The sequence below is a fragment of the uncultured Formosa sp. genome (genome assembly GCF_947500765.1).
In the GTDB taxonomy this organism is placed as follows: domain Bacteria; phylum Bacteroidota; class Bacteroidia; order Flavobacteriales; family Flavobacteriaceae; genus Formosa.
In genome coordinates, this window is the sequence record NZ_CANMTH010000003.1 from 288,358 (window position 1) to 519,043 (window position 230,686).

213 protein-coding genes and 1 riboswitch (2 of these 214 running past the window's edge) are annotated in these 230,686 nt (G+C 31.3%); of the genes, 108 read left to right on the forward strand and 105 right to left on the reverse strand.

Annotation, left to right across the window (positions count from 1 at the left end; genetic code table 11):
• A protein-coding gene (locus tag Q1B05_RS07520) for an arsenite methyltransferase (protein ID WP_299779218.1) crosses the window boundary here: on the forward strand, positions 1–714 show its 3' portion. Its footprint begins 174 nt before the window's first position; 714 of the gene's 888 nt are visible here — the last part of the coding sequence; its start codon lies beyond the left edge, outside the window; its stop codon occupies positions 712–714.
• Positions 715–800: 86 nt separating this feature from the next.
• On the opposite strand, the gene Q1B05_RS07525 is transcribed toward Q1B05_RS07520, so the two are convergent.
• From Q1B05_RS07525 to Q1B05_RS07610, 18 genes are all read right to left on the reverse strand, one after another.
• Positions 801–1,433 (reverse strand): hypothetical protein, encoded by a 633-nt coding sequence (locus Q1B05_RS07525; protein ID WP_299779219.1) that lies wholly within the window; start codon positions 1,431–1,433, stop codon positions 801–803.
• A 13-nt stretch (positions 1,434–1,446) separates the two neighbouring features.
• Positions 1,447–2,736, reverse strand: coding sequence for an ectonucleotide pyrophosphatase/phosphodiesterase (locus Q1B05_RS07530; protein WP_299779220.1), 1,290 nt, complete (start codon positions 2,734–2,736; stop codon positions 1,447–1,449).
• Between the two features lie 154 nt (positions 2,737–2,890).
• A complete protein-coding gene (locus Q1B05_RS07535) occupies positions 2,891–3,031 on the reverse strand; it encodes a hypothetical protein (protein WP_299779221.1) in 141 nt (46 codons plus the stop codon).
• Between the two features lie 83 nt (positions 3,032–3,114).
• On the reverse strand, positions 3,115–4,572 hold the full coding sequence (locus tag Q1B05_RS07540) for an FAD/NAD(P)-binding oxidoreductase (protein ID WP_299779222.1): 1,458 nt from the start codon (positions 4,570–4,572) through the stop codon (positions 3,115–3,117).
• A gap of 152 nt (positions 4,573–4,724) precedes the next feature.
• Positions 4,725–5,846, reverse strand: a complete 1,122-nt coding sequence (locus Q1B05_RS07545; RefSeq protein ID WP_299779224.1) for an ABC transporter permease — start codon at positions 5,844–5,846, stop codon at positions 4,725–4,727.
• 82 nt (positions 5,847–5,928) lie between these two features.
• The gene (locus tag Q1B05_RS07550; protein ID WP_299779226.1) at positions 5,929–7,035 is read right to left on the reverse strand and encodes an ABC transporter permease; all 1,107 of its coding nucleotides are present in this window, start codon (positions 7,033–7,035) and stop codon (positions 5,929–5,931) included.
• 298 nt (positions 7,036–7,333) lie between these two features.
• Positions 7,334–8,062, reverse strand: coding sequence for an ABC transporter ATP-binding protein (locus Q1B05_RS07555; protein WP_299779228.1), 729 nt, complete (start codon positions 8,060–8,062; stop codon positions 7,334–7,336).
• Complete coding sequence (locus Q1B05_RS07560; RefSeq protein WP_299779230.1) at positions 8,062–8,964, reverse strand: ABC transporter ATP-binding protein; 903 nt, start codon at positions 8,962–8,964, stop codon at positions 8,062–8,064. Before Q1B05_RS07560 ends, Q1B05_RS07555 begins: the two co-directional genes overlap by 1 nt.
• The gene (locus Q1B05_RS07565) at positions 8,961–9,857 is read right to left on the reverse strand and encodes an HlyD family efflux transporter periplasmic adaptor subunit (RefSeq protein WP_299779232.1); all 897 of its coding nucleotides are present in this window, start codon (positions 9,855–9,857) and stop codon (positions 8,961–8,963) included. Before Q1B05_RS07565 ends, Q1B05_RS07560 begins: the two co-directional genes overlap by 4 nt.
• Before the next feature lie 29 nt (positions 9,858–9,886).
• Complete coding sequence (locus Q1B05_RS07570; protein WP_299779234.1) at positions 9,887–11,137, reverse strand: TolC family protein; 1,251 nt, start codon at positions 11,135–11,137, stop codon at positions 9,887–9,889.
• 1 nt (position 11,138) lies between these two features.
• Complete coding sequence (locus Q1B05_RS07575; RefSeq protein WP_299779236.1) at positions 11,139–11,753, reverse strand: TetR/AcrR family transcriptional regulator; 615 nt, start codon at positions 11,751–11,753, stop codon at positions 11,139–11,141.
• A 399-nt stretch (positions 11,754–12,152) separates the two neighbouring features.
• Entirely contained in the window at positions 12,153–12,449 is a 297-nt protein-coding gene (locus tag Q1B05_RS07580; protein WP_299779238.1) for a hypothetical protein, read from the reverse strand.
• Positions 12,450–12,466: 17 nt separating this feature from the next.
• A complete protein-coding gene (gene cydB / locus Q1B05_RS07585) occupies positions 12,467–13,543 on the reverse strand; it encodes a cytochrome d ubiquinol oxidase subunit II (RefSeq protein WP_299779240.1) in 1,077 nt (358 codons plus the stop codon).
• A gap of 2 nt (positions 13,544–13,545) precedes the next feature.
• Complete coding sequence (locus Q1B05_RS07590; protein ID WP_299779242.1) at positions 13,546–14,877, reverse strand: cytochrome ubiquinol oxidase subunit I; 1,332 nt, start codon at positions 14,875–14,877, stop codon at positions 13,546–13,548.
• A 202-nt stretch (positions 14,878–15,079) separates the two neighbouring features.
• Positions 15,080–15,685: an SAM-dependent methyltransferase gene (locus Q1B05_RS07595; protein WP_299779244.1), complete on the reverse strand. Its 606-nt coding sequence runs from the start codon at positions 15,683–15,685 to the stop codon at positions 15,080–15,082.
• A gap of 6 nt (positions 15,686–15,691) precedes the next feature.
• Complete coding sequence (locus Q1B05_RS07600; protein WP_299779246.1) at positions 15,692–16,144, reverse strand: methyltransferase; 453 nt, start codon at positions 16,142–16,144, stop codon at positions 15,692–15,694.
• A 19-nt stretch (positions 16,145–16,163) separates the two neighbouring features.
• A complete protein-coding gene (locus Q1B05_RS07605) occupies positions 16,164–17,507 on the reverse strand; it encodes an MBL fold metallo-hydrolase (protein ID WP_299779250.1) in 1,344 nt (447 codons plus the stop codon).
• A gap of 81 nt (positions 17,508–17,588) precedes the next feature.
• Entirely contained in the window at positions 17,589–18,260 is a 672-nt protein-coding gene (locus Q1B05_RS07610) for a peroxiredoxin (protein WP_299779252.1), read from the reverse strand.
• Between the two features lie 198 nt (positions 18,261–18,458).
• On the opposite strand from Q1B05_RS07610, the gene Q1B05_RS07615 reads away from it, so the two are divergent.
• Positions 18,459–18,836, forward strand: coding sequence for a hypothetical protein (locus Q1B05_RS07615; RefSeq protein ID WP_299779254.1), 378 nt, complete (start codon positions 18,459–18,461; stop codon positions 18,834–18,836).
• A gap of 64 nt (positions 18,837–18,900) precedes the next feature.
• The gene (locus Q1B05_RS07620) at positions 18,901–20,991 is read left to right on the forward strand and encodes a TonB-dependent receptor (protein WP_299779256.1); all 2,091 of its coding nucleotides are present in this window, start codon (positions 18,901–18,903) and stop codon (positions 20,989–20,991) included.
• A 65-nt stretch (positions 20,992–21,056) separates the two neighbouring features.
• On the opposite strand, the gene Q1B05_RS07625 is transcribed toward Q1B05_RS07620, so the two are convergent.
• From Q1B05_RS07625 to Q1B05_RS07660, 8 genes are all read right to left on the reverse strand, one after another.
• A complete protein-coding gene (locus Q1B05_RS07625) occupies positions 21,057–22,040 on the reverse strand; it encodes a DUF3365 domain-containing protein (protein WP_299779258.1) in 984 nt (327 codons plus the stop codon).
• Between the two features lie 80 nt (positions 22,041–22,120).
• On the reverse strand, positions 22,121–22,912 hold the full coding sequence (locus tag Q1B05_RS07630) for a DUF3050 domain-containing protein (protein WP_299779260.1): 792 nt from the start codon (positions 22,910–22,912) through the stop codon (positions 22,121–22,123).
• 179 nt (positions 22,913–23,091) lie between these two features.
• Entirely contained in the window at positions 23,092–24,057 is a 966-nt protein-coding gene (locus Q1B05_RS07635; protein WP_299779262.1) for an MBL fold metallo-hydrolase, read from the reverse strand.
• A 245-nt stretch (positions 24,058–24,302) separates the two neighbouring features.
• Positions 24,303–25,067, reverse strand: coding sequence for a hypothetical protein (locus Q1B05_RS07640; RefSeq protein WP_299779264.1), 765 nt, complete (start codon positions 25,065–25,067; stop codon positions 24,303–24,305).
• A gap of 69 nt (positions 25,068–25,136) precedes the next feature.
• Positions 25,137–25,763, reverse strand: a complete 627-nt coding sequence (locus Q1B05_RS07645) for a hypothetical protein (RefSeq protein ID WP_299779267.1) — start codon at positions 25,761–25,763, stop codon at positions 25,137–25,139.
• Positions 25,764–25,874: 111 nt separating this feature from the next.
• Positions 25,875–26,765, reverse strand: a complete 891-nt coding sequence (locus tag Q1B05_RS07650) for a hypothetical protein (protein ID WP_299779269.1) — start codon at positions 26,763–26,765, stop codon at positions 25,875–25,877.
• The gene (locus Q1B05_RS07655) at positions 26,765–28,216 is read right to left on the reverse strand and encodes an MBOAT family O-acyltransferase (RefSeq protein WP_299779271.1); all 1,452 of its coding nucleotides are present in this window, start codon (positions 28,214–28,216) and stop codon (positions 26,765–26,767) included. The genes Q1B05_RS07650 and Q1B05_RS07655 overlap by 1 nt, the downstream gene beginning before the upstream one ends.
• A gap of 112 nt (positions 28,217–28,328) precedes the next feature.
• Positions 28,329–29,330, reverse strand: coding sequence for an alpha/beta hydrolase (locus tag Q1B05_RS07660; RefSeq protein ID WP_299779273.1), 1,002 nt, complete (start codon positions 29,328–29,330; stop codon positions 28,329–28,331).
• A 424-nt stretch (positions 29,331–29,754) separates the two neighbouring features.
• On the opposite strand from Q1B05_RS07660, the gene Q1B05_RS07665 reads away from it, so the two are divergent.
• The 3 genes from Q1B05_RS07665 (at position 29,755) to Q1B05_RS07675 (ending at position 31,947) form a co-directional block, all read left to right on the forward strand.
• Positions 29,755–30,102, forward strand: a complete 348-nt coding sequence (locus tag Q1B05_RS07665) for a metalloregulator ArsR/SmtB family transcription factor (protein ID WP_299779275.1) — start codon at positions 29,755–29,757, stop codon at positions 30,100–30,102.
• 110 nt (positions 30,103–30,212) lie between these two features.
• Positions 30,213–31,256 (forward strand): permease, encoded by a 1,044-nt coding sequence (locus Q1B05_RS07670; RefSeq protein ID WP_299779277.1) that lies wholly within the window; start codon positions 30,213–30,215, stop codon positions 31,254–31,256.
• A gap of 136 nt (positions 31,257–31,392) precedes the next feature.
• Positions 31,393–31,947: a DsrE family protein gene (locus tag Q1B05_RS07675; protein ID WP_299779279.1), complete on the forward strand. Its 555-nt coding sequence runs from the start codon at positions 31,393–31,395 to the stop codon at positions 31,945–31,947.
• 35 nt (positions 31,948–31,982) lie between these two features.
• Here the strand turns inward: Q1B05_RS07675 and Q1B05_RS07680 are convergent, their stop codons facing one another.
• The 3 genes from Q1B05_RS07680 to Q1B05_RS07690 all read right to left on the reverse strand — a co-directional run bounded on the left by Q1B05_RS07680 (position 31,983) and on the right by Q1B05_RS07690 (position 35,153).
• A complete protein-coding gene (locus tag Q1B05_RS07680) occupies positions 31,983–32,945 on the reverse strand; it encodes an alpha/beta fold hydrolase (protein WP_299779281.1) in 963 nt (320 codons plus the stop codon).
• 65 nt (positions 32,946–33,010) lie between these two features.
• A complete protein-coding gene (locus Q1B05_RS07685) occupies positions 33,011–33,472 on the reverse strand; it encodes an SRPBCC family protein (RefSeq protein ID WP_299779283.1) in 462 nt (153 codons plus the stop codon).
• Between the two features lie 370 nt (positions 33,473–33,842).
• On the reverse strand, positions 33,843–35,153 hold the full coding sequence (locus tag Q1B05_RS07690) for a leucine-rich repeat-containing protein kinase family protein (protein WP_299779285.1): 1,311 nt from the start codon (positions 35,151–35,153) through the stop codon (positions 33,843–33,845).
• 257 nt (positions 35,154–35,410) lie between these two features.
• On the opposite strand from Q1B05_RS07690, the gene Q1B05_RS07695 reads away from it, so the two are divergent.
• The 6 genes from Q1B05_RS07695 to Q1B05_RS07720 all read left to right on the forward strand — a co-directional run bounded on the left by Q1B05_RS07695 (position 35,411) and on the right by Q1B05_RS07720 (position 41,460).
• The gene (locus tag Q1B05_RS07695; RefSeq protein ID WP_299779287.1) at positions 35,411–36,256 is read left to right on the forward strand and encodes a DUF6503 family protein; all 846 of its coding nucleotides are present in this window, start codon (positions 35,411–35,413) and stop codon (positions 36,254–36,256) included.
• 43 nt (positions 36,257–36,299) lie between these two features.
• Entirely contained in the window at positions 36,300–36,974 is a 675-nt protein-coding gene (locus tag Q1B05_RS07700; protein ID WP_299779289.1) for a haloacid dehalogenase type II, read from the forward strand.
• A gap of 214 nt (positions 36,975–37,188) precedes the next feature.
• Positions 37,189–37,797: a formyltransferase family protein gene (locus Q1B05_RS07705; RefSeq protein WP_299779291.1), complete on the forward strand. Its 609-nt coding sequence runs from the start codon at positions 37,189–37,191 to the stop codon at positions 37,795–37,797.
• A gap of 52 nt (positions 37,798–37,849) precedes the next feature.
• Complete coding sequence (locus Q1B05_RS07710) at positions 37,850–39,340, forward strand: MBOAT family O-acyltransferase (protein WP_366944338.1); 1,491 nt, start codon at positions 37,850–37,852, stop codon at positions 39,338–39,340.
• 4 nt (positions 39,341–39,344) lie between these two features.
• Positions 39,345–40,292, forward strand: coding sequence for a hypothetical protein (locus Q1B05_RS07715; RefSeq protein WP_299779293.1), 948 nt, complete (start codon positions 39,345–39,347; stop codon positions 40,290–40,292).
• A gap of 112 nt (positions 40,293–40,404) precedes the next feature.
• Positions 40,405–41,460: a GNAT family N-acetyltransferase gene (locus Q1B05_RS07720; protein WP_299779294.1), complete on the forward strand. Its 1,056-nt coding sequence runs from the start codon at positions 40,405–40,407 to the stop codon at positions 41,458–41,460.
• A 30-nt stretch (positions 41,461–41,490) separates the two neighbouring features.
• On the opposite strand, the gene Q1B05_RS07725 is transcribed toward Q1B05_RS07720, so the two are convergent.
• From Q1B05_RS07725 to Q1B05_RS07745, 5 genes are all read right to left on the reverse strand, one after another.
• Complete coding sequence (locus tag Q1B05_RS07725; RefSeq protein ID WP_299779295.1) at positions 41,491–41,937, reverse strand: GNAT family N-acetyltransferase; 447 nt, start codon at positions 41,935–41,937, stop codon at positions 41,491–41,493.
• A 215-nt stretch (positions 41,938–42,152) separates the two neighbouring features.
• Complete coding sequence (locus tag Q1B05_RS07730) at positions 42,153–42,971, reverse strand: sulfurtransferase (RefSeq protein ID WP_299779296.1); 819 nt, start codon at positions 42,969–42,971, stop codon at positions 42,153–42,155.
• Between the two features lie 166 nt (positions 42,972–43,137).
• Positions 43,138–43,542: a septal ring lytic transglycosylase RlpA family protein gene (locus Q1B05_RS07735; RefSeq protein WP_299779298.1), complete on the reverse strand. Its 405-nt coding sequence runs from the start codon at positions 43,540–43,542 to the stop codon at positions 43,138–43,140.
• Positions 43,543–43,588: 46 nt separating this feature from the next.
• Positions 43,589–44,113 carry a DUF4251 domain-containing protein gene (locus Q1B05_RS07740; protein WP_299779300.1) on the reverse strand — a complete coding sequence of 175 codons (525 nt, stop codon included), beginning with the start codon at positions 44,111–44,113 and terminating at the stop codon, positions 43,589–43,591.
• Between the two features lie 118 nt (positions 44,114–44,231).
• The gene (locus Q1B05_RS07745; RefSeq protein ID WP_299779302.1) at positions 44,232–45,563 is read right to left on the reverse strand and encodes a family 1 glycosylhydrolase; all 1,332 of its coding nucleotides are present in this window, start codon (positions 45,561–45,563) and stop codon (positions 44,232–44,234) included.
• Between the two features lie 242 nt (positions 45,564–45,805).
• Between Q1B05_RS07745 and Q1B05_RS07750 the strand changes: the two genes are divergently transcribed.
• Entirely contained in the window at positions 45,806–46,813 is a 1,008-nt protein-coding gene (locus tag Q1B05_RS07750; RefSeq protein WP_299779304.1) for an LLM class flavin-dependent oxidoreductase, read from the forward strand.
• A gap of 31 nt (positions 46,814–46,844) precedes the next feature.
• Here the strand turns inward: Q1B05_RS07750 and Q1B05_RS07755 are convergent, their stop codons facing one another.
• Positions 46,845–47,402 (reverse strand): GNAT family N-acetyltransferase, encoded by a 558-nt coding sequence (locus Q1B05_RS07755; protein WP_299779306.1) that lies wholly within the window; start codon positions 47,400–47,402, stop codon positions 46,845–46,847.
• 36 nt (positions 47,403–47,438) lie between these two features.
• On the reverse strand, positions 47,439–49,007 hold the full coding sequence (locus Q1B05_RS07760) for a serine hydrolase (RefSeq protein WP_299779308.1): 1,569 nt from the start codon (positions 49,005–49,007) through the stop codon (positions 47,439–47,441).
• Between the two features lie 497 nt (positions 49,008–49,504).
• Between Q1B05_RS07760 and pflB the strand changes: the two genes are divergently transcribed.
• The 3 genes from pflB to Q1B05_RS07775 all read left to right on the forward strand — a co-directional run bounded on the left by pflB (position 49,505) and on the right by Q1B05_RS07775 (position 53,473).
• Positions 49,505–51,760, forward strand: a complete 2,256-nt coding sequence (gene pflB, locus Q1B05_RS07765) for a formate C-acetyltransferase (protein ID WP_299779310.1) — start codon at positions 49,505–49,507, stop codon at positions 51,758–51,760.
• 108 nt (positions 51,761–51,868) lie between these two features.
• Positions 51,869–52,657 (forward strand): pyruvate formate-lyase-activating protein, encoded by a 789-nt coding sequence (pflA, locus tag Q1B05_RS07770; RefSeq protein ID WP_299779312.1) that lies wholly within the window; start codon positions 51,869–51,871, stop codon positions 52,655–52,657.
• Positions 52,658–52,690: 33 nt separating this feature from the next.
• Positions 52,691–53,473 (forward strand): formate/nitrite transporter family protein, encoded by a 783-nt coding sequence (locus Q1B05_RS07775; RefSeq protein ID WP_299779314.1) that lies wholly within the window; start codon positions 52,691–52,693, stop codon positions 53,471–53,473.
• A gap of 391 nt (positions 53,474–53,864) precedes the next feature.
• Here the strand turns inward: Q1B05_RS07775 and Q1B05_RS07780 are convergent, their stop codons facing one another.
• Both Q1B05_RS07780 and Q1B05_RS07785 read right to left on the reverse strand, forming a co-directional pair.
• On the reverse strand, positions 53,865–54,353 hold the full coding sequence (locus Q1B05_RS07780; protein ID WP_299779317.1) for a hypothetical protein: 489 nt from the start codon (positions 54,351–54,353) through the stop codon (positions 53,865–53,867).
• Between the two features lie 104 nt (positions 54,354–54,457).
• Positions 54,458–54,829 carry a hypothetical protein gene (locus tag Q1B05_RS07785; protein WP_299779319.1) on the reverse strand — a complete coding sequence of 124 codons (372 nt, stop codon included), beginning with the start codon at positions 54,827–54,829 and terminating at the stop codon, positions 54,458–54,460.
• A 248-nt stretch (positions 54,830–55,077) separates the two neighbouring features.
• Here Q1B05_RS07785 and Q1B05_RS07790 point away from each other — a divergent pair, with 248 nt between their 5' ends.
• On the forward strand, positions 55,078–56,349 hold the full coding sequence (locus Q1B05_RS07790) for an MFS transporter (protein WP_299779321.1): 1,272 nt from the start codon (positions 55,078–55,080) through the stop codon (positions 56,347–56,349).
• Between the two features lie 62 nt (positions 56,350–56,411).
• Here Q1B05_RS07790 and Q1B05_RS07795 read toward each other — a convergent pair whose 3' ends face one another.
• Positions 56,412–57,212 carry a class I SAM-dependent methyltransferase gene (locus tag Q1B05_RS07795; RefSeq protein ID WP_299779323.1) on the reverse strand — a complete coding sequence of 267 codons (801 nt, stop codon included), beginning with the start codon at positions 57,210–57,212 and terminating at the stop codon, positions 56,412–56,414.
• A gap of 154 nt (positions 57,213–57,366) precedes the next feature.
• On the opposite strand from Q1B05_RS07795, the gene Q1B05_RS07800 reads away from it, so the two are divergent.
• The 7 genes from Q1B05_RS07800 (at position 57,367) to Q1B05_RS07830 (ending at position 69,139) form a co-directional block, all read left to right on the forward strand.
• Positions 57,367–59,562 carry a radical SAM protein gene (locus Q1B05_RS07800; protein WP_299779325.1) on the forward strand — a complete coding sequence of 732 codons (2,196 nt, stop codon included), beginning with the start codon at positions 57,367–57,369 and terminating at the stop codon, positions 59,560–59,562.
• 96 nt (positions 59,563–59,658) lie between these two features.
• A complete protein-coding gene (locus tag Q1B05_RS07805) occupies positions 59,659–59,979 on the forward strand; it encodes a DUF6660 family protein (protein ID WP_299779327.1) in 321 nt (106 codons plus the stop codon).
• An 89-nt stretch (positions 59,980–60,068) separates the two neighbouring features.
• Positions 60,069–64,403: a CusA/CzcA family heavy metal efflux RND transporter gene (locus Q1B05_RS07810; protein WP_299779329.1), complete on the forward strand. Its 4,335-nt coding sequence runs from the start codon at positions 60,069–60,071 to the stop codon at positions 64,401–64,403.
• 4 nt (positions 64,404–64,407) lie between these two features.
• Positions 64,408–65,598 carry an efflux RND transporter periplasmic adaptor subunit gene (locus Q1B05_RS07815; RefSeq protein ID WP_299779331.1) on the forward strand — a complete coding sequence of 397 codons (1,191 nt, stop codon included), beginning with the start codon at positions 64,408–64,410 and terminating at the stop codon, positions 65,596–65,598.
• Positions 65,599–65,601: 3 nt separating this feature from the next.
• The gene (locus Q1B05_RS07820) at positions 65,602–66,018 is read left to right on the forward strand and encodes a transcriptional repressor (protein WP_299779333.1); all 417 of its coding nucleotides are present in this window, start codon (positions 65,602–65,604) and stop codon (positions 66,016–66,018) included.
• 72 nt (positions 66,019–66,090) lie between these two features.
• Positions 66,091–68,025 (forward strand): heavy metal translocating P-type ATPase, encoded by a 1,935-nt coding sequence (locus tag Q1B05_RS07825; protein ID WP_299779335.1) that lies wholly within the window; start codon positions 66,091–66,093, stop codon positions 68,023–68,025.
• A 166-nt stretch (positions 68,026–68,191) separates the two neighbouring features.
• Positions 68,192–69,139: a nitronate monooxygenase gene (locus Q1B05_RS07830; RefSeq protein ID WP_299779337.1), complete on the forward strand. Its 948-nt coding sequence runs from the start codon at positions 68,192–68,194 to the stop codon at positions 69,137–69,139.
• A 2-nt stretch (positions 69,140–69,141) separates the two neighbouring features.
• On the opposite strand, the gene Q1B05_RS07835 is transcribed toward Q1B05_RS07830, so the two are convergent.
• Positions 69,142–69,723, reverse strand: coding sequence for a GNAT family protein (locus tag Q1B05_RS07835; RefSeq protein ID WP_299779339.1), 582 nt, complete (start codon positions 69,721–69,723; stop codon positions 69,142–69,144).
• Positions 69,724–69,785: 62 nt separating this feature from the next.
• On the opposite strand from Q1B05_RS07835, the gene Q1B05_RS07840 reads away from it, so the two are divergent.
• From Q1B05_RS07840 to Q1B05_RS07855, 4 genes are read left to right on the forward strand one after another with little or no spacing between them, the layout of a single operon-like run.
• On the forward strand, positions 69,786–70,211 hold the full coding sequence (locus tag Q1B05_RS07840; protein ID WP_299779342.1) for a PaaI family thioesterase: 426 nt from the start codon (positions 69,786–69,788) through the stop codon (positions 70,209–70,211).
• Positions 70,212–71,330: a chorismate-binding protein gene (locus Q1B05_RS07845; RefSeq protein WP_299779343.1), complete on the forward strand. Its 1,119-nt coding sequence runs from the start codon at positions 70,212–70,214 to the stop codon at positions 71,328–71,330. It abuts the gene before it with no gap.
• Positions 71,331–71,382: 52 nt separating this feature from the next.
• A complete protein-coding gene (gene menD / locus Q1B05_RS07850; RefSeq protein WP_299779345.1) occupies positions 71,383–73,131 on the forward strand; it encodes a 2-succinyl-5-enolpyruvyl-6-hydroxy-3-cyclohexene-1-carboxylic-acid synthase in 1,749 nt (582 codons plus the stop codon).
• 60 nt (positions 73,132–73,191) lie between these two features.
• Complete coding sequence (locus Q1B05_RS07855; protein WP_299779347.1) at positions 73,192–74,022, forward strand: S1-like domain-containing RNA-binding protein; 831 nt, start codon at positions 73,192–73,194, stop codon at positions 74,020–74,022.
• Positions 74,023–74,100: 78 nt separating this feature from the next.
• Here the strand turns inward: Q1B05_RS07855 and Q1B05_RS07860 are convergent, their stop codons facing one another.
• On the reverse strand, positions 74,101–75,216 hold the full coding sequence (locus Q1B05_RS07860; RefSeq protein WP_299779349.1) for a C1 family peptidase: 1,116 nt from the start codon (positions 75,214–75,216) through the stop codon (positions 74,101–74,103).
• A 52-nt stretch (positions 75,217–75,268) separates the two neighbouring features.
• Between Q1B05_RS07860 and Q1B05_RS07865 the strand changes: the two genes are divergently transcribed.
• From Q1B05_RS07865 to Q1B05_RS07890, 6 genes are all read left to right on the forward strand, one after another.
• Positions 75,269–76,108 carry a 1,4-dihydroxy-2-naphthoyl-CoA synthase gene (locus Q1B05_RS07865; RefSeq protein ID WP_299779351.1) on the forward strand — a complete coding sequence of 280 codons (840 nt, stop codon included), beginning with the start codon at positions 75,269–75,271 and terminating at the stop codon, positions 76,106–76,108.
• 9 nt (positions 76,109–76,117) lie between these two features.
• On the forward strand, positions 76,118–77,020 hold the full coding sequence (gene menA, locus Q1B05_RS07870) for a 1,4-dihydroxy-2-naphthoate octaprenyltransferase (protein WP_299779353.1): 903 nt from the start codon (positions 76,118–76,120) through the stop codon (positions 77,018–77,020).
• A 194-nt stretch (positions 77,021–77,214) separates the two neighbouring features.
• Positions 77,215–77,892, forward strand: coding sequence for a metal-dependent hydrolase (locus Q1B05_RS07875; RefSeq protein WP_299779355.1), 678 nt, complete (start codon positions 77,215–77,217; stop codon positions 77,890–77,892).
• A gap of 122 nt (positions 77,893–78,014) precedes the next feature.
• Positions 78,015–79,052 (forward strand): o-succinylbenzoate synthase, encoded by a 1,038-nt coding sequence (locus tag Q1B05_RS07880; protein WP_299779752.1) that lies wholly within the window; start codon positions 78,015–78,017, stop codon positions 79,050–79,052.
• A 7-nt stretch (positions 79,053–79,059) separates the two neighbouring features.
• Entirely contained in the window at positions 79,060–80,058 is a 999-nt protein-coding gene (locus Q1B05_RS07885; RefSeq protein ID WP_299779357.1) for a CPBP family intramembrane glutamic endopeptidase, read from the forward strand.
• A gap of 22 nt (positions 80,059–80,080) precedes the next feature.
• Positions 80,081–81,157, forward strand: coding sequence for an AMP-binding protein (locus tag Q1B05_RS07890; RefSeq protein WP_299779359.1), 1,077 nt, complete (start codon positions 80,081–80,083; stop codon positions 81,155–81,157).
• 77 nt (positions 81,158–81,234) lie between these two features.
• On the opposite strand, the gene Q1B05_RS07895 is transcribed toward Q1B05_RS07890, so the two are convergent.
• From Q1B05_RS07895 to Q1B05_RS07905, 3 genes are all read right to left on the reverse strand, one after another.
• Positions 81,235–82,455, reverse strand: a complete 1,221-nt coding sequence (locus Q1B05_RS07895; protein ID WP_299779361.1) for an OmpA family protein — start codon at positions 82,453–82,455, stop codon at positions 81,235–81,237.
• Positions 82,456–82,501: 46 nt separating this feature from the next.
• On the reverse strand, positions 82,502–84,130 hold the full coding sequence (locus tag Q1B05_RS07900; RefSeq protein ID WP_299779363.1) for a carboxyl transferase domain-containing protein: 1,629 nt from the start codon (positions 84,128–84,130) through the stop codon (positions 82,502–82,504).
• Positions 84,131–84,271: 141 nt separating this feature from the next.
• Entirely contained in the window at positions 84,272–84,610 is a 339-nt protein-coding gene (locus Q1B05_RS07905; RefSeq protein ID WP_299779365.1) for a hypothetical protein, read from the reverse strand.
• 236 nt (positions 84,611–84,846) lie between these two features.
• Between Q1B05_RS07905 and Q1B05_RS07910 the strand changes: the two genes are divergently transcribed.
• The 5 genes from Q1B05_RS07910 to Q1B05_RS07930 all read left to right on the forward strand — a co-directional run bounded on the left by Q1B05_RS07910 (position 84,847) and on the right by Q1B05_RS07930 (position 88,332).
• Positions 84,847–85,203, forward strand: a complete 357-nt coding sequence (locus Q1B05_RS07910) for a DoxX family protein (protein ID WP_299779367.1) — start codon at positions 84,847–84,849, stop codon at positions 85,201–85,203.
• A gap of 1 nt (position 85,204) precedes the next feature.
• Entirely contained in the window at positions 85,205–85,735 is a 531-nt protein-coding gene (locus tag Q1B05_RS07915; RefSeq protein ID WP_299779369.1) for an NAD(P)H-dependent oxidoreductase, read from the forward strand.
• Positions 85,736–85,775: 40 nt separating this feature from the next.
• Positions 85,776–86,213: a MarR family transcriptional regulator gene (locus Q1B05_RS07920; protein WP_299779371.1), complete on the forward strand. Its 438-nt coding sequence runs from the start codon at positions 85,776–85,778 to the stop codon at positions 86,211–86,213.
• A gap of 32 nt (positions 86,214–86,245) precedes the next feature.
• Entirely contained in the window at positions 86,246–86,971 is a 726-nt protein-coding gene (locus Q1B05_RS07925) for a pirin family protein (RefSeq protein ID WP_299779373.1), read from the forward strand.
• Between the two features lie 149 nt (positions 86,972–87,120).
• A complete protein-coding gene (locus Q1B05_RS07930) occupies positions 87,121–88,332 on the forward strand; it encodes an OmpA family protein (protein WP_299779375.1) in 1,212 nt (403 codons plus the stop codon).
• A 91-nt stretch (positions 88,333–88,423) separates the two neighbouring features.
• Here the strand turns inward: Q1B05_RS07930 and Q1B05_RS07935 are convergent, their stop codons facing one another.
• Positions 88,424–89,581 carry an MFS transporter gene (locus Q1B05_RS07935; RefSeq protein WP_299779378.1) on the reverse strand — a complete coding sequence of 386 codons (1,158 nt, stop codon included), beginning with the start codon at positions 89,579–89,581 and terminating at the stop codon, positions 88,424–88,426.
• Positions 89,582–89,982: 401 nt separating this feature from the next.
• Here Q1B05_RS07935 and Q1B05_RS07940 point away from each other — a divergent pair, with 401 nt between their 5' ends.
• The 3 genes from Q1B05_RS07940 to ettA all read left to right on the forward strand — a co-directional run bounded on the left by Q1B05_RS07940 (position 89,983) and on the right by ettA (position 93,672).
• Positions 89,983–91,431, forward strand: a complete 1,449-nt coding sequence (locus Q1B05_RS07940) for an MFS transporter (protein ID WP_299779380.1) — start codon at positions 89,983–89,985, stop codon at positions 91,429–91,431.
• Between the two features lie 364 nt (positions 91,432–91,795).
• Entirely contained in the window at positions 91,796–91,978 is a 183-nt protein-coding gene (locus tag Q1B05_RS07945; RefSeq protein WP_066218768.1) for a CAL67264 family membrane protein, read from the forward strand.
• Positions 91,979–91,980: 2 nt separating this feature from the next.
• A complete protein-coding gene (gene ettA / locus Q1B05_RS07950; protein ID WP_299779384.1) occupies positions 91,981–93,672 on the forward strand; it encodes an energy-dependent translational throttle protein EttA in 1,692 nt (563 codons plus the stop codon).
• A 79-nt stretch (positions 93,673–93,751) separates the two neighbouring features.
• Here the strand turns inward: ettA and Q1B05_RS07955 are convergent, their stop codons facing one another.
• The 3 genes from Q1B05_RS07955 to Q1B05_RS07965 all read right to left on the reverse strand — a co-directional run bounded on the left by Q1B05_RS07955 (position 93,752) and on the right by Q1B05_RS07965 (position 96,379).
• A complete protein-coding gene (locus tag Q1B05_RS07955) occupies positions 93,752–94,000 on the reverse strand; it encodes a hypothetical protein (RefSeq protein ID WP_299779386.1) in 249 nt (82 codons plus the stop codon).
• A gap of 72 nt (positions 94,001–94,072) precedes the next feature.
• Positions 94,073–94,849: an MBL fold metallo-hydrolase gene (locus tag Q1B05_RS07960; RefSeq protein ID WP_299779388.1), complete on the reverse strand. Its 777-nt coding sequence runs from the start codon at positions 94,847–94,849 to the stop codon at positions 94,073–94,075.
• Positions 94,850–94,903: 54 nt separating this feature from the next.
• The gene (locus tag Q1B05_RS07965) at positions 94,904–96,379 is read right to left on the reverse strand and encodes an XRE family transcriptional regulator (RefSeq protein WP_299779390.1); all 1,476 of its coding nucleotides are present in this window, start codon (positions 96,377–96,379) and stop codon (positions 94,904–94,906) included.
• Positions 96,380–96,498: 119 nt separating this feature from the next.
• Between Q1B05_RS07965 and aceB the strand changes: the two genes are divergently transcribed.
• The 3 genes from aceB to Q1B05_RS07980 all read left to right on the forward strand — a co-directional run bounded on the left by aceB (position 96,499) and on the right by Q1B05_RS07980 (position 101,218).
• Positions 96,499–98,097, forward strand: coding sequence for a malate synthase A (gene aceB, locus Q1B05_RS07970; RefSeq protein ID WP_299779392.1), 1,599 nt, complete (start codon positions 96,499–96,501; stop codon positions 98,095–98,097).
• A 73-nt stretch (positions 98,098–98,170) separates the two neighbouring features.
• Positions 98,171–99,796 (forward strand): isocitrate lyase, encoded by a 1,626-nt coding sequence (locus tag Q1B05_RS07975; RefSeq protein ID WP_299779394.1) that lies wholly within the window; start codon positions 98,171–98,173, stop codon positions 99,794–99,796.
• 252 nt (positions 99,797–100,048) lie between these two features.
• Entirely contained in the window at positions 100,049–101,218 is a 1,170-nt protein-coding gene (locus Q1B05_RS07980) for an alanine--glyoxylate aminotransferase family protein (protein ID WP_299779396.1), read from the forward strand.
• 93 nt (positions 101,219–101,311) lie between these two features.
• Here Q1B05_RS07980 and Q1B05_RS07985 read toward each other — a convergent pair whose 3' ends face one another.
• Entirely contained in the window at positions 101,312–102,346 is a 1,035-nt protein-coding gene (locus Q1B05_RS07985; protein WP_299779398.1) for an arginase family protein, read from the reverse strand.
• A 120-nt stretch (positions 102,347–102,466) separates the two neighbouring features.
• Here Q1B05_RS07985 and Q1B05_RS07990 point away from each other — a divergent pair, with 120 nt between their 5' ends.
• Positions 102,467–103,351, forward strand: a complete 885-nt coding sequence (locus Q1B05_RS07990) for a chromosome partitioning protein ParA (protein ID WP_299779400.1) — start codon at positions 102,467–102,469, stop codon at positions 103,349–103,351.
• A 71-nt stretch (positions 103,352–103,422) separates the two neighbouring features.
• Here the strand turns inward: Q1B05_RS07990 and hutI are convergent, their stop codons facing one another.
• The gene (gene hutI / locus Q1B05_RS07995) at positions 103,423–104,661 is read right to left on the reverse strand and encodes an imidazolonepropionase (RefSeq protein WP_299779402.1); all 1,239 of its coding nucleotides are present in this window, start codon (positions 104,659–104,661) and stop codon (positions 103,423–103,425) included.
• A gap of 322 nt (positions 104,662–104,983) precedes the next feature.
• Between hutI and Q1B05_RS08000 the strand changes: the two genes are divergently transcribed.
• Positions 104,984–105,556 carry a Crp/Fnr family transcriptional regulator gene (locus Q1B05_RS08000; protein WP_299779404.1) on the forward strand — a complete coding sequence of 191 codons (573 nt, stop codon included), beginning with the start codon at positions 104,984–104,986 and terminating at the stop codon, positions 105,554–105,556.
• A gap of 59 nt (positions 105,557–105,615) precedes the next feature.
• On the forward strand, positions 105,616–106,374 hold the full coding sequence (locus Q1B05_RS08005; protein WP_299779406.1) for an acyl-CoA desaturase: 759 nt from the start codon (positions 105,616–105,618) through the stop codon (positions 106,372–106,374).
• Here Q1B05_RS08005 and Q1B05_RS08010 read toward each other — a convergent pair whose 3' ends face one another.
• Positions 106,375–107,013 carry a hypothetical protein gene (locus tag Q1B05_RS08010; protein WP_299779408.1) on the reverse strand — a complete coding sequence of 213 codons (639 nt, stop codon included), beginning with the start codon at positions 107,011–107,013 and terminating at the stop codon, positions 106,375–106,377. It abuts the gene before it with no gap.
• A 134-nt stretch (positions 107,014–107,147) separates the two neighbouring features.
• Between Q1B05_RS08010 and Q1B05_RS08015 the strand changes: the two genes are divergently transcribed.
• Positions 107,148–107,780 carry a MarC family NAAT transporter gene (locus Q1B05_RS08015; protein WP_299779410.1) on the forward strand — a complete coding sequence of 211 codons (633 nt, stop codon included), beginning with the start codon at positions 107,148–107,150 and terminating at the stop codon, positions 107,778–107,780.
• Positions 107,781–107,867: 87 nt separating this feature from the next.
• On the opposite strand, the gene Q1B05_RS08020 is transcribed toward Q1B05_RS08015, so the two are convergent.
• On the reverse strand, positions 107,868–109,085 hold the full coding sequence (locus tag Q1B05_RS08020; RefSeq protein ID WP_299779412.1) for a multidrug effflux MFS transporter: 1,218 nt from the start codon (positions 109,083–109,085) through the stop codon (positions 107,868–107,870).
• A gap of 195 nt (positions 109,086–109,280) precedes the next feature.
• Positions 109,281–110,276: an aldo/keto reductase gene (locus tag Q1B05_RS08025; RefSeq protein ID WP_299779414.1), complete on the reverse strand. Its 996-nt coding sequence runs from the start codon at positions 110,274–110,276 to the stop codon at positions 109,281–109,283.
• A gap of 142 nt (positions 110,277–110,418) precedes the next feature.
• On the opposite strand from Q1B05_RS08025, the gene Q1B05_RS08030 reads away from it, so the two are divergent.
• The 3 genes from Q1B05_RS08030 to Q1B05_RS08040 all read left to right on the forward strand — a co-directional run bounded on the left by Q1B05_RS08030 (position 110,419) and on the right by Q1B05_RS08040 (position 116,524).
• Complete coding sequence (locus Q1B05_RS08030; RefSeq protein WP_299779416.1) at positions 110,419–112,191, forward strand: ABC transporter ATP-binding protein; 1,773 nt, start codon at positions 110,419–110,421, stop codon at positions 112,189–112,191.
• A 166-nt stretch (positions 112,192–112,357) separates the two neighbouring features.
• Positions 112,358–115,264: a PEP/pyruvate-binding domain-containing protein gene (locus Q1B05_RS08035; protein WP_299779418.1), complete on the forward strand. Its 2,907-nt coding sequence runs from the start codon at positions 112,358–112,360 to the stop codon at positions 115,262–115,264.
• Positions 115,265–116,524: a serine hydrolase gene (locus Q1B05_RS08040; RefSeq protein WP_299779420.1), complete on the forward strand. Its 1,260-nt coding sequence runs from the start codon at positions 115,265–115,267 to the stop codon at positions 116,522–116,524.
• On the opposite strand, the gene Q1B05_RS08045 is transcribed toward Q1B05_RS08040, so the two are convergent.
• Together Q1B05_RS08045 and Q1B05_RS08050 are read right to left on the reverse strand one after the other, a co-directional pair.
• Positions 116,514–119,345, reverse strand: a complete 2,832-nt coding sequence (locus tag Q1B05_RS08045) for an Npt1/Npt2 family nucleotide transporter (protein ID WP_299779422.1) — start codon at positions 119,343–119,345, stop codon at positions 116,514–116,516. The two genes, Q1B05_RS08040 and Q1B05_RS08045, sit on opposite strands and share 11 nt — an antisense overlap.
• Before the next feature lie 124 nt (positions 119,346–119,469).
• Positions 119,470–120,390 carry a serine hydrolase gene (locus Q1B05_RS08050; RefSeq protein ID WP_299779424.1) on the reverse strand — a complete coding sequence of 307 codons (921 nt, stop codon included), beginning with the start codon at positions 120,388–120,390 and terminating at the stop codon, positions 119,470–119,472.
• Positions 120,391–120,878: 488 nt separating this feature from the next.
• Between Q1B05_RS08050 and Q1B05_RS08055 the strand changes: the two genes are divergently transcribed.
• Complete coding sequence (locus Q1B05_RS08055; RefSeq protein ID WP_299779426.1) at positions 120,879–121,499, forward strand: ankyrin repeat domain-containing protein; 621 nt, start codon at positions 120,879–120,881, stop codon at positions 121,497–121,499.
• A 61-nt stretch (positions 121,500–121,560) separates the two neighbouring features.
• Here Q1B05_RS08055 and Q1B05_RS08060 read toward each other — a convergent pair whose 3' ends face one another.
• From Q1B05_RS08060 to Q1B05_RS08095, 8 genes are all read right to left on the reverse strand, one after another.
• Entirely contained in the window at positions 121,561–123,102 is a 1,542-nt protein-coding gene (locus Q1B05_RS08060; RefSeq protein WP_299779428.1) for an acyl-CoA carboxylase subunit beta, read from the reverse strand.
• 11 nt (positions 123,103–123,113) lie between these two features.
• A complete protein-coding gene (locus Q1B05_RS08065; RefSeq protein WP_299779430.1) occupies positions 123,114–124,556 on the reverse strand; it encodes an acetyl-CoA carboxylase biotin carboxylase subunit in 1,443 nt (480 codons plus the stop codon).
• An 18-nt stretch (positions 124,557–124,574) separates the two neighbouring features.
• Positions 124,575–125,060: an acetyl-CoA carboxylase biotin carboxyl carrier protein subunit gene (locus Q1B05_RS08070; protein WP_299779432.1), complete on the reverse strand. Its 486-nt coding sequence runs from the start codon at positions 125,058–125,060 to the stop codon at positions 124,575–124,577.
• A 64-nt stretch (positions 125,061–125,124) separates the two neighbouring features.
• On the reverse strand, positions 125,125–125,790 hold the full coding sequence (locus Q1B05_RS08075; RefSeq protein WP_299779434.1) for a 3'-5' exonuclease: 666 nt from the start codon (positions 125,788–125,790) through the stop codon (positions 125,125–125,127).
• On the reverse strand, positions 125,790–127,709 hold the full coding sequence (locus Q1B05_RS08080; protein ID WP_366944341.1) for a DUF294 nucleotidyltransferase-like domain-containing protein: 1,920 nt from the start codon (positions 127,707–127,709) through the stop codon (positions 125,790–125,792). Before Q1B05_RS08080 ends, Q1B05_RS08075 begins: the two co-directional genes overlap by 1 nt.
• 39 nt (positions 127,710–127,748) lie before the next feature.
• Positions 127,749–128,417 carry a PrsW family glutamic-type intramembrane protease gene (locus tag Q1B05_RS08085; RefSeq protein ID WP_299779436.1) on the reverse strand — a complete coding sequence of 223 codons (669 nt, stop codon included), beginning with the start codon at positions 128,415–128,417 and terminating at the stop codon, positions 127,749–127,751.
• A gap of 298 nt (positions 128,418–128,715) precedes the next feature.
• Complete coding sequence (locus tag Q1B05_RS08090) at positions 128,716–129,264, reverse strand: NUDIX domain-containing protein (RefSeq protein ID WP_299779438.1); 549 nt, start codon at positions 129,262–129,264, stop codon at positions 128,716–128,718.
• 47 nt (positions 129,265–129,311) lie between these two features.
• The gene (locus Q1B05_RS08095) at positions 129,312–130,400 is read right to left on the reverse strand and encodes a M42 family metallopeptidase (RefSeq protein ID WP_299779440.1); all 1,089 of its coding nucleotides are present in this window, start codon (positions 130,398–130,400) and stop codon (positions 129,312–129,314) included.
• A 102-nt stretch (positions 130,401–130,502) separates the two neighbouring features.
• Here Q1B05_RS08095 and Q1B05_RS08100 point away from each other — a divergent pair, with 102 nt between their 5' ends.
• Both Q1B05_RS08100 and Q1B05_RS08105 read left to right on the forward strand, forming a co-directional pair.
• Entirely contained in the window at positions 130,503–131,186 is a 684-nt protein-coding gene (locus Q1B05_RS08100; RefSeq protein WP_299779442.1) for a DUF4294 domain-containing protein, read from the forward strand.
• Positions 131,183–131,809 carry a hemolysin III family protein gene (locus Q1B05_RS08105; RefSeq protein ID WP_299779444.1) on the forward strand — a complete coding sequence of 209 codons (627 nt, stop codon included), beginning with the start codon at positions 131,183–131,185 and terminating at the stop codon, positions 131,807–131,809. Before Q1B05_RS08100 ends, Q1B05_RS08105 begins: the two co-directional genes overlap by 4 nt.
• Positions 131,810–131,816: 7 nt before the next feature.
• Here the strand turns inward: Q1B05_RS08105 and Q1B05_RS08110 are convergent, their stop codons facing one another.
• Genes Q1B05_RS08110 through Q1B05_RS08120 form a run of 3 tightly spaced genes read right to left on the reverse strand, consistent with a single transcriptional unit; the run spans position 131,817 to position 133,654 of the window.
• The gene (locus Q1B05_RS08110) at positions 131,817–132,245 is read right to left on the reverse strand and encodes a DUF4268 domain-containing protein (protein WP_299779446.1); all 429 of its coding nucleotides are present in this window, start codon (positions 132,243–132,245) and stop codon (positions 131,817–131,819) included.
• A gap of 3 nt (positions 132,246–132,248) precedes the next feature.
• Complete coding sequence (locus Q1B05_RS08115; RefSeq protein ID WP_299779448.1) at positions 132,249–132,923, reverse strand: ZIP family metal transporter; 675 nt, start codon at positions 132,921–132,923, stop codon at positions 132,249–132,251.
• Positions 132,923–133,654: a class I SAM-dependent methyltransferase gene (locus tag Q1B05_RS08120; protein WP_299779450.1), complete on the reverse strand. Its 732-nt coding sequence runs from the start codon at positions 133,652–133,654 to the stop codon at positions 132,923–132,925. The genes Q1B05_RS08115 and Q1B05_RS08120 overlap by 1 nt, the downstream gene beginning before the upstream one ends.
• A gap of 58 nt (positions 133,655–133,712) precedes the next feature.
• Between Q1B05_RS08120 and Q1B05_RS08125 the strand changes: the two genes are divergently transcribed.
• The gene (locus Q1B05_RS08125) at positions 133,713–134,870 is read left to right on the forward strand and encodes a THUMP domain-containing protein (RefSeq protein WP_299779452.1); all 1,158 of its coding nucleotides are present in this window, start codon (positions 133,713–133,715) and stop codon (positions 134,868–134,870) included.
• A gap of 36 nt (positions 134,871–134,906) precedes the next feature.
• Here Q1B05_RS08125 and Q1B05_RS08130 read toward each other — a convergent pair whose 3' ends face one another.
• The 4 genes from Q1B05_RS08130 to rlmD all read right to left on the reverse strand — a co-directional run bounded on the left by Q1B05_RS08130 (position 134,907) and on the right by rlmD (position 137,857).
• The gene (locus tag Q1B05_RS08130) at positions 134,907–135,035 is read right to left on the reverse strand and encodes a hypothetical protein (protein ID WP_299779454.1); all 129 of its coding nucleotides are present in this window, start codon (positions 135,033–135,035) and stop codon (positions 134,907–134,909) included.
• A 168-nt stretch (positions 135,036–135,203) separates the two neighbouring features.
• Positions 135,204–135,935, reverse strand: coding sequence for a DUF6048 family protein (locus Q1B05_RS08135; RefSeq protein ID WP_299779456.1), 732 nt, complete (start codon positions 135,933–135,935; stop codon positions 135,204–135,206).
• Entirely contained in the window at positions 135,901–136,440 is a 540-nt protein-coding gene (locus Q1B05_RS08140; RefSeq protein ID WP_299779458.1) for a DUF6452 family protein, read from the reverse strand. The genes Q1B05_RS08135 and Q1B05_RS08140 overlap by 35 nt, the downstream gene beginning before the upstream one ends.
• 7 nt (positions 136,441–136,447) lie before the next feature.
• Entirely contained in the window at positions 136,448–137,857 is a 1,410-nt protein-coding gene (gene rlmD, locus Q1B05_RS08145; RefSeq protein WP_299779460.1) for a 23S rRNA (uracil(1939)-C(5))-methyltransferase RlmD, read from the reverse strand.
• 244 nt (positions 137,858–138,101) lie between these two features.
• Between rlmD and rocD the strand changes: the two genes are divergently transcribed.
• Positions 138,102–139,346, forward strand: a complete 1,245-nt coding sequence (gene rocD / locus Q1B05_RS08150; RefSeq protein ID WP_299779462.1) for an ornithine--oxo-acid transaminase — start codon at positions 138,102–138,104, stop codon at positions 139,344–139,346.
• Positions 139,347–139,431: 85 nt separating this feature from the next.
• Here the strand turns inward: rocD and Q1B05_RS08155 are convergent, their stop codons facing one another.
• Together Q1B05_RS08155 and Q1B05_RS08160 are read right to left on the reverse strand one after the other, a co-directional pair.
• Complete coding sequence (locus tag Q1B05_RS08155) at positions 139,432–139,764, reverse strand: CCC motif membrane protein (protein WP_299779464.1); 333 nt, start codon at positions 139,762–139,764, stop codon at positions 139,432–139,434.
• A 7-nt stretch (positions 139,765–139,771) separates the two neighbouring features.
• Positions 139,772–140,065 carry a DUF2752 domain-containing protein gene (locus Q1B05_RS08160; protein ID WP_299779466.1) on the reverse strand — a complete coding sequence of 98 codons (294 nt, stop codon included), beginning with the start codon at positions 140,063–140,065 and terminating at the stop codon, positions 139,772–139,774.
• A gap of 115 nt (positions 140,066–140,180) precedes the next feature.
• On the opposite strand from Q1B05_RS08160, the gene Q1B05_RS08165 reads away from it, so the two are divergent.
• The gene (locus Q1B05_RS08165; protein WP_299779468.1) at positions 140,181–140,381 is read left to right on the forward strand and encodes a hypothetical protein; all 201 of its coding nucleotides are present in this window, start codon (positions 140,181–140,183) and stop codon (positions 140,379–140,381) included.
• 1 nt (position 140,382) lies between these two features.
• Positions 140,383–140,940 carry a Smr/MutS family protein gene (locus tag Q1B05_RS08170; RefSeq protein WP_299779470.1) on the forward strand — a complete coding sequence of 186 codons (558 nt, stop codon included), beginning with the start codon at positions 140,383–140,385 and terminating at the stop codon, positions 140,938–140,940.
• A gap of 65 nt (positions 140,941–141,005) precedes the next feature.
• On the opposite strand, the gene Q1B05_RS08175 is transcribed toward Q1B05_RS08170, so the two are convergent.
• Positions 141,006–142,463: a TonB-dependent receptor gene (locus tag Q1B05_RS08175; protein WP_299779472.1), complete on the reverse strand. Its 1,458-nt coding sequence runs from the start codon at positions 142,461–142,463 to the stop codon at positions 141,006–141,008.
• A 101-nt stretch (positions 142,464–142,564) separates the two neighbouring features.
• Here Q1B05_RS08175 and Q1B05_RS08180 point away from each other — a divergent pair, with 101 nt between their 5' ends.
• Together Q1B05_RS08180 and Q1B05_RS08185 are read left to right on the forward strand one after the other, a co-directional pair.
• On the forward strand, positions 142,565–143,326 hold the full coding sequence (locus tag Q1B05_RS08180) for an MBL fold metallo-hydrolase (protein WP_299779474.1): 762 nt from the start codon (positions 142,565–142,567) through the stop codon (positions 143,324–143,326).
• The gene (locus Q1B05_RS08185; RefSeq protein WP_299779476.1) at positions 143,326–143,823 is read left to right on the forward strand and encodes a hydrolase; all 498 of its coding nucleotides are present in this window, start codon (positions 143,326–143,328) and stop codon (positions 143,821–143,823) included. Before Q1B05_RS08180 ends, Q1B05_RS08185 begins: the two co-directional genes overlap by 1 nt.
• A gap of 102 nt (positions 143,824–143,925) precedes the next feature.
• Here the strand turns inward: Q1B05_RS08185 and Q1B05_RS08190 are convergent, their stop codons facing one another.
• Genes Q1B05_RS08190 through Q1B05_RS08205 form a run of 4 tightly spaced genes read right to left on the reverse strand, consistent with a single transcriptional unit; the run spans position 143,926 to position 148,085 of the window.
• On the reverse strand, positions 143,926–144,576 hold the full coding sequence (locus Q1B05_RS08190) for an alpha/beta fold hydrolase (RefSeq protein WP_299779478.1): 651 nt from the start codon (positions 144,574–144,576) through the stop codon (positions 143,926–143,928).
• Between the two features lies 1 nt (position 144,577).
• The gene (locus Q1B05_RS08195) at positions 144,578–144,901 is read right to left on the reverse strand and encodes a hypothetical protein (RefSeq protein WP_299779480.1); all 324 of its coding nucleotides are present in this window, start codon (positions 144,899–144,901) and stop codon (positions 144,578–144,580) included.
• A gap of 2 nt (positions 144,902–144,903) precedes the next feature.
• Positions 144,904–146,163 (reverse strand): dihydroorotase, encoded by a 1,260-nt coding sequence (locus Q1B05_RS08200; RefSeq protein WP_299779482.1) that lies wholly within the window; start codon positions 146,161–146,163, stop codon positions 144,904–144,906.
• Positions 146,160–148,085 carry a BatA domain-containing protein gene (locus Q1B05_RS08205; protein ID WP_299779484.1) on the reverse strand — a complete coding sequence of 642 codons (1,926 nt, stop codon included), beginning with the start codon at positions 148,083–148,085 and terminating at the stop codon, positions 146,160–146,162. The genes Q1B05_RS08200 and Q1B05_RS08205 overlap by 4 nt, the downstream gene beginning before the upstream one ends.
• Positions 148,086–148,265: 180 nt before the next feature.
• On the opposite strand from Q1B05_RS08205, the gene Q1B05_RS08210 reads away from it, so the two are divergent.
• Positions 148,266–150,161: a peptidase M61 gene (locus Q1B05_RS08210; RefSeq protein ID WP_299779486.1), complete on the forward strand. Its 1,896-nt coding sequence runs from the start codon at positions 148,266–148,268 to the stop codon at positions 150,159–150,161.
• 47 nt (positions 150,162–150,208) lie between these two features.
• Here Q1B05_RS08210 and xerD read toward each other — a convergent pair whose 3' ends face one another.
• Complete coding sequence (gene xerD, locus Q1B05_RS08215) at positions 150,209–151,105, reverse strand: site-specific tyrosine recombinase XerD (RefSeq protein WP_299779488.1); 897 nt, start codon at positions 151,103–151,105, stop codon at positions 150,209–150,211.
• A gap of 121 nt (positions 151,106–151,226) precedes the next feature.
• Between xerD and Q1B05_RS08220 the strand changes: the two genes are divergently transcribed.
• From Q1B05_RS08220 to aroQ, 3 genes are all read left to right on the forward strand, one after another.
• A complete protein-coding gene (locus tag Q1B05_RS08220) occupies positions 151,227–151,817 on the forward strand; it encodes a hypothetical protein (protein WP_299779490.1) in 591 nt (196 codons plus the stop codon).
• 112 nt (positions 151,818–151,929) lie between these two features.
• Positions 151,930–152,508 (forward strand): hypothetical protein, encoded by a 579-nt coding sequence (locus tag Q1B05_RS08225; protein ID WP_299779492.1) that lies wholly within the window; start codon positions 151,930–151,932, stop codon positions 152,506–152,508.
• Positions 152,509–152,587: 79 nt separating this feature from the next.
• Complete coding sequence (gene aroQ, locus Q1B05_RS08230) at positions 152,588–153,004, forward strand: type II 3-dehydroquinate dehydratase (protein WP_299779495.1); 417 nt, start codon at positions 152,588–152,590, stop codon at positions 153,002–153,004.
• A 60-nt stretch (positions 153,005–153,064) separates the two neighbouring features.
• Here the strand turns inward: aroQ and Q1B05_RS08235 are convergent, their stop codons facing one another.
• Positions 153,065–153,619, reverse strand: a complete 555-nt coding sequence (locus Q1B05_RS08235) for a nitroreductase (protein ID WP_299779497.1) — start codon at positions 153,617–153,619, stop codon at positions 153,065–153,067.
• 361 nt (positions 153,620–153,980) lie between these two features.
• Here Q1B05_RS08235 and Q1B05_RS08240 point away from each other — a divergent pair, with 361 nt between their 5' ends.
• Positions 153,981–154,619 (forward strand): porin family protein, encoded by a 639-nt coding sequence (locus tag Q1B05_RS08240; protein WP_299779499.1) that lies wholly within the window; start codon positions 153,981–153,983, stop codon positions 154,617–154,619.
• Between the two features lie 134 nt (positions 154,620–154,753).
• Here Q1B05_RS08240 and lpdA read toward each other — a convergent pair whose 3' ends face one another.
• Positions 154,754–156,130, reverse strand: coding sequence for a dihydrolipoyl dehydrogenase (gene lpdA, locus Q1B05_RS08245; RefSeq protein WP_299779501.1), 1,377 nt, complete (start codon positions 156,128–156,130; stop codon positions 154,754–154,756).
• A 115-nt stretch (positions 156,131–156,245) separates the two neighbouring features.
• On the opposite strand from lpdA, the gene Q1B05_RS08250 reads away from it, so the two are divergent.
• Positions 156,246–157,532 (forward strand): NAD(P)/FAD-dependent oxidoreductase, encoded by a 1,287-nt coding sequence (locus Q1B05_RS08250; protein ID WP_299779503.1) that lies wholly within the window; start codon positions 156,246–156,248, stop codon positions 157,530–157,532.
• Between the two features lies 1 nt (position 157,533).
• Here the strand turns inward: Q1B05_RS08250 and msrB are convergent, their stop codons facing one another.
• Entirely contained in the window at positions 157,534–158,010 is a 477-nt protein-coding gene (msrB, locus tag Q1B05_RS08255) for a peptide-methionine (R)-S-oxide reductase MsrB (protein ID WP_299779505.1), read from the reverse strand.
• A 100-nt stretch (positions 158,011–158,110) separates the two neighbouring features.
• Between msrB and Q1B05_RS08260 the strand changes: the two genes are divergently transcribed.
• Positions 158,111–158,917 carry a M48 family metallopeptidase gene (locus Q1B05_RS08260; RefSeq protein WP_299779507.1) on the forward strand — a complete coding sequence of 269 codons (807 nt, stop codon included), beginning with the start codon at positions 158,111–158,113 and terminating at the stop codon, positions 158,915–158,917.
• 42 nt (positions 158,918–158,959) lie between these two features.
• Positions 158,960–160,279, forward strand: coding sequence for an MFS transporter (locus Q1B05_RS08265; RefSeq protein WP_299779509.1), 1,320 nt, complete (start codon positions 158,960–158,962; stop codon positions 160,277–160,279).
• 59 nt (positions 160,280–160,338) lie between these two features.
• Here the strand turns inward: Q1B05_RS08265 and Q1B05_RS08270 are convergent, their stop codons facing one another.
• The 4 genes from Q1B05_RS08270 to Q1B05_RS08285 are packed head-to-tail and all read right to left on the reverse strand — an operon-like array spanning position 160,339 to position 163,288.
• On the reverse strand, positions 160,339–161,073 hold the full coding sequence (locus Q1B05_RS08270; RefSeq protein WP_299779511.1) for a head GIN domain-containing protein: 735 nt from the start codon (positions 161,071–161,073) through the stop codon (positions 160,339–160,341).
• A gap of 19 nt (positions 161,074–161,092) precedes the next feature.
• Complete coding sequence (locus Q1B05_RS08275; protein ID WP_299779513.1) at positions 161,093–162,178, reverse strand: hypothetical protein; 1,086 nt, start codon at positions 162,176–162,178, stop codon at positions 161,093–161,095.
• On the reverse strand, positions 162,156–162,722 hold the full coding sequence (locus Q1B05_RS08280; RefSeq protein ID WP_299779515.1) for a hypothetical protein: 567 nt from the start codon (positions 162,720–162,722) through the stop codon (positions 162,156–162,158). Before Q1B05_RS08280 ends, Q1B05_RS08275 begins: the two co-directional genes overlap by 23 nt.
• Positions 162,723–162,733: 11 nt before the next feature.
• Positions 162,734–163,288 (reverse strand): RNA polymerase sigma factor, encoded by a 555-nt coding sequence (locus tag Q1B05_RS08285; protein ID WP_299779517.1) that lies wholly within the window; start codon positions 163,286–163,288, stop codon positions 162,734–162,736.
• Between the two features lie 247 nt (positions 163,289–163,535).
• Here Q1B05_RS08285 and lon point away from each other — a divergent pair, with 247 nt between their 5' ends.
• From lon to cmk, 3 genes are all read left to right on the forward strand, one after another.
• Positions 163,536–165,986 (forward strand): endopeptidase La, encoded by a 2,451-nt coding sequence (lon, locus tag Q1B05_RS08290; RefSeq protein ID WP_299779519.1) that lies wholly within the window; start codon positions 163,536–163,538, stop codon positions 165,984–165,986.
• Positions 165,987–166,174: 188 nt separating this feature from the next.
• Positions 166,175–167,194, forward strand: coding sequence for a type IX secretion system protein PorQ (gene porQ, locus Q1B05_RS08295; protein ID WP_299779521.1), 1,020 nt, complete (start codon positions 166,175–166,177; stop codon positions 167,192–167,194).
• The gene (cmk, locus tag Q1B05_RS08300; RefSeq protein ID WP_299779523.1) at positions 167,194–167,883 is read left to right on the forward strand and encodes a (d)CMP kinase; all 690 of its coding nucleotides are present in this window, start codon (positions 167,194–167,196) and stop codon (positions 167,881–167,883) included. The genes porQ and cmk overlap by 1 nt, the downstream gene beginning before the upstream one ends.
• A 54-nt stretch (positions 167,884–167,937) precedes the next feature.
• On the opposite strand, the gene Q1B05_RS08305 is transcribed toward cmk, so the two are convergent.
• Positions 167,938–168,318, reverse strand: coding sequence for a LysM peptidoglycan-binding domain-containing protein (locus Q1B05_RS08305; protein WP_299779525.1), 381 nt, complete (start codon positions 168,316–168,318; stop codon positions 167,938–167,940).
• Between the two features lie 320 nt (positions 168,319–168,638).
• Here Q1B05_RS08305 and rpsA point away from each other — a divergent pair, with 320 nt between their 5' ends.
• The 7 genes from rpsA (at position 168,639) to Q1B05_RS08340 (ending at position 175,419) form a co-directional block, all read left to right on the forward strand.
• Positions 168,639–170,468, forward strand: coding sequence for a 30S ribosomal protein S1 (rpsA, locus tag Q1B05_RS08310; RefSeq protein ID WP_299779527.1), 1,830 nt, complete (start codon positions 168,639–168,641; stop codon positions 170,466–170,468).
• A gap of 130 nt (positions 170,469–170,598) precedes the next feature.
• On the forward strand, positions 170,599–171,138 hold the full coding sequence (pyrR, locus tag Q1B05_RS08315; RefSeq protein ID WP_299779529.1) for a bifunctional pyr operon transcriptional regulator/uracil phosphoribosyltransferase PyrR: 540 nt from the start codon (positions 170,599–170,601) through the stop codon (positions 171,136–171,138).
• A 6-nt stretch (positions 171,139–171,144) separates the two neighbouring features.
• Entirely contained in the window at positions 171,145–172,074 is a 930-nt protein-coding gene (locus Q1B05_RS08320; RefSeq protein WP_299779531.1) for an aspartate carbamoyltransferase catalytic subunit, read from the forward strand.
• A gap of 2 nt (positions 172,075–172,076) precedes the next feature.
• Positions 172,077–172,409, forward strand: a complete 333-nt coding sequence (locus Q1B05_RS08325) for a ribonuclease Z (protein ID WP_299779533.1) — start codon at positions 172,077–172,079, stop codon at positions 172,407–172,409.
• Positions 172,410–172,412: 3 nt separating this feature from the next.
• On the forward strand, positions 172,413–173,318 hold the full coding sequence (locus tag Q1B05_RS08330) for a ribonuclease Z (RefSeq protein WP_299779536.1): 906 nt from the start codon (positions 172,413–172,415) through the stop codon (positions 173,316–173,318).
• A 19-nt stretch (positions 173,319–173,337) separates the two neighbouring features.
• Positions 173,338–173,988 carry a pyridoxamine 5'-phosphate oxidase gene (pdxH, locus tag Q1B05_RS08335; RefSeq protein WP_299779538.1) on the forward strand — a complete coding sequence of 217 codons (651 nt, stop codon included), beginning with the start codon at positions 173,338–173,340 and terminating at the stop codon, positions 173,986–173,988.
• Between the two features lie 177 nt (positions 173,989–174,165).
• Complete coding sequence (locus Q1B05_RS08340; protein ID WP_299779540.1) at positions 174,166–175,419, forward strand: hypothetical protein; 1,254 nt, start codon at positions 174,166–174,168, stop codon at positions 175,417–175,419.
• Positions 175,420–175,521: 102 nt separating this feature from the next.
• Here the strand turns inward: Q1B05_RS08340 and Q1B05_RS08345 are convergent, their stop codons facing one another.
• From Q1B05_RS08345 to Q1B05_RS08355, 3 genes are all read right to left on the reverse strand, one after another.
• Entirely contained in the window at positions 175,522–176,562 is a 1,041-nt protein-coding gene (locus Q1B05_RS08345; protein ID WP_299779542.1) for a GMP reductase, read from the reverse strand.
• Positions 176,563–176,680: 118 nt separating this feature from the next.
• The gene (locus tag Q1B05_RS08350; protein ID WP_299779544.1) at positions 176,681–177,061 is read right to left on the reverse strand and encodes a Rid family detoxifying hydrolase; all 381 of its coding nucleotides are present in this window, start codon (positions 177,059–177,061) and stop codon (positions 176,681–176,683) included.
• 10 nt (positions 177,062–177,071) lie between these two features.
• A complete protein-coding gene (locus Q1B05_RS08355; RefSeq protein WP_299779546.1) occupies positions 177,072–179,795 on the reverse strand; it encodes a putative LPS assembly protein LptD in 2,724 nt (907 codons plus the stop codon).
• A 133-nt stretch (positions 179,796–179,928) separates the two neighbouring features.
• Between Q1B05_RS08355 and Q1B05_RS08360 the strand changes: the two genes are divergently transcribed.
• The 10 genes from Q1B05_RS08360 to Q1B05_RS08405 all read left to right on the forward strand — a co-directional run bounded on the left by Q1B05_RS08360 (position 179,929) and on the right by Q1B05_RS08405 (position 194,109).
• A complete protein-coding gene (locus Q1B05_RS08360; protein ID WP_299779547.1) occupies positions 179,929–181,086 on the forward strand; it encodes an N-acetylmuramoyl-L-alanine amidase in 1,158 nt (385 codons plus the stop codon).
• A 52-nt stretch (positions 181,087–181,138) separates the two neighbouring features.
• The gene (locus Q1B05_RS08365) at positions 181,139–182,113 is read left to right on the forward strand and encodes an MlaD family protein (protein ID WP_299779548.1); all 975 of its coding nucleotides are present in this window, start codon (positions 181,139–181,141) and stop codon (positions 182,111–182,113) included.
• Positions 182,114–182,132: 19 nt separating this feature from the next.
• Entirely contained in the window at positions 182,133–183,443 is a 1,311-nt protein-coding gene (locus Q1B05_RS08370; protein ID WP_299779549.1) for a (Fe-S)-binding protein, read from the forward strand.
• A gap of 48 nt (positions 183,444–183,491) precedes the next feature.
• Positions 183,492–184,283, forward strand: coding sequence for a (Fe-S)-binding protein (locus Q1B05_RS08375; protein ID WP_299779550.1), 792 nt, complete (start codon positions 183,492–183,494; stop codon positions 184,281–184,283).
• The gene (locus Q1B05_RS08380; protein WP_299779551.1) at positions 184,284–184,916 is read left to right on the forward strand and encodes a hypothetical protein; all 633 of its coding nucleotides are present in this window, start codon (positions 184,284–184,286) and stop codon (positions 184,914–184,916) included.
• Positions 184,917–185,402, forward strand: coding sequence for an ABC transporter ATPase (locus Q1B05_RS08385; RefSeq protein ID WP_299779553.1), 486 nt, complete (start codon positions 184,917–184,919; stop codon positions 185,400–185,402).
• Positions 185,403–185,484: 82 nt separating this feature from the next.
• The gene (gene serB / locus Q1B05_RS08390) at positions 185,485–186,708 is read left to right on the forward strand and encodes a phosphoserine phosphatase SerB (protein WP_299779555.1); all 1,224 of its coding nucleotides are present in this window, start codon (positions 185,485–185,487) and stop codon (positions 186,706–186,708) included.
• Between the two features lie 266 nt (positions 186,709–186,974).
• A complete protein-coding gene (locus Q1B05_RS08395; protein ID WP_299779557.1) occupies positions 186,975–189,896 on the forward strand; it encodes a glycoside hydrolase family 3 N-terminal domain-containing protein in 2,922 nt (973 codons plus the stop codon).
• Position 189,897: 1 nt separating this feature from the next.
• The gene (gene bshA / locus Q1B05_RS08400) at positions 189,898–191,034 is read left to right on the forward strand and encodes an N-acetyl-alpha-D-glucosaminyl L-malate synthase BshA (RefSeq protein WP_299779559.1); all 1,137 of its coding nucleotides are present in this window, start codon (positions 189,898–189,900) and stop codon (positions 191,032–191,034) included.
• Between the two features lie 144 nt (positions 191,035–191,178).
• Positions 191,179–194,109, forward strand: a complete 2,931-nt coding sequence (locus Q1B05_RS08405; protein ID WP_299779561.1) for an FAD-binding and (Fe-S)-binding domain-containing protein — start codon at positions 191,179–191,181, stop codon at positions 194,107–194,109.
• Here the strand turns inward: Q1B05_RS08405 and Q1B05_RS08410 are convergent.
• Entirely contained in the window at positions 194,101–194,961 is an 861-nt protein-coding gene (locus Q1B05_RS08410) for a UDP-2,3-diacylglucosamine diphosphatase (RefSeq protein ID WP_299779563.1), read from the reverse strand. The genes Q1B05_RS08405 and Q1B05_RS08410 overlap by 9 nt on opposite strands.
• 197 nt (positions 194,962–195,158) lie before the next feature.
• Between Q1B05_RS08410 and aroC the strand changes: the two genes are divergently transcribed.
• From aroC to Q1B05_RS08445, 7 genes are all read left to right on the forward strand, one after another.
• Positions 195,159–196,220, forward strand: a complete 1,062-nt coding sequence (gene aroC / locus Q1B05_RS08415) for a chorismate synthase (protein WP_299779566.1) — start codon at positions 195,159–195,161, stop codon at positions 196,218–196,220.
• 151 nt (positions 196,221–196,371) lie between these two features.
• A complete protein-coding gene (locus Q1B05_RS08420) occupies positions 196,372–197,673 on the forward strand; it encodes a dicarboxylate/amino acid:cation symporter (RefSeq protein ID WP_299779568.1) in 1,302 nt (433 codons plus the stop codon).
• Positions 197,674–197,865: 192 nt separating this feature from the next.
• Entirely contained in the window at positions 197,866–198,429 is a 564-nt protein-coding gene (locus tag Q1B05_RS08425; RefSeq protein ID WP_299779570.1) for a TetR/AcrR family transcriptional regulator, read from the forward strand.
• A gap of 72 nt (positions 198,430–198,501) precedes the next feature.
• On the forward strand, positions 198,502–199,050 hold the full coding sequence (locus Q1B05_RS08430) for a carboxymuconolactone decarboxylase family protein (protein WP_299779572.1): 549 nt from the start codon (positions 198,502–198,504) through the stop codon (positions 199,048–199,050).
• A 97-nt stretch (positions 199,051–199,147) separates the two neighbouring features.
• Positions 199,148–199,882 (forward strand): SDR family oxidoreductase, encoded by a 735-nt coding sequence (locus Q1B05_RS08435; RefSeq protein ID WP_299779573.1) that lies wholly within the window; start codon positions 199,148–199,150, stop codon positions 199,880–199,882.
• Between the two features lie 17 nt (positions 199,883–199,899).
• A complete protein-coding gene (locus Q1B05_RS08440) occupies positions 199,900–200,214 on the forward strand; it encodes an EthD family reductase (RefSeq protein WP_299779574.1) in 315 nt (104 codons plus the stop codon).
• A gap of 3 nt (positions 200,215–200,217) precedes the next feature.
• Positions 200,218–200,865 carry a DsbA family oxidoreductase gene (locus tag Q1B05_RS08445; protein ID WP_299779575.1) on the forward strand — a complete coding sequence of 216 codons (648 nt, stop codon included), beginning with the start codon at positions 200,218–200,220 and terminating at the stop codon, positions 200,863–200,865.
• A 74-nt stretch (positions 200,866–200,939) separates the two neighbouring features.
• On the opposite strand, the gene Q1B05_RS08450 is transcribed toward Q1B05_RS08445, so the two are convergent.
• The 5 genes from Q1B05_RS08450 to Q1B05_RS08470 form a co-directional block, all read right to left on the reverse strand.
• A complete protein-coding gene (locus Q1B05_RS08450; RefSeq protein ID WP_299779576.1) occupies positions 200,940–201,608 on the reverse strand; it encodes a hypothetical protein in 669 nt (222 codons plus the stop codon).
• 95 nt (positions 201,609–201,703) lie between these two features.
• Positions 201,704–202,120: a thiol-disulfide oxidoreductase DCC family protein gene (locus Q1B05_RS08455; RefSeq protein WP_299779577.1), complete on the reverse strand. Its 417-nt coding sequence runs from the start codon at positions 202,118–202,120 to the stop codon at positions 201,704–201,706.
• Between the two features lie 29 nt (positions 202,121–202,149).
• Positions 202,150–202,869 (reverse strand): DUF3575 domain-containing protein, encoded by a 720-nt coding sequence (locus tag Q1B05_RS08460; protein ID WP_299779578.1) that lies wholly within the window; start codon positions 202,867–202,869, stop codon positions 202,150–202,152.
• Between the two features lie 53 nt (positions 202,870–202,922).
• Positions 202,923–205,088: a DNA mismatch repair protein MutS gene (locus Q1B05_RS08465; RefSeq protein WP_299779580.1), complete on the reverse strand. Its 2,166-nt coding sequence runs from the start codon at positions 205,086–205,088 to the stop codon at positions 202,923–202,925.
• Between the two features lie 60 nt (positions 205,089–205,148).
• Positions 205,149–206,645: a YfcC family protein gene (locus Q1B05_RS08470; RefSeq protein ID WP_299779582.1), complete on the reverse strand. Its 1,497-nt coding sequence runs from the start codon at positions 206,643–206,645 to the stop codon at positions 205,149–205,151.
• 75 nt (positions 206,646–206,720) lie between these two features.
• On the opposite strand from Q1B05_RS08470, the gene Q1B05_RS08475 reads away from it, so the two are divergent.
• A complete protein-coding gene (locus tag Q1B05_RS08475; RefSeq protein ID WP_299779584.1) occupies positions 206,721–207,386 on the forward strand; it encodes a uracil-DNA glycosylase in 666 nt (221 codons plus the stop codon).
• 274 nt (positions 207,387–207,660) lie between these two features.
• Here Q1B05_RS08475 and Q1B05_RS08480 read toward each other — a convergent pair whose 3' ends face one another.
• Genes Q1B05_RS08480 through Q1B05_RS08495 form a run of 4 tightly spaced genes read right to left on the reverse strand, consistent with a single transcriptional unit; the run spans position 207,661 to position 210,759 of the window.
• The gene (locus Q1B05_RS08480) at positions 207,661–208,533 is read right to left on the reverse strand and encodes a nucleoside phosphorylase (RefSeq protein WP_299779586.1); all 873 of its coding nucleotides are present in this window, start codon (positions 208,531–208,533) and stop codon (positions 207,661–207,663) included.
• A complete protein-coding gene (locus Q1B05_RS08485) occupies positions 208,523–209,464 on the reverse strand; it encodes a DUF1835 domain-containing protein (RefSeq protein ID WP_299779588.1) in 942 nt (313 codons plus the stop codon). The genes Q1B05_RS08480 and Q1B05_RS08485 overlap by 11 nt, the downstream gene beginning before the upstream one ends.
• A gap of 3 nt (positions 209,465–209,467) precedes the next feature.
• A complete protein-coding gene (locus Q1B05_RS08490) occupies positions 209,468–209,794 on the reverse strand; it encodes a translation initiation factor (protein ID WP_299779590.1) in 327 nt (108 codons plus the stop codon).
• A 17-nt stretch (positions 209,795–209,811) separates the two neighbouring features.
• Positions 209,812–210,759 (reverse strand): 2-oxoglutarate and iron-dependent oxygenase domain-containing protein, encoded by a 948-nt coding sequence (locus tag Q1B05_RS08495; RefSeq protein ID WP_299779592.1) that lies wholly within the window; start codon positions 210,757–210,759, stop codon positions 209,812–209,814.
• 298 nt (positions 210,760–211,057) lie between these two features.
• Here Q1B05_RS08495 and Q1B05_RS08500 point away from each other — a divergent pair, with 298 nt between their 5' ends.
• From Q1B05_RS08500 to Q1B05_RS08510, 3 genes are all read left to right on the forward strand, one after another.
• Positions 211,058–213,208 carry a S9 family peptidase gene (locus tag Q1B05_RS08500; RefSeq protein WP_299779594.1) on the forward strand — a complete coding sequence of 717 codons (2,151 nt, stop codon included), beginning with the start codon at positions 211,058–211,060 and terminating at the stop codon, positions 213,206–213,208.
• A 288-nt stretch (positions 213,209–213,496) separates the two neighbouring features.
• A complete protein-coding gene (locus Q1B05_RS08505) occupies positions 213,497–214,195 on the forward strand; it encodes a hypothetical protein (RefSeq protein ID WP_299779596.1) in 699 nt (232 codons plus the stop codon).
• Between the two features lie 205 nt (positions 214,196–214,400).
• Complete coding sequence (locus Q1B05_RS08510; protein ID WP_299779598.1) at positions 214,401–214,853, forward strand: cold-shock protein; 453 nt, start codon at positions 214,401–214,403, stop codon at positions 214,851–214,853.
• Positions 214,854–214,879: 26 nt separating this feature from the next.
• Here Q1B05_RS08510 and Q1B05_RS08515 read toward each other — a convergent pair whose 3' ends face one another.
• Complete coding sequence (locus tag Q1B05_RS08515) at positions 214,880–216,121, reverse strand: hypothetical protein (RefSeq protein ID WP_299779600.1); 1,242 nt, start codon at positions 216,119–216,121, stop codon at positions 214,880–214,882.
• A complete protein-coding gene (locus Q1B05_RS08520; protein WP_299779603.1) occupies positions 216,111–217,445 on the reverse strand; it encodes a DUF4270 family protein in 1,335 nt (444 codons plus the stop codon). Before Q1B05_RS08520 ends, Q1B05_RS08515 begins: the two co-directional genes overlap by 11 nt.
• A gap of 277 nt (positions 217,446–217,722) precedes the next feature.
• Between Q1B05_RS08520 and Q1B05_RS08525 the strand changes: the two genes are divergently transcribed.
• From Q1B05_RS08525 to Q1B05_RS08540, 4 genes are all read left to right on the forward strand, one after another.
• Positions 217,723–218,706, forward strand: a complete 984-nt coding sequence (locus tag Q1B05_RS08525) for a kelch repeat-containing protein (protein WP_299779605.1) — start codon at positions 217,723–217,725, stop codon at positions 218,704–218,706.
• Positions 218,707–218,815: 109 nt separating this feature from the next.
• A complete protein-coding gene (locus Q1B05_RS08530; protein WP_299779607.1) occupies positions 218,816–219,151 on the forward strand; it encodes a DUF4907 domain-containing protein in 336 nt (111 codons plus the stop codon).
• Positions 219,152–219,166: 15 nt separating this feature from the next.
• Complete coding sequence (locus Q1B05_RS08535) at positions 219,167–220,210, forward strand: histidine kinase (protein WP_299779609.1); 1,044 nt, start codon at positions 219,167–219,169, stop codon at positions 220,208–220,210.
• Entirely contained in the window at positions 220,207–220,938 is a 732-nt protein-coding gene (locus tag Q1B05_RS08540) for a response regulator (RefSeq protein ID WP_299779611.1), read from the forward strand. Before Q1B05_RS08535 ends, Q1B05_RS08540 begins: the two co-directional genes overlap by 4 nt.
• Here the strand turns inward: Q1B05_RS08540 and Q1B05_RS08545 are convergent.
• The 4 genes from Q1B05_RS08545 to recQ form a co-directional block, all read right to left on the reverse strand.
• Positions 220,927–221,517: a pseudouridine synthase gene (locus Q1B05_RS08545; protein ID WP_299779613.1), complete on the reverse strand. Its 591-nt coding sequence runs from the start codon at positions 221,515–221,517 to the stop codon at positions 220,927–220,929. The two genes, Q1B05_RS08540 and Q1B05_RS08545, sit on opposite strands and share 12 nt — an antisense overlap.
• A gap of 5 nt (positions 221,518–221,522) precedes the next feature.
• The gene (locus Q1B05_RS08550; RefSeq protein ID WP_299779615.1) at positions 221,523–223,826 is read right to left on the reverse strand and encodes a type IA DNA topoisomerase; all 2,304 of its coding nucleotides are present in this window, start codon (positions 223,824–223,826) and stop codon (positions 221,523–221,525) included.
• A 184-nt stretch (positions 223,827–224,010) separates the two neighbouring features.
• A complete protein-coding gene (locus Q1B05_RS08555) occupies positions 224,011–225,222 on the reverse strand; it encodes a porin (RefSeq protein WP_299779617.1) in 1,212 nt (403 codons plus the stop codon).
• Positions 225,223–225,299: 77 nt separating this feature from the next.
• Positions 225,300–227,423 (reverse strand): DNA helicase RecQ, encoded by a 2,124-nt coding sequence (gene recQ / locus Q1B05_RS08560; RefSeq protein ID WP_299779619.1) that lies wholly within the window; start codon positions 227,421–227,423, stop codon positions 225,300–225,302.
• 123 nt (positions 227,424–227,546) lie between these two features.
• Positions 227,547–227,640: riboswitch (TPP riboswitch) on the forward strand.
• A 75-nt stretch (positions 227,641–227,715) separates the two neighbouring features.
• Between recQ and thiS the strand changes: the two genes are divergently transcribed.
• The 4 genes from thiS to Q1B05_RS08580 all read left to right on the forward strand — a co-directional run.
• Entirely contained in the window at positions 227,716–227,919 is a 204-nt protein-coding gene (thiS, locus tag Q1B05_RS08565) for a sulfur carrier protein ThiS (protein ID WP_299779621.1), read from the forward strand.
• A gap of 90 nt (positions 227,920–228,009) precedes the next feature.
• A complete protein-coding gene (thiC, locus tag Q1B05_RS08570; RefSeq protein ID WP_299779623.1) occupies positions 228,010–229,866 on the forward strand; it encodes a phosphomethylpyrimidine synthase ThiC in 1,857 nt (618 codons plus the stop codon).
• 80 nt (positions 229,867–229,946) lie between these two features.
• Positions 229,947–230,534 (forward strand): thiamine phosphate synthase, encoded by a 588-nt coding sequence (locus tag Q1B05_RS08575; RefSeq protein WP_299779625.1) that lies wholly within the window; start codon positions 229,947–229,949, stop codon positions 230,532–230,534.
• A 23-nt stretch (positions 230,535–230,557) separates the two neighbouring features.
• Positions 230,558–230,686: the 5' portion of a hydroxymethylpyrimidine/phosphomethylpyrimidine kinase gene (locus tag Q1B05_RS08580; RefSeq protein ID WP_299779627.1), read on the forward strand. 633 nt of this gene lie beyond the right edge of the window; only the first 129 of its 762 coding nucleotides appear in the window; its start codon is at positions 230,558–230,560; the stop codon falls past the right edge of the window.

Here is a 230,686-nt window from a genome sequence, read left to right on the forward strand (position 1 = left end):
GATTTGGGTTTAGGTTGCGGATTACCTACACAATTTGCTAAAATTAGAAAAGGTGACACAGTAATTGATTTAGGTTCTGGGGCAGGAAATGATTGTTTTGTAGCGCGACATGAAACTGGTGCAGAAGGAAAAGTGATTGGAGTAGATTTTACACCAATTATGATAAAAAAGGCACGAATTAATGCTGAAAAATTAGGTTATAATAACGTTGAATTTAGAGAAGGTGATATTGATGATATGCCTGTAAGTGACGACGTTGCAGATGTAATTGTAAGTAATTGTGTCTTAAATTTAGTGCCTAATAAACAAAAAGTGATTGGTGAAATTTATAGAGTTCTTAAGCCAAGCGGACATTTTAGTGTGTCCGATATTGTATTAATTGGAGATCTTCCAAAAGCATTACAACAAGATGCAGAAATGTATGCCGGTTGTGTTGCTGGAGCCATTCAGCGTAGTGCATATTTACAGCTAATTGCAGACCAAGGATTTAAAAATATTCAAATTCAAAAAGAAAAACCCATTGTTATTCCTAACGATATTTTAAGTAAATATTTATCTACGGAAGAAGTCAATGCTTTCAATACTGGTGGTGTAGGTATTTTTAGTATTACTGTGTATGCTGAAAAACCCGGAAATGTAAAAGCAAAAACACCATTAGAATTTTCTGAAATAGAGCCTTCTAATTGTTGCTCTCCTTCTACAGGTTGTTGTTAATTTAGAGAACATATTATAGCTAAAAATGAAAACACCAGATTTTACATCTTATCGTAAAATCTGGTGTTTTTGTATAAGTAGCGTCTTTACTTGGTACCTCCTTTTTTGTCTATTTCTAAAGCAATTTTATAAAATATTCTAAAGTCTTTTGTATTATATTTTGCACGCATGGCAGATAATACATCTACCAATCCTAAACTGTTCCAATCCCAAAGCATAGTATCGAAATTGTATTTATACATTTGTGATCCCACTTCTTTTCTTATAGCTTCAAGTTCTGCAGTATTAATTCCGTTTTCGGATAACTTTTCGGTAATTTTTTTTTCGTCTTCAGGTGTGAATTCTGTATCTAAATAGGGTTCTAAAATCCAATCCCAGTTCCATCTGTGTTTCACTAATGTTATGTCGTGGCGTTTTGCAAAGTCTTTTAATTGGTCCTTTTGTGTTGCAGATATAAAAATAATATCGTCACCAACTTCAATACTACAAGTACCAAAATCTAGACTAATGGCATGAATTTTATGAGGTGAGATCCTTTTTTTAGGGTAAGCTATAGAAGGTTCAAAAGGGTACTCTGAGATATTGATATGGTCCTCTAAAATTTCAGATTTTCCAATACCACACAATAAGGTTTTTACACCGCTATATTTTGTGTTATAAAAATCGTCTAACACCGACTTTTCTGCTTTTGGCTTAAATATGTTTCTAAAGAAATTCAAGAGTATAAGGTGATTAATTTTTAGATTTTAAAACAGATTTTATATTGTCTAAATTCCCGTCTATATTACTTGGAATATCAAGACCTAAGATGTTACACATTAACGGATAAATATTAATGTTTTGTGTTGAAGGTATAACGTAACCAGATTTAAATGCAGGACCATTGGCGTAAAAAATGCCTTGCATATCTTTATGTTTCGGATCGTAACCATGTACACCAACTGCTGTGATTCCTTCTTTTTTCATGTCTTCTATACGTTGCGTTTTCGAAAAATAATAACCAAAATCAGGTATCACTTGTACGCTTCCCCAATCTTTATTTTTAGGAGCATATTCAAAACCTGGTGTATTTTCTGTTTTATAGGCTTTAAAATGGTGTTCTTTTGGTTTTAAGTACTTCAATATAGCATTAACACTAACTCCTTGTTTTGGATGAATATCAAGCATGGCCCCATTGTCTATCAACTCAAATAGATCTGTATTTGTAACATCTTCAACAGGTATAAAATGAGAAGGTTTTACAGCTGTCATTCCGTGATCTGAGACTACAATTATATTTACATCAAGACCAGTAGCTGCAACACCATCAAATAAATTGCCTAAATTTTTATCTAAATTTAATACAGCATTTTTAATTTTTTCTTGATTATTAGGGCCATAACGGTGTCCGACATCATCTAAATCAGAGAAATACATAGTAATCATGTGTGGCCTTTCTTTTTTAGGTAAGTCTAACCATTTTAAAACTTCTGCAACACGAGTTTCATTTTTAATTTTTCCATCGTAAGTATGATAATACGTTGGGTGAATACCTTGTATATTAGCTTCAGAACCTACAAAAAAGTAACTTGCAGAAACCATATTAGATTTGTCGGCTTGTACCCAAATTGGAGTTCCTCCGTAAAATTCACCATCTTCAACTTGTTCTCTATTTCTAATATTATAGATTGTGTCTTTTTTATAACTAAAAAACGAGTTTCCAATTAAACCGTGATGATCAGGATACATTCCTGTTGCAATGGTGTAATGATTTGGAAATGTTTTTGAAGGAAAAGCAGGAATAAGCGATTCTGTTTTTACTCCGTTTTCTATAAAGCGAGTAAGATGTGGCGGTTTATATTGATCCACATAATCCCAACGAAAACCATCTAATGAGATTAAAATAACGTAAGGTTTTTTTCTTGATGCTTTTGAATTTGTAGTCAGATTAGCTGTGTCTCCTATGTTTTTACTTGATTTACATGAACTAAATATGAAAGGAAGTAGTATTAAAAGTAGGAGGTAAGTAACTTTTTTTTTCATTATGGAATTATATAGATGTACTGAATGTGTTGTTTTTTTATTCATTAAATTTTAATTAAAATGAATGCAAAACAAATTTACACATAATTTTATACGCTGATTTTTTAAGTACTTAAAGTTTTATTAAATGTTAAGCATTCAATTGTATGTTGTCTTATTTTTTAACAGGAGTTCTTGTTCCGCCATGACCTCCAGCAACGATGACCATTATTTTTATACTTAAAATGATAAACTTAAAAAATTGAAGGAATGGATTCATCATTCTAAATCGCATTCTTGGAGATATTCTTTGCATGATTTATTTTTTATAAGTTATATTTTTACTTTTAAAATTATTGATTTACTTCATTTTTAAATTGATTAGTATAGATTTAATTCCTATTCAGGAATTAACCACCAAAAAGGTTTCATTTTTGCTTTATATAGAAAGGCATAGTGCAACATAAGTTTAAGCCAGTGGCCTGCGAGCCCTATTGCTCCGAAGGTTTTTCCTAAGTGCCTTCCATGTGAATTTGGATATTTTACAAAGTCAGGTACAATTGGGTAGGTTGTAATACTTACACCACTTCCGTTCCAGAAACCAAATCCAGCCGAGGCAATACAGGCAGCTCCCATATTTCCCATAGACCCTTTATGGTTTAAGGATTCTTGTTTGCTTTTAATACTGTCTATAATGTTTTCGGCAACCAATTTAGCTGTAATTCCAGAAGGCATTCCTGTACGTGGTGGTGCAGGAGCAATAACGGTTCCGTTTTTACTCGTTCTAGGTTTAGAAATGGCATGTGGTGGAGCAAATGCTATTCCAGGAGCAAAAATATTTTTATAACTCGGATTTTGATACGTTTCTGGCCAATCCTGAACCGTCCATGCTTCGTAAGGTTTTGGTGTATAATCGGCATCTACAATCATGAAACCTTTAAAAAGTTTTGCTGTAATATCATTTTCATTCTTGTCGTAAGCCTTAAAACCATGCCCAGAAAAAGATGGAATTAACATTGCAAAATCGTAAGTCTCAGATTTATGTTCACCATCTAAATTTTCGTAATGGGCAATACCATCTTCAATTTTGTTTACACCAGCTCCTAAAATCCATTTAATGCCTCGGTCTTCAAAAATCATTTCGACTAATTCGCTGGATTTCATAATCATGTCTCCGTAACTCATTAAGACACCATCCATTCCGAAATCTCCTAATTGGTATTCGTTAGATATCCAGGTAACTTCTGCCATATCTCTAACATTGTGTTTATGTAATTCCTTTTCTACATTTAATATATATTCGAATGCTGCACCTTGACAGGTAGATTTTGCATGACCAGTACCAATTAATATTTTGGCTTTTTTACCTGCTTTCATATGTTGGATGGCTTCGTTTAAACCTTTCCAAGCATGATCTGCATGTGAGTATGTACAGACAGAGTATGTTTTGTTTTTTCCAGGTATTAAACCTTCAGTAGCTTCAAAATTTAATTTTGGTCCAGTGGCATTAATCAAATAATCGTAAGTTACTTTTTCTTGTTGTCCTTTTTTCGCTCCATCAACATATTCAGATAACACAAAAGGCAATGTTTCTGTTTTATTACCTTCAGGATAAAAAGAAACGACTTTGGCCTGTTTAAACTCAATGCCTTTCTTTTTATATAATGGAGCTAATGGAAATAGTATTTTTTCAGATTTCATTCTTCCTATTCCTACCCAAATATTAGAAGGTACCCATTGGTAATTACTGTTTGGAGAAACAACAACGACGTCGTGTTTTTTAGATAATTTTCTGCGTAAATGTGTCGCGGCAACATGACCAGCAATACCAGCACCTAATATGACAATTTTAGACATTATTTTGGAGTTTTATAAGATTAACGTATAGGTTACAAATCAAGGCATATTATACTATTTATGAGTTTATAATCTGATTGATAGGATATCTTGATTTTATGTAAAGGTTGCCTTTTTAAAAGACCTACACAGTAACTCTGGTTACATATCTATTAATTTGTCTTTTTATAACTCCACACCGCTAAACCATTCATTATAAAAGCATAAACCACTGTTTTTAGTAATCTAGTAAGAATATCTGAAAAGCCAGAACCTTTAAGCATTACCATACGCATGACTTCTACAAAATATTTTACTGGGTTAAATTCGGTAACCATTTGTGCCCATTTTGGCATACTTTCAATAGGTGTAAATAAGCCGCTCATTAGAATAAAAATAACCACAAAAAACCAGGAAATAAACATGGCTTGTTGTTGGGTGTCTGTAAAGTTTGAAATGAATAGTCCAATTCCTAAAATAACTAAAAGATATACAGAAGTGTATAGATACATTAGTGGTAAACTACCAATAATGGGGATATTGAAAATGAGTCGGGCTAAAATTAATCCTACCGATAATAAGCCCATACCAATAACCCAAAATGGAAACAATTTTCCAATAATAAACTGACTTTTTTTAATGGGTGTTACATTAATTTGTTCTAGTGTTCCTATTTCTTTTTCACGAACAATATTCATCCCCGATAGAAATAAAGTAATCATTGTGACTAACAAAACAAGAATACCAGGAACCATATAGGTTTTATAATTTAAGGTTTCGTTATACCAAAATAGGGGAATAGTTTCAATGGAAATGGGTTGGATTTGTGTGTCTGAAACTTGTACTAAATCTGTTTTTATATTTTTATTAAAGTTTTTTATAATTTGAGAAATATAGACATTTTCTACACCTGCAGCAGCTCCATCAATAGCATTTATTGTGATGCCTAAAGTGTTAGATTTTTCTTTTTGTAAATCCCGTTCAAAATGTTGTGGAATTTGTAAAATAATATCTACATTACCTTTTAACATATCTGAACTTGCCAAGGTTTCGGAAGGGTAATTTTTTAGTACATTAAAATATGTAGAGGCATTAAATTTTTCGACTAATGCTCTAGATGTCGATGTACGGTCGTGATCTATATAACCAAATTTAATGTTTTTAACTTCAAAAGTAGCGGCATTCGATAAAATAACGAGTTGCAATATGGGTAAGACAAAAATTATAGGAAGCATCCCTTTATTTCTAAAAATTTGCTTAAACTCTTTTTGTATGATGTATAGAATTGTTTTCATAATATGTCCCACTAAAATGAGAATCTCTTATTAATTATACGTGTTGTTTTTTACTGTTTATTAATCGTTAAAAACTGTATACTCACTCTAATCTTATTTTATATTTCTTGACGCTTAAAGCAATAAAAAAGACAGACATTCCTATTAAAATTAAAGTTTCTTTCCATAAAAACTGTATACCAACGCCTTTAAGCATAATCCCTTTAATAATAATATTAAACCATTTTGCGGGTATAATATTACTAATTAGTTGTAGTGGTAAAGGCATGCTGGAAATAGGAAAAATAAAGCCAGATAATAATATAACGGGAAGCATAAGTCCCATTAAGGAAATCATCATTGCTGTTTGCTGAGTTTCTGAAATTGTTGAAATTAAAATACCTAAAGCCAACGCTGTAATAATGAACAACACACTTTCTAATGCTAATAAAATTAAGCTTCCTTGAATAGGCATTTTAAATATATAAATACTAAGTATAACAATAACAATTGCATTAATAATGGATAGAAAAATATAAGGAAATACTTTACCTACAATAACTTGAATGGGTTTTATAGGGGAAACCAAAAGGATTTCCATGGTTCCTAATTCTTTTTCCCTAGTAATAGAAATGGATGTCATCATTGCTGAAACTAGCATAAGAATAATTGTCATTACACCAGGAACAAACATGTATACACTTTTTAATTCTGGGTTGTATACCATTCTGGTTTCAGGAACAACTTGATATGTTATGTTAATGTCTTTATTTAATACACTTTGATACTGAATAAGAATGGCATTGACATAATTACTTATGGTATTTGCCGTATTGGGGTCTGTAGCATCAGTTACAATTTGTATGGTTGCATTATGATCTTTGATTAAATTCTTGCTGAAATCTTTTTCGAAATTTAAAACAGCTTTTACTTTTCCTTTTTTAAAAATAGCGTCAATATCAGATTCTTTTTCTATAAATTGATTGATACTAAAATATTTTGAAGCCGATATTTTATTAATAATTTCTTCTGTAGTGGCGTCTTTAGAGTGGTCTAAAACTGCAATATCTACATTGTTTATTTCATTGGTAATCGCAAAACCAAATAACATAATTTGTGCTATTGGCATTCCAAAGAGAATAAATAACGAGCGTCTATCTCTAAATATATGGTAGAATTCTTTTTTTATGAAGCCTATGAATCTTTTCATTTCTTTATTCCTGCAGACCTTGCAGATTCCTGCAGATCTTTTTTAGTTTTTTCTTGACTTGATATTTACTCTTTCTACTCAAACCTACATTATCTCGGGATAATTTTATATCTCTATTTCTACCGCTGATTTTGCTGATTACCGTAGATCTTTTTTATTTGATATTTATTTTTCTGCGCAAATTTGTATTATCTGCGAGACATTTTTATAACTCTCTATCTCACGCTGATTTCTCTGATAAGTACAGTTTTTTTTTAGTCCTTTTCTTCGAAAATCTGTGAAATTTGCGGGAAATGCTCTATCCTCGTGCTAGTTTTAAAAACACATCATTCATATTGTCTACTTTAAATTGTTCTTTAAGTTTCCTTGGCGTGCCTAAAGCTTCTATTTTTCCGTTTACCATGATGGATACGCGATCACAATATTCGGCTTCATCCATATAATGTGTGGTTACAAAAACGGTTGTACCATGATTAGCAGCTTTGTAAATCATTTCCCAAAACTGACGTCGAGTGATGGGATCGACACCTCCTGTGGGTTCGTCTAAAAATACAATTTTAGGATTGTGAAGTAGTGCCACAGAAAACGATAATTTTTGTTTCCAACCTAAAGGTAATGCTCCCACCAATTTGTTCGCCACAGCTTCCAAACCTAACTCTTCTACTAAAACAGCAGATTTCTCTTTGATTTTTGTTCTAGATAGCCCATATATACCACCAAAAAAAGTGATGTTTTCTTTTACAGTTAAATCGTCATACAAAGCAAATTTCTGACTCATATACCCAATATTTTTTTTGATGTCTTCTGCGCGAGTAAAAACATCGAAGCCAGCAACATTTGCTTTTCCTGAGGTTGGATTAGATATTCCAATTAGCATTTTCATTGCTGTGGTTTTTCCAGCTCCATTTGCTCCTAAAAAACCAAATATTTCACCTTTTTCAACCTCGAATGATATGGCGTTTACAGCTGTAAAATTTCCGAACATTTTGGTTAATTTTTCTACTTGTATGACTTTGTTATCGCTCATTATTTTGCTAATTCCATAAAGGTATCCTCAATGGTTGGTTCTGTGTTTTTAATTACTATTTGAGATAATTTTTTGGACTCTAAATATACTTTTAGATTTTCTGGATTAAAATCTGCTCTTTGGTCTGTGTAATGTACAAACTCTCCAAAAGGATACACACTGTGGTTGTACTTATAAGACTTTAGAGCATTTATAAGCAGATACATATTATGTGCACTTATATTATAAATTTGTTTAGAGTAATGTTTAACAATGGCATTAGGCGCATCAACCTGTAAAATTTTTCCATCCTGAATTAATGCAACCCTGTCGCACAATGCGGCTTCGTCCATATATGGAGTAGATACTAAAATGGTAATTCCTTTTTGTTGTAAGCGTTTTAGCATGTCCCAGAATTCTTTTCTCGACACAGGATCTACTCCTGTGGTTGGTTCATCTAAAAATAACACTTTAGGTTTATGAATTAATGCACAACATAATGCTAGTTTTTGCTTCATACCACCAGATAATTTTCCGGCTCGACGATCTTTAAAAGGTTCAATCTGTACGTAAATATCTTTAATTAACTCGTAGTTTTCCTTTATAGTTGTTCCAAAAATAGTTGCGAAAAAATTTAAATTTTCTTCAATCGTTAAATCTTGATAGAGTGAAAATTTTCCTGGCATATAGCCAACATTATTCCGAATCTTTTTATAGTCTGAAACGACATCAAAACCAGCAACCGTTGCAGAACCTTCATTAGCAATTAAGAGTGTTGTTAAAATTCTGAACAAGGTTGTTTTTCCTGCACCATCAGGACCAATAAGCCCAAAAAGCTCCCCTTCTTTTACATTAAAATAAATATTTTCTAAAGCTTTTACGCTTTTGTAAGATTTTGATATGTTTGAAACTGTGATACTCATTCTGCAGTATTTAACCATAGTTCGGCTGGCATGCCTATTTTTAGACTTCCATCATTAATTACATCTACTTTTACGGCATATACTAATGCCACACGCTCTTTTTTGGTTTGTATTATTTTTGGGGTAAATTCTGCTTCAGAAGCAATCCAAGTTACCGTGCCTTTATACGATTTCATAGTATCTATATTATCGATTTTTACGGTTACATTTTGTCCAATTTTAATGTTGGGTAATTGAGGTTCGCTAATATAAACGCGTAATTCCATAGTTTGTAAATTTGCAATTTTATACAATGGTTTTCCAAAAGTTGTAATTTCATTAGGCTCTGTATATTTGGTTAAAACAGTTCCGTTTATTGGGTTTATAATTTTACTTTTCTGTATTTGATCGTTGATTTGATTAATTTGAATATCTATTGATTTTAGTTCGTTTACCACAGGTGCATTCTGGATCTCTACACTTCTAATTTGGTTGTTAATGACATCTATTTCTCCAGTGACATCATCTAATTGTTTTTGTGTACCTGCATTATCTTTTATTAGGTTTTGTGTACGTGTTTTATTTGTATTTGCTGTTTTTAATTTAGAATTTAAAACGGCTATTTGAGATAATACACCTTTAGATTTTGAACTAATCACTGATTTAGAGATTTCTAATTGTTCGCGTTTTAGTGCCAACGGAATGGTATCTATATAACCTATAAATTGGTTTTCCTTTAGCTCGTTTCCTTCTTCTACATTAAATTGTAATAATTTTCCGTTGTTTTCTGCAGAAATGGTGATTTCTGTAGCTTCAAAATTCCCGTAACCATCTGCTTTTTTACTATTATTTCCGCAAGAAAATAAACTTGTTGCCATTATGCATAATCCTAATATATATATCTGTTTTTTCATTTTAATACTATTTAATTTTCGTTGATTTTTTATTGGCCTTTAATGATGTTGTAATTTGCTTTTGCAAGTTCTAACTGAATTTTATGTTTGACCAATGTGTTTTCATCTTCGTATAAATTTGTGAGTTCCGTAATGTAAGCTGAAGCCGTTATTACACCATTTCTAAGTTGTGAATCTGCTGCATTTAGCACTGTTTTTCTAAGCGTTATAATCTTTATATCTGATGAAATAAAATCTTCAATTTTCTCTATTTCTTGTTGTTGTTTATTTAATTCTATATTGGTATTTAATTTGAAAATTTCTGTTTCATTTTCAATAAAATCTTTGTTTATAGCTAATGATTCGCGTTGTTTTTTATTTGAGTTCCAATCGAAAACAGTCCAATTCAATTTCACACCAACAGTATAAAATGTTTGAAAAGAATTGTCTAACATGTTTAAACCAGGATTGCCGTAACCACCAGTTGCAAAACCAAGTAGTTTTGGAGCGTTATGTTTAGATAATACATTTTCTGAATTTTCAATTTCTTCTTTTTTAAGTTGAAATAATTCTAACTCGGGTCTGGTTAAATATGTTTGTAATTGTGTTTCTATTTGTGGATTTTTAAATTGTGTTTTTAGCGTTAAAGGCTGACTGATTAAACTTGATAATGTTTTTATAAGTGTCTCTTTATTACTGTTTACTTCTTTTAACTGCTGACTAATTTTTAATAGTTCTGCTTCTAAAACACTATCTGAAGATGGTAAGAGTACACCGTTACTAATGCCTGATTGAACTTCCTTAAGTTTGGCTTTTAATTGCTTTTGTTTAGCATTTAATAATAGTTCTGATTCTTGTTGCAATAAAATGGAGAAATAAAGCCGATTAACTTCTTGTTTTAGTTGGTATAAACTTACTTCAATTTGTTTCTGTTTGGTTTTAAGTTGAGCAGATTTTAGGTTTAAAGCGGCATCTGTAGCACCTCCATTATAGATTAATTGATTTACAGATACCGTGGCCCGATATTGATCTTGATTTAAAGGATCTACTCCAGACATTGCTGAAGGGAACTCAATAACATCGGACTGATAGGTGGCATATGCGTCTAAACTAACTTGTGGTAAATTTGAAGTAGAAATGACTTCGGTATCTAATTTGTTTTGATTGTATAGTAATTTTGTTTGTTTTGCTAATGGGTAGTTTTTAATTACCAATAGGTAACAGTCTTCTAAAGTAATGCTTTGTTGTGCATAACTTGGTAGCGTAATTAAGACGATTATAATGAGTATTAACTGTTTCATTTTAGGTGTGCTTTATAGCATTAATAATAAAGTTTGCTATTTCTATTTCACGATCTTCCATTAACTTATTATATGCTTTATCATCTGTATTTGTAAAAGCTTTTAGTAATGGTTTCGCAACAAAAGGAAATACATTTAAAGCCATAATATTGATAAATAATTGTTCTGCACTTATGGGGTTTATAATACCATTTTCAATTTCTTTCTGTAATTGTTTTTTGAACTTATCTAAATTTGGGAAACTTGGATTCTCTTTCATCTTTAATAAAAAATCAGGATTCCTATTGAGTTCTTGAATAATAAAATTCGGGATGTATGGATGCTTAACAATAAATGAAATATAGTTAGAGGTAAAGTTTCTTATTTTATTTTCAATAGTAGACTCATCATTTAATATGGCTTTTAATTGAGGAGCTAAAAGAGAAAAAGCATTGTTAAAAACGGCTTCAAATAACATTTGTTTACTTCTAAAATAGTAGTGTAACAAGGCTTTATTTATTCCTGCTTGATCTGCAATTTCTTGCATGCGTGCACCATCCATACCTTTAGACTGAAATACAAGTTTTGCTGCTTCTAATATGTGCTCTTCAGTGTTTTCGTCTTTTGATTTTTTCATGTTAACTATTTAGTTTAACTATTTGGTTAACAAATTTACAAAAAATAATCAAACAGATGTATGTTTGATTATTTATATATTTAAAGCTTTAAAATAAAACTCTTATTCTATGTTTTTGTAACATATATCACACTTCATTTTTATCTGAATGTTTACTTTTACATCATTAATTGAAAGTAAATTTAAAATGAGAGGAGATTCAAATACAATGATTTATATTATAGCAGGTGTTGTTATACTTCATTTTATAGTTGGATTTATTTGGTTGATTTTAAAATTAAGTAAGAAAAAAGAAGAGTAAATTCTTCTTAGGCTTGTAGTGTTTTTACCGGTAGTAAAACAATAACGAGACCTGTTCTATTCTTCATTTAATATTTCAACAAATACCCTTTATATATATTATGTATTCATCTTATTATAAATCAGTTTTATAACGACTAAACCTAAAGCACCTCCTAAAGCAGACATAATACAGTTTAGAATAAAAAGTGAACTGTGAAAATGGCCACTGTCCATAATAGACCAAGGATCAAATCCTAAGCGTCCAAAACCTTTTACTAAAAAGATACTTCCAAAAACACCCACTAAGGTATTTCCTGTAAACCCAAAGGAATATTTATGTTTAAAATATCCCATTAGATTTGCAGCTAAAATCCCTATAAAAATACTAATTAGTGAAATTAAAGTACCCGTCATATTATTATGATTTATAATTAATGTTCACCGTAACCTATATCGTCCATTTTTCCGTTAAAAACTTTATATTGAATAAACATATATACCGCAACTAATAGTGCAGCAACAGGAAACCAATACAATCCAACGGTTAAACCATATTCATGAGCGGCTACACTGTATAAAGTTAAGTCTGGATTTATACTGTTTGTAGACGGTAATACTTTTGGAAATATTGAAGCTACGGTAGAGGTTAATCCTCCTAATAGAAATAAAGATGAAAATAAAAATCCTAAGCCATGTTTTTTGAAGGTCTTCACCTTAAACAGACCAAATAATCCAGTTAAGGTTATTAGTGGAAAAATTATAAGCCAAGGTTTATCTATAAAATTATGAAACGGATTAGGCTCTATAATGTGCCAAATTAAAAGTGAAATAACCACGAGTACAACAAGTACGATATTTAGATTAAAAACGACTTTCTTTAATTTTTCATTTAAATCCGAATTGGTTTTAAAAATAACCCAGTTGGCACCGTGAATGGTTAAAGCCACAACGCTAATAATTCCTAACAATAATGTAAACCAGTCTATAATTCCGAGTTCTTCTGCTTGCGGACTAAAGGTTGGATTCCATAGTGGCAAGAAGAAATAATGAGCTTCGTGTGTTGAGACACCATCTACTACATTTCCTAAATTTACACCACGTACTACATTTCCTAAAGCAACCCCAAAAAAGAGTGCCAATAATAAGCTAGAAATTCCAAAGGCTTTATCCCAAATGGCTTCCCACATGTGATTGTGCACTTGTCCTCTTAATTCTAACCCTATAGCTCTAAAAATAAGTAACCATAAAATCATGATTAATGGTAAATAAAAACCACTAAAAGAAGAAGCATATAGCGTAGGGAATGCAAAAAATAAGACTCCACCAGAGGCAATTAGCCAAACCTCATTAGCATCCCAGAAGGGGCCAATTGCACTTGTTATTGTTTTTTTATCTTTTTCAGTTTTAGCAAAAAATAAATGAATAATCCCTGCACCAAAATCGTAACCATCTAAAATTACATAAACAGCTAACATTGTCATTAAAACGATATACCAAAATAATTCCATAATTAGTGTTTATTTAGTTGTGGTCCTTTATTAATAATTTTTCCTGCCAACATTAAGAAAAGCAAGCCAAGAAGTAGATATAAACCAATAAAACCAAGTAGAGTAAATAAGGTATTACCTGAAGACACTGTTGGAGATGCTCCTGCAGAAGTGCGTAATAAATTATACACTAACCAAGGTTGTCTACCTAATTCTGCGGTGTACCAGCCTGTAGTATTGGCGATATATGGAAAGGGTAACATAAATACTAGTGCCCATAAAATCCATTTAGTTGTATAGAGTTTTTTTCTGAAAAGTTGTACCACAGCTAAAAGCATCAATCCAATAAATATGGTACCTAAACCAACCATAATATGATAGGCATAATACAAGCCAGGAATATTTGTTGGGTATACAGAAGGATCAAATTCATTAAGTCCTTTTATTTCTGCGTTCCAATCTTGATAGGTTAAGAAACTTAAAATGTTAGGAACAGCAATTTTATTATCTAGTTTTTTCTCTAGCATATTAGGCTGACCAATAAGTACAATTTCTGAGCCGCCAGGTTCTGTTTCAAAAATTCCTTCCATAGCAGCGAAGGTTACAGGTTGATGCTTCACTACATTTTTAGCAGCTAAATCTCCTGTTGGAAAAGCTACTAAAAGGCTAGAAATTAATCCGAAAATCACACCTGTTTTCACAAACAGTTTTCCGAATTCGTGATGTTTATTATTCAATAAATAGAAGGCTCCAATCGCTGCAACTACAAAGGAAGATGTTACCATGGACGCAGCTTGATTATGCAAATAAGAAGGTAATAACCACGGATTAGAAAAGAGTGCTCCAAAGTTGTTTAAAACAAATTTTCCATTCTCTAAAACCTCATAACCTACAGGATATTGCATCCAGGAATGTGTAGCGATAATAAGATATCCACTAGCCCAAGAGCCTAAAAACACCAGGAATCCAGTTACAAAATGTAATTTATGCCCTAAGAGTTTTTCTCCAAATAAAAAGAGTCCTAAAAAGGACGATTCTAAAAAGAAAGAGAACATGCCTTCCATGGCTAATGTCTGACCAATAATACCACCTGTGAGTTCTGAAAATTTAGCCCAATTGGTACCAAATTGAAATTCCATTGGAATACCAGTAACTACACCCATAGCAAAATTAAGTGCAAAAATCTTCATCCAGAATTTAGCAGCATCGTTGTATTGATCAAGTTTTGTTCTTAAGAATTTCCATTTAAAATAGACTATCAATAAAGATAAACCCATGGTAAGTTGTGGAAATAGGTAGTGAAATGTGATAGTAAATGCGAATTGCATTCTATCATAAAAGAGCATGTCTTCCATATTCTGTGTTTTAGACTATAAAAATACAAAGCAACGCTCAATTAAATGGTAACTTTTATTACATAATCTAAAGTCTTTTAGATATCTGTTTATATATCAGAAAAATGAATAAAATGATATTGTTAATTTTTCGATTTAAACAACTAGAAATTTAACTCATAATCTTATAAAGTTATGTTTAGCTGTATAAAAAAAATATAAATTAATTTTTTATACCTATAAATCGAATCACTTGCGCGTCTCCAATATGAAGACTTCCTTCTGAAAGTTTGATAGTTTTTTCTTCTAATAATTTAAAATCCAATCCTGAAAATTCTTGTTTTATTTCTTCAATAGAAAAAAGCATATCTTCATTTTTAGGGCCACCAGATGTGTACTTTAATTGAGCTTTAGCAAAACTTTCAAAAATTAATGTTCCTCCTGTTTTTAAAAATTTAAGTATATGTTGGTTAGCCTGTTTACGAATGTTCGCAGGAAAATGAGTGTAACACATACCAATAGTATCAAATTGGTTGATATTTATGTATTCAAGTACGCCTGTAACTTTATAATCTATAGAAACTTTGTTTTGTTGAGATAGGAGCATAGCCTTTTCTTTACCAGCTTGACTAATATCGAAAGCAGAAACAGACCATTCTTTTTTTGCGGCATAAACAGCATTCCGACCTTCTCCTTCGGCAGGAAGAAGTATGCTTCCTGTTTTTAATTTATCTAATTCTGTCTTAAAAAAAATATTAGGTTGTGTACCGTATATAAATTCTTCTTGACCATAGCGGTCGTTCCAAAAGTGTAATGGAGTATTTTTCATAGTGTGTTATATAAACCGGCGGGTTTTTATTTTATAGATTGCATATTCAGGAAATTTTTCTGATAAAAGTTGCTCTTCGTAGTTTGATTTAAAATAGAAGAGAATTAGTAATAATAAGAATATTAAAAATTTAAATACAGATGCATTATAAATGGAATATCCTAAAGTCATTGCTAAAACACCAGTATAAATAGGATGTCTGCCAATACTAAATGCACCTGTAGTTAGTAATGTGCTTTGTAATGTTGGTGTGGGAAAAGGAGATATTTTCGTGTTTATTTGCAATAGCGCTATAACGCCTAAAATTAAACCAAAAGCGATTAAGGCTAACCCTGAATGTTTTATCCAAACATTAATATTTAGAGGTATTATTTTAAATGGAAATATATAAGCCACAAACAGCAACAGCTGAATGGCTACAAATACATAATCTTTTTTTGAAGGATGTCCTGTTTTCAATACGTTTAAATAATTGTTTTTATTGAAATTTAGTTACAGCATCACTCAAATCGTAAACGGCAACATTATGTGTTATTTTCGAAATAATACTACTTCCTGCTGCGCTTCTGTAACCGCCTGCGCAATGTACAACAATGGGTTTGTCTGTTGGAATTTCATCTTTAGCAGTTCTTAATTGGTTTAAGGGTATAGCAATTGCATTTTTAAAGATTTTACCCTCATCAACTTCACTTTTATTTCTAATATCTATTATGGTATAGTTCTCTAAATGATTTTCAAAATCATTTAAATTGAATGGTTCTGAGTGTTCAAAACGTGTTTCACTTAAAGTAAGTAAGCCTACTAATTGTTTTTCATAACCAATTTTAGCAATTCTATTTAAAATAGTTTCTCTTTCTTTACTAGAGTTTAGCACAACATAAAACGCTTCTTCTGGGTTTACGATTGAACCCAACCATGTTTCAAATTTATCATTGTCAGATTCAGCCATAATATTAAAACTATTGGCTAAATGGTTTTGTTTAAAATGGGCTTGATTTCTAATATCAATTATTAATGCATCATACGTTTTATTCGAATCGATTTTAAAATGAAAAGAAGGTTTTGCAATGCTCGATTCTAGGTTTTCGGCTCCATTCTTATTGAGGTCTACATTAAAACCAAAATAGCTCGGAATAAAAGGTTGATCTTTTAAAATATGGGCAACAAATTCGTCTTCTGTTACGTCTTTAAAGGCCCAATTTTCAAGTCTTTCTTTTCCTAATGTACTAGAAGAATCCTTACTCATATTTTTACCACATAAAGAACCTGCCCCATGTGCAGGGTACACGATTGTACTATCTGGTAAGTGTTTAAATTTATTTTTTATAGTAGCATACATGTTTTTAGCTAACTCTTCTCGTTTTGCTTTCATATTACCTGCTTTTTCTCTTAAATCGGGTCTTCCTACATCTCCAATAAATAGGGTGTCTCCAGAAAACATAACATAATTATTAGCCTTGTCTTCTGCAATAATGGTTATACTATCAGGTGAATGTCCAGGTGTGTTAATGCCTTTAAAAGTGATGCTTCCTAATTTTAAGACATCTCCATCATCAAATGTTTGATGCGGATAATTGGCTCCTAAAAGTTTACTAACATATATTTTTGCTCCTGTTTCTTTATGGATTTGTAAATGACTGCTCACAAAATCTGCATGCGGATGCGTCTCAAAAACAGCTGTAATTTTTGCATTGTGTTTTTCTGCTAATTCATAATATTGATTTACGTGTCTAGAAGGATCGACTAGAGCCATTTTATGGTCACTAATAATTGCATAAGAATAATGAGCTAATGGTTTATCTTCAAATTGTATGATATTCATTTTCTTTTTCTTTATTAATTAAAGTATAATTTAAAGAATTCGGTCTTATAAATATAATAAAACCGAATATTTAAGAGTATTTTAAATATTTTTCTTAGCTAAATACCAATCGACTTTTTCTAAAGAATCATCTTTAAGTCTGTCGTTTAATTCATCTAAAGTTTTAGGAGGACCAACAATAACTTTGTCTCCTTTTTTCCAATCTAAAGGCATCGCAACTTTATACTTGTCTGATGTTTGTAAGGCTTCTAAAGCTCTAAGAATTTCGTTCATATTACGTCCTACATTTAAAGGGTAATACATAACTAAACGTATTTTTTTATTTGGATCTATAAAAAATACGGCTCTTACTGCCGAGGTTTCACTTTCGTTGGGTTGAAGCATTCCGTAAAGCTTAGATACTTTCATATCTATATCTGCTATAATAGGAAAATTAAAATAAACACCTGTATTCTCTCTTACATTCTGTACCCAACCTAAATGAGAATGTACACTATCTATACTCAGTCCTAAAAGTTCGGTGTTCAAGGCTGTAAATTCATCTTTACGTGTAGCAAATCCACTCATTTCCGTAGTACAAACAGGTGTAAAATCTGCAGGATGCGAAAACATCACAATCCATTTATCTTTTGCAAAATCAGACATTTTAATTTTACCCTTAGTCGTTACAGCTTCAAAATCTGGAGCAGTATCTCCAATTCTTGGCATGCCATAACTTTTTTCTGTGGTTTCAATTACTTCTATTGTATCCATAATTAAAGTATTTAATTTATTTATTACAAAGGTAGGTAATCATAGTTTTTTACTATGTAATGAATGTTACTGTGAGGATTTTATTTTAGCATTAATTTTATATCATTTTAATATCTATAAGTAAGCATTACGTTTTATAGTAAGCTTAATGATTTATGTCAGTTTTAAAATTATTTAATTGCTTTAAATTTAGCATATATGAAAATAATTACATCTTTCATTACAACATTGTTGATGGTATTGATTCTATTTAATAGCACTAGAGTGTCGTTCACGTATGCTTATTATAATATGGATCGTGTTGGTTTTATTGATGCTTTTTGTATTAATAAAGACAAGCCAGAATTACAATGTAATGGAAAATGTCACTTAAAAAAAGTTGCAGAAACTCAAGATCCTAAAGAAAATACTCCTGAAAGTATTATAGATTTTAAGGTCTTGCTTTTATTTAGTAATCCTATTCAAAATTATACTTTAACACATCTAAATATTGTTAACAAACAAAATGCCATTGTATATAAAAACCTTTATACTTTTAAGCCTATAAGCGCTTGTTTTCATCCGCCTAGGGTATAATGTATTTCGCCAATTGGTAGTCTTTACTGCCTAAAAAATATTAGTTAAATACAATTCTTATAATATGAAAACATTATACAGTGTGCTCTTATGCTCACTAGTTACTGTTGTATCTTATGGTCAAGAACTAAAAGACACAATGCAGCTTAAAACTACAAAATTAAACGAAGTTATAGTCACTGGTAATTTAACAACAGATCCTGTACTTACGGTTGTAGCAAATACTTATGATGAAAAAATTGTGCAACCTAAAAATGTAGCCGATTTGTTTAACGACATTAATGGTTTCTCTGTGATTAAAAGAGGTAATTATGCTATAGATCCGTCTTTTAGAGCCTCTCAATACGAACAATTAAATATTCAATACGATGGTGGTACTAAAGCCATGCATGCTTGTCCAAATCGGATGGATCCTGTTACTACCCATATAATTCCTGAAGAAGTTTCTAAAATTGAAATTATAAAAGGGCCATATACAGTGCGCTATGGCGCTACTTTTGGAGGTATTGTTAATTTAGTTACACAAACACCCGATTACAAGAATTATGGTGTACACGGAAAAGTCTCTGCTGGTTATGAAAGTAACGGAAACGCATTAGTAAACCTTGCACAATTAGAATATATCCAAGAGAAATATGATGTTGTAGTTAATGCTGGATATAGAGATTTTGGAAATTATGAAGATGGTGATGGAACTGAAATACCATCATCGTTTAGAAGTACCGACTATGGCATTAAAATGGGATACAACATAAGCGAAAACCAACGTTTACAAGCACATTGGAGACAATCTTTTGGTCGTGATGTCTTACATGCAGCTTTACCAATGGACACGGATTACGATAATAGTAGTATCATGTCTTTAGATTATACTTTAGATAATATTGGGGCAATGGTGAAGTCTTTAACCGCTAAAGCTTATTATAGTTATGTAGATCATTTAATGACTAACGATAGAAGACCATCTTTTGCAACTACTGAAGCTTCCTCTGCGGTTGATGCGACAACAGTAGGAGGGAAGTTAGAATTAAATTGGAAACCAGCAGAAAAATTAAATATGTTTTCTGGGTTAGATGCCATGCATGTGGCTCGTGATGGAAGTAGAAATCGGTTCGTAAAAATTATGAATGGCACTACTTTGGAGACTCCAAAGGCTTTCGTCGATAAAATTTGGCAAGATTCCTATATTACAGACTTAGGTGTATTTACAGAAACAAAATATAATTTAAACCCGAATACTGTTTTTACTGTAGGACTACGTTATGACCATGTGATTTCTGATATACAAGATCCGGAAGATGATTTTGCAGCCATGTACGATTTAAAAAAACGAACTGAACATAATGTTAGCGGAACAATTTCTATGAAAAAACGTGTGTCTGACGGGTTTACTTTAGAAGCAGCTTATGGTCGAGGTGTACGCTCTGCAAATATGATAGAACGTTTTATAAATCACTTTTCTGTAGGGCAAGATGCATATGAATATATTGGAAATCCAGATTTAAAGGCTGAAGTAAATAATCAGTTTGAAATTGGTTTTAAAGGCCTTTTACCTCTAAAAAATGGGTTTAATAGTTTTAAATATGAAACCTCATTTTATTATGCTTTTTACGAAAACTATATTGTTGGTATTATAGATGATAGCTTAACACGTAAATTTAATCCAACTTCAGATCCGGTAAACCCTAAAGTGTTTCGAAATATAGATGAAGCCTATAAAACAGGTTTTGAAGTCATGGCACAAGTCGATTTTTTAGATTACTATTTTTTTAAAGCAGCAAGCTCTTATGTATATACTAGAAATAAAGATTTGGTAGAATCCTTGCCTTTAACACCTCCTTTAACTCATCGTTTTACGGTAGGTATGGAGCAGTCTAAATTTTGGGCAAATATTCAATATAATGTAATATCTAAACAAGATCATATTTCTGAAAGTTACGGAGAAAGTCCTTCAGATGCCTATGAAACTTTAGATTTTCGTTTAGGGTTAAAACCAATTAAAAATGTTACTTTAGGTCTAGCAGTTCTTAATGTTTTTGATAAAACTTATGTTAATCATTTAAACTTCTCGTATTCAAATCAAGCCGATTTTGATAGTACACAGATAACAGAACCTGGTAGAAATTTTTCAGCTTTTTTACAATATAAATTTTAAATTAAATCATAAAAAAGAGGATACGTAAAATTTTACGTCCCTCTTTTTTTATACTCTTTTGTTTATTATTTATCGAAAGTAATACTCCAAATACCTCTAACTTCATTACTAGTATAACCTATAGCTTTATCTTTTGGATATAAGCGTAATACCTTGTTTAACGTTTTTGCATCCATAGTTTCATTTGGTACACCATGACATTGTAAACACATAGCGTTAGTTGTTATGGGATAGTAAACATGAATTTTATTATCGATGTTTTTAACAATGGGTTTTGGTTGCTCATTATTTTTTATAATCGATTTATACGTTTCTATATATTTAAGCTCCTCAGTATTGGCTTTATTATTTTGATTTCTTGGCTTATCAGACACGCGTTTTATTATGGCATCATGGGTTACAGACATACTATCTGTTAATCGGTAAGCTTGTTCATTACAGAATGCTAAAGCTTCTAAAACGCCATCTTTCTGAATACTTTCTGTTAAATTTTTACCTAAAACAGCTTGTGTAGATAATGCATATTTTAAACCACGTTCTCCATAAGGTACGGTTGTCTGACTTTGTTTTTGTTGCATGTTCATACCATATCCTTTTCCTCTGTTCTGACCGTTTTGTTTATAATGACTTTCAAACCATTCGGGTTGGTCTATTTCAAAATCATATATATAGTCTGCAATTTGAGTTATGGTTTCATCGGGATATGCTAAACCAGGCATTATACCGTAACGTTGTACAGCCCCATACATTATAGCATTATCTTGATTCGGATTTTTTATCCAATTTAACATTGCGGCTTTAAATGCTTCTTTAGTAGAATTATTCATTAAGTAACGCTTTTTAATTGCAATCATTGGAGGTGCGTTTCTATTATTTTCATCTGCAGTTGGACTATGGCAGATGTAACAATTCGTTTCCATTAATTTTTTACCAGGATGGTCTGTTTCTTCAATGTTTTGGCTCACTAAGTCTGTAGTGTTTTTCTTGTTAGAGAAGTTGCAACTCACTAAAAACGTAGTTAATACAAGTAATACTAGACTGTTTTTCATCTAAAAATAAATTTATATGAATATACAATCATTAGTGCACAATTTTGGTAACTTATGTTACAGTACTAGTTTATAATATGCTAAAAATGTTTTTTCAGAATTATATCTGAAATGGCATCCCAAAGCGCAATTCTTTTTTCTAAGGCATGTTTAGCAATTGTTAGTGCTTCGTTCCATTTTTGGTCATCATTTTCACAAAGTTCCGAAACCATTTTTAAAGATAATGGTCCATGTTCATCACCATCTAATTCTATGTGACGTTGTAAATAATACGTTAGTTTGTTATACGATTTGTTTTCAGAATCTGATTGTTTCAGAATTTCGATAAACATATCTGGAATAACATCTTCGCGTCCAAATGTAAATGCTGAAGCTACTAGATGTGGTTTATTAGTTGCGATTACAGAAAATGAAAATGTAACAAAATCTGCTACTCTTTTATCAATTTGTATCAGATTTAAAGCAGCATCAACAGAATTACCTAATTGGATATGCTTAATAAAATGGTGTATTTCGGTTGTATTTGCTTGTGTTTGAAGCATGGCTTCTAGATACATTTCGAAATGACTTTTGGGTTCACCTAATTCATTAATATCACTTTCTTCTCCAAGAACAATTTCATTTATAAATCTAGATAAAGACGCGTTCTTTGAAGGAACCCAAGGTGTGGTAATTGTTGTAAGTTGTATTTGTAATTGCTTTAAAAGAGACATAAAATCCCAAACAGCAAACACATGGTTTTCCATGAAAACTTTAATGTCGTCTATTGTTTTTAAACACGTATAAAGCTTGTGGTTTTTTAATTGATTTCTTAAGTCAGAAATTTCATTCTCGATATGAGATATTTTATCGGAACTGTTTGTTTTAATCATGCAAATTAGGGAGTTGATATTATTAATTTGCGTGTAAAAATACATTAACAGATTGAATTAACACAAGGCTAATTTTATTTTAAGAGTATCTGTTTTTAAATACTATTTAAAGGATACAATATGTTTTAAATCAGATTGTTTATATAGTCTGAAACAGAGTAGAATAGAGCGTTTGTATTTTATAATTTATAAACATCATGCATTCTTGCTATTTTAAATCCTTTAGATATTACGGTTTTAGTTGCAATACTTTCTGGGTTTAAAACAGGGTTTGTATGATTGAAATGAATAAAGATTATTTTGTTTTTTTCTTTTTCATCTAAATCTTTAAAGCGTTCAATACTCTCGATGATAAAAGGGTGCGGAATTTGAGAAATATCTCTATTATTCATTTCTAAACCACTATAAAAAGTGGCATCTACAAAGGCGTAATCTACTTGTTTTATTTCTTCAATGACATCTTTATCCCATTTTCTCCATTTATCTATATCTGGAATAAAAAGTGCTGTTTTATTAGGCCCTTTTATTTTATATCCCACTGTTTCAGAATATTCATCTCTATGCGGAACTAAAAAAGGAGTAACTTCTATTGATTCTGATAATTTAACAGGAGTTTCAGGTGCCATTTCATTTAAAATTACATTTTCTCTAGACACAAGCTGACTCCAAGGACCGTTGTTAGTTAGATACTCTTTCATTCTTGGTAAAACATATACAGGAAGGCGTTTCGAATCTATTGCTTCTTTTCCTAAATACATTAAACCTGTGTAATGTCCCATGTGAGCATGCGTTAAAAAGATACCGTCTGCTATTTCTTTTGCACTGTTTGGTTCATATTTAGTAAGCGACTTCATTTGTGTTACAATATCTGGTGTCGCATCAAATAAATATGTTTTATCGTTTTGAGAGTCAATTAATCCTAAAGAAGATACTTGTCTGTTAATGTCTGGATTTTCAAAAAGCCCTTTACAACATGCTTTGGTACATCCCATTTGTGGAGATCCTGCATCCTGAACATTCCCTAAAATTATGATGGAAGTGCTATTTATAATCGAATCTGTTTTTATTTCAGTTTCAGTATCTGAAGATTTTTTTTCGGAACAAGAAAATATAAATAATAAGCATAAGATGTAATATGTTTTCATCCTGTTTGTATAGGTTTGGTAATTTATTATGGGAGATAAAGATACTGTAAGTCGTAAAAATAATATTTTTTTATAAAACGTTGAAAATCTTTATGTATTAATCTAATATATAAGATTTATTTCTTGTAAAACATCAATTTAAAAAGTTTACAAAAGTGTGAATATTATGATATTTTTTAATACAAACTTCAGTTAAATAAAGAGACTAAAACAAAATATTCACATGTTTTCTTGATTTTAAAATATTATTTTGTAATTACATATTGTGCTGTATCTACTCCTGTATTTCCTGTTGTACTGTCGTATGCGTATATTAAAACATCATAACTTCCTGGTTTGTCAAGAGTTAAATTAGCTTCAAATATATTAGTAACAACAAAATTTAATGGGACTTCTTTTAATAACGTATTATTCAATTTAATTAATGCTTTTACTTCAATGTGCTCAGAATTCCACATGCCATTTTTGTTTATTGGGCATCCACACATCATCACCACTTTTGCTTTTAGTTTAATAGGTTCTTTTTTTATGGTTGCTAAAGACAAAGTTAGACTAGGTGTTGGTTCTAAAATATCAAGAAGAAATCCTGGAATTTCAACAATAACACCTTCTCCAATAATATCTTTACCCGGAATTAACCACATATCTGTGCTGGCACTTACTCTTTCCTTTTCATTGTTTATAGTTGAGTACACTTCAATTGTTATAAAAGTAGGCTCATTAATATCTATACTAGCCATGAATTTGGCTGTTTTATCATCTGTAATACTCATACCTCTTTCTAAAGGTGTTTTCATGATTAGGCTAGTATCTCCAGTTAATCCTTCGGTTTTACCTTGCGCTAAAATTTCGTTAGTCATTTTATTTTTAATAATCACTTCAGCACCACCTAATGATGATCCTATAAATTTTGCGTCTTTAGCTTTTGCTCGTACAATTATTTTGGTATCGGTTGCGAATGATGATACATTTAAAAGTAGAATTAAGATGAATGATAATGCGTATTTCATGAGTGTTTTATTTTTTGTAATGTGTTAGCGAATCTAATTGATATAACCGAATAGATAAATTGTAATATTCTAGATATGTTCTTTTTTACGTTGTTTTTTAGGTCTTAATATACCAAGCATTTGGCCTAACCCGATGCCAAAGTAGGATCTATCTTTATTAATTATTACCATAGGAGAAACTGTTAATCCGTAGAATCGTGATACGGGAAATTCTATTTTTGGGTTTATCACAAGACTCACTGTATTGTGTTTTCTATAATTCCAGGTATAATTTTCTGATAGAAAAGCGTCATTAGTTCGTTGCCAATTTTCAGGTTCTGTAATTATAGTATACCCAAGCCCCGCAGATAAGTTTAGTCTTATTGTGCCACTAGTATTTAGTTTGTAAATTTTACCAACCCCGATTTGAATATTTTCAATTTGGTCATATGGATTTTCAAACCCAAACGAAAATATTCCATTTAATCCAGAACTATAATCATCTGGTTGCGATTTAGGTGTTCTAATATTTCCTGAATATCCTAGTTTAAATGAATAGGTTTCTTTATAAACATAATTCAAATTTAAATCTGTACCAATATAATTTCCTAGATTAATTTCACCTGTAAAATAGATGGCATGATGTTCTGAAAATTGGGCTCTAGCATAAAAAAAGCACATACAGCTTAATAGTGTAATAAATATGTGTTTTTTCATATAGTGGTTGTATAAGCTTAAAAATTAGAGACGGTATAAATCGCTTATAAATATATAAAAACCATTGTATTGAAAATGTTATTATATCCCGAAATATTTTAAATTATTACGTTAATGTACAATGTTATGTTTAATATAATGTTCTATAACCCATGCACAATTCTTGCGTCCATTTAAATTCCAATGCGAATCAAATCCATAGGTATGTGGTTTGTTTTGATGAATTATTTCTAAACAGGGTAATTTAATTGATGTTGCAATAATATCAGGACTTAGTTTATCTTTTTCATAAATGAATACACAACTTTTATCAAATTCTTGTAAAGCAGTACTGTTTACATACTGTGTAATATTTGTGTTTTGATTATTTTTAGAGCAACGGTAGCATGAAAAAATTTCTTTTAATTTTATATGAAGTCCATGATTAATATTGATATATCTAATACTTGACAAATGATTATATATTTTACGTATTATAGAATTTTTAGGTATTTTGTTCCCTTTTTCCATAAAAAAAGCATCATATGCATCAAGATCTCGATCTGAAATTAATATAAAGGTATAATCATACCTGTTTTTTATCCATTGCTTAAATATTAAGCTAAAATCTACAATATTACCTCCAGATTTACCGTATTCATGAACTTCGATTTCATCTCGAGTGTCTGCTTCAATAAGTCTACCAATTGAGTTTTCAACATCGGTATGAAAGCCTTCAATAAAAGAATCTCCAATTATAGCAATGTTTATTTTATTAGAATCTAGAACAGTATAATCTTTTAAACTATTAAATCCTTGATTGTTTATTTTATAATGACTCGCAATTTCACGCATACCACCTTTAACCCAAACACCTTCAGTATTAGGTTTTAAAAGCATATTGTTATTTAAATTTGCTTCAGGAACGGTTTGTTCACTTAGGTCAAAAACACGTGTTGTAACTTCTAAAAGGATTATATATAACGAGAATGCTAATATGATGTAAATTATAAATTTTTTCATTAAAATTGAAAATATATAAAAGACAAGTTGGAGCAAATTTGGGCACTAAAAGTAATTATTAAAAATAATACAGCATCAATAAATATCCCTTTAGTTCTGTTTTTAGAGTATAGAGATATTGTTTTTGTAGCTAATAAATATTCAACTAAAATAAAAACAGATAAAAATAAATATTCAATTCCTAAAGGTTGATTGTCATATGGATTCAAATAATTAATACTCTCAAAGTTAAACAGTAATATCTTTTGTATAAATAGAATAGCAGTATCTATCGAATCTGCTCTAAAAAAAATCCAACAAAAAGACACTAAACAAAAAGTACATAGTATTCTAATTGAGTCTGATAATGAAGGAAGTTTAAATGCATTTAAAGAAATATGGTCTTTAATTCTGTTCTTTTTTGTTGTTAATATAGCGGGTATAAATAGAAGCGCGTGTAGGCCACCCCAAGCTATAAAAGTCCAATTTGCACCATGCCAAAACCCCGAAACAAGAAAAACGATACAGACATTTATAATGGTTTTTAATTTAGAAACTCTAGAACCTCCAATAGGTATATATAAGTAATCTCTAAACCAGGTTGTTAAAGATATATGCCATTTTCTCCAAAATTCGCCTATACTTCTTGAAAAGTAAGGATATTTAAAATTGGTCATTAATTCAAAACCAAATAATTTAGCAACACCTCTGGCTATCATAGAATATCCGCTAAAGTCACAATAAATTTGGAACGAAAAAAAGAATGTACCTAAGAGTAATATAGATGACGGATATTGAGAAAAATTAGTAAATATATCGTTTACAGTTGGCGCTAAAGAATCTGCAATAACTACTTTTTTAATAAGTCCCCAAAGTATGAGTCTTATACCTTTAATAGCGTTTTCATTATTAAATATTCTTTTTTTTGTGAATTGTGGCAAAAGGTTACTTGCTCTTTCTATTGGCCCTGCTACAAGCTGCGGAAAGAAGCTTACAAATGCTGAAAAAACAATTAGGTCTTTTGTAGGTTTTAGTTTTTTATGATATACATCTATTGTGTAACTTAATGTCTGAAACGTGTAAAAACTGATGCCAATTGGTAATATTATATTTAAATTATTTGTTTTAATATGCATTCCAAAATAAGAAAAAGCAGTAATAAAATTGTCTAGAAAGAAATTATAATATTTAAAGAATCCCAAACATCCAAGATTTACCAGAATACTTACCCATAATAATATTTTACGTTTAAGTTGCTTTTTTTCGTTTTCAAGTTTTAGTCCTATAGTATAGTCTACTAACGTACTAAAAATAATTAATGATAAAAATCTCCAATCCCACCACGCATAAAAAAAATAACTTATCACAACTATTAAAATATTTTGTAGTTTTAAGTTTTTGTGGAACACAAACCAATACATTAGGAAAACGATTGGCAAAAAAATAGCAAAGTCAATTGAGTTAAATAGCATTCTCTTTTATAAGCGGTATGTTGATTTTTCCGTTAGTCTAATTTGTTTAAGACACAAATTTTTAAAGTTTTGAAGATATATTCTCTACACTTGGTTAGGTATTTGTATGTTTTTATTCTTTCATAAACTTAATTAAAGGGGTAATAAAACTATTGAATTTCTCGATATGGGGAAGATGACCTACATTTTCTATTTCTACCAATTGAGCATTTGGAATTGTTTTTTGTGTCTTTTTACCCAATTCGTTATATAATCCCATTGTTTTTCTTACCTCATTAGAAACTAATGGTTTTCCAAGTGCAGTTCTATCTCGTGTTCCAATAATTAAAAGGGTAGGAGCTGTAACGTTTTTAAACTCGTAAACTACGGGCTGGGTAAAAATCATATCCGAGGTTAATGCAGAATTCCAAGCAATTTTTTTATAATCAGAATTTAATGTCCAACCAGCTAATAAATTTACCCATTGGTCGTATTCTGGTTTCCAATTATTATCGTAATAGCTTACTAATTGATATTTTTTAATACTTTCATAATTACTTTTAAGTGCATTTTCGTACCACCATTCTACAGATTTATAAGGTACCTTAAGTTTCCAATCTTCTAAGCCAATCGGATTTTCTAAAATTAGTTTGTCTGTAGTTTCTGGATACATTAATGTAAAGCGAGTTGCAATCATACCACCCATAGAATGTCCTAAAATGGCTGTTTTACTAATTTTTAAGGTATCTAGAAGCGTCTTGGTATTTTGCGCAAGTTGCTGAAACGTATATTGAAAATGTTCTGGTTTTGATGATTTTCCAAATCCAATCTGATCAGGGACAATAACACGGAATCCTTCTTTAGTTAAGGCTTCAATTGTTGTTTTCCAATAGGCACCATTAAAGTTTTTTCCATGAAATAATACAATGTTTTTTCCATTGTAATTTTCAGGTTTAACATCCATATAAGCCATTTTTAAATCTTGCTCTTGAATTTTTAATTCTAATATAGAGACAGGATAAGGATATTCATAATTCGCTAATTCTAGGTCTAACCAGTTTAAGTTATTTGTTTGTGCTACAGTGTTTTGTAGCGTAAATACTACCAGAAGTAGCATTAATACATGTCTTGTCATTATTTTAAATTTTATCGTGGCTATTGATATTTATATATCAATCTGTGGTTATTAAATACGTGATTTTACTAACGTTATATGAGCGTTTAGCTATGGGAAGAACTCATTTAATGTATATAAAAGTATAAAAATTTTACATACGCGATACGTTTGTAACTCTTAAAGTATATATAATTATATAAAATAGTATTGTAGGTATAGATTTTTAAGTATTAAAAAGTCTATCTTTTTATAAAGATATAGATGCAGTAAATTATAAAAATTACATATTTAATTAAATGCAATAGTGAGTATATATTTTTTATAAAAAAGTTTGCGAGTTTAATTGAAAAAATTACTTTTACATTTCGTATGCACTATAATGCATATATTGTGTTTTTAAAACATATTTTTTTGACTTTTATAAAATAATATCTTAGTACAAATGAAACCTAATTTACAACATAGCATTACCATTTTTAAAGCGTTATCTGAAATTACACGTCTTAAAATTATATGGTTATTAATTAATATGGATTCTAAAATTTGTGTTTCTGAAATCATAGAAGTCTTAAACGAACCTCAGTATAATGTGTCACGCCACCTTAGAATACTTAGTAAAGCTGGTATTTTAGATGAAGTTAAAGAGGGGAAGTGGGTGTATTATTTTATTAAAACTACAGATAGTGAATTCATGCAACATATTAAAGAGGCAGTTAGCACAATTTCTGAAAAAGAGATGACTATTGAAATTCAACGTTGTAAACAAAGACTTTTAGAGCGAAAAAACTAATATTAAGACCAATTGCATTATTAGTATGTATTGGTTTTTTTTACATTATAACATATGTATTTTTAAGCATATGTTAATATTTGAATTAATAATTATAACTTCTATTTAAAATGACAGAAAATTTAAAAATTGCACTTGACGAGTTCATTCATGTAAGTGTAGCCTTGTTCTTTATTATTGCATTTGTATCTGTACTTACCGGATTTATACGCGCGTATATTCCGCAAGAAAAATTGCAGAAACGTTTAAGTAAAACAGGGAAGTTTAGTGGGGTAATGGGGGCCGTACTTGGAATACCAACACCTTTTTGTAGTGCATCAATGGTTCCGGTTTCTATGGGAATGCTAGAAATGGGAGCTCCATTGTCTATGGTATTTTCATTTTTATTATCAGCCCCTTTAGCGAATTTTGTAGTTGTTGCTTTTGTGTTTGCTGTATTCGGATTTAAAGTCGCAGCAGTGTATTTCTTAATTGTATTTATCGGGGCCATCATTTTTGGGACAATAGTGGGGAATACCTCTTTGGTAAATCATGTGAAAATTATGGGTGTTAAGCCTAAAGAAACGTCATGTAGTAGTAAAGAACCAAAAACACAAAATTGTTCAGGTATAAATGAGATGGTAAGCATAGAAAATGTTTCAGCATGTACGGCAGTAAATCAAACTCAAACAGCTTGTTCGCCTCAACCTCAAGTTTCTAGTTGTGGCTCTTCATCTTCAGAAAATAAATTTTTAAATATTAAAAATGATAAAGTTAGAGGTGCACTCGAATTTGCTTGGTCACTCTTTAAACGCATTATGCCTTATGTTCTTATTGGAGCTCTTATAAGTGCTGCATCTGTAGTGTTTGTACCAGACGCTTTTGTTGAAAAATATTTAGGAAACGATAATCCGTTAGCAATAGTATTAGCAGCCGTTGTTGGTGTGCCTTTATATCTTAGAATAGAAATGGCTATTCCTCTATTAAGTGTATTAATAGGAAAAGGTATGAGTATGGGGGCTGCAATGGCCTTACTAATTGGTGGTACAGGGGCAAGTTTGCCAGAAATTGCAATTGTGTCTTCTATGCTTAAACCAAAAGCTGTTGCTGCGTTTGTTGGATCTATAATTTCTATAGCTATAATTGGCGGTTTTATATTCTATTATTTATTTTAAATTAGGTGTTTTAGCAATTTATAGAGAATCATAATAAACAGAAAGGTTTTATGCTTAAATAAATGCTATTTTAGCATAAAACCTTAAGAAATTATAACCTATATATAGGTATTTGATTTCTTTATATAAACTAAAAATGAAAAATACATTTCAAAACTTTTTTGCTCTAACATTATTTCTTAGTGTAATAAATTTCTCTTTTGGACAAGTAAATAAGCCTACAACCGGACCTGTTTTCGATACTGTTGGGGCTATATATTCTATAGATGATTTAGATTTTACACCAAATCCTTCACAAGAGTTAAAAGCTATTTTTGATATTGCTAATAAACAAGCCGATGCTGGTAAAGTGAATTCTATTATTTCTAGTATGCACCGCTACTATAATATGCATGTAAGATATGGTATACCAAAAGAACAAATTCATCTCGCTCTTGTTTTACATGGTGGAGCTGTAAAAGATGCTTTAAATTCAACCGTTTACAAAGAAAAATTTAATGTAGATAATCCGAATGTCAGCTTAATTAAATCCCTTTCAGAGATGGGAGTAGATGTTTTTCTTTGTGGACAATCTATGACTGCTAAAGGTTATAATAAATCTGATTTATTACCAGAGGTAAAGGTGGGATTATCGGCTATGAGTGTGCTAACGGTATATCAAATGGATAATTATGCCCTAATTAAATTTTAGCTTTTTTAAGTTTAGTTTAAACGATACGTAATAATTTATAGATTTAGTTCATTAAAAAATTCATAAGCTCGTATTTCAGCAAAAGAGTTTTTAGAGTGTTTTAAAGGAAAAGCACAATGGCCTCCGTATTGTGGCGTTTCTAAATACACATATTTACTGTTTTTAGCACGAGATACCGGATAACAACGTTCTCCTAAAAATGGATCGTCCCAAGCGTTTATAATAAGTACAGGAGTTGTAATATGTTTTAATGTAAATTCTGGAGACACTCGTTTATAGTAATCTTCTTTATCTTTAAAACCATGTATAGGAGCTGTAAAATAATCGTCAATTTCATCAAAACTGTGGAGCGAATTAATCTTGTCTATATTGGCTAATTCTGGAAATTGAACAACTTTTTGTTTCAGTTTATTTACTATTTGTTTCTTAAAATTATTTAAATATACTTTGTTAAACCCTACTTTTAAAGCTTCCGAACACGTTTTAATATGTGTTGGTGCAGATACTGCAACACCGGCTTTTATTCGAGGATTTGGTTTTAACATCCCTAAATAATTTAAAACTTGCGCGCCCCCCATAGAATATCCAATAAGGTAGATGGATTCTATTCCTTTTTTTAATACAAATTGAACAACAGCATCTAAATCGTCTACAGAAGCATGATGATACATTTTAGGTAAACGATTCATGCGTCCGCCACAGGTTCTGTTATTCCAAGCAAATACAGAAAAATCACGTTCTGCAAAATAATTAGCACAACTGTTATTATATGTTCTTCTAGAATCACCTTCTAAACCATGACATAAAATTATAGCATTTTTAGTGCCTTTTATCACGTAATCTACATTTAGAAAATCTCCATCGCTTAATTCTACAGTTTCAGTCTTATAACTAGGCGGATTAACATGCTTAATCTTAGCAGCATATATCGTTGAAAAATGAGGGTTTTTATTTATAAAAGAAGGTGCCTCGTATTTAGAATGTGCTATTAATGGCATTTATATAATTATTTAAAAGTATAAATTTAAGAAGTAAATAAAGGTATTGAAAAAAAATAGTGTGCCTATCTTCCAAATATATCGTTAAGTACGGTATTGCGATATTCAAAAATTTCTTTTAGTTTATTTTCAATCATAATGCTATTGGCAATATTTCCTAAAAACCCGAAAGGAGGCTGATAAGTTACAATGTCTTTCATTAAAGTGCCTTCAGAAGTGGTTTCTAAAAAATGCTGATGATGCCATATTTTATAAGGTCCTACACGTTGCTCGTCTACAAAATAGTGTTTGTCCTTAACGTGTGTAATTTCGGTAACCCAAGTTGTTTTTATGCCTAAAACAGGAGAGACCCTATAGTTAATAATCATGCCTTCGTACATGGCATTTGGTAAGTCTTCAGAAACTATATCAAACCCCATATAATCTGGAGTAATGGTTTTTAAGTTCTTCGGATTTGAAATAAATTCCCATAACGTTTCTATTGGCTGATTGAATAACTGTTGGCGCTTAAATTGAAATACTCCCATGATTATGAATTCGTTTTAATAACTGGCTTGATTAAAAAAAACTTTTTAAAAGGAAAATTAATACATTTTTAAGTATAATTCTTCAGGTTTAACTCTAATTTTAGAAAGCCATAAGTTTTATATAGAATAACTAAATAATATTCTTAAAAATTTATTCCTGCTTTATAAATGAATGTTATATTTTAGTAAAACACACAAAACATATTTTTAAGAATGAAATATAGCAGTGAAGATCCAGGATAATTATACATTTCATGTCATTTCTATTAAATATAAAGACAAAGAAGGTCTATATAATGTAAAGACCTTTAAGGTTTATAATGATGAAGATTTTATAAATATATTATACCATCTTCAACATAAAATCTAATTATTTAAACTCTAAAGATCTTAAACGCATAACAATTTCAGAAAATGCAGGACGAGACTTAACACTCGGGTTAAAGCAATCAGAGATTAAACTGTCCCACCAATGTTTAAGTTTTTTAGTGATATTGTCTTCAGGAATAAGATTTAACATATCTTCTAGTAAACATCCAAAAGCTCGGACTTCTACACGCTCTATATTGTGAGCTTGATTTGTGTTTTTATCATAAAAAGTGGCTGCACCAAAATCTCCTAAAAGACAATTTGCAGTATCATTTATTAATATATTATGGGCATACAAATCGCCATGATTAATCCCTATACTGTGTAATTGTGCACTCACAGAAGCAATACTTTTGGCTACTTTTAATAGCTTTTTAGAATTAAAAACGGTGGTGTTTTCAAACACATCTCGCGTACAAGATTTCATGCTTGGCGGATTTCCTAGATTAATAAAAGTTGGATCAATAAGTTTCATAATCAAACCACTTTTATTTTCAGGATGATTTTTAATGTTCCCTAACACAGGGATTAAGCTATCATGAGAACCTGCAGCAATAGATACAGCCATTTCATCGTTAGCTAAGCCGTCGCTAGTTACATCACCCTTAAATATTTTAAGTGCAATTTCGGTTTGTTTTAATGTCCAATCTGCTTTATAAATTAGTCCAGAAGCACCTTCTCCTAATAGTTCTTTAATATTAAAATTGTTCCAAGCATAGGATTCAAAATCGGTTTCTAAAGTAACTTGATAGGCACTTGGATTTCCGGCAAAAGCCAACCAAGACAATTTAGGTAATTCAAATAACCAATTGGGAATAGATTTTAAATTGTTTGCCGAAATTCTTAAGAGTTCTAAATTTTGGCAATTAGACATCTCGTTTGGCAAAACTTCAATTTGGTTTCCTGCTAAAGCACATTTTTGGAGTAGAGTACAATGTCCTAAGCTTTTTGGTAAAACTTTAATCTTATTATCGGTTAAAATTAACCAATTTAATTTTTGAGGAAAAACATGTTCGGCAACGGTATGAATTTGATTAGATTTAAAACCAATCATATTTAAATTGAGGCAGTTTCCTAAAACAGTAGGGTATTCGGTAAATTTATTTCGTGCAAAAAATATAATTTTTAATTGCTTAAGTTGCACAATACTTTCTGGTAAAGATGATAAATGATTGTCTGATAAATCTAAAACTTCTAAAGTATCAGCCAATGCAAATATTTCTTCAGGAAACGTAGTTAAACCACAAGCTAATTTTAGTCTTTTGGTTCCTGTTAATGCTCCCGATTTTAAATCTTCTAAAGTATGCGTCATCTTAATAATATTAGGCTGCAAACTTAACTATTATTATGAGTTTATATATTATGACCATAGAAATCTATTTGGTTTAATATCGGATTTTGTACGCTTAAAACATTTGTTTTATCATCTAAAACATGCATTAATTATAAGTTTTTATTGTTATAAAGAACTATAATGTTAGGATTTTAATTGTTTTCAATAATTCATTGTAAGGAAATCTTTATAAATTCAACCAATCAAGTTAATTTCACTTACAAATAAAAAAGATAATGAGAAAAATTTTAGCAGTTAGTTTAATTTCAATTTCTACTTTGGTTTCTTGTAAAGACGAAAAGAAAGACGTTACAACAGAAGTAAAACAGGATATGCCAGAGCAAATGATTCCAGAAAAAACTCCAGAATTTAAAAATAAAGCTCATGAGTTAGTGTATAAAATGACTCAAAAAGTTGGAGATTATGGAAAACTAATGAATAAAAAAGATGTTGTATATACGTATACCTATCAAACTCCAGATGGAAAAACAGATGTAACTACAGAAAAGTATATGTTTAATGGTGAGTTATCTTACGGCATGTATACCAAGCACGAAAGATCGTTAGCAGATATGAAAGGTATAATAGAGCAAGGATATGACGGTAGCGAATATTGGTTAAAACATGAAGGTGAAGTAATAACAGATACTAATGCTTTAAAACGTGTAGCATTTAATAGACCAACTAATTTTTATTGGTTTACAATGATGCAGAAATTAATGGATCCAGGTTTAAATTACGAATACATTAAAGAGCAAACTGTAGGCGATACGCAATACGATGTTGTAAAAGTGACGTTTGATTCTGAAGATGGTAAGCCAAAAGATATCTATCAATTATATATTAATAAAGACACAAAATTAGTCGACCAATTTTTGTTTACAGTAATGGATTTCGGAAAATCAGATCCGTTATTAATGGAATTAGATTACGAAAACATTGATGGGGTATTATTGCCTACAAAACGTAAATATAAAGCATCTAATTGGGATGCTGAAGTTACAGATAAGCCTTGGATATTAGTAAATTGGACAAATATTAAGTTTAATAATGGTTTAGAAAGAGCTGATTTTTCAAAGTAAAAAACATTTAATTTCAGGTAAAACAAACTAAAATTCTATACACATGAAAAAAGCAGTATTCTTTGATATGAATGAAACGTTATTAAACTTGAGTTTGCTTAAAACCCAGTTTGATAAGCATTTTGATGATGCGTATGTTTTAAAATATTGGTTTACAAAATTATTACATAGTTCTACAGTAATGGGGACTATGAACACTTATAAAAATTTTGGAGAACTTGCAGATGTGGCTTTAGAGAATCTGTTTTTTGAAACGGGGAAATCTTTAAATACAGATACTAAATCTGAGATTTTAGGCGCATTTAGAAAATTGCCTGCTTACGACGATGTTATTCCTGCAATATCCATGCTAAGAAATCATAATATTCGAGTTATCGCGGTTTCGAACTCATCTTTAGAGATGATAAAAGAGCAGTTAACTAATGCGGGGATTATAGATTTTTTCGACTCGTATTATTCTGTAGATGATGTGAATAAGTATAAACCATTTAAGGATGTTTATCTATCTGTAGCCGAAAAAGAAGGTATACAAATAAAAGATATTACTATGGTTGCAACTCATGATTGGGACTTATTCGGGGCAAAGAAAGTAGGATTAACTACGGCTTATATAAAAAGGAAGAAAGAAATTTATAATCCGTTTTATTTACAGCCAGATTTTGAAGACTCAGATTTATTAGGATTAATGCAACAAATTGTAACGTTTGCGAACTCCTGATGTAATTATTATTTTAAAATTAATTTCAAGATTAAAAAGAACAGTAAGCTAGATGCTTGCTGTTCTTTTTTTAGAGGCTAATTTTAAGTAAAAAATAAATAATATTAAGCTGTTTTAATTAATTTTTTTTAATTGTTATTAATTATTTAAGGTCTAATTTTATTATACGGAACAGATTCTATATGAATAAGATAAACGTTACGTAGTAAAAATAATGATTGTAGAAAAAAAAATTAATTGGGCCATATTAGTTACTGGTTGGGGGCGTAATGCCAGAGATACTATAAAATCATTTAAAAACAATAAACTAAAACAATCTAACATTAGTTTAGTTGTGTATGAAGAAGAACCTTGTGGCGCAAAAGAGTTGGCAGAGACATGTAATGTTGAAACTTTAAAAATAGTTAGATCTGATTTTAAAAATATAATTGAATATCAGGCTTTTATAACACAAGAAATGAAGAAGAGAAATGTTGATTATATTTTTATGCTTAATTATAAATATATTATACAAAACCAGATGCTTAAAGCATTTCCTAACAAGATATTAAATATTCACCCCTCTTTATTTCCTAGTTTTTTAGGGACTAAAACAGCAATTCAAGATGCCTTAGATTTTGGTGTTAAGGTTACTGGTATAACGACTCATATTATTGATCATAAAATAGATGAAGGTACCATATTACAACAACAAGCCATTAAAGTAAAAGCAAACGATACATTTGATACGTTATACCCAAAATTCACTAAAGAAGGAAAAAAAATAATTATAAAAACAATTAAGACTATTGAAGACATACACTTTAAAAATTTAGAAGGATAACTCTAATCTCTTTAGGTGCTAAATTAGCCCACAAGCTTTAGACAAATCTAAGATGCTTATTACGAATTCTTATCCTATTACCAATAACTATATGGTATTTAATTCTTTAGAGTTTTTTGTTTTTTTACCAATTGTTTTTGTCTTGTATTGGTTTGTTTTTAAAAACCATTTAAAAGCACAGAATATACTTATTTTAATTGCTAGTTACGTGTTTTATGGCATGTGGGATTGGAGGTTTTTGTCATTAATTTTACTTAGTACTATTGTTGATTATTATGTGGGATTAAAAATTCATGCTACTACAGCTGCAGATCAAAGAAAACACTGGCTATGGGTTAGTGTTATTTTTAACGTTGGTCTTTTAGGATGCTTTAAATATTACAATTTTTTTGTAGACTCTTGGATCGATATGTTTGTTTTTTTCGGATATGAATTGAAAAGCACATGGATGTTAAGCGTTATTTTACCAATAGGTATTTCTTTTTACACGTTTCAAACCATGTCGTATTCGTTTGATGTATTTTATAAAAAACTTAAACCTACTACCGATTTTTTATCCTTTGCAGCCTTTGTTAGTTTTTTTCCACAGTTAGTTGCAGGACCTATAGAAAGAGCCTCAAATTTAATGTCTCAAATTTTAAATAAGCGAACATTTCATTATAATCAAATTGTTTCAGGATTACAATTAATTTTATGGGGATTATTTAAAAAGATTGTTATTGCCGATTCTATTGGACCTATTGTAGATGATATTTTTACTAACTATGCTACACATGCTACATCAACATTAATTTTAGGAGTTACACTCTTTAGTTTTCAAGTATATGGCGATTTTAGTGGTTATTCCGATATTGCTATAGGTACTTCTAAGCTTTTTGGTATAGAACTAATGTCTAATTTTAAATTTCCTAATTTTTCAAGAAACATAGCCGAATATTGGCAACGCTGGCATATTTCTTTATCTACTTGGTTTAGACATTACATTTATATTCCATTGGGTGGCTCTAGAGGAAGTAAGCTTAAATCTATCAGAAATATCTGCATTATATTTTTAGTAAGTGGCTTTTGGCATGGAGCCAACTGGACTTTTATTTTTTGGGGAGCCTTCCATGCATTGGCATTTATTCCAGTATTTTTAATGGGTAGAAATGCAATATATAAAGATACTGTAATTGCTCAGCATACCATGTTTCCATCTTTTACAGAGTTAGGTCAGGTACTATTAACCTTTGTAATTGTGACGTTTTCTAGAATATTTTTTAGATCAGAATCTATAGCAGATGCTTTTGGTTTTATAAACAGACTCTGCTTTCCTTTTACTTACGAACCGTATTATCATCCCATGGGATATAGAATGATAGATTATTATATTCTTATTACTCTATTTGTTTTGTATGAGTATATTATAAGAAAAAATGAACGTTCTCCGTTTATGTTCAAATCTAAAGTTGTTCGCTTTGTTATGTATACCATAGTTGTTTTATGTATGTTATTATTTTACGATAGTAATATTGATAGATCTTTTATTTATTTTCAATTTTAAGACAATGAAAAAACTATTTTTAAATATGATGCTTTACGCTTTTCTAATGGTTTTTTGTTTAGAACTAATTGTAAGACTCTTTCATTTAACTAAAGACTATCCAGTGCGTTATGTAGATGAATTTGGTGTCGAAAAATGGGTTCCAAATCAAAAAGGTTTTGCTGTAACAGGGATAAGACGACAGAATTTTTCTGAATACCGCATCAATAATTCGGGCTATAATTCGTATCGAGAGTTTAGTCCAACTCAAGATCAGGTAGAAATTGCTTTGGTAGGAGATTCATTCATAGAAGGCTTTCATCAACATTATGCTAATTCAATAGGGAAGAAGATAGAAAACAGATTAAAAGATGTAGACGTTTACGAATATGGCTATGCAGGTTACGATTTAGCAGACCAATTACATATGATTAACATCTACAAAAACACATTCGATTTAATAGACTATGTTGTGTTAGGACTAAAATTTGAAAATGATTTAACACGAGGCACATACACTGTTTTACAAGACAGAATGAAGTTAGAAACACCATTGTATAAAATATTAAGACAAAGTAAGTTACTAGTGTATTTACAAAATATAGGTGCTTTTGATTCTTCTAAAAGGCTACTTTTTAAAATCACGTCCTTAAATAAAAAATATAATAGTACTTCTAAAAACATTTCAGAAGAAGCATTACATCAACAATACATTCAAAATTTTGAAAGTTTAGTGAGTAATTATGGATTTGATAAAAGTAGATTTACATTGCTATTGGATTCTGCACACACACCACAAGTTTTTCTAAATTATTTAGATAAAAACGGGTTTAAATACTTAGACTTTTCACCCCCATTAACGGCTTCAAAAACATCAACAAATTTAATTTATGACATGCATTGGAATAATCATGGAAGAACATTAATTGCTAAATTAATCGCAGATTCTATAGCTAATAATTTAGAAAAATAAAAAAAGTTCATTTCAATAAATTGATTAAGTTTAATCGCTAAAAAAAGATAAGTTAAAATGTTTATCCATGGTTGGATTTAGAGTTTAGCAATATGTTTTAACATTACATTTTATGGAACTAACGGTCTCTGAAATTAAAAATGATTTTGATTTCGCTCAGTATTTAAAAATAGTAAATAGCTTCGATTTTGTAAACCCGTTTTATAGAATATGGGCCGGTAACCTAGATGAAGTTATAGACGAAAGATTATTCTATTTTACACTTAAAGGCGATAAGCAAAAGACTTTAATTGTGATGCCTTTTTTGTTCTTAAAAATAGGAAGTCAAGTTGAGGGCGTTACGTATTACGATGTAAAATCGCCATATGGCTATAGCGGACCTATTTTTAATGCTGATGTAGCAAACGATACATTTATCACATTTTGGATATTGGTAGATGCATGGTATAAAGAGAATAATGTAGTTACTGAATTTTTAAGATTTAGCTTAAATAGAAATTATAAATTTTACTCTGGGAATTTAATTCCAACACTATCTAATGTAAAAGGAGAGATTGTTTCTGAAGACTTACAATGGAATAATTTTAAACATAAAGTAAGAAATAATTACAGAAAAGGAGTGTCCGAAAATTTGAGCATACATTTTGTTCAAGATGCAACAGACCAACAAAATATTGAGATATTTCACAATATTTATATTCGTACAATGCAACGTATAAATGCGAGTATAGAATACCATTACTCGTTAAATTACTTTCAAAATATAATAGAACTTAGTAAAAACGATTTTTTATTAGCTATTGTATATAAAGGAGATATTCCTATTTCTTCAGAATTAATATTAATTTCTGGCGATACGCTTTTCTCTTATTTAGGAGGCACACTGTCGGAGTATTTTAACCTTAGACCAAACGATTTTTTAAAAATAGGAGTCATAAAATGGGCTAGAGAGTGTCAATACAAATATTATATTTTAGGTGGTGGCCGTAAGGATAATGATGATTTATATCATTATAAAAAGACATTTTTTCCAAAAGATGAAGATGAGATTTATTATACAGGGAGAAAAATTATAGATAAACCGGTTTTTGAAAAATTGAATAGAATATTAAACACAGCAGATAGTAATGAAAATTATTTTCCGAGCTATAGAAATTATGTTAAGTAATTAATCAATACATCACGAAAACCAATGCGGTTAAGTTTTTATATATTGTACTTTACGAATACCAAAATCTGTGTGCCATTGTTTTAATTCTATAAAACCAAGCGTCTTGTATAATTGAATTGCAGGCGTATTTAAAACTCCAGTTTCCACGATATAGGATCCTGATGTGTATGTATTAAACACATAATTAACTAATTGTTTTCCAATACCACGTCTAAAACATTTTGGATTAACAACCAAACTATTAATGTGTGTTTTAAACTCAATTTCTTCAGTCTCTATAACACCGGCTAAGGCATTATTTTCAAAAAAACCATAAAACGTCGTCTTACTATTTTGATAATTTTCTATAGATCGTTTTAACGGAGGAAATTCTGTAACACCCAATAATTTTGCTTCTACACTGTAGGATAATTGAAAAACGATATGTATTCTAATGGCTTCTTCTAATTCGTGATGATTCAGTTTTTTTATCATTATAAAGACAGTTTTTTTTAGAGAATTATATGTTTTTATTTTAAGAATTTTTATTAAAAATAGAGTCGTTATAAAGAATGAAAACAATAAGTATAATAAATTAAATATTTCATTTCACAGACAAGTTTACGTTTATCTCAAAATTCAGAGTTGTATTTTATAGTTATTAAAAAATCAATATAATTGAATGTTTTTATAACTAATTATGTAGCATGTTATGCTTTTACTTTTTCTCCCCATTCTGTCCAAGAGCCATCGTACACTGCTTTTTTGTTTTTTAATAGTCCTTCAGATGCTAAATACATAATACAAGCAGTAATACCAGAACCACAACTAAATACAACAGGTCTATTTTCGTGTGTTAAGTCTTTAAAAATTTGGGTGCGATTTTTTTCACTTTCAAACATTCCATTATTAAGCACTTTGGTATAGGGTATATTAATCGAATTTTTAATTTGTCCGCTTCTAAGTCCCGCTCTAGGTTCTTCAGCTAAACCATTAAATCGGTCCTCAGAACGCACATCTATTATAAGTTCTTTTTGGGTAGAAAGATTATTAAAAACAGCATCAAATTTTCTAACCATTGTGAGATCTAGATTGGCTTGAAAGTTTCCTTTTGTATATGCTTTTTCTTCCTTTACTTCAATAGGGAAATTCTGTTTTATCCATTCTGGTAATCCTCCATCTAAAACATATACATTTTGATGTCCCATCGATCTAAATAACCACCATACACGCGGACTAGAGTAAATGCCGTTAGCATCGTAAACTACAATAATGCTTTCATTGTTAATGCCTAAGTTTTGAGCTTCTTCTTCAAATTGAGATTTTGAAGGATATGCCGTAGGGAATTCGTTAGTTATATCGCTGAACTTAAATTTAAGATCGAAAAAACGAGTATTTTTAATTTGAACGTCTTGGATTTCTGATGGTAATTTAGCTAATTGATTTTTTAGCGTACAGTCTAAAATAACTAAATTTTCAGTGTTTAATTTATCATTTAGCCATTCAGCCGAAATTATAGATGAGTTCATTTTATTAGTTTTCAATATTAGATTTTACTAAAATACAATACTAAGTAGTATTAATACTGTAACTTAAAATTTAATTTGAAACATCTAATTATGAAGCTTTGCTTCACTATGATAAATTTTCTAAGACTTCAATATTTTTCTTTATATAATGAAGTCTATAGCAGTGTTATTTCTGATCTTTTAAATAATAATTTGAAAAATAGAGTGCATAATTTTCTAAGACTTCTATTTTAACTTTTAAAATTCCCTTATCTATTAAACCAATTTCTCTAGCTGCTGCACGAGACAAATCTATAATTCTATTTTTCTCATAAGGTCCGCGATCATTTATTACCACTACCACCGATTTGTTGTTATTTAGATTGGTGACCATAACTTTTGTATTGAAATCTAAAGTTGGATGTGCAGCTGTGTATTTACTTTTATCGTAAAGTTCTCCGCTTGCTGTTTGTTTACCTTGGAATGAATTATTATAATAAGACGCTTTTCCTATTTCTGTAGACTGCGCATTACAAATTGTATGAGCTAAAAACACACAGAACACGCAACATATTCGGAATATAGAGATCATATACACAGACTTAAATGTATTTAATTATATGGAGTATTAACCCCCTTTATTTTTTCTTCTTAATTTCTAAAGGTTTAATATTTCCATCAAAAGTTATGCTGTTTCTATTACTACTGTAAACAACTAAAGAAGCCGTTTCTAGACTATAAACAGTTAGTGTAATATTAAATTTTTCAGAATCATTACTAATGGCATATTTAACTGTTCCTGTACGTTTCTTGTCGTTGTACTGTAAGGTATATTCTTTGTGTAGACCATCAAATTTAATTCCGCCATCGCCACCATACGAAGCCATATGTGCAACACCAAAATAAGGCATGTCTGCTTTTGAAATAGAATCGTTAACCTTTAAAAAGTTAGGATTTCCAATTAAACTAATACGTTTTCCCCCCTGTGTTGTAGCCCAATCTGCTTCAAAAGTAAATTTAGAGGTCTCTAGGAGTTTTTTAATTGCAATAAATTCTTGTTCCTGTTTTTCTTTTTTCAGGGCTTTCTTTTCAGTTTTAGTTTGAGAGAATGTTAAATTTATCCCGAAAACTAAAATTATTAATAAAATAACATGTTTTTTCATGATACATTAGATTTTTGATGAATATAACAAATTATATACCAAACTATAAAATACTGATTGTAAGTTTATTGAAAAGATCTTTTTGAAGCGGATAATAAAATGGTATACATGTAATTTCTTATTTATGTTTACTTAAAAAGGATTTTAACCACAATCCTGATTTTTTTATAATTCGTTTTTGTGTGTTAAAATCTGTATATATTATTCCGAATCTTGGTTTTGTGCCTTCTGCCCATTCAAAATTATCGACAAGCGTCCATATAAAATAGCCCTTTATCGGTATCTTATTTTCTATAGCCTTCAGTGTGTATTTAAAGGTCTTTTTAAAATAATTAATTCGGTCTTTGTCTTGAATCTTTCCATCTTTTAATTCATCTTCAAAACAAACTCCAGACTCGGTTATATAAATTTCTTTTACACCTGGATATTGATTGAATTGTTCTAACATTTTATATAAACCTTTTGGATATATTTCTAGATTCATAGCATTAATTTTTACGTCTCTTTTTTCTGCAGGAACTTCAGTAGCAAAAAGAATAGGAGGGAACAAACTAAATTTGGCAACGATTTTAAAATAGTATTGCACACCAATAAAATCGAAATCGAATGCTAGTAAATCTTCATCTCCTGGTAAATAGTGTTTTTCAATTCGATTTAATCCCGGAATAGATTCAGTAGGATATCCTAAACCTAGAGCGGGTTCAATAAAAAAGCGATTTAATAATGCATCAATACGGATTGCTGCTTTTTTATGCATGATGCGTCTGTTTAATGGCCTAACATACGAACATGAAAATGTGGTGCCAATCACTGCATTTTCAACATTTTTCCGAACAATTCTTCCACCCAAAGACTGACAAAGTGTAGCGTGATGTGCTGCTGGTAAGAAATTTTTTAATCCTTTTTTTCCAGGTGCATGCATACCCATAAAATAACCTAGTCCAATAAAACTCATGGGTTCGTTTAAGATAATCCATGTTTTAACTTTTAAACCATATGTTTTAGTACAAAAGTCGACATAGGTTTCAAACCAATTTAAAATGGCTCGATTTGTCCATCCGCCTTGATCTTGTAATGCTTGTGGCAAATCCCAATGATAAAGGGTTACCCAAGGTTCAATGCCTAATTTAAGTGCATAATCTATAACATCGTGATAAAATGCTACACCCTCAGGATTAATGTCTCCAACACCTTGCGGAAAAATACGAGACCAAGATAATGAGAACCGAAAACAATCTAAATGAAGCGCTTTCACGTGATCTAAATCTGCTTTGTAATTCGAATAGAAATTTGTTGCTGTATTTCCTGTTCCTTTTTTAAAAGATATTCTATTGGTAAAGGTGTCCCAAATAGAAGGTCCTTTGCCGTGCATATTGTATGCTCCTTCGTTTTGATAAGAAGAAATGGTAATGCCCCATTTAAATTGTTTTGGAAAATGTTTAGATTTCACGTCTTATATGCTCAAAAAGCTTTAGTATTCCGATTATAATTAGCTTATTTTTTAATAACTAAAAATAGAAATTAATATAAAATGGTGAGCTATTTAAACTTTAAGAATAGATTAAGTTATACTATTATTTTCTTCGTTTTTATCTTCATAAATTTGAAAAAAATTTAATATAATTAGTCCCGATTCAAGACAACACTTTTAAGTTGTAAATCTATAGAATCCTCTAGAAAACTATTCGCAATATGAGCCATATAAATTTAAAAAACATAAAGTTCTCCGTATTAGATTTAGTTCCTATTACAAAAGGAAATACACAACAGCAAGCGATGCATAATGCATTAGATTTGGCACAACATACAGAAGCTTTAGGGTACACCAGATATTGGATTTCTGAACACCATAATATGGATAGTTTAGTGAGTTCTGCAACCGTTGTTCTATTGGCATATATAGCGCAAGGTACTTCTAAAATAAGAGTAGGTTCTGGTGGTATTATGTTACCAAATCATGCGCCTTTAGTTGTTGCAGAACAGTTTGGAACCTTAGAAACGTTATACCCAGGACGTATAGATTTAGGCTTAGGAAGAGCGCCAGGAACAGACCAGCGTACAGCAATGGCATTACGTCGTGATAGACAAGAAAGTGTTCAGGATTTTCCAAATAACATACAAGAATTACAACACTATTTTACAAATGAAGATTTAGGTGAACCTGTAAGAGCGATCCCAGGAGAAGGTTTAAATGTGCCCATTTATTTATTAGGATCCAGTACATTTAGCGCAGATTTAGCGGCTAAAAAAGGATTGCCATATGCATTTGCGAGTCATTTTGCACCATCGCAATTATTTGAAGCACTTCATATTTATAATAATCAGTTTGAACCATCTTCAGTATTACAAAAACCATATAGTATGGCATGTGTAAATGTAATTGCAGCAGATACAGATGAAGAAGCGCAAGTTCTTGCAACGAGTTTATTTCAATTAGCGATGGGAATTATAACCAATGTTCGCCGCCCATTACAACCGCCAGTTACATCTATGGATGGTGTATGGAATGAGCAACAACAAGCTATGATTAATAATATGTTACATTATACCTTTATTGGAAGTAAAGCAACAATTGAAAAAGACATTTCAGAATTTGTATTGAAAACTCAAGTACAAGAACTTATAGTTGTGTCTCATATTTATGATCATGACGCTCGTAAAAAATCTTATAAAATTTTGAGTGAGGTTTTCGAGGATTAAATCTAAAATTCGATTAAACGGAAATAGGTTGCTATGTTGTATACTGAAGATGTTTTAGTGTTTTACCAACCAAAAATTTTGTATTAACTATTTTAAACCCAAGATTTAAATATAAGTGTTCGGCTTTAGGATTGTTTTCTTCTACAAGCAATCCTAGAGTTTTATGCTGATTATAAACATAGTTTTTAATAATGAATTTTAAAAGCATTGTTCCAAAACCCTTTCCTTGCTCACTTTTTAGTACAGCAAAAGAATCAATATATATTTCGCCAGCTTCAGTTTCGTCTTCAGGATTAAATGATGTATTATATTGTGTGGTTATATAGTGATGAATGGGAAGTCGTAAAGATTCTAAAAGAGCGCCATCGTAACAATTAATTGCAGCTACAACACGATTTTGTTCTTCAACGACATAGCAATTCTGATAAGAATATTGATTTTTTTGTTGTGCCGTAAAGTGCTCTAAAAGTGTAAGTGCTTCATGGGAATTTGAAACTCCTATAAATTCAAAAATAATATCTTCCATAGCCATAAGAAGAAGTTGGGCTATGGTTTTTGCATCAGTTTTGGTAGCTTGTCTAATATGCATTTCTTATCGTAGTTTATAAAATATTAAGATATTTTATTAGTCAATACGTTTCAGATTTAAATCTTGAAAATCGAAACTAAAATCGATGTTAGGTGATATTCCTTTCATTTTTATTTGTATAGCTTTACCTTCTTCATTTAAATTAAAGGTTGCAAAGGCATCGCAAGGCATATCTTTAAATTCCCATTTTACAGCAAAAGTTGTTGCTTTATAGAAATACATTTGTCCGTTTAATTTAGGAGAGCGTTTAGAAGTAAACCAAAGTTTTCCGTTCTTATCCGTAATTGTAATATCTCCAAACCAAGGATCGTTGTACGTACCTATATAATTATTAAAATTGATTTTTGTTTTTTTATTAGCTTTAACAGTTTCCCAAACGGCTTTTGTAACTTTATCTCCATCTTTTTCTTCAGCTTTGCTATAATCTGATAGTTCTGTAATCCAATCTTTCTTTTCAATATTTAAATACCAATCTAAAATTGTTTCTGGTATAGAATAAAAGGCATAGCCTCCTGGGTCTGTATTGGTTAACACCACAATTCCTAAATTTAGTTCTGGTACCAAGATTGTACGTGATAACATGCCTGTTAAACCACCAGTATGCTGTACAATAATTTTACCTTTTTCATCAGAAATTTCCCAACCTAAACCATATGCTGAAAAATGATTTCCAGTGCGTTCATCTGCATATAAATTGTAACCAGTTATGGTTAGTGGCGACCACATTTGTTTTTGAAGCTTTTCAGAAAATAAGGTTTTAGATAAACCTGTACCATATTTTCCTTTATTTAATTGCATTAGCATCCATTTACTTAAGTCGTTAACACTAGCATTAATGCCTCCGGCTGCACCAACTAAATCACCACTATTGTAAGGTGCAACTTCAACTAATTTATCATTATAAGAACTATGAGGCATGGCCACGTTAGCATTGGGTTTTAAATACTTAATTAGAGGAGTAGCATTTGTCATGCCTAAAGGATTAAAAATACGTGTTTGTATAAAATCTGCCCAAGAGGTTCCGCTAATTCTAAATATAACCTCTCCAGCAACTAAGTATAATAAATTATCATAATCGTATTTTGTGCGAAAAGCAGATGTTGGTGTCTGGTATTGAAAACTATTAAGAATATCATCAATGGTAAAATTACCTGGATCAGGAAAAATCATTAAATCCCCAGCTCCTAAACCTAATCCGCTTCTATGCGTTAGTAAGTCTGTAATAGTAAAATTTGCAGTTACATAATCATCGTACATTTTAAACTCCGGAATATAGTCAATCACTTTATCATCCCAAGTTAATTTACCTTCGTCAACCAAAATGGCTAATGCCGCAGATGTAAAAGCTTTAGAATTTGAAGCAATAGAAAATAAGGTTTCTTGGTCTACTTTTTCTTTGGAAGTAACCGATTTTAAACCGTAACCTTTAGAGTGTATTACTTTTCCGTCCTTAACAATTGCAATTGCTAATCCAGCAGAATTAGTTATAGACATCGATTTGGCAACTAAAGAATCTATTTGTTTGGAAGTGATTTCTTGAGAAAACCCATTAAAACTTAATAGTATTAATAGAGTAAAAATACAGCTGTTTTTTAAATATGTCATAATTATAAACTGTTTGAATGTAGTCTTATAGGATTGCATTTTTAAATGTATAAAAAATTATTTTAGTAGCTTTTTTCACCTGTTATTTTAGTAGCGTTTTACTATAACGTTGTAAAAATGATGATTTGACATTTTAAAAAGGTATTTGGTTTGTTTTTTGGTAATAGTTGGTCTTTAGCTTAAAAAAGCTAATAATTACGTAAAGGAATTTGCGTTTTCTTCCTTTTTATGAAAATCAATTTTTTTTTCAAACGTTTGAAAAATGTTATCGATAAGTTATTGTAAAACAATCGATTATGAGGTTTTTAGTATATGGTCTTTTTTGTTAGCGAAAATTCACGAAAACTACCAATTTAATGAATTTTAACAATTGTTTAACGGCTATTTTTGGATACTTCCGAATTCTTTCAAAACCTAGCAATTGTCATGTTTTTAATCTTGCTTTGTTATGAACTTTGATGCATAGATTAATAATAGATATAAATAAATATATAAGTATGAAAGTAGCAGAGTTAAAAAACACAGACCTTCAGGTAGAAGGATTCCAAAATGGAGATTGGAATAAATCAATTAACGTACGTGATTTTGTTTACAAAAATATTACACCTTATCATGGTACTCATGACTTTTTAATTGGACCAAGCGAACGCACACAAAAACTGTGGGATGTTTGTAAAGCTGAAACTAAAATTGAAAGAGCAAACAACGGAGTACACTCTGTTGATACGGATATTGTTTCTGGTATTGCAAACTTTGAGGCTGGATATATTGATAAAGAAAATGAAACTATTGTTGGTTTACAAACCGACGGATTATTAAAAAGAGCTATGAAACCTTTTGGAGGTTATAAAGTAGTTCAAAAAGCATTAGAAGAACAAGGTTTAAAACCTGCCAATGCAGTAAATGAATTATTTTCTAAATATGTAAAAACACATAACGATGGTGTGTTTGATGCTTATAATGCAGAAATTAGAAAATTTAGATCATTAGGATTCTTAACAGGATTGCCAGATAATTATGCACGTGGAAGAATAATTGGTGATTATAGAAGAATTGCATTATATGGTATTGATAGTTTAATTGATGCTAAAAAACAAGATTTAGCACACATTAAAGGCCCAATGACAGATGCTGTTATTCGCTTAAGAGAAGAAGTCTCTGAGCAAATAAAAGCATTAAAAGATATGATTGTAATGGGTAAATCTTACGATTTAGATTTAAGTCGCCCAGCACAAAATGCACAAGAAGCTGTACAATGGACTTATATGGCATATTTAGCAGCTGTAAAAGAACAAGATGGAGCAGCAATGTCTTTAGGTAATGTATCTACATTCTTAGATATTTATATTCAAAGAGACTTAGATAATGAAGTGATTGGAGAAATTGAAGCTCAAGAATATATCGACCAATTCGTAATGAAATTACGTATGGTACGTCACTTAAGAATGTCTGCTTACGATGAAATCTTTGCAGGAGATCCAACATGGGTAACTGAAGCAATTGGTGGAATGTTTAAAGACGGACGTACTAAAGTAACAAAAACGGCTTTCCGTTTCTTACATACGTTATACAACCTAGGACCATCACCAGAACCAAATATTACAGTATTATGGTCGCCTTCATTACCAGAAAACTTTAGAAAATATTGTGCAAAAGTAGCCATAGATACATCTTCAATTCAATTTGAAAATGATGATTTAATGCGTACGTTGAGAGGATCAGACGATTATGGAATTGCATGTTGTGTATCTTACCAAGAAATAGGAAAACAAATCCAATTCTTTGGTGCACGTACTAACTTAGCAAAAACATTACTTTTAGCAGTAAATGCTGGTCGTTGCGAGATTACTGGTAAACAAATGGTAAAAGGTATTGCCCAAGATAATGATGAGTATTTAGACTTCGATAAAGTGATGGCTAATTTTAAATTAGCAATGACAGAAGTGGCTCGTGTGTATAACGATTCTATGAACATTATTCACTACATGCACGATAAATACTACTACGAAAAAGGTCAGATGGCTTTAATAGATACTAATCCAGCTATTAATATCGCTTACGGTATTGCAGGTTTATCTATTGTAGCAGATTCATTATCGGCAATTAAATATGCTAAAGTTAAACCAATCAGAAATGAAGAAGGATTAACTGTAAGTTTCGAAATTGAGGGAGACTTCCCTAAATATGGAAACGACGATGATAGAGTAGATGTATTTGCTCATGATGCAGTAGAAGATTTTAATAATGAATTAAAAAAATTAGCAGTTTATAAAAACGCAGAACCAACAATGTCTGTTTTAACCATTACCTCAAATGTAGTATATGGTAAAAAGACAGGTGCAACACCAGATGGAAGAGCTAAAGGTGTGCCATTTGCACCAGGAGCAAACCCAATGCATGGGCGTGACACTAACGGTGCAATTGCTTCTTTAAACTCTGTAGCTAAAATAGATTATAAAGATTCACAAGATGGTGTGTCTAACACATTCTCTATAGTTCCTAAATCTTTAGGATCAACTAACGAAGAACGTATAGACAACTTAGTAGCAACCTTAACAGGATATTTTGCTCATGGTGCTCAACATTTAAATGTGAATGTATTAGATAAAGACACTTTATTAGATGCAATGGAACATCCAGAAAATCACCCACAATTAACAATTCGTGTATCTGGATATGCTGTTAACTTTATTAGATTAACAAGAGAACAACAACTAGAAGTTATTTCTCGTTCGTTCCACGAATCTATGTAAACCGTACTCTGTTTATTTAACTTGAAGAGGTATTCAAAAAAACGTAAAACACTAATTTTTACTATTCAAATCAGTAATCTCCTTATTTTGTTAGTGTAACTTATATTTTTGAATACCTCTTATTTTTTTAATCAAAATCGAACTATTATTAAAACTTCAGACAACATATTAAATGTACACTCCATAGAATCTTTTGGAACACACGATGGGCCTGGAATACGTATGGTAGTGTTTTTGCAAGGCTGTAAATTAAAATGCCAGTATTGTCATAATCCAGATACTATAGACACACAAGGTGGTATAGAATATAATATTGAGGATTTGGTACAACGTGCCCTTAGAATGAAATCTTATTTCGGTGCGAATGGTGGTGTAACCGTTTCAGGAGGAGAACCTTTACTACAATCGAAAAGTTTAATTCCTTTTTTTAAACGTTTAAAAGAAGAAGGAATACATACTAATATTGATACTAACGGAAGATTATTAAATCATCCTACAACAGAATTGATAGATCATTATGCCGATTTAGTGATGCTAGATATAAAGCATATGAATGAAGAAGGCTTTCAGAAACTAGCTGGAGCAAAAAATAAAGAAACTACTTTTAATTTTGCAAAACACAGAGAAGCTTCAGGAAAAAAAATGTGGCTGCGTTATGTTTTAATTCCAGGAATAACAAACACACCAGAGTTGCTTCATCAATTGGGAACATATTTCAAAGATTATAAAACAATCGAAAAGATTGAACTTCAACCGTATCATAAATTAGGTATACATAAATGGGAAGCCTTAGGTTGGGAATACGAATTGAAAGATGCAAGAGAAAACACCCAAGAAGAGATTGATGCCGCAGTAGAAATTTTGAGTCTATATTTTAAAGAAGTTAAAGCGAATTAAAACTCATTTAACAACTTCACAATAAAAATTATAATGAATACTCCCAAAGAAGGTATAAAAATAGTAAATGAAATTGCACTTAATAAAGAAGGTTACACGGTAAGTAAAACCTTAATTCTTGCTTTTTTAGCAGGAGCTTATGTTGCTTTTGGAGGCTTATTATCCATTATTATTTCAGGAGGTTCTCCAGGAATAGCAGCACATAACCCAGGGTTAGTAAAGTTCTTGTTTGGAGCCGCTTTCCCGTTAGGGCTAATTCTTGTCGTACTGGTAGGTGCCGAACTTTTTACAGGAAATAATGCTTATTTTATTCCAAATATTTTAACCAAAAGACAACGAGCTTGTGCTATGTTTAAAAATTGGGGTTTGGTGTATCTAGGCAATTTTTTTGGTGCTATTTTTATTGCTTATATTATTACACATCTAACACATTTAGTTAGTAGCGAACCCTATATAAATATGGTTCATGAAATCGCTAGAGGTAAAACAAGTCATACTTTTTTAGTTACTTTTATAAAAGGAATTGGAGCAAATTGGTTAGTCTGTCTTGCCCTTTGGCAAGGTATTGCTGCAAAGAATACCATAGGCAAAATAATTGCTATTTGGTTGCCTGTTATGGCTTTTGTAACTATGGGGTTTGAGCACAGTATTGCAAATATGTATTTTATACCACTTTCTATTTTTGAAGGTGCAGATATAACTTGGAGTACTTTTGTTTTTAAAAACTTAATTCCAGCTACAATGGGTAACATCGTTGGAGGTGTTTTATTCGTTGGATTACCTTATGGGTATTTATTCGGGAAAGTAGAAAATTAAAACAGAATTAATCTGAATTTATACTAAACGTTTTAAGATATAAATCATCCTAAAAAAAATGGACTGTTTATGTTTTTTAAGTGTATCTATTGTATCTTTACATACCACTTTAATAGTCTTTTAGGACCTTTTAATAGCACTAATCGTTTCAATTATTCATAATTTTTTTACATTAAAATGTGAGAAATATATTTATATATGTTAAATTTGTAACGTATTGGTAAATAAGCTCTTGCGAGCAAACAACTAAATTTAATTAAACCTCGATATCTATCTTATCGAGGTTTTCTTTTTTTAACGGTATTCCTTATGGTTAAAATATAATTGATAAGATCTATCTTACTGAACATAAAAAAGCCCTGAGTAAATTCTTACTTAGGGCTTTTTTAATTTAATTTAGAGCAGCTATTCGCTGTTGAATTAAAGGTTGCCATGTATTTATTATTTGAAGCTCTCCACTTAGTTGTATATTGATGTCTTCATTATAAAATTCGAATTGAGATTCTGTAACTGTTTTATCTTTTGGAATAAATTCTAACTTTAAAGTGTCAATAGCATGAGATTTACTTTTAGAGTTTAAATTTTTACCAAATTTTAATGTTCTACACTCTTTATAATCCGATAAGTCTAAGCTTGCTTTAATGGTTTTTTCTTTATTTTTTTTGAAGAAAAACACCATGTTTTTAGGTTCGTCTAAGCCAATAACAAAATCAGAACCTGCTTCATGTTTAGTTATTGATGCTTGTTTTATTTCTGCTAAAGCTTTTAATGCTTTTAACATGTCGTTTTTTCTTTTTCTACTATTTCTAGTCGATAATATAAAAGGTAAAGCGCATATAATTATAAATACTACGCTAAGAATTATTGTTCCGGTATTCATTGTTTTGTGTTTAAATTAATACATAATAAATGTAGATTATGTAGTTAAACATAATCTTGTTGTTGCAATTGTCTGTGTGTAATTACACTAAAAAAAATTGCTTATTACCAGAAATAATGAAACGGAAAAATATAATCGTTTTTACGATAATTAACCAAAGTATTGGTTTGGTATTTTGTGTATTGAGAAATTTGTGCTTCTACTAATTGTTCATTCTTTTTAAAATGACTACCAGAACTAAAAAAGGGGGTCTTAAAAAATTGTTCGGTACTAGGATTAAATGAAACACTAAAATTTTCAGACTCTGAAGTTAGGTTGAAAAGTGATTTAGTAATACCCGATACTTTCTGATGTTGTTCAGATTGATCTGAGTTATATGTGAAAGTTTGAGGCAGCGGTTGTGCTACACTATATAGTGCAAAACAATATAAAAAGGCTAATAATATACCTCCAGAAAATGTAACTACTTTTTTCACGCTGTAAATTTAAATATTTCGAAGAAATTATAAATAGCTTTAACGTTTTATTGTATAAAATTTATTTTATATTTTTAATAGGAATTCTGGGCACATTTGAAAATCGTAAAAGAAGATTAGCATATAATTTAGGTTAAACTAAGAATATAATAATTATTGATACCTTATAGAGTATGCGTATCATTTTGAATGCTTTTTTTAAGCTGAATAGTTTAATTTTGTACTATTATAAATAGCTCAGAACACATATGAATTTTACGACATTCAATTCTTTTAAAAGTAGAAATTTCAGATTGTTTTTTATGGGACAATCGGTATCTCTTTTAGGAACTTGGATGCAAAAAACTGCAGTGAGTTGGGTAATTTATAGCTTAACTCAATCTAAATTCATGTTGGGGGTTGCTGTGTTTGCAACTCTTTTTCCAACCGCTCTAGTTTCTCTATATGGTGGAGTGGTAGCAGATCGATATAACAGACACACGGTGTTGTTAATCACTCAAGTTGTTTCTTTAATTCAGGCAATTTTACTTACAGTTTCAATTGTGTTTTTTAAAGATAATGCGGTTTGGACTATTATTATTTTAAGTGCTTTTTTAGGAGTTATCAATGGCTTCGATGTGCCAGCACGACAGTCTCTAGTTCGAGAAATGGTTGATAATAAAGACGATTTACCTAATGCTTTAGCATTAAATTCATCCATGGTAAATTTATCTAAGTTAATAGGACCTGCATTAGCTGGTTTTGTTTTAGAATCTTTTGGAGACGAAGTTTGCTTTGGTTTAAATGCAGTAAGTTTTATACCTGTAATCATTTCATTATTATTAATGCGATTACCGAAACAAGAATTAAAACCCTCTGCAGATAGAAATATAAAATCAGAATTTAAAGCGGCCTTTTCATATATATTAAATACTCCCGAAATTCATTCAATACTTATTTTCACGGGTTTAATGAGTTTATTTGTATTGTCTTATACAACCTTAACTCCAGCATTTGCAAAAGATGTATTTAATGGATCCGCATCTACTTTAGGCGTTATTGATGGGGTAATTGGATTTGGGGCATTTATAGGTGCTATATTTTTAGCCTCGTTAAAAACAGGAACCGATCTAAGTAAGGTGTTAGCCATAAATTCTCTAATTTTTGGAGTAGGACTTGTCTTATTTGCAGAAAGTAATATCTACTATATAGCATTAATATTTGCAGCAATTGGAGCCTTTGGTATGATGTCTATTCGTACTATTACAAATACAATTATTCAGGTAAATGTACCAAATCACTTTAGAGGGCGAGTTATTAGTATTTATATCATGTCATTAACTGGTTTATTACCTATTGGTAGTTTAGCTATTGGAAGTATTTCTCATTATATAGGTGTCCAGTCTACCGTGTTAATACAAGGTATACTCGCTATAATTATTACTTTATTTTATGGTAAATATCTTAAAAAAGTGAAACTAAAAAAGAAAGCTTTGGCCATTTTAGAACAACAGCCAGAACAAGGTTATGGTGTAAAATAATAATTCTGTTTATTTGTTTCTTTAGTTATGAAAAAAAATGACAAGAATCACAGATATATAGATTAGTTTTTTATGGCCTTTAAAGCATAAACCATAGGGATTTTATTTTCTAAGCTTTTTATTCTGAATTGTTTCGGACTGATTTCAATAGTATTTTCAAAACAATTATAAGGCGAGTAATTAAACTCTTCAAAAGATTGTAATTGTAAATTATTCTGAAGCAAAGCTGTCAATACTTCTCCTAAACCATGATTCCAAGTTATAGATTTCTTGGTAATATTGGCCGATCTATCTGCATATGTACCAGTTTCGGTTTCAATAATAGCTTCCGATTTAAAGTAACTATACGCTATATTATCAAACGTATCGTTAAACATCCACACTACTGGATGAAATTCGACAAAAACAAATTCACCTTTAGGTTTTAAAAATCTAGAAATCAATTTTGCCCATTGCTCAATATCAGGCAGCCAGCCAATAGTTCCATAACTTGTGTAAACAATATCAAATGTATCATCAAGATAATTGGGTAACTCATACAAATCACAACAAATAAAAGTGGTATTTAATTCAAGTGTGTTGGCTAATTTTTTAGCATTTTTAATAGCAACATCAGATATATCTATGCCTATAACTTGTGCACCTAAACGAGCTAAAGACAATGAGTCTTGACCAAAATGACATTGTAAATGCAATATTTTTTTGCCTTTTACATCTCCCAATAAATTCAATTCTATGTTGTTTAGAGACGATTTTCCTTTTAAAAAACCTTCAACATCATAGAAGTCGGAAGTAAGGTGAGCCATTGTTTTTTCATTCCAAGTATCTTTATTTACAGTTTTGTAGTCGTGTTCTGAATTCATAGCGATAAAATCTAATTAAGTTAACAAATTACATATAATTATTTAAATCTGAATCAAACTTAATTAGACCTCTTTTTGTAAATATCATATTTAATTTTTTGTACAAACAACAGAAAACAAATACACTATATTTGTTAAAATTTTGAACATTATTTTGAAAGATATTTTATTAATAACCCCACCATTTACACAATTAAATACGCCGTATCCTGCTACAGCGTATATAAAAGGATTTCTAAATACTAAAGATATTTCATCTTTTCAAATGGATTTAGGAATTGAAGTTATTATAGAGTTATTTTCAAAAAATGCGTTTACCATGTTGTTTGATTTTGCTTATGAGAATGATACTATTCAGAGCGAAAACTGTAAACGAATTTATGCTTTAAAAGATAATTATTTAAATGTCTTAGAATCTGTAATTCACTTTTTACAAGGAAAAAATACAACATTAGCTCGACAAATATGCACAGATAACTTTTTGCCTCAGGCTTCTCGATTTGATAATTTAGAAGATTTAGATTGGGCTTTCGGAAATATGGGCATGCAGGATAAAGCTAAACATTTAGCAACTTTATTTTTAGAAGATTTATCCGATTTTATTATTGAATGTATAGACGATAATTTTGGATTTAGTAGGTATGCAGAACGTTTAGGTATGAGTGCTAATTCGTTTGATGAATTATATACTAGTCTGCAACAAGATATTTCTTTTATAGACGATATTACATTACAAATTCTTGAAGAAACGTTAGAAAATGTTCAACCTAAAATGGTATGTATGTCGATTCCTTTTCCTGGGAATTTGTATAGTGCATTTCGTTGTGCTCAATTTATTAAGGAGAATTTTCCTGATATAAAAATTGCTGTTGGTGGCGGATTTGCAAACACAGAATTACGATCATTAACAGATGTTCGTGTATTCGAGTTTTTCGATTTTATTACGTTAGACGATGGTGAATTACCAGTAGAACTATTGCATGATTTGGTTTGTAACACTAAAGAAGTAGAGTCTTTTAAGTTTAAACGCACTTTATTATTAGAAAATAATGCGGTAGTGTATAAGAATGATAGTCAGCTTTCAGATTATAAACAGAGTGATGTGGGAACGCCAGATTATTCAGATTTACTATTAACAGACTATATTTCTGTTATAGAAATCGCTAATCCTATGCATAGTTTATGGAGCGATGGTCGTTGGAATAAACTCACCATGGCGCACGGTTGCTATTGGGGAAAATGTACGTTTTGTGATATCTCTTTAGATTATATAAAAATATACGAACCTATTGCGGCTAAGACTTTAGTAGATCGTATGGAAGAACTTATAGAACAAACCGGAGATACTGGATTCCATTTTGTAGATGAAGCTGCACCACCATCGCTTATGAAAGCATTAGCGTTAGAAATACTAAAACGTAAACTTACTTTAACATGGTGGGCAAATATTAGGTTCGAGAAAAACTTTACAAAAGATTTATGTGTGCTTTTAAAAGCATCTGGATGTATAGCGGTTTCGGGTGGATTGGAAGTGGCGTCAGATCGATTATTAAAACTTATCGATAAAGGTGTTACGGTAGAACAAGTGGCACAAGTTACTCGTAATCTTACTGAAAGTAATATTATGGTGCATTCATATTTAATGTACGGTTATCCAACACAAACAGAACAGGAAACCATAGATAGTTTAGAAATGGTAAGGCAATTGTTTGAAGTTGGTGTATTGCAGTCGGGGTTTTGGCATCAGTTTGCACTTACTGCTCATAGTCCGATTGGTTTAAATCCATCCGAATTTGGAGTCACTCCCCATTATAACGACATTACGTTTGCTAATAATGATATAGCTTTTTCAGACATTACAGGTATCGATCATTCAAAATTTAGTAACGGACTAAAAACATCATTATTCAATTATATGCATGGCATTGGTTTTGATTTACCGCTTCAGGATTGGTTCGATTTTGATGTTCCTGATACAACTATAGATACAGAATGTATTTACAATGCATTACAAACCGAACCCAATTTTACTATAAAACCTACAGCTAAAATTGTTTGGTTAGGAAAAACACCCTTTGTTGAAGCGTTGTCTAAAATCAAAAAAGGAAATACATATAAGAGTTTAAGAATGACGTTTTACAATAAAACAGATTCATTTCAGATAACAACACCTTTAGAAGAAGGAGAGTGGCTACTAAAAATATTAGAAGAAATTACACCAAATAGTGGTGCTCAAAAATCATTTAATTTTTTGAAAAAAGATTTTGAATCTCAATTTGAAAATTTTGAATTATTCTGGTTCTCTAAACCAATAAACACCTTAAAGGAACACGGTTTATTGGTATTGTAACTTGTAATTATGATGAAATTTTAACCATTAAATAAATTTCACTAACAGTTATAATTTGCAATCCTATTGCATACAATAATTTGTATATTTGAATCTATGAAATTCATTGCCATCATTTTGTCTATATATATTTTAGGACTCAACTTCACTCCTTGTGAAGATGTTGTTTCTGTAGACGGTGGCATAGAACAAAAAGTCTCAGAATTATCAGAACATAACGACACAAATCACAATCACGATACGTCAGATTTATGTTCACCATTTTGTCAATGTCATTGCTGCCAAATTAATGTAGTTCAATTTCACCCTTTAGAAATTAGCTTCACAGATCCAGATATATCAACCAAAGTATTTCTTCATTTTGATAGTCTAGGTCAAGACTTTAATCAAACCTTATTACAACCACCTCGGGTATAATGTATCCTGTTACACAGGTTTTTAATACATAATTCTTAAATAAAATTTAAGAATACATCTATTTATAATCACATTATAACTCATTTTCTATGATTAATAAAATCATTGATTTTTCAATCCATAATAAATTTATTATTGGTCTGCTAACGCTTACCATAATCGGAGCAGGGATTTGGAGCTTAACAAAAGTACCCATTGATGCCGTTCCAGATATTACCAATAATCAAGTTCAAGTTATTACACAAGCACCAAATTTGGGTACTGAAGATATTGAACAAATTATTACCTATCCGGTAGAAGTTGCTATGAGTAACTTACCTGGTGTTCATGAAATTCGTTCCATTTCTCGTTTTGGTTTATCCGTGGTTACTGTTGTTTTTAAAGACGATATGGGTACCTATTTACCACGACAATTAGTGGCCGAAAAATTAAATGATGTTAAAGAGCAAATTCCAGACGGATTTGGAACACCTGCTATGGGGCCCATTTCTTCTGGTTTAGGAGAAATCTACCAATATACCCTAAAAGTTCTACCAGATTACAAAAATAATTATTCAATTACAGACTTGCGAACTATGCAAGATTGGATTGTACAACGTCAAATGGCCATGGTCGAAGGTGTTGTTGAAGTTAATGCCATTGGTGGAAAAATTAAACAATATGAAGTCGCTGTAGATCCAAATGAATTGCGCGCTATAGGTATAACCATTTCTGATGTTTTTGATGCCCTTGAAGCTAATAATCAAAATACAGGTGGTGCTTATATCGAAAAAAATCATCAAGCCAATTTTATTAGAGGTGAAGGATTAGCACGGAGTTTAGATGATCTTAGAAAGATTGTTGTAAAAAACACCAATAACATCCCGATTACCATTGGCGATATCGCGACTGTTCAATACGGTTCGGCTATACGTTATGGTGCGCTAACCCAAGATGGTGAAGGCGAAGTTGTTGGAGGTTTAGTTATGATGCTTAAAGGCGCAAACTCTAACGATGTTATAAAAAATGTAAAACTAAGAATGACTGAAATCGAAAAGTCATTACCCGAAGGTGTTATTATAGAACCCTTGTTAGATCGGAGTAAGCTAATAGCAGAAACGACTTCTACTGTTTCTAGAAATCTTGTTGAAGGAGCCTTAATTGTCATTTTTGTTTTAATTTTTTTACTAGGAAATTGGAGAGGTGGTTTAATCGTTGCTTCAACAATTCCATTATCCTTATTGTTTGCCTTTATTCTTATGAATGCATTTGGTGTTTGGGCGAATCTTATGAGTTTAGGAGCTATAGATTTCGGAATTATTGTAGACGGAGCTGTCATTATTGTAGAAAGCACCGTTTTTCTTATTGCATCACAAGTTCTAAAGAATAAGGCTTTATCACAAAAAGAACGTGATAGTGTTGCTGCAAATGCTTCTAAAAAAATGATGAATGCCGCCTTTTTTGGGCAGCTAATTATTCTTATTGTCTTTTTACCCATTTTAGCTTTAGAAGGTATTGAAGGCAAAATGTTTAAACCTATGGCGTTAACATTTATTTTCGCAATGATTGGTGCTATGCTATTGTGTTTAACTTATGTACCAATGATGTCAGCCTTAATTCTAAGAACACCAAAATCAGAGAAGATATCTTATGGAGATAAATTTGTGCATTGGGTAGAACGCAAATACCAACCCATATTAGAACAAGCCTTAAAAAAAGGACAACTTATTGTTGGTATTGCAATTATTTTATTCGGAATGGCAATCTTTATGTTTACAAAAATGGGGGGCGAATTTATACCACAACTCGATGAAGGTGATATTGCCTTTCATGCCATTTTAAAACCGGGAAGTTCACTTACCGAAACTATTGAAACAACAACCAAAATTGAGCAAATTGTAAAAGCTAAATTTCCTGAAGTTGCAAAAGTAGTAAGCCGTATTGGTGTTGCCGAAATACCAACCGATCCTATGCCAATGGATATTGCGGATGTGATAGTAATTATGAAACCTAAAAGTGAATGGACTAGAGTAATTTCTAAAGATGAACTTATTAATAAAATGAAGGAGGCTGTAGAAATAATTCCTGGGGTAAATTACGAGTTTACGCAACCTATAGAAATGCGTTTTAATGAACTACTTGAAGGGGTTCGTGAAGATATTGCAATCAAAATTTATGGTGAAGATATTGAGATCTTATCGCAAAAAGCAGAAGAAGTTTCTAAAATTATAGCTGGTACAGAGGGTATTGGAGATATGAAAGCGGAAGCGACTACAGGTTTACCACAAATGACAATTACCTATAATAGAAATAAATTAGCTCAATACGGATTACAAATAAATACACTAAATCAGACCATACAATCGGGGTTTGCAGGAGGAACTGCAGGGGTTATTTTTGAAGGTGAAAAGCGTTTTGATTTAGTGGTTAGACTCAATGCTCAAAACCGCAAGGACATTTCAGATATTGAAAACTTATTTATCAATTTACCTTCTGGTTCACAAATTCCATTGCGCGAAGTTGCAGATGTAAGCTATAAAGCGGGACCGATGCAAATTAGTAGAGATAATACCAATAGACGAACCTATGTTGGTATAAATGTTAGGGGACGCGATGTAAAATCTTTAGTCGAAGAAATTAAAATAAAATTAGATACAAATCTAGACTTACCAGCCGGTTATTTTATTAGATATGGCGGTGCGTTTGAGAATTTAGAACGGGCTAGTAATCGGTTACAAACCGTCGTGCCAATAGCGTTATTACTCATTTTTATATTGATTTATTTTGCATTAAAATCGTTACCCCAAACCTTAATGATTTATATCGCTATTCCAATGGCAACCATTGGTGGTGTTGTAGCATTGTGGCTTCGAGATATGCCTTTTAGTATTTCGGCTGGTGTTGGATTTATTGTCTTGTTTGGTGTTGCTGTTTTAAATGGATTGGTAATGATTAGTGGTTTAAATGAGTTAAAAGACGAAGGTGTTACCAACTTAAAGGATAGAATTATTGAAGGAACAAAGCGCCGTATTAGACCCATTATGCTAACCGCTTTTACTGATGTTTTAGGGTTTTTACCTATGGCCATTTCATCATCGGCCGGAGCAGAAGTACAACGTCCTTTAGCGACCGTTGTTATTGGTGGTTTACTAACCTCTACGCTATTAACATTATTCATTTTACCCATTTTATATCATTGGGTAGAAAACAAATCCTTCAACTTTAAAATAAATAAAAACATAATCACTGCAACTGCTGTTTTTGGTTTTATATTCTTAATACCAATAGCTGCTAATGCTCAAGAATCTAAAAAAACGTTACAAGTGATTTCTATGGCAGACGCTGTAAAACGTTCAAAAGAAAACGTTCCTATTTTAAAACAAAAGCAATTAGAAATCTCGAAGCAAGAACTGTTAAAAAGTACAGCATTCGACTTTGGAACGACCAGTATATATACAGGCGGTGAAGAATTAGATAATGGTTCTGGTGTGTATACCACTATAGGTTTAAGTCAATCGAATATTGATGTGTTTGGAATTTCACCAAAGCTAAAATTGCAAAATCAACGTATTCAACTTGCAGAAAAGGTATTTCAACTGTCTGAAAAGGAGTTAGAATTAGAAGTTAAAAAAGCATGGTCTAAAGCCTTTCAAACCAAGCGAAATTATAATTTGTATTTAGAGTTAGATTCAATTTACACCAATTTTGAAATGGCTGTAGAATTAAATTACGAAGTAGAAGCTATTTCAAAATTAGAATATTCGGCTGCTAAAAATCAAGCGTTACAAATTCAAAATAAATTAATGCAAGCACAGCGCGATTATCTTATAGCATTACAACAATTGAATTTATGGTTTATTTCGGATGAATTATATACCGTTCCTGATGAACTTGATACGATGAATAATATAGATATGAATACGTTTAGTATAGAAGCGCATCCTTTGTATAGCCTTTTACAATTACAAGTAGCAGAAGCTGAAGCGAATTATAAAGTGGCAAAAGCGGAAAATTTACCCAAGTTTAATCTTCAAGGCGGATTGCAAAACGTTGATGGCACTTCTGGATTTTATACGTATCAAGCTGGAATTTCTATTCCGTTTTTATCAGGCACAACAAAAGCACAAATTAAAACGGCTAGAATAGATAAGCAAATTGCTGAAGCTAATGTTCAATTTAAACAAAGAGAAGTGCAATATAAGTTGTTACAAGCCAAGGAAAACTATGAAAAATGGAAGGCCTCTTGGTTGTTTTATAAAGATGAAGTACTACCACTAACTAAAGATCAAAAAACAGGAGCCTTATTTGCATACAAGGAAGGTGAAATAGATTATTCTACGTTCACACAGCTTATCAAAGAAGCAATTCAGTCAGAATTAGATGCACAATACGCATTAATTAATTATTTAGATAGCACTTTCGAATTACAATTTTTTAAAAATTAAAACCATGAAAAAAACAATATATAGCATTTTAATGACAGCGATTCTCTCTTTTTTATTAACTTCATGTGGTGATAAAACAGGTAATACAGATTCTTATAATGATGATGCTAAAACCGAAACAAAGCAGGAGGAGCATCGTGAAGAAGCTATGCTTTCTGCAAAACAATTTGAAGCGTTAAAAATGAAAGTTGATACCATTGCATTACGACAAATGAATGGGTATGTTGAAGCGAACGGGACTTTAGAGGTGCCCCCGCAAAATGAAGCTTCAATTACATCGGTTATTGGTGCCAATGTCGTTTCTATTGAAGTTATTGAAGGAGATAAAGTGAATAAAGGACAAGTTGTTGCATATCTATCGCATCCTAATATTATTAAAATGCAAACCGATTATTTAAACGCTTACAGTAATAGTAACTTTTTAAAGAAAGGTTATGAACGTCAGCAAAAATTATACGATGCAGGCGTTGGTTCTGGTGCAAATTTTCAAAAAGCAGAAGTAGAATACTCTGCATCAAAAGCAATGGTTAATGGTATGGCTGCACAATTAAGATTGTTAAATATAAATACAGCATCTGTTGGTAATGGTACTATTTCGCAACGTATAGCTTTAAAAAGTCCAATTGAAGGTTTTGTACAAAAGGTATCTGTAAAAACTGGGCAATATGTAGATCCACAAACCGAATTATTTGAAATTGTAGATACACATCATGTTCATGCAGATTTAATGGTTTTTGAAAAAGATGTATATAGAGTAAAAAAAGGACAGAAAGTGACTTTTGATGTACAATCTGTGCCAGATCAAGAATTAACTGCAGAAATCTATTCGGTTAGTAAAACATTTGAAGAGAATCCGAAAGCGGTTCATGTACATGCCGAGATTGAAAATAAAAATGGTAATTTAATTCCTGGAATGTATATTAAAGGACGCATTCAAATTGAAAAAATAAAAACTAAAGCATTACCAGAAAGTGCGATTATAAAAGAAGGAACTCGTTTTTATGTGTTTACTGTAGAAAAAGAAAATAACGATTGGAGTTTTAAACCTATAGAAGTTATTCTTGGTCAAAAAGATGAAGGATGGATTACGGTTAAATTTCCTAAAGAGATAAATCCAAATACAAAATTCGCTTACAACAATGCGTATTACCTTTTCGCAGAAATGAAAAAAGGAGATGCAGAACATAGTCATTAAAAGATGAATAAAACAGAACAATTTTTACAATTAAAGGGTATTCGTGTCACTGCGATGCGAATACTTATTTATAATTTTTTATCAGAAAAGAAAGTTACTGTAACATTAAGCGATATTGAAAATGCATTTGATAAAGCCGATAGAACGACGCTTTATCGTACAATAAAAACATTTGAAGATAAAGAAATTGTTCATCAGATTGATGATGGAACAGGAGTTACTAAATACGCGCTTTGTGAGCCTAATTGCCATTGCGATTTAAATACCGACTTACATTTACATTTTCATTGCACACAATGTGGTGCAACAGTTTGTTTAACAGATCATAAAATTCCCAAAATTAAAGTCCCAAACGGCTACATAGCAGAGCATGTTAACTTAGTCGTTAAAGGTATTTGCGATAAGTGTAGTGTAAAATAATGCACTTCCATTGCATTGATTAATTAGTCATCTTTGAAGTGTTATTAAGTTTAAATAAAAATAGATTTAAAGATGAGTGAAATACATACAGAGGCAGACCAAGATAACGGACATTGTTGTGGTAGTGCTCACTGTCATACACAGAAATCTTCAGACAAAAATGTCTACCTGCCTGCTATAATTAGTTTTCTTTTATTAACCATTGGCTTGTCTCTCGATTATTTTAATATGCCTTTTTTTAAGAATCCAATTCGATTAATTTGGTTTACTGCAGCTTATATTCCGGTAGGATTACCTGTATTGAAAACAAGTTGGGAAAGCATTAAACACGGCGAATTTTTTACAGAATTCTTTTTAATGACTATCGCTACTTTAGGAGCATTTGCTTTAGGTGAATATCCTGAAGGTGTTACCGTAATGTTGTTTTACACTATAGGCGAATTATTTCAAGACGCAGCAGTAAGTAAAGCAAAAGGAAATATACAAAGTTTGTTAGATGTACGTCCTAAAGAAGCAAACGTTTTTAGAAATGGTACTGTAAAATCTGTAGCACCTGAGATGGTTTCTATAGGTGAAATAATTCAAATTCGAGTAGGAGAGAAGGTGCCTTTAGATGGTGTATTATTATCTAAAAAGGCTAGTTTAAACACAGCAGCTTTAACCGGAGAAAGTAAACCCGATAGTATTCTTAAAGACCAAAATGTCTTTGCAGGAAGCATTAATTTAGAAAGTGTTATAGATGTTAAAGTTACTAAAGTATTTAAAGATAGTTCTATTTCTAAAATTTTAGATTTAGTCCAGAATGCCACTGCTAGAAAATCTAAAACAGAATTATTTATAAGAAAATTTGCTAAAGTCTATACGCCAATCGTGGTGTATTTAGCCATAGCAATTACAGTGTTACCTTATTTCTTTGTGTCAGATTATGTATTTGGAGATTGGTTGTATCGTGCCCTAATTTTCTTAGTTATTTCTTGTCCGTGTGCTTTGGTTATTTCTATTCCGTTGGGGTATTTTGGCGGATTGGGTGCAGCTTCAAAACATGGTATTTTGTTTAAAGGCGCTTCATTTTTAGAAGCAATGAGTAGCATAAATACCTTGGTCATGGATAAAACAGGAACGGTTACTCGGGGTGTATTTAAAATAAAAACCATTAAAGCATATGAAATAGAAGAACAAGAGTTAATGACTTATGTTATGGCCATGGAAGCAAAATCTACACATCCCATTGCACAAGCAATTCTGCTATATAACACTGAAACGAATCTAGAAGCTACAGATGTCAAGGAAATTGCAGGATATGGCTTAAGTGGTACAGTAAATGCTAAAAAAGTATTGGTTGGAAATGCAACCTTAATGAAATTGAATACTATTGAAGTGCCTAAAGAAACGGAAAACATAATAGAGTCTATTGTCATGATTGCCATAGATAATGTGTTTGCGGGGTATATTGTAATTGCAGATGAATTAAAAGCAGATGCCAAATCAACTATTTCTAAATTGAAAGCTGTAGGTATTTCCAAAATAAGAATGTTGTCTGGAGATAAAGATAGTATAACACAACAAATTGCTTCAGAATTAAATATTACGGAAGCCAAAGGTGGATTATTACCAGAAGATAAGTTGAATGACGTTGAAAATCTAAAGACCAATAAAGGATTGAAAATTGCCTTTATTGGAGACGGAATTAACGATGCACCTGTACTTGCAGCAAGTGATGTTGGTATTGCTATGGGCGGATTAGGTAGTGATGTCGCTATTGAAACAGCAGATGTTATTATTCAAAACGATCAGCCTTCAAAACTAATTACAGCTATAAAAATCAGTAAATCTACGCGAGCTATTGTTTGGCAAAATATTGCTTTAGCTTTTGGTGTAAAATTAATTGTACTGATTTTAGGTGCCGGTGGACTAGCAACCATGTGGGAAGCGGTGTTTGCAGATGTTGGTGTGGCCTTTCTTGCCATTTTAAATGCGGTGAGACTACAGCGTATGCATTGGGATTAGTAAGACTGAATATATATCAATATCTTACTTAAAGTCTTAATATGTATAAACTTAATAAAGTAAAGAAAAGATGTGTTTGATGATTTTATACATTATAAATCTATAATAAAATTATGCATGCATAATAAATTTCTGTTATATTTGTTAGAACTGATAGCTTAAAATTATGCAAACAAAACTAACTGAACTACTAAATATTACGCATCCTATTATTCAAGCACCTATGTTTTTAGTGTCTAATGTAGCCATGGTTACTGCGGGCATGGAAAGTGGTATTGCGGGTTGTATTCCGGCTTTAAATTATAGAACGTTACCAGAGTTAAAAACAGCAATACTAGAATTGAAAGCTGCAAAAGTAAAAGGAGGTGCGTTTGGATTTAATTTAATCGTGAATAAATCTAATATTAAATATAAAGATCAGTTAAGTGTATTATGCGAAGTAGGTTGCGATTTTATAATTACATCTTTAGGAAGTCCAGAGGAAACGATTAAAAAGGCTCACGAAGTTGGTATTAAAGTGTTTTGTGATGTTACCGATTTAAGATTTGCTAAAAAGGTAGAAGATTTAGGTGCAGATGCTATAATTGCAGTAAATAATCAGGCCGGTGGACATCGCGGCGGATCATCACCAGAAACCTTATTAGCAGAGTTAACCAAGCATTGTAAAATTCCTGTGATTTCTGCGGGAGGTGTAGGTCGTAAAAAAGATGTAGATTATATGCTGAAATTAGGAGCAGCTGGAGTCTCTGTTGGGAGTCCGTTTATCGCTTCCACAGAAGCTGGTGTTACTAACGAATACAAACAAGCGTGTATAGATTATGGTGCAAAAGATATTATCATGACTGAACGCATTTCGGGAACTCCATGTACAGTAATTAATACACCGTATGTTCAGAAAACAGGAACGACTCAGCCGTGGTATGAAAAATTACTAAACAAAAATAAGAATCTTAAAAAATGGGTAAAAATGATGCGTTTTGCTATTGGCATGAAAGCAACTGAAAATGCAGCCAAAAAAGTGACTTATAAAACGGTTTGGGTTGCAGGACCAAGTATAGAGTATACTACGTCTATACAACCTGTAAAAGAGATTGTGTATAAATTAGTAAATTAAACTTAAAAAGAGTTATAATCACAAAATACAGTCGTTTTTAAAACATCCCATTCATCTTTTAATATTCCGTAAATACATGTGTCTCGTTTATATCCGTTTAGTAAATAAATGTTCTTTCTAAGAACACCCTCTAAAGTCCCACCAATATGTTCGATAGCTTTTCTAGAACGAATGTTACGTTCATCAACTTTAAATTCAACTTTTTCAATCATTAAATTTTCAAAAGCATACTTCAGCATCAAATATTTCATGTGTTTATTTAGTCCGGTACCTTGATATTCGTAACCAATCCATGTCGATCCAATATCTAATATTTTATTTTTAGTATCAATATTCATAAAACGTGTACAACCAGCATAAGTGTTATTTGTTTTATCGAAAACTAAAAACGGTATACATGTTTTATGGTAATAGCCATCTACAGCAGTTTGCACATAATGTCTTAAAGCTTCTGGTGTAGAGATGTGAGAAGGAGAATATTGCACCAAATTTTGTTGACTAGCAATAGCCATTACATGCTTATAATTACTTAAACCTAAAAGCGTGAGTTTAACACGACTATCTTCTAATTGTTGAATGTTCATAAAGAGGATGAATTTATCTGCAACTCGTTTTGTACTTTTGCATTACTAAATATACGTTTTATATGAAACCAACAAAAGAAGATGTGCTAAAACAAGCAAATGCAGCTTGTAAAAATACATTAATGGAAACGTTGCAAATTGAAATTGTAGATTATACAGAAGATACTTTAGTCGCAAAAATGCCTGTAAATTCTAGAGTTTATCAGCCAGATGGTGTATTACATGGTGGGGCAACTGCTGCTTTAGCAGAAAGTGTTGGCAGTTTTGCATCTCATATTTTTTTAGATACAAATGAATTCTTTGTGCGTGGTTTAGAAATTACAGCCAATCATTTAAAAAGTGTGACTTCTGGATATGTGTATGCCACTGCATCTTTTATTCATAAAGGAAGAACGACCCAGCTTATAGATATTCGCGTAACAGATGATGATGATCAATTAATTTCACTTTGTAAATTATCGACTATTACCTTACCTAAAAAGAAGTAAATGCACCAAGATAATTTTTTTGAATGTCTGAACGCTCAGTTTCAAGACGCTTTGCCTTTTGTTGCTTACAGAAAACCTAATGAATCTCGTGTAAATGCAGTGTTTCAGAATGAAGATAGGTTATATGAGACTACAGATTTATCTGAAAGCGGTTTTGTTTTTTCGCCTTTTGATGATACATCTAAAATGATATTAATGCCTTTAAAGCACTCAGAATTGGAGTTTTGTGATGCTTTTGAAGGTGAAGGATTAATGTCTGCTAATTCTGAATTAAAATCGACTTCAGAACAGAAGGCTGAGTATATGGGGGCTATTGAAAAAGCTTTGTTGGCTATAGATGAAACTGACTTAAAAAAAGTAGTCTTATCCAGACCGGATTATGTGTCTAATGAAAATTTTCAGGTTTTTGAAGTTTTTAAACGCTTACTATCTAACTACAAAACAGCTTTTGTATATTGTTGGTATCATCCTAAAATCGGACTTTGGTTAGGAGCAACACCAGAAACGTTATTAACTATTGAAGGGCAACGTATGTCGACTATGGCATTAGCGGGAACGCAATTATATAAAGGAAGTACAGATGTATCTTGGGGAACCAAAGAACAAGAAGAGCAACAATTTGTAACCGATTATATTGTGTCTAACTTAGAAGCTGAGGTAGAACACGTTTCAGCTTCAGAACGCCGTACGGTTAGAGCAGGAGGCTTATTACATTTACAAACACAAATTTCTGCACGATTAAGAAAAGGACATTCTGGATTATTAGAAATTGTACGCGCTTTGCATCCTACACCAGCAGTTTGTGGTTTACCTAAAGTAGAAGCGAAAGCATTTATTCTTGAACATGAAGGTTATAATCGTGAGTTTTATTCAGGATTTATGGGCGAGTTACATTTTAAGAAGCGTCAGACACGAAATACAAATCGTAGAAATGTCGAGAATAATGTTTATGCAACGGTAAAATCGGTTACCAATTTATACGTGAATTTACGTTGTATGCAAGTGTTGGCAAACAAAGTCGCTTTATATGTAGGCGGTGGCATAACTAAAGATTCTAATCCCGAAGCCGAATGGGAGGAAACCGTAAGTAAAACATCTACCATGAAAAACATACTATAATCATTTTATTTGAATTGGGCTTTTCGTATTTTTGAATCGCTAAGTTTTTATAATGATATACCCTAAGATTCCGCTTGCGCAAACAGTGATACAACTGTGCAAAGCCAAAAATATTAAACACATTGTAATTTCTCCAGGAAGTAGAAATGCACCTTTAACTATAGGGTTTACACACGATCCGTTTTTTAAATGTTACAGTATTGTAGACGAGCGTTGTGCGGCATTCTTTGCATTAGGAATTGCACAACAATTAAAAGAGCCTGTAGCGGTAGCGTGTACCTCAGGAAGTGCTTTACTAAATTATTATCCAGCAATTTCAGAAGCTTTTTTTAGTAATATTCCGTTAGTTGTATTATCTGCAGATCGTCCAGAACATATGGTTGGTATTGGAGATGGGCAAACAATTAATCAGCCTAACGTATTTCAAAATCATATTTTATATTCAGCTAACTTAAAATTAGATGTAGAAGATTTACATGAACATGATCTGAGCCATATTTTAGAGACAATCGAACACAAAATAGAATCTGTTTTTCATCTTCAAAAAGATATTCAGGAAACCAATGAGACAGAAATAAATTTAGCTTTAAATATCTCTAAAACCAAACAAGGTCCTGTTCATATTAATATACCGTTTAACGAGCCTTTGTACGATCGTGTAGAGGAGTTAACTGTACATCCAAAAGTAATTGAAGCAGAAAAAACGTCTTTAGAAATTGATTTTGAAACGATTGAATTTTGTGCTAACGATTGGGATATCGCAGAACGAAAGTTGATTCTTGTAGGTGTAAATGGACCTAATGAAATAGAACAACAGTATTTAGATACTTTGGCAGAAGACGATAGTGTTGTGGTCTTTACCGAATGCACATCGAATATACATCACGAAGAATTTTTTCCGAGTATAGATAAAATAATTACACCTTTAACTAACGAGGAATTTAAAGCACTCCAGCCAGATATTCTTTTAACTTTTGGTGGTTTAATTGTATCTAAACGTATAAAAGCATTTCTTAGAAACTACAAGCCAAAACAACATTGGCATATAGGAACGCATAAAGCTAACGATACATTCTTTAGTTTAACTAAACACTTCAAAACCACATCTAATCAATTCTTTAAACAATTATTAGAGCGTACAACAGTTGTAGATAGTGGTTATAAAACATATTGGAGTGAAATACAATTATTTCGAAGTGTAAAACATATGTCTTATGTGAAAAATAGTGTGTATAGTGATTTTAAGGTTTTTGATTTGCTTCTTAAAACACTAAGAAAAAACTCTGTTTTACAACTAGGTAATAGTTCTAGCATTCGCTATTCTCAATTATTTAATTTGCCATATGATGTTCATGTGTTTTGTAATCGAGGTACCAGCGGTATAGACGGAAGTACATCTACAGCCATAGGGTGTGCAAGTGTAAACAAAAAACCAGTTACTTTTATTTCTGGTGATTTAAGCTTTTTTTACGATAGTAATGCCTTGTGGAATAACTATATACCTGCTAATTTTAGAATTATTATTATAAATAATGAAGGTGGTGGAATTTTTAGAATTTTACCAGGACATAAAGACACCGATAATTTTGATTATTTCTTTGAAACGAAGCATCATTTAACGGCTAAACAATTGGCAGAAATGTATAAGTTCGACTATCATACAGCATCTAATGAGAATGAATTAATCTCTGAATTAGATACGTTTTATTCAGAATCTGTATCGCCTAAATTATTAGAAATTTTCACACCTTCAACTATAAACGACAGTGTTTTAATAGATTATTTTAAAGCTTTAAAATAATTATATTTGGCACCATTAACTTTTAGTAAATACAACAACTAATATTATTACCTTTGTGGCATGATACAATTAGGAGAATACAACACTTTAACCATTTTACGCGATACCGAACCAGGATTGTTTTTAGGAGACGACGAAAATAACGATGTCTTATTACCAAACCGTTATGTTCCTGAAACTTTTGAGATTGGAGACGATATCGAGGTTTTTGTATATTTAGACAACGAAGAACGCATCATTGCAACTACCGATAAACCATATATTAAAAAAGGTGATTTTGCCTTATTACGCTGTAATCAAACTAATGATTATGGAGCATTTTTAGATTGGGGATTAGTAAAAGAATTATTTTGCCCATTCAAAGAACAAGCCTTTAAAATGAAAAAAGGAGGCTGGTATTTAGTGTATTGTTACGAAGACGAAAAAAGTAATCGTTTGGTAGCATCTAGTAAAACTAACCATTATTTAAGTAATAAAGAATTAACTGTAGCCCCTTTTGAAGAAGTAGACTTGATTGTTTCGCATCCTTCGGAAATTGGAATGAATGTTATTGTGAATAAAATTCACAGCGGACTGATTTTTAAAGATGATATTTTCCAAGACTTAAGTGTTGGTGATAGATTAAAAGGAATCGTGAAAAAAGTACGCCCTGATAATAAGTTAGATATTATGTTAGGTAAAATTGGCTATAGAAGTATAGAACCTAATGCCGATTTAATTATGAAAGAATTAGAAGATAACAGTGGTTACCTTAATTTAACAGATAAATCTGCACCTGAAGCCATTAAAGACACCTTACAAATGAGTAAAAAGAACTTTAAGAAAGCGGTAGGAACATTATACAAAAAGCGTTTAATTGAAATTAAAGAAGATGGTATTTATCTTGTTTAGTTTTTAATACTTTATAAAATAAAAAAAGCCTCTTAATTTTAATTAAGAGGCTTTTTTGTGTCTTAAACTTAATATTTATTACAAGTTTAAATCTTTTTTAATAGAGCGCGATAAAGCATCTTTATGTACCATAATAGAAATGGTTTTTAACTTAAAATAGGCTTCACTCATGTAAACATATCCGTCGTTAGACACGTTCTCAGAATTTCCTCCCCAAGAGTTTTTAACCTTATAGTACGTATTTCCTTTTTGGTCTTTTACTAAACCTACAATATGCATTAAGTGATCGTCTGTAGTATCAAAGTTTTCAAATTCTTTCTGGCGGTATTCTGGAGTCACATTTAATTCCTTTTCAATCTTTTTTAAAGCCGATTGATAGTCCTTTTCATCTTTAGGCATTACAGCTACGCCGTATTTAGAAGAGAACGTTTTTTCACTAACATCGCAATCTAATGCTATAGTGAATCCGTTTTTAAGTGCATCATTAGTAATATCTACTAATTCATCTAATTCAACATTATAAAAACTTCCGTTAGAGAAGTTATCAGGGACATCTAATATAAAAGAACTATTATATGGTTTGTGTGTGAAAGACGTAATTGTAACATAATTACTTGCTTTTAAACCTGTCATTTCAAAAAAGGTTTGTGGAGTATAAGACACACCTTCGTAAGTGAAATTTGTAACAACTTTTCCTAATTTATTATCTAAAACGTTAGAAACATCTGTTTTCCAGTTTCCATCGTAAGTTTTAGGGTTTTTAATGTAACTGTCTAAAATTGTTTTTAATGCTCCAACTATTTCAGAGTGATCGTATGTTTTTTCACGTTTTAATAGTCCTGTATAGACTTCGTTAGGCACTAAACCATGAGCATCCATACTGTTTATTACGTCGTGTGCCAATCCGCCTTCGCTAAATTGCGCTTTACCTTGGCGCATAACATAGTTCCAAGATTTAACAGGATATGTTTCCCTAACATTATACATTTCAGATAAATCGATATGTTTATTAGTGGTTCTTAAAATTTCACTTTCAAGAAAAGATGTTGTAGAAAAACTCCAACACGTCCCTGTATTACCTTGATTTAAAACATCTAAAGCGCCTAGATCTATTTTAGTTTCAAATTTATAAGACTGAGCAATACTAACAGCTGTGAAAGCTAATAGTAGTAAGAAAATACTATATTTTTTCATTATGAAGTAAGGGTTTATGTAAAATGATTTATTTTTGGCTAAAATAAGAAAAATGGAACAAGCAAATTGGGTAACTGTCAAAGAATACGAAGACATTACCTATAAAAAATGTAATGGTGTCGCTCGCATCGCATTTAACAGACCAGATATTAGAAATGCATTTAGACCAAAAACGACTAGTGAATTGTATGAAGCATTTTACGATGCTAATGAAGATGTAAATATAGGGGCCGTTCTATTATCGGCAGAAGGTCCTTCATCTAAAGATGGTGTGTACTCATTTTGTAGTGGAGGAGACCAAAACGCTAGAGGAAAACAAGGGTATGTTGGAGAAGACGGGTATCACCGTTTAAATATATTAGAAGTACAACGGTTAATCCGTTTTATGCCAAAAGTAGTTATTGCAGTAGTTCCTGGCTGGGCCGTTGGTGGCGGACATTCGTTACATGTGATTTGCGATTTAACATTGGCGAGTAAAGAACATGCTATTTTTAAACAAACAGATGCAGATGTTACTAGTTTCGATGCCGGTTACGGTTCTGCCTATTTGGCTAAAATGGTTGGACAGAAAAAAGCACGTGAGATTTTCTTTTTAGGACGCAATTATAACGCTCAAGAAGCGTTTGATATGGGTATGGTAAATGCCGTAGTACCACATGCAGAATTAGAAGCAACGGCTTACGAATGGGCACAAGAAATATTAGCAAAGTCGCCTACATCTATTAAAATGTTGAAATTTGCCATGAATTTAACAGATGATGGAATGGTTGGACAACAAGTTTTTGCTGGTGAAGTAACGCGTTTAGCCTATATGACAGATGAAGCTAAAGAAGGTAGAAATGCATTCTTAGAAAAACGTCAGCCTAACTTCGAAAAAAAATGGATTCCATAATAGCCACATATGAATAATTTTTCAAAATGGATTTCGGCCATGCGTTTAAGAACCTTGCCGTTATCTATTTCCGGTATTATTGTAGGTACATGTTTAGCGGCTTTTGATGGTTTTTTTAATCCATTAATTTTTGTTTTAGCAATACTTACAACATTAAGTTTACAAATTTTATCAAATCTAGCAAACGATTATGGAGATGGTGTAAAAGGAACCGATAACGACGATCGTATCGGGCCTGTGAGAGCACTTCAAAGCGGAGATATTACAGCTAAGCAAATGCTATTGGCTATTAAGCTAAACGTAGTAGTTACCTTGGTATTTGCCATCTCATTAATTTGGGTGTCTTTCGGATCAGAAAACTTTTTAATGTCGGTTTTCTTTTTTATTTTAGGACTTGCATGTGTTGTTGCTGCTATAAAATATACAGTAGGAGATTCTGCATATGGATATAAAGGATTAGGTGATGTTTTTGTGTTTTTATTCTTTGGATTAGTCAGTGTTATAGGGTCTTATGTGTTATTTGTTAAACAAATAGATTATATAACTTTTTTACCTGCAGTAGCTGTAGGTATGTTAAGTTCGGGTGTTTTAAACTTGAATAATATGCGCGATATTTTATCTGATGTAAAATCTAATAAAAATACATTGGTAGTAAAATTAGGATCAGAGAGAGCTAAAAAATATCATTATTTCTTAGTTGGAGGTGCTATGTTTGTAACTGCTTTATTCGGGATTATATATTACACATCACCAATAAATTTAATCTTTTTAATTGTATTTTTTCCGTTAATAAAACATCTCATTACAGTATATAAAAATGAAGTTCCTAAAGATTTAGATCCAGAATTAAAAAAACTAGCTTTAAGTACGTTTTTCTTAGCTCTCTTATTAGGATTAGGATTTATTTTATAACAAAAAGACTCATTAAAAATGTTAAAAATAGTTAAGTTGTAAATTAATAAGAAGTATGCATTATTTTATTTTGTATCTTTATAATAGTTGATATTTTATCAATAGTAAGCTTAAATTAGCTTTATTTTTGGGGACAGGAAACTCAGACAAATTTTTAAATATGTCTGAGTTTTTTTTAATTTAAATTATTATATATGAAAATTACTTTTTATGGTCATGCTAGTCTAGGAATAGAAGTTGATGATGTATCTATCTTGGTAGATCCTTTTATTTCTCCTAACGAAAAAGCAGCTCATATAAATATTGAAACACTTAAGGCAGATTATATTTTACTAACGCATGCACATGAAGATCATGTTGCAGATGTAGAGGCTATTGCTAAACGAACTAACGCCGTAATCGTATCTAATGCTGAAATTGTAGCCTATTTTAATAGAAAAAGCTTAGAAGGGCACCCAATGAATCATGGTGGTAAATGGGATTTTGAATTCGGAACAGTGAAGTATGTTAATGCCATTCATTCTTCAAGTTTTGCAGATGGTTCTAATGGAGGTAATCCAGGTGGTTTTGTTATTGAAGGCGAACGTAAAAATATTTATATCGCTGGAGATACGGCTTTAACTTACGATATGAAGTTAATTCCTAAACACACAAAATTAGATTTAGCAATTTTACCAATAGGCGATAATTTTACAATGGGTGTAGATGATGCGCTTATAGCAAGCGATTTTGTTGCTTGTGATAAAATTTTAGGATATCATTTCGACACGTTTGGTTATATTGAAATAGATCATGAAGACGCAAAACGTAAATTCTTCAATAAAGACAAAGATCTTATGCTTTTAGAAATCGGAGAGAGTATAGAGTTATAAAGCTTTTTAAAGATTTAATTACTAGCCTTAAAAGAATTTTAGAATCTTTTAAGGCTTTTTTATGAGTTTTTAGGATGTTCTTGTTACCTGAATTAAAAAAATATTTAACTATTTTTGATTATATGATTTTAGCGACTTATTACAAATACATTTTAAATTTTAAAACCCCTAGCGGAACCTCTAGAGGTGTACTTACAACCAAGGAAACTTGGTTTATTCATTTAGAAGAACACGGAAAAAAAGGAGTAGGAGAATGTGGTGTTTTTAGAGGTTTATCTGCAGATGATAAACCTGACTATGAAGAAAAATTACAATGGGCTTGTAACAATATTAACTTGGGTTTAGAAGCTTTGTTAGCAGAGTTAATTTCTTTTCCAAGTATTCAATTTGGATTAGAAATGGCGTTTAAATCCTTAGCAGGAGTTACACCTTTTACTGTATTCTCTTCAAAATTTACTTCAGGTGAAGATGCTATTCCTATAAATGGATTGATTTGGATGGGAAGTGAATCATTCATGAAATCTCAAATTAAAGATAAACTTGCAGCGGGTTTCAATTGTATTAAGATGAAAATTGGAGCGATAGATTTTCAGACTGAAGTAGATTTGTTAAAATCGATTAGGAACGAATTTTCTGCATCAGAAATAGAATTACGTGTCGATGCTAATGGTGCTTTTAAACCAGAAGAAGCACTAGAAAAGCTAAAAATATTGTCGGATTTTGATTTACATTCCATAGAACAGCCTATTAAAGCAGGACAAATAGAAGCTATGTCAAGTTTATGTGAATTTACACCTTTGCCTATCGCTTTAGATGAAGAATTAATTGGAATATTTCATCAGACAGATAAAAAAGAGCTTTTAAATCAGATTAATCCTCAATATATCATCTTAAAACCTAGTTTAATTGGTGGTTTTAAAGGCAGTAATTCTTGGATTTCAATAGCCGAAAACAAAAACATTGGTTGGTGGATTACCAGTGCTTTAGAAAGCAATGTTGGTTTAAATGCTATTGCCCAATATACATATACATTACAAAGCACATTGCCGCAAGGCTTAGGAACAGGAGGTCTTTTTACTAACAATTTTGATTCGCCTTTAGAAGTGAAAAATGGAACTTTACAATATGATATTAACACCAATTGGAATTATAATTTATAAATAAAACATGTATATAAGTCAAGCATATAAAGGATTAACAGATTGGTGGAGGTACATTGTTGGAGCAATTATGGCTTTTATAGGTGTTCTTGTATTTTCGGCACCACATGCTATAGCGATTAGTATAAAAACACTACAAGGAGCTGTAGATTTAGATAAAATGGGAGACACTAATTATTTGATGGGCTTGTTTGATTCTAATTTAAATTTGGTATTTATTATGCTGCCTTTTTTAGGCGGATTAATATGCTTGTTTTTAGCAGTAAAGTTGATACATAAATTACCTATATTAAAATTAACTACCACAAGATCTGCAATAGATTGGAAACGTATATTGTTTTCGTTTGTAGTTTGGGGCGTGGTATCGTCTCTATTTATTTTAGTAGATTATGGTATTTCTCCAGAAGAATATATGTTTAATTTTCAACTCGATAAATTTTTAATACTACTTGTTATTGCCGTTATTTTAATACCAATACAGACTAGCTTTGAAGAGTATTTATTTAGAGGCTATTTAATGCAAGGCATTGGTGTGATTTCAAAATCTAAACTCGTACCTTTAATTATAACCTCTTTAATTTTTGGAGGTTTACATATTGCAAATCCAGAAGTCGAAAAATTAGGATATACTATAATGGTGTATTATATAGGTACAGGATTGTTTTTAGGTATTATAACCTTAATGGATGAAGGTATGGAGTTGTCTCTAGGTTTTCATGCAGCAAACAACTTCTTTACTGCTTTATTAGTTACATCAGATTGGAGTGCGTTACAAACATATTCTGTTTTTAAAGATATTTCTGAACCAGGTAAAGCAAGTTTAATGGAAATTTTTCTTCCAGTGTTTGTCGTTTTTCCAATTTTACTTTTTATCTTTTCAAAGAAATATGAGTGGACAGATTGGAAGGAAAAATTATCAGGACGTGTGTTTCCCCCAATTCCAGACCCCATTCTTGAAGGAGTAACTGAACCCACTCTAAAAGAAGACTCACAAAAATATAATTAAATCACTATAAATACCATTTATCATGATAACAGAAGTAGAAACCAAAATACCAACATATGATAAAATTCATTTAAAATTTAAATTAAATGGACGTTATTATGATTCTGAATCCTTAAACGAGGTTGCGTATTGTTTTATAAAAGAAGGAGAGCCACACCAAAAAACATTAGGAGATTTTTTACAAGCGTGGTTAGATAATAAAGATTATGTAGAAGTGCAAACTTCAGGATCTATTGGTACACCTAAAAAAATTAGAATAAAGAAACAAGCCATGGTAAATTCTGCTATCGCTACAGGAAATGCGTTTAATTTACGTCCTGGAGATAGTTTGTTACACTGTTTACCTTTCAACTTTATTTCTGGTAGAATGATGTTAGTTCGTGCCATGATTTTAGGTTTAGAATTAGATGTTGTGCCACCACGAATTACACCTGTTTTTGATGAAGAGAAAACATACGATTTTTCAGCTATGATTCCACCACAAGCAGAAAATTTATTACCTAAATTACACCACTTTAAAGCTTTAATTATTGGTGGTGCAGCAGCTTCTAATAAATTATTACAAGATATTCAAGGTATAGATACACAATGTTATTCTACGTATGGTATGACGGAAACGGTTAGCCATATCGCTTTTAGACCTTTAAATGGGCCAGATAGAACAGATTACTATAAGGCTATGCCTAATGTAAAAGTGTCTACTAATGAAGATGATTGTTTAGTTCTTGAAGCGGACTATTTGTTTGATGGAGCTTTAGTAACCAATGATGTTGCGGTAATGCATTCTGAAAATGAATTTAAATTAATAGGTAGAATAGATAATGTAATTAATTCTGGTGGATTGAAGTTATTCGCAGAACAAATTGAAAAGCATTTAACCGGAGGAATTTCTGAACGTTTCTTTGTTGCCGGTCAAGCAGATGAAAAGTTAGGTGAACGTTTAATTTTAGTGATTGAAGGTGAAGAAAAATCTATTGATCCTGTAATCTTTAAAGATCTTCAGAAGAATGAAGTTCCTAAAGACATCTTTTTTGTTAAGAAGTTTATTGAAACACCTAACAGAAAAATACAACGTAAAAAGACATTAGAGTTACTATAAAAAGCAGCTATTTTATAAAAGCTAAACGCCACTAATTGATAAATTAGTGGCGTTTTTTTAATGCTTAATTGTTAAGTTTATTTTTTCACAAAAGCAACACGTCTGTTATTTGCTTTTTCTTCTGGTGTACTATTCGAGTTTAAAGGCTCAGATTCACCTTTACCAATAACATATAATCTATCTGCTTTTATACCTTGATCTACGATAGCTTGTTTTACTGCATTTGCTCTCTCCTCAGATAGGGCTAAGTTAGTAGCATCTGTACCATCACTATCTGTATGCCCTATAATATCAAACTTCCAATCTGGATTATCTTCTAAAATATTAGCAATCTGGTTTATAATTCCTAGAGATGTATCTTTAATTTCAGATTTTCCACTATCGAAAATAATACCGTTGGTTACGTATTCTCCGTCGGCAACAATTCTATTATACATTTCTCCACCACCATGCGCAATTCTAATATTTTTTATGGCTAAATAAGGGTGTTTAGTTTTGTTATAAGAGTAACACATTAAACCAATTCCTAATATACTTGGTTCTAGGTCAAACTTTGGTATATTAGAGACACGCTTAGAGTCGTAATACATTTTAAACTTACCTTTATAATAAGATATAGCAATATGGTGCCAAGCATTTTGCGTACCTACAGAAATACTTTCCATTTTAAAATTACTATTCGCGGCCCATCCATCTATTTTTGCAGCTTTTTTTATTTCAATTTCTGCATCAGTATTCCCAAAAGCGTCGGTAAAATAGACGTCATGTCTCATATACCAAATTTTTTCTTCCTCTAAATTAGGTAACATTATATCATATTCAATGGTAAATTCATCACCTAAATAATCTTTAGTTGTAAATAAAGGTGTTATAATGTTATTGTTTTCAGCAACTAATATAATTGCTTTTTCGCCGTTAATTTTTACCACTTCAGCACCACCTTTTATAAGATCCCAACGCGAAGGAAATTCACCTATTTGCTCAGAGCTTAAATCATCGTAAAAAATAACATCCTCTCCAGGAACAAAACGAAAGTTTCTCCATATTTCTGGGGTATTGTTACTTGCGTTTTCATCACCATCATTTTCTACATTCGTTTTATTTTCATTATCACTCGTTTCTACACTTTCAACATCTTCATCCTCAGAAGGAGTGTCACCATTAATTGTTTTATCAACCTCTTTTACAATAGCATCTTCTGCTTTTTGTTTCAGTTTTTTCCATAATTGAGCGTGACTTGTTTCTGTAAAAGCAAAAATCATTAGAACCGCAAGCAATAAGTTCGTAGTTTTTTTCATAATAAATTTATAATTGTTGTTGTTTAATTTGAATTAATATTTTAGTTTAAACCTGAATTACACCTAAATTAAATTTCTTTTCAATAGGAGCGTGGTTTGCAGCTTCTATGCCCATAGAGATCCAAGTTCGAGTATCTAAAGGATCTATAATTCCGTCTGTCCAGAGTCTAGATGCTGCATAATATGGAGATACCTGATTGTCGTATCTTGATTTTATTTGATTAAATAATTCAGCTTCTTTTTCTGGTGTAATAGTTTCTCCTTTTGCTTTTAATGATGCTGTTTCTATTTGTAGTAACACTTTTGCTGCAGAGTTTCCACTCATAACGGCAAGTTCTGCACTTGGCCAAGCGACAATTAATCTTGGGTCGTATGCTTTTCCACACATGGCATAATTTCCTGCACCATAACTATTCCCGATAATAATGGTAAATTTTGGTACTACAGAATTACTTACTGCATTTACCATTTTAGCACCATCTTTTATAATGCCACCATGTTCAGATTTAGAGCCCACCATAAAACCAGTCACATCTTGTAAGAATACAAGTGGTATTTTTTTCTGATTACAATTTGCTATAAAACGTGTGGCTTTATCTGCACTGTCGTTATAAATAACGCCTCCAAATTGCATTTCGCCTTGTTTTGTTTTTACTAACTGACGTTGATTTGCAACTATACCAACTGCCCAACCATCTATTCTAGCATAAGCTGTTATAATTGTTTTACCAAAACCCTCTTTGTATTCTTCAAATTCGGAGTTATCGACCAAACGTGAAATAATCGCTTTCATGTCGTATTGATCTGATCTGCTTTTTGGAAGAATACCGTAAATATCTTTCGGATTTTCTTTTGGTTTTAAAGCATCTGCACGGTTAAAACCAGCTGTATCATAATCACCAATTTTATCAATTATAAACTTAATTTTATCTAATGCATCTTTATCATCTTTAGCCTTATAATCTGTAACCCCGCTAATTTCACAGTGTGTAGTGGCGCCACCTAAGGTTTCATTGTCTATAGATTCTCCAATGGCTGCTTTTACTAAATAACTTCCAGCAAGGAAAATACTAGCAGTTTTATCTACAATTAAGGCTTCGTCACTCATAATAGGTAAATATGCACCTCCAGCAACACAACTTCCCATAACGGCAGAGATTTGGGTAATTCCCATACTACTCATAACGGCATTGTTTCTAAATATGCGACCAAAATGTTCTTTATCAGGAAATATTTCGTCTTGTAATGGTAAATAAACACCTGCACTATCTACTAAATATATAATTGGTAATTTGTTTTCTATAGAAATTTCTTGTGCGCGTAAGTTCTTTTTTCCTGTAATAGGAAACCAAGCTCCAGCTTTTACTGTAGCATCGTTAGCAACCACTATGCATTGTTTACCACTTATGTAGCCTATTTTTACAACAACTCCTCCTGAAGGGCATCCGCCATGTTCTACATACATATCTTCTCCTGCAAAAGTTCCGATTTCAATACTTTTAGATTTAGTGTCTAATAAATAATCAATACGTTCTCTTGCAGTAAGTTTGCCTTTATTGTGTTGTTTTTCTATACGTTTCAACCCGCCTCCAAGGCTTACTTTTTTAAATCGCTTTTTTAAATCTGATACTAAAAGTTTATTGTAATCTTCGTTTTTATTGAAGTTGATGTCCATGTAAAATCAATTTGTGGCTAAAGTACGAAAGTTTAATTTTTCAGATTAATCTTTTTCTTAATCTGTTAAAAATTTTGATAATTAAAAAAAGCCAGAATAATTAAATTATTCTGGCTTTTGTAATTAATTGTAAGAAATTAATTAAACACAAAGATCAAGTTCTTCAATCTCACCGGTATTTGGATTAACAGCTAACATAAAATCAAAAATGTTAATACCATCATCTATAATTCCATAATAATATTGAAATCCATCCATAAAAAAGTAACGTCGTAATGTACCAGATGTTCCATCAGCTTCACATGTTAGATTGTTAATGTCAGCTTTAAAATTATGACCAGCAACATTTTGATCTAATATTCCATTAGTCCCAGTGTATACAAAGTCATTACTATTGTAGTTGTCGTAGCATCCACTCTGGGCTTGCATAGATGTTACTAATCCAATTGCGAAAAATGCAATAAAAAATAATTTTTTCATAATTTAATGTTTTAAAAGTTAGTTAGTTAAAGGTATATTTTTGATTTTTTACACTGTGTAAATTATAACCCCTTTTGTATGATTTATAATGCTTTCAGTGCCATTTTCCGGCATATTGATAGTCTTAAAATTTTATATAACTATAACATAGTCTATTAATAAATAATATTACATGTATATATTTACCTAGGTAAGTATATTTTATTTATTGTATATTTGCATTCAAATAAAATACAATGAAAAAAATTAAAATTATTTATTATGTCGCTACAGGATTATTAACACTAATATTATTATTTTCTGTAAACATGTACATTTTTAAACATGATATGGTTGCAAAAATGTTTACAGAATTAGGCTATCCTTCTTATATTATTTATCCTTATGCAGTTGCGAAATTATTAGGATTATTTGCTATTTGGAATCCGCAATTTAAAGTATTAAAAGAATGGGCGTATTCAGGGTTTTTCTTTGCCTTTATTTTAGCCTTTTTTGCGCATGTTATGATGAATGATGGTGGACAAATGATTGCATTAGCAGCTTTAGTCTTATTAGTTATATCTTATATTTTTAATAAAAAAAAACAACAATAGTATGAAACATATTATCGCATTTGCTGGAAGTAATAGTAAACAATCTATAAACAATAAGTTAGTGAGTTATGCTGCCTCATTAGTAGAAAATACAGAAGCTACGATTTTAAATTTAAACGATTTTGAGGTGCCACTATATAGTGTAGATCATGAAGCGGAATCTGGGTTACCCGAAAACGCAATACGTATGGTTGAAGCTATTAAAAACTCAGATGGTATTTTAATATCGTTAGCAGAACATAATGGTGCGTATACTGCAGTTTTTAAAAACTTGTTCGATTGGATGTCTAGAGTAGAACCTAAAACATTTCAAGGTAAACCAATGCTTTTAATGGCAACGTCTCCGGGGCCAAGAGGTGGACTTTCTGTTTTAGAAATTGCTAAAGATAGATTTCCACGCCATGAAGCTAATATAGTTGGTACGTTTTCTTTACCTTCTTTTTATGAAAATTTTACAGAAGACAAAATAAATAATATGGAGTTAAATAGCCAATTATTAAAAGAAGTAAAGCTATTTGAAGCGATACTGTAAGCGGATTATGTCATCACTAAATATTATTAATATATAACGTATGGGAGATTTTTCTAAAGATATTAATTCTACTTTTCCTAATAATAAAGTAAAAGCAATGCTGAATATTATTTATACAGCAAATTGGATTAATAGTTACCAGAACTCATTTTTTAAACCATTTAAAATTTCGTCACAACAATACAATATTTTAAGAATATTAAAGGGGGCAGACCAACCACTAAAAGTACAAACGATTAAAGAACGTATGGTAGAACGGTCTCCAAATACTACACGTTTAATGGATAAGTTATGTGCTAAAGGTCTAATAGATCGCATTCCATGTCCTACCGATAGACGTGTTGTACATATTATAATTACTATAGAAGGGGTAAAATTACTAGAAACTATTTCTAAAGGAAAAAGGAAAGATATATTTAAAAATTTATCTGAAGAAGAAGCGCTTCAATTAAGTGATTTATTAGATAAAATACGATGAATTTACTGTTTCATTAATTTAAAAGATATTAAATGAAAACAATACTACACAAAGCCAATACTAGAGGTTTTGCAAATCATGGATGGTTACAAGCCAATCATTCATTTAGTTTTGCAAATTGGTATGATAAAGAACGTATAAATTTTGGTGCTTTACGCGTTTTAAATGATGATGTTATTGCTCCGAAAATGGGATTTGGAACCCATCCGCATAAAAATATGGAAATTATCACAATTCCGTTACGTGGCGAATTAAAACATCGAGATTCTATGGGTAATCAATGGGAGTCGGTGTTACCTACAGAAGTACAAGTTATGAGTGCTGGGAGTGGTGTAGAACATTCTGAAATTAATGGTTCACAAGATTCGCACTTAAATTTGTTTCAGATTTGGATTATTCCTAATGCTAATAATGTAGCTCCACGTTACGATCAGAAAACATTTGATATTCTAGAACGACAAAATAAATTACAACCTTTAGTATCCTCTATTGATAATGGAATTGAAGGAACTTTAAGAATTTATCAAGATGCAATAATTTCAAGAATAGATTTAGATCCAAAATCAAATTTTAAATACAACTTAAAAAGTAAAAGTCATGGCGTGTATGTTATGGTTATTCACGGAGAAATAAAAGTAAACAATACAATTTTGAGTACTCGAGATGCAATTGGTGTTAGCGACACAACAGACCTAAATATAGATGTTTTAGAAGTAACAAGCCTTTTATGTATTGAAGTTCCAATGAATATATTGTAAAATTAGCATGTAAATTAGATTTTAACTGGTTATATAACTTCATTATAGGCACGTTAATCTTATTATCGATTATTTAGACGTTTCAAAGTTTATATTTTATAGAGTTTTAAGATTTGCATAAGTTTACATGCTATTAATTACTATTGTATATGATACTAAAGAAAGAAATTTTATTAGTTTTTTTTGTTGCTTTTACTTTGGCAACATTTGCTCAAACTTCAGAGATCACAGATCTTAAAGATACTTCAGAAATTGCTGAAATAACAGAATTAGATTCTACTAACGTAAGTTTTTGGATGGTAGGTTTAGGCTTTAACGCTATAGACGATTCAGGAACTGCTTTTGATGATGTATTTGATGTAAGTGAAGCTTGGAGCGCTGTACCTTATCCTTCACGAATAAGTATTGGAAGATATTTTAAAAGTGGATTAGGAGTAGAAGGGATTTTTGCCTACAACAAGTACAAGAAAGGTAAAATGGTTGACAACTATGAACTGACGGAAGATGAAGATTATTTTTCAGCAGATTCAAGATTAAGTTACGATTTAAACAAAGTTATTGGAGAAACAGGATGGTTTGATCCTTATGTAGGAGCCGGTATTGGGTTTACACGTGCACATAATAATTCTCGTGCAACATATAATGGTGTTATTGGATTTAGAACTTGGTTTTCAGATCGATTTGGTTTAGATGTTAACTCGTCTGGGAAATGGGCAATGAATCCAAATTTTAAAAATCATATTCAGCATGCTATTGGTGTCGTTTACAAGTTTGATGTTGAAAAGGATTTAAGTAAAAAAGATAAAGAAAAGTTAGCTTTACAAGCAGCATTAGCTAAAGAACAAGACCGCATTACAGATTCTATTGCAAGTGCAGACAAGGCGAAAGCAGATGCAGCATTCCTTGCCCAGCAATTAGCAAAACAAAAAGCAGATGCAGCAGAACAAGACAGATTAGCACAGCTTGAAAAAGAAAAATTAGAAGCTAAAAATAAAATACAAAGTGAAATAGACAGTTTGGATAACTTATATTTTGCTTTTGATTCCTACCATTTAACAGCATCTTCTAAATCAATATTAAATGAATTGATGTTAATTCTAGGTGAACATCCTGAAATGACAATAGCAATCACATCTCATACAGATTCAAGAGGAACTACAGCATATAATCAAACACTTTCTGAAAAACGTTTAAAAAGCACGTTAGATTATTTATTTGAAAAGGGTATAGAAACCAATAGAATAGAAGGAAAGGCCTTTGGAGAGTCTCAATTACTTAATGAGTGTGACGACAATACCAAATGTACAGAGAGTAAACATAGAGAAAATAGACGATCTGAAATTAAAATTGTAACGCTTTAATAAAACAGACCAGTTAATAATAGTTTAAAATAAAAACCTCAGAATTATATTCAATTCTGAGGTTTTTTTATGTTATATATTTAATAGTGTATTACCCTTTTACACGTTGCTTTCTTAGTATAATAATTCCTATAGCAATTAATACACCCGAAGCAGCCATTGCAGCACCAACCCAATCTGCAGAAGTATATCCGTATCCCATTGCTATAGGAATTCCTGCAAAATAAGCGCCAGATGCATTCCCTATATTAAATGCACTTTGGTTAAGTGAAGACCCTAAAGTTTCAGAACCTTTAGACGCATTAATTATAGCGACTTGAATTGGTGTAGATAAACAAAATGTTACAGCACCAATTATAAATGTCATGACTAGTATCATTACCTTATCCGATGCAAAAATGGTATTAAGAGATAAACAAACAACCATAGTGCTTAATATAATAATGATTGCATAAATAGGAGTAAACTTCTCTACCAATTTTGCGCCTAAAAAATTCCCGATTACCATACCTAAACCAGCTAAGATCATGGCTACAGGAACGATGTCTGCAGAATGTTTGGCAACATCTGTAATTAATGGTGCGATATAACTATACCAAGCGAAAAAACCACCAGTTCCAATTGTGGTAAGTATAATAATTAACCAAATCTCTAAGCGTTTAAATATTTTTAAATCTTCAAGAAAATGCGTTTCTGATGATTTTTTTAATGTTGGCATCCATAATTTTATACTTAAAACAACTAAAATTCCAACAAATCCAACTAATAAAAAAGAGAGATTCCAACTAAAATGTTTTCCCAGATAGGTTCCTAAAGGTACACCTAATAGGTTGGCAAACGTTAGTCCGCTAAACATAATAGCAATCCCTTGTGCAGATTTACCTTCTTTAGATAGTTTTCCTGCAACAACAGCTCCAATGCCAAAAAAAGCACCATGTGGTAATCCTGATAAAAAGCGTAATACAATAAAAGAATTATATCCAGTTGCAAAAGAAGAGAGGGTATTAAATACCGTAAACCACATCATTAATGCTAATAACACACGATTTGCAGGCCATTTACTACCTATACTGGTTAATATAGGAGCACCTACAACAACGCCCAAAGCATAAGCTGAAATAAAATGACCTGCTTGTGGAATAGTAATGTCGAATGCTGTAGCTATTTCAGGAAGAATTCCCATGATTACAAATTCTGTTAACCCAATTCCAAATCCACCAATAGCTAAGGATAATAGTGCTTTATTCATGTTAATCAATCTTATTTTTATAAGCAGACAAATGTAAGCTGACTTTTATATTCTTAATGATTTAATTCAATAAAAAAAGAGTTAAATGAGGAAGTCTCAATTTAATTAGGGATTTTATATAAGTATTGAAATCTTTTAATTGTTTGTAAGTAAAATCTGATGTCTTTTGAAGATGGTTAGATAATTTTTAAAATGTAATATAATACTCACTTCAACAGCTTTTATGGTGTAATTGATTCGCTTTAGGCTAATTAACCTAAAATGTACAACTTACAAGTTTATTTTTTTAATAATTTTTTAATGTAATCGATAACATTTTTGGTCAAAGCATTAGTTTTTGTCGATTAACAACATTATTTTTACTAGACAAATTAACTAAGAATAATATTTAAAATTTTTTTATGAAAACAACTCATGTTACAGAAAAAAAGTCCAAATACCGGTGGACGATAGTAGCCATGCTGTTCATGGCTACGGCTGTAAATTATTTAGATCGGCAAGTACTTTCCTTAACTTGGAAAGATTTTATAGCTCCAGAATTTCATTGGACAGATAGTGACTATGGTACAATTACAGCATTATTTTCACTTTTCTACGCAATTAGTTTACTCTTTGCTGGTCGATTAGTAGACTGGTTAGATACTAAGAAAGGATTTATGTGGGCCATTGGAGTTTGGTCTTTGGGAGCGATTTTACATGCCTTTTGTGGTATTGCTGCTTCAGGTATATTAACAGGTCATTGGTTTGTTGGTTTTGAACAAGCAAGTCACTATATCTCTCAAGTTGAAGATGTTTCAAGAGTCTTAAACGTAAGTATTGTACTGTTTATTTTTGCACGTTTAGTATTAGCTATCGGTGAAGCGGGTAATTTCCCGGCAGCAATTAAGACAACTGCAGAATTTTTTCCTAAAAAAGATAGAGCATATGCAACTAGTATATTTAATGCAGGAGCAACTGTAGGAGCTTTAGCAGCACCTTTAGTAATTCCTGTATTAGCTAAAAATTACGGATGGGAATCAGCATTTATTGTTATTGGTGCGTTAGGTTTCGTTTGGATGGGTTGGTGGCAATTTGGATATAAAAAACCACATTTACATCCAAAAGTTAATGCCGCAGAATTAGAATACATTAATCAAGATGTAGAGCATGTTAAAAAAGATAATGAAGTAAGTAATAAAGTAACCTTTAAGCAACTATTTAAATATAAACAAACTTGGGCCTTTGCTTTTGGTAAATTTATGACAGATGGTGTATGGTGGTTCTATTTATTCTGGACACCTGCGTATTTAAGTTCTGTTTATGGTATGGAATCGTCAGATCCAGTTGCTCAATTTGCTTTATTTGTATTATATGCTATTACATTACTATCTATTATTGGTGGTTGGTTACCTACATATTTTGTAGATAAGAAAGGTATGAATCCTTATGCTGGTCGTATGCGAGCAATGCTAATTTTTGCATTCTTTCCATTATTAGCTATTGTAGCACAGCCATTAGGTCATGTGTCATATTGGTTCCCAGTAATTATAATTGGTATAGCTGGAGCCGCACACCAAGCTTGGTCTGCTAACATATTTACAACAGTAGGAGATATGTTTCCTAAATCTGCAATTGCAACGGTTACAGGTATTGGTGGTTTAGCAGGTGGTATAGGATCTACTTTTATTAATAAAGGTTCTGGTATTTTATTCGATTATTCTGCAGAGACAAACATGAATTTCTTAGGATATAAAGGAATTGAAGCGGGATACTTTATTGTCTTTACGTTTTGTGCTGTGGCATATTTAATTGGCTGGATTGTTATGAAAACTTTAGTGCCAAGATATGAACCTATTACTGATTTAGAATAAGATTATTTCTAATTTTTTAGAATATATATAAATGAGATTTCTTTATTAAGGAATCTCATTTTTTTTTTGAATATCTTTTAAAGATTAACGAAAATTTTTTTAGACTTATTTTTTTTGAAATATATCAGTTAATTACCTTTTTAAGATAAGATGTTGAATTAATAACACAATTTAAACAACATTGTTAATATAAAATATTTATAATTACTACTAAAAATGCGATATTTGTATTTGAATTCGCGCAAAGGATAGAAGTGGCATCCTTTTTTTTATTGGCATCAATTTAAAAAAGATAGAACGGATAGCCTGACATATTTAGCTTTTTTGCTAAAAATGATGCGCACTAAAATAAGATTTACAAATTATGGCAATGAATAAGAATACGGTTTTAGCTTGGGCAACAACCATTATGATTGTAGTAGGATTAGGTTTAATAGCACTTGGTGCTTTTAGATATAACGATGTAGCAGGTTGGGGATTTGCTTCTGTGGGGATAGGTTTTTTTGCTATTGCTTGGGTATTTAACGCATTAAAAGGAAGAGTGTAATTATGAGTGACGATAAGAAAGTTATTTTTTCAATGTCTGGTTTAACCAAGACATTTCCTGGTGCAAACACACCAGTTTTAAAGAATATTTATTTAAGTTTTTTCTACGGCGCAAAAATAGGGATTTTAGGTCTTAATGGTTCAGGAAAATCTACATTATTAAAGATAGTTGCTGGTCTTGATAAAAACTATCAAGGAGATGTGACATTTCTTCAAGATTATTCTGTTGGTTATTTAGAGCAAGAACCAAAGTTAGATGAAGATAAAACGGTAATGGAAATTGTACGTGAAGGAGCTGCCGAAACGGTTGCTATTCTTGATGAATACAATAAAATTAACGATATGTTTGGATTGGAAGAAGTGTATTCTGATGCAGATAAAATGGATAAATTAATGGCACGTCAGGCCGAGCTTCAAGATCAGATTGATGCTTCGAATGCTTGGGAGTTAGATACGAAATTAGAAATTGCTATGGATGCGTTACGTACTCCAGATGGTGATAAGAAAATAAGTGTACTTTCTGGTGGAGAGCGCAGACGTGTTGCTCTTTGTCGTTTACTGTTACAAGAACCAGACGTTTTACTTTTAGATGAACCTACCAACCACTTAGATGCAGAATCTGTGCATTGGTTAGAGCATCATTTAGCGCAATATAAAGGAACTGTAATCGCTGTAACTCACGATAGATATTTCTTAGATAACGTTGCGGGTTGGATTTTAGAATTAGATAGAGGTGAAGGTATTCCTTGGAAAGGAAATTATTCGTCTTGGCTAGATCAGAAATCTAAACGTATGGCACAAGAAAGCAAAACAGCTTCTAAACACCAAAAAACGTTAGAGCGTGAATTAGATTGGGTACGTCAAGGAGCAAAAGGACGCCAAACAAAACAAAAGGCACGTTTAAAGAATTACGATAAATTAATGAGTCAAGATCAGAAACAACTTGATGAAAAATTAGAAATCTACATTCCTAATGGGCCACGCTTAGGGACTAATGTTATCGAAGCTAAAGGAATCAGTAAAGGTTTCGATGATAAATTATTATACGAAAATTTAAACTTCAATTTACCTCAGGCTGGAATTGTAGGAATTATTGGTCCTAACGGTGCTGGTAAAACTACTATTTTTAGAATGATAATGGGTGAGCAAGAACCAGACAAAGGTTCTTTTGAATTAGGAGACACTGCTAAAATTGCATACGTAGATCAAAGTCACACAAATATTGATCCTGAAAAAACCATTTGGCAAAACTTTAGTGATGAGCAAGAATTGATTTTAATGGGAGGGAAAGAAGTAAATTCTCGTGCCTATTTAAGTCGTTTTAACTTCTCTGGAGGCGAGCAAAATAAGAAAGTGAAATTACTTTCTGGAGGGGAACGTAACCGTTTACATTTAGCGATGACCCTTAAAGAAGAGGGTAATGTATTACTTTTAGACGAACCTACTAACGATTTAGATGTAAACACATTAAGAGCGCTCGAAGAAGGTCTTGAAAACTTTGCAGGTTGTGCTGTAGTGATTAGTCACGACAGATGGTTCTTAGATAGAATTTGTACACATATATTAGCTTTTGAAGGAGATAGCCAAGTGTATTTCTTTGAAGGAAGTTTTAGTGAATATGAAGAAAATAAGAAAAAACGTTTAGGTGGAGATTTAATGCCAAAACGTATTAAGTACAAAAAATTAGTACGTTAATTACATTAACTATTTTTTTAATATAAAAAAGAGCCTGTATAATATGCAGGCTCTTTTTGGTTTTTAGCAGTATAACATATTAGTTGTTACTATATAAATGTCCTTCTGTAAAATCTTTATATTTTTTGTCTTTATCGTCAGATTCTAGTATTTCTGAATTAGCAAGACGTTCATTTTCTGCATTTAATTTCTGCGTTTTTCGCATTCCTAAAATTAATAAAACAAGAAAAATGAATACTGTTATTAATAATCCGATAATGATTCCGTTATCGATAATTAACTGCAAAACATCGTTTGGCAGCATGAATTGAAAGAATACAATTGACATGATAAGTTATATTTGTTAGACTAATAGCATTTCAAATATAAAATAAATATCAGTATTTACATAATTAGGTTGTTAATTTTTTGGATACCAATCTAATAGGGTCACTTTAATAGCTTTACTTTCAGTTTCTACCAAGTTTTTAAATGCGTCTACATCACTTAAACCATTTGTTCCGCGATAATGATAAGGTATAACTTCTTTTGGTTTAAAATCCAACACAGCATCTACAGCGCTTTCTACCGTCATAGTATAAGGTAAATTCATGCAAACAAAAGCAATATCGATATCTTTTAGGCTACGCATCTCTGGAATATCTTCAGTATCTCCAGAAATATAAATACGTTCATCTTCAAGATTTAAAACATAACCGTTTCCTCTTCCTTTAGAATGAAATTTAAGCGCTTCTGGGCGTAAGTTATACATCGGTATAGCTTCAATATTAATATGCTTGTATGCTTTAGTTTCTCCATTATTAATTACTATTGTTTGCTTTTTAAGCACAGCTGTAAGTTTATCTGCTACTGCTTGAGGAGCTAAAATTGTTGTAGTTGGTTTAGTTACTGCTTCTAAAGTTTCAATATTTAAATGATCGCCATGAATATCTGTTATTAGAATTAAATTAGGATCTTTTTGATTCGTGAACACCTCTGCGCCACCAACGGGATCTACAAAAATTGTAATATCTTTTACTTCCATTGCAAATGTTGCATGGGAAATAGGTGTGATTTTGGTTTTACTATCTACTTTAGTTATACCTATTTTAACACTATTTACAGGATTGGTGATAGGTTTAAAACTAAATAAAGTGACTGATATTATTAAGGCTATAAATACGATTGTTCTTTTCATAATTTATTATATTTAATGTAATTAATATCATTAAAATTAGAACTAAAATACTTATCAACTAAATCTTTTGTTCAAATCTTCTACAACTAATTCAATTTCTTTGTTTTTTTCTTGATTTCCTAATCGAATTGCAGGTACCTGTCTTACTTCACAATCTTTAATAGCACAACGCTCGCAAGTCACACTTACATCCTGTTTTTTAATTTTAGGATCATCTAGAAAATTTAATTTCTTTTTTAACTGCTTATCTATTAACAAACCAATACTAATACTTCTGTAATAATGGTCTTTAAACGGATCTTTAGTAGCAGAGGATAATAATAAATAACTCACGTTATCACTAGGGTAATTAGATATTTGTATATCAAAAATATGATCTTGATTAGCTGTATCTATTTCTTTTAAGACTTTTAAAGACACCCATCGTCTACAGTAATGTTCATTGTTTTCATTGGCATTTGGTGAATGTTGATGTGATAAATGGAACTCTTTTTTAAGCTGAAATCTTTCTGTTCCAGCACGGTGTGTAAATCGTAAAAAGAATAGATTTTGAATATTAAACTCTTTAGGCAGAATATTAGTTAAGCGTTGATAAAATGATTCTGGAGATGCATTAAAAGAGTGAATAATATCTAGAAATAACGTTTGATTAAATGTGTTTTTACTAAATAAATTAGTAAGTTTTTCTGTTAATATTGCTTTTGGTAAAATTAAGGCACCTGCAAAATATGAGGCATAGAAATTATTTAGAACCTGATCAAAATTTTCAAATTTAATCCATGAAAATGTATAAAGGCGCTCTTTATACTCTAGATAATTATATGCTAACTCTTTGGCAAAAATAAAAGTTTGTTGTGCTTCATCCATTCTGCTTGCCAATAGTAATGTTTTTGTTTTAGGAATATAAACAGAACGTAAAGTATCTAACGCTTGGTGTTTATCAAGCTCTGAATAATTAATGGTATACCCAAATTCTTCAATTAAAATTTCTTCTAACTCTTTTGATGTAACTGTTTCAGATAAGTTTATATGATAAGCTTTTGCAAAAGACAAGACGCTTTGTTCAATTTCATCAAAATAATTATTATTTGCTTCTTGAAATGAGCGTACCGAAGCTAAATAAAAGCTTTCTTTTGTAAAATTATAATGTTGTGAAATTTTAATAATAGTACTAATAAAAGCATTGACTTTAGTAGGTGCATTTGCTACAATATCTATTAAATTACTTTCTTTAATTCCAAAAAGTTCTAGTGGAAGTTCTTTTAGTATTTTAGATTGTAATAAATCTCCTATTGGGGCTAAATTTTTATCTAATTTTAAAGATACCATTTGGTCATATGGTACATCTAATTTTTCTGCAAGTATTGCAATTTTATCCGGTTTAGGATATTTTTTTCCATTTTCTATTTCATTTAAATAGGACTTAGATAAACCCGAAAGTTTAGACAAACCAAACAGTGATAATTTCTTATCAACCCTTATCTGCTTTAGCTTTAAACCAAAAACAACCTTAATATAACTCTCTTCCATAATAACAAATATATACTATTTTGCGAACATCTCAATTATGCGGATTACAAATATTTAGCGAACGTTCGCTTGTTTTATTAAAAACTTTGTTATATCATTGTTTTATAAAACAAACTACTATGGCACAGACACTTATTGAAACACCAAAAATTACTTTCTCTAATGATGTTAGTAATTATTACCCAGAAATTCTAACCGAAGAAGCGCTTAGTTTTATAACTGCGCTTCATGAAAACTTTAATGAAGAGCGATTACTACGTCTTCAAAAACGTGTAAATCAACAAAAGAAATTTGATGAAAGGCAATTTCCTAAATTCCCTAAGGAAACAAAATCTATTAGAGAATCTAATTGGACTGCAGGTAATATTCCGCATGATCTTCAAGATAGACGTGTAGAAATTACAGGTCCTGTAGATAGAAAGATGGTTATTAATGCTCTAAATTCTGGAGCAAAAACTTTTATGGCAGATTTAGAAGATAGCAATTCGCCGACTTGGAAAAATGCAATAGAAGGTCAGCAAAACTTAATAGATGCCAATAACAAAACTATTAGATTAGAAGATGCTAAACGTGGTAAATTGTATAAACTAAAACCCAAAACGGCAGTTTTATTAGTTAGACCTAGAGGTTTGCATTTAAATGAAAGGCATATTATTATTAATGGTGTAGAAACCTCTGGAAGTTTAGTCGATTTTGGTTTATATGTATTCCATAACACTCAAACTCTACTTCATAATAACACAGCACCATATTTTTATCTTCCAAAATTAGAGCATTATAAAGAAGCAAGGTGGTGGAACGAGGTATTTAAGTTTGCAGAAGATTATCTAGAAGTACCACAAGGCACATTTAAAGCAACGGTTTTAATAGAAACCATTACAGCCAGTTTTCAGCTAGATGAAATTATTTACGAATTAAAAGAACATATAGTAGGATTAAATTGCGGACGTTGGGATTATATTTTTTCGTACATCAAAAAATTCAGAAATCACAAAAACTTTATCGTTCCTAATCGCGATCAGGTAACCATGACCACACCATTTATGGACGCATATTCAAAATTAGTAATTCAACGTTGCCATAAAAGAGGCATTTTGGCCATAGGAGGTATGGCAGCACAAATTCCTATTAAAAATGATGAAAAAGCAAATGCAGCCGCTTTAGAAAAAGTACGTAAAGATAAAGAACGAGAAGTTAAAAATGGACATGATGGTACTTGGGTAGCACATCCCGATTTAGTTACTGTAGCTATGACCGAATTTAATAAATACATGCCTAAAGCAAACCAATTACAAATTATGCGTGACGATGTAACTATTACAGAACAAGACTTGGTAGAATTACCCGAAGGTACTGTTACAGAAGCAGGGATAAGAAAGAACATTAATGTAGGTATACTTTATACAGAAGCATGGTTACGAGGCTTTGGAGCCGTTGCACTTTATAATTTAATGGAAGATGCAGCAACAGCAGAAATATCAAGAACACAAGTATGGCAATGGTTAAAAAATGAAGTTATTTTAGAAGATGGAAGAACATTTAATATGAAAATGTACACTGAAATATTCAATGAGGAAGTTGAAAAAATCGTTGCAAATTACACAGAGAATACGATTAAAGATACCAAATTTGAATTGGCTATACAGCTATTCGACACTTCTGTATTATCTAAAGAATTTGAAGAATTTTTAACACTTTCAGCTTACAATTATCTTTAAAAAAACAATCCTGCGATTGCTACAACAATCAACAGGATCTAATTATTAATAATAAATAACGTATTACAAAATTATGAAAAATTTATCACAAACAAATTACCATTCAGCATTAGAGACTGTAAAAAAATTAAAAGAAAAATATGGAGATACCTGGGATGCAATAAGTCCGCATAATGCCGCAAGAATGGTAATCCAAAATAGATTTAAAACAGGTTTAGATATTGCAAAATATACAGCAGCTATTATGAGGAATGATATGGCAGTATACGATGCAGATCACTCTAAATACACACAATCTTTAGGATGCTGGCATGGTTTTGTGGCACAACAAAATATAATTGCAGTTAAAAAACATCATAAAACAACTAACAAGAAATATTTATATCTATCTGGTTGGATGGTGGCTGCATTACGCTCTGAATTTGGTCCATTACCAGATCAATCTATGCACGAAAAAACATCGGTTCCTTCATTAATTAAAGAAATTTATGATTTTCTTCGTCAGGCAGATGCTATTGAGTTAAACGACTTATTTAAACGTCTTGAAAAAGGTGAAGATGTTCAAAATCAAATTGATAATTTTGAAACTCATATTGTGCCTATTATTGCTGATATTGATGCTGGTTTTGGAAATGAAGAAGCAACATATTTGTTAAGTAAGAAAATGATTGAGGCTGGAGCCTGCGCTATTCAAATAGAAAACCAGGTATCCGATGCAAAACAATGTGGGCATCAAGATGGGAAAGTTACGGTTCCTCATGAAGATTTTATAGCAAAACTAAATGCAATTAGATATGCATTTTTAGAACTGGGAGTTGAAGATGGAATTATTGTCGCTAGAACAGATTCTGAAGGAGCAGGGTTAACTCAAAAATTACCAGTAAGTAAAGAACCTGGAGATTTAGCTTCTAAATATTTAAATTTTATAGCGTGTGAAGATATCTCTATAAATGAAGCAAAAGAAGACGATGTACTTTTAAAAAGAGAAGGAAAATTAGTTAAACCTGTGAGATTAGCTAATGGCTTGTATAAATTTAAAGCAGGATCTAATATAGATCGTGTTGTTTTAGATTGCATTACTAGTCTTAAAAACGGAGCAGATTTGTTATGGATTGAAACCCCCACACCTAATTTAAAACAAATTGCATATATGGTTAATAGGGTTAAAGCTGTTGTTCCTAATGCTAAATTGGTATATAATAATTCACCCTCATTTAATTGGACGTTGAATTTTCGAAATCAAGCTTATGATGAGATGGATGCTTCAGGAAAAATTATGTCTGATTATGATAAAAATAATTTAATGGATGTTATTTATGATGATTCAGAACTGAGTAGAATTGCAGACGAAAAAATTAAAACATTTCAAAAAGATGGTGCCAGAGACGCTGGTATATTTCATCATTTAATTACGTTACCAACATATCATACAACAGCGCTTCATATGAACGATTTAACTAAAGGTTATTTCGCCGAAGATGGCATGTTGGCTTATGTTAAAGGTGTTCAGAGAGAGGAGATTCGTAAAGGTGTGTCTTGTGTAAAACATCAACGTATGGCAGGCTCGGATTTAGGAGACGACCATAAATCATTTTTTGCTGGCGAAAAAGCTCTAAAAGCTGGAGGTGAAAATAATACTAGTAATCAGTTTGAAAATAGTAAAGCGAAATCGAAACGAGAACTTGTTCTCGATAAATAATTGTATTCAAACTTATAAAAAAAGGCAACAAGTAAGATTGTTGCCTTTTTAAATGTCGACTATTAATAATCTTTATAATTTTATACACAATTACAACAGTAAATCTTTATAATGCCTATTAACCGGTAAAACTCTTAAATATGAATGAGTGGTAGTAGATGCATGAAAATATTGAGACACTGCTTTAAATTATGAAGATTATGTATTCAAATTTAATAAATACACTTAACTTAATTAAATAATAGATATAAAATGAAAGGTAGAAAATTACTAATGATACCAGGTCCTATAGAATTTGAACCTGAGGTTTTACAAGCCATGAGCATAGCTACAGATAGTCATGTATCACCAAATTTTATTGAGGTTTTTGGAAATAGTCTTGAGCTTATGCGAAAGGTTTGGAAATCTCCAAAAGGTCAACCTTTTATTATTTCTGGAACAGGTACTTTAGCTATGGATATGGCTGTTTCTAATCTTATTGAAAAAGGAGATGCTGTGCTCGTTATTTCTTCAGGTTATTTTGGTAAGCGTTTTAAAGATATTCTAGAATGTTATGGCGCACATACAACTATTCTAGAAGCTCCGGTAGGAGAGGTAGTTAGCCTTGATGAGATTGAAAAAGAATTAAAAAGCAAACAGTATAAGGCCTTGACAATTACACATGTAGATACATCTACAGGAGTTTTAATAGATCCTAAGCCTATATCAGAATTGGCTAAAAAATATAATACATTAAGTATTTTAGATGGTGTTTGTTCTGTTGCGGGAGAAAAAATTAATCAAGACGATTGGGGAATTGATATTGTTTTAACAGCTTCTCAAAAAGCAATAGGAGTACCACCAGGATTAGCACTTTTAATGGTATCTGAAAAAGCAATCCAAGTTTGGAAAAACAGAAAAACTCCAGTTGGAAATTACTATGCAGATTGGAAAAACTGGCTTCCAATTATGAAAGCTTATGAAGAACGCAGACCATCTTATTTTGGTACACCTCCAGTTAATCTTATTGTAGCATTAGAAGTTAGTTTAAAAATTATTTGCGAAGAAGGAATTGATAAACGTATAAAAAGACACCAAAATTTAGCTGAAGCTTTTAGATTAGGAATAGATGCTTTACATTTAAAAAGATTGCCTGTAACTAATGAATTAGCAGCTCATACATTATCTGCTATATATTATCCTGAAGGTGTAGATGGAGCGAGTTTAAGTGCAAAAATGAATGCTAGTAATGTTATTATTGCAGGAGGATTATTGTCTGATATTAAATCGACTTATTTTAGAATAGGGCATATGGGAGCTATTTCTGCAAGTGATATACTATCTGTTTTAGGAGCATTGGAACGTGCTTTAATTGAATTAGGCATTCCAATAGAATCTGGTAAAAGTTTACAAGCATTTCAAAATAAACTTATTCAAATGTAATTATATAAATAAGTCGCTTAAAATGATTCAGAAAGTGTTTAAAAGAGGTTGAGTACACATGATTTTCGTCAACCTCTTTTATTATTAATAATTTTATTCTAATGTTTTTTTAGTACTGTGTGCATGTATAAAATCTGTAACTAAATAAGAAATTTGTTTCCCAATTTGCAAGGCATTCTCTTCGGTAGGAGTTGCTTCACAAATATGTAAATATTGTACAGCTTTACGTTTTCCGAAGTAATTTACAAATCGTCTCGCTTTTTTTAAACTAAAACCACATGTTGTTACAGTGTCTTCATTCAGTTTTTCTATAGCAGAACAATCTATTTCAATTCCAAAAGGAAGCTCTTTAATAAAAGACCAAGCGTGTTTTAGTTCTTTTTTAAAAGTCGTGTTTTGTTTAACTTCAATACTTTCATAAGAGCTAAAACTTACTTCCTTTAATTTATTAATTGTTTTAAGAATAGAATTTGGTATGTGATTTTCATGAACTCCAAAAACATAATATTTCTTTAAAAAACCTTCTGTAAAAGCGTAAGTAAACCCGTTACCACTGTGTCTGCCTTCTTCAGGTTTAAAATTTGTAAGTGTATCTAAATTAACTACATTTATTGGAGAATTTAAAGCAAGAGCACTTCCTTTAATATTTCCATAAGCATTATTATGTCCTCTACCTATAATTATAGGTATTTTACCCGCTTTTTTAATACAATAAACTAAATTAGAAACTTCTTTATCTATTTTAGATACAATTTTTCTACATTTAACAAGTTGTTTATCTATAGATAGATCTAAGTCATTAATTTTTTTAAGTTCTTTTTCAAAATTTAAATACCCTAAAATTAAAACGTCTTCAGGATTTGTAAATTCATTTTTCTGAATATTTAATAGCACTTTTAATGTCGCTTCCCAAATATGAGTGGTACTTTGCTGACCAAGATTAGCGAAAACACCTATACTTTCGGGAATACCAATTAATACATAGCCGACGTCTAAATTTTCAATATATTCGTATATATTGCAAGTAGAAGGAAGCATCTTTACATGTTCTCCAAATTTAGATTCTGAAGGACGAATATTTAAAAATCTTGAAAGATCTGAATTGTTAAAAACAACAAGTTTATCCATTATTAATATAAAGTTTATCAAAATTTAAATGTACTATTTTTTTTGTTTTATGAACTTAAAATTGATAATATTAGCTATATAAATAAATACGTAACAAATTAGTGATTATTCAAATAAATTATGGAACAGAACACATCAAATAACGGGTTAAAAATAGCTTTAGGTGTTGCTTTAGTGTTATTTTTAGGAACAGCCTTTTATACTTTCGATCTTATGAAAAAAAAGAACGAAAATTTAGCTCAGCTTAAAGAAGAAAAAGAATTAGTAATGACTGATTTAAGCAATATGGCAAAACAATATGATGTTGCTATTAGTGAAAGTGAAATTGCAAATAGTAATTTAATTGAAGCGAGAACACGAATTCAAGGATTAATGGATTCACTTCAAATTTCTGAAACTAATGTAAAAAGCCTTTGGAGATACAAACAAAAATATGTGAATTTACAGAAGGAAATGGATTTTTTACTTGAAGAAAACGATAAGTTAAAGTCTGAAAATAATATGTTATCATCTTCTTTAGATAGTACACGTACACGTTTAGAAGAACGTAATATGTTTACAGATTCTTTATTAGTACAAAATACTGCTTTAGCAGAAGTTGTAGAAAATGCAGCTGTTTTGAATACAGTTGGCTTAAAAGGTTTTGGTGTTATAGAACGTAGTTCTGGTAAATTAATACCTACAGAACGTGCAAGACGTGCAGATAAACTTAGAGTGTGTTTTACTGTTGCTAAAAATAGTTTAGTACAAGCAGGCGATCAAGAATTATATATACAAGTTATAGATCCTAAGAATAATGTTATGGGTGTGAACGAACAAATTATATTTGGAGAAAAATCTTTAAACTATAGTTTAATAAGTCGCTTTAATTATGAAAACACAAGTTTAAATGTTTGTGAATTTGTAACAGCTAAAGGAGATAATAAGTTTGAAGAAGGCCGTTATGTTGTAAATGTTTTTAATGAAAAGGATTTAGTGTCTTCATCAGAATTTACACTTAAATAATAAATCTAAATAAAATAAAAAACCGAATAATTTTAAATTATTCGGTTTTTTTATGCGAATACGTTTTATAATTATTCTACAATTTTACCATTAATAATAACAGTATCAATATTATTATTACCAAAGGCGTAAGGTATGTAGTTGTAATTTGGTATCTCATCAGTAATGATAATGTTCGCTTTTTTACCACGTGTTATACTTCCAAACATTTTATGAGCTCCCATAGCATATGCTCCGTTAATGGTTGCAGCATTAATCGCTTCCTCTGGAGTCATCTTCATTTTTATACATGCTGTACTAACTACAAAATTCATATTTCCACTTGGTGTAGTTCCTGGGTTATAATCACTAGCTATTGCTAGAGGTAAACCAGCGTCTATAAGCTTTCGTGCTGGCGTATAAGGAATTCCTAAGAAATAAGAGCAAGACGGTAAAGCTACTGGCATAGTATGACTGCCTTTTAATGCTTTTATATCTTCAGGGTTAACAATCTCAAGATGATCTACAGAACGTGCATTATGCTTAACAGCTAAACTAACTCCTCCAAAAGCATTAAATTGATTCACGTGAAGTTTAGGAACCATATTATGTTTAATACCTGCTTCTAAAATTCGATCTGTATCTTCTAAAGAAAAATAATCTTTTTCACAAAAAACGTCTATATATTTAGCTAATTGTTCTTTTGCAATTTCAGGAATTATAGTGTTAATTAATTCATCCACATATCCTGATTTATTGTCTTCAAAAGCTTTTGGGATAGCATGAGCACCAAGAAATGTGGGTCTTACTAATATATTAAAATCATGTTTTAGTCTTTTTATAACATGAAGTATTTTTAGTTCCGATTCTAAAGTTAAACCGTAACCCGATTTAATTTCTATAGCACCAGTACCTAATCGCATAACTTCATTTAGACGTTTTACAGATTGCTCATACAATTCGTCCTCACTTGTTTGTTCTAAAATTTTAGCTGAATTTAAAATTCCACCGCCTTTTTTAGCAATTTCTTCATAACTCAATCCGTTTATTCTATCTACAAATTCTTGTTCTCTATGGCCAGCATAAACTAAGTGGGTATGCGAATCACACCATGCTGGTAAAACAATTTTACCAGTGGCATCAATAGTTTTTTCTGCTATAATTGCACCAATATTTTTCATGGAACCATATTCTACAATGGTATCATGTTCTATAAGCAGGTATGCATTCTCTATTAAGGGTAGTTCCTTCATTTCTTTACCAGAAACTTTAAAAATACCATGCGTTCTTGTTTGCAATAATTGCTTTATGTTGGTAATAAGTATCGACATTCGTTAATATATTTTAGTAGGATAAATTTATGAAAATAATTTTACTTAAAGATTACAATAAGTGCTCGGTTTTTGTAAGATTAATAATAATTTTTAATAAAATAGAATGATTCCGTAATTAATGCTATAACTATGGTAAAATAGTATAATGGATATTGATTTTTTATTGTTAAAGTTGTTAAATTAATACGATTATTTAAACTGTAGTTGTTTTCTTATAAATTATTTTCAAAGACTTAATTAATTAAGTTTTCAGTCGTATAATACAGTTTGAAATTCATAAATTTATTTTTTTTTAAACGTCTTTATTAGTAGGTAATACATGATAGAAATTAGAGATTATATAGAATCTACAGTATCCATAAGTGATGCCGATTGGAAGTTATTTGCTTCGAAACTTAAAACACGAACATTTAAGAAGCGAGAACGCATTTTAAATGTTGGTGAAACAGAGTATTATATCTCTTTTATACAATCAGGAATTGCACGATTTTTAATTCCCCATGAAGACGAGGAAAAAGATGTCACTTTTGGTTTCTGTTTTGAAAATGAATTTATAAGTGCTTACGATTCTTTTTTAACCCAAGCTCCGTCTTTGTATGCTCTAGAAGCATTAACAGATTTATCTATTTGGAGTGTGTCTTATGAAGATTTACAAGAGGTTTATAAGAAAACAGAAGTGGGTAATTTAATTGGACGATTATCTTCAGAACGCTTATTTTTAATTAAATCTAAACGGGAACAATCGCTATTAAACGAAACAGCAGAACAGCGCTATATTAATTTATTTACAGAACGCCCAAAACTAATTAAAGACATTCCTTTAAAATATATTGCTTCTTATATTGGTGTCACAGCTCAAGCTTTAAGCCGAATTAGAAAGCGAATTTCTTAACCCATGTTCATTTTATAATTCTATTTAATATTGGTTCTTTGTTGTATAAAATTATAGCAATGAAAATAATAGTCTTTATGATTATTCTATGGTATTCTGGGTTGTTCTTTCAAACCTTTTTTCTTCATAGATATGCAGCACATCAAACCTATAGAATGTCTCGATTGGGAGAGAAAATTTGTTTCTTTCTAACATGGGTATTTCAGGGTTCTAATTATTTAAGTGCCTACGGTTATGGTGTTATGCACAGAATGCATCATGCATATGCTGATACAGAAAAAGATCCGCATTCACCAAAATACGATAGTAATGTGTTTTCTATGATGTGGCGAACAAAAAACATCTACCAAGATATTAATAATCAACGTATAGCTGTAGATGCTAAATTTACTAAAAATGTACCTCAATGGAAACGTTTTGATGATTTTGCAAGTTCACGTATATCACGCTTATTTTGGGCAGCATTATATACCGTATTCTTTATCTTATTTGCAACCGCTTGGTGGCAATGGTTATTTTTACCAATGGCCTTTTTTATGGCACCAATTCATGGAGTGATTATTAATTGGTTTGCACATATTTATGGCTATGTAAACTTTAAAGTGAGTGATACATCTAAGAATTTATTGCCTTTCGATTTTTTAATGATGGGAGAAGGATATCATAACAACCATCATAAATTTGGTGGTCGTGCTAACTTTGGTGGCGTACGTTGGTACGAACTAGATGTGACTTATGGTATTATGAAAGTACTTAATGCTATTGGATTTATTAAAATTAAAAAGAGTGCTTTGGTTCCCGTAAAAAGAGAAATATAATTAATACTCTATTTTTCTATATATTCTTATTAAACTATCAGAAACTGTGTAATGGTGTTCCAACGTTACACAGTTTTTGTTTTTATCCGTTTTTAGGCATTTTACCATAATTGAATCTATGTATTTACCCGATTCATTTTTTAGGGTTATACATCTAAGTTTATCTTCTTTATTATAAGTATACTCATAACTATTAAAGGTTATAAAATTATCTATGTGTTTTAAAATACGACCATCATTAGCATAAAACATAATCTTTTCATTCTGTTTATCTTTCTTCTGCGAATAGCAACTTATACGCTCTCTACAATTTGTTTTCCATCGTGTTTTACAATAATAATGAGGGAGACCGGGAACCATTTGTTTTTCAAAAAATAGTTTTTTTTCTGTAATTTGTACGGTGTCCTTATCTGTGTTTAAGGTAGTAGATAATTTGACTCTTCCATTTTTAGTAAACTCGATATGTTTCTGTTTAAGTAAAAGAGAATCTCCTATTCTATTTATAAAATAGGTACAGACGTCCATACTTTTAATGTCTTTGTTTAAATTATGTTTCTTAACATAAGTGACAGATGCACATGATTGTATGATTATTAAAATAATAAAAACACTTAATAGTTTTACAGTAAAAAATCTCATAATTATAAAGATAATAGATTTTTGTCCATTAACAATGAGTAGAAATTGTAGTTTGTTATTTCATTTTTTTACAATTACTTAAAATATAACTAACATAAAATGGAATAAAATATAGTGTATTTGCAGAAAAAACAATGGAGTTATTTTTATCCACTTTTGGAGCTTTATTTTCAATTATGAATCCCCTTGGAACTGTTCCTGTATTCGTAGGATTATCATCAGATAACACAAAAAAAGAACGTGCTGTTATTGCATTTTGGACTTCAGTAAATGCATTAATAATTCTGCTTTTATCATTTTTTGCAGGTAAGTATATTTTATCCTTTTTCGGAATAAGCATTAATGCCTTAAAAATTGCTGGAGGACTCATTATAGCATCTTCAGGTTTCGCACTTTTAACAGGAAAATTTGCAGAACATAAGGGTATGAAACGTAAGCGTGTAGAAGAAGATATTCATTCCCGTAACGAAATTAGTTTAACACCTTTAGCCATGCCCATGCTAGCAGGACCAGGAACAATATCGTTACTTATAACGTACAATCAGGAGTTTATAGACATTCAAGATAAATTCGTTATTGTAAGTGCACTCGTATTCACGACAACCTGTATCTATCTTATATTAAAAAGTTCGTACTTTATTGTAAAATTTCTAGGGGCATCTGGAATTAATGCACTGTCTCGCATTATTGGTTTTATAGTAATTGCAATTGGTATTGAGTATATAATTTCGTCTGTGGTAAATATTATTACACATATTAACTTTTAGTAGAGAGTTCCTTTTTTAAAGAAAAAAGTCGGGCTTTCCACTATATCTTTTTATGAAAAAAACATAAAAAGGATGCCGTTGCAATCCCTAACTCCTTTTTAAATGAAATTTTCGGTAAAGCATATGTCGTTTTAAATAAATAAAAGTAATTAATCCCATACTACCACATATAGAAAATCCTACAAATAAAGGTAAAGCGGTATTTGTCATAAAACGACCAATAAATGTAGCGATAGGAATTGCTACTAAAGTAGATATAAAGCCTGTTAATGCAGCTCCAATTCCCGCAATATGTCCAATTGGTTCCATGGCTATGGCTCTTAAATTTCCAAATAAAAAGCCTAAAGTAAAAAACTGAGCACCTAAAAAAGGAACTAATACATATAAACTTGGATTAGGTGTATTCCAAAATAATAACACATACATAGTAGATATTAAACAAAATGCTGTTAAAGATGCAAAAGCGAGTCTACGCATTCCAAAACGCACAACTAAAGTACCGTTTAGCAATGTAGATATTCCTATAGATATTGCTAGACAAGCAAAGACATAAGGGAATTTTTCCCCAATACCATATTGGTCAATAAAAACATGATGAGCAGAACTTAAATACACCATAAAAGATCCTGTAATAAAACCAGATAATACAGTAAATATCATAGCCTCTTTATAACGGATTAACTCACTAAATCCATTTATAAAAACATGTTTATTAAACGGTATTTTAAATTCAGGATGTAAAGTTTCAGGTTGTCGTTTCCAAAACCAAATGGTAACTACAATAGCAAAAAAGAGTTGTGTAAAGAAAATAGACTCCCAATTAAGATAGTTAAGTATAAATTGTCCTAGTGCGGGAGCAATAACAGGAACCAAAATAAAAAATGCCGTTACAAAAGACATCATCCTGGCCATATAATTACCTCTGTGAGAATCTCTAATAATAGAAATACATATGGTTCTTGGAGCAGAAAGACCTATACCTTGAAGTACTCTTCCTATTAACATAACTTCTAAACTGGTTGCGCTTACACAAATTAGACTAGCAATAATAAAAATTCCAAACCCGACATACATTAATGGTTTTCTACCAAAACTATCGGATAGTGGCCCCAAAATTAATTGGCCAATTCCAAAACCTAAAAAAATCATGGTAACAAGCGACTGCAAATCTCTGCTATTCTGATTTCCAATAGCTAAACCTATACTAGGAAAAGCAGGTAATAAAGCATCTATAGATAAAGAGACTATAGACATTAATGATGCCATTAACGCAATAAATTCAAATTGGTTTTTTTTATTTTGCATCACACAAAAATACCATTTAGTCTTTTATTAAGCGTTCATTTTAACGTTATAAATTTAATTCTAAAGAATCAGTAACAAAAACACCTTATTTATCAGAAATAAGGTGTTTTTGTTTAATAAACTAGTCTGTAAATTTTCAGATTCTAAGTTTAGAATGCCATTTATTTTTTTACCTCTTAAATTTGAAGCCTGTATTTACAAATGGAGTGTAATTTTAGACAATTCTTGACTTATAAATTGTAATTCTTCAGCAGATAATTTTACATCAATTGCTTTTGCATTTTGAATTGATTGTTTCTCATTTCTTGCTCCAGCTAATGCAATGGTAATTCCTGGTTGTTCAATAGTCCAACGTAAAACCAATTGAGCAATTGATGCATGTTTAGCTTCAGCCAACGGTACTAATTTTTCTAAAAATAAATCTGTTTGTTTTATATTTTCATCTTTAAAAAATGATAATCCTTTTCTGTGATCGCCTTCAGCAAAAACATGTCCAGCTTTCATTTTACCTGTTAACAAACCTCGTTGTAGTGGGCTATACGCTAAAATAGACATGTTATTTTCAAGTACATATGGCACAAGGTCTGTCTCAATTCCTCTGTTAACCATACTATATGGCACTTGATTAGAAATGATGTCTACATACTTATTAGCCTCTTTTAATTGATCTACACTATAATTACAAACACCTGCATAACGCACTTTTCCATCTTTAATTAATTGTGCTACAGCTTCCATGGTTTCTTGAATTTCTGTAGTAACATCTGGCCAGTGAATTTGATATAAATCAATATAATCTGTCCCTAAACGTTTTAAGCTGTCTTCACATTCTTTAATAATACTAGCCTTTCTAGAGTTTTTATAAATAGCGATGTCTTTACCATCGTTATCTTGCGTATTTACATAAAATTCTCCATCGGTAGCATCCCAACGTAAACCATATTTAGTAATTAATTGTACCTGATCTCTCGGAATATTTTTAATAGCTTCTCCAACTATTTTTTCGCTATGTCCCATACCATAAATAGGAGCAGTGTCTATTGTAGTTACACCATAATCAAAAGCAGATTGTATGGCCTTTACGGCATCATTTTGTTCTGTTCCGCCCCACATCCATCCACCGGCAGCCCAAGAACCAAAAGTAATTGCTGATAATTTTAAATCTGATTTTCCTAATGTTCTAAATTCCATAATATATAAGTTCTAAAGATGTATAAAGTTAAGGAATAGTAGGTAGAACTTTATGTCATTTAAAACTCTATTAACAATATTTATGTTTATAAATCTTAATTGTTTACTTGGTAGAATTATCTTTACCGATAAATTAAATAATATGAGACATTACAAACAAGCACCGACTAGCCCTAAAAAAAAGGCAGATAAAGTAAGTATGGCACAAGCGTTTAAAACTATTATTTGGCCACGACGAAAACTTGTATTTGTCGGGTTGTTGCTTATTGTGTTTAGCAGATTGGCAAGTTTGGTTTTACCTTGGCAGAGTAAAGTTTTGCTAGATGATGTGATCCCGAATAAAAACTACGACCAATTATATACCTTATTAGCTATAGTAGGAAGTGCTATTTTGGTTCAAGCCGTAACGTCGTTTTTACTTACCAAAATATTAAGTGTACAGGCACAGTATTTAATTTCTGAATTACGAGCTAAAGTTCAGAAAAAAGTATTGTCTTTACCGATTAGCTTTTTCGATAATACAAAATCAGGTGTTTTAGTTTCTCGAATAATGACCGATGTTGAAGGTGTTAGAAACTTAATAGGAACGGGGTTAGTACAATTAGTGGGAGGGACGTTTACAGCTATAATCTCATTAGTATTATTAATTAGAATTAGCCCATCTATGACACTTTTTGTCTTAGTACCTGTGGCTGTTTTTGGCGTACTCGCTTTGAAAGCCTTTAAATATATTCGTCCAATTTTTAGAAAACGTGGCGTAATTAATGCTGAAGTAACCGGACGTTTAACAGAAACTTTAGCAGGCGTTAGGGTTATTAAAGCCTTTAATGCTGAAGATCAAGAAAACAAAACCTTTGAAGTTGGTGTCGATAAATTATTTCAGAATGTAAAGAAAAGTTTAACCGCTACGGCATTTATGACAAGTTCTTCTACCTTTTTATTAGGGATTGCTTCAACTGGAATTATGGGAATTGGAGGCTATAAAATCATGCAAGGCGAATTAACAATTGGTGATTTTATGTTCTTTACATTATTATTGGGCTTTATGATTGCACCTATCGTACAAATGAGTAATATTGGAAGTCAGTTAACTGAAGCTTTAGCCGGTTTAGATCGTACTGAAGAATTAATGAATATGGAAGCTGAAGAAGATGACGAACACCGTACTGTAGAAATTCAAAACTTGAAAGGTGATTTAGCCTTTAACGATGTTACCTTTGCTTATGAATCAGGAAAAAATGTCTTGCATAATATTAGTTTTAATGCTCCTTCTGGCTCTGTAATTGCGTTGGTAGGAAGTTCTGGATCTGGAAAATCGACCATTGCAGGACTATCGGCTACGTTTTTAAATCCGAAATCTGGTAGCGTAACAGTTGATGGTTACGATTTGTCTAAAGTAAAACTGAATAGTTTTAGAAAACATTTAGGTGTGGTCTTACAAGACGAATTTTTGTTTGAAGGTACCATTAGACAAAATATTTTATTCCCAAGACCAAATGCTACGGAAGCCGAATTATTACAAGCTGTAGATTCTGCTTATGTGAGTGAATTTACCGATAGATTTGAGGATGGTTTAGATACTTTAATAGGAGAGCGTGGCGTAAAATTATCTGGGGGTCAGCGTCAGCGTATTGCCATTGCACGAGCTATTTTAGCCGACCCAAAAGTGATTATTTTAGATGAAGCTACTTCTAATTTAGATACGGAAAGTGAAGGGTTTATTCAGAAAAGTTTAAATGAATTAACTAAAGACAGAACCACAATTGTCATTGCGCACCGCTTAAGTACCATTCGTAAAGCCGATCAAATTTTAGTGATTGAAGAAGGTAAAATTGCCGAACGTGGTACTCATGATGAACTGATTTCAGCTCAAGGTCGTTATTACGATTTGTATACTTATCAGGCAAAAATATAATTGGTTCAACATATTAAAATTTCTAATTATTAGGACTTTACACATTAAAACGAATTAGTTTTAATTTTTAAGACGTTATAAAATAAGGTTTTAGTTTTTATTAATAGATTAGTTTTTTACTACTATATTAGTAAGGTATTATTTTATATAAAACGTCTTAAATAAAATGAAAAATAGACTTCTATTTTGCTTCAGTGTTTTTTTATGTTCATATTCTTTATTGGCTCAAAAAGTAGATGCCGAAAAGATTAAAGAACAAATCACTTTTTATAAAAACGATCTTAGAGGTCCTTATAAAGACATTCGGTGGTTTTGTTCAGATGGAAGTGTTAGACAACCAAAAGACCCATGTCCAGATAACATTGGTCCAGGAAATCAGCATGCTAGATATAAAGATCAAGTTGAAAACTTAGGGGTAACTAATCATGTATATTTGGGTCAGATTTTAACCTACACTAAACACGATGCTTTTTGGGATGAAGGTAATAATAACTCCAGGTTAAAACAGTATCAAATAGATAAGTATTTAAGAGCTGTTGATGATGGTTGGATTAATAGAAAAAGTCAGTTTTATAGAGGAGCAATTCAATCTGAAGACGAAGAAGCTTGGGGAATTGATTTTTTTAAATGGTTACTTTCTAATGATGAACTATTAGAAAATAATTATTATTTAATTAGACAATCGTTAAAAGATATTCCGCATAACGGAGACGATAATTTAGCACAATTAATGCGTAGTCAATCTAAAGTATTGTCTGATTTGTATCCTGATTTCATGGATTTACGGGTTAAAATTCATGCACAACCAGAAACTAAGGATATTGAAAAAGTAAAAGCTTTTAAAACAAAGCATCTAGCCAAATTATCTAGTAATCAAACAAAAATATTAGATGAGTTAGTCGTTACTATGACTACATTTTTTAAACCTGTCGATTTAGCGTCGTTACAACAAAAAGCCACGTTGTTAAGTTCAACTCCTTTCGGTGATACTTTTAAAGATTATGTTTTAGCACATAATACAGTAACAAATGTGACTGATTTAATCCAAGATACGGCAGAATTATTAGTGAATTTAAGAGCGAATCTTCTAATAGAAAAAAGACCTTTAGCGCGCTTACAAATGCTAGATGTTTCTATTAAATTAGAAGAAGTTATTTTTAAAAATGCACCATTATGGCAACCGGAAACAGTAGAGCAGTTAGTAGATAAAATATGTTATTTAGGAATGGCAACCGCAGCTGCAGGTTATATTGAACAGTATGAATGGGAATCTTTAAGTTTAACCAAATCGGTTAATTTAAATAATGAATCCACATTAGGAGAACTAACCGCAATTTTACAAAGTGGAAGACGTTTAGTAGAATGGAGTTCTGGAATGGTTAAAGCCAACTATCAAAATGAAGTAGATGTGTATACCAATTTTGAACCACTAGCTTATGGATTTATAGATGATAAAATTAGAGGTTCTATTGCTTTACATTTAGGAAAGTCTGTAGGTGAATTGGGCGATTTTATAGCCAAGGAATCTTCGTTAACTAATAAAGTACTAAACATTCCAAACCAAAGTACTATTCGTGGTTTAAATCCTGGTTATGCTTATGGAGAATTAGTGGTTGTTGGTGGATCTCCAGATGCTATCGAAGTATCTTCTAATAAAATATATATTTTTCAACGTCCCCCAGCAGATTTAAAACCAATTGCTGGAATTGCAACCGTCTCCGAAGGAAATATGGTGTCTCACGTGCAATTATTAGCACGTAATTTAGGAATTCCTAATGCTGCATTATCTGATGAAAACTTAGAGGATTTAAAACAATTTAACGGACAAAACGTTTTTTATGCCGTGTCTAATAAAGGGAATGTAATTATAAAAGCAGAAAAAGATATGACTGCAGAAGAAGTCGCTTTATTTGTAAAAAAAGAACGTAAAGAAGGAAAAATAGAGGTTCCTGTAGAAAACATTGTGTTAAATGATACGAAGGTTTTAAACATGCGGGACGTAGATGCTAGTAATTCGGGGAAGATTTGCGGACCAAAAGCAGCAAATTTAGGTCAACTTAAAAAAATGTTTCCTGAGCAAGTTGTAGAAGGTTTGGTAATTCCTTTCGGTATATTTAAAGATCACATGGATCAAGACATGCCAGAACAAAACCAATCGTATTGGGAATTTTTAAGTGCTATGTTTAAAGAAGCAATAGCAATGGAAGACCAAGGTATTGCTGAAGAAGAAATTGAGCATTATCAACTACGTCAGTTAGAAATTTTAAGAACAGCGATTAAAAAAATGCCTTTAAAAGCAGATTTTATTTCGCAAATGGAACATGATTTTAAATCGGTTTTAGGACATAATCTAGGAGAAATTCCGGTGTTTTTAAGAAGTGACACGAATATGGAAGATTTAAAAGAGTTTACAGGTGCTGGATTAAATCTAACCTTATTTAATGTAGTTAATAAAGAGAAAATTTTTAATGGAATTAAAGATGTTTGGGCTTCACCATATACTGAGCGTAGTTTTAAATGGAGACAAAAATATTTGCTAAACCCAGAAAATGTTTTTCCTTCTATATTGGTAATTCCAAGTGTAGATGTAGATTATTCTGGGGTTTTAATTACTAAAGGATTAACCTCTGGAGATGATAAAGATTTAACCATTGCGTTTAGTAGAGGAGCGGGTGGAGCAGTAGATGGTCAATCTGCAGAAACCTATTTATTAAAAGATGCAGGAGGTTATCAATTACTTGCACCTTCAAGAGAACGTTTTTATAATAGTTTACCTGTAACTGGAGGCACTCTAAAAAAAACAGCGACTTTTTCAGAACCTATTTTAAATACACAAAATATAAAAGATATAAAGCTGTTAGCAAAACAGATAAGACAGACCATGCCTAAAGAAACTAATGAAGCATATAACGGAGCTTATGATGTAGAGTTAGGGTTTAAAGACAACAAGTTGTGGTTGTTTCAAATAAGACCATTTGTAGAAAATAAGAAAGCCTTGAGTTCTTCATATTTAGAATCTATAACTCCAATAATTGATACGAATAAAGCGATTTCGCTTTCTAAAAAAATATAAATGAAAAAGATAATTTTACTAATCGCAATTGTATTTGTGTGTTCTGCATTTACTACAGTAATGGTATACCCTATAGATGGATATGAGTACACCGGAATAAAACGTTTAAAACGACTAGAACTGATTAAAAGTGGTGAAATTGTTGAAAAACAAAGCTTGCCGGAAGGTGCATTTAAATCGTATGTAGATATTAATTTAAATTTAAAAGAGAAAGCTGCAGATAGTTTACATTGTTTTTTTAAGGAAAACCCCACTTTTCAGAAAGAGATTAGTGATTTGTTTAGAGGGTTAGATAAAAGCTATTCTTTAGCGGTTTTAGACATCACCAATTTAAACGATATTAAATATGCACATAGAAATGAAACTTCAGGTTATCAACCAGGAAGCGTAGGAAAACTAGCCGTTTTAGTTGGTTTATTTGATCAGCTAGCAAAAATATATCCAGAGAACTTTGATAAACGTATTGCGCTCTTAAAAACCAAAGTGGTGAAGGCTGGAGTTTGGGGTTTAACAGATGAACATACAATTCCTATTTATAATATTGAAACTAAAAAATTAGTAAAACGACAAGTGATTGCTAGTGATGAGTTTTCGCTATTTGAATGGGCAGATCACATGCTTTCTGTTAGTAATAATGGTGCTGCAAGTATTGTTTGGCGCGAAGTATTATTAATGCAGGCGTTTGGAGATAAATATCCTGAATTAACAGAAGCAGAAGCTCTGACTTATTTTAAATCTACAGAAAAAAAAGTATTAACAGATATAGGAAACGACGTGGTTAATTTGCCTTTACGTAAATTAGGAATTACTGCTGATGAATGGCGTTTAGGAAGCTTTTTTACCAAAGGAGCAAATACCTATGTTGGAGATAAAGGCGGAAGTATCGGTACGCCACTTGGTGTTATGAAATTTTTAGTACAATTAGAACAAGGAAATGTTGTAGACGAAAATTCAAGCTTAGAAATGAAGCGATTGATGTACATGACAGACAGACGAATTCGTTATGCGCAAGCTCCTGCTTTAAAAGAAGCTGCTGTATATTTTAAATCTGGTAGTTTGTATAAATGTGATAGAAGTAACGGACAAGCATGTGGAAAATATATGGGTAATATTCAAAACTTTATGAATTCGGTTGCTATTGTAGAGCATCCAGATAATACCAAATATATGGTGGTTTTAATGACCAACGTTTTGAGAAAAAATTCAGCTACCGATCACATGAATTTAGCGACAAATATTGATAAACTAATTAGGAAATAGCATGCAATAGCAATTCTGTTTTTGTTCTAATTTTTGTATTGGTTTCATTAATTAAAACCATTTCTAAAAGGGATTTATAATGTGCAGTATTCGATTTTTCAATAAGATATAATACTGCAAATTTCAATTTTACATCTTTGCGTTTTAATAATTCATTATAACATTCAACTTCACTTAAAATTTTAAGGTTTAGTTTCTTAATTTTTTCTTCAGAATTACTGTCTAGTAAAATCGATTCAGTTAAAGGAATCAATTCTTTTTTCAGTTGGCTGTTTAAAATATTATCTAGAAATTCAATGGCATGAATGCGCTGTTCTTCCTTACCATTTATGATGGTGTTTAAAATAGGGTCTACTTCGTTAGGTGGATATTTTATGCCCAAAAATCTAAAAATACGTTGTAGTTGTCTATCTAATCGTTGTTCTAGTAAATGAATTAATCCGTTTCTAGCTTCGTTTTCTTCTTTAGACTCTTGTGCTCCGGCTTTCTTTTTGTATTGAAGCACAATTTGTGTGTGTAATACAGCTAAAGTATTTTGATAGAGCTGACATTCGTCTAAAATCTTATCGACAATAAAACGGTCTTTAATTTTTAGTTGGGGATATTTCCATTTTAACCGTTTTAAGGCTTCAATAGCTTCTACTTTTACAGAGTGTTCCGTCTCATTCGTTAATAGAATCAAGGTATTAATTGCTTTTTGAGATTTAAATTTCTCAATAGCCAAAATAACATAAGCTGCATCTTCAAAGTCAATAGTTTCTTTTATTATTTTATGGTATAACACATCCATAATGGGGGTGCCATAAGTATGTAAAGCATCTACAGCAATAGGTCTTGTTTCTTTTACCGATAAATGAGGAATGATTAAGTCTATAAATTCGGGATCTAATGTTTTTGCAGCACTGCGTATAGCTGTTTTTAACACCTCTATATTTTTAGAATGTAATTGGGTTTTAATAACATTGTAATAGCTATTGACTTTTGCATTTCCTATACTTTCTAATATCGCTTGTATGGTATTACTTTTATACTCTTTATTTACCATTTCAGAATATTTAGTAAGTGTAGTCTCTATTTTTTGCTCTAAATTGAATTTGTTTTGTAGTGATTGATTATTTCTTAATTCTAATGATAATCCTAATAATGCTGCATTACTAATAGTATTATCATCACTATTTATATACTTTTCAAATAAAATGATGGTGTTTTGCTTGTGGTTTTTTATTAAATATCTAAAGGCAGAAGTGGTAACATTTTGATCTTTGTCATGCACCATATTTTCAATTTGTGAAGACAAGTTTTCGGTTTTCAGAAAGTATAAATTTTCAATAGCTAAGGCTTTTACTCTTGGTGAAAAATGGTGTAATAGGTTTTTAATGCCTTTAAAAAAACGCTCGTCTTTTACCTCCAAAGTTTTGGTAAGCATATTAATAATTTGGTTTTCAGTTCCTGTATTAAATACCCTTAAAACGGAATCGATAATGGAAGTTACTTTAATTTCTTCCTTGACATGTTTGTCTTTTTTAATACTAGATATTTCTAATAAATCTTTAAAAGCAATGATGTATTCTTTCCTTAAAAAATAGATAAGCGTTAACCAACCTATTATTAAAACAATAATAATGATACTTATATAGGTGGAAGAAATTTCTAATCCGTTAATAAAGAAAATTAAAATAAAACCAGCTATTCCTGTGGCAATGCTATCTACCACAACATCTGTAAAGGTTTTTGTTTTCTTTTTAATGTCTATTGGGATTGCGATGGAAAGCAGCTCTGTAGATGCTTTGTTTACAGATTGCTTTAAACTGCCGTCTACAATTTTAATAAAGACAATAACCCATAATTGCGGAATTAAAAGTAATAGGACAGAACCAATTAAGATACCTGTAGGCAACCATAGAAGCGATTTACCAACACCAAAAGTTCCAACTATACGTTTAGTTAAAAACAATTGAATAATTAATGAAATAACACTTAAAGTAGAAAACCAAAAACCGAAAAAAGATGTTAAATCATCTTGGTTGTCTATAAGCCTAAATGCATAATCGCTGTATTGATAGTCTACTAACTTTGCGACCAAAACACTAATACCAATAACCAAGGCAATTAAACTTAAAAGTTTAGACTCTTTTATAAGTTTTAAAGGTGAATCTCCCTTTGAACTATTTCTAAAAGCAACCTGAAAAGGATTTAGTTTAAGAACTTCTGTTTTCCAAATAAATCTAGTTATTACAATACACATAACGAGTAGTAAAGCTGCAACAAATAGTAAATCCTTGGTATTTATAAAATTGGTAAGTAAAGAGGTTAAGTAACCACCAAAAATACCTCCGGCAATGGCTCCGGCACCTATAAAACCAAAAACGCGTTTCGCTTCTCTAACATTATAAACAAGATTAACTAAGATCCAGAATTGCGAGGCAGTTAGTAACCCAAAAATAGCGACCCAAACATATGGAAGGTATAAAAAATAACCAGTAATTAGATTGAAGTTTAAACCAATACCAAATACAATTAAAGAAATAACAGAACCAATTAGCGTTCTGTCCATTATAATATTTAAAGGATATTTTTCTAAGGCTTTATCGTAGAAAAAAGATCCTATTATCGCTAAAATGGCAGTAAATACGTAACCTAGCGGTAAAGCTTCTGAAGTTAATTCGGATAAGAAAAGCGAATTAATTGTAGGCTTAATGATTAATAATGTGGTGATTAATATAAAAACATTAAACTGAAGTAGAAGTGTTTTATTTAACTCTTCTTTCTTTAAATCAAAAACCTTTAAAATATATCGCTTAAAAATATGAATTATGGGCATGAAGGGTTTTTATTATAAAAAAATTACCAATTAAAAATAGTTAATATATATTCTAGATATTCCACCGTTAAGGAAAATAAGTAAAAAACATATTAACTATAAATATATAAGCAATTTACAACTATTAGTTAGATGCAATCTTTGTTCTTTCTTTTTTCTTTAAAGCGTTTTCAATTGGGTTTACTAAACTTCTTATAATCTGTTCACCATTAGCATCATCTATAAGTGCTACTAAAATATAACGTCTGTTAGGGTCATTACCCCAAACTAAAATAGAATCAGAATGATACGTTTGCCAAGAACCAGATTTTCTAAATAGTTGTGCTTGTGGTGCAATTTTTTCTAAGGAATTGACAAATTTATGATGTAAATCTGGGTTTCCCATTATGGCAAGCATTTGTTTAGAACGTTTGTTGTTTACTAGTTTTCCATAGGCTAATAAATAATAATAGCGGCAAACTTGATCTACGGTTGCTGCATGACTTAAGTGTTTTAAAGGTTCTCTATTGGTATCTCCACCACTACCATAGCGTTTTCCTACCCATAAACCACCACCACAATCTTCATCATAAAACATGTATTTAGGATCTGTCATTACAGATTCTATTTTTTCATAACCAAGTCTATCTATCATTCTAGTAGATGCTGCATTATTCGATTTACTAATCATTAATCGCATATCATTTTTAACTTCTGTAGTTTCTTTTAGTTCGCCTTTTTCAATGGCGTCCATGGCAGATAATAAAATAGCTATTTTAGGTAAACTTGCTGCATACATCATATATTCTCCATTTACACTCGCATAACGCACTTGCTCAGGATTACTTAAATCGACAATACCAACAGACATTTTATTTTCAGCTATTAATTTTTTCCAATTAGGATTTGCATTTAATTGCCTTTCTAAATTATTCTGCAAATAAGAATTTTTAAGAGATGATAACGGCATTATTTTAGAATTATCTACTTGAATAGGTAATCCATTTTGACCATTAATAATTAAGCTAAGCCCCATAAATAAGACAACAAGCAATTTTGTTTTCATTTAATTTTGTGTGTTTAAAAAAATATAGGTAAAAGTATTTAATTAACTCATTACTAAAATGTTAAAATTTTAAAATCATCACATAAAATTAATGGAGCATTTTATAGAATCTTTATAATGGTTTAAATCCCATAATAGGAAGCTCGGACTAAAAAGACATGGTGTTCAGCATCAGTGTATTGCTAGTACGCGATCGATTTTGGTCGACCCGAGAGTGATTAATTTAGTTGAAGTAACCTCTAATTTAGATGACTAAAGTGATGACTCTAGTTATAACAGTTTAAACACATTAATTAACAAACGAAATTATATAGTCATTGTTCTACATTTTAAGGCCGTTATTATGATTAGTATACCTATCAGGTCAAAATTTAACTGATGCAATGGTAATTATTAATGATAGCCAGATTATGCAAAATAAAATAGCATTCTCATTAGGGCAACTAATACCTTTTAAATACTTTAGCAACACATAAAAATTAATTAATATGAATTTCATAAAAACTTCCCTTTGTTTATTAACGTGTGTATCATTAGTAGCTTGCGGAAAGTCAACAAACTCACAAACAAAAACTGCCGAAACAGTAATTGAAACACCTGTTATTCCAACTGTAAAAACGGAAAAATTTAATATTGAAAGTCTCTTAGAATCTGCACAAAACGGAAACTTAGATGCTATTAAAGCGGCTATAAACAATGGTTTTGATCCTAACACTAGAGGCTTAGAAAACAGAACGGTGTTAATGTTCTCGTCGTTTAATGGACATACAGAACTGGTTAAAACTTTACTAGATAATGGTGCTACAATAGATTTAAAAGATACTACCAACCGTACAGCTCTAATGTATGCGTGTACGGGGCCTTTTGCTACTACGGTTAAAGTGTTGCTTGAAGCAGGAGCTCAAGTAAATTTAAAAGATAATCATGAACAATGGACACCTATAATGTTTGCCGCTGGTGAAGGGCAAATAGAAGTAATGCAACTTCTTTTAGATGCAGGTGCCGATGTTAATGCACTAGATATTGATGGAGAATCTTCTTATGATTTTGCTATATCTAATAATCATGAAGAAGCGGCTAAATTTTTAAAACCTTTAATGAAAAAATAATATGTTTTGTTGTCGAATAAATAGATACATTATAAAACAAAAACATATAGTAGTAGAATGACTATAGTGGAATATTTCCATGTTTCCGTTTAGGTAATTCTACTGTTTTTTCTTCTAACATACTAAATGCTTTTAGAAGTTTTATACGCGTATCTTGAGGCAAGATAATTTCATCTATAAAACCACGTTGTGCAGCTCGATAAGGATTGGAAAATGCATCTGCATATTCTGTTTCTTTTTCTGCTAATTTAGCAATAGGATCGTTAGCGTTTTTAATTTCATGTTTAAAAATAATTTCACTAGCACCTTTAGCTCCCATTACAGCTATTTCTGCTGTTGGCCAAGCAAAATTCATATCTGCACCAATGTGTTTGGAGTTCATTACATCGTAAGCTCCACCATAAGCTTTTCGGGTAATAACGGTAACACGTGGTACAGTTGCTTCACTTAAAGCAAATAGTAATTTAGCACCGTTAGAAATGATGCCATTCCATTCTTGATCTGTTCCTGGTAAAAATCCAGGTACATCTACTAATACTAATAATGGTATATTAAAACTATCACAAAACCGAGTAAATCTAGCGGCTTTTTTAGAACTATTTACATCTAAAACACCTGCTAAAAATAGGGGCTGATTGGCGACTATACCAATACTTCTACCTCCTAATCTCGCAAAACCAACAATAATATTTTCTGCATAATCTTTATGTATTTCAAAAAAGGATTCATCATCAATAATACCATAAATTACCCGACGCATATCGTAAGGTTTATTTGCATTCTCAGGAATTATCTGTGCTAATTGGTCCCTTTTTTCATCATGTAATTCAAATGGAATTTTGGTTGTTGTTTTTGTATTATTCTGTGGTAAATAACCAAGTAAAGATTTAATCTGTTCCAAACATTCTATATCGTTTACAGCAGTAATATGGGCTACTCCTGATTTTGTAGCATGTGTATGTGCGCCACCTAAATCTTCAGAACTAACTTCTTCATTTGTTACTGTTTTAACAACATTCGGGCCAGTAACAAACATATAACTACTATGTTCTACCATCATTGTAAAATCTGTTATAGCTGGAGAATACACAGCACCACCAGCACAAGGTCCCATAATGGCAGAAATTTGAGGTATGATTCCTGATGACTGTACATTTTTGTGAAAGATATCTGCATAACCGCCAAGCGAACGTACACCTTCTTGAATTCGTGCGCCACCAGAATCGTTTAAACCAATTAATGGAGCTCCCATTTTTAAAGCGAGATCCATTATTTTGCATATTTTTTCGGCATGTGTTTCTGATAAAGATCCTCCGAAAACAGTAAAATCTTGTGCAAAAACATAAACTAAACGACTATGAATTGTCCCATACCCTGTAACTACACCATCTCCAAAATAGATTTCTTTATCCATATTAAACTCTGTAGTTCTGTGAGTGACTAATATACCAATTTCTTCAAAGGAGCCTGTGTCTAATAAATATTCAACACGCTCTCTGGCGGTAAGTTTCTTTTTACTGTGTTGTGTTTCTATACGATGAGTTCCTCCGCCAAGTTGGGCTTTAGCTAATTTATCGGATAGTATTTTTATTTTAGAATCCATAAAATTTCAATTTAACTATTAGGTAATCTCACTTGTTTTAGATCTGTATAGTATTGCTTTAGAGCTATTAATGCAGCCAATCTAGCTTCTTTTTCAGCTTGTTTTTGTAAAATACTCGGTTCGTAATAAATGTTTACAAAATTGGTGTCGAAATTACCTTCACGAAATGCGGCATTCTGAAATACAAATTTTCCAAATCTTAAGGTGGTACAAATGCCTTCTATTTTATAAGCATCTATGGCTTTTACCATCGTTAGAATAGCAGCTTCTCGAGTAGGTCCATAAGTTATTAATTTAGCTAATAATGGATCGTAATAAATCGATACATCTGCACCCTCACTTACACCATTATCAACACGAATATTTTTACCCTCTGGTATTTTGTATACTTGTAATTTACCAATACTTGGAAAAAAATTATTTAAAGGATCTTCGGCATACACTCGCAGTTCGAAAGCATGACCTTTAATTTTTAAATCTGCCTGAATTAAATTTAGAGATTCTCCTCTTGCTATTTTTATTTGTAATTCCACAAGATCCAATCCTGTAATGTATTCTGTTACAGGATGTTCTACTTGCAAACGGGTATTCATTTCTAAAAAATAAAAAGTATTATTTTCATCGAGTAAAAACTCGACTGTGCCAGCTCCAATATATTTACAAGCTTTTGCAACTTTAATCGCAGCTTCTCCCATTTTTTCACGTAAAGCAGGAGTAAGGATAGAAGAAGGCGCTTCTTCAATTACTTTTTGATGACGACGCTGTATACTGCATTCTCGTTCAAACAAATGCACTGTATGTCCTAAACTATCAGCCATAATTTGTATTTCAATGTGTCGGGGAGAGGCAATGTATTTCTCTATAAATACAGACCCATCTCCAAACGCATGAGTAGCTTCACTAATAGCTCTTGACATTTGAGATTCAAATTCATGATCATTTTTTACAATACGCATCCCTTTTCCACCACCACCAGCAGATGCTTTTATAAGGACAGGGAAACCTATCTTTTTTGCAATTAGAGTAGCTTCTTCTACATTTGTAATAGCTTCTTTTGTGCCAGGAACCATGGGTATATTGTAATGTTTAACAGCTTCTTTGGCAGCTATTTTACTTCCCATAATTTTTATAGCTTCAGATGTAGGGCCAATAAATATGATGTTATTAGCTTCAACTTTTTCTACAAAATCTGCATTTTCACTAAGAAAACCATAACCAGGATGTATGGCATCTACATGTAATTCTTTTGCTATTTTTATTATATTATCACCAAGTAAATACGATTCACTAGATAGTGGCTCTCCTACGCAAACGGCTTCATCTGCATAGGTAACATGTGGTGATTCTCTGTCGGCAGTAGAATAAATGGCTACGGTTTTAATACCCATTTTTTTTACCGTTTTCATAATACGCAGAGCAATTTCACCGCGATTTGCAACTAGTATTTTTTTCATATTAAGGAGATTTACACGTTATTCGAATTCTATTAATAAATCGCCTTTATCTACAGTAACACCTTTATGTATCGCTATAGTTTTAATAATACCATCGTGAGGAGAAGCAATACTGTTTTCCATTTTCATAGCTTCTAATACAACTAAGGAATCGTCTGCTTTTACATGATCGCCAACTTTAACCGAAATTTCTAAAATTAATCCAGGCATGGGGGCTTTTATGATATCTACTTTTTTTGAAGTTCCTATCTCAAATCCCATGTCTTTAATTAATTCATCTAAATCGTTTGAAATATCGATATCATAATTAGTATTATTAATTTTTACTGTATAGCGTTTATTCAGAAAATCTGTTTTAGAGATTTCTGCAGTATAAGAAATACGTTCTTGAATAATATGAAAATGATTGTCTTCTGTTTCTACAGAATCTAATTGATCTACATCTTTTAAAGAGAGATTAAAATGATGCAAATCGTTAACGGTTACTTTAGTAGACTTACTCATGTTAGGTTTGTTTGTCTTGTAAATATAACAAATAACACGAGGATTATAAATTTTTGATATAGAGTTATTTACAATTTAAGAGGTCTTTTAAAGTATATGCTTTTGTTTTTACAAGAAATTGTGTCGACTTAAGAAAAGCTATAGCAGCAATTAAAGCATCTCCGGAAGCGGTGTGCCTATCACTTAAATCAATGTCGTAATTTTCGGCAAGTTGGTCTAAGGTATATTTTTTATTATTATCAATAGGATTTGATTTAACTCGAGTTGCTCTATAAATAAACATGGTGTCTAAAACCTTGTTTTTTAATTCTGGAAGCTCTAATCGTTCAAGCGCTTTATTTATCATTGTAACATCAAAAAAAGCATGATGAGCAACTAAAATAGAGTCTTTTATATAGTCTAAAAACAAAATAACGGCTTCTTCTTCAGAAACCGTTTTTATTCTTTCGTTTTTAATTAAACCATGAATCTCAACTGTACTTTCGTTAAAATAATCTTGTTTAATATATATTTCGATGGCTGTACTAATATCTATATAACCATCTATAATTTTTACAGCACCTATACATAGCATCTTATCTTTTTCGTAATTAAAGCCAGTTGTTTCAGTATCTAAAACAACGTAAGTGGATGAGTGTATATCTGTATGATTAGACTCTAAAAAGTGAGACATATAACGCAGCCAATACTCTGGATATGTTTTCTCATTTTTGTTAAAAAGCCATTTCATTAAATGAAATTCTTTAAATTAAATTTTAACTTAATAAGCTCTTGCACTTTAGATACGGCTTTAAAGCAGCGTTTTAATTTCATTTTTTCTTCTTTAGATAATTCAGCTAAAGCAATGAAACGACCGCTATTATGATGACGAAGTCCGTGTTTGGTTCTAAATTTTAATAATGCTTTTGAAGCATAAGCACAAGAGAAAAATAACTCTTGATCTTCAGGCATTAATTCTGCTAATTTTTCAAAACGTTCAGCAGTATTATTTATGTTTATAATTTGATAGTGTATTGCTAATATTCTACCGGCATCTGTAACAGGCATTATAGCACGTTTTTTTAAATCGAAATGATCTTTATGTTCTCCATCTTGTTCTACTAAAAATTGTCTAAAGAATCCTAAAGGAGATGGATTTCTTAAAGAACACGCGGCTAATTTTGATTGGAAAATTAAATTGTCTTTTGTAATCTCTGTAACGTGATTTGTAAGCTGAGAGATAAGTGCTATATCTCCGTAAGTAATATCGAAATCAAAAAAGACTGAACATAAAAGAAGTTCATCGTTTTCATTCTCTCTAGTCCAAGCAGAGAATTGATTTTCCCATTCATCAATACTTAAACAATATTTTGGGTTTTTTGCCATCATTTCGCTTGGGCAATACTCAAAACCTATCGTTTTTAGGCGTTTATTTACTTTTTTTGCCAATGCTAAAAAGTAGGTTCTAACTTCTTCTAAATGATCGTCGTCTACATTTTCAAAAACAATAGCATTGTCTTGATCGGTATGTAAAAGTTGTTCTTTTCTACCTTGACTACCTAAAGACATCCACGCAAATTTAACAGGAGGAGCTTGATCCATTTTCTCTACACAACGCTCTATAACACGTTTTATAGTGGCATCGTTTAATTCGAAAATAATATTGTTAATGTGTGTAAGCGGAATGTTTTGTTGAATATATCCTTCTAAAAGCATCATGATTTTTTCACGAATTCGTTTTAATTCTTTGGTAGAGTTAGAACGTTTTATGGCTTTCATTAATACTGAAGGATTTGTACCTTTCATTACAATTATATCATGCTCTGAAAATACACCCAATATTTTTGAGTTTGGAGTACCATCTTTAGTCACCACAATCTGATTGATTTTGTGTTTCATCATGGTGATTTGAGCTTGCGCTATAGTGATATTCTTTTTATAGCACATTACAGGATGATTCATGATTTTTGAAACATCATCATTTATGGAATAATTTCCTGTTGCTACATGTAGTCTTAAATCTTTATCGGTAATAATACCAATAGGACATTCTTTTTCTTCAATAATTATTGAGCCTACATTATTTTCAGACATTAACTTCGCTGCATCCTTTATACTTGAAGCCCGCTTAGTTGTAATTACATTTTTTATTAGACGGACAGGTTGCATTTCGAACATATCCTTTGTAAAATCTAATTTCACATCGTCTTCTAATAATTTTTTTTGAAATTCATTAGAAAATGGGTTTTCTGTATTAGAAGCGAAACTTTCGATTAAATATTGACGAACTTCTTTGTTGTTATCAATAAAAGGATTGAACATTTCTATAGGAATACAATACAAAATAGTTTCCTCTTCGGTTACAGAAGTTATGGCATAATTTTCTTTAGCAAATAACGGACGTAATCCAAACACATCGCCTTCATCAAACTGATCAATTGTTTCCAATTTTTCATTGATGTATTTCTTGAGTTTTACAGCACCTTTATAGATCATATAAAACTGATCGTGTAAAGGGTCGTTTATATTATATATTATATTTTCTTTGTCTAAGTATTTAATTTTAACTTCTTTAGATATATCTAAAAGTTGATCCTTATCAAGTAGATCGAAAGGAGGGAAGTTTTTTATAAAGTCGGCAACGCGTTCTGCAATTGTGTTCTTCATCATGTTCATCTAATGAGATTTTGGGAAATAAAGATAGTACTATTATTTAAAATATGATTTCTCTTGGTGGTTTTTTATTGCTTTTCTTGATAACCAAATTCCTAGTACAAGAGAAACAAAGGCACCAATCCATATCCCAGGTACAAAATCAATAAAAAGAAAGAAATCGTAACTTCCATGAAAGCATATTGCTAGTAATAAGCCTATTAAATTATACTTAACTCTATGCTTAGAAAATTTAGCTTTGCCCATAAAATAGCCCATTAAAATGGCAAAAATAGCATGGGCAGGAACAGCTGTAAAAGCACGCGTTATCCCAGTTTGTAATCCACCTTCAAAGACATAAAATAAATTTTCTGTAGCAGCAAATCCCATAGACACCATTACGGCATACATAATACCATCAAAAGGTTCGTTAAAAGCATTATTGGGTTGAGCAAAATAACGTACAATAACATATTTACTAAATTCTTCTGTTACCCCAACTACCAAAAAGGCTTTAATAAATTGTTGTAAGACACTATAATCGTCTAAAATTAGTGTGTAATCATAGAATATAGAGATTATAGTAGTAATAATTACACTTACAAAAGCACCAAGTAAAAAGTTGTAAAATAATAAGGTTTTTGGTTCTTTCTCATATTTATCTTTATTGTAAATATAAACGATTACAACAACAATAGGTGCGAGAGCCAAAAGAAGAAGATTCATGTTTTTTTTGGCAAGTATATTTAAAAAATAGTTGAGGATATAATTTTTGTCTATAAACAACTCGGTTAATACTGTAAATAAGTAAAAATATGAGTGTTTTTTGAAGTGTTTTTTATATTCGTATTTAACGTTTATGCATACGGACAGTTAGTATTTACTATCATTATATTTAGATTTTAAACTATACAATATTTTTATTGAGTTCTAGCTTCTTCAATAAGATATTAAACTGTTCAAGTATGATGCTAACAACTATAAAATAAATTGAAATCATCATTTTTACAAACAAAACTAAACACTATATATTTTCTTGAATAGCCTCAAGTACTTGTAAATAATATGCTTTATTAGAAGGCACAAAATAGTCGTTAGTTTCACTATTTGCTAAAAGGTCTTCAAATTCACTAATAGTAACTAATTGTATCGCTTCAACTTCTTCCTCTTGGGGTTTTAAGGTTTTTATATCCTGTTTCAATTCGGCAATATATGTATGATGGAATTCATTGTCTTTAATACCCGAATCATAACTTTGAAAACAATTAAAAACACCAATTTTTTTTAAATCAGATTCGGTTAGTGTTAAACTAAGTTCTTCTTGAGTTTCACGTAAGGCTGCTGTTTCAATAGTTTCATCTGCATCTACATGTCCAGCTACCGAGATATCCCACATTCCTGGACAAATCGCTTTTTTATAACTGCGTTGCGCTAATAAAATTTCTCCTTTCGCTGTGTATAACCAAATATGTGCTGTATTATGTAAATAACCTTTGGTATGAATTTCAGACTTTAAAGCTGTTTTTCCTGTTGGTTTATAATCTCTGGATACAATGTCTATGATTTCGTCCATAATTTAAAGAAAAAAGCCTCAGAATACTCTGAGGCTGAATTAATTTTTTATTTAAAATAACTAAATGTTTCACCTTCTTCAATATTTAAAAGTGATTCATAAATTAATTTTATTACATGTTCTACATCTTCGCGGTGTACCATTTCTACCGTAGTATGCATATAACGAAGCGGTAAAGAGATTAGGGCAGAAGCAACACCACCATTGCTATAGGCAAAAGCGTCTGTATCTGTTCCTGTTGCTCTAGACAAAGCTGAACGCTGAAAAGGAATTTTATTTTTCTCTGCAGTATCTGTAATTAAGTCTCTTAATTTTTGTTGTACAGCTGGTGCGTAAGCGATAACAGGACCTAAACCTAGTTCTAAATGACCTTCTTTTTTTCTATCAATCATTGGTGTGGTGGTATCATGGGTTACATCGGTAACAATAGCCACATTAGGTTTTATTGTTTGTGTAATCATTTCGGCACCACGAAGTCCAATTTCCTCCTGTACAGAATTTGTAATGTATAAACCAAAAGGTAGCGTTTTCTTATTTTCTTTTAATAAACGTGCAACTTCAGCAATCATAAACCCGCCCATTCTGTTATCTAATGCACGACATACAAATTTGTCTCCGTTTAAAATATGAAATTCGTCTGGATATGTAATGACACAGCCCACATGAACCCCCATTTTTTTTACTTCTTCTTTATCTTTTGCTCCAACATCTATTGTAATGTTATCTGGCTTAGGCGTTTCTTCTTTAGATTTATCTCTAGTATGAATTGCAGGCCAACCAAATACACCTTTTACGATACCATTTTTAGTATGAATATTTACCAATTTACTTGGTGCTATTTGGTGATCGCTACCACCATTTCTTACCACATAAATTAATCCGTTATCAGAAATGTAATTTACATACCAAGAAATTTCATCGGCATGTCCTTCAATAACAACCTTATAAGGTGCATCTGGATTTATAACACCAACAGCTGTTCCATAAGTATCCGTAATAAATTCGTCTACATAAGGTTTTAAATAATCCATCCATAGCTTTTGCCCAGTCCATTCGTATCCTGTAGGGGCTGCATTATTTAAATATGTTTCTAAAAAGTCTAACGATTTTTTATTTAATATACTCTTCTTTGCCATTTGTAATTGTTTTGCATAAAAATAATAATATTAATGCGATTTTAATGTTATAAGCGAGGTAAATTATTAATTTTGGAATAGTTTTTTTTGCTTCAATATTTTATGAAAATAGTATTATATATTTTACTCTTTAGTCCATTTTTTGTTTGGTCTCAAATTAATGAGATTGAACAGGATAGTCTTCAAAATATTTATATTAAAGTTGAAGGCGATTCTATTTTTAAAAATAGTATTAATTTAGATGAAGTCTTTCTTCTTAATAAAATTGAATTTACAGATAGAAAAGAACATATTCAGTATATTATTTTACGCAGAAAAACGATGAAGGTTTACCCATATGCTAAAATGGCTTCTGAACGTTTACAAGAATTGAAACTACGATTAGATAAATTAGATCGTAACAGTGATAAAAAAAGATATACAAAACAAGTTCAACATTATTTAGAAGATGAATTTACTGCTGAACTTAAAAAACTAACACGTACTGAGGGGCAGATCTTAGTAAAACTTATTCATAGACAAACAGGAATTACAACTTTCGATTTAATAAAAAACTTACGTAGCGGATGGCGTGCCTTTTGGTTTAATAACACCGCCAGATTATTTGATATTTCTCTAAAAGAAGAATTCGATCCGATTGCATCTAAAGAAGATTATTTTATTGAAGATATTTTGCAACGTTGTTTTCTTAATAATAGATTAGAGCGTCAAAACTCTGTATTAGATTTCGATTTTTATGAAGCAGAGCACAAATGGTCTGGACGTTTAAAGCATATTAAAAAATGAAAATACAATCGCCTTTAGAAGAACGACTAAATACGATTACTCATGCTTTTGGAGCGTTACTGGGCATTATAGGTTTAGGATTTCTTTTATATTATAACGAGCAAAAAACAGCTTGGACCATATTTAGTGTTGTGATTTATGGAATATCCATTATTGTATTGTTTTCGGCTTCAGCGTTATACCATTCGGTAACTAAAGATACACACAAGCATTATTTGCGTATTTTAGACCATATAAGCATTTATTTATTAATAGCAGGCACCTATTCTCCGGTCCTTTTAATTACATTAAAGGATAGTTTAGGTTGGAATTTATTCTGGACAGTATGGGGAATAGCAGCATTCGGATTTATATTAAAACTATTTTTTACCGGAAAATTCGAATTATTTTCAACCTTACTATATCTAATAATGGGGTGGCTTATTGTTTTCGACTTTAGTAATTTAGTCCAAAACATTGGTAGTCAAGGGGTGTCTCTTCTTATTGCAGGTGGCGTATTTTATACGGTAGGAATTGTGTTTTTCATAGTTAACAAAATTCCATATAATCATGTAATCTGGCACTTATTTGTTTTAGCAGGAGCCATATGTCATTTTTTTATGATCTTTCTATATGTAATATAAAGTAGGTTTAATCTTTTAAAATATCTTCATAATCCTCGAAAAAGGATTCAAATTTAGACATCTTATCATTAAAGAATTCCATAACATCTTGCCATGTATTTTTATTATGTATAGATACTTTTTGATCTAGAGGAACATAAATTCTGGAGATTTCTTTTTCGTTATCTAGTAAAAACTCTTCCTCAAAAAGCGCATCAGGTAAATAATCTTCTTTTAAAATAGACTTTAAAGATTCTAATTTTTCCCAATGTTTAATTCTGTTTTCAAGATCTTCTTCAACATCTAGGGTTACAAATGCACTTTTAGTATCAAAAAAAAACTTAAAGCTAAAGCCTTTAATTTTAGTATTGTATAAAATCCATTTTCTAGGAAATGATTTCCCGAAACTGGTCCAAAATAATTCTCTTAATTGTCTTGATTCTTCTTTACTAAACATAATTTATACGGCGTAAGCGATTGCAACTCCTGCGAAAATAGAAATTAATTTTGTTAAATTAAATTTATGATCTTCGTTGCTTTCAAACAAAATAGTTGTAGAAATATGGAAAAAGATCCCGATTACAATGGCATTTATAAAGGGAATATAACTTTCTACTAAAGTTAAATGATTTGATATAAAAGTCCCCAGAGGTGTCATAATCATAAATATAGTAAGGAATACAGCAGACTGTTTTTTACTATAATGCGATTGAATTAAAAACGTAGTTATTAAAGCTGCAATTGGAATTTTATGAATTAAAACCCCGTAAACCATATCGTTATGTTGATGTATTGGAAAGCCTTCTAAAAAACTATGAATACATAAACTAATAAATAATAACCATGGAAAAGTTGTGTCGTTTTTATGAACATGCATATGGCCATGTTCTGCACCTTTAGAAAAGAATTCAAGTACAATTTGTAATAGAATTCCAAACATGATAAATAATCCCGTTTGTTTAGATTCTAAGTGATGATAAACTTCTGGCAATAACTCAAATAAAGTTAACGCCAACAAAAAAGCACCACTAAACGACAATAATAATTTAGTATTTAATGCAGGTTTAGTCTTGCTTATAACGGCAAGAATAACCCCCAAAATAACGGCAATAATAGGAAGTAAATATGAATTCATTATTTAAAAAGCATAACTAATCTTTCAGATGTGTTTACATCAAATTTTTGTAATTTATAATTACCAAACACCTCAATTAAATGGGCATCGGCAGCTTCAAAAAGGGCTTCAAAATCTTTTAATGTTAAAGCTCTTACACGTTCTTGGTAGTTGTAATCTTTACCTTCAAAATTAAAAGAAATATCTTTAATAATATGTCCATTTTCAACATAGCGTTTTAAATAGAATGTTATATCGTCTACAACTTTAGTTTCTTCTGGTACCAAATTAGCAATTACATAATCTGGATTCATAAAATCGATTACACCAATACCATAGTCGTTTAAATCACTCTTAATGGCTTTAATGGTTTTTAAATTATCTTCATCTTCATCAAAATAACCAAAACTAGTAAAGAGGTTAAAAACCGCATCGAACGTTTCTTTAAACGTTGTGCGCATATCGTGAACTTCAAATTGAAGCGTTTCATTTTCAAATTGTTTAGCGTAATCTATACTGTTTTCAGATAAATCTGCACCAACAACATGATATCCTAAAGAATTTAAATAAATAGAATGCCTTCCTTTTCCACACGCTAAGTCTAAAATTTTACCATCTTCAGCAATATTTAAGTAGTTTGTTAAGGTGTCCATGAATAACTGCGCTTCACGGTCGTCTCTATTTTTGTATAATATGTGGTAAAAAGGGGTGTCAAACCACGATACATACCAGGTTGTGTTATCTTTTATCATTTCTAAACTATGTAGGGTGCAAAAATACTGTATTTTTGTCTTCTATTTAAAGTAAATAATGGAGAATAATTTTAAAATGGTTGCCAAAACCTTATTTGGCTTTGAAGAATTATTAGCAAAAGAATTAACTCAGTTAGGTGCACTAGACGTTGAAGTAGGTGTAAGAAACGTAAGTTTTGTTGGCGATAAGGGCTTTATGTATAAAGCTAACTTAGGGTTAAGAACGGCTATTAAAATATTAAAACCAATACGAACTTTTCGGGTGGTTACAGAACAAGACATTTACGACAATGTCTATAAAATGCAGTGGGAGAATTATTTAAAACCTACAGGAACTCTAGCAATTGATGCTACGGTTAATTCTGAAGTGTTTACGCATTCCTTATATATTGCACAGAAAACTAAAGATGCAATTGTAGATAAATTTAGAAATACAACAGGTGTAAGACCTAATGTAGATTTAAAATTCCCTGATTTAAAAGTTAATATCCACATCGATAGAGAAAAGTGTACTATTTCTTTAGACAGTTCTGGAGATTCTTTACATAAACGTGGCTATAAAACAGCGACAAACATTGCACCAATAAACGAAGTTTTAGCAGCAGGTTTAATTATGCATTCTGGTTGGGATGGACAAAGTGATTTTATGGATCCAATGTGTGGTTCTGGAACTATTTTAGTTGAAGCCGCTATGATTGCTTGTAATATACCGCCAAACTTAATGCGTAAAGAATTTGCGTTTGAACGTTGGGAAGATTGGGACGTCGAGTTGTTTGAAAAAATTGAAACTTCGCTTTTATCTAAAACACGTGATTTTCATCATAAAATTATGGGTTACGATAAGTCTCCATCTGCGGTAACTAAAGCCATAGAAAATGTAAAAAACGCCCATTTAGAAGAATTTATTTCGGTTAAACATGAAGATTTCTTTAAAACTCGAAAAGGAGGAAGTGAGAAATTGCATATGTTATTTAATCCGCCTTATGGTGAGCGATTAAATATTGAAATGGAAGATTTTTATAAAAGCATAGGGGACACGTTAAAGCAAAACTATCCAGGAACAGATGCTTGGTTAATTACATCTAACTTAGAAGCTTTAAAATGTGTTGGATTGAGACCATCAAGAAAAATAAAACTTTTTAATGCCAAATTAGAATCACGTTTTGTAAAATATGTGATGTATGAAGGTAGTAAAAAAGCAAAAAAGCAAGTGTAAACACTTGCTTTTTTTTAATTTCGATTCTATAATTGTTTAAATATAATATTTTTTAAACGCTGTACATTTCATTTTTTGTCTACCTACAGAGACATCAGCCATTAAACCGCCTTTTGTCTTTGTGAATATGGCAATACCTTCAGAATATGTAGCAGATTTACTCACATCTTTTATTCTCGCTTTATCTCTTTCTGGTGTACTTATAAGATTTAGTAATCTTGAATTTATACGATTGATAACTTTATTATAATAAAGTAAAAAGACTAACCCCTAATGTTATACGTTTAGCAGGACATTAGGGGTTAGAAAAGAGATTAAAATTAAATATTTTTATTATTTATCTTTTTTATATAAAGGGATTAAATAGGTAATGGAGTATCCATAACCAAAACCAATGTCTACACTATCATAGGTTTTATAATAACCAGGAATGTAAAGGTTTTCAAAATTATCGAGTTCACTTTCTGAAAGCAAAATTTTGAATTCTACGTGAGCTCCAATATATAAATTAGAGACAATTTCTACTTTTAATCCACCAATTAATTCAGCCCATACTGCTGTTAAACCATCTTGTTCAATAGAATCTGAAGATGAATATTGAGGCGCCCAATATTGATTTTCTGTATAAACTGTATAGCTATTTAACGTTTGGCTAAATGTACTTGCTCCAACACGAAAACCAGTATAAATCATGTTTTTCATATCTAACCAATTCTGATAAGCATTATAATCTATACCTGCTTTAAAATAGGTGCCTTTAGTGGTAACATCATAATAATCGGTGTTTGTATTTTCATTTTCTGCACCAAATTCTCCAGCGATATATAAGTTTTTCGAGAGTCTATAATCTCCCATAATTTCAAAACCTTCATAATCGTCTTCAAAAGCTGTTCGTGCAAGTTTACTTAATTCTAAACCAATACGTAAACCGTATTTTTCTTTTATTTTAATAGAATCTTTAGTGGCTTGCTTAATACTATCGTTTTGAGCCGTAAGCGTTGTGCTAAAAAGAAAAAAACTAAAACTAGTACTAATGATAAAATTTAAAATGTTGTTCAGTCTCATCTTCTACAGATTGGTTATCGTCCACAGATCGTATTAATTGTATCCAATTATCACTATCTGGTTCTAAATTTATACTTACATTTCTATACACCGTTTTATACCCACAAGCACGAGATACATATACTTCTTCCATTTCATATGTTATAGTAATAATATCTTCGTTACCTGTTACAGTATCATCGCTATCGTCATCTGGTGTATCATTATCATCTAAAACATACTCTTCGTAAAGCGAATATTGTGTACTGTTTTCTGTTGTTTTAAGCGGAATTGCAATAGAGTCTGTAGCTACAATCTCGTAGTCTGTTAACACATCGTCGTTTCCTACACCTTGTACATATAAATTGGTTACATCTAATAACTCATCCGTGTTAGGATTTGTTACATCATAAAACCGAATAATTAAACTAGGTGTTGTTTCTGTATCGTTAGAGCAGATATCGTCTTTTTCACAGCCAAAAAAACATAGAGCTAGCAAAAGAATAATTACAAATGAATGTTTCATAAATGATTTATCTTTTTTCTAAAAGTACAACATTTTCTACGTGATGTGTTTGCGGAAACATATCTACAGCTTGTGTTTTAGTCACTTTATACACTTCATCCATTAATGCTAAATCACGAGCTTGAGTAGCGCTATTACAACTAACATATACAATTTTTTTAGGAGAAACATTCAATAACATTTCTACCACATCTTTATGCATACCATCTCTTGGAGGGTCTGTAATTATAACATCTGGATGTCCATGAGTGGTAATAAATTCTGTATTAAACACATTTTTCATATCACCTACATAGAAATCTACATTGTCTATATTATTAGCTTTTGCATTTTCTTTGGCCGCTAATATAGCATCTGGTACAGCTTCTACACCAACTACTTTTTTTGCGTTTTTAGCAACGAATTGGGCAATAGTACCTGTTCCTGTATATAAATCATAAACCAATTCTTGGCCTGTTAAACCTGCAAATTCGCGAGCAACTTTATATAATTCGTATGCTTGATCTGAATTTGTTTGATAAAAAGATTTGGCATTAATTTTAAATTTTAAACCTTCCATATCTTCAAAGATATGATCACGTCCACTAAAACATACAATGTCCTGATCGTAAATCGTGTCGTTAGCTTTGGTATTTATAACATAAAGTAAAGACGTAATTTCAGGGAATGCTTCAGCAAGATAATTTAGTAATAATTCACGTTTTTCTTTATCTTCTTTAAAGAATTGAATTAATATCATTAATTCTCCAGTAGATGCTGTACGTATCATTAATGTACGTAATAATCCGGTTTGATTTCTTGTATTAAAAAATTCCAAATCGTTTTCAATAGCAAATGCTTTTACGGCATTTCTAATAGCATTTGAAGGATCTGCTTGTAAATGACATTTATTAATGTCTAAAATTTTATCCCACATACCTGGAATATGAAATCCTAATGCATTTTTATCACCTAAATCTTCATCAGACTGAATTTCTTCTAACGTTAACCATCGGCTATCACTAAAAGAAAATTCCATTTTGTTTCTGTAAAAATACTGTTCTGCAGAACCTAAAATAGGAGAGACCTCTGGTAGTTCTATATGACCTAAACGACGTAAGTTGTTTTCAACTTCTTTTTGTTTGTAAAATAGCTGCCAGTTATAATCCATATCTTGCCATTTACACCCACCACAAACACCAAAATGCTCGCATGCTGGAGTTGTACGTTTATCAGACAATTTATGAAAAACCGTAGCTTTACCTTCGTAGTATGCTTTACGTTTTTTATAAGTTTGAATATCTACGACATCGCCTGGTACGGCATTTGGTAAAAAAATGACTGCTCCCTCTGGAGATTTTGCGATGGTTTTCCCTTTTGCTCCTGCATCAAGGACTTCTATATTTGTAAAAACTTGTTTTCTATTTCTTCTAGACATGCGACAAAAATAAGGTGTTTTTAGCTTTTGTTTACACGTCTTCACATATTTTTTAGAAACGAATTGCATTTTTAAATGAATATAATGTAGAATGCATTTAAAAATGTAACATATTATTTTAATCCGCTTTTTATATTTAGTAATTTGCAAACAGTTTAATGGATGATTTCTCTCCATCTCAAAATTTTATAATTAATTAGAGACAAGGTAGGAATAGAAAATTATCAATTTAAAATATATTAAAATGGCTGTTTTAGACCAATTAACTTCTCAGCAAGCAATTGACTTAGAAAACCAATACGGTGCACACAATTATCATCCGCTACCTGTAGTACTAACAAAAGGCGAAGGCGTTTTTGTTTGGGATGTAGAAGGCAAAAAGTATTACGATTTTTTATCGGCATACTCTGCGGTAAATCAAGGACACTGTCACCCCAAAATTGTGGGAGCAATGATAGAGCAAGCCCAACAATTAACATTAACATCTCGTGCATTTTATAATGACATGCTAGGGAAATACGAAAAATTTGCTTGTGAATATTTCGGTTTCGATAAATTATTACCCATGAATACTGGTGCAGAAGCTGTAGAAACAGCTTTAAAACTTTGTAGAAAATGGGCTTACGAAGTTAAGGGTGTTGAAGAAAATGAAGCTGAAATTATAGTATGCGAAAATAATTTTCATGGACGTACTACAACAATAATCTCTTTTTCTAACGATCCTATAGCTCGTGAAAATTTTGGTCCGTTTACAAATGGATTTATTAAAATTGAATACGATAATTTAAAAGAGCTAGAAGCTGCATTAAAAAACAATCCTAACGTAGCCGGATTCCTAGTCGAACCTATTCAAGGTGAAGCAGGAGTGTATGTACCAAGCGAAGGATATTTATCTAAAGCTAAAGCGTTATGCGAAAAATATAATGTTTTATTTATTGCAGATGAAGTGCAAACTGGTATTGCTAGAACGGGACAATTATTAGCTGTAAATCATGAAAATGTAAAACCAGATTTACTAATTCTTGGTAAAGCATTAAGCGGAGGAGCTTATCCTGTAAGTGCGGTTTTAGCAGATAATGTGGTTATGGATGTCATTAAACCAGGTAACCACGGAAGTACTTTTGGAGGTAATCCTATTGCTGCAGCTGTAGCTATTGCTGCACTTAATGTAGTTACAGATGAAGGTTTAGCAAAAAATGCTGAAGTTTTAGGACAATTGTTTAGAAGTGAATTAAATAAATATATTGAAGTTAGTTCTATAGCAAAATTAGTTAGAGGTAAAGGCTTATTAAATGCCATTGTAATTGATGAAGATGAAAATAGCGAAACCGCTTGGAACATTTGTTTAGCACTTCGTGATAACGGATTGTTAGCCAAACCAACACACGGAAACATTATCCGTTTTGCTCCGCCTTTAGTTATGAATAGAGAGCAATTATTAGATTGTGTATCTATAATAGTTAAAACTTTAAAACAATTTGAAAAGTAGATTTTCGAATAAATTCTAATAAAAAAAGCGATTCTTTAATTTAAAGAATCGCTTTTTTTATTTATAAGAAGATGTTTAAAGTTTTTTAAACTTCATTTCCACCTGCTTCAATACCTTGTTGTATTTGTTGAATTTGTTCTGTCATGACATCCCAATCGGTAGTCGCAATATTGTAAATAGAATACAATACAAATAAACCGTTTAGTATTAAGACAATCATGGCTATTGTTTTTGCAGTATTCATCCCTTCAATATTATCATAATTTTCAGGATTCAGTTCTACATCTTTTAAACTGTTATGTGCCATATAAAAGGCAATACCAGCAGGAATAACACCCATACCTGCAAAACAGCAACACATAAGTCCTAAAATTGATAACAGGTAAATTGGTGTGGTTTTTAAATAATTTCTTTCCATAGTTGTACTAAAGGTTTGTGGTTGATAGTTTAATTATATAACTAAGTACAATAATAACGATATTAATAATAAAAAGCCATTTTTTAATAGTTTCTTGACCTTTAAAAGACTTGAATATATTGAAGACTAAAAAGGCCGTAAAAAGAATAAGCGTATAAATTGCAGGATACATTTTAAAAGCAGCAATAAAATTGCCATTTAAAATTAAGGCAACCGAACGCTGCAAACCACAGCCCAAACAATCGAAGCCTAAGAATTTTTTAGTTAAACATGGGAGCATGTAATCTTCTGGAGAAAACATAAATAGTTGGGTTTAGAATTACAAATATAAATTATAATCATGCAATTTATATAGAAGAATTTGAAACTACTTTATATAAAATTGTAATTTTGATTTTTAATCTGAAACTAAAATCATGAAATCGTCCCAAACCTTAAACTATATATTAATTATCTTCGGAATACTTGTGGCTATGTATGCCAAAGTAGATGACTCTGAAAACACATACCTCTTAATTCTAGGTATTTGTTGTTTGCTTTTTGGGGTATTTAAAATCTCGCAAACTATTCCAAGTAAAAAAGATCAAGACGATAATTTTATTAAAGAAGATGAATAATATGAATTTTAAAAAAGGAGATACTGTTTCTGTTTTAGATGAAGATATGTCTGGAACTGTTTTAAAAGTTGATGGAACTACCGTTTCTATTGAAACTATAGATGGATTTATGTTAAATTTTGAAACTCACGAACTCATTAAAATTAATACAGATCCGCATTTAGATTCTCAGATTTTTAGAGCGAGTTCTTTAAGCCAAGTTATTTCAGAAAAGGAAGAATATAAACCTAGAAAATCGGTTAAAATTAAACCTAAAGAACGTTTTGAGCCCACTATGGAAGTCGATTTACATATCCATAATTTGGCAAAATCGACTAAAAATATGGGAAATTACGATATGCTAACGTTACAGTTAGATACCGCTAAATTTAAGTTAGAATTTGCTATAAAAAACAGAATTCAGAAAGTAGTTTTTATTCATGGCGTAGGTGAAGGTGTGCTTAAAATGGAATTAGAGTACTTATTTAATCATTACGATAATGTGAAATTTTACGATGCCAATTATCAAAAATATGGAGTAGGAGCAACAGAGGTTTATATCTTTCAAAATGTAAAATAAAGATTATAAAAAAGCGACCATATTTTAAATAAATATGGTCGCTTTTTTATGTAATAAATATTGAGTTATTCTTTTATCTCTTTTACGTCTTCATCCGAGACACAACTAAATAAACACTTTTGTTTTATTAAACTAGAGACTCCTTCTGGCAACATAGCTTCCCAACCAGGTTCGTTATTAGCAATCATTCTTAATACTTCTCTAGAGAATACAGATAAGATAGTCTGATCGTAATCGGTAATATCTACCACTTTACCATTGTATTTAAAGAACTTGTATAATTCTTTCATACGTGGGTGCACTTTTAAGTTTTCACTATCTGTTAAATGTCCGTTTTCGTCTGTCATTGGATACAGATACACACGCAGATCTTTAAAGAATAATTTTCCGAAAGCTTCCAAAATTCCACCGCTTAAATGGCGGTAATATTTTTCATCGAATATATCGACTAGGTTATTTACTCCCATAGCTAATCCCATACGGTTTTTAGTATATTGAGAGAAGTATTCTACTAATTTATAATACTCTTGGAAATTAGATATTAATACCGTTTGGCCTAAAGAACAAAGCAGTTTAGCGCGATCTAAGAAATCTTGTTCATCAATTTCTCCTTCAGCACGTAGGTTAGATAAAGTGATCTCAAAAATAACTTTAGTATTATTTTCGTCAACCTTATTCTCCTTAATAAACATTTCGTACGATTTATGAAACATATCCATGTTTACTTTCGTAACAGGTCTATAACTTCCGCGTAGTGCTAAAATATTTTTCTTATATAAAACTCGAGCAGGTAAAACGTTGTTTCCGTCTGGATCAAACATTACAGCATCAGTCATACCATTTTTTACCAACTGTAAACTCATTAATCGGTTATCTACATTTTCAAAAATAGGTCCCGAGAAGTTTATGGTATCAATTTCAATCTGATCTTTATCTAAATGATCGTATAAATAGCGTAATAATTTTTTAGGCTCGTTATACTTATAAAATGCTCCGTAAATAAGGTTTGTACCTAATACACCAAGTGTTTCTTGTTGTAATCTAGCATCTGTTTCTTTAAATCTAAGGTGTAACGTAATTTCGTTATAATCTTGATCTGGAGCGACCTGATAACGTAGTCCAACCCAACCGTGTCCCTTAAATTGTTTTGCAAAATCGATAGTAGTTACCGTGTTTGCAAAAGAGAAAAACATTTTATTAGGATGCTTATCTCGTGTAATACGTTCTTCAATCAATCTAATTTCGTGATCAAGCATTTTCATTAAACGCGCCTCGGTAACATATCTACCATCTTTTTCAACTCCGTAAACAGCATCACTAAAAGATTTATCATAAGCAGACATAGCCTTTGCTATAGTTCCAGAGGCTCCTCCAGCTCTAAAAAAGTGTCGAACAGTCTCTTGACCTGCCCCAATTTCAGCAAACGTACCATAAATGTTTTCATTTAAATTGATTCGAAGTGCTTTCGTTTTTAACGAAGGTATGTCTTCAATCTTTTTGTCTCCTATCAGGGTGATTTCCATGTATAATTGTAGATTAGAATAAATGTATCTCTTACAAAGGTATTAAATTAGCCTACTAAACAAAAAAATAAGTCTATTTTTGTAGTAAATCTTTAACAGTTTTGAAAATCACTTTTTTAGGCACCGGAACATCCCAAGGTGTCCCCATTATTGGTAGTAATCACCCCGTTTGTTTAAGTCATGATACTAAAGATAAACGGCTTCGTGTCTCGGTTTTAATTGAATGGGATGACTTTTGTTATGTGGTAGATTGTGGTCCTGATTTTAGGCAACAAATGCTTACTAATCATGTAAATAAAATTGATGGTATTTTATTTACTCACGAACATGCAGATCATACGGCTGGTTTAGACGATATTAGACCATTTTTTTTTCGGCAAGGTAATATAGATATTTATGGACATAAACGTGTTTTAGATTCTTTAGCAATACGTTTTGATTATATTTTTACAACAGAAAATAAATATCCAGGAGCACCAAGTGTAGATTCTCATGAAATTACTAATACTTCGTTTAAACTGAAAAATTTAGACATTATGCCTATAAATGGAATGCATAATAAACTACAAGTTTTCGGATTTAGATTCAAGGATTTTGCTTATTTAACCGATATGAAAACGATAGCAGATTCTGAAATAGAGAAATTAAAAGGCGTGAAAGTTTTAGTCGTAAATGCATTAAGAATAGAACCTCATATTTCCCATTTTAATTTAGAAGAGGCTTTAGATTTTATTAATAAAGTACAACCTGAAAAAGCCTATTTAACACATATAAGTCACTTGCTAGGTTTTCATAAAACCGTAGAAAAAAACTTACCAAAACACGTATATTTAGCTTACGATAACCTACAAATAACTATATAATGAAACAGAGAATTTTTATGTACCTGTTTATCTTTTCATTACTTCTTATTTTATTTCAATATGTAAATGCCAAGAATGTTTTTGAAGATGATATTCGAACCATTGAAAAAAGTAATGCCAAAGTCGAAACCTTAACAGATTCTATTGCTGTTTTACATGATAAAATTTTTGAATTATCGCACTTCAATATTGATCAAAATGAAGATGCAATTACCTATTTTGAAAACAAAGGTTTAGATGTAGAAGCATTAGTTCCATTTATTAAAGATGAAATTTACAGTAATAATGTAAGAGGAGGAAATCCTTTAATTCCATATGCAGCAAATGAGGGTAAAACCATGCTGATTAATTCTATTAAAATTCTAAATCATAAATGGCTAATTGCCGATTTCTCTGATGGTATTTTTTGGGGAGAACTTTTAGTGAAGTATGAAGTAATTAATCAGAATGAAGTGACTTTTAATGTAATAGATTCTTTATTATATCCGCTTCGTTAATTACTTTATTTCTTTAAAGAACACATAAAAAAAGTGTCGAAAATCATATTTAAATGATTTTCGACACTTTTTTATTATTAGAATATATATTTTAAATTGGATCTAAATGAATTTAGATAACCATGTTTTTAAATCCTTAAAATTTTGTGGTGCCACACCATGTCCCACAGGATATTCGTGGTATTCGTGTTTAATATGTAATCCATCTAAAATACCAGGCGTTTTTCTAGCCCAATCTACCGGTATTACTTGATCTACACTACCATGAGAACAGAAGAAATTTAAATGCTTATAATCTTCTGTATTATGGTTTGTTGGAATAATTTCAGAATTCACATACCCACTTAAAGCTATAATATTATTTACTTTTTCCGGATACGTTAATGCCACAGCATAACTTAAAATACTACCTTGACTAAAGCCTAAAAGCGTTACATTGTCTTTATTTACAGGATAATTTTCTTTAGCTTCATCTATAAATTTAGAAATTAAATCTCGAGATGTTCTGGCTTGATCATCGTCACTCCATTTTCCATTTTGTTCATCAAAATTAATAGCATACCAAGCATTGCCGTAAGGTTGCATGGCAAATGGTGCACGTACTGAAATAATAAACAGCTCTTCTGGTAATTCTGATGCAAATGAGAACAAGTCGTTTTCGTCGCTACCATAACCATGAAACATGATTAAAAGTGGTGCGTTTTCCTTCAATATTGAAGGTCGTGTAATATGATATAAACTAAGGTCTTTCATTTTATCTAACATTTCTAAACCAGTCTTGAAAATATTCACCAATATATGGAATTGGTTTCTTTTGTCCTATAATTACATGGTAAAACGCATATAGCCAACATGCAAATGTGATAAACCAACATACGGTGCCTAACCAACTATTTAAATATTTTTCAATAAGCTGAGATACAGAAAGCATAATTACTAATCCTAGCATTTGTCTAATATGGTAAGATGTAAATGTATTGCGCTTTTCAAGATTCATTATAATGGCAATAATTAACCCTACAAAAGTTAAATAACTAATTACGGCTAAATTTTTGCCCTCATTAATGGTTTGTTTCATTATTATTTTGTGTTTAATACTAATTGGTTGTTATTAAGAATCCCGTAGGTTTTTCCTTTTAACGTTTCGCCTTCAAAAATAGCATTTTTAGATTTAGACACTATATTTTGGGTAGTAAATGTATATTTTGTGTCTGGGTTAAATAATGTTAAGTTAGCTAAGTTACCTATTTGTATAGGTATATTTTCTGCTCCAAAACGTTGTTTTCCTTTTGTTAAAATGTCTATAGATTTCTTTAAAGAAAATAATGTTTGTAAAGCACCAAAAGCACTTTCTAATCCAATTGTTCCGTAGGTAGCATGATCAAATTCCACTTTCTTCTCTTCAATGTTTAATGGATTGTGGTCGCTTGTAACCATATCTATAGTGCCATCTTTTACACCAGCAATTAAAGCATCTATATCGTTTTTAGTTCGTAAAGGTGGTAATACTTTATATTGTGTATTAAACTCTTTTAACACGCTGTCGTCGAAAAATAAATTATGAATTGTAACACTACACGTTACATCTAGTTTTTTCTTTTTAGCTTCTCTGATTAAATCTACAGATTTTGCAGTTGATATAGTTGGGATATGAAGTTTTCCTCCTGTATATTCTAATATAAACAAATCGCGAGCCACTTGTAATTCTTCTGCTAAAGCCGGAATCCCTTTTAAGCCTAAAGACGTACTTGAAATATGTTCATTCATAACACCTTTTCCTGCAATCTTGTTATCTTGAGGAAAGGAGCACACTAATCCGTCAAAATTATTAGCATATTGCAAAGCAATTTTCATAAGATTAGCATTAGAAACTGGTTTATTATAATCGTAATATGCAACAGCACCTGCATTTTTCATGTCGTACAACTCGGCTAAGTCCACACCATTACTCTCACGTGTTAACGCACCAATAGGTAACAAACTAACAGCATTGTTAAATGCTCTGCTCATTACAAAAGTAATATTACTGTTTGTATCTATTACAGGGTGAGTGTTTGCATTTAATGCTACCGTTGTGAAGCCTGAATAAGCTGCAGTTTTTAATCCGTTAACAATGGTTTCTCGTTCTTCTAAACCCGGTTCGCCAAAGCACACACTACTATCAAACCAACCCTGAGAGACGTGTAAGTTTTCGAGTACAATTTGTTCATAATTATTCGGGTTTTCTAAGGAAGCTCCAATTTTGGAAATACTGCCTTTTTCTACTAAAATATCAAGAGTTTGGTTATGAAACTCACTTTTAGTATCAATAATAGTTGCAGATTTTATAAGTACGTTCATTTAAAAAATTTTAAGATGAGCATTTCAATGATCAAAAAGGCTAATGCAAAAATAGCAAACCATTTCCATAGCTCATTAATTTTTGTATTACTTTTTAATGTATTGAAAAGACTCGGAATTGAATTGCTGATAGTTACATTTTTAAGCGTAGAAATATCTTGATATTCTAAATTACTTTCTTCACGATTGTAGTTAAAACTTATGTTTTTTATGGTTTCTAGCTTGTTTTTTATATTGTAAATTCCTGAAGTTTCAGGTTTATCTATTGTCAAAATCCTTACTTTATTATTAAAATATTGCTGTTGCGGAATAAATTGACTGTCTTCATTATTTATTGAAATAATATCGTCTTGATTCAGTGCGACGTCCACATCAAAACTATTTTGTTTGCCAATCGTGTAATATAATTTTGGAAGTTGTAAACTGCTTACCGCCATTTTATAAAATGATGGTACAATTAAAGCCCAACTTTTAAAATTAGAAACGTCTGTATTTAGAGGTGAAGTAAAAAGATAAACATTTGAAAATTGCGTTAAAAACGGTTTACCATCTTCAAAACTCAAAGCAGAACTCCCTAGATTTCCGCTTAACTCATAAAACTGATTGACTTTAGGGTATTGAAAATTCTGAACCTGTTTTTCAAAAACATCGTCCTTATATATTGGATGCGAATAATTTATACTTGTAATACGTTTTTCTAAATTAGTAAGTGATTTAAACGTTGCATTGTAGTGAATCAATAAGTTATTATAAGCCTTTATATTAGATTGTTTTGCAGGAATAATGACCAAATTCCCCCCTTGATCTGTAAACGACTTTAAAATATTTATTAATGTTGTCGGTATGTCTAATAATTCATTTAAAACAATGGTGTGTTGTGCTTCAATTAAATTATAATCTAATTGTTTTGCAGAAATTGAAGTGAACAGAAACTCATCTTCAGTATATATTTTTCTTAAAAACGTATCGTCACCTTCAGTAATACTTAACACATTAACTTTAGCAGGAGTATTAATATTAAAGTATAAAGTATTATCGAATTGTAATCCAGAATCTTCAATACTAAATGTTCCATTAATAATGTTTTTACTTGGAATGGTAAATTGAGTCTCAGCGTTATCGATTATAGAAACTGCAGATTTGGCTATTAATTTAGTATCGTTATGTAAAGCGATAGATAAATTTTCTACAGGATCTCCATAGTTTTTTAAAGCGAGTGTTAATTCCGTTTGCATGGGATTGCTTTTAGAAATATAAACACTGTCTAAGGCAATATTATTGGTATTTATGGGCTGTAGCTTAACCAAATTTACCTGTATTAAACTATCTATTTCTGAGGTAAAAGGAACTTTCATTTGCTGAAAATCTGAAATAAATATAAGTTGCCTTCTTTGATTAGTACTCGTGTTAAATAACGATTCGCTTTTCAGTAAAGAAGCCTGATACGATAACGGATTTGCAGAATAAGATAATTGCAGCAACTCGTTTTTTAGGGCTTTTAAAGAGGTGTTTTTGTAAACAGCATTGTGAGTAACTAAGGTTATTGTTTTATCAAAATCTACTTCAGAAATCAAATCCTGTATAGCGCGTTTTAATAAATCGCCTTGCGAACCTTTTTGCTCTAAACTAAAGGAGTTATCTAAAAAAATAACAGTTTCTTTTGGTGTATCCTGAATATCTTTCTTAGTTGTAAAAGGTTGTGTAAAAGCAAGAATAACACAAGCTAAAAGCAGTAAGCGTGTAAGTAACGTTAACCACTTTTTTAATTGAGAGCTTTTTCGTGTTTGTTGCGATACTGTTTTTAAAATCGAAACATTAGTAAATGCTTCTGTTTTAAATCGGCGAAGCTGAAATAAGTGAATAATAATAGGAATAACTAATAAAAATAGAGCGTAAAGAAGTTCGGGGTGTTTAAACTGCATTCCTAAAATATGTTTGTCAAAGATACTAATTGCACACAGAATTAATAACAAAATTTTAAAATTCACGCAAAAATTTAAACTCATCTAAATCCGTAATATTTTTTTTAACAAAATGTTTTATCCGTTTTTTTGTAACAGATTGTAACTTTGAATCACAAATAAAGAAACCAAAAAAAGTTTATGAAAAATCAATTTTTAGCTTTAGCCTTTGCAAGCGTGGTACTTGTAGGTTGTGGCTCTATTAAAAAGGTGTCTGAAGCCGATACGGCACTTGGAACACCAATTGCTACATCTATTAATCTTACTAAAGTTGTAGACGATAAAGCTCCTGTAACAATAAATCCTGGTCGTTTTACTCAGGACACAGTGATTTATAGGTTACCTCATGTGGTACAAGGCACATATGCTGTAAGCGATTTCGGGAAATATATAGATGATTTTAAAGCGTATAATTATGAAGGTGTAGAAATTCCGACTAATAAAATTGATGTTAACTCTTGGAGCATTACAAATGCAGAAAATTTAGATTATATTACTTATTATGTAAACGACACTTTTGATATTGAAGAAGAAGGTGGCATAGGAGGGGAGCAACCTTTTTCTCCCTCAGGAACTAATATTGAACCAAACAATTACGTATTAAATTTACACGGATTTATTGGATATTTTGACTCTTTAAAGAACAACCAATATACTTTAGATGTAACTTCTCCAGAATTTTTTAAACGTACTTCTGCTTTACAAAAAACAAAGGAAACAACAAGTGAAGATGGCAAAGTTGTGACTACAAGTTATTATGCACCTAGATATTTCGACATTACTGATAACCCAATGATGTACGGCGATTTAGATGTTGAAGAATTTCAAGTAGGTGATATTAAAATCGTTTTAAGTGTATATTCTCCAACCAAAGCACATACAGCTAAAAAATTACGTGCAACCATGGAAAAAATGATGCAAGCTCAAAAAGCATTTTTAGGAGATATTAATACAACACCGCGTTACGATATTTATTTATACTTAGCAGGCGAAGGTGAAGATCAGCCAAAAGGTTTTGGTGCCTTAGAGCATAACACATCTACAGTTGTGGTACTTCAAGAAGATGAATCTGATGAGTCTTTGGATGAAAGCATGATAGATGTGGTATCTCACGAATTTTTTCATATTGTAACACCTTTAAGTGTACACTCCGAAGATGTGCATAATTTCGATTATAACGAACCTACATTTTCAAAACATTTATGGATGTATGAAGGTATAACAGAATATTTTGCAACCTTATTTCAAGTAAATCAAGATTTAATTGATGAGCCTGCGTTTTATTCAAAATTAGTAGATAAAATTAATATGTCGTTACGTATGGACGATACCATGAGTTTTACTAAAATGAGCGAAAATGTGATAGACGAACCTTATGCCTCTAATTACTATAATGTATACCAAAAAGGAGCTTTAATAGGAATGTGTATCGATATTATAATGCGTGAAGAAAGTAACGGCCAACGTGGTGTTTTATCTTTAATGAAAGAATTATCTATAAAATACGGCAAAAATAAACCATTCGATGACGATACTATTATAGATGAAATTACAGTAATGACATATCCAGCTGTTGGCGAATTTTTAAAAATGCATGTTATAGGTACAACGCCTATAGATTACAATGTTTATTTTAATAAAGTAGGCTTAGTTCAAGAAAATGGTAAAATTGAAACTAACTTTTTATTAAATAATGGAAACTTAATTCTTGGAGGAGATCCTATAAAAAGAACCATTTTCTTTAGTGATTTAGTTATGGACAATAGTTTTTGGAACGATCAAGGTGTTTTACCAAACGATGTAATTAAAAAAATAAATGGTGAAGAAATGACTATTATGAATGCTAATGAAATACTTCAAAAAATGATTTCTATGCAACCAGGAGAAGACATAGAAGTTGTTTTAGATAGAAATGGAGTAGAAGTTGTTGTTAAAACTAAATTAACAAAATCGTATACAACTGGAAAAGTATTACAACCAAACGCAAAGGCTACAGCAAAACAAAATGAATTACGTAAAGCGTGGTTAAAAGGATAATTCATTAAAAAAAATAAAAGGTTCAGGTGTTAGCATCTGGACCTTTTTTATTTTCTAGGATGATATTTTTCTACAACGTCTGCAAGATGTTTCTTATCTAAATGCACATATATTTCTGTGGTGGTAATACTTTCATGACCTAACAATAATTGAATAGATCTTAAATCGGCATTATTTTGAAGTAAATGGGTTGCAAAAGAGTGTCTAAACGTATGCGGAGATATATTCTTATTTAAATTTATTTTTATGGCTAATTGTTTTATAATTGTAAAAATCATAGCACGGGTAAGTTGTTTTCCTCTTCGATTTAAAAACACAGTATCTTCATGTCCTGCTTGAATGTTTAAATGCGGACGAATCTGCTCTATATATAGAGTAATGTATTTTATGGTAGATGGTACTATAGGTACAAAACGTTGTTTATCTCCTTTACCTGTTACGTTTATAAAACCTTCATCAAAATATAAATCAGAAATTTTTAAGTTCGTCAATTCACTTACACGTAAACCACAACTGTAAAGTGTTTCTAACATAGCACGATTACGTTCTCCTTCATTAGAAGATAAATCTATAGCTCCAATTAAACGATCTATATCTTCTTCACTTAAAGTATCTGGTAATTTTCTTCCTATTTTGGGAGATTCTATTAACTCTAATGGATTATCTGGTCTGTAATCTTCAAAAATAAGATAGTCAAAAAAGCTTCTAAGCCCCGAAATAAGCCGAGATTGAGACCTCTCGTTCAAATTTTTGGCCGATTCGTAAATAAATTTTTGTATTAAATCCGAATTTATAATAATGGGAGATTTACATATTTCACTTTTTTCTAAGAAAGTTATTAGTTTCTTAACATCTAAAACATAGCTATTTACCGAGTTTGTTGATAATCCACGTTCAATTTTTAAAAATAATCCGTAATCTTTTAAAGCATTTTCCCATTTCATCTTTTAAAAATAAGATAAATTATTTTAATTTTTTATTTATTAATCTCATAACTTTCATTGTTAATTAATCATAAATTCTTATTTTAGTAGTCCCAAACTATTAAATTAATACCTACTTATTATGAAAAGAGAAATTGTTCTTACAATTGTTCTGCTGTTCTGCGTATGCGGAATTTACGCTCAACCCCTAGCGTTTGAAAATCCTGAATTTAGTATGGACCGTTGGAAACCTAGCGGAATTAGTGCTGTATTTACAGGATTAAATATTCAAGATGGTCTAAACATTGGACTTGGTGCTTCTGTACCTTTAAATTCTGCAAGTGATGTTGTATCTTATGGTGCTTTATTAGACGTAAATTATTTATACCAAGTGCGTAGAAATTTTGCTTTTGGTCTTGCTGCTGGTTATGGCATTTATTTTAATGAAGAAGAAACTGCCGATTGGGGACCTATAGATAAAGGTAAAGATTTTAGATATTTTCCAGTTGCTGCAGCAACACGATTTGGACTAAGTAACGGTATCGTTATGGGTGCAGATATAGGATATGCTATTGGTGCTAGTGATAATTTTGATGGAGGGTTTTACTTTAGACCTTTAATAGCGTATAATTTATCTGAAATATTTCAATTAAACCTATCTTATTCCGGTATTTCAAACGATTGGACATGGTCGGCTGCTAGTGTAGGTTTCACAATTAATCTTAACGATTAAGAAAACAATATGTTACAAGAATGGTAATTTAATAAAATAATACTAATTTTGTTGCTTTATAAACATTTTTTCTAACCAATAAATGTTTAATTATAAATCAATAACTCTTATTATGAAAAAAAATTACTTTGCCTTATTATTTATTGCATTTGCATCAATAGCTGCATTTGCTCAAACCACCGTTGTTCGTACCACAACGACAACAACTACTAATCCGCAAACAACCACTTATAGAGCTTTACCAACAGGTCACTCTGGTTTAAATGTAGGAGCTAGTTTTATGTTACCGGTTTACGAATTGAATGATTACGCATCTGCAGGATTTTCAGCAGATGTAAATTATTTAATGCCAGTAGCTCCATTATTAAATATGGGGATTGCTTCAGGTTATGGTGTTGTTTATAATGACACTGATTACATTTTTGATTATTATGAAAAGGAAGATGCTCAATTTATTCCTGTAGCATTAGCCACACGTTATGTGCCTACTAATCAGATTGAATTTGGAGCTGATTTTGGTTATGCTATTGGTGTGAGTGACCAATTTAATGGTGGGTTTTATTATAGACCAATGATTGGTTTCAATTTAAATGAGAAGATTCAATTAAACCTGTCTTATACAGGTGTTAGTAATAATAGTTGGATTACATGGTCTACATTAAACTTTGGATTTATGTTTAACTTAAACTAAATCCAATACAAAATATTTAAAAAAGGTGAAATTAAATTTTCACCTTTTTTTATGTGATAATGTTTTATACTTTTACTTTATGAAAAAAATTTTAATTTTAAATGGGCCTAATTTAAACTTATTAGGAAAGCGTGAACCTGCAATTTATGGTAGTTTAACGTTTACAGATTTCTTTGAAACCATTAAAGAAAAATACAGTTCAGTAGAATTATCGTATTTTCAATCTAATACAGAAGGTGAGATTATAGATAAGATGCATGAAGTTGGTTTTAGTTTTGACGGTATAATCTTAAATGCAGCTGCTTATACACATACATCTGTTGCTTTGGGAGATGCCGTTAAAGCTATTGATACTCCTGTGGTAGAAGTGCATATTTCTAATACATTTTCTAGAGAAGCATTTAGGCATCATTCATATATTTCTCCGAATGCTAAAGGTGTTATTCTTGGTTTTGGATTACAAAGTTACGAACTTGCTATACAAAGTTTGTTATAGTAATTAAGATTATATCCAGTCTATAAATAACTTGTTATAATCTTAATTACTAAATGTAAATTACAACCATTCTACTTTATCTTCAATAGGGTTTGGTATGCGTTCAGGGTTTAGACCGTCATAATATCCTACATATAAAAAGCCAAGACATTTTTCGTTTGTATTAAGTGTGAAAAATTCATTCATAGTGGTAATTAATCCAGGAGAACTCCAATAGGCTCCAAGCCCTAAATCTGTAGCCATAAGCCACATGTTTTGAACCGCCATAGCCGTCGCTGCAACTTCTTCCCATTCCGGAATACTTTCTTCAGGATCTCTTTGCATACAAATAGCTATTATCGCTCCTGCATTTCTAGAATTTCGTTGAATTTTATTGTATTTAAATTCCGAGAATTTATCTGCTGTTTCTTTAAACTTTTCAGAAAGAAACACACCCAATTCTACTTTAGATTTGCCTTGTAAAACTTTAAATCTCCATGGCTCTGTACGTTTATGTGTTGGTGCCCAATTCGCAGCTTCTAAAAGGTGTTTAATAGTTTCTCTAGAAATGGGGTCTGAATTATATTGATCGGGAAAAACCGAGCGTCTATTTTGTATAAGGTCTTTTAATTCCATTTGGTATGTTTTATTCAAATGTAATAATAGCAAATGCAATTACTAAAGTGTTTGTGATAATTTTGACTAAAAATGGGGTTTCATTATAATTTCTATTCATCATATTCAAACTTTTAAAATAAAACACAATTGGTTTAGACGACATTTCTGGTGATAAATTATTTTTAGCCTCTAGTTATAAATTCATTTAATTATAACAATAGAGTCAATCTTAAAATCAATAGAGTTTACCCGTAAAATAAACATTTACGATTGATTTTTAGACAAAATAATTTTCTTGTTAAAATGCTGTTAAGCCTTATGTTTACTAGGATTATGGCTTTTATATTTATTTTTTTAACCAAATAAATCAATAAAAACAATGAAAAAATTAATTGTATTTACAGGAGTATTATTATTTGCATTAACATCTGTTCATGCGCAATCAGATTCTAAAGCATTTCAATTAGGAGTAAAAGGAGGTGTTAATTTTTCTAAACTTAGTGGAGATGATTTTGATGATGTAGATTCAAGAACAAGTTTTAATGCAGGTTTAGTTGCCGAAGTTCCAATTTCTGAAAGATTCTCTTTTCAACCAGAAGTATTTTATTCAGGTCAAGGTTTTGATCTTTTAGAAAGAGATCAGGATAACGTTTTTGATACAAATGAAAATGTAGAGTATCAATTAGATTATATTCAAGTTCCATTATTACTAAAAGCTTATCTAATTAAAGGATTAAGTGTTGAAGCTGGTCCACAATTTGGATTTAAAATTCATGAAGAATTTGATACGGAACCAAATTCTGATGGTGGTGATTTAGAAATCGATAGTGATGATTCTTATGTGAAAGATTTTGACACTAGCTTAGCATTTGGTACATCTTATAAATTTGATAACGGTTTCTTTTTAAGTGCACGTTATACCATGGGGTTAACAAGTATATTTGAAGACAATACACTTTTTGAAAACGTTGATGGTAAAAATGATGTATGGCAGTTTGGTTTAGGTTACATGTTTTAAAATCAATTGCTTAACATATAAAAAAAGTCTCAGATAAATCTGAGACTTTTTTTATTATAAATAACTAATGATAGTCAAAAAAAGGTGATTTGGATATATATCCAAATCACCTTTTCTAAATTATTTGTTGTAATCTAGATGTGAATTACTTCATCATAAGCAGCTGCAACAGCTTCCATTACCGCTTCACTCATAGTAGGGTGAGGGTGAATAGTTTTTAATACTTCATGACCAGTAGTTTCTAATTTTCTACCTAAAACAGCTTCAGCAATCATATCGGTAACACCAGCACCAATCATGTGGCATCCTAACCATTCGCCATATTTAGCATCAAAAATAACTTTTACAAATCCATCTTTATTTCCAGAAGCACTTGCTTTACCAGAAGCAGAGAATGGGAATTTACCAATTTTTAATTCGTAACCTTTTTCTCTAGCTTGTTTTTCTGTTAAACCAACACTTGCAATTTCTGGAGACGCATAAGTACAACCAGGAATGTTTCCGTAGTCAATTGGTTCAACATGCATTCCTGCAATTTTTTCAACACATAAAATACCTTCAGCAGAAGCTACGTGAGCTAAAGCTTGACCAGGAGTAATGTCTCCAATAGCATAATAACCAGGCACGTTAGTTTGGTAGAAATCGTTAACTAAAACTTTATCACGATCTACAGCAATACCAACATCTTCTAAACCAATATTTTCAATATTAGTTTTAATACCTACTGCAGAAAGTAAAATATCAGCTTCAAGAACTTGTTCTCCTTTAGCTGTTTTTACAGTGGCTTTAACACCATCTCCTGATGTATCAATAGTAGTTACTTCAGCAGATGTCATAACGTTAATTCCAATTTTCTTGAAAGAACGTTCTAATTGTTTAGAAACATCTTCATCTTCAACAGGAACAATATTTGGCAAGTATTCAACTACAGTTACTTCAGTACCCATAGAATTATAAAAATATGCAAATTCAATTCCAATGGCACCAGAACCAACAATAATCATTTTCTTTGGTTGTTCTGGTAATGTCATTGCTTGGCGGTAACCAATTACTTTTTTACCATCTTGAGGTAAATTAGGTAATTCGCGAGAACGTGCACCAGTAGCAACAATAATGTGATCTGCACTATATTCAGTACCATCTACATCAATTTTTTTACCAGGTTTTAATGTTCCGTAACCTTCAATAACATCAATTTTATTTTTTTTCATTAAAAACTGAATACCTTTACTCATGCCTTCGGCAACACCTCGGCTACGCTTTACAACGGCACCAAAATCTTTATCGAATTCTTTTACAGATAAACCATAATCATCTGCATGTTTTAAATATTCAAATACTTGAGCCGACTTTAAAAGGGCTTTAGTAGGAATACATCCCCAATTTAGGCACACACCACCTAGGTTTTCTTTTTCTACTATAGCAGTTTTAAAACCTAATTGAGACGCTCTAATAGCGGTTACGTAGCCTCCAGGACCACTTCCAAGAACAATAATATCGTATTTACTCATGATTAATTCATTAAATCGTTTAGTGCTACGAATTTACAAAACCTATTCCAAATAATGTATTTAGACAGACAAAAAAATAGATCTTTTATTACCTTTGCTTTGTAAGTAACTATATATGAATATAAACCAAACCAGTAATCCGCGTATTGTAATAATTGGCGGAGGTTTTGCAGGGGTTTCCTTAGCAAAAGTATTATCTAAACAAGACGTGCAGGTTGTACTTCTAGACAAACATAACTATCATAATTTCCAACCTTTACTTTATCAGGTCTCTACAGGCGGACTAGAACCTGACTCTATAGCATATCCAATTCGTAAAATACTTAAAGATTATTCAAATTTTCAATTTAGATTGGCAAATGTATTAGAAATAGATACCGTTAAAAATAATATCATCACAGATATTGGACATTTAAAATACGATTACTTGGTAATTGCTTCGGGATCTGAAACTAATTATTTTGGAAATACATCTATAGAAACGAATAGTATGGCCATGAAAACCATACCACAAGCTTTAAATTTAAGAAGTTTAATTCTAGAAAATTTTGAGGAAGCATTACTAACCACAGATTTGCAAGATCGGAATGCTTTAATGAATTTTGTAATTGTAGGAGCTGGACCTACAGGTGTAGAGCTTGCAGGAGCTTTAGCCGAAATTAAAAAAGGTATTTTGCCTAAAGACTACCCTGATTTAGATACGCGTTTAGCACAGATTAATTTGGTACAATCTGGTGATCGTATTTTAAAAGAGATGAGTGAAGTTGCCTCAGAAAAAGCTGAAACTTTTTTAGAAGACCTTGGTGTAAACATTTGGAAAAATACTCGTGTTTCTAATTATGATGGAAAAATAGTGACAACAAATACCGATATTACTTTTAAAACAGCCACCATGATTTGGGCTGCTGGTGTAAAAGGTGCCTCTATAAAAGGAATAGATGCAAAAGATTTATCCAGAAGTAATAGAATAATAGTTAACGAATTTAATCAATTAAAAACGTGTCCAAATATTTTTGCAATAGGTGATGTTGCACAAATAGAAACAGAATCAAACCCAAATGGCTACCCCATGATGGCCCAACCAGCCATCCAACAAGGGAAACAATTAGGTAATAATTTAAAACGCTTGTTAGATGGTTTACCATTAACTCCTTTTATATATACAGATAAAGGATCTATGGCTACTGTTGGAAGAAATAAAGCAGTTGTGGATATGCCAAAGTTTAAATTTCAGGGTGTTTTTGCTTGGTTTGTATGGATGTTTGTACATCTTTTCTTTTTAATCGGATTTAGAAACCGTATGATTGTATTTATAAACTGGGTTTATAATTATATCCGATTCGATAGAGAAGCACGATTAATTATTCGTCCGTATAAAAAGAAGTTAAAGTCCGATGAGTAATTTAAGACTTAGGTACAAACTTTAAAGCCACACCATTAATACAATGTCTTTTTCCTGTAGTTTTTCTAGGACCATCATTAAACACATGTCCTAAATGACCACCACAAGTTGCGCAATGTTCTTCAGTACCGTACATACCGCCGCTGCCTTTAGAAAAAAGCACATTCCCTTTAATATAGTCATCAAAACTTGGCCATCCTGTACCTGAATCAAATTTAGAGTCACTTTCAAATAAAGGTGTATCGCATGCAGCACATACATAAGTTCCTGGTTCGTAAATCTTATTTATCTCACTAGAGAATGGTTGTTCTGTGCCTTCTTGTCTTAAAACACGGTATTGTAAAGGAGTTAGCTGTGCTTTCCATTCAGCATTAGTTTTTACAATATCATACGTTGTACCTTTGTTGTCTTTCTTTTGAGAAAATCCGTTACAAGAAACAAGACTTATAACTAGGCATAAAAATAAAATAGGTTTCATATTACATTTCTTTTATTTAAATTGTCGTTTTATATGACTATACTTACGAAAAAATTGTTTAATTCGTTTTTTTATAATTTTGATTAAAAAAAATACATTTATGAAATTCACTCCCCGTGTTTGTTTTTTAGCTAGCATGTTCGTTTTTGCATCTTGTGCAACCAATCCTTTTACAGGTAAACAAACCATGGCTTTTGTTAAGAATGATAATTTATTCGCATCATCTTTTCAACAGTATGATACTTTTTTAAACGAAAATAAAGTCGTAGTAGGCACAGATGATGCTGCACGTATTACCCGAATAGGACAACGCATTGCAAAAGCTGCAGAACGTTATTTAAATGCTAACGGGTATGTTGGGTATTTAAATAACTATAAGTGGGAATATAATTTAATTGAAGACGATACCAAAAACGCGTGGTGTATGCCTGGTGGTAAAATTGTATTTTATACAGGTATTTTACCCGTAGCTAAAACAGATGCTGGTATTGCCGCTATTATGGGACACGAAGTTGCACATGCTTTAGCGAATCACGGACAGCAACGTATGAGTGCTGCTTATATTCAGCAAGGTATTGCTTTAGCAGGAAATGTAGCTTTTACTGAAGAACAAAGCCGAGATATATTTAATCAATATTACGGTATAGGATCTAATGTAGCTGGTATGTTACCTTTTAGTAGAAGTCATGAATCTGAAGCAGATAGAATTGGTATTATTTTAATGGCTATTGCAGGTTATAATCCAGAAGCAGCTCCTGAATTATGGAAACGTATGGAAACAAGTAATACACCTGAAATTTTAAGTACACACCCAGCTAATGCAAGTCGAATTTCTCAATTAACAAAATTGGTACCCGACGCTATTGCTGAAGCTAAGAAATTTGGAGTAACGTCGTTTATAGATTAATTCTTAGCAATACTTTACGTTTAAAATTTCTATTCTATACAAATGAAGATATATCCAAAAGGAAGTAAAAAACTATTAAATGCTTGGGCATTCTATGATTGGGCAAATTCGGTTTATACTTTAACAATTGCCTCTACCATATTTCCTATTTTTTATGGAGCGCTATTTTTAACAGATAATAAACAGATTCATATTTTTGGAACAGATATAAAAAACACTGCACTTATCTCGTTTATAACGGCTTTTGCTTTTTTAGTGATTGCTTTTTTATCACCTATACTTTCTGGTATTGCCGATTTTATTGGAAATAAGAAAGTGTTTATGAAATTCTTTTGCTACACAGGTGGATTAGCTTGTATTGGATTAAACTGGTTTAGCCTAGATTATATTTATTTGAGCTTAACTTTTTATTTTCTTGGATTAATAGGATATTGGGGAAGCCTAGTCTTTTACAATTCGTATTTACCAGATATTGCGTTTCCAGAACAACAAGATAAAATTAGTGCTAAAGGGTTTTCTTTAGGTTATATAGGAAGTGTTTTATTATTGGTTTTTAATTTAGCCATGGTAATGAAACCTGATCTATTCGGAATTACGGGTACAGAAGGAGAAGCGGCTATGAAAGCCATGCGTTATTCTTTTATTACTGTTGGAATTTGGTGGATTGTGTTTAGCCAGTATACCTATGATATATTGCCAAAAGGAGTTAAAACAGGAAATAAGGTTACAAAATCTGTATTATTTAACGGCTTTAAAGAATTAAAACTTGTATTCGCCGATATAAAAGAAGATTTAAGATTAATGCGCTATTTAAGAGCCTTTTTTGTGTACAGTATGGCTGTACAAACAATTATGTTGGTTGCTACTTATTTTGGTGAACAAGAAGTAGATTGGGGTGGAGAGCAAGACAAAACAATGGGACTTATTGTTAGTATTTTGGTAATTCAAGTTGTGGCTATTTTAGGTGCATTCTTAACATCTAGAGCTTCAGAAAAATTCGGAAATATAAAAACGCTCATTGTAATTAACTTTATCTGGATGTGTTTATGTTTTTATGGTTATTTTGTAGAAACACCTACACAATTTTATATTACAGCAATGTGTGTTGGTTTGGTTATGGGAGGAATTCAAGCCTTATCTAGATCGACTTATTCTAAATTTTTACCCGATACAAATGATACGACATCCTACTTTAGTTTTTACGATGTTGCAGAGAAAATAGGAATTGTAATTGGAATGGTAATTTACGGTACTATCGATCAAATTACAGGTAGTATGCGAAATGCAATTTTGTTTTTATTTGTATTCTTCTTAATAGGAATTATACTCTTATTAAAAGTACCAAAATCTGAAAAAATATAAATTTCAAGCATAAAAAAAAGCATCTTTAAACAGATGCTTTTTTTTATGTAAAGATGTTCTTAATTCATTTCTATACTTCCAGAACCAGAAACTTTAGAATCCTCTTTTTCTGGATTCCCTCTATAAGCAATATCTCCTGATCCTGATACACGTGCTTTTAAAAAGCTTGTAGATACAACTTCTGCATCTCCAGATCCTGTTACAGATACATCTGTATTTTTAGAATCTAAATCAAATCCATGAAAATCACCTGAACCGGTTACAGAAATATCGGATTTTTCCGTTTTTCCCTTCAAAGTTAAATCCCCAGAACCCGTTACGCTACCTTTTATATTCGTACTCATAACATCTAATATTATGTCTCCAGATCCTGTAATACTAACTTTTAAATCATTAGAATTAATTATATTCTGATTATATAAATCGCCTGAACCAGTTAGAGACACTTCAGAAATATCTTCAAATGGAATGGTTATTACAATATCTTTAGTTGTTGTTCTAAAGCTAACACCATCCTTTAATTTTACAACTAATACATTATTATGTACTTCAGTCTCAATAAAAGGTAATAAGTTAGATTCTCCTTGTAAAATAATGTTCCCTTCGGTGCCTTTTACTAAAATAAAATCCATAGAACCGGCACATTTAATAGCATCGTAAGTGGGAGTAGATCTGTTTGTGGTAACAATGTCTCCATTACCATTTATACTATTAGAACTATACTGTGCGCACGAAGTAAATGAGATGGTAAGAATTGTAATAATGAATGCTTTTTTTAAATTTACTGTTTTCATATTTTGATTGATTTGATGATTAATTTTTTATAAACGAAACACTTCCATAATCCGAATTTATTCTTATTGTATTTCCAGAGTTAGAATTGCCATAATAGCCTTTGTAATATTTATCGCCAGATTCGATACGTTTTACATTAAATTCAAAACCTTCTTGATCGCGTAAATCGGCGTATTCTAAATCCAATTCGAAGTTAAAATAATAGTTAGAATCGTAACCAATTTTAATACCCACATAATCTGAATCGATATTAACATTATTGGCATTTGCAGACATATTTTTAATTTTTATAGAACCATAATCCGCATCAATATTAACAGATTTATATACATCTCCAATAACAACGGTTAAGTAATCGCCCTCGCCTTTAAAGTAATTCACTTTATCTATAGTCATACTTCCGTAATCACAGTTATAGTTTACATTTTCTCCAATTTCAACTTTACTATTAGTATAGTCTGCTTTAATAAAAAGGTCTTTTGTTTTAGCAACAGTAAATCCACTATAATCTGCATTTATGGTACCACTTTTAATATATTCAAAATAGGAATTAGAAGTGTAATCAAATTTAATTTCATTGTCACTTCCCATTAATTCTTTGGTTGTAATTTTACCGTAATCGCAATTAATTTTTGCACGACCTTCAAGCTTATCTAAATTAATGGCGCCATAGTCATTACTTAAATCTACGCTATTGGTAATTGGCATTTTTACAATGTAATTAATTTTCATGTTTACATTGCCAGAGCCATTCCAATCCCACCATTTAGACTTGGTTTTACTAAAAATTGTTTTAGCAGATACATAACTAGCAGAGGCATTAAACTCTACAGTAATATCGTCAAGTTTGTTTTGAACTTTTTCTGAATCATTTCCATTTGTTGTAATTCTAATTTCGAATACAATACGGTTTTCGTTCCATGTAATAATATCTACATTTCCATAGCTATTATCTATATTTAGAGTCGCATTACTATTTACTTTAAACTCTTTTTTAATAATTTTTTCTTCAGAATATTTTGCCTTTATGGGGGTATTTGCCAACGCCGTATAAGGCATAAGTAAGAGTAAAAAAATGATGTTATATGGCAGTTTGATTTTCATTTGGAATATTTTTTAATTGTTTAACATGGTCTATAGTTTCCATTACACTTTCTAAAATTTCAATTCGATTTTGAAAATTTGAAATCATAGCATAAATAACGCGTTTATCGTTGCCACTCTTTGTTAAATCTAATTTTAGAGTTTTGTAATTCGCTTCAAGCACATTTAATTGTTTTAAAGCATCTTGTATTAAGGGTTGCACTTCTGGTGCATTTTCTTTTTTTAATTGTTTTAGTTCTTGAGCAATAGTAGCAGTAAAAAAGCTTTGTGTTTTAGCCATTTCTGGAGAGACACTTGCTAAATCCGAATGATCTTGATCTTGCTTCTGAAATGTGAAAGTGAGCGTTATTAATAATACTATTGTTGCAGCTACAGCTAATAATGGTTTTAAAAACGGATATGTTTTTTTAACGGGCTTAACCTCTGTATGCTGATTTTTCAATTTCGCTAAAAACCGATCTTCGTGATGTGTATTTGGTGTTTCAACATCAAAATCGTTTTGTAACGTCTTAAAAAGATCTTCTAAATTATCTTCTTTCTTCATAATCTTTATTTTTAAACGACCTGTTGTAATTTTTGTCTTAAACTCTCTTTTGCTCTAGAAATGGTTGTTCTGCAATTGGCATAACTAACATTCATAATACTAGACATTTCTTCGTAATCGTAGCCTTCTATTAAATGTAAAGTGAGCGCTATTCTATAACTATCTTTTAATGTATTCATCATTTTTAATACATATTTTGCTTGCGCATTAGATTCTTCATCTTCATTTATATCTACATCAGTATCTTCAATCTTATACATTACAGTATCGTAAGGCACATCTTCATATTTACTATTTTTATTAAAATGATGAATGCTGTTGTTAACCACTATACGCTTTAACCAGCCTCCAAAAGTTTTAATATCTTTTAACGATTCTAACTTTGTAAATGCCGTTAAAAACGAATCTTGCATAATGTCTTCTGCTTCAAAACTGTTTTTTACAATTCTAAACGCTGTGTTATACATGGCATGATAGTATCTGTTATAAACTTCCAATTGGGCCGATTGGTTTCCTTTTTTACAGAGTTCTATTAATGAATCGATATGTTGGTTGGTTGGTGACAACTACAAATAATTTCTAATGGGTTGTTATAAAGATGAAGGTATTAATTTATTGTTACAGTTTAATCATTAAAAGTTTTTGAAAAAAAATTAACTTGGCATATTAATTGAAAAATGTATATTGTATTTTTTACAAAACATTGCTTTAATAAGCTAGTTTTGAGAACAATATTCGATTAGTAAAATATTAATAAAAATAAAACAATCTGTTTTAATTGTATAATAATGACAGATTGACTTAAATCTATATATGAAAAAATCTAATTTTTTAAGTCTTGACAGTTTGTCATTTCAGGAATTTGACGAGAATTCAGAATTAATTCCTTTAATGACACCAGAAGATGAAGAAGAAATAAATAAAGAAAAACTTCCAGATACCTTACCAATTCTTTCTTTAAGAAATACAGTTTTATTTCCAGGTGTTGTTATTCCAATTACTGCTGGTAGAGATAAATCTATTAAACTTATTAATGATGCCAATAAAGGCGGAAAAGTAATAGGAGTAGTGTCTCAAATAGATGAAAATGTTGAAGATCCTGGAGCCAAAGATATTCACGAAACAGGAACGGTTGCTCGTATTTTACGTGTTTTAAAAATGCCTGATGGTAATACAACCGTTATTATTCAAGGAAAAAAACGTTTTAAAATAAACGAAGTTATTACTGAAGATCCGTATTTAACAGCTACGATTTCTGAAGTTCCTGAAGTTAAGCCTGCCAAGAAAAACAAAGAATTTGATGCCATTATAGATTCTATTAAAGAATTATCGCTTCAAATAATAAAAGAAAGTCCAAGTATTCCAACTGAAGCATCTTTCGCTATAAAAAATATTGAAAGCAATTCGTTTTTAATAAATTTTGTAGCTTCTAACATGAACTTAACGGTTCAAGAAAAACAAAGCCTTCTTGAAGCAAACGATCTTAAAGAACGTGCTTTAGAAACGTTACGTTATATGAATGTTGAGTTTCAGAAACTAGAACTTAAAAACGACATTCAGTTAAAGGTTCAAAGTGATATGAACCAACAACAACGCGAATATTTCTTACACCAACAAATGAAAACCATTCAAGAAGAATTAGGTGGTGTGAGTTACGAGGAGGAAATTGAAGAAATGAGAGCGCGTTCTAAAAAGAAAAAATGGAACGAAACTATTGCTAAACATTTCGAAAAAGAATTAGCGAAAATGCAACGTATGAATCCGCAAGTTGCAGAGTATTCTATACAACGTAATTATTTAGATTTATTCTTAGATTTACCTTGGGATGAATTTAGTAAAGATAAATTCGATTTAAAACGTGCACAACGCATTTTAGACCGTGATCATTATGGTTTAGAAGATGTTAAACGTCGTATTATTGAATATCTAGCCGTTTTAAAATTGCGTAACGATATGAAATCCCCGATTTTATGTCTTTATGGACCTCCAGGAGTTGGAAAAACATCTTTAGGAAAATCTATAGCAGAAGCATTAGGTCGAGAATATGTACGTGTATCTTTAGGAGGTTTAAGAGATGAAGCAGAAATACGCGGACATAGAAAAACGTACATAGGTGCGATGCCTGGACGTATTCTTCAAAGTCTTAAAAAAGCAGGAACATCAAATCCTGTATTTGTTTTAGATGAGATTGATAAGCTAACAAATTCACATCAAGGCGACCCGTCTTCTGCATTATTAGAAGTTTTAGATCCAGAACAAAACAGTGCATTTCATGATAATTTCTTAGAATTAGGTTACGACCTTTCTAAAGTAATGTTCGTTGCAACCTCTAACAGTTTAAATACCATTCAACCGGCTTTATTAGACCGTATGGAAATTATTAATGTTACAGGATATACGATTGAAGAAAAAGTAGAAATTGCAAAACGTCATCTACTTCCAAAACAAATAAAAGAACACGGTTTAACAGATAAGGATATTAAAATAGGAAAACCTCAATTAGAGAAAATCGTTGAAGGATATACTAGAGAATCTGGAGTGCGTGGTCTTGAAAAACAAATTGCTAAAATGGTGCGTTATGTCGCTAAAAACATTGCCATGGAAGACGAGTATAACGTAAAAATCTCTAACGAAGATATTATTACAGTACTTGGCGGACCAAAATTAGAACGCGATAAATACGAGAATAATAATGTTGCTGGTGTTGTTACAGGTTTGGCTTGGACACGAGTAGGTGGAGACATTCTGTTTATTGAATCTATTCTATCTAAAGGAAAAGGAAATTTAAGTATTACCGGTAATTTAGGTAAAGTCATGAAAGAATCGGCTACCATTGCTATGGAATACATTAAAGCAAATGCCGAAGAATTAGATTTAAACCCTGATATATTCGATAAATATAATGTACATATTCACGTGCCAGAAGGAGCAACACCTAAAGATGGTCCAAGTGCAGGTGTAACCATGTTAACATCTTTAGTGTCGCTATTTACACAACGTAAAGTAAAAAGCAGTTTAGCAATGACAGGAGAAATAACGTTACGTGGTAAAGTATTACCTGTTGGAGGAATTAAAGAAAAAATTCTAGCAGCAAAACGTGCAAGAATTAAAGAAATCATGTTGTGTGAAGAAAATAGACGTGATATTGAAGAAATAAAACAAGAATATCTTAAAGGCTTAACATTCCATTATGTTACAGACATGAGTGATGTTTTAAAATTTGCTTTAACAGACGAAAAAGTAAAAAATGCAAAGACATTATAGTTTAATATAAGGGAGTTACCTTAATATATAATTTAAAAACATCTAAAACCGTAAGGTCTTAGATGTTTTTTTTTATTCTAATTACTATAGAGCTAGATATAATAGGAGTAAAAAAACATTATTTATGTGTAAAAATATAATTGATAAATCGACGTTTTAAACTTAAGATTTATTTAATTTGCATCCGTATGAGGCGAAAATTAGCATTATTATTTATTGGTTGTTGTAGTTATGTCGCATCTGCTCAATTGGGTGGTGAGTCTACTTATCAATTTTTAAATTTAGTGTCATCTCCACGTCAAGCTGCTTTAGGCGGAAAAGTACTTACCAATGTCGATTACGATGTTACACAGGCGTTATACAATCCAGCAACTATTAATGTTGAAATGGATAATCAGCTCGCTTTAAACTATACCAGTCATTTAGGTGCTGTAAGTTATGGTACAGCTGCTTACGCATATACTTACGACAGACGTACAAAAACATTACATGCGGGAATTACCTATGTAAATTATGGAGAATTTGATGGATACGATGAAGATGGGAATGAAACAGGAACATTTACAGGAAGTGAATCTGCTTTATCTGTAGGATATGCTACGCGTATTGGGTATTCAGATTTTTATGTAGGCGCTAATCTTAAATTCATAACATCTACTTTAGAACAATATTCATCATTAGGTGCTGCAGTAGATTTAGGTATGATTTACATCGACGATAAATTAAATTTTAATGCAGCTTTAGTGATTAGAAATTTTGGTACACAGATAACAACATATGCAGGACAGAATGAACCTTTACCTTTTGAAATTGATTTAGGATTCTCTCAAAAATTAGAAAATGTCCCCATTCGTTGGCATGTAACTCTAGAAAACCTACAGGAATGGCCCATAGCAGTTTCTAATCCTGCGCGAGTAGAAAGTGATTTAGAAGGTAACCAAACCGAAGAAGATGTTACTTTTGTACAAAATGTTTTCCGTCATACTATTTTAGGAGCAGAATTATTCCCTGATAGCGGATTTAATATTCGTATAGGATACAGTTTTAGAAGAGGTGAGGAGTTACGTATCGTAGACGAACGAAATTTTTCTGGATTATCTGCAGGAATCGGAATTAAAATGAATAGAATGCGATTTAGCTATACGTATGCCAAGTATTCAAGTGCAGCGAGTTCAAGCTATTTCGGAATTAATATAGATTTACAATAATGAAACAAATTACAATTGCTATAGACGGATTTTCGTCAACAGGAAAAAGTACAATTGCTAAATTGATAGCAAAATCTTTAGAATATATTTATGTAGATTCTGGAGCGATGTATCGTGCAATTACTTTTTTTGCAATGAAAAAAGGGATGATTACTCCAGATCATTTCGATAGAGAAGCACTTATTTCAGAATTACCTAACGCACAAGTCTCGTTTAAATTTAATGAAGAATTAGGCTTTGCCGAAGTCTATTTAAATAATGAAAATATAGAGAAAAGCATACGTACTTTAGAAGTTTCTAATTTAGTAAGCATTGTGGCAGCGGTTCCAGAAGTAAGAGCTCAATTAGTGAAAATACAAAAACATATAGGTAAAAATAAAGCCGTTGTTATGGATGGTCGTGATATAGGAACTGTTGTTTTTCCAGATGCAGAACTTAAAATTTTTATGACGGCTACTGCAGAAACTCGTGCTTTACGACGTTATAATGAATTAAAAAATAATGGTGAACATATAACTTTTGAAGCCGTATTAGAAAATGTACAAAAACGAGATCATTTAGATAGTACACGAGAAGATTCTCCTTTAATGAAAGCAGACGATGCTATAGCTATCGATAATTCTAACGCAACTATAAAAGAACAGTTCGATCATATCTTAAAACTTGTAGAATCTGTTATAAAAGAATAAATAAAAAAAGAGCAATCTAATAGATTGCTCTTTTTTTTATTAAAAGAATTCCAATTATAAATTTGGAATAATTAATTCTTGATCCGGGTAAATAACATCAGGATTCTTAAGAATATTAGTATTTGCTTTAAAAATTGCTTGGTATTTTGAAGCGTCTCCATAATATTGTTTTGCAATTTTCCCTAAAGTATCACCACTTTTCACAGTATGTCTGTGAAAAACACTAGTATCTTCAACACTTATGTTTGCCATTATATCTGTAGGACTTTCACCACCAATAGCTTTAATTTTATCCCAAATTTGATTTTTATCATACTGTGTTTTAGCAGTACCTTTTACTTTTAAAACACCATTTTCTTCAGATACGTCTCCATTTTGAATGTTAAGTGATTCACCTAAATCAAGAACGTCTTGATATTTTGCTTTTGCTGTCATAATTAAAATGTATTTATTGTGATTACAAGATATTAATTTTCTTTTAAGAAGAAGTATTTTTTTTAACAATTAGAAAATAACAATAATGCACTTGTTTCCAGTAGTTTAATTTAGATTATAAAATTAGGCTATATTAAAAAATATAATTAATTTTGCACTCCTTTTAGCAACTTTTGGAAAGATAAGAGGAACTGAAAAATTTATATATAACACTTCTATGTGTTCGTTGCATAATTCTTCCAAGAATATATAGGATACAAGATGTAATGTAGTTAGTTAACGCGAAAGCAAAGACAAATACATTATTAATTTATTATTTAATGGCTGAAAAAGCAAAACAAGCTGAAGTTGAAGCAACTGAAGCACAATCTGTAGAAGCTCCACAAGTATCTGAAGCTCAAGCAAACCCTGAAAAATTCTTAGCAGATTTTAACTGGCACAACTACCAAGAAGGTATTGATGAAGTTGAAGATTCTCAATTAAAAGAATTTGAAAAATTAGTAGCAGAAAATTTCGTTGACACATTAAACGACGAAGTAGTAGAAGGAACTGTAGTACACATTTCTGACCGTGATGCTATTATTGATATCAATGCTAAATCTGAAGGTGTAATTTCGTTAAACGAATTCCGTTACAACCCGAACTTAGCAGTTGGTGACAAAGTAGAGGTGTTAATTGATGTGCGTGAAGATGCAACAGGACAATTAGTATTATCTCACAGAAAAGCGCGTGTAATTAAAGCATGGGATCGTGTTAACAATGCACATGATACTGGTGAAATCGTTAATGGTTTTGTTAAGTGTAGAACTAAAGGTGGTATGATCGTTGACGTATTTGGTATTGAAGCATTCTTACCAGGTTCTCAAATCGATGTTAAACCAATTAGAGACTACGATCAATATGTAAACAAAACAATGGAATTCAAAGTTGTGAAAATCAACCACGAATTTAAAAACGTTGTTGTGTCTCATAAAGCACTTATCGAAGCTGATATTGAAGAACAGAAAAAAGAAATTATTGGTCAATTAGAAAAAGGACAAGTATTAGAAGGTGTTGTTAAAAACATTACGTCTTATGGTGTCTTTATCGACCTTGGTGGAGTAGATGGATTAATTCACATTACAGATCTTTCTTGGTCTAGAATTAACCACCCTAACGAAATCGTCGAATTAGATCAAAAATTAAACGTTGTTATTCTTGACTTCGATGAAGACAAATCAAGAATCCAATTAGGTCTTAAGCAATTATCTAAACACCCTTGGGATGCTTTAAGTGAAGAAGTTAAAGTTGGAGACAAAGTTAAAGGTAAAGTAGTTGTAATCGCAGATTACGGTGCATTTATCGAAGTTGCAGAAGGTGTTGAAGGTTTAGTTCACGTTTCTGAAATGTCTTGGTCTACTCACTTACGTTCAGCTCAAGATTTCGTATCTGTTGGAGACGAAGTTGAAGCAGTTATCTTAACTCTAGATAGAGAAGAACGTAAAATGTCTCTTGGAATTAAGCAATTAACTCCAGATCCATGGACAGACATTACTACTAAATACCCATTAGCTTCTAAGCATACAGGTATTGTACGTAACTTTACAAACTTTGGTGTATTTGTTGAATTAGAAGAAGGAATTGACGGATTAATTTATATCTCTGATTTATCTTGGACTAAGAAAATTAAACACCCATCTGAATTCTGCGCTGTAGGAGATAAATTAGATGTTGTTGTATTAGAATTGGATGTTGAAGGACGTAAATTATCTTTAGGTCACAAACAAACAACTGCTAATCCTTGGGATAAATATGAAACTGAATTTGCAGTAGGTACTGTACATACAGCTGCTATCGCAGAAGTTGTAGATAAAGGTGCTACAATCGACTTTAACGAAGATATCGTTGCTTTCGTTCCTTCTCGTCATTTAGAGAAAGAAGATGGTTCTAAATTAGGAAAAGGAGATTCAGCAGAATTCAAAATCATCGAATTCAACAAAGAATTTAAAAGAGTAGTAGCTTCGCATACTGCTATCTTTAAAGAGGAAGAGATTGCTAACGTAAAAGCTGCTGTTAAAAAACAGTCTGCTGCTGCAGCAGAATCTAAACCAACTTTAGGAGATGCAAACGATGCTTTACAAGCTCTTAAAGACAAAATGGAAGGAAAATAATTTTCTAACCATTTATAATTTAAAAGCCTTCCAAAAAATTGGAAGGCTTTTTTTATGTTTTATACCTTTGGTAATCCCAAGTATTAAATTTTTACATTACCTTTGTTAAGCAAATACGTTTGGAAACAATATGAGTCAAAAAGTGTTACTTAATGCAACAGAGGTAAACATCATTCTTCATCGATTGGCTTGTCAACTTATTGAAAAACATAACGATTTTACCAATACCGTTTTAGTAGGATTACAACCCAGAGGGAAGTTCTTAGCTAAGCGGTTAGCCAAAATTCTAAAAGAAGATTATAAGATTAAAGATCTTAAGTTAGGCCTTTTAGATATTACTTTTTATCGTGATGATTTTAGAAGAAGTGACAAACCTCTGGAAGCCAATACCACAGAAATAGATTTTGTAGTTGAAAATAAAAATGTTGTTTTTATAGACGATGTTTTATATACAGGACGAAGTATTCGTGCTGCACTTACTGCAATTCAATCTTTTGGAAGACCAGAAGAAATAGAACTATTAACGTTAATAGATAGACGTTTTAGTAGACATTTACCTATACAGCCAAATTATCGTGGCCGTCAAGTAGATGCAATAAATAAAGAAAAAGTAATAGTACAATGGCAAGAACAAGGCGATGAAGATGCCGTGTACTTAATAAATAATTAGACTAAGATGAGCGAATTAAGTGTGAATCACTTACTAGGTATTAAATATCTTAAAAAAGAAGATATTCAATTAATTTTTGAAACTGCCGATCATTTTAAAGAAGTTATTAATAGGCCCATTAAAAAAGTGCCTTCACTTCGAGATATTACTATTGCAAATCTGTTTTTCGAAAATTCTACGCGAACGAAATTATCTTTCGAACTCGCTGAAAAACGATTATCTGCAGATGTAATCAATTTCTCAGCATCTCAATCTTCGGTTAAAAAAGGGGAAACCCTAATAGATACTGTAAACAACATTTTATCTATGAAAGTAGATATGGTCGTTATGCGTCATCCCAATCCTGGAGCTGGTGTATTTCTGTCTAAACATGTTAATGCAAGTATTGTTAATGCAGGAGACGGTGCCCACGAACATCCAACCCAAGCTTTATTAGATTCGTATTCTATACGCGAACGTTTAGGTGAAGTTAAAGGTAAAAACGTGGTTATTGTTGGAGATATTCTTCATAGTCGAGTAGCCCTTTCAAATATATACGCATTACAACTTCAGGGTGCTAAAGTTATGGTTTGCGGACCAAAAACTTTAATTCCGAAATATATAGATAAACTTGGAGTGACAGTTGAAACGGATTTACGTAAGGCTTTAGAATGGTGTGATGTTGCCAATATGCTTCGTGTACAAAACGAACGTATGGATATTAGTTATTTTCCATCTACTCGAGAATACACACAACAATTTGGTGTAGACAAAGCATTACTAGATAGTTTAAATAAAGAGATTACCATTATGCACCCAGGTCCTATTAATCGTGGTGTAGAAATTACAAGTGATGTTGCTGATTCTAAACAAGCCATTATTTTAGACCAAGTACAAAATGGTGTAGCGATTAGAATGGCTGTAATTTATTTATTAGCTTCAAAAATAAAACAATAATTATGATTTTAAATACAGAAGGTAACACCACAATTGTTACTCAAGAACATGCAACTCCAGCCCAATTAGTAAAAAAAATGGAGGAATCATATTCAAAATTTAAAAACGACAATGTTATTGTTAACTTATCGTCTTTAAATAAACTCTCTTTAGAAAATATTATTGAATTTCTTCAATTTTCAAATACCCATAGAAAAGCTAAACATTCTTTTGTACTTGTATCAGACAAAACAAATTTAGATCAGCCAATAGAAGAAATAATTGTAGTGCCTACCTTAGAGGAAGCTTACGATATTATCGAGATGGAAAACATGGAACGCGATCTAGGATTTTAAGTTATGCAATTAACTATTCTTGGTTGTCATAGTGCAACCCCTCGTATTTCTGCGCATCAAACCTCACAAGTTTTAGAGATTAAAAATCATGTATTTTTAATTGACTGTGGAGAAGGTACCCAAGTACAACTTAGAAAATACAAGGTTAAATTTAACCGTATAAAACATATTTTTATATCTCACCTTCATGGCGATCATTATTTTGGTCTTGTAGGTTTAGTATCTACTTTTAGATTATTAACTCGAGAAACCGATTTACACATTTATGGCCCAAAAGGTCTAGAAGAAGTCATTACACTTCAAATGAAACTCGGAGGTTCTTGGACTAATTTCAAACTCATATTTCACGAATTAACATCTAAAGAATCTGAATTAATTTATGAAGATGATAAGGTTGAAGTACACACCATTCCTTTAAAACATCGTGTATACACCAATGGGTTTCTGTTTAAAGAAAAAACGGGTGAACGTAAACTTAATATGAATGCTATTTTAGAAGATAATATCCATGTGGCTTACTATAGAAAATTAAAGCAAGGTGCCAATATTATAAATGAAGATGGTAATTTAGTTAAAAATGAAACAGTAACTAAAGCACCATCTAAACCCAAAAGTTATGCATTTTGTAGCGATACAGTCTATACCGAATCTATTGTACCTATTATAAAAAATGTCGATTTGTTATATCATGAATCTACATTTTTAGAAAAACATGAAAAAAATGCTTTTCCTACAAAACATTGTACTGCCAAGCAAGCCGCTAGTATTGCCAAACAAGCAAATGCTAAACAACTTGTTTTAGGTCATTTTTCTACACGTTACGATGATTTAGATGAATTTAAAACAGAAGCTCAAGAAGTTTTTGAACCTGTAGATATAGCCGCAGCTGGCAAAGTATTTAAAGTTTAATTTATACTATATTACGATTATGGAAGAACAAGATTTAAGTAATTATAGAAAAACTTACGATAAAAGAGAACTTCTAGCAGAAGATACTCCAGAAAACCCATTAGAGTTGTTTAGAACGTGGTTTATGGACGTAGATCAGCATTTCTTAGAAGACGAAACTAACGCCATGACAGTCTCTACAATAGGTTTAGATGGGTTTCCAAAGAGTAGAGTAGTGCTCTTAAAACGCTATACATACGAAGGGTTTATTTTCTATACTAATTACGAAAGTGAAAAGGGAAAAGCCATTTTAGCAAATCCAAATGTATGTCTGTCTTTTTTTTGGCCAAAAGCAGAACGACAAATTATTATAAAAGGTGTTGCCGAAAAAATTGCTCCAAACATGAGTGATGGTTATTTTGAATCACGCCCAAGAGGAAGTCAATTAGGAGCGATAGTCTCTCACCAAAGTGAAGTTGTTGAAAGTCGTGAATTCTTAGATTCTAAATTAAAAGATTTGGAAGATTCCTTTGAAGGAAAAGAAATTCCAAGACCAGAGTATTGGGGCGGATTTATTGTAAAACCAGTTGAACTTGAATTTTGGCAAGGCAGACCTAATAGATTACATGATCGAATTCGCTACAAACTAGAAGACAGCTACGATTGGAAAAAAGAGCGATTATCGCCTTGATTATTCTGTTTTAAAACATAATTAATTTTATTTTACACACCTCTTTTTTATAGTTATAACACATTTAATTGAAGATAGATTATTTTTTATTAATCAAAAAAAGTAGTATTCTTATAATGCTACATAATTTAATTTTAATTAACTTCAATACTTCAACTATTTATAAAACAATGAATTATGATATGTTTTAATAAGCATCACTTCATTATAAGTACTTTAATTATTTCTTTTTGTCTTACAGCTTCTTGTAAACAGGAAAAAGAAACGGCTTTATCTGATTTAGAAATAGTCGAATCTACGTCTTCAACCATTTTTGTGTCCGATAACAATGAAAATGAATATGTGGTCATTACAAACTCAGGGAGTAAAGATGGAATGATAACTGTTTACGATACTAAAGAGAGAATAGATTATATTTTAAAACATATAGAAAATGCAAATGGCACAAAATATAAAAATGAAAACGGTTATACGTTATGGACTAAAGGTAGTGCTTTTACATGGAGTAAAGACAATGATATAATTGCTAAAGGACACCTTAAAACAACAACTTTTGAGGTTGAAAAAGAACCTGCTATTTCTAAATTAAATACTGCGTATTATGGTAATTATGTAAATAGTGGTTACAAAAAAAAAGAGGATGGACACGATTGGGTTGCTATAATAATTAAGCCAATAGACGAATATAGAGCAAAGATTATAATACGTTCTAGAGGAGATAAAAAAAGAGGAACTTGTACTTTTGATGCCATTGGAAATGTAAGTTCTGAAAACACTTTAAAGGTTATTGAAAACAGTATTAACATTGTATTTACTTTTACTGCAGATGGAGTAACAATATCTACAGATACTGAAACAGAAAACGAAGCATTACAGTATTTTTGTTCTGGAGGAGCAAGTTTGTCCGGGACATATACAAAATTAAAAGGTGTTTTAGATACAGAACAAATCGATAAAATTGGCTATTCTAAAACATTAAGCTATAATAATGTTTTTTATAATATTGAAGAAAATAAAGGCATTATAACTATGACTCCTAGAGGATTAGATATTGAATCTTTAGAAATAAGTGCTGTTCATGGGGAAATTATTAATGTAGAAATAGATGATTTAAATAACGATACATTTCCAGAAATACTAGTTTATACAACATCTGGAACAGATAAAAGAGGCGAAGTTTTTGGATTTTCTGTAAATAATGAAAAATCCATGAGTACAATAAAAGTTTCTAATACTGCCGAGCTTAATGAAGCGCATTCAGGCTATCAAGGACATGACGAATTTGCTATGGTTGAAGGTACATTTATTCAACGGTTTCCTATTTATGAAAACAATCAACCTACAGGAAAAACAAGACAAATTCAGTATAAATTAGATGAAGGCGATAATGTTTTAAAACAATTAGTGTTAGATAAAATCGTTGAATATTAACATTGCAATTATCAACTTAAAACAAAAAATCTCGAGCTTATAAACTCGAGATTTTTTATTCTTAATATTTTTAATAAAAACTTAAATATTATAACATTCTTATTATTTAGTATACACTTGATTTTCCTGTTCTGCAACACGAATAAATGTAGTGCGTTTTGTTAATTCTTTTAAACGAGCAGCACCCACATACGTACATGTACTTCGTATTCCTCCCAAAATATCTTGTAGTGTATATTCTACAGGACCTTTAAAAGGTACTTCTACAGTCTTACCTTCACTTGCTCTATACTCTGCAACACCACCAACATATTTGTGCATTGCAGTTTCGCTACTCATGCCATAAAATTGTTTAAATTGTTTGCCTTCACGTGTTATTAATTCTCCGCCACTTTCTTCATGTCCAGCAAGCATACCTCCAAGCATTACAAAATCTGCTCCAGCACCAAACGCTTTAGAGACATCTCCAGGAACAGCACAACCGCCATCACTAATTATTTGTCCGCCTAATCCATGTGCTGCATCTGCGCACTCTATAATCGCAGAAAGTTGCGGATAACCTACACCTGTTTTAACTCGAGTAGTACATACAGATCCAGGACCAATTCCTACTTTAACAATGTCTGCACCAGAAAGCAATAATTCTTCAACCATTTCTCCTGTAACAACGTTTCCTGCTATAATTACTTTATCAGGATGCTGAGCTCTAGTTTTTTTCACAAATTTTACAAAATGTTCAGAATATCCGTTTGCAACATCAATACATATAAAACGAAGTTCAGGATGTGTTTTAAAAATCTGTTTCAGTTTTTCGCTATCATTAGCATTTGTTCCAGTGCTTACTGCTATGTAATTTTCAATACCTTTTGGAGCTTCTAACATAAATGCATTCCATTCTTCTAAACTGTAATGTTTTTGAATGGCTGTAAATAAGTTATGTTTTGCTAAGGCTAAGGCTAAAGAAAACGTACCTACGGTATCCATGTTTGCAGCCATAATGGGAACACCTGTCCATTTGGACTGACTATGTAAAAATGTAAATTCTCGATCTAAACTTACTTGTGAACGGCTTTTTAATGTTGATCTTTTGGGGCGAAACATAACATCTTTAAAGCCTAATTTTATTTCATTTTCAATACGCATACAAGTGGGATTTTATTACTTTATAAAAATACATTAAAGTTCTTTATAAGAAAAAATATTGCAAAAAATAGCCCAAACTTTAATTAAGTTTGGGCTTTATATATGTTAGAATATAATTCTATTTTGAAGCTAAAAAACTAATTTCAACATTTACAAATTTAGGTAAGTTTGCAACTTCTACAGTTTCTCTAGCAGGGGCCGTGGCTTCATTAAAATACTGACCATAGATTTCGTTTATTTGAGCAAAGTTATTCATGTCACTAATAAAGATAGAGGTTTTAATAACATCTTCGAAAGTCATATCTGCAGCTTTTAAAATAGCCTCCATATTTTTCATGACTTGAGTTGTTTCAGTTTTAATATCATCTAAAACCAATTCGCTAGTTGCTGGATTAATTGCTATTTGACCAGAAGCATATAACATACCATTTTTTAAAACAGCTTGATTGTAAGGACCAATAGGAGCAGGAGCATCTGGTGTTGTAATAATTGTTTTCATATATATAATTTTATAGACTTTTATCTGATTGCAAACGTTTATCGTACTTAAGATCGCTTAAAATACTTGATTTTATACCAATAAAGAAGTACCATGATTTACTAGTTCCAAAGGGTACCCAACTAAAATTCATTTTCCAACTTAACAAATCACGTTCTAAACGTAATTGGGTATAGGTAAATCCCATATCTTTGAAATCGTAACCTGACGATGCTCCCACACTCCAACGTGGAGAAAGTGAAACATCTCCAGAAAACATTAAGGAATGTGACGAAATCTCGTTCTGCCTAGCGGAATTGGAATAATTAACAGCATAGGCTAAGTTTAATGTCCAGGGTATTTTATAATTATAGAATTTGTTATCATTTTCCTTATCTTTCTCATCTTCATCCTCTTCTTTATCATCAAAAAAACTATTATTAGAAAAATCCTGAGACACACCAAATAAGTCGTCATCACGTCCTCCACCACGTAAATTTTCTTGTATCCCTTTATCGTCTTCTTTAGATTTTCCACTAAATAATTCGTTAGATAAAGAGTAACTTAAAGTTAAGTTCGCACTTGTTAATCTAAACAGACTTCCATTATTATTAATATTATATACATCGACCTTAGAATTAGTATTGTCTAAAGCATAAGGATCTAGAGTAGCTCCAAAGTTGATATTCATTTTACTATCAAAAACAGATGTTCCTCCACTAATTCTAAGAGGACTCCATTGTAATGAATCTCCTGCAAAATTATAAGATGTTGAAAACGTTAAACTATTTATAAGTGTAATCTTTTTTGCTTCTGTTGCTGTACTATCTTTATCTTTTATTTTCGCTTCTAAGTTATTGGATAACGAAAATCCTACAGAGGATGAAAAATTTTCGTTAGGAGCGCCGTATATAGATTCTTCAAAACGGGAATACGTTTCAAGAGCAGTTCCATCGGTAGAAATAACTTCATACGTATCGTAATACTGATCGAAAGACGGTGTTAAACTGTAGCTAATAGACGGTCTCATAACGTGTCTTATCGCTTGAATTTTAGGATCTTTTCCCTCTCCTTTAAAATCGAACATACCATAAATAGTTGTTCCCAAACTAGCACTAAAATTATAAGTTCTATAGGCATCGAAACCATTTACAGTTTCAGTAACTGTTTCATCTAAATCTTCGTCGTAATATCTATTTATGGTTTTAAATGTCCAGTTTTCTTCAAATGTGGTTCCTGTACTTAAACTTAAATAATTAAAAAGTTTAAAGTTGGTACTTATTGGTATAGTATGTTGTACACCTGCTTCGGCATCTTTAAACATTTGAGGTTTGAAAAATAAAGAATCGGTAGTTTCAATCTGATTTTCAGCATCTACAGAATACTGAAAATTTATATTATCAATAATACCGCTTTTTGTACCTGTCTTTGGTGCAAAGGGGTAAACCCGATCTACACTACCAGATATATTTGGTAAGGACATATTAATAACCTCAGTAGTCGTATTCTGTGAATGTGTTGCCGCTACACTAACATTAACCTGTGGTGAACCTGTAAATGATTTTGAATAAGCTACAGAAGATGATAATGTATTATTTAAATAGTTACCTGTGTTTAATGAATTTACAGAGGTCTGATAATATGAACTACTCCCTAAGTTTACAGAGGCAGAAAAACTTGAGTTTGGATTAGATTTTGAATCCTGACTATGAGACCAACGAATGTTATATATAGTAGATTTAGAATAGTCGGGAAACCCTTTTTCACTATCAATTAAGCTTTCATATCTAAAAGACATCTTACCACTAAACTTATATTTTAAAGCATAACTACTTTCAACATTAAAACCATAACTACCATTGGTATAATAATCTCCTAAAACTGTTAAATCTGCATAATCGCTCATTGCAAAATAATATCCACCATTTTGAAGAAAATACCCACGATCACTATCTTGACCAAAACTAGGAATAATAATACCTGAGGTTTGTTTATCTGTTAAAGGAAAAAAACCAAAAGGCATCGCTATTGGTGTAGGTACATCTGCAATAACCATATGGGTTGGCCCTACAACAATTTTCTTGTCTGGAACAAATTTAATCTTACTCGCTTTAAAATAATATTCTGGATTATCTACATCTTCAGACGTTGTAAACTTCGCTCTGGCCATGTAAATAACCGAATCGTTTTCTTTTTTAACAATAGGAGCTAGGATATTAAATCCGCTCTGTTCTGTTTTAGAATTATAAATTAATGCTTTTTGAGTATCAAAATTAAAACGAATAGAATCAGGTTCTACTACACTTTCTGCTTGGGTAAATACTGGTTTTTGAACCAGTGTACCTGTAGAATCTTTAATACGACCTGCATAAACTTCATTCTTACTATAATCAATAACAATTATACCAGCTTTAATGTTCATATCTTGATAATCTACTTCAGCTTCATTATAAAGGTACAGTTTTTGCTCAGCTCTATTAAAAGAAGTATAATCTTTAGCTGAATACTTTACGATATCAGTTAAAAATTCTTTTTTATGTTTTACACTATCATGTAAAATGGTATCTTGAGCGCGTTCTGTTATTTCTTTTGCTGCTAAACTATCTACACTAATTGTTGGATTAAAAAAAGAAGTTTCAGGAGTTATAGCTTTAATTGCCTTTACAGGTGTAGGCAAGTCTTGAGAATAGCCAAAAGTGTTGATAAGCACTGTAAAACTTAAAGCTAAAAGTATTTGAAAGTAGTTTGAACGCAATGCTTTTAAATGTATTTTTGTAAAGTTTAAAATAGTGTTTTAAAAAAGTCAAAATTACATATATATTTTTTGAGAACGATTAATATTCACTAAATTTTAATAATAAACAGTAGCCTTTACATTTATAGTCTTTATGAGAACAAAACCTATTATATTTATATTACCTATTTTATTCTTCTTTTTGTTAACAGCATTCACTAGCGATAAATCTCTCAAAACCAACAAATTCGTTGTTGTTTTAGATGCTGGTCATGGTGGTCATGATCCAGGAAAACCTACAAAATACGGGTTCACGGAAAAAGAAGTCGCTTTAAAAATTGTGTTAAAAATAGGAGCAGAGTTAGAGAAAAATCCTGATATAAAAGTGATTTACACCCGTAAAACAGATGTTTTTGTAACGTTAAGAGGGCGTGCAAAAATTGCTAATGAAGCAGATGCAGACTTATTTGTATCTGTACATTGTAATGCACACGACACTCAAGCTTCGGGAACAGAAACATATGTTGTAGGTGTTGCCAATACCAAACGTAATTTTGATGTGGCAAAACTAGAAAACGAGGTAATCCTTTTAGAGGATGATTACGAAACACATTACGATGGCTTTAATCCTAATGCACCAGAATCTTTAATTGGGTTAACATTAATGCAAGAAGATTATATAGATCATAGTATTTTACTAGCAAGTATGATTGAAAATAATTTTACAAACAAATTAAAACGTAAAAGTAGAGGTGTAAAACAAGCCAGTTTATGGGTTATGCATAATACCTACATGCCAAGTGTACTTATTGAAACTGGATTTATAACGAATAATGAAGAGGGACATTATTTAAATTCTAACAAAGGACAAATAGAAATTTCTTCAGCAATTAGAGATGCTATTTTAGAATACAAAAAAACGTTAGATTTAAATGTTGGTGAACATATTGGCACACCAAGAAAACAACCAATAACTAAAGACATAGAGGAATTGGATGAAGAAATAGCTGTAGAAACTACAGTACCAGAAGAAACCAAAACATATAGCCAAATAGAATTTAAGGTGCAAATTGCTGCAAGTTCTACAAAGTTAGAAACTAAACCTTATAATTTTAATGGATTAAACCCAATATCTAGAGGTAAAGTAGGACGTTTGTACAAATATTATTATGGTAGCGCTTCAACTTATACTGAAGCAAAAGGGTTATTATCTCGAGCAAAAGCAAAAGGATTTAACACCAGTTATATCGTGGCTTTTAAAAATGGAGAACAAGTACATATTGATACAGCACTAAAAACAGCATCAAATTAGTGAATTCTAATTATATTATTTCTAATTTTGTTTATTAACTAAAAACATTGCTTTGAAGATATCAAAAGAAATCAAAATAGCAGTCCTTGTTATTGCAGGGATTATATTTTTAATATTTGGAATTAATTTTTTAAAAGGTGAAAATTTATTCTCTTCTTCTAGAACATTTTATGTTAATTACGACAATGTTGAAGGTTTAACACTATCAACCCCTGTTACAATTAGCGGTTTACCTGTTGGTAAAGTCAAAAATATTAAATTAAAAGACGATGCAACCTTAATAGTTACATTACTTATAGATAATGATTATTCATTTTCTAAAAATAGTACTGCAGAACTTTATGATACTAGTTTAATTGGAGGAAAATCTATTGCTATTATTCCTGCTTTAGATAATGCAGAACTAGCAAAAGATGAAGATTTTTTAATTGCAAATAGAAAATCTGGATTAACAGATTTACTTGGAGAACAATTAGCGCCTTTGCAACAAAAAATCGAATCGTTAACACAGAATGCAGATTCTTTACTTTTAAGTTTTAGTAATATTTTTGATGATAAGACTACAAATAATCTTAAAAATGCTATTGCGTCTTTAGACCAAACAATAACATCTTTTAATTCTACATCACAATCTTTAAATAGAATATTAACAAGTAATGAAGATAATATAAACGTAACATTATCTAATTTAAATAATACAACTAGTAATTTTTCTAAGATTTCAGATTCTTTAGCTGCAACAAATATTTCTGGAGTGGTAAAGAACTTAGAGCAATCGTTAGCTTCTTTTAACGGCGTATTAGATGATGTAAATAATGGTGAAGGTTCTTTAGGTAAATTATTAAAAGACGACCAATTATATGATAATTTAGAAGGCGCAACACTTCAACTAGAACAATTGCTTCAAGATATGAAACTTAATCCTAAGCGTTATATTCATTTTTCTGTATTCGGAAAAAAACCAAATGATTTTGATGCTGTAGAAAATCAAGCTGAAGATAATGGTACAAATTTGGAAGTACAGTAACCTAAAAACTAATTAATTTATGAGCATTATTCCTAACATATTATTCGCGATAATTTTAATTGCCGGTATCGGTTACTTTACAAAAAATGTAAAGAAATTAATACGTAACATTAATTTAGGTCGAGATATAGACGTTAGCGATAATAAGCCTCAGCGTTGGAAAAATATGGCCAGAATTGCCTTAGGGCAGAGTAAAATGGTTAGTCGTCCAATTGCTGGTTTTTTACACATCATTGTATATGTCGGATTTGTTATAATAAACATAGAAGTCTTAGAAATTATTATTGATGGCCTTTTCGGAACACACCGTATTTTCTCGGCAACGGGAATAATTTACTCTTGTTTAATTGGTACTTTCGAAATTTTAGCTTTTTTAGTTTTTGTCGCTGTAATTATATTTTGGATCAGAAGAAACGTTATTAAATTACAACGCTTCTGGAAATCTGAAATGAAAGGCTGGCCAAAAAGCGATGGAAATATCATCTTGTACTTCGAAATGGTATTAATGACTTTATTTTTAGTTATGAATGCAACCGATGTACAGTTTCAAGCAATGCATAGCGGAAATGTAATTAGTCAATTTATAACTCCTTTATTTAGTGGTCTTTCAGATGGCACACTTCATATGATAGAAAGAACAGCTTGGTGGTTACATATTACTGGTATCTTAATCTTCTTGAATTACTTATATTTTTCTAAACATTTACATATCCTTTTAGCGTTTCCAAACACCTATTATGGCAGCTTAAAACCTAAAGGAGAATTAGATAATCTAGAAGCTGTAACTAAAGAAGTGAAGATGATGATGGATCCTAATATAGATCCATTTGCAGCACCTCCAGAAGATGAATCAGGAGAAGAGGAAGTGGCTAAATTTGGGGCTAGTGATGTTCAAGATTTAAGCTGGGTACAATTATTAAATGCATACACCTGTACAGAATGCGGACGTTGTACAAGCGAATGCCCTGCCAACCAAACAGGAAAAAAATTATCGCCTCGTAAAATCATGATGGATACCAGAGATCGTTTGGAAGAAGTCGGTAAAAATATAGATGCCAATAACGGTGTCTTTAACGACGATGGAAAACAATTATTTGGCGATTATATTACTAACGAAGAACTTTGGGCATGTACCTCTTGTAACGCGTGCGTAGAAGCTTGTCCTGTTAGTATAAATCCATTATCTATCATAATAGATATGAGACGTTATTTAGTTATGGAACAGTCTGCTGCTCCTGTAGAGTTAAATAACATGATGACAAATATAGAAAACAACGGTGCACCATGGCCTTACAACCAAATGGATCGTTTAAATTGGAAAGACGAATAAGTTTTAATATGCTTAAAGTTTATAAATACATAAAATCAAAATAGAGAGATGAGCGAATTACTAAAAGTGCCAACTATGGCAGAATATATGGCTCAAGGCAAACAACCTGACGTTTTGTTTTGGGTTGGTTGTGCTGGAAGTTTTGATGATAGAGCAAAAAAAATCACCAAAGCATTTGTAAAATTATTAAACAAAGCGAATGTCGATTTTGCAGTTTTAGGTACAGAAGAAAGTTGTACTGGAGATCCTGCAAAACGTGCGGGGAATGAGTTTCTATTTCAAATGCAAGCAGTTACTAATATTGAAGTTTTAAATGACTACGAGGTTAAAAAAATTGTTACGGCATGTCCGCACTGCTTCAATACCATCAAAAATGAATATCCAGAATTAGGAGGAAATTACGAAGTGATGCATCACACGCAATTTCTAAAATCGTTATTAGATGAAGGGAAACTAACTATAGAAGGTGGTCAGTTTAAAGGGAAACGCATCACATTTCATGATCCTTGTTATTTGGGTCGTGCAAATAATGTGTACGAAGCACCTCGTGATTTAATTAGGAAGTTAGAAGCCGAATTAGTCGAAATGAAAAATTGCAAAAGTAAAGGCCTTTGTTGTGGTGCTGGTGGTGCTCAAATGTTTAAAGATGCAGAAAAAGGCGATAAAGAAGTTAATGTAGCACGTACAGAACAAGCTATAGAAGTAAAACCAGATATTATTGCTGCTGGTTGTCCGTTTTGTAATACCATGATGACAGATGGTGTGAAGGCTAAAGACAAAGAAGCTGATGTTGAAGTTATGGATATAGCCGAACTTATTGCAAATGCACAAGATTTATAGATGAAAAAGACTATTACAACCGCACTTTTATGTTTGATTTCTAGTTTTCTTTTTGCACAAGAACTAACTAAAGACGAATTGGTTGAAATTATTTCTAATGAATCTTGCGAGTGTATAAATGGGAAAGGGCTTGATTTTAATGCTATAGATAAACAGAAACTAGAATTAAATTTTGGTTTATGTATTATTGAAAGTTATACTAAACATCCAGAAGGCAGTGAGCTACTAAATGTATCTTTTAATGATGAAGAATCTTTAGAAGCTTTAGGAGAATTAGTTGCTTTAAAAATGATGACTAGCTGTCCTGATATTATGTCTCTAATGGTGGGAAATTATTTAGAAGATGACTCCATTATAACTGAAGCACCTCAGAATAACACCCTAAACGGACTTGCCTTTTTAAGTCTAAAATCCAATCAACAATTCAATACATTATCTTTTAAAGATCCATCTAATGGCAGAACGTATAGTTTTTTATGGTTAGAGTATTTTGATGGTTCCCAATTACTTGAAAACGAGAAAAAACTTAAAAAGCATGTATTTAATATTCAATTTAAAGAACAAGACTTCTACGATCCAAAAATTAATGATTATAGAAATTTTAAAATAATAACTAAGTTAACAGAACAATAAATGTTAGTAGATTTTAATACATTACCCGAAACTTCAAAAGTTTGGATTTATCAAGCCAATCGTTCTTTTTCAGATCAAGAATTAGAAGAAATAAAATCTAAAGTAGAAGTTTTTTTAGAAAACTGGACCGCTCATGGCGCAGATTTAAGTGCCGGTTATCAAATTAAATACAAGCGTTTTATAATATTTGGTTTAAACCAAGACATTAACAATGCTTCAGGTTGCTCTGTAGATGCTTCTGTACGGTTTATTCAACAATTAGAAAAAGAATACAATGTAGATTTATTAGACAAAATGAATGTGTCTTATAAACAAGGTGAATTTGTTGCTTATAAAACGTTAACCGAATTTAGAAAAATGGCTAAAGATAAAGCGGTATCTAAAAATACAATTGTCTTTAATAATTTAGTAACCAATATCGCAGAATACAATGAAAATTGGGAAGTTCCAGCAAGCGATAGTTGGCATAACAGATTTCTTAAATAATCTTTACAAAAGAAATAAAAGCTATTAACATACAGTACAGCATTGTATCTTTTAAAATCAAAAAAAAACCAAACCATATACTATGAATAATGAGATTATCTTATTAAACATTTCGGGACAAGATAGACCAGGGTTAACGTCAACCTTAACAGGTGTTTTGGCACAGTCTGGAGCTAAAGTTCTAGATATTGGACAGGCAAACATTCACGATACGTTGTCTTTAGGTATCCTATTCAAGATTAAATCAAAGAAAAAATCGGCTGCGGTTTTAAAAGATATATTGTTTAAAGCTTACGAACTGGGTATTACTGCTAAGTTCACACCTATTACTCTAGATGAATATGAAAAATGGGTGACACTTCAAGGAAAAGACCGTTACATAGTAACTCTTTTAGGTGAAAAATTATCGGCTAAACAAATTTCTGAAGTCACTAAAGTTGTGTCAGATAAAAACTTAAACATCGATGCTATAAAACGATTAACTGGTCGTTTATCATTAGTTAAAGATGAAGAATATCCTAGAGCATCCATACAATTATCTATTAGAGGCCATATTGAAGACAAGTCTGAAATTACAGAAAAATTCATGGATATATCTCGTAAATTGAATGTAGATATAGCTTTTCAAGAAGATAATATTTATAGACGAAACAGACGTTTAGTATGTTTTGATATGGATTCTACTTTAATTCAAACCGAAGTTATAGACGAACTTGCCGAGTTAGCAGGTGTTGGAGCTGAAGTTAAAGCAATTACAGAATCTGCGATGCAAGGAGAAATTGATTTTAATGAAAGTTTTGAAAAACGTATGAAACTTTTAAAAGGATTAAGTGAAGACGTACTTCGGGATGTCGCTGTAAACTTACCTATTACAAAAGGAGCAAGACGACTCATTGATACCTTAAAAAGTTACGGCTTTAAAACGGCAATTTTATCTGGTGGATTTACGTATTTCGGACATTATTTACAAAAAGAATTAGGAATAGACTATGTATACGCTAACCAATTAGAAATTGTAGATGGTGTACTTACAGGAGGCTATCTTGGTGAAATTGTAGACGGAAATAAAAAGGCAGAATATCTTCAAGATATAGCTAAACGAGAAGGTATAAATATTAGCCAAACCATTGCTGTAGGAGATGGAGCTAACGACTTGCCAATGCTTAATCTAGCTGGATTAGGAATTGCTTTTCACGCAAAACCTAAAGTAAAAGATAATGCCCAAAGTTCTATTTCTAGCATCGGTTTAGACGGTGTTTTATATTTATTAGGATATCACGATAGATATATCGATTTAATAGAATAATTAAAACATATAATATTACTTAAAAAAGCTTCACTTCGATTTAATTTAAGTGAAGCTTTTTATATTAGTAGCACTGTTAAGTTTAAATTCATTTAAGAGGTCATATCAATCACAATACAACAATATCAGACCTAAATGCTACTGTATTTATTGCTTTTAATTAATTCTTTATAATTCTATCATAAAGTCTTTTTAACTTCATTTTAAATATGGTAATTTGCTTAATTATTTGCGGTTAAACTGTAATTACAATCAAATTAAATTTCATGCACAAAATTATATATATATCCCTCATCCTTTTTAGTGGTCAACTTTCTTTTAGTCAGAATACAACAAATCCATTAGTTACAAAAGATGCTATTGCTCAAAAAAAATGGGTAGATAGTGTGTATAACGGATTATCGCTTCAAGAAAAAATTGGCCAGTTATTTATGGTGCGTGCCATGACTACAGCAAATACTAGAGATGTAAATAGTATTAGAACTTTGATTAAATATAATCATATTGGCGGAATCATTTATTCTAAAGGCGGTCCCGTTAAATTAGCAAAACTAAACAACACTTATCAAGGTTTATCTAAAGTGCCTTTGTTAATAGGGATGGATGCAGAATGGGGATTAAGTATGCGTTTAGACTCAACATATGCTTTTCCTTGGAATATGACCTTAGGGGCTGTAAAAAACAAACAGTTAATAGAACAAACTGGAAAACACATTGGTGAGCATTGTAAGCGTTTAGGAATACATTTTAACTTTGGTCCAGACGTAGATATTAATACAAATCCAAAAAATCCTATTATTGGAAATCGCTCTTTTGGAGAAGACCGTGAAGCTGTTACAGAACAAGCCGTCGCGTTTATGAAAGGATTACAAAGTGCAGGTGTCATGGCAACAGGTAAACATTTTCCTGGTCATGGAGATACAGAAACCGATTCTCATAAAGCTTTGCCAACCATAAATTTTTCAGAAAAACGTTTAGATTCTATAGAACTGTATCCGTATAAAAAAATGATAAAAAACGGAATGGAAAGTGTTATGGTTGCACATTTAAGTGTCCCTAGTTTAGAAGCTAGACCCGATTTCCCTTCGTCCCTATCTAAATCTATAATCACCGATCTATTAAAAGAAAAAATGGGATTTGAAGGTTTAATATTTACAGATGCTTTAGAAATGAAAGGTGTTGCTAATTTTAGTAGTCCTGGAGATATAGATTTAGCTGCATTTATGGCTGGTAATGATATATTATTAATTTCTGAAGATGTACCAACCGCAATAGCTAAAATTACAGAAGCTTATAATGATGAAACGATAACCGAAGAGCGTTTAGCCTATTCTGTAAAGAAGATATTAATGTCTAAATACAAAGTCGGATTAAATCATTACAAACCTATTAACACCACTAATTTAGTTAAAGATTTAAATAGATTAGAAGACGATATTTTAAATGAAGAATTGTTTGAAAATGCAATTACAGTCGTAAAAAATGATAAAGACATTTTACCTATTCGAGATTTAGATCAAAAAGCGATTGCTTATATGAAAATGGGAGACGATGACGGGACTCCGTTTTTAAATGAATTAAAAAAATACACAAAAGTTCACGAAGTTCTATCAGATTCATACGAATATGTAAAAGACAAGTTAGCAAATTACAATACGGTTATTGTTGGTTTACATCGTTCAAACGACACTCCATGGAAAAGTTATGAATTTACCTCTAGCGAAATTCAACTATTAGATAGTATTTCAAAAACACATAATATTATTTTAGATGTCTTTGTTAAACCTTACGCTTTATTAGATTTACCTGCTATAGATAATATTGAAGCTATAGTAGTTAGCTACCAAAATAGTATTGTTGCTCAAGAAAAATCTGCACAAATTATTTTCGGAGCCATAGACGCCAAAGGAAAACTTCCTGTGTCTGTAGGTAATGGCTTAAAAGCTGGAGACGGCATAGATATTACTGCTATTTCTCGTTTAGGTTATACTGTACCAGAACGCGTAGGTATCGATTCAAAAAAACTTCATAAAATAGATGCTGTTGCACAGCGTGCGGTAGATGAGCATATGACTCCTGGAATTCAGCTTTTAGTAGCCCGAAAAGGAAAAGTAATTTACAATCAAAACTTTGGAAGACATACCTATGATAAAGATTCCGAACCTGTAAAAAGTAACGATTTATACGATATTGCTTCAATCACTAAAATTGTAGCTTCTTTACCTTTACTCATGGAAATAGTAGAAAAAGACGATGAGATTTCTATTAATACCACACTTTCAGAATTAATTCCTGAATATGCAGATTCTAATAAAGCCAACATTACTTTAAAACAAATATTATCGCACTATGCACGTTTAAAACCTTGGATACCGTTTTATGTTGCAACATTAGATTCTACTAAAATGCCTAGTAACAAATACTATAGCAATGCGCCAAGCGAACTCTTTAATATAAAAGTATCTAACAATTTATATTTAAAAAGAGACTATCCAGATACTATGCAACAAATAATTAAAGATACAGATTTGTTACAAACATTAAAATATCGCTATAGTGACCTACCTTATTATATTTTAAAGAAATTTATAGAAACTTATTACGACAGAACATTAGATCAATTAGTTCAAACTCACTTTTATGAATCGTTGGGTATGAATTTAACAACATATAATCCGTATTTAAAGTTTCCTATGAAAGATATTGTACCTACAGAGAACGACACCTATTACAGGCATCAAGTAGTACAAGGGTATGTTCATGATATGGGGGCAGCAATGCAAAACGGAGTAGGTGGTCATGCAGGTGTTTTTAGCAATACAAACGATATTGCTAAAATTATGCAAATGTATTTACAAAAAGGTTTTTATGGAGATAAACGCTATCTTAAACCAGAAACTATAGATATGTTTAATAAAACATACTATTCTAGTAAAGGCAACAGACGTGGATTAGGCTTCGACAAGCCACAATTAGGTACAAGTGGGCCAACATGTGGCTGTGTGTCTATGAAAAGTTTTGGACATTCTGGGTTTACAGGAACCTATACTTGGGCAGATCCCGATGAAGATTTAGTATATGTATTTATGGCGAATAGAACGTATCCTTCTGCAGAAATTAATATGTTATTACGAGAAAATATTAGAACAGATATTCAAGAACTTATCTACGAAGCAATTATAAATTAAGATGCGAATAGGAATAAATTGTTATCCAACATTTGGAGGGAGCGGCGTAGTTGCCACAGAATTGGGATTAGAGTTAGCAAAACGCGGGCATGAAATCCATTTTATAACTTACAATCAGCCAGTAAGGCTAGATTTATTAAGTAATAAAGTTCATTTTCACGAAGTTAAAGTGCCAGAATATCCTTTATTTCATTACCAACCTTACGAGTTGGCCTTATCTAGTAAAATGGTAGATATGGTGAAACTTCATAAAATTGAAATCCTACATGTACATTATGCTATTCCGCATGCGTATGCCGCTTTTATGGCTAAAAAAATGCTGGAACAAGAAGGCATTAATATACCTGTTGTAACCACTCTTCATGGTACAGATATAACTTTAGTTGGGAGTCATCCATTTTACAAACCAGCGGTGTCTTTTAGTATTAATATGTCTGACGCCGTAACCTCTGTTTCAGAAAGTTTAAAAGAAGATACGTTTAGATTATTCGATATTAAAAAAGATATAAACGTAATTACCAATTTTATTGATATTGAAAAATATAAGCATTCATTTACAGATTGCCAACGTGGTATGATGGCTCCCGATAATGAAAAAATCATTACACATATTAGTAATTTAAGACCTGTAAAACGGATATTAGATGTGATTAAAATCTTTTATAATATTCAAAGGGAAATACCAGCTAAACTGATGCTAATTGGTGAAGGTCCAGATAAAGAAGCCGCAGAAAATTTATGCGAAGAATTAGGAATCTTAGAAAAAGTAGTCTTTTTTGGTAGAAGTAATGAAATTGATAAAATTTTATGTTTTAGCGATTTGTTTTTATTACCCTCAGAAACAGAAAGCTTTGGTTTAGCGGCATTAGAAGCAATGGCATCTGGTGTTCCTGTTATCTCAAGTAATACTGGTGGAATTCCTGAAGTTAATGTAAATGGAGTTACTGGATTTTTAAGTAATGTTGGAGATGTAGAAGATATGAGTAAAAATGCAATTTACATTTTAAGTGATGAAGGACGTTTAAAAGAATTTAAAAAGAATGCTAAAGAACGGTCTTATATTTTCGATATACATAATATAGTTCCACAATATGAAAAATTATACAAGGAAACATTAGAAAAGAGTTTACAGTTATAACTTTAATTATATAAAATCTCATATCACGCTTCAGTTTATTTACTAAACCGAAGCGTTTTTTTGTTTATAAACAGTTTTTAAGTCAATAAGGTTGCTTGTTATACTTACAATTTCTACATTTATTATCCCTTACTTAATTATATTATGACCAAAGTTGTTTCTTTCAATTTAAAAACATTATCAAATGCCTTAGATGGAGAATTGTTTTTCGATAATTTAATGAAATCTATTTATGCAACAGATGCTTCTGTGTATAGACGATTACCTTTAGCCGTTGCATATCCAAAACACGAAACAGACTTAAAGGTGTTAATTGCTTTTGCAAATACCAATAATATTACATTAATACCAAGAACTGCCGGAACTTCTTTAGCAGGACAATGTGTAGGAGAAGGTATTGTGGTCGATGTGTCTAAACATTTCACAAAGATTATTTCAATAAATAAAGAAGCTAGAACAGTAACCGTACAACCAGGCATAGTAAAAGACTATTTAAACCTACAATTAAAACCATACGGACTCTTTTTCTCTCCAGACACATCTACATCTAATCGCTGTATGATAGGAGGAATGGTGGGAAATAACTCTTCAGGAACAACATCTATTCAATATGGTGTAACTCGAGATAAAGTGCTGCAACTAAAAACCATTTTAAGCGATGGTAGCGATGCCGTTTTTGGCAATTTAATTCCAGAAGAATTTCATAAAAAAACCAATTTAACAAGTCTTGAAGGCAACATTTATAAGACTATTTACTCCGAATTACAATCTGAAACGGTAAGAAATCATATTCATAAAGAGTTTCCAAAACCCGAAATTCATCGTAGAAATACAGGATATGCTATTGATAAATTAATTGATTCAGACGTTTTTAAAGAATCGTCTAAACCGTTTAACATGTGTAACTTGTTAACTGGGAGCGAAGGTACTTTAGCGTTTTCTACAGAAATTACGTTGCATTTAGATATATTACCACCAACAGAACGTGTTATGGTCGCGGCACACTTTAAAAGTATTGAAGATGCTTTAATTGCAACGACAACATGTATGCAACATCGTTTGTATTTGTGTGAAATGATGGATAAAACCATTTTAGATTGCACGAAGAATAATTTAAAACAACAAGAAAACAGACAATTTGTAGTTGGAGATCCTGAAGCTATTTTAATGTGCGAATTAAAAAGTAATGATAAAACCGATGTTAAAATACAAGCAGAAACACTTATAAATGCATTAGAAACAGAAGGTTTAAGTTATGCTAACGTTACCCTTATTGATAATGATATTGATAAAGCGATTGAATTACGAAAAGCAGGATTAGGACTTTTAGGTAATATTATAGGCGATAAAAAATCGGCAGCATGTATTGAAGATACCGCAGTGGCCTTACCTGATTTTGCAAATTATATAAATGAGTTTACGGCCTTAATGAAAGGGTATAATCAGAAAGCAATTTATTACGCACATGCTGGAGCAGGAGAATTGCATTTACGTCCGGTTTTAAATCTTAAATTAAGTAAAGATGTGGTATTATTTAGAAAAATCACCACAGATGTAGCACATTTAGTTAAAAAATATGGCGGCTCTATGTCTGGAGAACATGGAGACGGTATTGTACGTGCTGAATTTATTCCGTTAATAATAGGAGACGCAAATTACAATATAGTAAAACGAATTAAAACCGTTTTCGATCCAAACAACATATTTAATGCAGGGAAAATAGTAGATGCTTTTCCTATGGATGAAGCTTTGCGTTATGTTCCTGACCGTAAAGAACCAGAAATTAAAACACTGATGGATTTCTCGGCTTCTGAAGGTATTTTAAGACAAGCTGAAAAATGTAATGGAAGTGGTGATTGTAGAAAACCAGCAGAATTAGGCGGAACGATGTGCCCAAGTTATCGAGCCACTAGAAATGAAAAAGATGTAACTCGAGCAAGAGCAAATGCTTTACGAGAGTTTTTAACCAATACAGAAGCTGGTAAAAATCCGTTTAATCATGAAGCGTTAAAAGATATCTTAGATTTGTGTTTAAGTTGTAAAGCATGTCTAAATGAATGCCCAAGTACTGTAGATATTTCTAGTATGAAATCGGAGTTTTTATATCAATATCAGAAAGAAAATGGATTTAGTTTACGTTCAAAATTGTTTGCTTATAATAACAAAGCAAATAAATTGTCTACTCATGTTTCAGGATTGACAAATTTTTTATTTAAAACAAAATTCACTTCAGATATAATTAAAAATGCTTTTGGTATTGCAGAGAAAAGAAGCATGCCTTTAGTATCATCTAAAAGTTTAAATAAATATATCAAAAACTTTGATAACAAATTAGTTAACAAAAAATATATTAAAACAATTCATGTTTTTGTAGATGAGTTTACAAATCTTCTAGACACCCCAATTGGTTTAGATGCTATTGCATTATTACAAGGTTTAAATTACGATTTAAAGTTTGTTAAACATGAAGAATCTGGTCGTGCATTTATATCGAAAGGATTTCTAGAGCAAGCTAAAGATTGTGCCACTAAGAATGTAAATATTTATAAAGATTTAATTTCTGAAGATACACCTTTAGTGGGTATAGAGCCTTCAGCAATTTTCACATTTAAAGATGAATACATCATGTTAGCAGAAGATAAAGAGGCTGCAAAACAGATTGCAAAACACACCTTTTTAATTGAAGATTTCTTGTTTTCTGAAGTTGAAAAAGGAAACATTACTTCAGAACAATTTCATACAGATCAAAAAGTTATAAAAATACATTCGCATTGTCATCAAAAAGCAATGAGTAATCAATTATCAACATTTAAAATTTTAAATCTGCCAAAAAACTATAAGGCAACGATTATTCCAAGTGGTTGTTGCGGTATGGCTGGAAGTTTTGGTTACGAGAAAGAACACTACGAAGTGAGTATGACTGTTGGAGAACAGACCTTGTTCCCGGCGATAAGAAAAGCAGCCTCAAATGTAATTATTTCTGCTAACGGAACAAGTTGTAGACATCAAATTAAAGATGGAACAGATCGCGAGGCACTTCATCCAGTAACAATTTTAAGACGTGCTTTACTTTAACTTGTCTTTCTTCTTTTTTTTCTTTTTATCTACTATGGTTATTGCTGCGATTAAATCTTGCATATCCATATCTTTTAACTCTTCATCTACAAAAAAAGGGGAGAGTTTATCGTGATTGTAGTTGTAAATTTTCCAACGTTTAAATTGATATTCTAAAGCCGTAAAGTTTTCAACCCAATCACCAGAATTTAAGTACATGGTCTTTCCAATCTTATTTTCTTTTATTAGCATCTTAGGTTGATGTATGTGTCCGCAGATAACATAGTCATAGCCTTGTTCTATCGCTAAATCTGTTGCTACAGTCTCAAAATCATTTATATATTTAATAGCTCCTTTTACACCATTTTTAATACGTTTTGATAGAGAATATTTTTCACGCCCCATTTTTTTTAAACACCAATTAATCAATTGGTTAATTAAAATTAATAAATCATAACCATAGCCGCCTAATTTTGCTAACCATTTAGCATTCTGGATAGATACATCAAAAATATCTCCATGAAAAAACCAAGCACTTTTTCCGTTTAAATCTGTAACGTATTTATCAACTATTGAAAAATTGCCAATTGTAGCTCCACTAAATCGTCTTAACATCTCGTCATGATTTCCAGTAATGTAAATGACTTCTACACCTTCAGAAGCCATATCCATTATTTTTTTTATGACTTGCATATGAGATTTAGGAAAATAACGTTTGTTAAATTGCCAAACGTCAATAATATCTCCATTCAAAATAAGTTTAGTAGGATCAATGCTATTTAAATAAGCATATAGCGCTTTAGCATGACAACCGAACGTGCCTAAATGGACATCGGATACGACTGCAATTTCAATTTTGCGTTTAATTTTCAATAAAATAGGGTGTTAAAATATTATTTACACAAAATACCTAAACAGATGTTACTTAAACTTAAAGCCCTAATTAATTAATAAATAGCTTTTTGTAAACTTAGTGTTACCTGATTCTATTTATTTTATTTAGCAATTCATTGCATTCTATTTTATTTTTCGTGATAATAAATTTAAATTAGCGAAAAATAATATTTGTTATGGCTGGAAATTCCTTTGGAAAAATGTTTAAAATCACCACTTTTGGTGAATCTCATGGTGTTGCTTTAGGAGGAGTTATAGATGGATGCCCAGCGGGTATTTCAATAGACTTAGATGCCATACAAATTGAAATGAACCGTAGAAAGCCTGGTCAATCTGCAATTGTTACGCAACGCAAAGAACCCGATGAAGTAAAATTTTTATCAGGTATTTTTGAAGGTAAAACCACAGGGACTTCTATCGGATTTATTATTGAAAATGCGAATCAGAAATCTCACGACTATTCACATATTAAAGATTCGTTCCGCCCATCGCATGCCGATTACGTTTACGAAAAAAAATATGGTGTTCGTGATTATAGAGGAGGCGGACGTAGTTCTGCAAGAGAAACTGCATGTCGCGTTGTTGCAGGAGCTATCGCTAAACAAGTTTTAAAAGGCATAGAATTTCATGCTTTTACATCGTCTGTTGGCGATATTTTTATGGAGAAGCCTTATCAAGATATCGATTTTAATAATACAGAAAGTAATATTGTTCGCTGTCCTGATACTGAAACTGCAGAAAAAATGATTTCTAAAATTAAAGACATTAGAAAAGCAGGAGATACTATTGGAGGAACTGTTACGTGTGTAATCAAGAATGTTCCTATTGGTTTAGGAGAACCTGTTTTTGATAAATTACATGCCGAGCTAGGTAAAGCTATGCTATCTATTAACGCTGTGAAAGGATTTGAATATGGTAGCGGATTTTGTGGTGCTAAAATGAAAGGAAGTGAACACAACGACTTATATAACGCAGACGGTACAACTAAAACAAATCTTTCAGGAGGTATACAAGGAGGAATAAGTAACGGTATGGATATTTACTTTAGAGTCGCTTTTAAACCCGTTGCAACTATTATGCAAACACAAGAAACTATAGATAAAGAAGGTAATATTGTGAAAATGGATGGTAAAGGAAGACACGACCCTTGTGTTGTACCTAGAGCGGTACCCATTGTAGAAGCTATGGCCGCATTAGTAATAGCCGATTATTTTTTATTAGATAAAATATATCAATAAACAAAACTTAGAATCATTATACATGTAAAAGGTTCTCTACACATTTTCAGATCAATAGGTTTTTGATAGAACAAAATGTATAGAAAACCTTTTTTTATGTTATGATAACACATAAATTTAACAAAAAAACAAAAAATATTAAAATAACACTATGAGGAAGCTTGCACTACATTGGAAAATTTTAATAGGAATGGTATTAGGGGTTTTATTCGCCTTATTAATGACTAATTTTGAATGGGGAGCAACGTTTATTGCCAATTGGATTAAGCCATTTGGTAATATGTTTATTAATGCCTTAAAACTTATTGCTGTTCCTTTAATATTAGCCTCTTTAATTAAAGGAGTTTCCGATTTAAAAGATATTTCTAAACTCTCTAAAATGGGAGGAAAAACAATCGGAATCTACATCCTAACAACTATAATTGCTGTATGTATAGGTTTAGCTATTGTAAATGTTATAAAACCGGGACATTCAATTACAGAAGAAACTCGAGCTCAACTTGTAGAAAACTATAAAAGTGATGCCGATTCTAGAATTGCTCAAGCCGAAAAACAAAAACAAGCTGGCCCTTTACAAGCCTTAGAAGATATTGTGCCAAGTAACATTTTTCAAGCTGCTTCAGATAATGGAAATATGCTTCAAGTTATTTTCTTCGCCATTTTCTTCGGTATTGGATTAATCCTTATTCCTGAAGAACAATCTAAACCCGTTAAAGAATTCTTCGATGGTTTTAATGAAGTGATCCTAAAACTCATAGATATTATCATGTTAGCAGCACCTTATGGGGTATTTGCTTTACTTGCTGCTTTAGTTGTAGAAGCGCCTAGTGCAGATTTATTTAAAGCTTTAGGTTGGTATGCGTTTAGTGTAATTTTAGGTTTAATTATTATGATGCTTACTTATTCGGTTATTGTATACATCTTCACTAAAAAAACACCAAAATTCTTTTTTAACGGAATTTCACCAGCTCAACTTTTAGCATTCTCAACAAGTAGTAGTGCGGCTACTTTACCACTAACTATGGAACGTGTTGAAGAACATCTGGGAGTAGAAGAAGAAGTTGCAAGTTTTGTATTGCCCATTGGAGCGACTGTTAATATGGATGGAACAAGTTTGTATCAAGCCATTGCTGCGGTATTTATAGCACAAGCCTTTGGTATAGAATTAAGCCTAGGTGTACAATTAGGTATTATTGTAACAGCAACGTTATCTTCAATTGGTAGTGCAGCTGTGCCTGGAGCAGGTATGGTTATGTTAGTTATTGTGTTAGCTCAAGCTGGAATTCCAGAAGCTGGACTCGCATTAATTTTTGCTATAGACAGACCTTTAGATATGTGTCGTACTGTAGTAAATATAACTGGAGATGCTGCCGTTTCAATGCTTGTTGCTAATTCTGAAGGTCGTTTAGGAGATCCAAAAGCAAAAGATTGGGACGATAATTATAAAAAATAATTAATAATCGCAAACTCTAAGCTTGCATATTACACAATAGACTAAGTACATGTATTTAAACACTTTAAACACATGTACTTATTGTTTTAATGTAACCTAAAACACATTTAAACTACATTAAATATCTAATTATAAGTTAAATGTTTTTTTATAACTAACCAATTGTTTAGTTTTGTAATGTATTTAAAAGTAATGGCTAGAAAAAAAGAATATAATGAAGAGGAAGTCATCGAAAAAGCAATGAAATTGTTTTGGAGAAATGGCTATGAGGCAACATCCATGCAGATGCTTGAAAAGGAAATGGGTATAAATAAGTTTTCAATTTATTCAAGCTTCGGAAATAAAAATGGTTTGTTTCTTGAATGTTTAAAATATTACAATAAAAAAATAAGTACCATATTCGAAACATTTAAAAGCGGAACAAATGGTATTGAAGATATTAAACAATTTTTTTACGATTCTGTAAGTTTAGATTTTAAAGACGACTATATAAAAGGTTGTTTGGTTACAAACACATATAATGAATTCTATCAAAAAGAAGATATCGTTATAAATAAACAAATGAATTCTTTTATGAATAATCTAAAATCAATTATTATTGAAAAATTAGAAATGGACGGCACCAAGGATACAGAAACCATAACAAAACAAGCTAATTATTTACTTTTAGCAAAACATGGTTTAGCTGCCGCTGCTCGAGTTAATTCAAAAAAAGAAATTGAAGATTATATAGAAATGACTTTTAATAACCTATAAACATTTTTTTTACCCCATAACTAAACGAACGTTTAGTTAATTTAACATAAATATTAAAATAAAATAACAATTATGACAACATTAAAAATACACAATATCGAAACTGCACCAGAAGAAAGCAAAGGATTATTAGAAAATTCACAAAAAGCATTTGGAATGATCCCTGGTTTACACGGTGTATTAGCAAGTTCTCCACAAACACTTACTGCTTACCAAACACTACATGAGTTATTCACAAAAACATCATTTAATGAAGAAGAATTAACAGTAGTATGGCAAGCAATAAATGTAGAACACGCCTGCCATTATTGTGTACCAGCACATACCGGAATTGCTAAAATGATGAAAGTAGACGATGCTATCACTGAGTCTTTACGTAATGAAACACCACTTGAAGATGCTAAATTAGAAGCTTTAAGAACAATGACTTTAATTATTGTTAGAAATCGTGGACATGTATCTCAAGAAGAATTAGATGCTTTTTATGCCGCTGGTTATGGTGAACAACAAGTGTTAGAAATTATTTTAGGGTTATCTCAAAAAGTAATTAGTAACTATACAAATCATATTGCAAATACACCTGTAGATGCACCTTTCCAATCTTTTGCTTGGAAAAAATAATATTGTGATACCTAAATTACATATTAATAGCGTTAAACCTTTCGTACTAAATATGCGGAAGGTTTATTTTATAAATCCTTTTTAAAAGATTAAAAATATGAGTATTTCAATTGAAAATAAAGTTGCTTTAGTAACTGGTGCAAACAGAGGTATTGGTAAAGCAATTGTAGAATCGTTTATAAACCACGGTGCTAAAAAAGTATATCTAGCAGTCCGAGATGTTAACTCAACAAAAGATTTAGAAGCTAAATATGGAGCTAAGGTTATTACACTTAAAGCAGATGTGTCTGACACTAATTCAATAAACGAATTAGCAGCCACCGCTAATGATGTAGATATAGTAGTAAACAACGCAGGAATAGGTAATCCGTTCTCAACTATAGATAATGACGTAGAAAACGATTTTATGTCTCAATTACAAGTCAATGCTTTTGGTTTATTGCGTGTAGCTAATGCTTTTGCAAAAACTTTAGAAGCTAAAAAAGGAGCCATTGTTCAATTAAACTCTATTGCTTCAATAAAAAACTTTCCTCAACTATCTACTTATTCTGCTTCAAAAGCGGCATCTTATTCATTAACTCAAGGCTTAAGGTACGAATTAGGAAATAAAGGTGTAACCGTATTAAGCGTACATCCTGGACCTATAGATACAGATATGGCAGCTACAGCAGGTTTTGAGAACGCAGCACAAACCTCAGAGGTATCAGAAGCTATTGTAAAAGCACTAAAAGCTGGAGATTTTCATTTATTTCCAGATGCAATGGCCAAACAATTTGAAGGGGCTTACCAAAGCTTTTCAGATAATATAGTAATGGCTAATATTTCAGAATAAAACAAAAACATATTATTATGATAAAAGTATCTGTAATGTATCCAAACGGTACCGATGTAAAGTTTGATACAGAATATTATAAAAAAAGTCATTTACCTATGGTATCTAAAGCCTGCGGAAATGCTTTAAAAGGATTAGAACTAGATTTAGGCATAGCAAGTAGAATTCCAGGAAAACCTGCTCCTTATATTGCTATTGCACATCTAATGTTTGACAATATAACTACCTTTCAAGCTGCTTTTGGTCCGCATGCAGAAACTTTTGCAGCAGATTTAGATAATTATAGCAATGTAAAAGGAGAACTTCAAATTAGTGAACTTATAACATTTTAAAAGATGGCAGAAAAATTGAAAATTGATATTGTTTCAGATGTGGTTTGTCCATGGTGTACCATAGGATATAAACGTTTAGAAAAAGCAATTTCAGAATTAGGTGTACAAAATCAGATAGACATTGAATGGCAACCTTTTGAATTGAATCCAAAAATGCCCGCTGAAGGTCAAAATATTATAGAACATATTGAAGAAAAATATGGAGCGACTTTAGAACAGCAAAAAGAATCGCAACAACATATGGCAGATACAGGTGAAGAACTTGGATTTACATTTGATTATTTTGATGAGATGCGTATGTCTAATACGTTCGAAGCTCATGTATTACTTGAATATGCGAAACCTTTTGGCAAACAAACTGCTTTAAAATTGAATTTAATGACTGCTTTTTTTAGTGAAAGAAAAGATGTATCTGACAGAGCTATTCTTAAACAAGCTTTATTAGATGTTGGTTTAAATGCAGAAGAGGGATTAGCCCTATTAGACCAAGACAATGCGCGTTCTGAAGTAAAAGATAAAGAAGATTATTGGAAAAATATGGGGATAACCTCTGTACCAACAATCGTGTTTAATAGAACAAGTGCAATAACAGGTGCACAACCTGTAGATGTCTTTAAAGATGTACTTAAAGACCTTTTACAACGTTCTTAAACAGTAAAAAATATAATCCATAAAAAAAGCTTCATAAATTATTATGAAGCTTTTTTTTCATTTTAAAAAGAACTCTAGTTTTGTAAAGCTTTTTTTATTTTTTTAGCATACTCAGCAGCATTTTCAGTGATGTTTGTAGGATTTTCAAGACTAGAGGTCACTACAGCAACAAGTTGTTTTCCATCTTCTTCATCTAAATTATAAGTTACTGTTTCTATAACATACGTTTTAACCGTTGTAGTTGTAGAAGTCATTGGCATATAACTTCCAGTACTTACATACGTCATCGGATGGCTGTAATACCCGTAAAAACCACCATAATAACCAGGATAGTATCCGCCGTAAGAAGCACCAGCATAATAACCACCATCTGTAGATGTTCTTGTAGCTTCACTGTAATCTTTTACAACACTTAATACAACACCGTTATAACCTTCTCTTTTAATTGTTTCTACTAATGTTTTAGTTTGAGCTTCGTTTAATTTTTTATCAGGATCAATATTTGGTAGTTCTTTAAAACTTTCTGTTGCTTTAAAATCATTATCTCGCAATTGACTAGCAATAGCTTCTTCAAAAGCAATACGTGCTTGTTTATTGTCGGTTCTAGCAATAACTAAGATGTTTTTTTCTTTTATAGACGCTGCATTATCTCCTTTCCAAGAGTCTAATACTTTAACACTAGAACAGCTACTAAAAACTAAAGTAATCATAAGTATTAAAAGTGAGTAATTTGATGTTTTCATAAAGTGTTGGTTTTAAATGAATTAATTAAATATCGTTGCTAAATGTATAATGTTAAATGCTTATTTAAAAGAAAAAACTTTAAATAGTTGAATTTTTATTCAAAAAATTTCATTTTCAATGATTCTGAAGGAATCATACAAGACTCTTTTTTTCCATACCATTGATATCTGTTTTTTGCGATATAATCGTACACACGATCTCTTATACACTTTGGCACAATTAAAAATAATGCTAATAAATTAATAGGAAAACTTAATTGTAAAGCGATTCTTAAAGCAGCGCTAGATTTTGTGTATAATGTTTTGTCTGAAGTGTATAGTAAAATTGAATCTGTTTTTTCTGTATCTATTTTAAACGATTCTATTATAGGACTTGCTGTTTTTCCTTGTAAAGTTGTAAAGCGGAAAATATTTTTTTTATCGTGTTTTATTATAAACTGAACTGAATGATCGCATAAATTACAAACACCATCAAAAAGAACAAGTTTCTCTTTTTTATCTAATTGACTCATTATAATACACCTGAGATTAAAATTTATTATTAAAATGTATATCCTATAGCAATACCATATCTAAAAGATAGTGCCGAAAATTTAGAACTACGATTCACATTCGAAAATTTAAAATCAGAATTTATAAGATCTAATAACGTATAATCTTCTAGAACCGTATTTAAATCATCATAAAACTCATCTGGTAAATCTTTTTTGTTTTTAAATTTAAAATTATAGGTTCCTGTTCCTGGTCCTGCAATCATAAAATCAAGATTAAAGTGTTTAGAAATAGGTAATTTATAACCAATCATTAATCCTAAAGACGTAACACTTGTACTCATATCAAACTTAAAATCATATTGTTCGTCTTCTTGACTTATATAATTTCCATCAAAATCGCTTTTATATTTTGAATATTTTAAATAGGCACCAAGATAAAATCCACTGAGAGGTTTACGTGATGTGTTTTTTATATAGTAGCGAATTTCTGGTATAATTTGAAATCCTGTATAAAATATTTCATCAGTCTTTATTCGATCTCCATCAAGTCCGGAAAGTTTAACAAGTCCTTTTTTTCCTTTATAACCAAGGCCTAGATTTGCTGTAAAATTATTCCAAATGTAACGTTCATAAGAAAATTGATAGACCCCATTTACAATTTGAGGTATTTCAAAGGAAATTTCATTAGTTTCATAATCTATTTCTTGAGCTTGTATGTTCTGAATACATAAAGCTAAAATTACGATTAAATAGAGTTTTATATTCATGGTTATTGAATTTACTCTTAATTTACAAAATTTATAACAAACTGCTTTTCCTTTTATTTTTTTGCTTCTACGAGTTCTAATTGATCCAAATTTACATTGGTTGTAAAAATACCATAATTTACAAATGCTTTATTCTTTTCAATAGTATCAATGCTACCAATAGCTTTACCATCAATCATGCGAACACGATCTCCTAATTTTAAAGTCACTTTGGGTTTTGGTGCTTCAATAGCTTTTTGCTTTGCTATTTTCTTTTTCTGGCGTATAACTTCAACTTTCTTTTCGGCTTCTTGAACTACTTTCTTCTCTTTAGCTTTCTGTACCTTTTTTTCTTTAACACTAACACGTTTACGTTTAGAATTTTCTATCTGTACAATTTTAAACACTTCATCTAGCATTTCTTTTTTACGTTTATTATCGAAGTATTTCTCAGAAATATCATTCAACTTTTGTCCGAGATAAATTAAACGCTGATTACTATCGTATAACTCTTGATAGCTTTCTAGTTTTTTTTGAATTTTAGAATTAATGTCTTCTAGTTTTTCTGCTTCAGATAGTTTTTTCTGTTCGTTAACCTTAAGAGAACGTTCTGTTTTCTCTAACTTATTTCGTTCTTTCTGAAGTTTAGCAATTGTGGCATCAAACCTAACTTTACTACCTTCAATCTTCTTTTTTGCCTTATTAATTAAACTGTAAGGAATTCCGTTTTTCTGAGCAACCTCGAATGTAAACGAGCTACCTGCTTGCCCTAAAACTAATTTAAAAATAGGTTCTAACGTTTTATTATTGAATTGCATATTCGCATTTTGCATGTATGGCAATTCGTTGGCTAAAATTTTTAAGTTAGAGTAGTGGGTGGTGATAATTCCGTAAGCTTCACGGTCGTAAAATTCTTCTAAAAAGGTTTCTGCTAATGCTCCACCTAATTCAGGATCCGATCCTGTTCCAAATTCATCTATTAAAAACAGCGTTTTGCTATTACATTTTTTTAAGAAGTAATTCATCTGTTTTAAACGGTAACTATATGTGCTTAAATGATTTTCTATAGATTGATTATCTCCAATATCACTTAACACGCGATCAAAAATATACGTTTTACTACGTTCGTGAACAGGAACTAACATTCCGCTCTGCAACATGACTTGTAATAATCCTACAGTTTTTAAGGTGATACTTTTTCCTCCTGCATTAGGTCCTGAAATAACAATAATTCTATTGTCTTCATTTAAAGTAATAGTCTGCGGATAGGTTGTTTTTCCTTTTTTAGAATTGGTTAAGTATAATAGTGGGTGATACGCATCGCGTAAAAACATACTGCGTTCTTCTGTAATTTCTGGAAGAATAGCGTTTAAAGATCTTGCATAGTGCGATTTTGCTGCTATTAAATCTGTTTTTATTAAAAACGATTGGTAGTCTTGCAGTAATCCTAGAAACGGACGAATAAAATTGGTTAAGCTTTTTAGAATTTTTACAATTTCTTCTTTTTCTTCAAACTGTAAATTATGTAATTCGCGTGTGTATTTTAAAGTCGCTTCAGGTTCTATAAAAACAATACTTCCTGTTTTACTACTTCCCATAATAGACCCTTTTACTTTACGTCTATACATGGCTTTAACAGCTAAAACACGTTTGTTTTCAACAACAGATTCACGAATATCGTCTAAATAATCAAGTCCTTGATACATGCTTAAAGCCGAAGTAAAACTTGTGTTTATTTGGCCTTTTAGCTTATTCATGGTTTGCCTAATATTATACAATACAGGCGAAGCATTATTTTTAATTTCTCCAAATCGATCAACAATAGCATTTATATTATCTATAATTACTTTTGTAATTTCAATATGAGATGCACTCTGGTATAAATTGGGATAGTACTCTTTAAATTTTTTCAGAAATACTATAATTTCATTTGTAACTTGAGATATGGTTACAATCTTTTTAAGACTGTGTACTTCTAAATACGTGTTTTCAATTTTAAGAAGTTTTAATTCCTTAGTAATATCATCGAAACCATGATTAGGAATACGGTTGTCGTTATAGAAAGATGACACATATTCATGCGTTAATTGAAGCTCGTGCAACACGTCTTCTTTATGTGGTAAAGGTAAAATTTCAAGTGCTGCCTGATGTCCTAAAGCGGTAATGCAATATTCACTAACTTGTTCTAAAACAGTCTGAAATTCTAAATCTTGTAATGTCTTTTGGTGAATGTTTATCATCCTAAATTTTGAAAACTTTTAAAAAGAAGCAAATTTAAGGAAATAAATAGGTTATAGCCTCTAAATATAGACTGAAATTGTTAATACAATCATGATGAAGAGTAACAAAATCCCAACCAGAGGCATAACAAAACGTAACCATTTATTGAAACCAATTTTTACTATGGCTAAAGAGGCTAAAATTAGACCTGTAGGATTTATAAAAGCGAATAATCCCATACCAAACTGATAGGCATTTACAACCAAATCACGACCAATACCCACGCCATCTGCTAAAGGTGCCATAATAGGCATGGTTAATACTGCCATTCCTGAAGAAGACGGAATAAAGAAAGATAATGCACTATAAATGTAAAGCATGGCATTTATAAAAACCCCTTTGTTCATGCCTTCGGTTAAAGAACTGGCGTAAAATAATAGAGAATCGCTTATTAAACCATCTTCCATTAAAACGGTAACACCGCGCGCAATTCCAATAATAAAAGCAACACCTAATAAATCGTTTGCTCCTTTAATAAAGGTTTCTACAAAAACAGATTCTTTAATACGTGCAATAATTCCTATAATAACGGCTCCTACAAGGAACACGGTTGTCATTTCTAAAAACCACCAATCTAATTGTGATACGCCATAAATCATGACCACAAAACACAATAAAAATAAGATTAAAATTACTTTATATTTCAATGTTAATGCAACAGTATTTTCAAGATTTGTTAGAGGAAATTGACTTTCAATCTCGTCTTTTTGATCGAAAATAATAGATTTACTAGGATCCTTTTTAACCTTTTGTGCATAACGAATAATGTATGCTAAACAAATTAATAACCCTAAAACCAATACAACTAATCGTGTTGTTAATCCGGTAGTCCAATTAATTCCTGCAGCATCTGATGCAATTATGGTACAAAATGGATTGACTGTAGATGCCAAGGTCCCAATACATGAACCGATATAAATTGAAGCCAAGGCAACCATAGCATCGTACTTTGCGGCTATAAATACAGGTATTAGAATAGGGTAGAAGGCAATGGTTTCTTCGGCAAGACCAAATGTGGTTCCTCCAACAGCAATTAAAAACGTAATTACAATTATTAAAATATATTCTCGCCCGTTTAAAGTTCTGGCTAGCGAAGAAATACCTGCTTCAAAAGCACCACTAAAATTCATAATTCCGATGAAACCACCTATAATTAAAACAAAAAGGATAACATCTATCGCCTCCATAATCCCTTTAATTGGCGATTGTATAAAAGCCATTATACCTTGAGGTTGAGAATCTAATGTATGGTAAGTGTTTGGAATTCCTATTGGTTTCCAAATATCTCCATTCTTAAATTTATCAATCGGAATTTTGATATCGAAGTTTTCTAAAGTTTCCTGAGTAGCAGGTAATACTAAACGTTCTGTTTTCTTTGTTTGTGTAAACGTATCAGAATCTTTATTGTAAGTTAATCTATCGTATTTTCCAGCAGGAATAATATATGTTAACAGTGCAACTACGGCAGCTATAATAAGTAATACTGTTAATGCTGTAGGGAATTTAATGGCTTTCATAAAAGACATTTTTTTTGTTTTTGTAGGCAGAAAGGTAATACTATTTTTACATTTGAACTTTTAAGAATACAAATTATGTTGAAAAATATACATTCAGATTGGCAAACCTTATTACAAAGTGAATTTGAAAAGCCTTATTTTAAAAATTTATGGAATTTTGTTGAAAATGAATATGATTCTAATATTTGTTATCCTCCAAAAAACGAAATTTTTAATGCCTTTAATTCTTGCGCATTTAAAGATGTAAAAGTTGTTATTTTAGGTCAAGATCCGTATCATGGTCCCGGACAAGCAAATGGGTTGTGTTTTTCTGTTACCGATGGTATTTCTCATCCTCCTTCATTAAAAAATATTTTTAAAGAAATTGAAACCGATTTAGGAACAAACTATCCTGAAAGCGGAAATTTAGAACGTTGGGCAAATCAAGGTGTATTATTATTAAATGCAACTTTAACCGTAAGAGAACATGATGCAGGAAGCCATCAAAAAAAAGGATGGGAAACGTTTACAGACCACATTATTTCACTTATAAATGCTAAAAAAGAAGGTGTTATATTCTTATTGTGGGGAGGTTATGCAAAAAAGAAATCTAAATTAATTGATACCGAAAGACATTATATTTTAACCTCTGGACACCCGTCTCCTTTAAGTGCAAATAGAGGGTACTGGTTTAACAATAAACACTTTAGCAAGACTAACTCCCTGTTGCAGCGTAATACACAGTCTGAGATTCTTTGGTAGGTATTTTTTTTACTTTATTTGAGGGTTCTATGGCTTTAGCCGAAACACGACTACTCACTTTATTACAACTAAAAGTTAGTAATAAAATATTGATAATAACGAGTAGCACAATAACTGATAAAATGGTTAATAGCATATACTAATAAGTTGGTTGATTAAACTTATGAATTACTTTATAACTGACCTAAACATTTATTTAATTTTCGATGTAATCGATTCTATTTATTCTGAATCTAAAATAAATGTAGCTACAAATTAACGTAATATATCCCAACTATAAATTAATAATTCTATTCAAAGTATACATAATTAAACGCTCAATTAACAAACCTGGATCTTTACTAAATTGCCCTGTTGCACGATTTGCTATAATTGCATTTAAAGACAATGCTTGATGACCAAGTAATGCAGATAATCCATAAATAGCAGCCGTTTCCATTTCAAAATTCACCACTTTCAAATCTTCAAATTTAAAAGAATGTAAACGATCATTTAAAATAGGGTCTTCAGTCTTTAATCTTAAAACTCTGCCTTGGGGACCGTAAAAACCACTTGCTGTAGCAGTTACACCCGATTTTGTTTCTTCTGAACTAAAAAGCGCTTCTAAAACAGCACTGTTTTTTACTAAAATAGGATACGATTTATTGGTATTCCATTTTGTATGTGCTACAAAAGCATCCTCAAAAGGTTTATTTCTTATTCCTTCTATATCATAAAAATGAAGCATTCCAGAAAAATCTAAACCGTAAGCACTTAGTGCAAAAGAATCTACAGGGACTTCTTTTTGTAATGATCCAGAAGTACCAACACGAATAATATTTAAAGATGTTAATTCTTTTTTAAGCGTTCTGGTTTCAAAATCGATGTTTACTAATGCATCTAATTCATTTAAAACGATATCTATATTATCGCAACCAATACCAGTCGAGACCACACTTATACGTTTGCCTTTATATACTCCTGTTTCAGTCTTAAATTCTCTTTTTTGTATAGAATACTCGACCGAATCAAAATGCTTCGTGATTTTATTCACACGATCTTGATCGCCAACTAATATAATGGTGTGTGCAATGTGTTCTGGTTTTAAATTTAAATGATAAATGCTACCATCTGGATTTAAAATTAATTCTGATTCTTTAATTTTCATGATCAGTTGCTTGTATTAATTTATTTAATTTAATATCAAAATTAAAATCTTTTTTATTTACGCCACCGTAAACCATGTTATCACTAATAAGAGACTCGAAATTTGCTTCAGATTTTAAGGCTTTATTTCCATCTTCATTTAACGTTAAACTTTGTTTGGTTTCGTTAAAAAACACAGAAAGTCTATCTATAATACGTTCGAATTGTAGATCTCCATAACCATAAAACCCTTGATAGTTTAGAGCATATCCTAATAAATGATTTCTAGAATGAATGTCTCTACAATTTACTATTTTAAGAATATTAAGTTCTAATTCACTTAATCCATTTTCTGAATTTGGAAAGCGCTGTAAATGCGCTTTTAAACAATTACTTAAATAATCGAAAGAAGAATGTTTAACAATATATGGTTTCAATAAATTATGATCTTTACCATTATAAAGCTGCCAAAGTGTACGTGCCAAATCTTTATCTTCTGCAGTTAATCGTACTCGTGCTTCATAATGATCTGTAAGCTGAGAAGAGCTTAACTCTGCTAAACCTTTTAGTTCCTTAACACCATGTATTCTTCCACTACAGACTAAAAACAAGGGTAATTTTATTTTTTTCTGAAGTATTAAATTAATGACACCTATTAAATTTATATGACAAAATAAATCATATTCAAACCAAAGTATGATTTCAGTATAATTTTCAATATGATTTAAGACTTCTAAATCTTGTTTTAATTTAATAACATCTGCTTCTATATCATAAAACTCATGTAAAAATCGGCGTCTTATTTCTATAAATTCATCAGAATTAATATGTTCTATTGTAGGCCCTTCACACAGCATTTCGTGCCATGTTAGAATATCGCCGTGCATTTCTAGCTCTTTCAGGTAGTTTGTTAGCGCACCACCGTTTGTGATATGTAAAGTTTTAGATTCCATATTTTAACCTCCAACACGTTTAACATTAAACCCTTTTTCTTTTAAAATAGTCATAATTTTATCACGGTAATCGCCTTGAATAATTATTTTATCGTCTTTAAAACTGCCTCCAACACTAAGTATTTTTTTAAGCTCTTTGGCTAATAATTTAAAATCTTCTGTAGCACCAGTATAACCGTCTAATATGGTAATAGGTTTTCCTTTACGTTTCTCGTATTTACAAAGAATAGGATCGTCCTGAATCCATAAATTAGAATCTGAAGTCGATGTTTCTTGAGGAACCTCTTCATGTTCAGGGAACAGGTTTTTTAACTGGTCTTTTAAATCCATAGCAAGGAAATATTATATTATTTAATTAAACCTAATTCTACTAAGCGTTCATGTAAAAATGTGCCTGCAGTAATATCATCAAATTGTTTTGGGTGATTGTTGTCTATACAATTCTCTAAAACATCTAATTTCATGTCACTAATAGGATGCATGAAAAAAGGAATAGAGTATCTAGATGTACCCCACAATTCCTTAGGCGGATTAATAACACGGTGAATAGTAGACTTTAATTTGTTGTTTGTATGTCTAGATAACATATCGCCAACATTAATCATAATTTCATCGGGTTGCGCAATAGCATCAATCCATTCGCCATCGTTATTTTGCACTTGTAAACCACGACCTTGAGCCCCCATTAATAAGGTAATTAAATTAATGTCTCCATGTGCAGCAGCACGTACAGCTTCTTTAGGTTCGGTTGTAATAGGAGGGTAGTGTATTGGGCGTAAAATGGAATTTCCATTCTTTATATATTTATCAAAATAGGTTTCTTCTAAATCTAAATATAAAGCTAAAGCTCGTAAAACATATTTAGCCGTTTTTTCAAGCATCTTGTATGCGTCTTCACCAACAGCATTAAACTTCGGAAGTTCTGAAACCAAAACGTTATCCGGATATTCTGCTTTTAATTGATCATCATCTTCAACATATTGTCCAAAATGCCAAAATTCTTTTAAGTCTCCTTCTGTTCTACCTTTAGCATGTTCTTTTCCAAAAGAGGTATACCCTCGTTGTCCTCCAATACCTGCAACTTCATACTTTGCTTTAGAAGCTTCTGGTAAATCGAAAAAATGTTTTATTTCAGAATATAAATCAGATACTAATTGGTCGTCTAAAAAATGTCCCTTTAATGCAACAAATCCTATATCTTCATAAGCCTGACCTATTTGGTCTACAAAGTGTTGTTTTTTAATGGGATCGTTAGAAATAAAAGATTTTAAATCTACACTTGGAATACTATTCATATATATCAGTTTTTACTAAGCTGGTTCTACAAATGTACAAAAAACAACGAAAGAATTTTTAAACAATTTTTAAGCCTATTTAAGCCTTGATTTTCAGCAGATCACTCTAATTAGTTAACTTTATTTATGGACTATTGTCTAATTTTAAACAGCACAAACTGTATTAGATTTAGTCATTAATAGTAATCTAAAACACATAATGAACTAGTTGTTAAAAAATTACAATTAAAATGAACGGACTATACTATTACTATGCATTTCTTCAGTACATTTATAAACCACTAATATGTAAATAGATATGAAGTCGATAATCTATATTTTAACCGTATTTTTATTTATAGGATGTAAATCTGATCAAAAAGAAGTTATAACACCTGTTATACAGCCTCCAATTGCAAAAATAGACTCTAAAGAACTAATAATACATGGAGATACAAGAGTCGATGATTATTTTTGGATGCGCTTATCTGATGAACAAAAAAAAGCAACAATTCCAGATGTGCAGACTCAAGACGTTATAGACTACTTAAATGCAGAGAATGAGTATTTAGATAAAGTAATGAGTCATACAGATTCACTTCAAACGATATTGTATGATGAAATTATTGGTAGAATAAAAAAAGATGATGAGTCGGTTCCTGTTAACCATAACGGATATGCTTATTATTCTAAATATAAAAAAGGTAATGATTATGCATTGTATTGCAGATCTAAACTTGGAAGTGATAAAGAAGAAATTATGCTAAACGGTCCCGAATTATCTAAAAGTTTAGCGTATTTTGGGATGGGAAATCAAGAGGTTAGTTCAAACAATAAACTGCTAGCTTATGCTGTAGATACTATTTCTAGAAGACAATACACTATTTATTTTAAAAATTTAGTAACAGGTAACTATCTAGAGGATCGTTTGGAAAATACAGCGGGTAGTGCGGTTTGGGCAAACGATAATAAAACGGTATTCTATTCTACTAAAGCCCCGGAAACCCTAAGAAGTTATAAAATATTTAAGCACGTATTGGGAGAACCACAATCGCATGATGTTTTAGCTTATGAAGAAAAAGATGATACGTTTGAGTGTTTTGTCTTTAAATCAAAATCTGAAGCATTTATATTTATTGGAAGTTTTCAAACTTTATCAACTGAATTTCAGTTTATAAATGCAAATACACCAAATAGCGAATGGAAAGTTATACAGCCAAGAGAAAAAAATTTAGAATATACAGTAGACCATTACGCAAATCATTTTTACATTAAAACGAATATTAACGGCGCTAAAAATTTTAAATTAGTTGAAACTCCAATTCATGCAACAACAAAAGAAAATTGGGTAGATGTTATACCACATCGAGACGATGTTCTTTTGGAAGATTTCGATTTGTTTAAAAATTATTTGGTAATCACAGAACGTAAAAATGGATTGAGACAACTTAGAGTTAAAAATTGGAATGGAGACGAACATTATTTACAATTTAAAGATCCAACATATTTAACATATACAACGTCAAATTTAGATTTCGATACAGCTATTTTAAGGTATAATTATGCTTCTTTAACAACCCCAAATAGTACTTTAGAATACAATATGAAAACCAAAGATGAAGTGTTGCTTAAACAAGAAGACGTTTTAGATCCTAATTTTAGCCCAGATCATTATACTTCAGAACGTTTATTTGCCACAGCTACAGATGGTACTAAAATTCCAATTTCTTTAGTTTACAAAAAAGGAATAACAAAATCTGGTCATAATCCGTTACTATTATATGGGTACGGTTCTTATGGATCCATAATAGATGCTAACTTTAATTCTAGTCGATTAAGTCTCCTAGATCGCGGATTTGTGTTTGCTATTGCACATGTTCGTGGTGGGCAAGAAATGGGAAGAGCATGGTACGAAGACGGTAAATTATTAAATAAGAAAAACACATTTACAGATTTTATAAACTGTGCAGAATATTTAGTAGATGTTAAATTTACATCTCCAGAACATTTATATGCAATAGGTGGTAGTGCAGGAGGATTGCTTATGGGGGCCATTGTAAATATGAAACCTGAATTATGGCACGGCGTAATTGCTGCAGTTCCTTTTGTAGATGTAGTATCTACCATGTTAGACGAAACTATACCTTTAACCACATTTGAATTTGATGAGTGGGGAAATCCAAAAGACAGTATATATTATAATTATATAAAATCGTATTCTCCATATGATAATGTTGAAGCTAAAGCCTATCCAAACCTATTAATTACTACTGGGTTTTGGGATAGTCAAGTTCAATATTGGGAGCCTGCAAAGTGGATAGCAAAATTACGAGCAACCAAAACAGATGATAATTTACTTATTATGGATTGTAATATGGATGTTGGACATGGTGGTGCTTCCGGTCGGTTTGAACGATACAAAATAAACGCATTAGAATATGCGTTTTTACTAGATTTAGAATATAATTAAAACTAAAAAGTATTATGCCTATATTCAATGCTTTAAGGTGGTTACTGAATATATTTGAACGAATTAATATTTTTAAGAGGATTTAATCAAAACAAGATGGTATTAAGTAGCATAACATTTTTGTATGTTTTAGTTAAAAAATTAACATAACGTGATTTTGAAATTATAATTTTAACAGTTAATGAATTTCAATTCGTTAAAAGAATACTAATGTTAACATTTTTTAGGAATGATTGTTGTTAGGATTAAAATTAAAAAATTATTTTTGGATAGTACTAACTCACCCGAATGAAACACATTTTTATACCCTTTACATTTCTATGCATTTCCACATCTGCATGGTCGCAAATAGATACTAAACTACCTAACGCTATAAGTATCCCTGCTATAGAAAGTGAAGAGGGAGAAGCTACAGAAACAAACAGTTTAGACATAAAGCCTCTTGAAGCTCAATCTTTAGATGAGCCAGACACTTCTAACAAAGTAAATGGTTTAACAGTATATAAGCGCCCAGATCTAAATGTAGAAGAAGAGTTTTCTATGTTTAATAAAAAACAATATGCAAATCCTGCAGAGTTATTCCAAGGTAATTTGGATAAACAATTACAAATGCCAGAATCTGAAGCCGTAAATCCAAATGCCGTGGGGAGTTTAGTAGATGTGTATTTTGGTGATTTTGAAACCGAATCTAAAACAGTAAATATAGCTTACAGAGATCATCAAGCTTTTGATGGAGATAGAGTCATGGTATATTTTAATGAGGATATTATTAAATCTAATGCTTTACTAACAACTGGTTTTAGTGGCATGACTGTTGAATTACAACCTGGACTTAACAAAATTGAATTCCAAGCACTTAACACAGGGAGTTCTGGACCTAATACAGCTGAATTTAGAATTTTAGATGATGATGGAAATTTTATTGCTGGTAACACCTGGAACTTAGCTAAAGGTGTAAAAGGTTCTATTATTATAGTAAAAAAGTAAACAAAAATCACTTCACAAGCCTTTTAAACCTACAAAAAATAATTTCTACTTAACTATTTAATTAAATAGTTTTTTGTTATGTGTTAATCAAATTCAAATACTTACATTATATTTGTAAAAATATGAATTGCTTTAACTTATTTTCTCATAGTTAAAACACTCATTTTCAATAACATAATCTTCAATTTAAAACAAGTAGTAATTTATGGCTAAGTCTCAACAGACGTACAATAAAATCGAAAAAGAAAAAGCACGTCAAAAAAAGCGTGAAGAAAAATTAAAGAAAAAAGAAGCTAGAAAAGCTGAATCTAAAGACAGTCAGGGTATTCAATTTGCCTATGTAGATCAATATGGTAATTTAACAGATACACCACCAGACCCGTCAGATAAGATAAAAGTAGATGCAGATGATATCGTACTAGGTATTCCTAAAAAGGATGATAGCGATATTGAAGAAGTAGATCCTATACGTAAAGGAAAAGTTTCCTTTTTTGATAGTTCTAAAGGTTTTGGATTTATTATTGATGCAGAAAATTCAGAAAAATATTTCTGTCACGTAAGCGGATTATTGGATACTATCATTGAAAATGATAAAGTTCAGTTCGAATTAGAACGTGGAATGAAAGGAATGAATGCGGTGCGAGTTAAGAAAATTTAACTTAACCGCATTCATTTATTTTTTACTTATTGTATCTTTCTCTTAACAAACCATTGCCCTGCTAAACTGATGTTTAGTGTAAGTAAGTGGTAATTTTCTTGAATAAGGCCATCATAAATTTGGCCTTTTTTCCCGTATGTATAAGCTAAGTTTAACATAGATAATCCATCATAACTTAATGGGATACCTATTCCTATATTAGCACCGTAGTTATATATCTTTTTATTGTCAATTTCTAAGTTACCAGAATCGTAATTAAAACCTGCACGATACTCTACATTATTCCAGAATTTTAATGGATTTGCACTAGGCGCAAACTCTACACCTAAAGCTAACATATTCTGATCTACAAAAGTTCCTAACTCATCTGTTTGATCTGTTTTAGACCAATATTTCATTCTATAATCTATAGCAACGTTTACTTGATCTAAGAATCGTTTTTGTATACCAAATCCAACTTCTAAAGGCAATTTAAAATCATCTAAATCATCTGTATATTCAATTTGGTCATCGTAGTATTGAGATACCGTTGTTTCTTTATCTCCACCTATTAAACTAGGAAATGTTACAACAGCACCTACTGTAACATCTTTTATAGGCTCATATTGTACACCAGCTCCGAATTGAAAACCAGAATAACTATTACTATCGTAAATGGTTAATACATTAGATCCAATATAGTTTACTTCATTCTCTATAATTTGACCAAATAATACAGATCCCGTAGCACCTACACTTAAATTATCGAGTAAAGAATAACCATAATTTAATTTCAAACTGTTTATACCTCCAGAACCATCAATGTCACTAATAAAACTACTTGTTGTTCCTTCAATATCTGTTTCAATATTTGATAGACTATAACCAACATTAGTATAAGGTATAAGTGTAACACTTACTCCCGATTTTGCTGATAAGGGAAACGCAAAAGCCATATTTGAAAAATTAGCTACATTTTTAGTTTCTTTAACGCCTCCATCAATTTGCACACCATATTCCGATTTCATACCAACATCAAAAAAGAAGGTTTTTAAAGGAATAGAAGCTAAAGATGCCGGGTTTAAATTATTTATAAACGTGCTAGAACTATTTGCAATACCTGTACTACCAATTCCTGATGTTTTCCCTGTGTAAGTCGAATTAAATGTTCCTAAACCATATAATGAATAAGGCGAACTTGTAAGCGAATTACTTTGCGATAAAACAGATATAGAAGTAAAGAAGCAGAGTGTGAGCGTGGTTAATAATTTATATTTATTAATATTCATAGTCATCGTCGTATAATGCATAGTTTAATTCTAAAGTTGTTTTTAAGTCAGAGTTTTCGGAATCTTCACCTTCTAAAATATAACGGTCTACAGATTCACTATAACCTTGACCAGTAATTCCTAGAAAAAGGTTTTGAGAGTTAACTTCATTTAATTTTAAATCAAGAAAATATTTTATAGGGATAACATACGTTATATAACCATTATTTAATTCATCTTCTATTTGTCTTCCATAAACAGTACTTCCTGTATAATCTACAAGTTGATATGAGGTATCATTAAATTGATCGATAACATACACGTTTAAAGAATCTCTAATAGATAAATTATCACTATCTGTATTATGCTTTATAGATATTCTTAAATTTGCATCCATAATAGACCCCGAACCTTTAATAGAATTTATACTTTCTATATAAGGAATATCAACTCTAGTTGCTAAACCACTACCTGATTGTATATAACTTGTATTGTCTGTTACTTTACTAGATACTTCATCAGACTGGTCTACTAAACTACTTAAATCTGGATTAATTGTAGTTTGTGTTATACTATGAAAACTATCTGCAGAATTAAAAGTTATATCAAAATATGATTCATCTCCGTCTTCTACAATGTCTTCTTCGGGTATAGTATACCATATACGTAATTTAGAACTAGTACTAATTCCTAAAACAGCAGTATTATTATCATCTGATACAATAGATATACCTTTATATTCTTCAGTTAATTCATCAGTATTATTAATTGTATTATCTTGAATTTTGTCAAAAATATCTTGTCCAAAATCATTGTTTAATGTAAAATGGATTGAATCTTCACGAATAGGAGTAGGAAGAAAGTCTATACTTCCAAGAGATGTTGTCCCTATATCAAATGTAGTTGTATTATAAAAATAAGTACCATTATCGTCTGGTGTTATTTCCTCTAAAACTTTATATACATTAAATTTTTGTCTAGACAGCGTATCGTTATAGTAATAATCTGTATAATCTAATATCAAAGCTACAGAATCAAAAACAGCATCATCATCTATATCAAAATCATCTGTATACAATTCAAAATAAGGAGTTGCTTTAATTTTCCCTAATATAGGATCAGAATAGCCACCCATAATATATTGGCTAGTTCCGGAAATTGCTAACGAGTCGAATTTGTAAGTAGAGGTTTCTACTGAAAATGTGTCTATATAATACACTTTAGTTCCATTATTAATCCAATCTTCACCTACTTCAGACACAGATGTTGAATCAGCTTCACAAGACGCTAAAAGAGTTATAAAACAACAGGCGCCAAACAGCGCTCTAAAAAAAATTGAATTCATATTTCATTTTTAAAATCTTGCGAACTTACCATCTTATAATTTAGATTAGAAAATTGTTAGACAAAACCCTATAATATGTCTTCAAACTGTTACATTTACACTATTTACAAGTTTAACCGTATTCATCGAGTATGAAACAGTGTTTGTATAGACAAATGCTTAGCCTATCTACTTTATTTTTTAACGTTCTCTAATGCGTGTAAATTTGAGGTTCTAATTTAAAAGAGGCTGATACTTTAAATAAGTCAGTAATAAATTATAATAAATGATTCTAAATATGATTACAAATTCAACAAAAGTTTTAGTGTTATGTGCACTAACATTAAGTCTATTTAACTGTTCCAGTGATGACGATAACGATAGAGGAAACTGGATAGAACGCTCTGTATTCGATGGTGTGCCTCGAAGCAATGCCGTTGGTTTTGTTATAGATAATTATGGTTACATGGGTACAGGATATGATGGAGATGATTATTTGGTTGATTTTTGGCAATATAACATTGACGGTGATTATTGGGTACAAAAAGCAGATTTTCCAGGTACAGAAAGAAGTTCTGCAACAGGATTTGCCGTTGACGGATTAGGATATCTAGGTACAGGTTACGATGGTGTAGATGAATTAAGTGACTTCTGGTCATACAATCCAAATACAAACCTTTGGACTCAAAAAGCAGATTTTATGGGAGGTGTTAGACAAGCTGCTATAGGTTTTTCAGGTAATAGTGCAGGTTATGTTGGTACTGGTTACGATGGCGATAATGATAGAAAAGATTTTTACAAATACAATACCACTACAGATACATGGTCTGAACTTGTAGGTTTTGGAGGTGAAAAACGTCGTTTCGGAACAACATTCACTATTAATGATAAAGTATATATTGGAACAGGTGTAAGTAACGGTTTATATAAAACTGATTTCTGGGAATTTGATCCAAGCACTGAAGTATTTACAAGTTTATTAGATTTAGATGAAGAAGATGACTATAACGTTGTTAGATCTAATGCTGTAGGATTTTCTATCGATGGTTTAGGTTATATCGTTTCTGGTTATAATGGTGGTGTTTTAAACAGTACTTGGGAATACAATCCTGGTACAGATGAGTGGGAAGATATTACTGGATTAGAAGGCTATTCTCGTCAAGATGGATTAGCATTCTCTAACGGTTCTAGAGCATTCGTTCTTTTAGGTAGAAGCGGAAGTTTATACTTAGATGATAACTATGAGTTATTCCCTCAAGAAGACTACGATGATGAAGATTAATTTTAGCTAATCTTTTAAGATTAACTATTAATTGTTTGTTTTTTAATTTGTTTATTTTTAAAATCCCAAGATATAGTGATGCATATCTTGGGATTAAATTAATAATTTTATGAGGAATGTGTTAAAATTTGTGTTTGGATTTGGCTTAATTATCTTAATAGTAGCCATATTTTTCCAAACAAATAAGAATTCAACTTCTTCGATATTCAATGCTAAAGTTTATACCGTTAATTCTGGCTATGGCTATAAAATAACCATGAATGATAAACTTTTAATCAAACAGGATTACATACCTGCTATTCCTAAAAATATTCCCTTTTGTAACGAAGAAGACGCTAATACAATAGCCGATCTTGTTATCAGTAAACTTGAAAATAAAATAGCTCCTACAATTACTGTAGAAGAGTTAGAAAAAAATAATATTGACCTAAATTGTTTAAATTAGCAATCATAATCAAGAATGAGTAAATCAATAAATCTATTGAGAAACTTAAAAAAAGAAGGCTTGATACATATTGTTATTTGGGCGATTTTTTTGTTTCTATTCTTCCTTCAGGTTTATTTTAATACGGGTAATTTCTCATTTACCTTTTTAAACTTCCTTGTTGTTGGTATTCTAGTTTTTTATGTAAACTATCTATTCTTAGTTCCTAAATTCTTACTCAACAAAAAAAAATCTTATTATTTAATATCTGTAATTAGCCTAGTTATATTAGGTTTGGTATTAATAGAGTTTATTCTTCCAAAACCAGAAAATCTACTCCACATTACAGAATTAGAAGATTACAACAAACCTAATTTTAGGGTTTTTCGTTTTGGACTACCCTTATTTTTCAATCTTATTTTAGTCGTTATTGGTACATCTATAAAAATGTATTCTGAATGGGATAAAAACATCCAACTTCAAAAAGAAATTGAATCTCAAAAATCTTCGGCTGAATTGCATTTTTTAAAAAATCAATTAAGTCCACACTTTCTATTTAATTCTCTAAATAGTATTTATTCTTTAACCAGTAAAAAATCTAATGATGCGCCAGAAGCTGTCATTACACTTTCAGAACTGATGCGTTATATGTTATATCAAGCAGATAATGATTTTGTAAAGTTGAGTGACGAATTAGATTATATTCAAAATTACTTAAAGTTACAGCGTTTAAGAATTGCAAGAAACCAAGATGTTACGCTAAACATTAGAGGAAGCGTTTTACAACAAAAAATTAGACCCTTGTTACTAATTTCATTTATCGAAAATGCTTTTAAGTACGGTACAGATTTTAAAGGAAATACATTTGTATGCATAGAAATTAACGTTAATGCTAACGATCTAGATTTTAAAAGCATTAACTTAATTGGTAATAGAAAACAAGATCCTGAAAACTCCGGTATAGGTTTACAAAACACTAAAGAACGCTTACAATTACTATATCCAAATCAACATAAACTTGAAATTGAAGAAGTGAGTAATCAATTTATTGTACATTTAAACTTAAATCTAACGGTATGAAATGTATAATTATAGATGATGAACCTTTAGCGATAGATGTAGTAGAATCGTATTTAAATCAAATAGGAGGTATAGATATTATTGCAAAATGTACCAATCCTTTAGAAGCCATTACACAACTTAATAAACAACATGTAGACTTGGTCTTTCTAGATATAGAAATGCCTAATTTAAGTGGTATAGATCTAGTAAAATCTATTGAAAACTTACCTCAATTTATTTTTACAACTGCTTATCCGCAATACGCCTTAGATGGGTTTAATTTAAATGCTACAGATTACTTAGTAAAACCCATTCCTTTTCATAGATTTATAAAGGCCGTTGCAAGAGCTAAAGAAAAATACGAATTACTAAACTTAAAGCCTTCTAATTTTTCATCTGCGGAAGGTCCTCATATTAAACCAGAAAACGATTTTATTTTTGTAAAGTCCGAATACGAAAACATTAAAATCAAGACGGAAGAGATTACTTATATACAAGGTTTAAAAGATTATATCAAAATCCATATCGAAGGTACTAACAAAGCAGTAATTACATTGTTAAGTTTTAAAGATATGTTAGAAAAATTACCTAGAAATAATCATTTTTTGCGTGTTCACAAATCATTTATAGTAAACGTAAATGCCATTAAAGCTTTGCAAAAAACTAAAATTGTACTTCAAAACGAGATGAGAATTCCTATTGGAGAAACCTTTAAAAAAGATGTTTTAGAACGTTTAGGGGTTTAAGTTAATCGCTGTCTTTACATCTTTTAGTTCTATTGCTTCTCCAGGTTGCATGCCTTCTAATGTAATATGTCCTACACGTACACGTACCAAACGTAATGTTGGAAAACCTACAGCAGCAGTCATTTTACGAACTTGTCTAAATTTGCCTTCATTTAAAGTAATCGATACCCAAGAGGTAGGACCATGTCTATCGTCTCTTAATTTTTTTCCACGTTCAGGTAAATTTGGTGTTTCTGTTAGTTTAAAAGCAGGACACGGTTTTGTATTATACTTCTTTCCGTTTATACCTATTTCTACACCATTTTTTAAGCACGTTATAGCGTCTTCGGTAATGTCTCCATCTACTTGTGCATAATATTCTTTATCTACTTTTGAACTGTTTACAAAATAGCACATTTTACCATCTGTAGTTAATAGTAACAAACCTTCAGAATGTTCATCTAAGCGACCAATAGACATTGTGCCTTCTGGAAATGCACCTAATTCTCCAAGTAATTTTTTACTATTCTGCTTCTTTCCGTTATTTATAAACTGACTTAAATAACCGTAGGGTTTAAATATTTTATAGTGATGATGCATCGTTTTTAAACAGATTCTTTTAAGATTTTAAATACCAATGCTTTTGTGAGTTTTTCTCCTGCAGATTTCTCTCTAACATGATCAAAAGAGACTCTAAAGTTACATCCCGATTTAAATGCACTACAGCCATAAGCGGTTTTTCCTTTTACAACTGTGCCTTGTTTACATTTCGGACAAGTTAATGTATCGGGAACGTCTTGCTTTTCTTGTTTTTTAATGTTGACTTTAGGTTCTAGGACCAATTTAAAATCATCATCAAATCGTAATAAACCTTCTACTTTCTCTTCACCAACCTTGAATCCTTTTAAATTTACAGTAGATCCTTTTTGGAGCAATCTAATATATTGTTTCTCAGATATTTTTTTATCACTGAAACTAAATGGCAAGACAAATTTACATCCGGACTTAAAGTTACTACAGCCATAAGCCGTTTTTCCTTTAATTAATTTACCTTGTTTACACTTCGGACAGGTTTCAGATAAAATTCCTGCTTGTTGTTTTGCTTCAACTTTAGCGGCTTTCTTTTGCACTGTAGCGGCATAAGAAATATTGGCGCGTTTGGTTTCACTACGAACTTCGTAAACCAACTCATCTACCATACGTTTCATGTTGTTTATAAACGTACCTGCATTATATTCGCCTTTTTCTATATCTTTTAATTGCTTTTCCCAAAGTCCCGTAAGTTCTGCAGATTTTAATAATTCATTCTGAATAACATCAATAAGCTGCACACCAGTTGTTGTTGGTAACAATTGTTTTTTATTACGAACAATATATTTTCTTCTAAATAGTGTTTCAATAATGTTGGCTCGTGTAGATGGTCTCCCAATACCGTTTTCTTTCATTAATTCCCGCAAATCATCATCGTCTACCTGTTTTCCTGCTGTTTCCATAGCTCTCAATAGGGTCGCTTCTGTAAACTGATTTGGCGGTTTGGTTTGCTTTTCTAAAAACGAGGGTTCATGAGGGCCTTTTTCCCCTTTTACAAAGGTTGGTAAAATTCCGGTTTCTTTTTTCTCCTTATCGACCGATTCAAAAACTACACGCCATCCTTTTTTAAGGATTTCTTTTCCTGTGGTTTTAAAATTCACTTCGGCAGCTTTACCAATTACTGTAGTATTCGATACGGAACAATCGTCGTAAAAAACGGCTATAAATCGTTTTACTATAATGTCGTAAACCTGTTGTTGATTGTATTGCAAATTAATCTGAATTCCAGTTGGAATAATAGCGTGGTGATCGGTGACTTTTTTATCGTTAAATACTTTTGCCGACTTCTTAATTTTTTTCCCTAAAAGTGGTTCTGTTAATGTATTATACGTTGTTAATTTCTGAAGAATACCATGTACTTTAGGGTACACATCATTCGGTAAAAATGTAGTATCTACTCTAGGGTATGTCACTACTTTCTGCTCATATAATTTTTGAACAATTTTCAAGGTTTCATCTGCCGAAAATCCGAACTTCGTATTGCAATACACCTGTAATCCTGTTAAATCGAATAATTTAGGAGCATATTCGGTTCCTTTCTTCTTGGTAATAGAGACAATTTCAAAATCATCTTCTTTAACTTTATTGGCGAGAATCTCTCCATCTTCCATCTTTAGAAAACGCCCTTCTTCATAACTAAATAAGGTGTCTCTATACATGGTTTGTAGTTCCCAATACGGTTGTGGCTTAAAGTTTTCAATGTCTTTAAATCGGTTAACAACCATAGCTAGAGTAGGGGTTTGTACACGGCCTATAGAAAGAACTTGCTTATAACCTCCATGTTTAAGGGTATATAAACGTGTAGCATTCATTCCTAAAAGCCAATCTCCAATGGCTCTTGAAAATCCTGCGTAATATAAATTATCGTAATCTTTAGACGATTTTAAATGCTCGAATCCTTCTTTAATGGCTTCTGTTGTAAGCGACGAAATCCATAACCGTTGTACTTCTCCTTTATATTCGGCTTGATCTAAAACCCAGCGTTGTATTAATTCTCCTTCTTGACCAGCATCCCCACAGTTTATAACCAATTCGGCTTTATCAAAAAGACTTTTTACAATTTTAAATTGCTTTTGTATTCCAGAATCGGAAGTGACCTTCGTTTTAAACTTATCCGGAAGCATAGGAAGATTATTTAAATCCCAACTCTTCCAATGTGGTTTATAATCGTTAGGTTCAAACAACGTACATAAGTGACCAAAAGTATAGGTTACCGCATAGCCATTACCTTCATAATATCCATCGTGTTTAGTGTTAGCGCCTAAAACAGATGCAATTTCGCGGGCAACACTTGGCTTTTCTGCAATACATACTTTCATTTCCTTTCCTTAAATAACAGCCTGTAAAAATAGAACTTTTATGGTGTATAATAAAGTAGAGTTATTAGGAGTTATTAACGAATTCGTGCTACTGCGTTTCATAAAAAAGCGAAACAAATTAACAAAAATATATTCTGTTAGACTTTATGATTAAAAATTACAGCTCAATAAATGACATATTCTATTAAAGAGAAATATCCCATTGCACTCTAAAACGTAAACCATTATCCAAAACTCCGGTTTGATCTTCAAAATTAAAATAAGTAAATTCTGTTGTCAATTTGTTACGGTGTCCTCCTTTAAAAAACCAATTGAAGGCTAAACCATATTCTTCTTCTAAATTATTTGAAAAATTGGTATTCGGAACATAATACGTATAACGCCCAGCGACTTCTAAAGGCTTAGGGAAGAAAGAAGACCAATTAGATAAAAAATATCCCGCTTGAAAGTAAGCCCCTTTTAAATTTGTAGTTTCAGCGTTTACATGATCGTAAATTTCTTTAATATGAAATTCGTTTTGCCAAGAAAACCCACGATACATAAATGCGGTTTCTAACATAGCTTGTTTTACTCTATACTGTCCAGATATACCATCTTCAAAACCATCTAATTGTCCACCACCTGATTGAGAAAATCGGGTGTATTTACTTGTGTTTGTTACTCCCGCCACAGCTATTAATCCTGTAAATTTTTCATGAAAACTAAGATCTGAACCAATAAAACCTAATTCTCGTCCAAATAAATTGTATTGTAAACGTCCAACATACATCAGGTTACCATCATCATTTTCACTTATAGAACGACCAGCTCCTGTAAGAATAGAGAAATTATAGTTAAAATCGGTAGATGTTCCAGGAAATACACGCCCAAACAATTCCATTCCTTGTTGTCTATCTAAAGTAAAAGGGCGAGTAATAATAGAGCGATCTACAAGCTGTTGTTTTCCTGAAGAAATAACACGTTCTCGGTTATAATAGGTTTTCCACTGACCGATTTTAAGTTTTAGAAACTCCCATTTTTCAACCATAATTCTAAAATCTAACAAATTTCCTTGAGATAATTCATACTCCCAATAATATTTAAGCCAAGGTTCAAAAGCATGACCTCCAACTTTTAAACGGGCTCTGTTTATTTTAAAAACGGGTTGACTATCATTGTAAACTTCATCGTAACTTATAGGGTTTTGATCACCCGGTGTGGCAAATCTAAATTGTAAACGCGATTCTATATGCAGTAAAAATTGATCATCCGAGGTTTTAAATTGAAATCCCTTATTGGTATATTTTACATCAATTTTAGGAATATTAACGGAATCTATCTGGCTATAACTTGTGGTAATAGTGAAGAATAAACTAAATAATAAAAAGTATACAGATGGGGTAGTTGTTAGTTTCATATATAATATTGGTAGCTACAAATTTAAGAAACTGATCTCAAATTATACACGTATTTAAACATAACATTAAATAAATGTTAATTATCTACTACACTTAAGGCTAAACGTATTTTAAAATAATCGAGTTGCTCTTCAAAATAGTCGTAATACGCTTTTAAGGTTGATGAATTATCGAGTTTATTTTTAGCATTTTTAACCGCTTCAACTTCACTTTTAGAAACAAAATCGTAAATATTAATAGCTTTTCCGTCACTATAAAGTTTCGCTATATGAGAATACACTGTCGTGTCTTTTAATTTACGTTGCATAGAAATTTCTTCAATAGAAAGTCCTTTCTTATACAAATCGTAAGTCACTAAATGTGTGGCGCGTTTTTTCTCTTTCTTCATTTTTGAACCTAAGAAATTCATGATTTCTTCAATAAACTCATCACCATAGGTCTCTGCTTTATGCTGACCAACACCGCTAACATCCATAAGATCCATAATACTCATTGGGCGCTCACGCTCCATTTCTGTTAATGTTTTATCACTAAATATAAGATATGCAGGAATGTTTTCTTCTTTAGATATTTTATAACGTAATTTTCGTAAACGTTCAAACAAACTATCGCTTGTAGACGGACTAGATTTTCTTGTTTTAGTACGTTTTACTTTCTCTTTAACTTTTGGTTCTGCAATATGTACAGGACGTGTTAAGGAAACTTTAGCCCCTTTAAATAATACATTTTTAGAAAATTCGGTAAGCTGTAAAGCATTATTCTTATGAAATGCTATTTCGCAATACCCTTGATTTATAAGCTGAATAATAAAATGTTGCCAATCTTTCCAAGCGATATCTTTACCTATTCCAAAAGTCTTTAACGTGTTATATCCTTTTTCTAAGATATTTACATTCTGAGACCCACGCAAGACATCTAAAATGGTTCCTATAGCCTCTTTTTCTTTCAGTCGATAGACCGCCGATAGTATTTTTTGAGCGATAATGGTTCCGTCGAAAATCTGTGGCGGATTCTTACAGACATCACAATTACCACAATTGTCTTCTAACAATTCACCAAAATAACTCAATAAAATTTTTCTTCGGCAAGTGGTCGCTTCACTAAATTGTTTCATGCGTTCCAATTTCGCAATCTGCACCTCTTCATTAGAGGCTCCGGAAGCAAAACGACGTAATTGAATCACATCAGCATAACTATGAAACAGTAAAGCATGAGCTTTTAAACCATCGCGACCTCCACGACCAATTTCCTGATAATAACCTTCAATATTTTTAGGCATGTTATGGTGAATGACCCAACGGACATTCGATTTATCAATTCCCATCCCGAAAGCCACTGTTGCACAAACCACTTGAGTGGTATCATAAACAAAATCTTCTTGAACTTTATTGCGTTCGTTAAAATTAAGTCCGGCATGATACGCCGTTGCAGGAATACCATTACTGTTTAATTTCTTTGCAAGTTCTTCGGTATTCTTTCTACTTAAACAATAAATTATCCCAGATTCATTGGCGTGTTTTTTAACAAAACTAATAATCTGTTTTACTTTTTCGGTCCCAGAACGAACCTCTAAAGAGATATTCTGTCTGTCGAAAGAGGATATAAATTGTTGTGCATTTGGAATTTGTAACTGATCTAAAATATCTTGACGCGTGGCCTTATCTGCCGTTGCGGTTAACGCAATAATAGGAATATTAGGTAAGGATTTTTTTAGAAATCCGAGCTGTTGGTACGATGGGCGAAAATCATGTCCCCAAGACGAAATACAATGTGCTTCATCAATAGCAATACAACTCACGTAGCGTTCATTTAGAATATTTGATAATCCTGATAAACTTTCGGGCGCCACATATAATAATTTCAACTCGCGTTTTGCTACCTGATCTAAAATAGTATTTTGTTCATCTGCTGACTGACTGCTATTATAAAAATTAGCCTGAATACCGTTGGCTTTTAAACCATCTACCTGATCTTTCATTAATGCAATAAGCGGGGAAACCACTAAAGTTAACCCTTCAAAAAGTAACGCAGGTACTTGAAAACACATCGATTTTCCGCCTCCAGTTGGCATGATAACCAATGCATCATGTCCTTCAAGAACGTACTCTATAATATCTTGTTGCTGAGCACGAAATTGATCGTATCCAAAGTGTTTTTTTAAAGTAGGAAGTAATCTATCTTTATAATCGGGTAGTGGCATGCATCTTTTTTTCGAATGGCAAAATTAAGGGAAACAAGTTATAAAACAGCAAAACTATTTTTAAATTTCATCTTAAATCATTCGTTTATTTCAATTAAATTCCTTTAAATTTGTTACAACAAAAATAAACTTTAGGAGTAACTACGAAGTAGTTTGAGAAATATCCTTTGAACCTGACGCTGTTGATACAGCCGGAGGAAAAAGTCAAGTCTTTCAAAATCATTTCACTAAAACCGATTTTCAATTTCGGTTATCCTTTAAAAGTTTATGGAAATTTATCTAAATCAAGATTATGATATCTATAAACGTAAACAATACTATGCATCAGGTTGCCCAAGATACTATGCTTGCAACTGTCGTTACTAAACTCAGTCCAATACAAAATGGTATTGCTGTAGCGATTAACAATACCGTAATCCCAAAAATTAATTGGGAAAAAACCAAGGTATCACATAACGACAACATCCTGATTATTCAAGCCACTCAAGGCGGTTAGTCCTGTTTCTTTTTTTATATCACAATCTTATTTTATCTAATTAATACTGTGTAGATACACTGTACCTGCACTTTAATTTAATGAATAACCATGAAGAAAAAAGACACTGCACCACAAAAGGGTGTGACCAGAAACCCGTTTCCTAGTTCTAAAAAAATCTATGTTCAAGGCACGTTATTTCCTGAATTACAAGTGGCTATGCGAGAAATTTCGCTAAGTGATACTGTAGATGCTATCACTAAAACACGAACGCCAAATCAAGCCATTACCATTTACGATACCTCTGGACCATACACCGATCCAGACAAAACGATTAATGTACATAAAGGTATTGAACGTATGCGTGAGCCTTGGGTATTAAAACGTGGAGATGTAGAACAATTAGATGCGTTTTCATCAAAGTACTGTAATGAACGCTTGAAAAATACAGAACTAGATCATTTACGTTTTTCTGAACTGAAAAAGCCATTACGTGCAAAACCAGGGAAAAATGTATCGCAAATGCATTATGCCAGACAGGGAATTATCACTCCAGAAATGGAATATGTGGCCATTCGTGAAAATCAGAAAATTGATGAAGCCATTCGTTTGTCTGAGCAACATAAGGGACAAGATTTTGGAGCGTCTATTCCGAAGAAAATTACAGCCGAATTTGTGCGAGAAGAAATCGCTCGTGGTCGCGCCGTATTACCCTCAAATATAAACCACCCAGAAAGCGAACCGATGATTATTGGTCGAAATTTCCTTGTGAAAATTAATGCCAATATCGGGAATTCAGCCACGACATCGAGTATTGAAGAGGAAGTTGAAAAAGCGGTTTGGGCATGTCGTTGGGGCGCCGATAATATTATGGATTTATCAACTGGAGAAAACATTCATGAAACCAGAGAATGGATCATCCGTAATTCGCCAGTACCAATAGGAACTGTGCCTATTTATCAAGCGCTAGAAAAGGTAAATGGTAAGGCTGAAGATTTAACGTGGGAAATTTTCCGTGATACATTGATTGAACAAGCCGAACAGGGTGTCGATTATTTTACCATTCACGCTGGCGTCCGTTTACGTTATGTACCTATGACGGCAAAACGCATTACAGGTATCGTGTCTCGTGGTGGTTCTATCATGGCAAAATGGTGTTTAGCACATCATAAAGAAAGTTTTCTTTACACGCATTTTGAAGAGATTTGTGAGATTATGAAAGCCTACGATGTAGCTTTCTCATTAGGCGATGGATTACGCCCAGGTTGTATTGCCGATGCGAATGACGAAGCTCAATTTGCAGAATTAGAAACTTTAGGCGAACTGACTAAAATTGCATGGAAACACGATGTACAGACCTTTATTGAAGGACCTGGACACGTACCAATGCACATGATTAAAGCCAATATGGACAAGCAATTAGAAGCCTGCGAAGAAGCACCTTTTTACACTTTAGGTCCGTTAACTACAGATATTGCACCAGGTTACGATCATATTACTTCGGGTATTGGAGCAGCAATGATTGGTTGGTTTGGTTGCGCCATGTTGTGCTATGTAACACCTAAGGAACACTTGGGATTACCAAATAAAGACGATGTACGTACCGGTGTAGTGACGTATAAATTAGCAGCACATGCAGCAGATTTAGCTAAAGGACATCCCGGTGCGCAGCATCGCGACGATGCCTTAAGTAAAGCGCGTTTTGAATTCCGTTGGGAAGATCAATTTAATTTGGCTTTAGATCCTGAATTAGCGCGTGAATATCATGACGAAACACTGCCTGCAGAAGGTGCTAAAATTGCACATTTCTGCTCGATGTGCGGACCTAAATTCTGTTCGATGAAAATTTCTCAGGAAGTCCGAGACTTTGCAGCCGTAAACGAAATTAGAGGAGACGAGGTGTTTGTAAAAGGCATGGAAGAAAAATCGAAAGAATTCAAAAATAAAGGGAGTGAAGTGTATCTTTAAACCATATTTACTTAGTAATGTATAGTCAGCATTGGCTTGACTTGCATTACTAAGTATTCACTTTTAACTATTATGAGATCATGATTATACTTATAGCACCAGAAATCGATTCACCAAATGAAATTGAAACCCTACATCAGTTATTTGAAGCAGGATTACAGTATTATCATTTAAGAAAACCAAGCAAAACGCTTGAGGAACATGTGGCGTATTTAAATCAGATAGATACGCAATATCATAACAGAATTGTAGTACATTATTTTCATGAATTAGTAAATACGTTCAATTTAAAAGGGATTCATTTTCAAGAACAAAAACGCATCGAGCATATAGACAATCCTGGACAGTATTTTAAAGGCTTAAACATGTTTGGAAAAACCATCAGTTCTTCCTTTCATGAACCCGAAGAGCTTGAAAATTGTTATTTTGAATTTGATTACCACTTGTTGAGTCCGGTGTTTTCATCCATTTCAAAAGCAGGGTATGAAGGTCGCGGATTTGATGTCAATCATATCGATAAAATCGTTATTGGTATGGGCGGTGTTACCGATTCGAACATTGAAGCCTTTAAACAATTAGGATATAAGGGTGTTGGTGTTTTAGGTGGTATTTGGAATAGCAAAAGTCCTATGGAAACATTTAATAACATGCAAAAGCAGTATTTATAATATCTTGAATTTACTTAATTAGAATGAATAATAAAACATATATTCTTACAATAGCGGGACTCGACCCGTCGAGTGGAGCCGGAATCACTTCCGATATTAAAACATTTGAGGCACATGGATTATATGGGGTATCGGTTTGTACAGCGGTAACG

Coding starts and splice junctions, on each gene's coding strand:
- Q1B05_RS07700 (WP_299779289.1), top strand. CDS start 36,300: ATGAAAAAAGCAGTATTCTTTGATATGAATGAAACGTTATTAAACTTG.
- Q1B05_RS07620 (WP_299779256.1), top strand. CDS start 18,901: ATGAAAACATTATACAGTGTGCTCTTATGCTCACTAGTTACTGTTGTA.
- Q1B05_RS07640 (WP_299779264.1), bottom strand. CDS start 25,067: ATGAAATACGCATTATCATTCATCTTAATTCTACTTTTAAATGTATCA.
- Q1B05_RS08540 (WP_299779611.1), top strand. CDS start 220,207: ATGAAATGTATAATTATAGATGATGAACCTTTAGCGATAGATGTAGTA.
- Q1B05_RS08535 (WP_299779609.1), top strand. CDS start 219,167: ATGAGTAAATCAATAAATCTATTGAGAAACTTAAAAAAAGAAGGCTTG.
- Q1B05_RS07835 (WP_299779339.1), bottom strand. CDS start 69,723: ATGAACATTCAACAATTAGAAGATAGTCGTGTTAAACTCACGCTTTTA.
- Q1B05_RS07590 (WP_299779242.1), bottom strand. CDS start 14,877: ATGGAAGACATGCTCTTTTATGATAGAATGCAATTCGCATTTACTATC.
- recQ (WP_299779619.1), bottom strand. CDS start 227,423: ATGCCACTACCCGATTATAAAGATAGATTACTTCCTACTTTAAAAAAA.
- Q1B05_RS07865 (WP_299779351.1), top strand. CDS start 75,269: ATGGAACAAGCAAATTGGGTAACTGTCAAAGAATACGAAGACATTACC.
- Q1B05_RS08185 (WP_299779476.1), top strand. CDS start 143,326: ATGAAACAGAGAATTTTTATGTACCTGTTTATCTTTTCATTACTTCTT.
- Q1B05_RS08135 (WP_299779456.1), bottom strand. CDS start 135,935: ATGAGACTGAACAACATTTTAAATTTTATCATTAGTACTAGTTTTAGT.
- Q1B05_RS08485 (WP_299779588.1), bottom strand. CDS start 209,464: ATGGAATCTAAAACTTTACATATCACAAACGGTGGTGCGCTAACAAAC.
- Q1B05_RS08105 (WP_299779444.1), top strand. CDS start 131,183: ATGAAAATACAATCGCCTTTAGAAGAACGACTAAATACGATTACTCAT.
- Q1B05_RS07885 (WP_299779357.1), top strand. CDS start 79,060: ATGTATATAAGTCAAGCATATAAAGGATTAACAGATTGGTGGAGGTAC.
- Q1B05_RS08275 (WP_299779513.1), bottom strand. CDS start 162,178: ATGAAAATCAAACTGCCATATAACATCATTTTTTTACTCTTACTTATG.
- Q1B05_RS07610 (WP_299779252.1), bottom strand. CDS start 18,260: ATGGATACAATAGAAGTAATTGAAACCACAGAAAAAAGTTATGGCATG.
- Q1B05_RS07675 (WP_299779279.1), top strand. CDS start 31,393: ATGAAAAATACATTTCAAAACTTTTTTGCTCTAACATTATTTCTTAGT.
- Q1B05_RS08140 (WP_299779458.1), bottom strand. CDS start 136,440: ATGAAACATTCATTTGTAATTATTCTTTTGCTAGCTCTATGTTTTTTT.
- Q1B05_RS07940 (WP_299779380.1), top strand. CDS start 89,983: ATGAAAACAACTCATGTTACAGAAAAAAAGTCCAAATACCGGTGGACG.
- Q1B05_RS07545 (WP_299779224.1), bottom strand. CDS start 5,846: ATGAAAACAATTCTATACATCATACAAAAAGAGTTTAAGCAAATTTTT.
- Q1B05_RS08305 (WP_299779525.1), bottom strand. CDS start 168,318: ATGACAGCAAAAGCAAAATATCAAGACGTTCTTGATTTAGGTGAATCA.
- Q1B05_RS07875 (WP_299779355.1), top strand. CDS start 77,215: ATGAAAATTACTTTTTATGGTCATGCTAGTCTAGGAATAGAAGTTGAT.
- Q1B05_RS07665 (WP_299779275.1), top strand. CDS start 29,755: ATGAAACCTAATTTACAACATAGCATTACCATTTTTAAAGCGTTATCT.
- Q1B05_RS08470 (WP_299779582.1), bottom strand. CDS start 206,645: ATGAAAGCCATTAAATTCCCTACAGCATTAACAGTATTACTTATTATA.
- Q1B05_RS07790 (WP_299779321.1), top strand. CDS start 55,078: ATGAATTTTACGACATTCAATTCTTTTAAAAGTAGAAATTTCAGATTG.
- Q1B05_RS07530 (WP_299779220.1), bottom strand. CDS start 2,736: ATGAAAAAAAAAGTTACTTACCTCCTACTTTTAATACTACTTCCTTTC.
- Q1B05_RS08360 (WP_299779547.1), top strand. CDS start 179,929: ATGAGAACAAAACCTATTATATTTATATTACCTATTTTATTCTTCTTT.
- Q1B05_RS07690 (WP_299779285.1), bottom strand. CDS start 35,153: ATGACGCATACTTTAGAAGATTTAAAATCGGGAGCATTAACAGGAACC.
- Q1B05_RS07900 (WP_299779363.1), bottom strand. CDS start 84,130: ATGGACATCAACTTCAATAAAAACGAAGATTACAATAAACTTTTAGTA.
- Q1B05_RS08505 (WP_299779596.1), top strand. CDS start 213,497: ATGAAACACATTTTTATACCCTTTACATTTCTATGCATTTCCACATCT.
- Q1B05_RS07815 (WP_299779331.1), top strand. CDS start 64,408: ATGAAAAAAACAATATATAGCATTTTAATGACAGCGATTCTCTCTTTT.
- rocD (WP_299779462.1), top strand. CDS start 138,102: ATGGCTGTTTTAGACCAATTAACTTCTCAGCAAGCAATTGACTTAGAA.
- Q1B05_RS07990 (WP_299779400.1), top strand. CDS start 102,467: ATGGAACAGAACACATCAAATAACGGGTTAAAAATAGCTTTAGGTGTT.
- Q1B05_RS07695 (WP_299779287.1), top strand. CDS start 35,411: ATGAGAAAAATTTTAGCAGTTAGTTTAATTTCAATTTCTACTTTGGTT.
- Q1B05_RS08425 (WP_299779570.1), top strand. CDS start 197,866: ATGGCTAGAAAAAAAGAATATAATGAAGAGGAAGTCATCGAAAAAGCA.
- Q1B05_RS08265 (WP_299779509.1), top strand. CDS start 158,960: ATGAAGATATATCCAAAAGGAAGTAAAAAACTATTAAATGCTTGGGCA.
- Q1B05_RS08115 (WP_299779448.1), bottom strand. CDS start 132,923: ATGAATTCATATTTACTTCCTATTATTGCCGTTATTTTGGGGGTTATT.
- Q1B05_RS08205 (WP_299779484.1), bottom strand. CDS start 148,085: ATGCAGTTTAAACACCCCGAACTTCTTTACGCTCTATTTTTATTAGTT.
- Q1B05_RS07645 (WP_299779267.1), bottom strand. CDS start 25,763: ATGAAAAAACACATATTTATTACACTATTAAGCTGTATGTGCTTTTTT.
- Q1B05_RS08025 (WP_299779414.1), bottom strand. CDS start 110,276: ATGGAATTTAGAACATTAGGAAAATCAGATTTAAAATTATCAGCAATT.
- Q1B05_RS07920 (WP_299779371.1), top strand. CDS start 85,776: ATGGGAGATTTTTCTAAAGATATTAATTCTACTTTTCCTAATAATAAA.
- hutI (WP_299779402.1), bottom strand. CDS start 104,661: ATGTCGATACTTATTACCAACATAAAGCAATTATTGCAAACAAGAACG.
- Q1B05_RS08070 (WP_299779432.1), bottom strand. CDS start 125,060: ATGAGTAAGTCTACTAAAGTAACCGTTAACGATTTGCATCATTTTAAT.
- ettA (WP_299779384.1), top strand. CDS start 91,981: ATGAGTGACGATAAGAAAGTTATTTTTTCAATGTCTGGTTTAACCAAG.
- Q1B05_RS07755 (WP_299779306.1), bottom strand. CDS start 47,402: ATGCATATTAGACAAGCTACCAAAACTGATGCAAAAACCATAGCCCAA.
- thiS (WP_299779621.1), top strand. CDS start 227,716: ATGATATCTATAAACGTAAACAATACTATGCATCAGGTTGCCCAAGAT.
- menD (WP_299779345.1), top strand. CDS start 71,383: ATGATATACCCTAAGATTCCGCTTGCGCAAACAGTGATACAACTGTGC.
- Q1B05_RS08165 (WP_299779468.1), top strand. CDS start 140,181: ATGAAATCGTCCCAAACCTTAAACTATATATTAATTATCTTCGGAATA.
- Q1B05_RS08210 (WP_299779486.1), top strand. CDS start 148,266: ATGAAAAATCAATTTTTAGCTTTAGCCTTTGCAAGCGTGGTACTTGTA.
- Q1B05_RS08420 (WP_299779568.1), top strand. CDS start 196,372: ATGAGGAAGCTTGCACTACATTGGAAAATTTTAATAGGAATGGTATTA.
- Q1B05_RS08445 (WP_299779575.1), top strand. CDS start 200,218: ATGGCAGAAAAATTGAAAATTGATATTGTTTCAGATGTGGTTTGTCCA.
- Q1B05_RS08450 (WP_299779576.1), bottom strand. CDS start 201,608: ATGAAAACATCAAATTACTCACTTTTAATACTTATGATTACTTTAGTT.
- Q1B05_RS08520 (WP_299779603.1), bottom strand. CDS start 217,445: ATGAATTCAATTTTTTTTAGAGCGCTGTTTGGCGCCTGTTGTTTTATA.
- Q1B05_RS08155 (WP_299779464.1), bottom strand. CDS start 139,764: ATGGAAAGAAATTATTTAAAAACCACACCAATTTACCTGTTATCAATT.
- Q1B05_RS08545 (WP_299779613.1), bottom strand. CDS start 221,517: ATGCATCATCACTATAAAATATTTAAACCCTACGGTTATTTAAGTCAG.
- pdxH (WP_299779538.1), top strand. CDS start 173,338: ATGGAAGAACAAGATTTAAGTAATTATAGAAAAACTTACGATAAAAGA.
- Q1B05_RS07680 (WP_299779281.1), bottom strand. CDS start 32,945: ATGCCATTAATAGCACATTCTAAATACGAGGCACCTTCTTTTATAAAT.
- Q1B05_RS07805 (WP_299779327.1), top strand. CDS start 59,659: ATGAAATTCATTGCCATCATTTTGTCTATATATATTTTAGGACTCAAC.
- Q1B05_RS07720 (WP_299779294.1), top strand. CDS start 40,405: ATGGAACTAACGGTCTCTGAAATTAAAAATGATTTTGATTTCGCTCAG.
- Q1B05_RS08575 (WP_299779625.1), top strand. CDS start 229,947: ATGATTATACTTATAGCACCAGAAATCGATTCACCAAATGAAATTGAA.
- Q1B05_RS07845 (WP_299779343.1), top strand. CDS start 70,212: ATGCACCAAGATAATTTTTTTGAATGTCTGAACGCTCAGTTTCAAGAC.
- msrB (WP_299779505.1), bottom strand. CDS start 158,010: ATGAAACCTATTTTATTTTTATGCCTAGTTATAAGTCTTGTTTCTTGT.
- Q1B05_RS08325 (WP_299779533.1), top strand. CDS start 172,077: ATGATTTTAAATACAGAAGGTAACACCACAATTGTTACTCAAGAACAT.
- Q1B05_RS08490 (WP_299779590.1), bottom strand. CDS start 209,794: ATGGATTTAAAAGACCAGTTAAAAAACCTGTTCCCTGAACATGAAGAG.
- Q1B05_RS07945 (WP_066218768.1), top strand. CDS start 91,796: ATGGCAATGAATAAGAATACGGTTTTAGCTTGGGCAACAACCATTATG.
- Q1B05_RS08170 (WP_299779470.1), top strand. CDS start 140,383: ATGAATTTTAAAAAAGGAGATACTGTTTCTGTTTTAGATGAAGATATG.
- Q1B05_RS08240 (WP_299779499.1), top strand. CDS start 153,981: ATGAAAAAATTAATTGTATTTACAGGAGTATTATTATTTGCATTAACA.
- Q1B05_RS08260 (WP_299779507.1), top strand. CDS start 158,111: ATGAAATTCACTCCCCGTGTTTGTTTTTTAGCTAGCATGTTCGTTTTT.
- Q1B05_RS07710 (WP_366944338.1), top strand. CDS start 37,850: ATGCTTATTACGAATTCTTATCCTATTACCAATAACTATATGGTATTT.
- Q1B05_RS07985 (WP_299779398.1), bottom strand. CDS start 102,346: ATGGATAAACTTGTTGTTTTTAACAATTCAGATCTTTCAAGATTTTTA.
- Q1B05_RS07615 (WP_299779254.1), top strand. CDS start 18,459: ATGAAAATAATTACATCTTTCATTACAACATTGTTGATGGTATTGATT.
- thiC (WP_299779623.1), top strand. CDS start 228,010: ATGAAGAAAAAAGACACTGCACCACAAAAGGGTGTGACCAGAAACCCG.
- Q1B05_RS08095 (WP_299779440.1), bottom strand. CDS start 130,400: ATGGCAAAGAAGAGTATATTAAATAAAAAATCGTTAGACTTTTTAGAA.
- Q1B05_RS07595 (WP_299779244.1), bottom strand. CDS start 15,685: ATGAAAAATACTCCATTACACTTTTGGAACGACCGCTATGGTCAAGAA.
- Q1B05_RS07925 (WP_299779373.1), top strand. CDS start 86,246: ATGAAAACAATACTACACAAAGCCAATACTAGAGGTTTTGCAAATCAT.
- Q1B05_RS07540 (WP_299779222.1), bottom strand. CDS start 4,572: ATGTCTAAAATTGTCATATTAGGTGCTGGTATTGCTGGTCATGTTGCC.
- Q1B05_RS07965 (WP_299779390.1), bottom strand. CDS start 96,379: ATGGAAGAGAGTTATATTAAGGTTGTTTTTGGTTTAAAGCTAAAGCAG.
- Q1B05_RS07930 (WP_299779375.1), top strand. CDS start 87,121: ATGATACTAAAGAAAGAAATTTTATTAGTTTTTTTTGTTGCTTTTACT.
- Q1B05_RS08020 (WP_299779412.1), bottom strand. CDS start 109,085: ATGCAAAATAAAAAAAACCAATTTGAATTTATTGCGTTAATGGCATCA.
- serB (WP_299779555.1), top strand. CDS start 185,485: ATGAATAATGAGATTATCTTATTAAACATTTCGGGACAAGATAGACCA.
- Q1B05_RS07625 (WP_299779258.1), bottom strand. CDS start 22,040: ATGAAAAACAGTCTAGTATTACTTGTATTAACTACGTTTTTAGTGAGT.
- lpdA (WP_299779501.1), bottom strand. CDS start 156,130: ATGAGTAAATACGATATTATTGTTCTTGGAAGTGGTCCTGGAGGCTAC.
- Q1B05_RS07795 (WP_299779323.1), bottom strand. CDS start 57,212: ATGAATTCAGAACACGACTACAAAACTGTAAATAAAGATACTTGGAAT.
- Q1B05_RS08065 (WP_299779430.1), bottom strand. CDS start 124,556: ATGAAAAAAATACTAGTTGCAAATCGCGGTGAAATTGCTCTGCGTATT.
- Q1B05_RS07860 (WP_299779349.1), bottom strand. CDS start 75,216: ATGAAAAAATATAGTATTTTCTTACTACTATTAGCTTTCACAGCTGTT.
- Q1B05_RS07655 (WP_299779271.1), bottom strand. CDS start 28,216: ATGCTATTTAACTCAATTGACTTTGCTATTTTTTTGCCAATCGTTTTC.
- Q1B05_RS08280 (WP_299779515.1), bottom strand. CDS start 162,722: ATGAAGAAAGAAGATAATTTAGAAGATCTTTTTAAGACGTTACAAAAC.
- rpsA (WP_299779527.1), top strand. CDS start 168,639: ATGGCTGAAAAAGCAAAACAAGCTGAAGTTGAAGCAACTGAAGCACAA.
- Q1B05_RS08075 (WP_299779434.1), bottom strand. CDS start 125,790: ATGAAATGGCTTTTTAACAAAAATGAGAAAACATATCCAGAGTATTGG.
- Q1B05_RS08110 (WP_299779446.1), bottom strand. CDS start 132,245: ATGTTTAGTAAAGAAGAATCAAGACAATTAAGAGAATTATTTTGGACC.
- Q1B05_RS08030 (WP_299779416.1), top strand. CDS start 110,419: ATGAGACATTACAAACAAGCACCGACTAGCCCTAAAAAAAAGGCAGAT.
- Q1B05_RS08500 (WP_299779594.1), top strand. CDS start 211,058: ATGAAGTCGATAATCTATATTTTAACCGTATTTTTATTTATAGGATGT.
- Q1B05_RS07650 (WP_299779269.1), bottom strand. CDS start 26,765: ATGAAAAAATTTATAATTTACATCATATTAGCATTCTCGTTATATATA.
- Q1B05_RS07810 (WP_299779329.1), top strand. CDS start 60,069: ATGATTAATAAAATCATTGATTTTTCAATCCATAATAAATTTATTATT.
- Q1B05_RS08125 (WP_299779452.1), top strand. CDS start 133,713: ATGGAGAATAATTTTAAAATGGTTGCCAAAACCTTATTTGGCTTTGAA.
- Q1B05_RS07775 (WP_299779314.1), top strand. CDS start 52,691: ATGAATACTCCCAAAGAAGGTATAAAAATAGTAAATGAAATTGCACTT.
- Q1B05_RS07760 (WP_299779308.1), bottom strand. CDS start 49,007: ATGACATATTTAAAAAACAGCTGTATTTTTACTCTATTAATACTATTA.
- Q1B05_RS07960 (WP_299779388.1), bottom strand. CDS start 94,849: ATGAAAAGAACAATCGTATTTATAGCCTTAATAATATCAGTCACTTTA.
- Q1B05_RS07550 (WP_299779226.1), bottom strand. CDS start 7,035: ATGAAAAGATTCATAGGCTTCATAAAAAAAGAATTCTACCATATATTT.
- Q1B05_RS08455 (WP_299779577.1), bottom strand. CDS start 202,120: ATGAGTCAATTAGATAAAAAAGAGAAACTTGTTCTTTTTGATGGTGTT.
- Q1B05_RS08395 (WP_299779557.1), top strand. CDS start 186,975: ATGCACAAAATTATATATATATCCCTCATCCTTTTTAGTGGTCAACTT.
- xerD (WP_299779488.1), bottom strand. CDS start 151,105: ATGAAATGGGAAAATGCTTTAAAAGATTACGGATTATTTTTAAAAATT.
- Q1B05_RS08550 (WP_299779615.1), bottom strand. CDS start 223,826: ATGAAAGTATGTATTGCAGAAAAGCCAAGTGTTGCCCGCGAAATTGCA.
- Q1B05_RS08045 (WP_299779422.1), bottom strand. CDS start 119,345: ATGCCCATAATTCATATTTTTAAGCGATATATTTTAAAGGTTTTTGAT.
- Q1B05_RS08190 (WP_299779478.1), bottom strand. CDS start 144,576: ATGAAAGACCTTAGTTTATATCATATTACACGACCTTCAATATTGAAG.
- Q1B05_RS07605 (WP_299779250.1), bottom strand. CDS start 17,507: ATGAATATCATACAATTTGAAGATAAACCATTAGCTCATTATTCTTAT.
- Q1B05_RS08405 (WP_299779561.1), top strand. CDS start 191,179: ATGACCAAAGTTGTTTCTTTCAATTTAAAAACATTATCAAATGCCTTA.
- Q1B05_RS07705 (WP_299779291.1), top strand. CDS start 37,189: ATGATTGTAGAAAAAAAAATTAATTGGGCCATATTAGTTACTGGTTGG.
- Q1B05_RS07660 (WP_299779273.1), bottom strand. CDS start 29,330: ATGACAAGACATGTATTAATGCTACTTCTGGTAGTATTTACGCTACAA.
- Q1B05_RS07820 (WP_299779333.1), top strand. CDS start 65,602: ATGAATAAAACAGAACAATTTTTACAATTAAAGGGTATTCGTGTCACT.
- Q1B05_RS07895 (WP_299779361.1), bottom strand. CDS start 82,455: ATGAAAAAAACTACGAACTTATTGCTTGCGGTTCTAATGATTTTTGCT.
- Q1B05_RS08480 (WP_299779586.1), bottom strand. CDS start 208,533: ATGAAAATTAAAGAATCAGAATTAATTTTAAATCCAGATGGTAGCATT.
- Q1B05_RS07715 (WP_299779293.1), top strand. CDS start 39,345: ATGAAAAAACTATTTTTAAATATGATGCTTTACGCTTTTCTAATGGTT.
- bshA (WP_299779559.1), top strand. CDS start 189,898: ATGCGAATAGGAATAAATTGTTATCCAACATTTGGAGGGAGCGGCGTA.
- Q1B05_RS07735 (WP_299779298.1), bottom strand. CDS start 43,542: ATGATCTCTATATTCCGAATATGTTGCGTGTTCTGTGTGTTTTTAGCT.
- Q1B05_RS08175 (WP_299779472.1), bottom strand. CDS start 142,463: ATGGAAATCACCCTGATAGGAGACAAAAAGATTGAAGACATACCTTCG.
- lon (WP_299779519.1), top strand. CDS start 163,536: ATGAAAAAATCTAATTTTTTAAGTCTTGACAGTTTGTCATTTCAGGAA.
- Q1B05_RS07910 (WP_299779367.1), top strand. CDS start 84,847: ATGAAAAAAATTAAAATTATTTATTATGTCGCTACAGGATTATTAACA.
- Q1B05_RS07825 (WP_299779335.1), top strand. CDS start 66,091: ATGAGTGAAATACATACAGAGGCAGACCAAGATAACGGACATTGTTGT.
- Q1B05_RS08495 (WP_299779592.1), bottom strand. CDS start 210,759: ATGAATAGTATTCCAAGTGTAGATTTAAAATCTTTTATTTCTAACGAT.
- Q1B05_RS07560 (WP_299779230.1), bottom strand. CDS start 8,964: ATGAGTATCACAGTTTCAAACATATCAAAATCTTACAAAAGCGTAAAA.
- menA (WP_299779353.1), top strand. CDS start 76,118: ATGAATAATTTTTCAAAATGGATTTCGGCCATGCGTTTAAGAACCTTG.
- Q1B05_RS08530 (WP_299779607.1), top strand. CDS start 218,816: ATGAGGAATGTGTTAAAATTTGTGTTTGGATTTGGCTTAATTATCTTA.
- Q1B05_RS08435 (WP_299779573.1), top strand. CDS start 199,148: ATGAGTATTTCAATTGAAAATAAAGTTGCTTTAGTAACTGGTGCAAAC.
- Q1B05_RS08430 (WP_299779572.1), top strand. CDS start 198,502: ATGACAACATTAAAAATACACAATATCGAAACTGCACCAGAAGAAAGC.
- Q1B05_RS07670 (WP_299779277.1), top strand. CDS start 30,213: ATGACAGAAAATTTAAAAATTGCACTTGACGAGTTCATTCATGTAAGT.
- Q1B05_RS07740 (WP_299779300.1), bottom strand. CDS start 44,113: ATGAAAAAACATGTTATTTTATTAATAATTTTAGTTTTCGGGATAAAT.
- Q1B05_RS07915 (WP_299779369.1), top strand. CDS start 85,205: ATGAAACATATTATCGCATTTGCTGGAAGTAATAGTAAACAATCTATA.
- Q1B05_RS07935 (WP_299779378.1), bottom strand. CDS start 89,581: ATGAATAAAGCACTATTATCCTTAGCTATTGGTGGATTTGGAATTGGG.
- Q1B05_RS08465 (WP_299779580.1), bottom strand. CDS start 205,088: ATGATAAACATTCACCAAAAGACATTACAAGATTTAGAATTTCAGACT.
- Q1B05_RS07685 (WP_299779283.1), bottom strand. CDS start 33,472: ATGGGAGTATTTCAATTTAAGCGCCAACAGTTATTCAATCAGCCAATA.
- Q1B05_RS08460 (WP_299779578.1), bottom strand. CDS start 202,869: ATGAATATAAAACTCTATTTAATCGTAATTTTAGCTTTATGTATTCAG.
- Q1B05_RS07580 (WP_299779238.1), bottom strand. CDS start 12,449: ATGACGGGTACTTTAATTTCACTAATTAGTATTTTTATAGGGATTTTA.
- Q1B05_RS07880 (WP_299779752.1), top strand. CDS start 78,015: ATGATTTTAGCGACTTATTACAAATACATTTTAAATTTTAAAACCCCT.
- Q1B05_RS08510 (WP_299779598.1), top strand. CDS start 214,401: ATGGCTAAGTCTCAACAGACGTACAATAAAATCGAAAAAGAAAAAGCA.
- Q1B05_RS08555 (WP_299779617.1), bottom strand. CDS start 225,222: ATGAAACTAACAACTACCCCATCTGTATACTTTTTATTATTTAGTTTA.
- Q1B05_RS08080 (WP_366944341.1), bottom strand. CDS start 127,709: ATGATGAAGAACACAATTGCAGAACGCGTTGCCGACTTTATAAAAAAC.
- Q1B05_RS08330 (WP_299779536.1), top strand. CDS start 172,413: ATGCAATTAACTATTCTTGGTTGTCATAGTGCAACCCCTCGTATTTCT.
- Q1B05_RS08200 (WP_299779482.1), bottom strand. CDS start 146,163: ATGAACGTACTTATAAAATCTGCAACTATTATTGATACTAAAAGTGAG.
- Q1B05_RS07575 (WP_299779236.1), bottom strand. CDS start 11,753: ATGAAAAAATCAAAAGACGAAAACACTGAAGAGCACATATTAGAAGCA.
- Q1B05_RS08085 (WP_299779436.1), bottom strand. CDS start 128,417: ATGAATCTTCTTCTTTTGGCTCTCGCACCTATTGTTGTTGTAATCGTT.
- cydB (WP_299779240.1), bottom strand. CDS start 13,543: ATGGAATTATTTTGGTATATCGTTTTAATGACAATGTTAGCTGTTTAT.
- Q1B05_RS07830 (WP_299779337.1), top strand. CDS start 68,192: ATGCAAACAAAACTAACTGAACTACTAAATATTACGCATCCTATTATT.
- porQ (WP_299779521.1), top strand. CDS start 166,175: ATGAGGCGAAAATTAGCATTATTATTTATTGGTTGTTGTAGTTATGTC.
- Q1B05_RS08370 (WP_299779549.1), top strand. CDS start 182,133: ATGAGCATTATTCCTAACATATTATTCGCGATAATTTTAATTGCCGGT.
- Q1B05_RS07980 (WP_299779396.1), top strand. CDS start 100,049: ATGAAAGGTAGAAAATTACTAATGATACCAGGTCCTATAGAATTTGAA.
- Q1B05_RS08010 (WP_299779408.1), bottom strand. CDS start 107,013: ATGAGATTTTTTACTGTAAAACTATTAAGTGTTTTTATTATTTTAATA.
- pflB (WP_299779310.1), top strand. CDS start 49,505: ATGAAAGTAGCAGAGTTAAAAAACACAGACCTTCAGGTAGAAGGATTC.
- Q1B05_RS07905 (WP_299779365.1), bottom strand. CDS start 84,610: ATGAAAAAATTATTTTTTATTGCATTTTTCGCAATTGGATTAGTAACA.
- aceB (WP_299779392.1), top strand. CDS start 96,499: ATGGCACAGACACTTATTGAAACACCAAAAATTACTTTCTCTAATGAT.
- Q1B05_RS08515 (WP_299779600.1), bottom strand. CDS start 216,121: ATGAATATTAATAAATATAAATTATTAACCACGCTCACACTCTGCTTC.
- Q1B05_RS08055 (WP_299779426.1), top strand. CDS start 120,879: ATGAATTTCATAAAAACTTCCCTTTGTTTATTAACGTGTGTATCATTA.
- aroC (WP_299779566.1), top strand. CDS start 195,159: ATGGCTGGAAATTCCTTTGGAAAAATGTTTAAAATCACCACTTTTGGT.
- Q1B05_RS08250 (WP_299779503.1), top strand. CDS start 156,246: ATGAATATAAACCAAACCAGTAATCCGCGTATTGTAATAATTGGCGGA.
- Q1B05_RS08320 (WP_299779531.1), top strand. CDS start 171,145: ATGAGCGAATTAAGTGTGAATCACTTACTAGGTATTAAATATCTTAAA.
- Q1B05_RS08375 (WP_299779550.1), top strand. CDS start 183,492: ATGAGCGAATTACTAAAAGTGCCAACTATGGCAGAATATATGGCTCAA.
- aroQ (WP_299779495.1), top strand. CDS start 152,588: ATGAAAAAAATTTTAATTTTAAATGGGCCTAATTTAAACTTATTAGGA.
- Q1B05_RS08005 (WP_299779406.1), top strand. CDS start 105,616: ATGAAAATAATAGTCTTTATGATTATTCTATGGTATTCTGGGTTGTTC.
- Q1B05_RS07635 (WP_299779262.1), bottom strand. CDS start 24,057: ATGAAAACATATTACATCTTATGCTTATTATTTATATTTTCTTGTTCC.
- Q1B05_RS07535 (WP_299779221.1), bottom strand. CDS start 3,031: ATGCAAAGAATATCTCCAAGAATGCGATTTAGAATGATGAATCCATTC.
- Q1B05_RS08100 (WP_299779442.1), top strand. CDS start 130,503: ATGAAAATAGTATTATATATTTTACTCTTTAGTCCATTTTTTGTTTGG.
- Q1B05_RS08160 (WP_299779466.1), bottom strand. CDS start 140,065: ATGTTTTCTCCAGAAGATTACATGCTCCCATGTTTAACTAAAAAATTC.
- rlmD (WP_299779460.1), bottom strand. CDS start 137,857: ATGTCTAGAAGAAATAGAAAACAAGTTTTTACAAATATAGAAGTCCTT.
- Q1B05_RS07750 (WP_299779304.1), top strand. CDS start 45,806: ATGAGCCATATAAATTTAAAAAACATAAAGTTCTCCGTATTAGATTTA.
- Q1B05_RS08350 (WP_299779544.1), bottom strand. CDS start 177,061: ATGAAAACAATTATTACAACACCAGATGCTCCTGCTCCTATTGGTCCT.
- Q1B05_RS08475 (WP_299779584.1), top strand. CDS start 206,721: ATGTTGAAAAATATACATTCAGATTGGCAAACCTTATTACAAAGTGAA.
- Q1B05_RS07855 (WP_299779347.1), top strand. CDS start 73,192: ATGATACAATTAGGAGAATACAACACTTTAACCATTTTACGCGATACC.
- Q1B05_RS07840 (WP_299779342.1), top strand. CDS start 69,786: ATGAAACCAACAAAAGAAGATGTGCTAAAACAAGCAAATGCAGCTTGT.
- Q1B05_RS07570 (WP_299779234.1), bottom strand. CDS start 11,137: ATGAAACAGTTAATACTCATTATAATCGTCTTAATTACGCTACCAAGT.
- pyrR (WP_299779529.1), top strand. CDS start 170,599: ATGAGTCAAAAAGTGTTACTTAATGCAACAGAGGTAAACATCATTCTT.
- Q1B05_RS07555 (WP_299779228.1), bottom strand. CDS start 8,062: ATGAGCGATAACAAAGTCATACAAGTAGAAAAATTAACCAAAATGTTC.
- Q1B05_RS08035 (WP_299779418.1), top strand. CDS start 112,358: ATGAAAAATAGACTTCTATTTTGCTTCAGTGTTTTTTTATGTTCATAT.
- Q1B05_RS07565 (WP_299779232.1), bottom strand. CDS start 9,857: ATGAAAAAACAGATATATATATTAGGATTATGCATAATGGCAACAAGT.
- Q1B05_RS07955 (WP_299779386.1), bottom strand. CDS start 94,000: ATGTCAATTGTATTCTTTCAATTCATGCTGCCAAACGATGTTTTGCAG.
- Q1B05_RS07780 (WP_299779317.1), bottom strand. CDS start 54,353: ATGAATACCGGAACAATAATTCTTAGCGTAGTATTTATAATTATATGC.
- Q1B05_RS08220 (WP_299779490.1), top strand. CDS start 151,227: ATGAAAAGAGAAATTGTTCTTACAATTGTTCTGCTGTTCTGCGTATGC.
- Q1B05_RS08015 (WP_299779410.1), top strand. CDS start 107,148: ATGGAGTTATTTTTATCCACTTTTGGAGCTTTATTTTCAATTATGAAT.
- Q1B05_RS08270 (WP_299779511.1), bottom strand. CDS start 161,073: ATGAAAACAGTAAATTTAAAAAAAGCATTCATTATTACAATTCTTACC.
- Q1B05_RS07730 (WP_299779296.1), bottom strand. CDS start 42,971: ATGAACTCATCTATAATTTCGGCTGAATGGCTAAATGATAAATTAAAC.
- Q1B05_RS07630 (WP_299779260.1), bottom strand. CDS start 22,912: ATGATTAAAACAAACAGTTCCGATAAAATATCTCATATCGAGAATGAA.
- Q1B05_RS08340 (WP_299779540.1), top strand. CDS start 174,166: ATGATATGTTTTAATAAGCATCACTTCATTATAAGTACTTTAATTATT.
- Q1B05_RS08090 (WP_299779438.1), bottom strand. CDS start 129,264: ATGGACGAAATCATAGACATTGTATCCAGAGATTATAAACCAACAGGA.
- Q1B05_RS08380 (WP_299779551.1), top strand. CDS start 184,284: ATGAAAAAGACTATTACAACCGCACTTTTATGTTTGATTTCTAGTTTT.
- Q1B05_RS08235 (WP_299779497.1), bottom strand. CDS start 153,619: ATGGAATTAAAAGACCTTATACAAAATAGACGCTCGGTTTTTCCCGAT.
- Q1B05_RS07725 (WP_299779295.1), bottom strand. CDS start 41,937: ATGATAAAAAAACTGAATCATCACGAATTAGAAGAAGCCATTAGAATA.
- Q1B05_RS08120 (WP_299779450.1), bottom strand. CDS start 133,654: ATGATAAAAGATAACACAACCTGGTATGTATCGTGGTTTGACACCCCT.
- Q1B05_RS07975 (WP_299779394.1), top strand. CDS start 98,171: ATGAAAAATTTATCACAAACAAATTACCATTCAGCATTAGAGACTGTA.
- Q1B05_RS08225 (WP_299779492.1), top strand. CDS start 151,930: ATGAAAAAAAATTACTTTGCCTTATTATTTATTGCATTTGCATCAATA.
- Q1B05_RS08040 (WP_299779420.1), top strand. CDS start 115,265: ATGAAAAAGATAATTTTACTAATCGCAATTGTATTTGTGTGTTCTGCA.
- Q1B05_RS08195 (WP_299779480.1), bottom strand. CDS start 144,901: ATGAAACAAACCATTAATGAGGGCAAAAATTTAGCCGTAATTAGTTAT.
- Q1B05_RS08050 (WP_299779424.1), bottom strand. CDS start 120,390: ATGAAAACAAAATTGCTTGTTGTCTTATTTATGGGGCTTAGCTTAATT.
- Q1B05_RS07890 (WP_299779359.1), top strand. CDS start 80,081: ATGATAACAGAAGTAGAAACCAAAATACCAACATATGATAAAATTCAT.
- Q1B05_RS08440 (WP_299779574.1), top strand. CDS start 199,900: ATGATAAAAGTATCTGTAATGTATCCAAACGGTACCGATGTAAAGTTT.
- Q1B05_RS08000 (WP_299779404.1), top strand. CDS start 104,984: ATGATAGAAATTAGAGATTATATAGAATCTACAGTATCCATAAGTGAT.
- cmk (WP_299779523.1), top strand. CDS start 167,194: ATGAAACAAATTACAATTGCTATAGACGGATTTTCGTCAACAGGAAAA.
- Q1B05_RS08060 (WP_299779428.1), bottom strand. CDS start 123,102: ATGGATTCTAAAATAAAAATACTATCCGATAAATTAGCTAAAGCCCAA.
- Q1B05_RS08345 (WP_299779542.1), bottom strand. CDS start 176,562: ATGCGTATTGAAAATGAAATAAAATTAGGCTTTAAAGATGTTATGTTT.
- Q1B05_RS08385 (WP_299779553.1), top strand. CDS start 184,917: ATGTTAGTAGATTTTAATACATTACCCGAAACTTCAAAAGTTTGGATT.
- Q1B05_RS08525 (WP_299779605.1), top strand. CDS start 217,723: ATGATTACAAATTCAACAAAAGTTTTAGTGTTATGTGCACTAACATTA.